Below are 203,356 nucleotides of genomic sequence, written 5' to 3' on the forward strand. Positions count from 1 at the left end.
GACATCGCCACCACCCCCGCCACCAACACCACCGTCGAACTCGACGCCCCCCACCACTGGGGCCTCGACCACTTCCTCACCCAACACCTCACCGCCGTACACCGGTCGGGGAACGGAAGACTGTGACAGCGATGACCGGAGCATGAGGGTCGCCGAACGGCCGTCCACAGGGGGAACGGCCCGCGTGGCGCAAACAGTGTCATCGGCACCCGGTCCGTTCCTGCCCGGTGATAACGTTGCCGTTCCGATACGCCGTGACAGCTTGTGCCACGCGGGGCGCCGGACATCCGAGAACGTCCGCCGCGCCTGCCGACGTCGGCTCACCCGGGCCCGTGCCCGAGCGGGACCGTGCGGACAGTGTGCGGCTGCTCCGTGCCGGCGTCACGTGACCGGACGGAGGGCAGGATGACTCGATCAGGGCAACGACGACGCAATAGCCGGACTCCCTCGGCCCGCTCCCCACGACGCGGTTTCCTCAGACGGCTGAAGTGGCGGCTGCAGTGGACCGGCTGGCTGCAGTACCTGCCCACGGTCACGGCCGCCGTGCTCCTCCTGACCCTCTCCGCAGCCGGAAAGTGGGCGGGAAGCCGGCCGGCCGTGTTCTTCTGGCTGCCCTTCGACGCCGGGGTGCTGCTGCTCGCGGCCTTCGCGTTCGACGTCGTCACCGTCAAGTTCGGGTTGCATCCCGCCGAACGGGTACCTCGTCGCCGCGACGACCTCGACGCCTTCGGCCTGATGCGCGTACGACGCTCCTGCCGGTCCTTCCAGAGCCGTTCCCTGTCGGACGCGGACCGGGAGGAACTGATGCGAGCCGTCCGCGAGCACACGCGGCCCGAACGGCTGGTGGGCACCCACCCGATCCGGCTGGAGTACCTCGCCGCCCCCCTGACCGTGTGGCCCACCGTGGGCGCGCACGAGTTCATCGTCGCGATCGCTCCACGGGAGTACGACCGCCTGTCGGTGATCGACGTCGGCCGGAGCCTGCACAAGGTGGTTCTGCACGCCACGCACATGGGACTGGCCACCTGCTGGATCGGGCCGGGTGCCGACCCGTCCAGCATCGCGGCCCACCTGGGCAGCCGCTTCGACCCGTCCGCGGAGCACGTGATCTGCGTGTGCGCCGTGGGCTACCGGTCGCGTTTCAAGCCGCTGGCCGTCAGGCTGATCGAGGTGCCGCAGCGCCGGCGCCTGCCCTTGGCGTCGCTCTTCTTCGCCGATCCCCGCTTTCAGACCTCGCTCGCGACCGACAGCCCGCCCTTCTCGGCGTTCCGGCGCTGTTACCAGGCCTGCCGGTCGGCGCCCTCGTCCTTCAACGATCAGACCAGCAGGTGCGTCGGGGTGAGGGACGATGACGGCAAGGGCCTGACGCGGTTCGATTTCTACACCACCACCGAGTCCCGGTACTACGCCCCTGTGGGGCTGGGGATCTGGTGCGCGACGTGGGAAGCCGGCTGCGGGGCCCTCGGCATCCCCGGGCACTTACAGGTACTGAGCCCTGAGGCACGGGGAGTACGCGAGGCACCCGTGCTCCCACGCTATGACCTGAGCTGGATCGCCGACGCACCGGCGGCTCCGTGACCCGCCGGCCGCCGGGGCCGGCGCCGTGGCCGGTGCTTCCGTCCACTGGCGTGCGGCGGACGCGGTCCTGCCGCCAGTGGACGACGGCCGTGCCCGTGGAGGTCCTCAGAACGGACCGGGGATGTCAGCCGGCGGGGCGGGGAGCGCGCAGGTGGGCCCGGGCGGCCAGTTCCTCCTGGCCGACCAGCTCGAGCATGGGCTTGCCCGGCGCACACATCATGGTCACCACGAAGCGGGTCGGCGCGTCCGTCAGGGCGTTGCCGTCCTGGTAGTGGATCACGTCGCCGCCCGGCTCCCAGAACGTCTCGCCGGCCTTCACCACGCGCTCGGGCTCACCCTCGAGCTCGAAGCGGACGGCGCCTTCGACCACGTAACCGAAGGCCGGACCCGAGTGGCGGTGGGGCGGGGTCCCCGGATCGCCCGGACCCCAGTCGACCTGGATGGTCATGGCCGACGCGCCCTCGGGGACGGTGACCGGGGAGACGTCCTGCAGCATCTTCGCGGCCAGCGTCCAGCTCGGTGCCCCGTCGGGCGCGTCGGCCGTGTGCGTGTGCCCAGCGTGGTCGGACATGGTGTCCCACCTCCTGTAGATCATCGGCTTGACCCTTCCGCCAGTAAGGACAGGGCGGGCGACGGATGTGTGACAGGTACGGGTACCGCGCCTCCGCCGTCGGCTCCGCGGCGCCGACTCGGCCGGCGTGTCCGGGGTTCAGGCCGTCCGGAGCCCGCGCACGGTTCGGCGACGGTCCTCGTCGGGGAGCGGCGTTCGTCCTCCGGTGAGGCGCTTCGTGTCGTGGTTCCCCTTTGCCCGTACGGCAACGGCTGTCACAGATGGCTCGACCGGCCGGTCCACCGGTCGGGAGCCTGCGAAGGCACCTCCGAACACTTGGACCGGCGAGAGGACTTGTGATGTTCCGGGATGCTGATCGCTCCGAGCTTGCTGCCACCGTCGTGTCACTGACGGCGGAGGCCGCCGTGGTGGAGGCGCGAATCAAACTGTTGAGCGACGAACTCGCCGTGGTCAACAGCCGCATCGTTTCGGCGTACGAAGCCCTGTACCGGCTGCACCGGCCGGCGATGTCGGCCGACGGGGCCGCCGCCAAGAGGTCCTGACGAGGGCGTCGGACGTGTCGGTGGGTGAGGAGGCAGGTGGCGGGGCCACGGACCGCCACCGTCGGCCGGGTGGGTGTGCGCAGGTGTGACGGGGGAGCGCGCCTTCCGCCGGAACGGATACCTGACCGCCGACCGCACCGGTCACATTCCTGTGGTTCCGCCGTGCTCGCCTCCCCTTGCCACAACTTGTGAGGATGCCGGCGCTCCACGGTGTGTACCACGCGCAGTCGGATGACGCATGGTCGATCGCCGCGAGCGGGAAAGAGTGGTCACGCATCCACTCGGTCAGCGGACCGGGGGAGAGGCGTGGCGACCGGCCATGGGACAAGGAGACGCGTGTGACTTCCGAACAGGAGACTTCCAGCACGGCGCTGGAAGGGGTGGTGTCCGCCTTCATCGTGCTCCGGCCACGCCTGTTCGGTATCGCCCACCGCATAGTGAGGAACCGGACCGAGACGGAGGACGTCCTTCAGGACGTATGGGTGCGCTGGCAGAACACCGACCGGGTCCGGGTGCTGGACCCGCCCGCCTTCCTGGTCCAGGTCACCACCCGGGTGGCCCTCAACGTCGTCCAGTCCGCGCGGGTGCGCCGTGAGACCAGTGTCGGTCTCAGGCCGGCTGAGCAGGCGGAGATCAACAGCGACCCGGCCCTCGGAGTCGAGCGGGCGGAGGCGCTGGAACTGGCTCTCGCACTACTGCTCGAGAAGCTGAACTCCACGGAACGGGCCGCCTACGTCCTCCGGGAAGCGTTCGCCTATCCCTACAGCCGTATCGCCGATGATCTCCAGCTGAGTCAGGTCAACACCCGCCAGATCGTCAGCCGGGCCCGTAAGCGCCTCACCGCCGAGCGGCGTGAACCGGTGGACAGCACGAAGCAGAAACGTTTCCTGGAGGCGTTCGTCACCGCGGCCCAGTCGGGCGACATGGACGCCCTGAAGACCCTCCTGGTCACCGATGCCGCGCCACCGTCCGCGGCGCCGGCCCGGAAGAGCTCCCGGAGAACGGACCGGGCGGCGCGGCCTCCCCGGGCCCGTCCGTGACGGTCAGTCCGGTGTGCCGGACGTGTCGGGGGTGGACTGCTCCTCGTGGAGGGCCGCGAGCGCGGTGGCGAGTTTACCGCGGCTGGTGATGCCCAGACGTGGATAGATCCGGTACAGATGGGATCCGACCGTGCGGTGCGAGATGAACAGACGCTGGCCGATCTCCCGGTTGCTCAGCCCCTGCGAGGCCAGTACGGCGATCTGCATTTCCTGGGCCGACAGCAACTCGCCGGTGTTCGCATGTCGTTGGCCGCTCGACTCACCGGCGGCGCGGAGTTGTTCGCGGGCCATGTCGGCCCAGGGGCGCGCACCGACGCGGAAGAAACCGTCACGGGCGGTGCGCAGGGGAGTGCGTGCGTCCACGTTGCGGCGCTGCCGGCGCAGCCACCGGCCGTGGTGCAGGTGCAACCGGGCGCGGGACAGCTCCCACGTGGTCGGCAGCGCGGTGAGCGCCCAGGTGTAGGTCCGCTCGGCGCTGTCGTCGGGGGCCAGCACCGCCCGGGTGTAGGCGTGTGCGACCACCATCATCTCCGAGGGCAGCCGGCCGGCGAGCTCCGGAAGATCGGCCAGCAGGTCCCGGGCCTGTTCGACGGTGCCCGCGGCCACCGCGGCGTCCGCCAGGTCGGGGGCGAGCAGCCAGCGGCTCACCGAGTGGTGGTGCGGGTCGGCCGGGTCGAAGGCGCGCGCGAGAAGCTCGTAGGCCTCGGTCGCCCGGCCGTCGAAGAGGGCCAGCAGACCGTCGACCTGCTGCGCCATCACGGTGGCGAACGGCATGCCGGGGAACAGGCTGCTGGCGCGCAGCTCGCGGACCGCCCGCACCGCGTCCTCCCGCTCGCCGCGCAAGGCCGCCACCAGGGCGGCGGTCGCCTTCACACCCAGCCAGACGATGCGTTCCCCGGTCTCCTCCGCCAGGGTGACCCCTTCGGCGGACTCCTCACGCGCCTGATCGAGCTGGCCGAGGTACACACGTGGCCAGGAACCGGCCAGGGACCGGGCGAGCAGCCCCAGTCTGCCCTGTGACCGCCACACCGCGGTCGCCTGTGCCAGGTAGTGGGCGGCCCGGCCGACGTCACCGATGACCATGGAACCGCTGCCGAGGAAGTGCAGGGTCCTGCCGTCCTGGGGGTCCGGCGTGAGACCGTCGAGCCGGGCCAGCACGTCGGCCCCGTGCCGGTAGGGCTCGGTGTACGCCCGTACCGTCAGCAGGTGGGAGGCGTTCGGGTCGGGATTCCACCGGTCCAGCTCGTCCGCGGCACCGGCGCGCACCTGTGCGTCGCCGTCCTGGAAGAAGCAGCGCGCGGCGGCCCGCCAGAGCAGGTTCTCGGCGATGTCCCCGGCTCCCGCGTCGAACGCGCCGGCCGCCGCGGTGACCATGTCCTGGATCCGCCGCTGGGGATCGTCCGGTTCGAACGCGGCCTTGTCGGACACCGACATGAGGCGGGCCCGTTCCACCGGTCCGAGCACGCTCAGGTCGGCGCGGTCCAGCAGCGTCTGCGCGTTGACGCGGTCGTTGATCTCGCCGGCCAGTTCGGCCGCCCGGATCAGGAGGCCGGTCCGCCGGTGTGCGTCGCGTACGAGGTCCGCCGCCTGGCGCAGCGCGGGAATGGCCGCCGCCACCTTGCCCCGTGCCTGGGAGTCGTTGGCGAAGCACTCCAGCCGGGCGGCCAGCTCCTCGTCCGGACCGAGCGAGGCCGCGGCCAGGTGGACGAGCTGACGCCCGGAGACGTCGTCCATCACCGCGGCGAGGGCGGAGTGGGTGGCCAGCCGGTCGGCGACCGCGGCACGCATGTAGATCGCCGAGCGCATCAGCGGATGCTGGAACTCGATCTTACGGCCGACCATGACGACAAGACCCGCGTCGATCGCCTCTTGCAGCGCGTGCACGGTGACCGGCGAGCCCATGAGACGGCTCGACACCGTCAACAGCTGGCTGAGCGGTGCGGTCGGCTCGGTGGCCATGGCCAGGAGGAAGGTACGGCACGCCCGGCTCGCCGAGTCGGTGCGTGCGGCGAACGCCTGCTCCAGCCTTTGTGTCAGTGGCAGGTCGTCGAAGTGCGCGAGCCCGTTCTGCGCTGCCTTGGGCAGTTCGACCAGAGCCAGCGGATTGCCCTCGGCGCGCTCCAGGACACGCTCGCGCACGGGGGCCGGCAGGCCGGGCGCGCTGGTGTCGAGCAACTCGGCGGCGGCGGTGGGGCCGAGCGGTTCCAGACGGAGGTCCGGCAGCATGCCCGGACTGTATGCGTCGGGGGAGTGGATCCGGGCTCCGGTGACCACCAGGATGGGCAGGTCGTGGGTGCGCCGGGCGACGAACCTGAGCACGTCGCCGCTGGAGGAGTCGATCCATTGGAGGTCGTCGACGAGCAGCAGCAGCGGCTGTCGGTCGGCCGCGTCGGCGAGCAGTTCGAGCACGGCCAGTCCGACGCGGTAGATCTGCGGCTCGGTGTCCGTGGCGACCAGGGCGCTGTCCAGCGCCTGCCGGTGCGGAGCCGGCAGGTTCTTGATCGTGCGGATGGTCGGTTGCAGCAGGAGGTGCAGCGCGGCGAACGGCAGCCACTGCTCGGTCTCCACCCCGGATGTGCGCAGCACCCGGAAACCGGCTTCGGCGGCTTCCGCGCCGATCGTGCGCAGCAGGGCCGACTTGCCGACACCGGCGGTGCCGTGCACCAGCAGCGCTCCGCCGTTCCCTGCCGCGGCGCCCGTCAGCAGTTCACGCAGGAGCCGTAGTTCCTCATCGCGACCGATCATCGCGTTTCCGCGCGCGCCGGGACCACGGAGGTGCGGAGCGGAACCGGACGTCCGGCCGGTGGTGCGTCGGGTATCGGGCTCAGCACGGGGAGGTTCCTCCGGAAATGGTCACCTGCTTGCCGCATACTACCCGGCGGTTTCGGACACCTGCATGTGAAGGGGATTTTGTCATCAGTCGAATGACTGCGGAATGACTGTGCGACGACTGCGTGACGGCAGGGGTACGGTCACGGCCGGAGGACGAGGCGGGTCCGTACGCCGTGAGGCGTCTTCGGCGCTCCCCCCGTCACGGGAAGGAACGGGACGGGGGCAGCAGGAGGCGCGGTCGACGGAGGGCCCGGGTACGGCGTACGGCACGGGCGGCCGTGCCGTGTCATGGGGCATGGGGGCCGGTGCCCGCCGCGCCGAAGCGTTCGGCTCCCGTGCTCCGGCGGAGTGGAGAGGGCCGACTGCCGCGTGCACAGGACTCAGGGAACGCGTGTCCGATGGCTGTGACACGACCGGCCGTCTGAACAGTGTGATTCACACGGTGGGTATGCGGTAAGGTTCACACAGGTCCCGGACGTTCAGAAAACCCCCGTGTGCAACGTCCGGGACCGCCCCCTGTGGTGCGTGCCGCGTGCGGTGGGCCGGTGACGGGCGAGGCGCGTCGAGCGCCGGATCACCGGGGCGGGCGGTGTGCCGCGTCCGGGTGGGGCGGGGAACGCCACGCACCGGTCGACGCGTACGACGGTCCGGGGAAAGGGACCCGCCGCGGTCGGCTGTGTCGCGAACCTGGCGTGCGTACCGACCCGCAGCCGCACCGCACCGCACCGCACCGGGACGCTCCCCCTGCCGACGGGCCCGTACGTCGCCGACGAGACCCACACGAGCCGATGCCGCCCTCTTCGCGCGTACGTCCGTTCCGGCCGTTCCCGCGGGCCGCATGGTGTGAAAACATGTCGATCGGTGGCCGGGTGGCCGCCCGGACTCCGTGCCGTCGCGCGCCGAAGAACCGAGAGGGGCTTGTCCGTGTCGTTCGGACCACTGCGCAAACTGGGGTTCCTCACCATCGGACTGTTCGACGAGGCCGATCCCCGCGCGGGACACCTGGCGACGCTCGACCTCATCGAACGGGGCGAGCGACTCGGCTTCGACAGCGCCTGGGTACGCAACCGGCACCTCCAGTTCGGCGTGTCCTCCCCTCTGACCGTCCTGGCGGCGGCCACGCAACGCACCAGCCGGATCGAACTGGGGACCGCCGTCATCCCCCTGGGCTGGGAGAATCCGCTGCGCCTCGCGGAGGACCTGGCGACCGTCGACGTCCTGTCCGGGGGCCGGCTCAACCCGGGCGTCAGCGTGGGGGAGCCCATGCACTTCGCGCACGTCCGGTCGGCGCTCTACCCCGACACCGCGGACCAGGAACGGTTCGGTTTCGAACGGCTGACCCGTCTGCTGAGCTGCGTACGCGGCGAGCCGGTCAGCGGCTTCAGCGGCACGGAGGGGATCGAGACCTACTCCGACCGGGTCCAGCCCCATTCCCCGGGGCTCGGCCGGCGCATGTGGTACGGGGGCGGCAGCCTGCGGTCGGCCCGCTGGGCGGGGCAGAACGGGCTGAACTTTCTGACCAGCAGTGTCGTCAAGGCCGAGGCGGAGACCGGGGGGACGGACGGCGGACCGGACTTCGCCGCCGTTCAGCTCGCCCACATACGGGAGTTCCGGGCGCACCATCCCGAGGGCGAGCGGGCCCGGGTCTCGCAAGGACTGGTGGTCATCCCGACCGATACCGCCACCGCCGAGCAGCGGGCCAAGTACGAGGCGTACGCCCGTGCCCGCACGGCGAGGACCACCGCTCCGCAAGGACCCCAGCGGCTGCTGTTCGCCCCGGACATCGTCGGTTCCTCCGGGGAGATCGCCGAAAGGCTCCTCGCCCACCCGGCCTACCAGGAGACGGACGAGGTCGCCTTCGCGCTGCCGTTCTCCTTCGACCACGACGACTACGTGCAGATCCTCACGGACATGGCGACCCTTCTGGGCCCGGCACTGGGCTGGAAGCCGGCTACGCCCGGCACCTGACCGTCCGGCCGGCCCCGGACGGCGCGACGGGACGCCGGACCGCCGCCCGCCCGAGTCCGGCAGGGGAGCGTGCGGTGCACCAGCCGGCCGGCGGCGCTTCCCCCTGGCCTCGCGCTTTCACGAGGTGACCTGCCCACCACTTGATCAAAAACACGGAAAGCGCCCTTGACCCGCGACGGCGGGACTCGCTGAGGGTCCTGTCGGCCGCGGGTGCGGGACGACATGCCGGCGCTGCCCGTCGACGGCTCCGCCGGCCGCTCACCGGGGAACTCCGGCCGCGGGCCCGGCAGTCCGACAGCGGCGGTGACGCACTCGCCTCGGGAGCCTTCCCGCCGCCCCTCGTTCTGCCGGCCGCCTTCTTTCCCCGCGGGAGTACGTCGTCCAAGGAGCGGTGGAGAGCGCCGGGCCGGCGAGGCTGTCACAAACGGCCACGCGGACCGGTCTGCTTGTTGAAAGCGAAAGAAGCAAGGTCCCAAGGAGCTGAGGGCACCGTGCGAGAGATCCTGATCGTCGGCGGCGGGTACGCGGGTTTCTACACCGCGTGGGGGCTGGAGAAGAGGCTGCGCCCGGACGAAGCCCGCATCACCGTCGTGGACCCCCGTCCCTACATGACGTACCAGCCCTTCCTGCCGGAGGTGCTGGCGGGTTCGGTGGAGGCCCGGCACGCCGCGGTGTCCCTGCGACGGCACCTGCGCCGCACCAGGGTGGTGGCCGGCACGGTGACCGAAATCAGCCACGCCGACCGGACCGTGACGGTGCGTCCGGTGAACGGGCCGGACCACCCCCTGCGCTACGACACGCTGGTGGTCACCGCCGGCGCCGTGACCCGTACCTTCCCCATATCCGGCCTCGACGAGCAGGCGATCGGTCTCAAGCACGTCGAGGAGGCCGTGGCCATCCGCGACCGGCTGCTCACGTCCTTCGACCAGGCGGCGTCCCTTCCCCCGGGCCCCGAGCGGAGGAAGCTGCTGACGGCCACCTTCGTCGGAGGCGGGTTCTCCGGGGTCGAGGGCTTCGCCGAACTGCACTCCCTGGCGACCGCGCTGCTCAAGCGGTACCCGGAGATCGGTGCGGAGGAGGTCTCCTTCCACCTGGTCGAGGCCCGCGGCCGCATCCTGCCCGAGGTCACCGACCGGCCCGGCGCCTGGGTCGTCCGGTTCCTGGAGGGCCGCGGCGCGCATGTGCACCTGAACACCCAGCTCCTCTCCGCGGACAACGGCCACGTCGTGCTCTCCGACGGCGAGGAGTACGACTCGAACCTGATCGTCTGGGCCGCCGGCAACGCCTCCAACCCCGTCGTGCACCGGCACACCGATCTCCCCGTCGACGAGCGGGGCCTGCTCGTCGTACGGGCCGATCTCCGGGTCGGGACGGAGGACCACTACGTACCGGACGTGTGGGCGGCCGGTGACGACGCCGCCGTGCCCGACCTGGCCGTGGGGCAGGGAGCGCGGACGGTTCCCAACGCCCAGCACGCCGTCCGCCAGGGCAAGCTCCTGGCGAGGAACATCGCCGCCGTCCTGCACGGGAAGAAGACCAGGAACTACCTTCACCACAGCCTCGGCGTAGTGGCCACACTGGGTCTGGGCCACGGGATCTTCCAGTACCGGCGACTGGTCGTCAAGGGATTCCCGGCCTGGCTCATGCACCGCGGCTACCACGTGCTGGCCGTGCCGTCCTGGGAACGCAAGATCCGCGTGTTCACCGTGTGGCTGACCGCCGCCCTCTACGGACGCGACATCGTCTCCCTGCTGTCGGTCCAGAACCCCCGGGCCGCCTTCACTTCCCACGGCAACCCGGCGGAGGTCCGGCAGCCGGTCGAGGTGAACGCACACTGAGCCGTCCCGTCGTCCTCCCCCAGCCTGCCCGTGCCGGTGATCCGCGGGCAGGCCGCGGGCCGTGCCCGACACCGGACACGCGGTCGTCGGCGGTGCGGCGCGCGGCCCGCCCTTCGTCTCCTCCGCCGCCGGCTCCAGGGGGCCCGTCGCGCGCGGAGACCTCCGGCCGGCGCACCGGCCGATCCGCCCGCCGTCACGGGCGCCGGACTCCGAGTGCCGCATCCCGGCCGTCCTCAGGAACCGCCGTCGCGCGTGCCGTCCGCCAGCACCTTCTCCAGGACGGCGACCTCGCCGGTCTGCGCGGCGGTGAGGAACGCGGCCAGCAGAAGCCGGTGCTCCGCACCGTCCACCCGCGCGCTGCGGTCGGCGCGCAGCCTCCGCCGGGCCCTGCTGACGATCTGCCGGCTGTTGGGCTGGGTGGTCTCGAGGATCCGGGCGATCTCGCTGTACTCGTAGTGGAACGCCTCGCGCAGTACGAAAGCGGCGCGCTCCACCTGGTTGAGTTTCCGCAGCAGCAGGTGGAGGGCGACCTTCACCGCCTCGGCGCGTTCCGCCCGCTCGGCCGGGCCGGGGCCGGGAGCTGCGGGCTCGGTCACCGGACGGTCACTGGGCACCTCACGCCGTACGCGTGCGGATCCCGCCACGTTGACCGCCATGCGGACCGTCGTGGTCACGAGGAAGGCGACGGGATCACGCACCTGGGCGCGCTCGGTGTTCTGCCACCGCAACCACACCTCCTGCACGGTGTCCTCGGCCTCGGTCATGTCCCCGAGCACCCGGCACGCGATCCTCAGCAGGCGCGGACGGACACCGGTGAACGCTTCGCCCGCGCGAACGAGCGCTTCGTCCGCCCGCACGTCCCGCGGCGTGTCCGGCGGACGAACATGATGTGTGTACGGCACGGCTCCCCCTCACCATGCTGGGAAAGCGGGGCGGCGGGCCTCACCGCCCGCATTCCGCCCTGCCGCACCAGCCCACCATGTGCGCCCGGCGGTCACCAGGAACAACTGGAGGCACAAACGGCTGAGCCCGGCCACCAGGGGGCTCCGGGGCCGGCTGTGGACCGCTGCTTCGTCGCAGCCGGGTGGAGGGACGGGTCGGCCGGGCCATGAGGAGAGACATGTCGTTCGGGATGCAGCTACGGCAGCTGCGCGTGAGGGCGGGACTGACGATCGAAGGACTGGCCGAGGTCTCGGGCGTCAGCGCGCGGGGCATCGGCAATCTGGAACGGGGCGAGCGTACGGCCCCGCAGCGGCGAACGGTCGCGGCGCTGGCCGCCGGCCTGGAGCTGGACGAGACGGCGCGGGAACGTCTGCTCTCGGCCGCCCGCCTCGCGCGCGGCGGTGGGAGGGGGCTGTCCCAGGTCCGGTCCACGCCCCGAGGTGTTGACGATTTCGTCGGCCGCGCCCGGGAACTGGCACTGCTCAGGCAGTTCGCCGAAGACGCCGCCCGGACGGGCCGGAACTCCGCGGCCCGTCCGGTCGTGGTGTCCGGTCCGCCCGGATCGGGCAAGACGACACTCGCTCTGCACACGGTGCGTGAGCTGGCCGACCGCTTCCCGGACGGCCAGCTGGTGGTGGATCTGCGCGGCATGGACGACACGCCCCCGAGTACGAGCGAGTCGATGCTGTGGGTCCTGAAGGCCCTGGAGGTGCCGGACGGCGTCCTGGCGAGGAGCGGGGCACAGGCCCACCCCGAGGTGTACCGGCGCGTGCTGGCCGAGCGTCGCCTGCTGCTCGTCCTGGACAATGCCCGGGACGAGCGGCAGGTACGTCCGCTGCTGCCCGGCGCCGGGGCGGGAATGGTGATCGTGACCAGCCGGCGGATGCTGACCGGCCTGGAGAACGTCCATCGCCTGCCGATCGGGGAGCTCTCGCCCGACGAGGCCGCCGGCTTCCTCACCTCCTTGGTCGGGGCGGAACGCAGTGAACCCGAGGCACTGCGCGAAGTCGCCGAACGGTGCGGCCGCCTGCCGCTGGCGCTGCGGGTGGCCGGCAACTGGCTGGCCACCCGGACCGGCTGGAGCGTGCGCCGCCTCGCGGACCGGCTGGCGCTCGAGGAGCGGAGGCTCGATGCCCTTTCCGCCGGAGACGTGCGCGTCTCGGCGGCGTTCGACCTCTCCTACCGGCAGCTCACTCCCACGGCGGCCCGCATGTTCCGTCTGCTGGCCCTGGTCGACGGGCCCGATCTGAGCGCGGCGTGTGCCGCGGCGCTGACCGGCAGGTCCGTCCTCGACGCCGAGGACATTCTCGACGAACTGGTCGAGACCGGCCTGCTCAATGTGGCCGGCGAGCGCTACCGCCTCCACGACCTGCTGCGCCTGTTCGCCCGTACCCGGCTGCGTGCCGAGGAGCCGGCCGAGGCCGTGGCCGGGGCGCGTACGGCACTGCGCCGATGGCTGCTGGAGACCGCGATGGTGGCCGGCCGCTGGTACGAACCCGGTTTCGGCGCGCCGCCCCCCGACTGGCGCGGCACGGTCGACCTCTCCAGCGCCGACCGGGCCGCGCACTGGTTCCGGGCCGAGGCCGCCAACTGGCTGGCCGCGCTGCGCGCGGCGGCCGCCGAAGGAGAGCACGCCACCGTGGTGGAGGCCGCGGAGTCGATGCACTGGTTCTCCGACCAGTTCATCTTCTGGGGACACTGGGCCGAGGTCTTCTCGACGGCCGCCCGCTCCGCCCGGCTTCTCGGCGACCTGGTGGCGGAGGCCACCCAGCTCAATTACCAGGCGTGGGCCCTCATCATCTGCGAGGGCAGCCCGCGAGGGGGTCTCGCCAAGGCCGCCGAGGCCCTCGAGACCGCCGAACGCGTCGGTGACCTCGCCCAGGAGGCGTGGGCCCACTTCTACATGGCCTGGGCCAACAGCTTGCTCGACGAGCAGCTGGTGGCCATCGAACACAATCGCCGGGCCGCGGCCCTCTTCGAGAACGCCGGTGACCACCACGGTCTGCTGCAGACGATGACCAGTCAGTGCATCAGTCTGTCGGAACTCGGACGATCGCGGGAAGCCATCGCGGAGATCGCGCGCGCGTTCGATTACATTGACGGGTCCGGTGACCTCTTCGAGCCTCACATCGCGGACTTCACGCGCGTCAATCTCCATCTGACCTCGGGGGCGATCCGCATGTCCCTCGAAGAATGGGACGAGGCGATCGTCTCCTTGCGCACCGCCGTCGACCTCTGTCGCGGAACGGGCAATCGCGGCCTGGAGTCCCGTGCCCTCGTCGCCCTCGGGGAAGCGCTGTCGGCCACGGGGCGCAAGGCGGAAGCCAGGGAAGCGCTCACCCGGTGTCTGCTCGTCGACGCGGGCGCGGGCTCCCAGCACACCGAGCGGGCTCGACAACACCTTTCCCGCCTGGACGCCGACGGGGCCGCGGAAGGACCCTAAGGGGGTGCGGGGCGTTCGCCGTGTCCGTCCCCGGGCCCGCCGACGCCACCCTCCCCGCGACGAAGCGGGTTGTTTCGCGCGGTGCGGCGCACATCACGAGGAGAGAGGGGAGTCCTCGAGGCCCGGCCAGCCGCTCGTGCGTGGCCGGCGGCCTCCCTCGCGTTCACGGGGGCACCGGGCGCGGCCCCCGGCCGGTGCCCCGTCGGTGGGCGCGCGCCTACGCGGCGAGGCGCTCGGCCAGCAGGCTCGCCCTGGCGGCGGCTTCCTGGAGGGCCTGCTCACGGGACTTCTCGAAGAGCGGCACCAGTTCGGCCATGGCCGGATCGACCGGCGCCATGGTCAGTTCGGGGACGATGAAGTCGACGTCGAGGGCGAGGACGTCGGTGAGAACCGCCGCCAGGTAGTTCTGCACGTACTCGAACTCCTCCTTCGGGGTGCCGGGCGCGTAGGAGCCGCCCCGGCTGGCCACGACGGTGACCGGGGTGCCCCTCAGCGCGGGGTTCCCGCCCGCCGTGCGGCCGGGGAGGATGACATTGTCCAGCCACGCCTTGAGTGTCGAGGGGATCGTGTAGTTGTACATCGGGGCGCCGATGAGGACGGCGTCCGCGGTCTCCAGCTCGGTGATCAGCTCAAGCCGTGCGGCGAAGGCCGAAGCCTGCTCAGGGGTGTGGCCGGACGGATCGGTCAGGCCGGCGAGGTGGGCGTCGGCGGTGATGTGCGGGACGGGGTCGGCGGTGAGGTCGCGGTAGACGACGGTGTTCTCCGGGTTCTGCTGCTGCCAGGTCTCGCGGAAGACGCGCGTCACGGCGCGGGAGGCGGAGGCGTCGGCAGGAAAGAGGGACGAGTCGATGTGCAACAGCGTGGCCATCGGGCAACTCCTGGGGGAACAACGGGAACGGGTGGCGCGTGACGTCTGCCACGGCGCCGTTCTTCGGCGGTACGACGAGCGGATCGCGGTGCTAGGGGAGCGCCCGGATCCCGCTCTTCGGACCGTCCTTTCAGGAAGACCGGAGGGCATGCCACCGCGTGACAACATTCTCCGTGTTCCTCGCAAGTGACGGACGAGCGGTGACATGGCCACGGGAGTTCTGAGTGGCGCAGGTCACACTTCGGTAGCCGTAACGGTCCGCAGATCACTCCGCTCCTTGCTTGTGACCGACCACGGTCGCCGCCCGCACCACAGCGAGGAACACACCATGAACGCACGTTTCGACTACTACGGCAGTCCTCTCGGAGCGAAGGTGCTCCGGCACATCAACTCGGCCAACAAGGTCATCGCCGACTCGGCCCTGCCGCACGCCACGCAGGAACTGGTCAAGATCCGCGCCAGTCAGATCAACGGCTGTGGGTTCTGCACCGACATGCACAGTAAAGAGGCCGCGCACGCCGGGGAGACCCAGCAGCGGCTCAACCTGGTGGCGGCCTGGCGGGAGGCCACGGTCTTCACCGAGGCCGAACGCGCCGCGCTGGAACTGGCCGAGCAGGGCACCCGGACCGCGGACGCGAGTGGCGGCGTCACGGACGAGGCCTGGGCGAAGGCCGCCGAGCACTACGACGAGGACCAGCTCGCCGCGTTGATCTCACTGATCGCTGTGATCAACGCGTACAACCGGATCAACGTCGTCATCCAGCAGCCGGCGGGCGACTACCAGATCGGTCAGTTCGGCTGATTCCTCCCTGCCGCGACAGCCGCACACCGGAAACAGGCTGTCACACCGACGGGACGCCCCTTGTCCTATGGGGTGAGCGCCGGGTGCCGCCCGCCGGGGCGGCGCCAGTGGGGCCGGCGGGCCCCGGGAGGAAGGGACCCGTAGGAGGGTCCCGGCGCGGGATCCACCGGCCGGCCGCGGAGACCGCCGCGAGGCTCCCCGCGTCCCCCTTTTTCCGGCGCGGTGCCCGGCCGGTCGGCGCCGCCCCCAGGACATCCGCCACGACACCCCGGCACACGGCCCACGAGGCACTGATCCACCCAGGGCGGCCGCACCGCGCCCGCACCGTGAAAGGAAGGCCGCCATGAACGATCCGATCCGGCCCGCCGGGTCCCCCGGGCCCAGCGCACTCGACCAGCTCCCCGACCGGGACGCCGAGGAGACCGCCGAATGGCGGGCGTCGTTCGAAGCCGTCGTGCGCAACGCGGGTCCCGAACGAGCGGTGTACCTGATGCGGCGCGTGCACGAGTACGCGGCGGCGTCCGGCACGGCCCTGCCCCGGCTGCTGTCCTCCGACTACATCAACACCGTTCCCGTCCAGGCCCAGCCCGCCTTCCCCGGTGACCTCGACATGGAGTCCCGGATCACCGCGCTGAACCGGTGGAACGCGGCGGTGATGGTGACCCGCGGCTCCCGCCTCGGCCTCGGCGGCCACATCACCACCTACGCGTCGGCGGCCTGGCTGTACGAGACCGGCTTCAACCACTTCTTCCGCGGCAAGGAGAAGGACGGCTCCGGCGACCAGCTCTTCATCCAGGGACACGCCTCGCCGGGCATCTATGCGCGGGCCTTCCTGGAGGGACGCCTGGACGAGGGGCACCTGAACGGTTTCCGGCGCGAGGCCGGCGGTCACGGCCTGCCGTCCTACCCGCATCCCAGGCGCCTGCCGTGGCTGTGGGAGTTCCCCACCGTGTCCATGGGGCTCGGCCCGCTCGCCGCCGTCCACCAGGCCCGCTTCAACCGCTACCTGCGGGACCGGGGCATCAAGGACACCTCCTCCTCCCGGGTCTGGGCATTCCTCGGCGACGGGGAGACGGACGAGCCGGAGTCGACCGCGGCCCTTGCCCTGGCGGCCCGCGAAGGACTCGACAATCTCACCTTCGTCGTCAACTGCAATCTGCAGCGTCTCGACGGGCCCGTCCGGTCCAACACCAAGATCGTCCAGGAACTGGAGGCCCGGTTCCGCGGCGCGGGCTGGCACGTCGTGAAGGCCCTGTGGGGCGAGGCATGGGACGACGTGCTGCGGCAGGACGGCACCGGCGCCCTCGTCCACCGCCTGGGCGAAGTGCCCGACGGCCAGATGCAGACGTACGCCGCCCGGGACGCCGCCTACATCCGCGAGCACTTCTTCACGGGTGACACGCTCTCGGCCATCGCCGCACGGCTCGGCGACGAGCGGCTGACCGACATGTTCGCCGACTCCCGGGGCGGACACGAGCCCTTGAAGGTGTACGCGGCCTATCGGGCCGCGGTCGAGCACCGGGGGGAGCCCACGGTGGTCCTCGTCCAGACGGTGAAGGGACACACGCTGGGCCCCGACTTCGAGTCGCGCAACGCCAACCACCAGATGAAGAAGCTCACTCCGGCCCAGTTCCGCCGGCTGCGCGACGTCCTGGAACTGCCCGTCCCGGACAGCGCGCTGAGCGGCGACGAGGTGCCGTTCTGGCACCCCGGTGAGCAGTCCCCCGAGGTCCGGTACCTGCGTGACCGGCGTGCCGCCCTGGGCGGCCCCGTTCCGGCGCGCACGGTGGCCGTCAAGCCGCTGCCGCAGCCGCCGTCCCGTCCCTTCGAGGCACTGCGGAAAGGGTTCGGCCGGCAGGAGGTCGCCACCACCACGGCACTCGTCCGCCTGGTCAAGGACCTGATGAGGGACAAGGAGACGGGCCATCGATGGGTGCCCATCATCCCCGACGAGGCCCGCACGTTCGGCATGGAGTCCCTCTTTCCGACGGCCGGCATCTACGCGCCGCAGGGCCAGACCTACGAGCCGGTCGACGCCGGCCAGCTACTGGCCTACCGGGAGAAGAAGGACGGCCAGCTCCTTGCCGAGGGCATCACCGAAGCCGGTTCCATGGCCGAGTTCACCGCCGCGGCGACCTCGTACGCCACCCACGGCGAACCCATGATCCCCCTCTACATCTTCTACGCGATGTTCGGGTTCCAGCGCACCGGCGACCAGTTCTGGGCCCTGGCCGACCAACTGGGGCGCGGGTTCGCCGTCGGGGCGACCGCGGGCCGGACCACGATGACCGGCGAGGGCCTGCAGCACGCCGACGGACACTCGCACCTGCTGGCCTCCACCAACCCGGCCGCGGTGAGCTACGACCCGGCGTTCGCGTACGAGATCGCGGTGATCGTCCAGGAAGGGCTGCGGCGCATGTACGGCGAGCGGCCCGAGGACGTCTTCTACTACCTGACCGTCTACAACGAACCCAAGCGACAGCCGCCCATGCCGGCCGGGCCCTTCGTCGAGGAGGGCATCGTCCGGGGCATGTACCTGTTCCGGCCCGCGGCCGCGGACACTGGGCCGGCACTGCAGCTCCTCGCTTCGGGCACCGCCATTCACTGGGCCATGCGGGCCCAGGAGCTGCTCGCCTCCGACTGGGGGGTGCAGGCCGGCCTCTGGTCGGTGACCTCCTGGACCGAACTGCGCCGGGACGCTCTGGAGGCGGACCGGGCGCGGCTGCGCGGCAAGGAGCGTGTCCCCTACGTGACCGGCGCGCTCGCGGGAGCGCCGGGGCCGGTGCTGGCCGTCAGCGACTGGATGCGACAGGTGCCGGACCAGATCAGCCAGTGGGTCGAACAGGACTACTCGTCCCTGGGCACCGACGGCTTCGGACTCTCCGACACCCGTGAGGCGGCGCGCCGCTACTTCCGGGTGGATGCCGAGTCGGTCGTCGTGGCGGCACTGGACCGGCTGGCGCGGACCGGAGCCGTCGACATCGCGTTGGTCGGCAAGGCCCGCGAGCGGTACGGCCTGCAGGACTGAAACAAGCGGCCGGGCCCAGCGGGGCCCGGTCTCCACCATCGAGAACTCATCCGCGACGTCGTCCGTGCCCTCAGGTGCCTTCAGTCGGCCCTCGAAGGGCCGACCCCCATCCGGCGGCGTTGCCGGTGGCCCGAGGAGTACACGTGACCAGCACAGCGCAGGCACAGAAGTCAGGAGCCCGGGCGGCTCACCCCGAACATCTCGGGCATGTCGTCTTCATCGCGGCGGCGGCCGCGATGGGCGGTTTCCTCTTCGGCTACGACAGTTCCGTGATCAACGGTGCCGTCGAGGCCATTCGTGACCGTTACGACATCGGCTCCGCCGCGCTCGCGCAGGTCATCGCCGTCGCCCTGATCGGCTGCGCGATCGGTGCGGCGACCGCCGGCCGGATAGCCGACCGCATCGGCCGCATCCGGTGCATGCAGATCGCCGCGGTCCTGTTCACCCTCAGCGCCGTCGGCTCCGCGCTGCCCTTCGCCCTGTGGGACCTGGCGTTGTGGCGGGTCGTCGGCGGCTTCGCCATCGGCATGGCCTCCGTGATCGGCCCGGCCTACATCGCCGAGGTCGCCCCGCCCGCCTACCGCGGCCGGCTCGGCTCCTTCCAGCAGGCCGCGATCGTCGTCGGCATCGCCGTCTCCCAGCTGGTCAACTGGGGCATCCTCAACGCCGCCGACGGCGACCAGCGCGGCGAGCTGATGGGCCTGGAGGCCTGGCAGGTCATGCTCGGCGTCATGGTGATCCCGGCCGTCCTCTACGGCCTGCTCTCCTTCGCCATCCCCGAGTCCCCCCGCTACCTGATCTCGGTGGGCAAGCACGAACGCGCCCGGCAGATCCTCGAAGAGGTCGAGGGCACGGACATCGACCTGACCGCCCGCGTCACCGAGATCGAGTCGGCGATGCACCGCGAGGACAAGGCCTCCTTCAAGGACCTGCTCGGCGGCGGCTTCTTCTTCAAGCCGATCGTCTGGATCGGCATCGGCCTGTCCGCCTTCCAGCAGTTCGTCGGCATCAACGTCGCCTTCTACTACTCCTCGACGCTGTGGCAGTCGGTCGGCGTCGACCCGACGGACTCCTTCCTCTACTCCTTCACCACCTCGATCATCAACATCGTCGGCACCGTCATCGCGATGATCTTCGTCGACCGCATCGGCCGCAAGCCGCTGGCGGTCATCGGCTCCGTCGGCATGGTGATCGGCCTGGCGCTGGAGGCCTGGGCCTTCTCCGCCGACCTCGTCGACGGACAGTTGCCCGCCACCCAGGGCTGGGTCGCCCTGATCGCCGCCCACCTCTTCGTCCTCTTCTTCGCCCTGTCCTGGGGCGTGGTCGTCTGGGTCATGCTCGGCGAGATGTTCCCCAACCGCATCCGCGCCGCCGCCCTCGGCGTCGCCGCCGCCGCACAGTGGGTCGCCAACTGGGCCATCACCGCCAGCTTCCCCTCCCTGGCCGACTGGAACCTGTCGCTCACCTACGTGATCTACACGGTCTTCGCCGCGCTCTCCATCCCGTTCGTGCTGAAGTTCGTGAAGGAGACGAAGGGCAAGACGCTGGAGGAGATGGGCTGAGCGGCAGCCCCCGAGCCCGGGGAGCCGGGTCAAGTCCCCGCTACCGGCTCCCCGATTCCTGCCGTCTCCGTCCGCCTCCAAGGCGGACGGAGACGGCAGGCACCACTCGTCGATGCGGCATCGCCGGATGTATTCAACACCGTTGTGAGAATAGCGTGGGCCGCACGACGTCCGGCAGTCGCCGGCCTGGGCGCGCTCGGGTCCCGACGGGGCGGGACGCGTCGCACCAGGGCAGGTCGGCCCCGTTCTGCCACGTGACAGGTGCACCGCGACACTCAAGCCACTGTTCCTGGTCCGTGTGAACACGCTTGACATCCAACATTGTGTAAGGCTATATGGCACTCTCTCAGTTCCAGTGCCCCAGAGTCTTGATCCGTGTCGAAGGGAGGTGATGGTGGTGGATCCGAAGTTGGCGACGTTTCTCGAGGTGGTGTTGGGGGTGCGGCCCGCGCAGGCGAAGGGGCGGCGGGTGGTGGATGAGGTGGTGGTGCCGCATGAGGTGCTGGTGGGGGTGTTGGAGGAGTTCGAGCGGTTCGCGGGGTTGGCGGGGCGGGGTGTGTCGGGTGCGGTGGAGGGGGAGTGGGGGGAGCGGTTCCGTGGGGTGATGCGGGCGTTCTCGGGGGGTGAGGGTTTGGAGTATGTGCGTGCTCTGGTGGCGGGGGCGGGGGAGTTGGCGTCGTTCGCGCGTGAGTATGCGGTGCAGGTGGAGAAGACGAATGCGTCGATCAAGTGGCATGCGTTGCGTCTGGTGGTGGAGATCGCGGCGGTGATGGCGCTGGCGTGGCTGAATCCGTTGGGTGCGTTGTTGCAGTTGTTGCGGTTGCAGGCGTTGTACCGGTTGTTGATGCAGAACATTTTGGCGCGGTTGTTGGTGTGGGTGGCGTCGCGTGCGGGTGCGATGGTGGCGGCGGAGACGGTGTTGGGGGTGGCGATCGAGAAGTTCTCGTTGATGGAGGCGGGGGCGAAGGGGTTCCGTACGCGGCGGGAGAAGGAGTATCTGCGGCAGGCTGCGGTTTCGGGTGCGGTGGGGGGTGCGGTGGGGTGGGTGCTGCCGGCGGTGGGGGGTTCGCTGGTGGGTGGGGTGCGCCGGTGGATGCGGGGTGCGGGCGGGGGGCCGGGGGGCCGGTTTCTGGTGCGGGAGCTGGATGAGGCGGTGAGCGACGGGCCGCCGGTGTCCGGCCGCGCGGTGACATCGTCCACTACTTCCTCTGCTTCGTCGTCTGTTGTGTCGTCGTCCGCGGTGGCTGCGGCTGGTGGGCGGGGTGTGGTGGGGGCGGTGGGGTCGGCCGGTGGGCGTGCTGTGGTGGGGGGTGTGGGGGAGGGGGTGTCGGGGTCCTTCGGGCGGGGGTTTGCCGTGTCGGTGGGGCGGATGGCGGATGTGCTGGAGAAGTCGTGGCTGGCGCCGGGGGTGCGGGGGCGGCTGGTGGGGGAGTTCGTCGAGGAGACGGGGGCGCGGTTCGAGCGGCATCTGGCCGGCCAGGTGGGTGGGGCGAGGGCGGCGCGGGAGCTGGGGCGGGCGTGGGCGCGGAAGTTCACGGCCGATTACGGGCGTCGTGGTCTGGGCGATGGCCTGTACCGGTTGCTGGGGGACACCCCGCGGCCGTTGTCGGGTCGGGTGCGGGAGTTGTTGTCGCATCGGGTGGTGGGTTTCACGGCGCCGGGGTGGTGGTCCAAGGGTGCTCTGGTGGTGGGGGTGGGTGCGGGTGGTGGTGCGGGTGCGTCGGCGTTGGCGGAGGGGGCCGGCAACGCGGCGTTGGGGATGGGGTTCAGTGTGTCGGGGATGGGTGTGGCCAACGGTGCGGTGGGGGGTGTGCTGGAGACCGGTGGGGAGATGGGGGCACACGGCGCGGTCGGTCATCTGAAGGAGACCCACGACCCGTTCAAGACCCTCCCCGAACTCCAGCCCACCCCCACCCGCCAGGAACGCTGGGACGCCTACCAGCAGGAACGCGACGCCTACTACGACCGCCTCCTCACCACCCGCGCCCACACCGCCCTTCCCACCGGGACACCCGTCACCCCTCCGCCCGGCACCTTCCCGCCCGGCGACACGGACGAACCGTCCACGTCCGCCGCCCCGCCCTTCACCCGCCTGTCCGACGAGGCGGGACAGCGGTGGCTGCGGCAGGAGTTCGTCAAGCACGTCGTCGACACCGACGGCGTACGTCTGCTCTCCGAAGCCGACGGAGACCCCGGCAAGACGGCCGAATCCGCCAGGACGCTCCGCCTGGAACACAACGACGTGGTCGACCGGGCCACCGCCTGGCAGGCCGAACGCCAGCGAGCCGATGAACAGTTCACGCGTGACTTCGACGCGGTGGTGCGGGAGGTCACCGGGGAACCGTTCGACGGCACGACCCCGGACCAGCGGCCGCCGGCGGCGGCAGGCGACGACCCCGCGCTCCACACACGGGCGGTGGCCGCGGCCCTGTCGATGCGGCCCGTCACCGCCGAGATGCTGTCGGGCGGAGTCATCACGCCGGCGGGCCCGCCCCTCGACCTCGCCACCCTGCGCAACCAACTGCGCGCCGAATACCTCCACGCCGTCGACCGGACCTACCTCACCCCCGCCACCCCGCCCCAGGCGCAGAACCCCGCCTCCCCCTCGGCCCAGACGCCCCCGGGGAGCCGGACGGGCGGCCCGACGACCACGGTCACCTCCCCGGAATCCGGCGGCGCGACCACCAGGAACGGACAGCTCCCGCCGGCCACGGTCTCCCACGGACCCGTCGGCGACCGCGTGGACGCGGCCGGCCTGGACCCCGACTCGCCGCTGGCCATGGAGTGGGAGGAAGCACAGCGGGAGGAGGCGAACACCTGGCGCGGCCCCGACACCGAAGCCCGGCTGGCCGAACTGAGGGACAACCTCACCCAGCGGGTCACCGAGTTCGTCGACCGCTCCCGCCAGGTCGAGGACGCCATGCGTGCCTTCGACCGGCTCGCCGACGAACTGCGGGACGACCTCACCCACAGCGCCGCCGTCGACCCGGACGCACTCGACCGCGTGCGGCAGGACGTCGAGACCGAACTGCGCGCCGCCCACCACGGTCTGGTCACCGGACACCCCGTCACCTCGTCCGGCACCACTCCGCCCGCCGCGGACCCGTCCGGCGAGCCCGCGACCCGGCGGGACGCGGAAGGCCTCGACGCCCGGTGGGAGAACCATCTGCAGGACGTCCTCGCGCCGGAGCAGATCCAGGCGCGACTGGACCTCGAAGCGACGCGCGCCCGCAACCTGGCCGAGGCGGGCACCGTCCTCGAGGAAGCGCTGGCCGCCAACGACGAGGACATCGCCGCGGGCGTCCCCCTGTCGGCCGCCGCCCGCGACCAGCTCACGGCGGAGTGGAACGACGTCGTCGTCCAGCGCAGCACCGAGGACTTCCTCGCCCGCCACCCCCACCTGCTCCTGTCGCCCCCCGCCCACTCCGCCCAGGCGGCGGACCGGCCCGTGACGCTGTCCGACGACGGCGCCCGTCCCGCGGCACACACCTCCCCCGCCAACCGCAGCACACTGCCGCGTACCTGGCAGGAGAGCCTGGCCGAGCTGAAGGCCACCGCCAGGGAACGCATCAACCACGCCTCCGCCCTGGAAACCGTCGCCCGACGGGCCGCCGACGACTTCCTCGACCTCACCGGCCATCCCGACTCACCGGCCCGGCGCCATGACATCGACACCGAGACCCTCACCGAGATCGCCCAGCGGTACCAGCGCGAGACCGCCCGCGCCTTCGACCTGATCTGGTCCCCCAACGACGACACCGGCAACCGGATCGACCACGTCACCGGGCCGCGCAGCCCGTTCACCGAGCGTCTCAGGCTGCTCCTCGACACCCCGCCCGTGCTTCCCGCCGGCACGGGGCCCGGCCCCGCGCCCTCGGACCGGACACCCGCCCCTGCCACGCCCCCCGCCCGGCCCCCGCTCGACCTGGTCTCCCGGGAGCCCGGCCTCCCCGACCGCACCACCGCGCCGGCCGCCCCGCCGGCCGGTCCGGCCCGCACCGACGACGCCGCCCCCGTCGACGGGTCCCGGGAGGCCGGTGACGTTCCCGCTCCGGAGGACGCTTCCTCCGCCGACGGACCCCGGCGGGTGGCGGACGCTTCGGCTCCGCAGGACGACGTCCTGTCCGGCCGTACGCGTCAGCAGGCCGGGGACGTCTCCACTCCGCGGGACGATGTCCCGTCCGGCCGTGGGACCCAGCGGGGCGAGGACGTTCCGGCTCCGCAGGACGACGCCCTGTCCGGCCGTGGAATCCGGAGGGTGGCGGACGTTCCGGCTCCGCAGGACGACGCCCTGTCCGGCCGTGGAATCCGGAGGGTGGCGGACGTTCCCGCTCCGGAGGACGACGCCCTGTCCGGCCGTGGAATCCGGAGGGCGGCGGACGTTCCCGCCCCGCAGGACGACGCCCCGGCCGACCGTACGCGTCAGCGGGTCGCGGACATCCTCGATCCGCGCCCCCCGGTCCCCGACGAGCCCAGGAACACCGGCACCCGGCGTCCCCCGGCGGGACAGGGCCCCCGTCCCCGGCTGCTGACCGTCCCCGGCACCGGGCGCGACGACGGTGCCGAGGCCCGGCAGGGCGACCACGTCCTCCTCCGTCTCGCGCTCGCCGAGGGGGACCGCACCGCCCTGTCCCCCGGGGACCAGGCATGGATCCGGCTCGTGGAGACGGGCGCCGTCCGTGTGGCCCCCTCCCGCGTGCCCGTGCTCCAGGCCCTCGGCCTCACCGTCCATCCCGCCCAGACCACCTACCAGTACCTCTACCGGCCCTCCGCCACCCGCCCGTCCACGGACGCCCCCCACCGGCCGCGGACCGTGAACACGGGCCGTGCCGTCCCCACCGGGGCGTTCGTCGAGGAGCCCGCCTCCCCCGCCGACGCCGTACCGGAAGCCGCCCAGGTGCGGGAGGACGCCCCCGCCCGGCCGGCCGCCGTGCGCTCCGGCGACGACGCGGACACCGGGCGCTATCCACGGCTGGACCCCGGGCAGCGGGAGGACGTCGCCCGGCGCCTGGCCGCGGCACGCGAGACGGTCGGGGCGCACCCCGACAGCGAGGCCCTGCTGCGCACCGCCGTGGACATCGTGGGCCCCGGTCACCAGCCTCCGCCGATCCTCCGCACGGAGCTGTCCGGACCGGAGAGCGACTACCGCGAGTTGTACGACCTCATCGTCCACGAGGTGGCGGCCGCGCTGCTCGGCCCTCCCCACGACGCCGACGCCCCGGACGCGCGGGCCCACGCGCGGCTGGTCTCCGACGGCCTGCGGGACGAGTTCGGCACCGGAGTGCGCCGCGGCGGGCTCCGCGGCGGTACCGCCCGGCCCGCGCAGGAGCGGGAGGACGACCCGCGTACGGACGGGCGACCCGTGGCGGGACCGTCGCGGCTCCGCGACCAGGAACTCGAAAGCGACCTCACCGGGAGCCCGGATCCGCTCGCCGCCGACGAGGGCCGTGACCAGGGGGAGACGGCCGCCCGGGGCCGTACGGTCGATGCCGACCCCCTGGCCAGGTCCGTCGCCATCACCCCCGCCGGTCTGCCGAACGCTGCCGAACTCGTCGCGGAGCTGCGGCGCATGACCGGCGAGATCGGCGGCCACGTCTCCGAGGACGAGTGGGCGGACCTGCCGGGCCACCTGCTGACCAACCTGCCCTACCTCCACTCCGGCTTCCTCATCACGCTGGGCGGCGTGGAGATGCTGATCACGCTCGACGCGCACGACCCGGTCGAGGTGGACGTCCCCCGGCACGTGGCGCCGTCGACCGGCACACGGCTCGCGCCGATCCCCGAGGAGGACACGGCCACCGGCAAGGAGGCGGAGCGCCCGGCGCGCCGGCACACCGGTGGTGTACAGGCCGCGCTGGCCACCGGAGCACACGTCGCGGGACACTCGGGCGCGACGAAGGCCGCCCGGCTCTCGGCCACGCTGGGCCTGGTGTTCGAACACCTGCGGGCCGGTCCCGGGTTCACCCTCTCGGACCAGCACAGCCGCGACACCTCCGTGACGCTCGACGCCGAGCGGGGCCGGGTCCAGGACAGCCGGACCCCGGGCCGGCTGCTGGCCTACCGCACCCGGTTCTCGGCGAAGGTACGCGCCGGCACGGACACCGTATGGCTCAAGGAGGCGACCCTCGGCCCGGAGGGGGCGGAGGAACTGTACGTATGGATGCCGGAGAACTACACACGGCCGGCCGGCGGCACCGTGCGCGCCCAGGACGCGGCCGTCGGCGACGGGACGTTCCCGCGGGTCTTCTACGCGTCCGGTCTGACCGCTCTGCCCGCACTGTTCGACCGGATCATCACAAGCCTGCGGAGGCAGGGCGTCGAACTGCCCACGGGCAGTGCCGCCCGCCGGAACCTGGTGGCCGAGCTGTGGAACCTCAACACCTTCCTCGACGACTCGGTGCGCGGCGGCCACCGGTTCACGCTGCAGGGCAACAAGAAGCCCAAGGCGGACATCGTGGTGCGGACGCGGGTGCTGTCCGCCCGCATGGTGGGCGATCCGTCGGACTCCACCCACCTGGAAAGCGTGAGCACGGGCATCGCGGGGACCGGGGGCGGACACAGGAACACGGCCGAGAGCGGGCTGAACGCCTCCTTCACCGCGAGCGCCGTCCCGCTGGAATTCCTCTTCGGCGACCCCTCGGTGGCGTTCGAGGCCTCGCTCGGCTGGTCCCGGAACCGCGGATTCGCGCACGGCTCCGGCCGTACGGGCCTGGACGTACGGGTGCACCGCTATGTGGGGCGCACCAACGGATACGCGGTGGAACTGGAACACACGGTCTCGGTCGCGGCGCGCGGACAGCAGCCCGAGGAACTGCGGCCGGTGACCGGGCGGGCGCTGCTGCGGCTGCCGGAGCCGGAGGCCTTCCGGCACGGCTACCCGGTGGAACGGTCCGCGATCAAGGACAGCGTCCTGTCCTCCCCCCTCGCCGACGCGGAGGGGGCGGCCCTCGTCCCCGGCGGGGAGGGGGCCCTGAAGCACCCGGCCGCCACCACGCGCGCGCAGGAGCCGCGACCGCCGATCTGGGTCGCGCGGGGACGCGGGTTCGGCGCCGGCCTGGTCCAGGTCGAGCACCGGACCGCCACCGAACTGCGCCAGAGGATTTACGACGCGCTCAAGCACCGGGGTTTCCTGCCCCTCGACCCGCGGGCACCGCTCGCCGACACCCGCGGCGGCAGCGACGCCAGGGCCGCCCGCAGCGCCAACCTGGCCCTCCTGGAGAAGTTCACGTCGACCCAGGCGCTGCAGTCCCTGGCCGACGAGATCCAGCAGGGCGGACTGGTGTTCACCCTCCGCCTGCCGCGCGAGACGGCCGGTGTCCGATGGGACATCGACGCCGCCCGGATCACCATCACGGCCCGGCAGCACGCCGGGCCGGAGTCCGAGGGACCCGTCGAGGACGTCCAGATCGTCAACCTGACCATGGGCATGGACACCGCCGCCCTGACGGCCGACCGGTCGCAGCGGATCAGGCTCGGCGGCCGGGCGCGGATCGCCTTCGGCCAGGTCCTGAAGGTCATCGGCACCGGCGCCGACGTCAGCAGGACCCTCACCAACGGCACCGGCGTGAACATGCTCACCAACGAGCCGCAACTGCTCGAGTACCGGGGGGCCGACCGCTTCGGCTACCTGCTCGACTACGACGTACGGATCGAACTCCAGCACGCCGGCCTGCCCGGGCTGATCCAGCCCGGGGCACGCAACCCCGTCGTGCCGCCCCTGACGGACCAGCGGACCCTGCTGCACCTGCTCCCCTTCACCCGGAGCGAGTCCGAGCCGTCGGACAACGCCCCGCCGCTGTCCGTGCTGGAGCAGTCCTACCTCATCTACCTCGACCTGCCCGATCTGCGGACGCGGGTCCTCGACCACCTGGACCGGCGGGGGCTCACCGGCCCGCAGGGACCGGCCGACCAGGAACTGAACCAGTTCCTGGGGCGCACGATGCTCACCGCCCACTTCACCGAGCTCGCGCACGGGCAGTACACCAGCGACCAGTTCTTCGACGCCGGCTTCTTCCGCGACACCACCGCGGCGGTCGACGTACGGGCCGACCTGCAGCGGGGGACCGAGTTCTACGGAGCCACCGCGGACCCCGCGGTCATCGGCCTGATCAAGCTCTACCTCAGCCAGAGCTCCTCCTTCCGCTCGCGCCAGTGGGGCCTGACGTGGGGCCAGCTGGACACGATGCTGGGCGGCCCGGTGCCGGACGGGGACACGGACGGGTTCCTGCAGGGAGGAGCGGACATCAGCCGGACCTGGGGATGGGCCGAAAGGCAGGCGCACCAGGACACAGGGGGTCTGGAACGGATCCAGATCAACATCAAACGGCTCTACCTCTACGGTCTGAAGGTCAGGGCGGGCGCCGGCGTCAACCTGGCCAAGGACGGCAAGTTCGTCCTCGCGCACCAGCGGGCGACGGAGATCGACGGGGGCACCGGCCTCGTGGTGGCCGGGGTGCCGGAGAACGTGGCGCTGTCCCACTACGCCTCCCTGGACCCCGGGGAGCGGCTGCCGGTGTCGGACCGTCAACTGGCCGACGCGGCCGGGCGCTGGCGGACCGGAGAGCTCGCGCTGGGCGGGAACACCGTGGCGGGCCTGCTCACCCGCTGGCAGGAGAGCCGGGCCGGCGCCCGGCCTCCGGTGACGGAGGAGGCCCCTGCCCAGGGGGACCGGCACACCGGCCGGGACGGCGCCGGCGGACCCGCACGGGCCCAGGAGCCCGTCACCCCCGCGGCACTGGCCGCCGTGCTCGTCGAGCGCCACCACAGCGGCGAGACACCCGTCCTCGACCCGGACCACAGGGAGAGGTTCCGGGAGGTGTTCGGGCTGGTGCTCGACGATCCGTCACAGCAGCGGGAACAGCCGGCCCCGCCGGAGTACCTGAAGGGCACCGGGACCACGGGGGACCGGCGCACGCTCGGACACGCGGGCGTCCACAGCCTGGTCCTCCGCGACCGCGGGGAGAAGGCCACCACCGTCTTCGGCATGGTGCGCGACCTCGTGGACCGGGCGGCCCCCGGTCTGCTCACCGCGCGCACCGAGGTATGGACCGAACGCCCCCGCGACCTGGCCGAATCGCTGTTCCCCGACATACGCGTCGGCCGGCTCCAGGGAGGACTCAACGCCCTCCAGGCGCTCTTCGCGCACGGCCGGGAGGGCACCCTCCTCGAGGAGGCGCTGTCCGCCTCCGGTCTCACCCTGTACCTGTACAACCCCGGCGCCACCGGGTCGGGCAACAGCGCGTGGAGCCTTCCCTTCCGCGACTTCGTGCAGGTCACGGTCCAGCTGCGGCTCAACCCCTCCTTCCGCGCCGTCGAGTTCGTACCCGATTCGGGCCTGGAGAACTACGCGCACGACTACCACAACACGAGCGACGAGAAGTCCCTCACCGTCTCCCAGGCCTTCACCGTCGGCCGCCTCGGCGGCGGCGAGAGCGGCAGCGCCTCGGCGACGGGAGGCCTCGCCTTCAGCGCCTCCCACGGCAGGAACCGCTCGTCGACCCGGCAGGTGACGGAGGAATCCACGGTCTACGCCCACGGCGGCACCGACATCATCGGCATGGACGGTGAGGTCGTCGTCACCGTCGAGCGCAGGAACATCTCGACGAGCCCCGTGAACAACGCCGTCGTCACGCGCTCCCGCGGACGGCACCCCGAGCGCTCCACCCCGCTCACGGCCCGCGCGGACGCGCGCCTGCACCTGGAGCTTCCGCCCGGGCTCGCCCGGTTCGGAGAGTTCCAGGGGCCTCGCGGACCACGGCTGCTGTCACCGGTCCCCGCGCTGCCGAAGGACGCGTACCTGCTGCCCGTCCTGGTGGACGACGCCCTGCCGGTCGCCGAGTCGCTGCTGCGGCGCGTCTTCGGCCACGACGCCGAGGGCGACGGCCTCAGGGCCGCGGCGCGCAAGGCGGTCACACGCCTCACCGGCTCGCACGACCGGTCGATCCTCAGCCTGAGCCTGCCCGCGCAACTGGGCCGGCACCAGACCACCCAGCTGGTGCGGCGGGCCGTCACCGGCGGCTCCGCCCGGCTGACCGACGTCCAGCTGGCCGGCGACTCCCGGACCGCGGAACTGAGGCTGTCGGCCGAACTCGTCGACCTCACCGTGCTCGGTCCGGTGGCGGGCAGCGGCACGGGCCGCTACTCCAAGCACCAGGACGGTACGTCGGTCCGGCGCGGCGACAACCACTGGCGGCCGTCCGGCAGCGCGTCGCCGAACGTCGTCACCGGGGACCACCAGCCCGGCCTCGAGAACAGCTCCTTCGACCTCCCGCACTCCCGGGTCACCAGCAGCGGTGTCGCCGGCACCGGCAACCGCAACTACCGGCGCGAGCAGCACGTCAAGCAGCAGGGGCCGACCATGCTGGTCAGGTTCCGCGCCCGGATGCACCTCGAGGGCCGCGAACACACCCCGCGCCTGATGAGGAAGGACCTCATCGGCCCCTGGCACACCAGCCGTGACTTCGGCGGCGACGTCTACGCCGAACTGCACGAGGACGAGATCGCGCGGCTCCGTGAGGACCTCGCCGACCGCCGGCGCGTCGTCCGGCGGGAGGAAGAGGGGTGGCGCCGTCTCGCCGGGGCCGAACCCGTGCCCGCGGCGGCGCTCCTGCTCGACGCCGCGTCCGTCGACACCGGCCGCCTGCACGAGGCGCTGGCCGCCGCGCTGCGCGAACGGGTCCCCGACCCGGGCGGCGCCGTCGCGCTGCGGCTGGACCTGGACGACCTCGAACAGGCGGCGCTCGAGCGGACCCGGGACTGGGCCGCCGGCGTCCACGGTGTCGAGGAGCCGCGGAGCGCGGACGGCGGGTCCACCACCCCCGCGGCGCGCGTCCAGCGTCTCCTCAGGGCCGTCAACAGCGCCACGGCGACCGCGACGGGCGGCCCGGTCAGGCCGCCGGCCGCGGCACGCGTCCTCGGCCTGCCGCACGACCACCTCGTGCGCGGCATCGCCTTCGAACTCGGGGCCCACGTCCGCCTGGACCTCGTCCGCGCCGGCCGCCCGGTCCACACCCGCTGGGCCGACCCCTGGGGCTTCGTCCACGCCTTCGACCCCGCCGACCCGCAGGCCCCCGGACGGCGGTCCCTCAGCGCACACCAGGCCGCCGGGGCCGGCCTCCTCACCGCGGCGCAGCGCGACCGCGCCGAGCGGCTGGGCCTGACCCCGGACGAACTCGCCGGGCTGTACCGCACCTCCTGGGACGGCGGCCGGGACTTCGCCTCGGTGCTGGACGCCGAGGCCGAGCGCCGCGAGTCCCGGCTCGCTGCCGTCCACGCCGGACTGCCGGAGGTGCTCGGACGGCTGTGGCGCTTCACCACCGGCGACCGTGCCGCGCTTCCCTCCTCCCTGGCCGGGGCGGTCCCCCGCGCCGACGCCACGACGCTGCTCACCGGGCTGCGCGCCCTGGCGCGGGGCGAGGAGGAGATCACCACCGAGCGCCGGGCCCTGCTGACCGCCGTGACCGGCGAGATCCTCGGCCTGCCCGCCCTCGACGACGGCGCCTGGACCGCGCGGATACGGGCCCAGGACCTCCGGGACGACGCGGACGGCGCCGGCGCGCGGCCGGCGCCGTCGGGTGACGACCTGCGGCTGACGGCCGCGTTCCGACCGTGGAACGGTCCGCTCCACGCCGACCTCGAGATCCTGCGCGACCGGCTGCGCACCGCCGGCAACGGCGCCCGGTCCCTGGTCTTCGTGCCCCCGTCCGAGGGGAGCGGCGCGGACAGGCGGCACGTACTGCTCCAGGCGCTCAACCAGCGGGGCGAGATCCACTGGTACGACCTGGGGGCGCAGCGGGAGACGGAGGAGCCGCGGCACCTCCCGTCCGGCTCCTTCGACCTCGACGCCCGGGGGACGGTCCTGGCGGCGCCGGCGCGGCTGCGCGCGATGGGGGAGGACGCCGCGGTCCTTCCCTTCCTCGCGCTGGGCGCGCGGCTCGACACCGACCGGCTCCACCGCGCGCGGGCGGCCGCGACCGCCGTGGACGCCGTGGAGCCGGACGGCCTGCGGCGGCTCCTGGAACTCGACGGGCGCGGGCACGTCCCCGACGCGCGCGACCTGGCCCGCCTTCCCGGCTCCCGCCACCAGGCGTGGGAGCAGTACGTACGGGCCAGGGAGAACCTCGCGCGCACGGAACTGCGCCTGCGTGTCCACCGCGCGCCGTCCCCGCTCGCCGGCGCCACCGCGTCCGCGGCCCTGGCCCGTCCCCCCGCGCTCGCGGACCCGGTCGCCCTGGCGGCGGCGCGGCTGCGGCTGTCGCTGGCGGAGGCCGCCCTGCACGCCTGGGGCCACGACGACCCGGCGGCGCTGCTGCGCCGTCTGCCCGGCCCGGCCGGGGACACCCCCGGGGAGCCCGCGGACCCGTCCGAGTCCGAGCCGGCGGACTCCACCACCGCGTACACGGTGGACCTGCCCGAACACGGCGCCGCGGACCTCTTCCGCCGGGTGCGCGCGCCGCGCCCCGCGGACGACGGCGCGTCCGCCGGGGAGCCGGTGTCCGTCGTCCGGCCCGTCGCGCAGGGCGCCCGTCCGCCGCTGCGGGTCTCCGCCGACGGCACGATCGCCGTACCGCACCACGGGGACAGCCAGGAGGTCTTCGCCTCGCCGCCGGTCGTGGAGCGGGCCAGGGCCGGACTGGCGGCGGCCCGCAGCGGCATCGACCTCGCCGTGGACCGGGAGGTCACCGTCACCCTCCACGGCGGTGGGCAGCCGCTCGTGCGCGTCCGGCCCGTGTTCCGCGAGGAGCCCTCGGAGGTGGGCGAGGAGCTCGCGGCCCAGGTGATCGGCGGCCCGCCGGACCACCTCGTCCTGCGGGACGCCCACGGGGCGGTACGGGTGGTTCCCCGGAACGGCGCCGAAGGCCCCGCCGTCCGGGCCCTCCTCGACGCCGCGGTCGACGCCCCGGCTTCGTCCGTTGCCGCTCGCCCCGCTCCCGCCGTCGTCCGTGCCGAGGTCGGGGAGGCGTACCGCGTCCCCCGGACGGACGGCGGCCCGGCCGGCGACTGGGCCTCGGTGATCCTGCGGAGCGAGGACGGGCGCTCCCACGTGGTGCTGGAGACACAGGCACGCCGGGAGGAGGAGCGGGCCGTCGCGGAGGCGGTGGAGGAGGGTCTACGACGGCTCGCCGACCCGGCCGGAGTCGAGGAGGGGGAGACGGAGCCCGGCACCGACGGGCCGTCGGCCGACGCCGTCGTCACGGCCGCCCGCGAGGTGGTCCGGCAGGCCCTGCGCCGGCTGGAGTGGGCGCGTCGTGACCTCCTGGACGCCTCCGGCACCCAGGAGGGTCCCGGCCCGGCCGGCGGGGCCTTCGAGGAGGCGGAGCAGCGGCACGCGCGAGCCGTGCGCGAGGCGCGTCTGGCGGTGCGGGAGCTGTCCCGCGCCCAGGGGCTGCCGGAGCCCGCCGGTCTGTGGCGGCTGCGCCTGGTCACGGACGAGCCGGCGGCACCGGTCACCGGGGAGGACGCCCCCCACGACGCGCGGGCGGCGGCCTCCTTCGTCGGCGGGCACGCCTTCCCCCGGGGCGACCGGACGGTGTTCGACTTCGGGGAGGGGACCACCGTCCTCTCCCCGGACGCCCGGCACCGGCTCGCCGGCCTCGCGGAACGCGTCGCCGAGATCGCGCACTGGAACAGCCGGCACGGGCTCCCCCGCCCCGTGGTCACCCTCTCGGCAGGCGCCAACGGCCGCGGCTCCACCCTGCTGCGGCTCGCGGAACCCGGCCGGGCGCGGAGCGTCGCCGGGCGCCGCCTGGAGGAGCTGCGCTCCGCTTTCACGAACGCGTTGACGGACCGGCTGGACCACCTGCGCGGCGATCACGCCGCCCTCGACGGTCCCGCGGCGCCCGACGACTTCGTCGACCTGCGGCTGGTGAACCGCGGACGCGACCTGGCCGGGATGCGTCCCGCGCCCGAGGACACGGCGCGGAACCGGCCGGTCGGGGCCCCCGTGCTCCGCCGCAGAGCCCTGGTCCTGGTCGACCCCCACCCGGAGACGCCCGGGGAGACCGTGAGCACGGCTGAGCCGGTCGACGAGGCCCGGCGTACGGTCGGGTCGGTCGGTGAGGACCGGCGGGAGGCTCAGAGCACGGTCGACCTCCAGTTGGAGGCGTCCGGGGAGGCCCGGCGTACGGCTGGGCCGGTGGGCGAGGACCGGCGGGAGGCCCGGAGCACGGTCGACCTCCAGCCGGAGGCGTCCGGGGAGGCCGTGAGCACGGTCGGGTCAGTGGGTGAGGACCGGCGGGAGGCCGCCGAGGCCCCTGTGGTACGCGAAGAGGAGACGTCGGGCACGCAGGTGCTCCCCGGCGCCCCGGACGAGGTGACGGAAGCGCCGGCCGGAACGGCGCAAGCCCTGTCGCCGCGGCCCGACTCCGCCGACCGGGCCCGTAGCGCCGAGGTTCCCGCCGCCGACGCGACCGGGCCGGCCGCGTGGGCCGGGCGGTTCGCCGAGGCGGAGCGGTGGGCGGGGAAGAAGCCCGAGAGCTGGTACGAGGAGCAGGCCGGGCAGGTCGTACGGGCCTACATGGCCGAGCACCGTCCTCCCGCCGTGATCCGGGACGCCGACCTGTCCCCCGCCGAGCGGGAATACGCCAGTCTCTTCGACAGCATGGTCCAGCGCCTCGTGTTCGTCCTCCACCGCGACGGCCCGCAGGCGGCGCTGGCGGAGTCGTCGTCCATGGCGGAGGCCTTCGGCACCGCGTACACGGGCGGACTGCGCGCGGGCATGCCGCCGCGGACGGCCCGCCCCTCCGCCCTTCCGGAAGCGGCGCGGAAGGCCATCGACAAGACCGTGGCGCTGGCTCCGGCCCTGACGCGCGAGCTGGTCGGCGCGTCGCCCGCAGCGAGTTCGATCACCACGATGCGGACCTGGCTGGAAAACGCCGTGGCCGCCGTCGGATGGGACGACGGAAGGCCCCTGGAACACCTCCTGCGGGCGGCCATCAGCGTTCCGGCGGGCGGAATCTACGAGAACCCGGCGAAGCTTCTCGAGTTCCCGCACCTGCTGGCGGCTGCCGCCCGGCATCGCGGCGTCGCCGAACTGCTGAACACCAGTCCCCACCTCATCTCCACACTGGTGCAGGCGCCCAGTCTGGTCCAGTACTTCTACGACGTCGGCCTGGCCGAGGCGCTGCCGTTCGAGGTGGCGCGGGCGCTGGACAACGCGGACGTGGTGAGAACGCTCGAACGCCATCCCCGGATGCGTACCGACATGGCCTACGCGCTCACGGTGCTGGGCCAGCCGGGCATGACGGCCGAGGTCCTCGAAGGCTGGCTCCACGAAGGACTGAGTCCGGACATCCCGACCACGTTGGTGCATTTCGACATCATCCGTGCGGCGATGCTGGAGCTGGGCAACGGCGAGCGGGTGCGCCGGGTGCTGAGTGAGAGCGGGCTGATGCATGCACTTACCGACGCCATCGTCGACAACCGTCTCGTACCGAGGCTCCCGATCGCCAAGGTCCTGGGGAACACGGACCTCGTCTCCCGTCTGCGGAGCAGGCAGATGCTGTGGCCGGTGCTCTTCTCCGTGCCGGGGGCCCATGCCGCGCTCCTGGAGGACTCCCCACTGCGGCGCCTGCTGCTCGACAACGCCACGCACGATCTCATGATCGTTCTCCCGTACGCCTCCCGGCTCGGCGAACGCCTTCTCAAGGACCCCGAGTTCCTCAGGGAAGCCACGGAGAACGAGGCGGTCGCGCGGCTTCTCATGGCGCAGCCGAAGTTCTTCGACGACGTCGCCGACGCCGAGCTGGCGGCGGCGCTGAGGACGGCGGGTGCCGGTCCCGTGCGGGAGCGGACGGCGACGCCGCCGACCGCGGACGAGATCGACACACTGCCGGTGGGAGAGCTGCTCGACCGGCTGGTGGCGTCCGACCCCGTCTGGAAACACGTACCCGACGTCAACAAGTCGCTTCTGACGGCGCTGACGAAGGATGAGAAGCTGGCGCGCGTCGTCGTGCGAGACCGGATGGAACCCCTGCTCGTCCCCAACATCCTCGACGACGGTGGGCGACAGCAGCACCGGCTCTGGTGGCTCGACATGGTCCGGCCCGTCGTCCTCTCCTCTCCCGAGGGGGTGGGCCGCATCGTGGCGATGCATCCGCAGCTGTCGTTCTACCTGTCGGAAAAGTCCATCACGGTGAAGACGGCGCGTGAGAGCTCCCTGAAGGACGTCGAGTACTTCGCGAGCACGAGCTCGACGCAAGATCAGTGGCGGCCGGACGCGGTCCCGCTCGCACTGGCGTGGCGGAACGTCGACAATGCCCTGCAAGTCTTCACCAAGGGGTCCCCGTCGCTCGAGGACGAGCTCCTGGTGCGCGAACCCCGCGTCTTCACCCCGATGGTCCGGCCGCAGGACACGATGTTCTACCTGCTCGCCTACCCGACCGGTCTGAACGCGCAGATGAGGCAGGCCCTGCTGTCCGACGAGGTCGGCCTCGTTCCCGTACTGCTGAGGCATCCCGCGCTCGTGGCCCCCTTCCTGCCGGAGCGGGACGACGAGATTCCGCCCTACCTGGTGCGGACGGTCGAGAACCTCCAGCGGGTTCCGGGACTCATGACCCGTCTGTACGAGTCCGACGTCCGGCTCGGAGCCCGGCACTGGAAGCTCCTGTGGGACGACACCGACCTCATGTCGGCTCTGCACGCGAGCATGACCATGGACGATTCCCGCGCGTTCGACGCCCTCACGCGGGAGCCGGGCCTGCTGGCGGCGGCGATCATCCGCCCCGAGGTGGGCAAGGAATGGAACAAGGAGCCCAGGAGCTGGCAGAAGACGGCGGCCACGGGCGGCACCGCCCTGCGCAGCAGGATCACGCAGAAACCCCGGAGCTACACCGAGGAGGGCATGCCCCTCGACCCCGCCCTCCAGGAAGCACTGAAGATCCTCCGTTCCAAGCGGTCCCGGGACCAGGTGGTGCGCGACCTGGGGCAGGCGGTGCCCGGGGAGACCGGCGGCCTCGCCGTCACCAAGCTCGCGGAGGCTTCCGACGAAGTGCACAGCAGTCTGCGCGAGCCGCGCAACGAGGCGCTCGCCCAGGCCTTCCTCACCGAACCGGTGCTCTTCGACGTGGTGCGGGAACGCCCGGAGGCGCTGCGCCGCATGGAGTGGGACGACGACTTCCAGTACCAGGCGACGGTCGATCCGCACTTCCTCCGCGTGATCACCGCCTACGAGTACCGGTACACCACCTATGACACCGCGCCCCGGTTCAAGGCCCTGGCCGGTCTGTCCCCGGCGCTGCGCATGATGACACGGCACAACCCTTCCCTCGTGCACGTGTTCGGGCACCACGGCGACTATCTCCTCAAGCGGGGCGAAGGACTGCGGGTACGCGAGCTGCTCGTGAGGAGTCCGGACATCGTCAACGGCCTGGCGATGACCAACCTGGACGCCGGCAAGGCGAACATGGAGCGTCTTGCGGAGACGGCGACCGCGGACCGGATCACCAAGGCCCGCCCCCTGCTGCAGGCAGCGGTCATACAGGCGGAGGGCCGGCTCGAGGACCTGACGCAGCTGCGGACCGAGGACGAGAGCGCCCTGGCGTCCGTCCCCGAACTGCAGAGGACACTGTTCCTGAACGCGAAGGTCGTCTCCGCGAAGGGGGAACTGCTCTCCCTGGCACAGGACCGTGACCTTCTCGACCTGCTGGGCCGGCACCCGGATCTTCCGGCCTGGGCGCTGGGCGCGGGCCCACAGCGCTGGGAGACCGTCAAGAGCATTCCGTACGTGCTCGCCGTGCTGAGCGAGCTGCCCCGGGACAAGTGGGCGGTCATCGAGGCCCCCGCCGTCCTGCGGGTCCTGAGAGAGCACCCGCGGCTGACACGCGCGCTGGCGGGCGACGAACATCTGCGTGATCTGCTCATCGGCTCCGTCGCGCTGCGCGGTCTGCTGTTCCCCGCCGGTCCGGCCACGGCCCCGCCCGCCCGCGCGGACGGTACGCGCACCCGGCGGAGCGGGCGGCCCCGTACGACCGGCAGGGCGTCGGCCCTCGAGGCCCTGGCCTCGTCGCCCGTCCTGGTCAAGGGGCTGCTGAGGCACCGGGTGCTGATCGACGAGGCGATCGCCGACAGCACCGTGTGGCGGGTGATGGTCCGCAACCCCGAGCTGTCGCGGCTGGCCGACTCGAGGCTGCTTCGCGCACTGTCCTGGTACCCCGCCGTGGCCGAGACCCTGGCGACGCAGGACTGGAACCTCGACGCGGAACGCGCCGGGCTGCTGCACCAGGCCCTGCGGGTCAGGGCCCTGGTCCGCCTGCTGGCGGACCAGCCGGCCTCCTTCACCGCGGCCTTCGCCCGCCACCCCGAACTGCAGCGGCGCGCCCTGAAGGACAGCGACTTCAGCACAGCCGTCAGGGCCCTGCCGCCGCAGCTCCTGTCGACGGCGGACAACGGGGACCCGAGCGAGCTGCTCGCGGCGCTGTCCTCGTTCCGCGCCGGGCGGGCCGGCGGGGACACCGCCGCGTCCGCGGCCGTCCCGCGGGAGACTCCGCGCACGGACGGAACCGTGCAGGAGGAAGCGCGCGGCCCCGTCGCCGAACGGCGCGCGGAGCCGGATCCCGCCGGGGCACAGGCCGCTCGACCCGCACCGGAACCCGAGCCGGCCCACCTGATCACGCCGGAGGTCGCCGACCAGCTCCTCGCCTTCGCCCAGCTGGGGGCGCTGCTCACGGAGAGCCCCGAAATGCTCCCCCTCTGGGAAGAGACGCCTTCCCTGGCGTACGAGGCGGGCAGGGCCGGTGATGCCGAACCGGCGGTCACGTTCGCCGGGTACCTCGAGCGGAGGTTCGCGCCCCAGGAGGGGACGTCGCAGGAAACGTTCCGCAAGGCGTTCGAGAAGTACACGGCCGAGATCGGAGCCGGTTTCTCCGACTCGCCGCACCGGCGCACGGCGCGCGGCCTGGCGGCGCGGGCGTGGGACCGGAGGGTCGCGCGCTGGCACGAGAAGAACGAGAGGGAGCGCAAGGAGGCACAGGAGCGGCTCAAGGGGTTCCACCCGGTCAAGCCCGCGACGTGGGTGCACAGCGGGCGGGTCGTGTACTCCCGGGGGCTGGGGGCGTCCTCGTTCACACCGCAGCAGATGAGTGTCATCGAACGCCTCGCGACATCCACCCAAGGGGTACGTGAGGACCGCATCGCGGTCAACAGCAAGCTGCACGCCCACCTGGACAGCGGCAGCGGCGGCCTCTCCTTCTACTACGGACCGACACCGGACGGGAAGGTCGACCTGGTCGTCTACGCGGTCAGCCACGCCCGGCAGGCGAACAACTACCAGTGGGCCGGCGCCGGGGCCACCTATGTGGCAGGGCCGCTGGCCCTCCCCGAGGACCAGCACCTGGATCACTACCGGAGGCAAGCGGCGGCCGTCGCCACCGCCGCCCGCACCACCTTCACCGCGTCGCCCGCGCCCCGGCCGGTCGCCGAGGCGGTCTGGGAGGCGGAGACGCGCCGTGTCGAGCGGCTGGGCCGGGCCCTCGTCGCCCTGCACGGTGCGCTGGACGCCGTCAAGGCCGCTCCCGCGGACCGTGCCGCCGCCGGCCGCTGGGCCACCGCCCTGACCGAGCTGCCGGCGCACGGCATCGACCCGGGAGCGGTGGCGCTGTACGCGGCGGACGAGGACACCGTGCGCCGTGCCGACGAGATCCTCGCCGCGACGCCGGCGGGCGGGGACACCGACGGTCACGCCCGCGAGGCGCGCCGGGCGGCCGTGGTGTACACCCTCGACGTCGCCGGCGCGGAAGCCGCCGCGACCGTCGCCGCCGTCCTCGGGGAGCGGACGGCGAGGACCGCCGCCACGGGGGCCTCGAAGGGAGAACAAGGGAGACAGGACGGCAAGGGCTCGAAGAAGGGCAGGCAGCGGGGGAACCGGGACCTGGGCCAGGCCCGGACCGCCGAAGCGGCACCGGCCGCTCCCGCGCATCCCGCCGCCGACGAGTGGGCCGGACGCTTCGCCGAGGCGCGGAAGGCGCTGGGCAAGAAGAGCCAGGAGTGGTACCAGCAGCGGGCGCGGGAGGTGATCAAGCAGCACATGACCGTGCACCGGCCCCCCGTGATCATCCGTGACGGCCTGACCCCCGAGGAGAAGAGCTACACCGAACTCCACTCCGCCATCGTGAACCGCCTCGTGTACGTGCGTGACCTCCACGGACCGCAGCAGGCGCAGGAGGAGTCGGCGGCGATGGCCGACGCCTTCGGCACCAGGGTGAGGGAAGGCCTCCTGGGAGGCATGCCGCCCGTGGCGCAACGCAGGCCGGTGCTGTCCCCGCAGATCCAGGCGGCCATTCGCCAGGCCGCCCAGACCGTCGACCTGTCCAGGGTCCCCGTGAGCCAGGCGGACCTGACCCGCATCCGGCAGGTCCATCTGCCGACCATCACCGAGGAGAGGCTGGCGGCGGCGATCCAGGAGAGCGGTCTCACGGAGGAGGACGCCCTCACCAGGGTGCCGGACCTCGTGAAGGTGCTGACCTACACCCCGAAGACGCCGCAGACGCTCGTGAACATGCTGCTGCACAACCCGTCCCTGCTGGCGGCCCTGGGTAGGTACGATCACATCTTTTTCCTGCTGTTCCACCACCCCGAGATCGTGGAACGGCTGAGTGAAGCCCCGAGTCTGGTGGCCGATCTCGCCAAGTACGGCATGTCGAACTTCAAGGACGAACACGCTCTCGGTGACGTGCTCGGAAGGGAGGAGATCGTCCGGCTGCTCAATTCCAACAGGCAGATCAGCAACGTCGTCCTCCCCTATCCCGACCTGCTCCACTCGGTCGGCGGCCGCGTCGACCTGATCAAGCAACTGGCCCAGCAGGGTACGCAGTTCGCCAGCGTCCTCCACAACTTCCCGGCTCTCGGAAAAGCCCTCCAGGAAGCCGCGAACCCCAGTGAGGCATCGTGGCGGATCAGCAGAGAACTCACGCTGGTGGCCACGCTCTCCATGTTCGGCCAGAACGGAACCAAGGTGCGTGGGGACTTCCCCTACGAAGTGCTCCTCACCCACCGTGAACTGCTGCCGGCGCTCCGGCCGCACGCCCGGTTGTGGCCGCTGATACTCACAGCGCCGGGCTGGCTGGAGGCGGCGCAGGAGAGCCTGCGCTCCGGTGACGGCCTGGGCCGCCTCACCGCCGTACTGCGCTCCGAGCACCTCGTCGACGTACTGCCGCAGGCGCCTCGGATCGCCGCCCGTCTCGTCACCGATCCGGCCCTGCTGGAGGCGGCGACCGCCAATCCCGATGCCGCGACGCTCCTCTCCTGGGATCCCGCGCATTTCGACGGGATTCCGGACGGAGAGCTGCTGACGGCGCTGAGGGAAGCCGTCGCACCCGTGCCCGTCGGTGCCGCCCCCTCGGCGGACGAGATCGCCTCCCTGGGCCCCGAATACCTGGCCGACCGCCTCACCTCATGGCATCCGGGCTGGACGTTCCTCCTGGCCGACGCCGACGCCCGCCACGCCGCCGTGACCGTGCCCGGGCTGCTCAAGAAGCTGGCCGAATGGGGGGAGGACATGCAGGCACACCTGATACGTCCGCTGCTTTCCCCGGCCGCCAGTCTGTTCATCCGTTATCGGCGTGACGCGGTCGCGCACGTTCCCGTGCAGCACCTGAAGACCGTTCTGACGGTGCTCAGGCTTCTGCCTCTGTACTCGGTCGGCAAGGACAACGAAGCCGAATTCGCGGCCGTCAGGAGGCGCGCACAGGAGGAATTCGAAAAATTCGAGAAGGCGATGCCGGGGCTGTTGTTCAGTCATCCGCACTTCATCGAGATCTTCCACGGGAGTTATACGTGGCGCTATCTGGAAGAGATACCCGGTCTCCGGGAGGCGATGATCGAGGACCCGCGTCTGACGGCCGCCGCCGCGGAGTCCTCCGGCGCCGTCGCCCTGCTCCTGCACAAGGAGCCTTCCGCGCCGGCCGCGCTGACCTCCGAGGACATCGGGCTCCTTCCCGTGCTCGCCCGGCATCCGTCTCTGGCGGCGGGCCTCGTAGGGGACGGCTCCCTCGACGAGGTGGTGGGCCGGCTCGAAGCCGTTCCCGGACTGCTGCGGTATCTGTCCGAGACCGTGCCCGGCCTGTCCGCCGACCACTGGCGGCGGCTGTGGGACGACGCGGACCTGCTGCGCGTGCTCCACCGGAACACGCTGTCGGGGCCCTCGCCGTCCGACACCGCGCGGGTGCTGCTGGAGAACCCCCGGATCCTGGCGGAGGCCCTCGCCCGGCCCGGGTTCGCCGCGGCATGGGCGGCGCGCCCCGAGGAGTTCGACACCGCGGCGGCCGCGCCGCCGAGCAAGAAGGGAGTGCGCGGCCAGGCCCTGCTGCACAGGATCCGTGATCTCGGCGACGCCGAACTGGACCCCAGCGGATTCCCCGTCGACGTGTCCCTGAGGCCGGTCGTCGACCTGCTGGCCTCCCCCGACGCGCCTCGGCCCGACACCCTGCGCAAACAGCTGCGGAAGATCTCCCCGCCCGTCGACCAGGCGGAGATCGACCGGATCGTCGGTGTGTACGAGGAGGTGTCCCAGAACGCCGATCTGGCGCAGGCCGTCCGCGGCGACGCGGCGCTGGCGTACGCCGTCGCCTTCGTTCCCGGTTTCCGCACCCTTCTCCAGGCCGATTCCATGGTCCTGGAACTGTGGCACCACAACCCCGAGGCCGTGCGGCCCCTGCTGAACGATCCCCGCCTCCTCCGCGTTCTGAGCGCCCACAGCGGCCTGCGGACCCAATACCTCCGGGTCGCGTCGATACGGACGGTCCTGGCCACCGCACCGGAAACCGTCGCCGCGCTGGCGGACAACGGCGAGCTGGCGCCCCTCTACGCGATCCAGTACAACTTCCTGTACGGCCAGAGGCTCCACTGGGGGGATCTCGCCGACCCGAAGCTGCGCGCGTTCCTGGAGGGGAGCCCCGCGGCAGCCGCCGCCGTGGCCCGCACCGTCCCCGCGGTGGAGAAGGGCGGGGCACTGTCCCCCGTGTTCACCGAGCTGCCGAAGCGACCGGATCTCCTCCAGGCCCTGTCCGAAGCGTCGGAGGACACGGTGGCGACGGTTCTCGCCACCGAGGGCCGGCTGCGGGCCGTGCTCCGGCGGGGAGCCGGGGACGTGTCCCGGCTCGACGCCCTGCCGCAGGTCACACGTGAGCTGCGGAACGGCAGGAGTTTCGCGACGCAGCAGCAGTTCGAGGCGTTCCTGTCCGGTGAGCCGCTGCTGGAGCGGCTCCGCGCCCACCCCGACGTCGCGGCCGATGTGCTGAGCTCGCCCAAGCTGGCCGTCGTCCTGCCCACCGCACCCGAATTCGTCACCGCTGTCGCGCGCACCCCGAAGGAGTCGCGCCCCGCGCTCACGGGCAACGGCTCCCTGCACGTCCTGCTGATCCGGACCAGGGAGCTCGCCGCAGCCCTCGCGGACCGCGACGACCTGCGGCACCTGTTCCTGTCCGCCTCCCGCACCCGCCTGACCGCCGCCCTGCTCGCCGACCAGAAGGCGGCCCGCGCGCTGATCGACGCGCCGTCGCTGGTGGCCGGCCTGCGGCTGTACCCGACCCTCATCGACGAGATCACCGGGGACAGCGCGCTGTGGCGGGCGCTCCTGCGGCATCCCGGGCTGGCCCCGCTCATGAAGGGCCAGCTGCGACGGTCCCTGAACCAGTACGCCGGAGTGACGAGGCTGCTGGCGGAGACCGGACCCACCCCGGACGCGGACTTCGCGCCGCGCCTGCAGGCGGCACTGCTCCGGCGCGGCGTCATGCCGCTCCTCGGCGGCGACCCGGAGTTCGCGGCGCTCTTCCTGGCCCGGCCCGACTGGCAGCGCAGGGCCGCCGAGGACACGTCCTTCGCCGAGCGGGTGCGGGAGCTGAAGGCCCGGGAGCCGCAGACGTTCGCCGAGCTGATCCACCACGACGACCCGGGCCGGCTGCCGGCGGCGCTCGACGCCCGCAAGCCCGCCGCCCCCGCCCCGGCGGTCCTCCCGGCCGGCCGCGGGAGCGGAGTGTCCTCCGCCGCGGCCCCGGACTCCCCGGCCCGCCGGCAGGACGGCGGGTCCCGGCCCGTACGCCCCGCTGTGGCCGTACGCGCCCAGTCCCCCGAGGTCGCTCTGCTCGCCGACAGCCCGCTCGGCCAGGTACTGGCCCGCACCATGGGCGACACCCCGGAAGTGCTCACGCTCCTGGAGGACAGGCCGGGGCTGGCCGAGGAACTCGCGCTGCGGCCCGAACTCCTGCCCATGTACACGCTGCGGGGCCATCTCCGCCAGAGGGAACAGGCCGGTCCGCAGGACGTCCTGACCTTCGACCGGGCCTTCGCCGGCTTCGCCGACTCCATCGACGCGGATCCGGCGGGTGACTCCCACGACCGGCTGCGGCGCGCGGCCGCCACGGCCTGGAACGCGTACGTGGACGAACTCCACGAGGCTGCCGCCCGCGCGGAACGGGAGCGCGTCCAGCGGTTCACCGAGTTCCGGGCCCACGCGGCCGCCACCTGGCGGCTGAGCGGCCGGGTCCGCTACGGCGCCGGGCTGACGGCCGCCGACTTCACCGACGCGCAGGCGGCCGTCCTCGAACGGCTGGCCCGGCACATGGAGGGCCAGCGGGAACAGGGAGCCCAGGTGGCGGTCAACACCGCCCTGCACGCGCACCTGGACGGCGGCAGCGGCGGAGTGTCCCACTTCTGGGCGCTGGCGGACGACGGCCGGGTGGACCTCGTGGTGTACGCGGTCAGCACCTCCCGCAGCGGCAACCGGTACTGGTGGGGCGGCAGCCGTTACACCGACGGCCCGCAGAGCCTGGCGGTCGTACGGGAGGACCCGCTCCTCGTCGGGTCGAGGCTGAGGGTGACCCGCGGCCAGTCCGGCACCGTGCCGCCCGCGGAGCCCGTGCCCCTGCCCGACCGGGTGCCCGTGCCGGCCGACCGCGGGCCGCGGGTCTGGGCACACGTCGGCGCCTACCACACCGCTCTGAACGCCCTGAAGGGGGCGGCGGGCAAGCCGCAGGCGCTCGCGAAGGCGGCGGCCGACCTCGTCGTGGCCGAGGGCATCCTGGCCGCCAGGGGACTGGACGTGTTCTCCGCCCTGGCCGAGAGCGCGGCGCCCGACGCCCTGGACCGGGCCTCGGCGTCGCTGGCCGCGGCCGCCCCGGGCGCCGCCGCCGCACCGCGTACGGCACGGGCGCAGGGCGCGGTCGTCAAGGCGCTGGAGTTCGCGGGGGAGCAGGCGGCCCGCGCGGTCGCCTCCGTCGTCGCGGGCGGGCGCCGGCAGGGAGCCGCGCTCGGCTCCCTGCTCGGTGAGGTCAACCGTCAGCTCGCCCAGAAGCAGTGGCCCGGACAGGCGGACGAGAACCTGGTGCTCGGGATGCTGCAGATCGTCCCGCAGCGGCGCAACACCCCGGAGAAGAAGCTGATCTCCGACGTGGCGGACGCCATCGCCAACGGCGGAAAGCCCGCGGGGCTGCGCGGCGGCGCGAACCGGCCGGCCGGGCCCGGCGACGGGCCGTCCACGTCCCGGACGGCCGACGCCGGACCGGCGCCCGCTCTCACCCCGTACGTACGCGGCGTGTCCCCGGCGGCCGGCGAACCCGCCCACCTCGCCCTGCCGCGTACGGAGGAGGGGGAACTGTCGCACGAGGCCGTCGCCCGGTTCCTCCGGCAGTACAACCTCGCGGATACGATCCGCGCGGTCCAGAAGAACGCGGGGATCCGGCTGGACGGGGTGGACGACCACACGCTCCGCTCGGTGGCCGGGGAGTACGCGGAGGACTATCCCGAACTGGAGACGTATCTCGAACGGCGTGACACGACCGTCCCGTACGAGGCGAACCCCGGTCCCTTCGAGGAGCAACTGGAGGACGAGCCGGTCACGCGGCTGGTCCACCACACGGGGGAGGACGACGAGCGGGCCTTCCGGCGCCTCGAGGTGTTCGACCTGGCGCTCGGCCTCCACCATGACGCGGGCCACCCGCTGCCTCCCGGCGTCACCGTCTACCTGCCGCGCTATCACCGCCACCTGGTGGTGCGGCGGTCCCCGGATTCCGGCGGAACGGAGCTCGACTTCCAGGCGACGACGGTGGACGGGGTCCTCGAGCAGGACGACATGGGTGTGTTCGTCCCGCCGAACGGTTTCGTCCTCACGCCCCTCTCCTCCCCGTCCCTCGCCATCGGCCACGACGCGGACGCCTCCTACAGCGTCGACGGGATGCTGGAGCACAAGAGCCTCGGTGTCGCCCTGCACGAGATCGCCCACCTGGTGCACTACCAGCACAGCCCGCACCGCTACGCCGACCTCGAGTACTCGGTGTTCCTGCCCGAGGCGGAGGAACTGGCGGCCCACGTCAGCGACTACGCCCGCACCCATCCGTCCGAATTCGTGGCGGAGTACATGGTGGGCGAGGTCCTGGGCGGCCGTACGTACCCCGAGCACGTACGCGGTCCGCTGGCCGCCATGTACGAGGCCTTCGGGGGGCCGCGGCCGCGGTCGCGGCGGGCTCCGCTGTCGGGTCCGGTGCTCAGCCCGCCCGAGATGGCCTCCCTGAGGGAGCGGATCGACGCCCTTCTCACGGAGCGCGGCATCTCCGTGCCCCTGGACGATCGGATCATCCTGTCGCACAGGGCGGCGCTGACCCCCTTCGAGCAGTGGCTCAACCTCACCGCCCAGTCCGCGCTGATCGCCGACCGGATCGCGGCGGACCTGCCGGCGGAGGAGGCGGCGGGGCACGCCGACGGTGTTCCGCGGCGCGCGGAGTCCCAGGAGCCGGACGGTCCCGTCGCGGCCCTCGCCACGACACCGGAGCGGGCGGAGGAGAGCCCCTCCCCGACGCCGGCCGAGGCCACGGTGACGGAGGCGTCGCGGATGGTGTCGGCGTTCCGGGCGTGGTCCGAGGACACGGTGCGGGAGTCCGTCGCGGCGCTTGACCGCAGGCTGCGCGGAGCGGGACTCGGCGCGCGGGCCCTCGTGGCCGATCTGGACCCGCCCGGGGTGAGTGGCCCCCTGTTCCTGGAGGCGGTGCACCTGCGCGGGGACACGGTCTGGTACGACCACACCACGGGCGACCGGGTACGACCGCCCGTCGAGGGCTCCCACCTCTCGCTCGAGGTGGCGGCCGACGGCCGGGTGCTCGCTCCCGGTCACGACGCGGTGCTCCCGGATTCCGCGGCGCCGCGCTTTCCCGGGCTCGCCCTCGGACTGCCCCTGTCGCCCGCAGCCGAGGCCCTGCTGGAGGCGGTCCGCGTGCCCGTGGACGACGGCGGGCGGGCCCCGGCGACCCGCAGGGAGGCGTGGGAGCGGTACGTCGCCGCTCACCACCGGTCACGGCCCATGAGGTACCGGGAGCGCGTCGCGCACGCCACACGCACCTGGGACCGGCCGCTTCCCGAGGCCGTCCAGGACCTGGAACAGCGGCTGACGGACGCGGGCAGCGGCGCCCGCGCGCTGGTACTGGGCGTGGTTCCCGGCAGGGCCCTGTGGGCCTTGAACGCGGCGGGCCGGATCAGCTGGTGGGACCAGGCGGGCACGCCCGTGTCGGCGCCCCGGTCGGCTCAGGGGGAGGTCCGGTCGATCGACCTCGATCCGGACGCCCGGCTGATCGATCCGCCCCCGCGACTGGCGGAGGCGGGCGAGGAGGCCACGCGCTTCTGCGGGATATCGTTCGGCGCCGATCTCCGGCACGTGATGTGACCGAGCCGCCGGCGGGCACCCGCCGGCCGGTCCGGCTCCCGTCCTGGACGTGCCGGCCGTTCGGTACTTCCTCCAGCAGCGCGGCGCTCCTCCTGGACTGTCGCGGCTTCGGCGGCCGCGCGCGAAGGGTGCCGGGACCGGCCGCCGGGAGCCTTCCCACGGGGCGGCCGGCATGTCCGCGCGAGGACCTGTCACAGAAGTCGGGGCCGTCCGGTCCTACGGGAAGCGCCCATGAAGTGCCGCGCACCGGCACGCGAGGAAGGAGACCACCCGAGGTGAACGGGTTCACGCGCGAGACCGCGCCGACGACGCACGCCGCCGGGCACCGGCTCGCTTCCGCCGTACCGGTGCCGACAGGTGTCCTGTCCCGCCCCGCATCCCGCGGCGGGTCCCGGACACCGCCCCTCCACCGCGGTCCGTCACCCACGGACCGCGGTACGGACCGTGCCGCCCCGGCCGCCCGGCCGCGGATCCCCGCGTGCGCCGGTGCCCCGGGGCGCCCACCGGTGGGCCCCGGGCGCCGGACGGCGACCGTCCGGCGCCCGGGACGCGCTCCCGCCGGCTGAGGGTCCCCGGTCCCTTGTCCCCCCACCCGTAACGGACCGGGCACGCCCCGGCCCACCTCAGAGAAGGACGCTTCGTGCCCCAGAACATCAAAGACCGCGACGACCTCATGGAGACGATCGCGTCACTGACCGCGGAGGCCGTGCTGTTGGAGGCGCGGGTTCAGACGCTGTGCGAGGAACTCGCCGTGGTCGCGGCGCGCACCCGTGTCATAACCGAGTCCCTGCACCGTCTCGACGGTCCCGATTCCCACGGGGACTCCGTGCGCGTCGCGGATCCCGCCGACCCCGGAGGGGCCCGCGGGCAGCGCCCTCGGCACGCCGCCCCGAAGACCGGCCGGACTCGGGGGTGTGACGGCTCCGTGACGAGGCGTCGTCGAGCGGTCGGCGAGTGATCCGCCCGCGGGCCGCTGTCGGCGCGGACCTCTCAGCCCCCGCCACCGGCGCTCCACAGCACGGCCCCGGCGGCCGACCTGATGAGCAGACGGCCGGATTCCTGGAGCACCAGCTCCGCTCCCGGGTGCCCGGCGGTCCCGGAGTGCCACACCGTCGTCCCGTCGGCGGCCACCACGACGAGGTTGCCGTCGGACTGGAAGACCGCGCGGTCCGCCAGGGAGGCCGTGTTCGCGGCCCAGCGCACGACACCCGAACCGTCCCGCACGACGAAGTTGCCGTCGGGTTCCATCGACACCGAGGCGGCGCCGGCCCGGACCGGCGCTCCCGCGCGGAAGACATGGGTGCCGACGACCACCGAGCCGGTCCGCACCGGCTGCGTCGTGCGGGGAACGGGCTTCACCGTGCCGCGCGGGGCGTTCCGGGAGGGAGCGTGTGAGGACTTCCCTCCGGCGTGGGCGGAGACGGTGCCGGCGTCCTCGCCGCCCGCCGTCCGGCCGGCGGAGGAACGCGGATCCGGCGACGCGCCTGCCGGCCCCTCGGGGCCGCGCACCTGCGCGCCCGCGAGGGTGACGGGCTCGGCCGTCTCCCCGGGCCCCTCGGCCGCGTCCAGGAAGCCCTCCTCGTCCGGGACCGTGGTGGAGGGCGTGGGCCGGCCCTGTGAGTCGTGTCGGCCGGAGCCGCCCTGGGAGAGGAACGGCATCGCGGTCAGCACCGCGCCCACGGCGGCCGCCGCGACGAACGCGGGCTTCCTGCGGGCGCGCGGCTTGCGCTGACGATGCCGGCCCGTCGGCTCGGAGTGCGCCTCCTCGGGAGGGGTGACGTCGCCCCCGTCCGTGCCCGCACGGGCCGGGGCGGTGTCCGCGTCCGCGGGCGGCGTGCCGGGCGAGGTCGCCTGCTCGGTCTCGTCGGCGAACGCGTCGAGGAGCGTCTGCGGCACACTCTCCCGGGGGGTGTCCCCGAACCCGGGCAGCATCACCGCTCGCCTGATGCTCGCCGTATCGTCGTGGCGCCGGGTTCCGTCCCGACTCATGGATCCTCCTGGGAGAGGCCGTGGACGGCCGGGGGAGGGGCCGGGCGACAGCACCGGACACCGGATGGAGAAAGAACTCCTCGCGAGGATAACACCGTTCCCCACCGGAAGTAACACTTTCGCTCATGATCGACTCAGACATCTTGCAACAATGTGACAGAGTGTTCACCGGGAGGCTCCTTCCCGCACCGGACGGACGACGCGGAACGGCGGGCACGGTCATGGGCCCCGGGAGCAGGGGTCGGCCGTACTCCGCCGTCGCAGGAGTCCGGCAGTCGCCCCGGACGGCGCCGACCGGACCGCCGCGATGTCACCCGTGGTTGTTGTCACAGGGTGCCAACGTTCAGCACATGGTGTCGGTCACCCATTGTGATCACTCGACATCCCGGACAGGGGGCGGGAGCCGAGCGCGCGGGCCGACGCGGTGTTCCGGGCCGCGGCACCGAGAAGCGCAATTCCCCCTAGGAAACGATGAACATGGCCAGAACCGACAGAATTTGTTTCGGATTCCCCTCGCCGCTCATGGATGTCATGGACGGTTCGGGTTCCTCCCCTCTCCGGGCAGCCGATGTGCGGGACTTCGCGGGAGACCTCCGGCAGGTCGCATCCATCTATCTGAAGACGGTCGACGAGCCGCCTCCCGGTCTGACGCCGGAAGAGGCGTTGCGCGCGTTGGCCAGGATCGCGCCGCAGCGGCTGACGGAGCGGGGCATGACGGAAGCCCTCCGTCATCGGCTTCTGCGTGCCGTCCACGACCGGATCCAGCGCGAGGACGCCAGGAGGGAGCTGCCCGCGGCCGATCCGGATTCACCCACGCGGCAGGAAAGCGGTAGGGACCACTTTCTGCTCACCGATGTGCGAAGTGTTCTCGTCAGCACGGCGGGCGCCGAATTCAGCCGGCATGTCACCAATGAGGAACTGGACGCCGCGGTCCAACAGGTCAAACGGACGAGACCGCCCCTGATGAACACCCGGGCCCAAGCCGAGGCGGCGGTCCAGGAACTGCTGAACGGCGGACCGGTGCTTCTCCGGGGCGGCAGCCGGAGTGCTGCCGGCCATCTGTCGGTCCACCAGCACGTCCGCAGATTCGCGAACACGTCGCACGCCGTGCAAGGGGCGGACTATGACTTCATGAGTCCTCCCGTCCAGCAATTCTTTGATACGGGAAACTATATTCTGGCGCAGGGTTATCAAGGCGTCTCGCGGGGAAGGCGCAGCCCCTGGGGCGACCAGCCGGTGTTCCTCGTCCGGGCCATCTGGGACGACGACTTCGGAAAGGTCGTGCTGCTGGAGAACGGCGAGGTGGAGGCAAAGCACGTCCACGAGTTCGCGGAGATCGTGTCGAGCGACCCGGAACTGGTCGGCCTCCAGCGGGATGTCCCGATCGTCATGGTCATCAACTCCCGCACTCCACGGGCTCTCTGGGGCCTTGCTCGATTCACGGCACTCATGAGCAATCGAACCGTATGGTTCACCTCTCAGAAATCCTCATTCGGAGTCGACCCGTACGACACCGACTCTGTAGTGATCCATCTGCCGGACAATGAGTTCGGACGATGGGCCAAGGTGCTCCCGTCCGACATGAGGGAGATGGATTCGAGCAGTTCCCTGAACACTTACTCGGGGCCCGTCATGGATGGGGACATACGGCTCGACGTGATCGTTGACTTCGACAGCAAACGTCCGGTCGGAGCATTCAGCCACAGCCCGGAAGAAACGCTCGACCGGGAGATGGGACTGCAGGACCTCAGTGATGTGGAAACCTATTCCCAGAGGATCGCACGCGACGGCACGTTCGTGGACATTCCGGGAGACGAGCGTCCGGTCCCCTGGTCGCAGGACACGTGGTTCTGGATGTCGCACGGAGTGCCGGGTTACGCCGTACTGCAGAAGAACGGAGAGGCACAGGAACCCCTCTATGTGAACGCCCAGGAATTCGGCGCGTTCATGGCCAGATTCCTGCGGGAGCATCCTCTCTCCCCGGACACCCGCATCGTTCTTGTGGTCTGTTACGGAGCCACCCTGGCCCAGGCCGTCGCCGACGCCACCGGCCGGGTGGTGTACGCGGCGCATACGCAGGTCGGCAATTCCCTTTCGCTGGACCGGCAGGAGTCGGGCCAGGAACAGCTGTGGCTGTCCTTCCTGCCGCGGCCCCCGGAGGAACTTGGTCGTCCCCGTGGCGGCGACGCGGTGCGGGCCTACCCCGTGCACGTCGACAGCCCGAGCGGCGACGACATCAGCAGACGCGCCCTCCGGGAGAGGCTCGCCACCCTCGAGCCGGGGACACCCGGCTACGAAAGAGTGGCGAAGGCGCTCGCCACATGGGAGACGACGAACACGGGGCCGAGCACGGAGGCCGTGACGGACGCGGACCGGGACACGGCCCAGGCGCTGGTGGACGGTCACTACCCCGGCGCCACGATCGAACACGTGTCACCGGCCGTGGTCGACGTGCTCGACCGACTGATGCGGGAGCGGCCCCCCGGTCCACAGGAACGGCCGACCGCGCTCCCCTCTCCCCGGGTACGTCGGGACGCCACGGCTCTGATCGAGGAGTTCGACGCCGGGATCCGACCGGCGCTGCGCGTGTGGGAGGACCCGGTCGCCGACGAATTCGACCGCCTGACCGACGAAGTACTCACGGACTGGGGATCGCGCTCACTGGTCTTCGGCCTGCACGAGGGACCCCTGTGGGTGATCAACATGGAGGGTGCCCTCCGGGTCCTCACCGAGGACGGCCTGCCGGTCTCGCTGCCCAAGACGGTTGACGGTCCGGTCGTCTCGCTCGACATCGGCACGGACGGACGGCTCGTCGGACCGGCCGCGAACCTTCCGGGAGGGGACGCCGATACGCCTCCGGACACGAAGACGGGGTTCTGTGACGTGAACCTGGGCGCCGACCTGTCGCGCGTCCTCGGCCGCTCACCGGCCGACCGGCGGTGACCGTCGCGCCGTCCCTCCCCCGTCACGGAGCCGGGACGGGGGAGGGACGGCGCGGGTGCTCACTCCCCGGCGTACGAGAGGGGAGTCCGGCCGTCGGCGGCAGGCCCCGCCGGGACGCCGGTGTACGCGGACGGGGGTTCGAAGACCGCCGGCGTGTGACACCGTTCCGCTCCCGGTGCCCGCTTGACCAGGTGGTGCTGGAGGACGGACGGGTCGCGGCGGTCCACCCGCCGCTCCACCAGTCCCCGGGCCCGGAGTTCCTCGATGACGGAGAGCGTCTGCGGCGCGTTCAGACCCGTCGCCGCCTGGATCGCCTCCTGCGTGCTGCAGCAGTGGTCGCTCAGATGGGACAGGACCAGGTCCGACGCCTTCTTCGATCTCCGGCGGCCGGGCCGGCGGAGGCAGACGGCCACCGCGGCCGAGACCACGGACACCGAGAGCAGCGCGAGCAAGGTCACTAACAGGGACATGGGTACTCCAGAAACGCCGGGGGAGGAGAGGTACGGGCCTACGCGACACGGCGGACGTCGCCGGACCGCCGACAGCGTGATCCGGCGGATGAAACAGCGCCAATGATCATGATATGTGGCCGCGGCCCCGCGACGGACCGTCCCGCCCGGTCTCCGCCACGGCACCGGCGTCCGCACGCCCGGCCGGCCGGCGGAGGAGTGTCACACCGTCCGTCAGACGGTCTCCAGCCACGCCCGGAGCCGGGCGTACGCCGCGTTCTCCTCGCCGTCCCCCGGTCCGGGACCGGCGCCGGCGTCCGGACCGGGGGACGGCGAGGACACCTGCGCACCGCCGCGGTCGCGCCGGGCCGAAGGCGCGAGCCGGACTCCGTGCCGGGCCGTGACGTGGCGCAGGTGCTTCCGGCCCTCCGCGCCGAGAGGACCGTGGACGTGCACCACGGCCCGTTCCCGCACCTCGGTCTCCAGTTGATCGAACAGGACGTCCAGAGCACGCCACAGGGAGTCGTGCGGCCCGCGATCCACGCCGAGGTCGAGGGCGACCGTGTCGGCGGACACGGCACGCGTGGAGGCGGCCGACGGCGGTATCTCGCCGCGCGGGCCGATCCAGAGCCCCGCCGGAGTCACCGCGGCCGCCCAGTCCCGGTCCAGCGGCAGCGCGTCCGGTTCCGTGCCCCCGCTCAGCGACGCGGCGGGGACGCGCCACTCGGTCACGCGCACCCGCGCGGCGTCCGGGCCGGAGGCGGGCCCGCACACGACCGTCTGCGCGAAGGGACGCCAGGACGGCACGCCCCCCGCGTCGATCGTGCGCAGTTCCGTGGTGGCGTCACCGGCCGAGGCCCCGTCACGCAGGGCACCGTTCACCATCACCGGCAGGCCCAGGCCCACCCGTACGGGGGCCCTGAGGAGCCGCGCCACCTGGTGACCGGTACGCACCACGGACCGCACGTCCAGCGACAGCAGCCGCGTCGCCTCGCGAACGGATTCCGGCAGGGCGGCCATGACCACCGCCGGCACCGCCGCGGGCACGGCCGGCGACGCGACGATCAACTGCGGCCCGGCACGGTCCGGAGGGACGGTGTGCGGCAGGGTGCGCGCGACGTCGGAGACGGGGCCCGACGGCCGGACCACGAGCCCGGCGGGCACGGGCTCGACGACGTGTCCGGCCACCTCCTGTCCCGCCATCCCCTTCAGGCCGGCCTCCCACCCGGAGACCGGCAGACGGCTGCTCACCGGCCGGGGCACCGCGCCCGGGGCGAAGTGCCACCAGCCGCCGGGCTCGCCGGGCAGATCGGGGGAGAAGAGGGAGCCGTCCGGGGCGACCAGCGCGGCTCCGCTCGCGGCCAGGACGTCGAATCCCCAGCGCTCCGCGATCAGCCGGGCCGCCGAGGGACGGATCCCGCGGTCCTCCGCTCCGGTGGACATCACCAGCAGCAGCAGACGCACATGGGCGTCCCTGTCCGCCTCGAGGACCGGGGCCAGCAGGTCGCACAGGTCCCCGTGGTCCGTCCCGTGCAGCGGTGTGCCGACCAGGAGGACGGCTTCGCCGGGACGGACGGGACCGAGCCGGCCCGCCAGGTCGGTGAGCCATCGGCCGGGTGCGCCGTCCGCGTGCACCAGGTGCATCCGTTCGCCCGCGTCCGAAACCGTCAGGGGCGCGGCGGTGCTCCGGGGAGCCCGTTCGGGACGACAGGCCGCACTCCGCAGGATCATGGTCCCTTCTCCCGAGGACTGCGGTCGTACGGTCCTCGTCTTGGGCTGTGTCGTCATGGGCACCGGCAGTGCGAGCGGCGGGGCCCCGTACCGAAACCGGAACCGGCGTGCCGTTCCCTCCCGGTGCGGACGGAGGAAACGGCACGGTGTGCGGTTCGGCTCACCTGGAGACGCCGACGCTCCACAGGACGGTGCCGCCGGACGACCGGATCAGGACCCGGCCACTGGTCTGCACCGCCAGGGAGGCGCCGGGATGGCCGGCCGTGCCCGAGGACCAGACGGCGCGGCCGTCGGCGGCCACCACGACGAGGTTGCCGTCGGCCTGGAACACGGCGTGATGGCCGAGGCCGGCCGTGTTCGCCGCCCAGCGCACGACGCCGGTGTCGTCCCTGACCACCAGGTTGCCGTCGGCCTCCATCGACAGGCCGGTGCCGCCGCTGGTGACCGGCTGCCCGGGGCTCAGGACGTAGGTGGCCGCGATGACGCGCTCCACGGGACGCCCGACGGCCTCCTTCTCCTCCGTCCTCCTGCTCACGGGGGTCACGGCGGGCGCGACGGTCCTGGCCGTCCTGTTCGCCGGCGCCTGCCGCTCGGCGGTCTGCGCCGGGGCCTCCTTCCGCACCGGCTGCTCGGACTGGGCCGCCTGCTTCGTGTGCACGGTGCCGGACGTGCCGGACGACTTCGCCCCGAGGGTGGACGCCACCGTCCTCCGCTGCGTCCGGCCGGCGCCGTCGTCCGCCGTCGTCCCGTGCGGCGCCTTGTCCCCGGCGATCGCGCCCCCGGAGGCCAGGCCCCCGGAGACCGCCGACACATACCGGTGGGCGGGGTCCTTCCGGCCCGGGTCCTTCCCGTCCGTGCCCGGCTTCTTTCCGTCCGTGCCCGGGTCCTTCTCGTCCGTGCCCGGCTTCTTCTCGTCCGTACTCGGCTTCGCGTGCTCGCGCGCACCCTCGGAACCCGCGCTCCTCTCGGTGCCACGCGTCCCGGCGGCCGGGTCGCGGTCCGGCTCCGACGGGCCGGGCAGCGGTACGGCCGGCACGCCCCGGGAATCGCCCGCGTCGTCGAGCGGCAGCGAACTGGACTGGCCGTCCGGCTCCTTGGCCCCGCCCTCCGCGGCGAACGTGGCGACCGGATTGGCGCCCTGCCCCTCGTAGTTGACCGTGCCGCCGCGCTGCGGAATGAACGGCACCGCCGCGAGGACGGCACCGGCGACGGCCGCCGCCACCAGTACCGGCTTGTGGACGGCCCGGGACTGCGGAGCGGTCCCGGCGGCGGCCTCCCGCCCGGCGGTCGCGGTCCTCCTCCCGGCGCCCTCGGCGTCCGGGACGAAGGCCGTCAGGGCGCTCGGCTCCGCCGCGCCGGTGTCCGGCGTACGGGACGGGCGGGAGGCGCGCCGGGCACCCAGCCAGGCACGGGCCTGGCCGGATGCCTGGGATGTCCGGGATGCCTGGGAAGCGGCCGCGGGCGGCTGCGCGGACGACGCCGTGCCCGAGGACGAAGTGACCGGAGGGGAAGTGACGTCGGACCGGACCGGAGTCCGCTCCGGCTGCTCACCGCCCGGCCCCGGAAGGGTGACGGCGCGCCTGATGCGTGCCGGTGCCGCCGCCGCGCCCGGCCGGGAGGCCTGTGCGGGCTGGCTCTGTGGGCTCATCATGCTCCTCGAGGAATCGGGTTGGTGGTTCTCCCTCCGGCTCGCTCAGCCGCCGGAGGCTTCAGGCAGGCATGGCCGTGAACGCGCCCTCGGCGAAGACCCCGAGGGCACCGCGGGGCGCGTTCGCCGCTTCGTCGTTCCTCGTCGGCGGTGCCTCGACGACGGCCGTGAGCCGGTCGAGGATCCGACGGTCGGCGTCGGTGAGGCGGCCCGGTACACCGACGTCCTCGTGCGGAGCCAGTTCCCGCAGGAGCACGCTCCTCGCGCCGCCCCGGGACACGGTGTCCAGCACCCGGAAGCGGGTGCCCGGCGCGAAGAGGACCTGTCCCGGACCGTCACCGCCGGGCACGAGGGCGTCCGTCCGGCGTCCGGTGGCCGACCACAGGAGGTAGTGGTCCTCGGCGACGGCCCCGTAGGCGGCACCCACCGCGGCGGCCCGTACGGGCACCGCCTCCCCCACCTCCTCACCGGGCAGCAGGGCGTGGTCCTCGCTCAGCAGTCCCGCCGTACGCAGGGCCACGCCCCGGTGACACGGCAGATGGCTCAGGCCCGAGGCGACGCATCCCAGCAGCGCCACGACGGCGGCGTCCCGGTGGCGCAGGCGGGCACGGAGCGCGTCGTCCTCCATCGTGCCGCCGGAGGCGGTCAGATAGCCGGACACCGCGATCAGGTCGGTGCGCAGCCCCTCCATGTCGTGCGACGTCCGCAGTCCGGGCAGGTGGGTGAGGGCCCGCTGCACCATGGCCGCGAGCGCCTCCCAGTCGGCCGCCAGCAGCGGCCTGACGCCCCGGCGGTCGGCGGGCTCGCTGCGGTGTGCCGGGATGACGGGGACATCGGTCACGACACGGACGGCCTCACCCTCGCCCGTGCCGGGCGCGGGGGGACCGGGCTGCGCCGGGGCCACGGGGGCCACCGGGGCCGGCCCGGGGACGCCGGCCGGCGCGGCACCCTCCTCCCCCTGCCCGGGGGAAGCGGCCGACGGGCCGTCGGCGTCGTCCTCGTCGTCCTCCTCGGACGGCACCGGCGGGAACAGGGAGCCGTCGGCCGTACGGGGCGGCCACTCGGGCCAGGCCGCGTCCTGCCCCTCGGAGAGGGGCCATGCGGTGTTCCCCGGTGCGGAAGGCTCCATGGGGTCGTCCGGGCTTCCCGGTGTGCGCGTCTCCGGCCGGTTCCGCCAGGAGTCGTCCGGGCCGGTCGCGGGCACGTCCGCACTCCCTGGGGAGCCCGGAGCCGGCGCGCCGGGCGGGACGGCGGGGGACGGCGCGCCGCCGGCCCCGTCGGCGGCGGAGGAGGCCGCGGCCACCGTCCCCGTCCGGGACCCGGTGTCCTCGTCCCGCCCGGCGGCCGGGTGTTCGGTGAGCCCGCCCCCGGAGGTGGTGGCCACCCGCACCGGGCCGGGAGGAGGGGCGGAGACCGGTGCGTTCCACGCGGCGGGATCTCCGGCCGCACCGGCCTCCTCCGTCCCGGCCGGCTCCTCGGCCCGCGCCGCGGCGGGCACTTCGGACACTTCGGGCTCCCACCGGGTGCCGGACGGGTCCGAGCCGGCCGGGGAGGACGGCGAGCCCGCCTCCCCGGACACGTCGGCCGCGTACGGCACGGCACGCGGGCCCCGGGCGGCCAGCGCCAGCCCGTGCCGGACCGTCAGCCGGCGCAGCGTCCGCATGCCGTCGGCACCGACGTTGCCGTGGACCCGTACGATCGCGCGGTCCCGCACCTCCTCGTCCAGCGCCTCGAACAGCAGCTCCAGTTCGGGCCAGAGGGAGTCGTCCAGGGCCCGGCCCCGGATGCCGAGTTCCAGGGCGACCACGTCGGACTCCGGCGCCCTGGCCGCGGGGGCCTCGGCCTGCCAGTCCAGTTTGCCCACCCACCACCCGGCCCGGGTGGCGGTGGCCTGCCAGCGGCCCAGCCGCAGCACGCCCGGCGCCGCGGGGTCCCGGCCCTCCCAGCCGTCCGGAAGACGCCAGGACAGCGCCCGCGCCCCCGCGCCGGGTCCGTCATCGGGGTCGCAGAGCACCGAGGTGACGTACGGCTGCCAGGACGGTTGGCCGTACGCGTCCACCAGGATCGTCGACGGCGCGGCGGCCGGGGCCGCACCGTCCAGGAAGACCGGCAGCCCGTTGCCCGCCCGCAGCGGGGTGCCCAGGGCCTCGGCGGCCTCCTGCGCCGTCGGCACGAGGTCCCGTCCGTCGCCCGGCACCAGCAGGAGACCGTCCCGCACCCGCCGGGGGAGCGCCGCGACGACGGTTTCCACGGCCTCCGCGTCCACCGGGCGGCCACCGGGCACGCCGACGACGAGGACGGGGCCGTGCGGATCCGGCGGCACGGCGTGGGCGAGCCCGCCGGCGCCGTCGGGAGCGTCGTCGGGGCACAGCAGCAGTCCGGCGGGGACCGGCCGCAGGACGTGTCCGTCGGCGAGATCGGGGCGCAGCCGGGTCAGCGCCGGCTCCCAGACCGGGGCGGGCAGCCGCAGTCCGAGGTAATGGGCCGGCCGGCCCGGGGAGAAGCGCCACCAGCCGGCCGGTTCGCCGTCGTCGTCCGCGCGGGCCGTGTCCGGGGTGAACAGGCTTCCCCCGGGAACCACCACGGCGGGGCCGGACGGCGCCACGACGTCGAGGGCGAGGTGTTCGCTCAGCCGGCGGGCCGGCGGTTCGGTCCCGGACGCGGCGTACGCCGCCCCGGACATGGCGAGCCGGAGCGGCTCCCCGGCGGCGCGCGCCCCGTTGACCACGGGGGCGAGCAGGGAAGCCGTCTCGTCCATCTCGTGGGCGTCGAGCGCGGTGGTGAACAGCACGGTCACCGCTCCGGGCGCCGCGGCGCGCAGCGTCTCCTCGGTGCCCGCGGGCCACGGCGGCGACTGCTCGCCCCGCAGGACGACGTAGACGCCGTCCCGGCCGTCCAGCCGGACCGCGTCGGCCACGTGCCCGTCGTGGGACCCGCGGCGCGCGGTACGGCCCCGGTGTCCGGACGCGTTCGGGAAGAGACTCATGCGGCGCCGCCGACGGTGTGCCACGAGGCGCGGTCCGCGCGGGACCGACGGCTCCCCTGCTGTGCTTCTGGCCCAGCGTCCATGCCGGTCGGCCTCACTTCACTGCCCGGTGGTGATGTCCTGCGGTCACATCGTCCCCGCGGACCGCCTGGATGTTCTCTGTGCTGCGATGCTCCATGTGCCGCCCTCGATACCGAGAGCCTTCTCAGCCAAACATAGTGGCATTCGTGAGTCAATCACACCACGGAACCACTCAACATGGTGTTACGTGACCCGTGCGAAAAGGTGGCACAGCTTACGGTAGTCTCGCGAGCCCGGGTGGACGGGTCCGCCGAGGAAGGGGGACACCGTCTCCGCCTCAGTCCTGTGAGCGAGCGGCCACGGAGAACCCAGTGCCTGATCGATGCGCCCCCCACGTCCCGCCGCCGTCCTCCGGGCTCCGCAGCTCTGCGCGCGGGCCGGCCGGAACCGCGAACGGCCGGACCCCGCCCCGCACGGCGGTGACCCGCCCCGCACCGCGCGCCGCCCTCGCGGCCGCGGTCTGCGCCGTGACGCTGCTGGCCTGCGCGCACCCCGCCGCCGCGGACGGCGCGGCACCGTCACCCTCCGCCCTCACCCTGCGGGTGATCCCGTCGACCTCGACGGACGGCAGGTGCACACCGGCGTCCGACACGGTGGCCGAGGCCGTGCCCTGGGCACAACGTCGCCTGGGACTGAGCCGGGTCCAGCCGCTCAGCGAGGGCGCCGGGGTGACCGTGGCCGTCGTCGACACCGGGGTGAGCACCCGCAAGGGACTGTTCCGGCACCGGGTGACCGGAGAGTCGGCGGGAGCGGACTGCATCGGCCACGGCACCTTCGTCGCCGGCCTCATCGCGGGCCTGCCGAGCGCGGGCAGCGGCTTCTCCGGCGTGGCACCGCGGGCACGGATCGTCGCGGTCCGCGGCACCGACGCCACCGGCGCCACCGACGCGGCGACCGTCGCCCGCGGCATCCGCGCGGCGGTGGACGCGGGCGCCTCCGTCATCCACGTCTCGGCCGCGCTGCCCCGCACCTCCGCCGCACTGAAGGACGCGCTGCGCACGGCCGCCCGGCACGACGCCCTGGTCGTGGCGCCGGCCGCGCCCGACACGGTGCGCACCTCCGCCGAGTCCCCCGCGCCGGACGGCTACTGGCCCGCGGCCTCGCCCGGCGTGGTCGCGGTGGCCCCGTACGACGCCGAGGGCGAGGTCGCGGACGAGGACGGCACCGGGCACGCCCAGCTTGCGGCCCCCGGATTCGGCGTCACCGGGCGGGGACCGGCCGGGCGGGGTCACTACGTGGGCAACGGGGCCTCCGTCGCCGCCGCGTTCGTCTCCGGGACGGCCGCACTGGTCCGCTCCCACGAGCCGGACCTGACGGCACCACAGGTCGCCGACCGGCTGCGCCTGACCGCCTATCCGGGCACACCCCTGTGGCTGGACCCCTACGCGGCGGTCACCACGGTGCTCGCGCCCCGGCCGGAGGCGACCACCGCCGCCTCCCCGCCCGCCCTCGCCCTCCCCGAGCCGCCGCCCGCACAGCCGGGCCCGACCCGGCGCGCCCGGCTGCTGGCCGTGACCGCCGCGGTCACGGCACTGGTGCTGGCCGGCTGGCTGGCCCTGCGGCGCGTCCGGCGCCCGGCGCCCTCCGGCCGGACCTGACCCGGCCGGAGGGCCCGCCCCGGATCACGGGGTCGCCTCGTCGCCCTGAGCGAGGGCGGTCTGGTAGAGCACCGTGCTGCGCCGGGTGATGTACAGGCCCCGGCCCGGCGGCAGCAGCCGGGGCTTCACCGTGCCGAAGATGTAACCCTCCGACGGCGGGCAGGACATCAGCAGACCCGGCGTGTTCATCTCGAGCAGCCGCCTGACGAGGGAGTCGTTGACCCCGCGCAGGGCGCCGCCCGCGGAGCGGGCCACCACCAGGTGCAGACCGACCTCGTATCCGAGGGTCAGGAACTCCATCAGCGGATCGAAGGGCGGGCGTACCGGGTTGGCCACCATCTCGTAGTCGTCGACGAGGATGAAGAGCCTCGGGCCCTTCCACCAGTCGGCCCTGCGCATCCGGGCGGGTGACACGTCGGACCCGGGCATCCGCGTCCTGATCGCCTGGGCGACCGCGGCGACGAGCTCCTGCAGCTGCTCGGCGCTCACGGCGTGACCGAGCCGGTACTCCTCCGGAACCGCCTCGACCAGCTCACGGCGGTAGTCGACGACGAGGATGCGCGCCTCCTGCGGCGTGAAGCGCTCGCAGATCTGCCGGGCCAGCACCCGCAGCAGGTTGGTCTTGCCCGACTCGGTGTCGCCGAAGGACACCAGATGGGGAGTGTCGGTGAAGTCGTGCCAGGCCGTGGCGAGTTCGGTCTCCTCCACGCCGAGCGGCATGGACAGGGGGCGCCCCTCGACGGCCGGCGGCAGATCGGCCGCGGGCAGCCGCAGCGGCAGCATCCGCACCGGCGGGGCGGACGGGCCCTGCCAGCCGTCCACCACGGCGCCCACCACGTCGGCGACGCCCTCCGCCAGATCCTCCGTGACGGCCGCGCCGTCGATACGGGGCAGCGCGGACAGGAAGTGCAGCTTGGAGTCGAACGTCAGGCCGCGCCCGGGGATACGGGGCACCGACTTGGCCAGCCGCATGTCGACGGCGGAGTCGATGGCGTCACCGAGCCGCAGTTCGAACCTGGTCGCGGCCTGGTCGCGGACGGGGGCGGACAGTTCGGCCCAGCGGGCCGCCGTCGTCACCAGGTGCACGCCGTAGCTGAGCCCGCGGGTGGCCAGCTCGTTGAACGTCGCGATGTCGTCCTGGTAGTCCTGCCGTACGGTGGCCCATCCGTCGACGACGAGGAAGACGTCCCCGTGCTCCTCCCCGGGGAACTCGCCCGCCGCGCGACGGCGCCGGAAGGACGCCATGCCGTCGATGCCGTTCTCCAGGAAGAACCGCTCCCGGCGGGTCAGCAGCGAGGTCATCTCCGCCAGGGTGCGGCTGACCCGTTCGGTGTCCAGACGGCCCGCCACCGATCCGACGTGCGGCAGCGACTCCAGCTGTGCCAGGCCGCCGCCGCCGAAGTCGAGGCAGTAGAACTGCACCTCCCGCGGCGTGTGCGTGAGGGCGAGGCTGACGAGAAGGGTGCGGACCAGCGTGGACTTGCCGCTCTGCGGACCGCCGGCGACGGCGACGTGCCCGCCCGCTCCGGAGAGGTCGGCGGTGAACAGGTCGCGCTTCTGCTCGAAGGGCTGGTCCACCACACCGACGATCGGCCGCAGGGCGCCGCGCCCCGACCACTCGGCCGTGGTCAGTCCCAGGACGGGATGCGGCGTCAGCGGCGGCAGGAGGACGTCCAGGGTGGGCGGTGTGGTCAGCGGCGGGAGCCAGACCTGGTGGGCCGGCGGACCGGAGTCCCGCAGCCGCTCGATCGCCAGTGCCAGCAGGGTCGTGCCGTCGCCCTCCTCCGGCGCCCGCGCGGCCGGGGGCGGCGGCACGGAGACCTCCTCGGCCTTGGCCCAGTCGGTGGACCACGCCACCACCTGGCTCGCCACGCGCGCCTGAACCGCCCGGCTCCGGCCCTGGTAGACACCCGAGACGTAGGCACCGCGGAACCGGCGCATGGGCTCGGTGCCGCTCTTGAGATAGCCGGCGCCCGGCTGGGAGGGCAGCTCGTAGGCGTCCGGCACGCCGAGCACACCGCGGCTCTCCATCGCGGAGAAGGTGCGCAGGCCGATGCGGTACGACAGATGGCTCTCCAGCTGGTGCATGCGGCCCTCGTCCAGGCGCTGTGAGGCCAGCAGCAGGTGCACCCCCAGCGACCGGCCCAGCCGGCCGATCATCACGAACAGGTCCATGAAGTCGCGGTGCGCGGCGAGCAGTTCGCTGAACTCGTCGACCACCACGAACAGGCTGGGCAGCGGCGCGAGGTCCTCCCCGGCCGCCCGCGCCTTCTCGTAGTCGAGGGCGGAGACGTAGTTGCCGGCGGCGCGCAGCAGCTCCTGCCGGCGGATCAGCTCCCCGTGCAGGGCGTCCTGCATGCGGGCGACCAGCGCCGACTCGTCGGCGAGGTTGGTGATGACCGCCGAGGTGTGCGGCAGCTCGTCCAGGCCGAGGAAGGTCGCGCCGCCCTTGAAGTCGACGAGGACGAAGTTCAGCGTCTCCGAGGAGTGGGTGAGGGCCAGCGCCAGGACCAGGGTCCGCAGCAGTTCGCTCTTGCCGGAACCGGTGGCGCCGATCAGCATGCCGTGCGGCCCCATGCCGTTCTCGGCCGCTTCCTTGATGTCGAGCTCCACCGGGCGGCCGTCGGTGCCGACGGCGATGGGAACCCGCAGGCGCCGGCCGGCGTCCACGCGCGCGGCCCAGTACGCGGCGGGTTCGTGGCGGGAGAGGTCGGGGATGTTGAGCAGCGCCGTGAGCTGGATGTCCGTCGACAGCGGATCGACGACGTCCAGGGCCGTGCCGGTCCGCTTGGGTGCGAGCACCGAGGCGAGGGCGCGGGCCGCGGCGGGCCCGAGCCCGTCGGCCCGCCCCAGGGGGGTGGCCGACTCCTTGCGCGTGCGGTCGGTACGGATCAGGTTCAGCCCGCCGTCCTCCGTGACCTCCAGGCGCAGGGTGGTCTTGCCGGGGCGCCAGGGCAGCTCGCCGGAGAGGTCCACGACGACCGTGTTGCGCAGTCCGCGCTGGGCCAGTACGTGCCCCGCGGGCACCTGCCCGCCGTCGACGACGATGACGACGAGCGGTTCGTCGGCCCCGGCCCGGGCACCCGCCTCGAAGCGGGGACGTCCGGTGAACTCCTCCCCCAGCAGCTCCTCCAGCTCGGTCATGGCGGACGCCACGAGCCGCGTGGGACCCGCGGCGTCCGACTCGTGGCGGTGGTGGGTGTGCGGCAGCCACTTGGTCCAGTCCCATTCGGGCCGCCGTTCGGCGGCCACGCACAGGGCGAGCGTCACGTCCTGCGGCGAGTGCATCACGACGAGCTGGCCGATCATGGCCCTGGCCACACAGGTGAGGTGCTCGCGGTCCCCGCGGACCAGAACGCGCGTCCAGGCCGGGAGGAAGATGCCGATGGGCTGGTCCGGGACGGTGGAGTAGGCGTTGACGAAGGCACGCAGCGCGTGCGCGGTGAACGGGTCGAAGTCCTCGACCGGGCGGCTGGAGGAGGCCGTGAGCCTGAGCGACAGGCGCTGTTCCCCGACGGCGACGCGCACCTCGCCGAAGTCGGGGTCGGAGGGGCGGCGTTCCCACAGGCGGGTGGTGCGCGAGAAGGACCACAGGGCGCGCGGCGAAGGGTGCCGCCACGCCAGCGCGCGCTGCTGCTCGACGACGGCCGCGCGCACCCTGCGCCGTACACCGCCGAGGTAACGCAGGTAGTCGCGCCGCGCTCCCTTGAGCTTCTGCTTGCGCTCCTCACTGCTGCGGAGCATCTGGCCGATCAGCATCGCCAGGATGGCGACGACCATGACACCCATCACGAGGTAGGTCATCACCGACGCGGTCTGGCCCGGCCGCATGTACAGCAGCAGCATGGCCAGGGCCATCAGGCCCATCGGCAGGTACATCAGGATGCCGGAGGCGCCCGAGGGGGTCATCTCCGACATCACCGGCGGTTCCTGCAGGCTGATCTCGCCCTCGGGTGCCTGCGGACCCATTCTCCGTGCCGGTCGTCGAAAGTGGGTGACACCCAAGACGGTTTCCTTCGTGTCGGAGACGGGAGGGATCCCGTCCGGGGCTCCGTACGGAAGCCCACTGTGTGGTGTGCGCGCGCCCCACCGTGTGTCCGGGGCCGGCCGGCGCGATCACGCGCCGGCCGTGCCCCTACGGGCGCCGTGTCACAGGGAGACGGCTTGCGCCGGGTGTCCCGGCAGGTCCTCGGGGAGCAGAAGGGTCAGCGCCTCGAGATCCGGTGACCGCATCCGGCCCAGCCGGCCGGCCTGCCGCGTCACCATCGTCTCCACCAGCTGCCTGGCCAGACGGGCGTTGCCGAACGACCGGGTGCGCGGCAGCTCGTCGAGATGGGCGCGCAGCGCGGTCCTCGTCTCCTCGCCGCACACGTACCCCGCCGAGGAGGTCTGCTCGTCGATGATCTCCAGCAGTTCGTCGGTGGAGTAGTTCTCGAACTCGACACGCCGGGTGAAGCGCGACGCCAGTCCGGGGTTCGAGGCGAGGAAGCGGTCCATCTCGTCGGGGTAGCCGGCGGCGATGACCACCACGTCGTCACGGTGGTCCTCCATCAGTTTGAGCAAGGTGTCCACGGCCTCGCGGCCGAAGTCCTGGGGGGCGTGGTCCGGTGTCAGGGTGTAGGCCTCGTCGATGAACAGCACCCCGCCCCGGGCCCGGTCGAACGCCTCCGTCGTCAGCTTCGCGGTGTGCCCGATGTACCGGCCGACGAGATCGGCGCGGGCCACCTCCACGAGCTGGCCCTGACGGACCACACCGAAGGAACGCAGCAGGTCCGCGTAGAGCCGTGCCACGGTGGTCTTGCCCGTTCCGGGCGGGCCCGAGAAGACCAGGTGATGGCTGACCCGGGGCGTGGGAAGCCCCACGGCGGCCCGCCTGCGCGTCGCGGCCAGCAGGTCGACCAGTCCGCCCACCTCCCGCTTGACGGCGGCGAGCCCGACCATGCCGCGGAGCCGGGCGAGCACCGCCGACTCGCCGTCCTCCTCCCCGTCCCGGGGCTGTGCCGCCGCCTCGTCGCTCACGTCCTCCGGCAGCATCAGGGTCAGGTCCTCCTCACCGGCCTCCGGGAGCAGCGCGAGGCGGTTCGACTGCCGGTCGACCATCTCCTCGAACACCCGGCGCGCCTCCCGGCCGTTGCCGAAGGTCGCGTTCCGTTCCATCCGGGAGAAGTGGCCGGCGAGGGCGTCCCTGGTCGACGGGGCGAGGTGGTAGCGGTGGCTGACGCACATGTTCTCGGTGATGGTCACCAGTTCGTCCACCGAGTAGTTCTCGAACTCGATGGTGCGGGTGAAGCGGGAGGCGAGGCCCGGGTTGGCGGAGAGGAAGTCCCCCATCTCCTGGCTGTAGCCGGCGACGATGACCACGGCCTCGTCCCGGTGGTCCTCGATCAGCTTGACCAGGGTGTCGATGGCCTCCTGGCCGAAGTCGGCGCCGCCGCCCTTGCTGTCGGACAGCAGGGTGTAGGCCTCGTCGATGAACAGCACCCCGCCGAGGGCCTTCTCGAAGGCCTCCGTGGTCTTGATGGCGGTGCCGCCGATGACCTGGGCGACGAGATCGGACCGGGAGACCTCGACGAGGTGGCCGGAGGGCAGCATGCCGAGTTCGGCGAGGATGCCCCCGTACAGCCGGGCGACGGTGGTCTTGCCCGTGCCGGGCGGTCCCGCGAAGACGAGGTGACGGCTCGTCGGCGGCGTGGGGATGCCCAGTTCGGCCCGGCGCCGGCTCAGCCGGCCCAGGCTCACCAGGGTGCCCACCTGGTGCTTGACGCCGGCCAGGCCGACCAGCGCCTCCAGTTCCGCGAAGGCCCCCGCCGCCGGCACCGCCCGCCCGGCCGGTGCCGGCTCCGCGGCGGTCCCGTCCGGGTCCGGAACGCTGTCGGGGGCGCGGTTGTCGGAGCTGGTGACGCCCTCCGCGGTCATCCCGCCGCCGGGAGCGGTGTGCCGCAGTCCGGCGCCGTTGTTGGACCGCAGGACGCTGTCGGTCACCTTGACCGGGCCGGCCGTGTCACTGCGCAGACCGTCACCGTTGTTGTCGCTGGCCGTGAGGTCACTGATCACCGCCGTACCGCCGGAGGAGATCAGGACGCCGTGTCCGCTGCATCCGCTGACGCGGGAGCGGGTGACGGCGGCGTGACCGCCGTCCTCGACATGGATGCCCGAACCGGTGACCGCCTCGATCTCGCAGTCACCGGCCACCAGCCGGCCCCCGCGCCCGACGACGAGACCGCCCCGGCCGGCGGACCGTACCCGGCAGCGGCTGAGTTCGAGCCCCTCCGACTCGTTGCGTACCGCGGAACCGGCGGTGTCCGTGATGTCGCAGTCGTCCAGGCGTCCCCGTCCCCGGTCGGTGACGAGCACCCCGGGGCCGCGGCCCCCGGTCAGCCGCATCCCGCGCACGACGGGGTCGGCGCCCTCGCGGACGGCCAGTCCCGGACCGGCGCAGTCACGGACGACCAGTCCGTCGAACTCCGCCGTGCTGTCACCCGACACCAGCACTCCGATGCCGCGGCTTTCCGTGACCTCGGTGTCGCGGACGGCCGACGTCGCCCGGCCCTCGACGGTGATGCCCGCCGTGCCGGCGCCCCGGAAACGGCACTCGCTGTACGTTCCCCTGGAGCGCTCCGTGACCATCAGCCCACTGGACGCCGTGTTCTCGGTGGCACACCGTTCCAGGGTCGGATCGGCGCGGTCGGAGACGAGGAATCCGTGTCCGGTGGAGTCCCGCACGGTGACCTCGACGAGCTTCATACGGCCGGAACTGGCCAGGTAGACACCGAGCGGCACCTGCTCGACACGGGTGCGTGTGACGGTGAGCGAGGCGGCCTGCTCGATCGCGATGCCGGGCTTGTCGACGCCGACGACGACGCAGTCCTCGAGCTGGCCCTGGCCGGACGCGTTGGCCAGCACGCCGTTGCCCCGGGCGTTCTCCAGCCGGCAGCCGCGGGCCATCAGCCGGCCCTCCTCGCTGATGACGACCGCCGAGGTGCCCACGCGTTCGACCGTGCAGTTCTCCAGGACGCTGACGGTGGGTCCGGTGGCCACGACGCCGGCACCCGCCTGGTTGCTGATCTCGCAGCCCCGCAGCGCCAGCGACCCCTTCTCCCTGCTGAGCAGCGCCGTCCAGCCGCCGCCCTCGACCACGCAGTTGTCGAGGGCGGCCTGCCCCAGCACGGCGTCCACGACGGGTACGTCGCCCATGCCGCCGAGCAGGGTCAGGTCGACCAGCATCACCGCGTCGGCCGCGAGGGTGATCGCCGTACCGGAGTCCGGTGAGACGCGCACCGAGCCCCGGGGCCCTTCCCCCACGATGGTGACCCGCGAGCGGATGGTGAGGCTCTCGTCGTACGTGCCCGGCCCCACCCGGATCACCGCGCCGGGGCGCGCCCGGGAAAGAGCCTCCTGGATCGAGCCGCAGTCGCCGGACCCGTCCTTGCCGACAGTCAGTAGGTGGCGTGCCACGCCCCGCTCCTTCTCCCGTGGTGATGCCGTCGTACGGCCCGCCCCACCGCCCGGCGGCCGACGACTGTCCCGTTCCGGCGCGGCGGGCGCGGTGTCCTGTCGTACCGGAACAGGTTTCCCATCGAATCACATTGTGTAGGACGCTGATACCTCGACCGCACCATGTATGTGTCGATGCTCGCACTGTCCGCACCATGGGTGTGTCACACGGGCCTGCTACGACCTGCGCGTCTGGTTTCCCACGGTGGTCACGGCGTCCTCCTGAGCGGTGAGGTAGTTCTTCCGCGAGGCCTCGGTGATCTCCACGACGTTCGCCAGTGCGCCCTGCATGCTCGATATGGCCTCGGCCAGCGACTTCTGCGTCTTCAGATAGGAGGCCTCGAACCTCTTGCCGTACGAGTCCGTGGCCCACGGCGGGTCCGCCGGATTGAACCGGGTGTCCTCCACGTAACCGCGCATTCCCTTGATGAGACCTTCGAGGAGGGTGAGGAGCCCTTCCTCGCCCGCCGCGAGATGGTGGTGGTCGACCTTGAGGCGCTCAGGCATGACGCTCCTTCCTCCGTGCCGGGTCGGTCCGGTCCCGGAGCTCCTCCGGGACGATGTTCTCGGCCTGCAGCGGCTCGGCGAACGCGCTGAAGTCGAAGGACTGGATCTGCTCCCACGTCGGCAGCCTGCCCTGCCCGGTGACCGAGGCCAGGCGTTCCTCCACACGGGCCACCACCTGGGCGCGGGCACCCGTCACCGCCTCCAGGACGCTGGCCGCCAACTGGCCCGCGGTCAGTGTCCGGTGCTTGTCGCCGAGGAAGCGGACACCCGTCAGGTCGCCCTGGGCGTCCACGGTGGCCTCGACGCTGCGGTCGGCGGACCGCAGCGTGGCGGACATGGTGGTGAGCTCGGTGTGGGCTTCCTGGATCTTCTGCCACTGTGCGGCCAGTTCGGTGTCGGCCTCCGCCAACATGCGCTGCCATTCTTCCACTGTCGTACTCCTCGATGTGTTCGTCGTCGGGTGGCCGGAGGCGTGCGGCCGCCTCACCGTCCCAGCGAGGCGGGCAGGCCTTCCTCCCTCGTCCCGAAGGCGTTCTGCTCGTCGCCCTGCCAGGAGTTCTGGGTGGCCGGACGCGGACGGCCGGGGTACCCCGCCTGGTTCTCGGGTGCGGGGCGGCTGAGCAGCTCGGGGGAGTCCTCTTCCTCTTCCTCGTAGAGGTCCTCCTCCGCGGGCCGGGTGCCCCGGGGGTCGGGATACGGCGTCACGAACGCGCCGTCGGCCTCGCTGTCCTCGTAGACGTCACGGATGCGTTCCTGGCTGCCGTTCTGCTGCTGCTGCCCGGCGCGGGACATGCCCATCATCATCATCATGGGCCCCATCATGTTCATCAGCCCCGGATCCGCCCCGCCGGCGGAGACCCCGGAGGCCGCGGCGCCGAGGCCGGACGCCGCGGAGGCCGCGGCCGCCTCGGGGCCGCCCGCCTGCGCGGCGGAGGCGTTCTGCGCGGTGGCGGCGTTCTGCGCGGGCGTGGTCCCGGCGCCGTCCGGCAGGGGCAGGGCCTCCGCGCCGGTCCTGCTGGGCAGTGCCTGGAACTCGCCGTTCGGCCCGCTCACCGTGCTGCTGCCGTCGGGGAAGGTGGTGGTCGTGAAGCCGTCCGGGCCGGTGACGGCCGTCGTGCCGTCCGGGTAGGTCCGGACCGACTCCGCGCCCGGCAGTGTGGTGGTGCCGCCGGAGGGGAGGGAAAGGCCGGGGCCGTCGGACGTCAGGGCGCCGGGGGGCAGCATCGTCGCGGGGCCGTCCTGTTTCCCTCCGGTGCCCGATGTGCTGACGGTTCCGTCGGGTCCCACGGTGTAGCTGCTGCCGTCGGGCAGGGTGGTGGTGATGGAGCCGTCCTGGCCGATCTGTGTGGTGCTGCCGTCGGGGTTGGTGAGGGTCTGGCCCGGGTCGAGTTGGGACACCTGGGTCTGGCCGTCGGGGAGTGTGGTGGTGACCGAGCCGTCGGGGGAGGTGGTGGTGACCGAGCCGTCGGGGAAGGTGGTGGAGACGGTGCCGTCGTCCCCCACGGTCACGGTGCCGCCTTCCGGCAGGGTGAGTGAGGTGCCGCCGTCGGGGGTGGTCGTCTGGACGAGGCCGTTGGGGAAGGTCTGGGTGGACGTTCCGTCCGGCATCTGCACCGTCGAGGAGCCGTCGGGCCCCGTGGTGTAGCTGCTGCCGTCGGGCAGGGTGGTGGTGATGGAGCCGTCCTGGCCGACCTGCGTGGTGCTGCCGTCCGGGTTGGTGAGGGTCTGGCCCGGATCCAGCTGGGACACCTGGGTCTGGCCGTCGGGGAGCGTGGTGGTGACCGAACCGTCCGGCAACGTGGTGGTGACCGATCCGTCGGGGAAGGTGGTCGAGACGGAGCCGTCGTCCCCGACCACCACCGAACCGCCCTCGGGCAGGGTGAGCGCGGTGCCGCCGTCCGGAGTGGTCGTCTGCACGAGGCCGTTGGGGAAGGTCTGGGTGGACGTTCCGTCCGGCATCTGCACCGTCGAGGAGCCGTCGGGCCCCGTGGTGAAGCTGCTGCCGTCGGGCAGGGTGGTGGTGATGGAGCCGTCCTGGCCCACCTGTGTGGTGCTGCCGTCCGGGTTGGTGAGGGTCTGGCCCGGGTCGAGTTGGGACACCTGGGTCTGGCCGTCGGGGAGTGTCGTGGTGACCGATCCGTCCGGCAAGGTGGTGGTGACCGAGCCGTCCGGCAGTGTGGTGGTGACCGAGCCGTCGTCCCCCACGGTCACGGTGCCGCCCTCCGGCAGGGTGAACGAGGAGCCGCCGTCCGGAGTGGTCGTCTGGACCAGCCCGTTCGGGAAGGTCCGTGAGCCGTCCCGAGTAGTCCCCCCGCCGGTGCCCAGGCCCGTGCCCAGACCGGCCAGGCCGAGCGCGCCATTGGCGGCCGGCGAGTCGGGAAGGAGGGACGACCGCCCCTCCGGAAGGTCGAGCGACTGGCCGGTGGCGGACGGGGAGCCCGTCGGCTCGGAGCTGAGCAGGCTCTGCGGATCGAGGGCGGTCGCTCCCTCCGGGAGTTCCAGGGCCTGGTTGTTGCCGGAGCCGTTGGCCGTGCCGAAAGAGGGGAGTGCTGGAGTACCGGTGGTGTTGCCCCCGTCCAGGCCGGTCGTCGTCGTCTGTCCCTCGGGGAGATCCAGGTTCTCCGTGACCGGTATCTGCCCGTTCGCGCCTCCCTGGTTCCCCAGCAGGCCGTCGAGGTTGTTTCCGAAATTGTCGGTGAAGTTGTTGAGGCCTTCACCGAAGTTCTCACCGAATCCGCCGAGATTCTCGCCGAGATTCTCTCCGGCGTTGTTGAGACCGTCGGTGAGGTTCTTCCCGGCGCTGTTGATTCCGTCGGTGAAGTTGTTCCCGATGTTCTCGAGCTGCTTGGCGTACTTCTCCTGGCTCTCGGCAGCCTCCTCGGCCTGCTTCTTCGCCTGTTCCGCGCGGATCTCCTCGGTGATGCTTCCGGTTTCCTTGCCCTCGAAGGCGAAGCGCGTGTTCCACTCCGGATCGAGCTGCCGGCTCAATATCTGCGCCGTCTCGGCGACGGCCTGGCGGGCGGGCGGGTCGAGGTTGTAGGCGACGTTGTACGTCCAGCGCCGGGTGGCCTCGTTCCCCACGGCGGACCACGTGCTCATATCGCTCAGACGGCCCCATTTGGTCAGGTCCGTGAAGGCGCTGGTCACGATCGGACGGCCCATCGGACCTCCGCTCACCTGCGAGAAGTTGTGAGCGACGATGAAGTTGCCGATGTCCGTCATCATCTCGATCAGGATGTCGCGCGGGTCGGCCGGATAATTACCGGTCGCCGCGCTGCCGTCCGCCTTCTGGTAGTTGATCTGCGCACCCGTGCGCCAGTAGAACTTGAAGTGCGCGTCGAACAGTTTCTGGTACGCCTGGTAGAGGGCCTGCTCGGTCGCGATCAGGGAGTCGCCGTGCAAGGTGGTGGAGGCGTACGAGGTGCTCGGCGAGGTCGACGAGGAGGCGAAGCCCGGTGGCCGCAACTGTGACGTGTAGTCCTCGTACTTGTCGTGCATGCGTTGCAGCAGCATGCGGAACACGTCGGCGGCGGTCCCCTTCCAGGCCGCGTTCTCACCGCCCATGTTCTCGGCCCACTGTTTGATGATCTCGGTTCGCTGGGCGAAGAAGTCCCCGGCCGCGTCGAAGGACTTGGCCGCTGCCGTGAAGGTCCGCAGATCGACGCCCTGACCGGGGGCGGGAGCGCCGGCCCCGTGGGCGCCCTCGGTGGAATAGGAGGAGAGGAGAAGGTCCAGGGCGGCCGATCCCCGTACCCAGAACTCCTTTCCGAGCTCGATCCCCGTGTAGGTGACGTCCGCGCGCTTGCCTATCACGGGGATTCCCTTGTTCCCGGTGGCCTCATAGAAATGGAAGACCGAACTCTGAGGGCCGATGATGTTACCGGTGCCCTCCACGGTCCGGATCGCGGCATTCGAGATCTTGACGTCCAGCCACTGGATGCCGCCGCTGCCCTTCTGGTCGACGACCTCCGTCCGCTCCGGCAGTGTCCAGCCGGTCATCAGATTGATGATGTGTTCCCAGTTGTCTGCGGGCACCGCCGCGCTCCCTCCGCTCCGGTCATGCTCTGAGTCGTGTCGAGGTGACGCGGCGGCCCGCCTGTCGCCTCGCTGCTGTTACGGGGTGGTGGCCGGCGGTGTGGGCGTCTTCCCGCCGTTCAACGCGGTTTCTGTTCCCCCCAGTTCGAGGAGGAACGCCTCGGCCGTCACCTCGTCGAGATTGTGCTGCTGCGCCTTCCGCATCTTCGCGATGGTCTCGCGCAGAGACCTCTCCAGGTCGTCGACCATCGTCACGTGTGCGTTCAGCACACCGTCGACCGCCTTCGCGGCGTTCACCATGTTGGTGACGATCTTCTTTCCGCCGGTCTCGTCGTCCCCCGCCATGTTGCCGATGGCGAGCGGCACCGTGGCGTGCGCGACGTCGAACAGTGACTTGCGGTCGCCGTTCGAGGTGCGCAGATTGCGCAGGGCCGTCTTGTACTCACCGATCTCGTTGTCGATGAAGGACTGCATGGCCGTCGGATCCAGCGACGTGAGGTTGGTGGGCATGTCCTCTCCCCCTTCGGTGATCGTGCCGGACGTCCGGGCCGGCCCCGGAAAGGGAGGAGCCGGCCCGGATGCGCTCAGACCTTGATGCTGCCGATCATCTCGGCGTTCTGGTTGTTGGTGGTGACGTACGTGTTCGACACCTCTCCGAGGGCCTGGCCGTGGCTGCCGAGCGCGACACGCAGCTCGGCGACCTTGGCGTCCCACTGCCTCTGGACCGTGTCGTAGACCTGCTTGTCGGCACCGAACCACTGGCCCGCGATGGCGTTGAGCTGCCCCTCGAGCTCGGTGAGCACGGCCTCCATCCTGTTGATGTAGACGGTGACGTTCTCGGTGAACGCCCGCGCCTGCGAGTGCTCGATGTAGATACCCTCCGGCATGGAAGGCCTTCCTTTCTTGTCGGCCCGTCAGGGACGGTGGGGACGTCAGCCCATCAGGGTGGCGTAGACGGGGTGGTTGGCCTGGGCGTTGACCACTTCGGTGTTGCCGCTCTGGGCCTTGCCCGACGACGACATCGTGGTGGTGAGCGCGTCGATCAGCTCCTGGCACTTGCCGTGGATGTACTCCTCGCCACGGAGCCACTGGTCCAGCACACGCTGGTACATCTGGCCGTCCTCGCCCTGGTAGGACGTGGCCAGCGTGGCCTTCTCGCCCTGCACCTCCTGGGCGATGGCGACCAGCTTGTGCTGGGCGGCCTCGAGGCTCTGGATGGCGGTGTTGTACGTAGCGGTGGACGACTGCTGGAAAGTGGGGGGCGGTGTGCTCACGTTCACTCACCTTTCGCTGTTGGCTGGGCGGGGTCCGGTCGGGCCCCGCCGGGTCCGGCGGGATCAGCCGGACGGCTTGGTGCAGTCCGGTGTCCCCGTCGCACGGCTGCTGCTCGCCGCGGCCGCGGCACGCGACAGGTCGGGACCGGTGGGCAGCATGCGGAGCAGAGCGGCCGGGACGGCCTGCGCGTGTGCGCCGACCTCGTATCCGAGCGCCAGCGCCGAGTCCGCGTCACCGAGCCGGTACTTGATCCCGGTGTCGGTGACCAGGTAGACCGTGCTGCCGAGATTGCGGCCGGAGGCGCCCAGCACCCGCACGAGACTGCCGTGGGAGGCTGCCACCTGTACGGCGTCCACCGGGCTGCAGGGTTCGAGCGTGCCCGACGGTGTGCCGGACGGTGTGGCCGCCGGGCCGGCGTCGGGGGAGGCCGGGCCGAGCGTCAGCGCCACCCGTGTGCCGCGTTCGCCGTCGGGTGTCAGCCGGACGCACAGGCCCTGGCCGGTGCCCACGGTCTCCACACCAGGAGGGGAGGCCGGCAGGGCCTTCCCCGCCTCCCGCAGGGCGGCGGACGCGGCGTCCGAGGGCGCGCGCTCCGCCTCGGCCGCGCCGACGGGCAGGGGCAGCACCACCGCGGAGTCCTCACCGTACGCCTTCTCCCGGGTGCCGCGGTCGCCGAGCGCCAGGGCGGCCTGCATCGCGGTGACGGGCACCAGGCCTCGCCGGCCCAGCACGTAGTACTGCCGGCCGGCCCCGGGCGTGCGGACCTCGAAGACCATGCCGACCCTGGACGGCCGGCCGTCGAGTTCGGGTCCCGGCTCCCCGAGGCCCCCGATCTCGGGCGCGACCAGGTCCGGACCCGCCGGGAGGGCGTCGAGGAAGGCGGCCGACACGTTCATCGGCTCGGTGTTCGCGTAGCCGAGCGCGTCGAGCGCGGCCTGCCCGCCGACGACGCGGAAACGGTTGCCGCCGAGCACGAGCCAGGCCGTGGAGTCGTGACGCACCAGGACGCCCCGGTCCGGGGCGAGCGGCAGGCGCTCCTCCGGGGGATCGATGACCAGGGTCGTGACGGCCTCGCGTTCCCCGGAGACGGTGACACCCGTGGCGGCGCAGACCTCCCAGGGCCCGTCCGACAGGTCACCGGGGGCCGGCAGCGCGTCGGGCGCGCCCTCGATCCCCACGGCGGAACCGTGCGCCGTGCCGCGCAGGGAGGCGGCCGACACCTTCTGTATCTTCTCGCCGGAACCGGCGAGCAGCCGGGCCGAACTGTAGTTGCGTACGGCCCGCAGCGTCCCGTCGTAGAAGTAGCGGGTTCCCGTCTCCTTCTCCATCACGACCGTGCCGGGCTTCTTCCAGGCCGTCGCCCCTCCGGGGGAGACGAGCCCGTACACCAGGAAGCCGATCCCGAACAGCAGGGTCACGACCACCCCGATCAGCATGCCGCGATGGGTCCGCGCGACGGGCGTCTCCAATTCGTCGGGGTCCGCGCGCAGCAGACCGGACGTCAGCCGGGAGACGACGAACTGGTGGGCCTGTACCTGATCTCGTCGCGAGTGCATCCGTCCGCCCTCAGCCGTTCATCGCCCGGAGGCGGCCGTAGACGCCGAGCACCCAGCAGGCCGACGGCAGCAGGGCGATCGCCGTGGCCGACTGGAGCAGGTCGCCCGCCCGCCCCCAGTGCGGAATCACCCGCCGTCCCGGCAGCGACCACGCCATGACGCAGAAGCACACGGCCAGCGCCAGCAGACCGAGCGCCCCGGTGAGCACGGTGTCCCGGCCCGCCCGCACCGCGTGGACCGTGATCAGCAGCAGCACGCCCACCACGGCGGGCGTCACCAGGGCCAGCCGCTGCCACGCCGCTCCCAGGTTCCTGGAGTGCAGCACCAGCAGCAGGATCAGCAGCAGCGACGTCACGGTGGCCGGGGTGCCTCCGTCGGCCGTCAGTGCGGCCAGGCACAAGGCGCAGACGACCCCGGTGGCGATCAGGAAACCCGTGATCCACTGCTCGGTCGCCCGGCCGCGCTCGGCCACCGCCTCGCTGGTGTGCGGCTCGGTGCCCTCGTCCAACTGCCGGGCGTTGGTGGGGAGCGGGGGCAGGCGCAGCCCGGCGAGGGAGAAGGAGAGGGCGGGAACGTACGCCCCGAAGCCGACGAGGAGAACGCACACGGCGGCCGACGCCCGGAACGGGGTGGTGTCGAGCAGCAGCACGAAGGCGGCGGTGCAGGCGACCGACAGGTGCACCACACCGGTGGCCGCGAAGACCACGGGGTGCGAGGAGACGGCCGCGTAGGCGATCAGGGCGCCCACCGCGCCGGCCACGCCGGCGGCGAGGAGCGGGTACCCGAGGCCGGCCGCGTCATAGGCGGGTCCGGCGGTCAGGACGGCGCCGAAGAGCGCGAGGGCGAGGGTGCTCAGCACCCCGAGCAGCACCCCGCCGGCCCGGTCCTCCAGGAACCTGACGGCCGCGCTGCCCAGGGCGAGCGACAGCAGGGCGGCCCCCGCCAGCAGGGCCGCACGGGACGAGGCGTCACCCGGCAGCGCCAGCAGGACGAGGGAGACGGCCAGCGCGGCGGCACAGGAGAGTCTCAGCACCCAGCGGCCGAAGGCGGGGCTCCAGGCGTACGGCAGCCCGCCGACCACCTCGGAGAGGGCATCGACGATGTTGTCGAAACGCACCGGGGGCAGCGCCTCACCGGCGGGTCTGAGCAGGAGGGTCTCACCCTCCAGCAGGTTCAGCGACGCGGGGGTGAACTCGAGGTCGAGGGGCTCGCCGCCCATGCGCTGCAGTACCCAGCCGTCGTGTTCGATGCCGGTCTCTTCGAGGTCCTCCCCGGCATGGGACACGATGACGGGAAGCAGATCCGCCAGCGCCACGTCCGCGGGCACCGCGAGGTCCACGACCTTCTCCGGAGCTTTGACGGTCAGTCGGCAAAGCTCACCCACGGGGGCCTGGGTCATGTGCCTGCTCCAAGATCACTGACGTCGGATTACGGACCGACTGTGCCGTGCGGTTGACGACGAGTGCGCAGTGTCTGCTCCACGCGAACGATACACAACGTGGGCCACTCTTCAACCGTGTTATCTGTAACGGCACATCATGCCAGTCGAATGGTGGGCCGGCCAACACGCCCGTTCGGCGGCCCTCCCCGCGGACGTCCCCGATGAACCCGGGCGGCGACGAAACCCCCAAGTTACCGTGTGTGCCGCTCCGGTGACGGCATGTCACGTCGCACCCCGTCCTTTCCGTTTCCGCGGAATTTGCACATCGGTAACGGTGGCATCCGAAACTGATGACCGACACACGGCATGCGGCACACGATGCATGACTTTATGGCGACCCCATACTTTTCGTTTTCCCCGGCGGGTCTCCGCCCTTTCATCCGTGTCGAAGGGAGGTGATGGTGGTGGATCCGAAGTTGGCGACGTTTCTCGAGGTGGTGTTGGGGGTGCGGCCCGCGCAGGCGAAGGGGCGGCGGGTGGTGGATGAGGTGGTGGTGCCGCATGAGGTGCTGGTGGGGGTGTTGGAGGAGTTCGAGCGGTTCGCGGGGTTGGCGGGGCGGGGTGTGTCGGGTGCGGTGGAGGGGGAGTGGGGGGAGCGGTTCCGTGGGGTGATGCGGGCGTTCTCGGGGGGTGAGGGTTTGGAGTATGTGCGTGCTCTGGTGGCGGGGGCGGGGGAGTTGGCGTCGTTCGCGCGTGAGTATGCGGTGCAGGTGGAGAAGACGAATGCGTCGATCAAGTGGCATGCGTTGCGTCTGGTGGTGGAGATCGCGGCGGTGATGGCGCTGGCGTGGCTGAATCCGTTGGGTGCGTTGTTGCAGTTGTTGCGGTTGCAGGCGTTGTACCGGTTGTTGATGCAGAACATTTTGGCGCGGTTGTGGGTGTGGGTGGCGTCGCGTGCGGGTGCGTTGGTGGCGGCGGAGACGGTGTTGGGGGTGGCGATCGAGAAGTTCTCGTTGATGGAGGCGGGGGCGAAGGGGTTCCGTACGCGGCGGGAGAAGGAGTATCTGCGGCAGGCTGCGGTTTCGGGTGCGGTGGGGGGTGCGGTGGGGTGGGTGCTGCCGGCGGTGGGGGGTTCGCTGGTGGGTGGGGTGCGCCGGTGGATGCGGGGTGCGGGCGGGGGGCCGGGGGGCCGGTTTCTGGTGCGGGAGCTGGATGAGGCGGTGAGCGACGGGCCGCCGGTGTCCGGCCGCGCGGTGACATCGTCCACTACTTCCTCTGCTTCGTCGTCTGTTGTGTCGTCGTCCGCGGTGGCTGCGGCTGGTGGGCGGGGTGTGGTGGGGGCGGTGGGGTCGGCCGGTGGGCGTGCTGTGGTGGGGGGTGTGGGGGAGGGGGTGTCCGGGTCCTTCGGGCGGGGGTTTGCCGGGTCGGTGTGGCGGATGGCGGATGTGCTGGAGAAGTCGTGGCTGGCGCCGGGGGTGCGGGGGCGGCTGGTGGGGGAGTTCGTCGAGGAGACGGGGGCGCGGTTCGAGCGGCATCTGGCCGGCCAGGTGGGTGGGGCGAGGGCGGCGCGGGAGCTGGGGCGGGCGTGGGCGCGGAAGTTCACGGCCGATTACGGGCGTCGTGGTCTGGGCGATGGCCTGTACCGGTTGCTGGGGGACACCCCGCGGCCGTTGTCGGGTCGGGTGCGGGAGTTGTTGTCGCATCGGGTGGTGGGTTTCACGGCGCCGGGGTGGTGGTCCAAGGGTGCTCTGGTGGTGGGGGTGGGTGCGGGTGGTGGTGCGGGTGCGTCGGCGTTGGCGGAGGGGGCCGGCAACGCGGCGTTGGGGATGGGGTTCAGTGTGTCGGGGATGGGTGTGGCCAACGGTGCGGTGGGGGGTGCGCTGGAGACCGGCGGGGAGATGGGGGCACACGGCGCGGTCGGTCATCTGAAGGAGACCCACGACCCGTTCAAGACCCTCCCCGCACTCCAGCCCACCACCGAGACGCTCACGCCGAAGAGCGACACCGCGTCCGCGGCCGTCCGCGAACAGGCCCCGGGGACCACGCCGTACGTGTCGGCCGCGGAGCGCGTCTCACGCATCATGCTCGGCGAGGCGGGACCGCGTGAGTCCACCCCTGCCCCCGTCACCGTCTCCGCCCCGCTCCGGGTCGCGGCCCCCTGGTCCGCGCCGGCCGAGCCGGTCCACGTCCGCATGGCGTACACCTCGGACGCCATGGAGAGCGGCCTGCGGCGCGTGCTCTCCGACGACTCGCTGCACCGGTCACCGCTGCGTCACCGGGTGCTCGAGGCCCTCTCCGCCTGGACCGGAACCGGCGGATCCGACCGGTTGACGTCCGGGCCACCCGACGTATCCGTGCGGACGGTGTCCGGACCGACTGGCCCGGAACCGCACGGGTCGGCGGACGGACCGGCACGCGCGGACGGAAACAAGGAGGCCGCCGTCGTCCCGGCCCACGCGGCACCGGCCGACTCCGCGTCTCCCCGTCCCTCGCGCACCGACGCACCCGACGGCGGTGCGTCGGGACGGCGGGAGGGGGAACCGGAACCGGTGCCCGTCGTCGTCCCTCGCCCGGCCGACGACGGCACGTCCGGCACGGCGGCCGTCTCCGTGCGGGAGGGGACCGGTCCGGAGCCTTCCACGTCGGACCGGTTCGCCCGGTCCTCCGGGCGGCCCGTCCCGGAACCGTTCTCGCAGGAGCCTCGTGACCCCGCCGCGTATCCGCTCCACGCGGCGGGTCCGATGCCGGACCCGAACCCGCTGTCCACCCCGTACCCGGCTTCCTTGCCGGTGCAGGGCGAGAGGACGGCGCCGCCGGCCCCGCCCGCCACCTCGCTCCCTTCCGCCGGAGCCGCCCCGCAACGTGACCGGTCGCCCGGCGCGCACGGCCCGGAAACCGCCGACACCGACTCCGCCTCCTCCCCTGCGCCGCCGTCCCCTGCCACACCGTTGTCCTCCGCTGAGCCGCAACCGCCTGCCGCGCCGTCGTCTCCTGCCGCACCGTCGTCGTCCGCGGTGCCGCCGTCTCCTCCTGCACTGCCGTCTCCTCCTGCAGCGCTGTCCCCTGCCGTGCCGTCGTCGTCCGCCACACCGTCGTCGTCCGCGGTGCCGCCGTCCCCTGCCGCACCGCCGTCGTCTCCCGCACCGTCGTCTCCAGCCCAGCCGCCCCTCACCACCACCAGTGCTCCTCCCGCACTCCACGACGGCCTCACCGCGGCCGCCCGTCCCCAAGGACCCGGTCATGTACCGCCCACACGTCCCGGTGCCACCGTCCTGCACACCATTCCGGAGGACGACGCCGAGTCCACCGGCGCACGCCCCGTCCTGCCGGTGGACCATCGGGTCTCCGCGGAACAGCACCTCGCCCTGCACCGGCCGCCCCGCATCGACCCGACCGCGACACCCGCGCCCCGGCCCGGCACGGACACGATCCGCTTCGCCGACGGATCCCGGCTGCCCGTCTACATGAGCGGGGTCGCCGGCCTCCTTCCGGGGCTGCCCGGCGACGTCGTACAGCGTTCCTTCACCATGGGCCAGAGCGACCAGGTGCTGCGCGGCGCCGACCAGGTAGCCCGGGAGATCATCGGCAGGCTGGAGGGGGAGCACCGTCCGCAGCCGCCGCACCGGCGCGCGTCGGACGGCGCGGACGAACCGGATCTCCTGCACGAACTGCGACGGTCGCTGGAGCGCGCCCCGCACAGGTTCTTCGGGGACGGCGAGCGCGTCGTCTACCGGACCGCCGACGGCCGCACCGCCGTCCTGACGGTGGTCGCACGGCCCTACGGACACTGGAGCAGGTACGGCGCCGGATACGCCGATCCCGTGAAGACGGACACCATGCAGCGCAGCACCGTCACCACGGGCAGGACGGCCGTCAACAGCACCTCGGCGTCCTTGGTGCCCTCGGTACCGCTCGGCCCCGCCAAACAGATGGCCAACGGATGGGGCAAGGTGTTCTTCCGCACGTCCTGGGGGAAGCGCGCCCAGTACAGCCTGCAGAACCACACGGTCAACCAGACCGAGACCCGCGCCACCGACGGCTCGCACGTCCATCTGGACGACGTCTGGTACGAGGTGGCGGTCACCGGCCGTCCCCGAAACACCGGCTCGTTCCGGCAGCTTCGTTCGCGGACGGACGCCGCGGAACCCCCGGTCACCGCGTTCGGCTTCGCGGTGCGCGACGGCCTGCGGGTCCGTCTCGCCAAGAGCCTCACCGAGGACCGGCCCGCGGGCGGTGACCTGCCCGAGCGCGTGGATCTGGGGGGCAGGCCCGCCTACCGGCTCCAGAACACCGAGGCATGGGGCCCGGTGGCGCACATCAGGGACTGGGCGCTGGAACAGGCGAAGGTCTCACCGGAGTCGTCCGCCGGCCGGGTGCTCGCCGACTTCTTCTCCACCGACGGCTTCCACCGGATGAGCCGGACGCTGAACACCGGTCAGGTCACCACCCCGCCCCTGTTCCGGGACGAGGCGGGCCGCGCACCGCTCGGGGTCTTCACCGTGGAGGTGCGCTCCGGCGACGCGGTGCTCATCAGCGGCACCGCCGCCGCCGAACTGCGGGACATCACCCAGTCGACCCTCCGCAACGAGCGCGTGGTGGGATCGTCGCGGGCCGTGGAGATCGGCGCGGCGGCCGGACCGTCGTACCAGCTCTTCGGCCTGGAACAGGGGAAGTTCGACCTGCGGCTGCTCGCCGGGATCAACGCCCGGTACGGCAGTGCCCGCGGCCGTACCGCCGCGACCGGCGGAACCGGCGCGATCAAATTCGCCGGCCAGGCCAAGGGCGTCACCACCGGTCTCTACCTCGTACAGAAGACGATCACCATCACCGCTCCACCGGACACCAAGGCCCCGCTGCCGAGCCCCGGGGCCGAGGAGAACCGGCCCGGCAAGCTGCGCAAGAACCCACCGCAGCGGTGGAGCGCCGCACCACGGAAGGAGACGTTCCAGACCTGGGCCGTGGAGCGGATGCCCCAAAGCGAGATCCGTCGGCTGGCCGGACTCGACCGTGATCCGCCGCTCGGGCCGGAACCCGCCGTCCCGCCCTACCTCGCCGCGGACGACCCGGCCACCTTGGGCATGGCCCGGCCGGAGGCGTTCACCTTCGCGGACGGTTCGTTCACCCGCACCGTCGACGGACGGGAACGCACCTTCCCCGAGCACCTCGCCGACCGCGTTCTGGAGGAGATCGGGCGGGCCTACCCCGGCATGGTGGCCCCGCTCCACGAGCTGAACCCGGACGACCCGCGCTGGCGCGACCCGGACCACTTCCAGATGGCGTTGGCCAACACCCTGGAAGTGCTCAACACCCTCACCCACCACGGCCTGGCGGGACACCTCCCCGCCATGATGACGACCGGGCTGCGGATCCCGCTGGTGGACTCCCGTTCCGCCACCCGTGCCATGAGGTACGTCTGGATCGACGCCCGGCTGACCGGCCGGCGCTTCGAAGGCCGGCAGGAGGGTCTGCGGCTGCGCTTCAGCGCGCCCGGAAGCGAGACGCTGAGCGGACGACAGAGCGCGAGCCGGGGCCTGTACGGGGGTGTCGAGGGGCTGCTGTCCCTGCGTGACACCGGCACCGACGGCATAGGCGGGCCCCTGCGGGCGGGCACGGCCTCGGTCGGCGGCCACTACGGCGTGCGGAGCGAATCGGAGAGCGAGTACGGTCCGGGCGTGCAGCACGAGGCGCTGGCCATCAGCGGCTCGGGCGCGCACCTCTACAGCTACGAACTCACGCTGACGGCGCGACGGGGCGGCTTCTGGCGCTTCCGCAGCCTGCTGCGGGGGCCGCTCCTGCTGAACCTGCTGGGCACCCAGCCGTTCGTCTTCCGGGAACGGGAGACCGCCCTCTTCCCCCCCGTCCACGACCCGGCCACCGGCCGCGCCCCGGACGGGACACCGGCCCCCGCCGGCAGGGACGCCACGCCGGTCGGCCGTGTGCTGATCAGCATCCCGCAGGAGCACACGCCCGCCCGGACGGTGAGCCGCGAGCCGCATCCGGTCCACGGCGTGCCGCTGCCCGTCCCCGAACGGGTCGCCCGCGACCTCGCGCTGGCCACCCCCGCCCTGCTGGACCAGGCCGCGCGCCGGCACCGGCCCGCCCACCACAACCACCCCGTCCTCACGCTCGCAGTCGTCCCCCACAGCGGTCTCACCGAAGCGGTGGCACAGGTGGTGCGGGAGGCGTCCGCGGGTTCCTGGCTGATGACGCAGTACGGGGCTCCCGCGCACGACGCGGCGACGAACGTCTTCCAGAGCCCCTATCTGACCGCCAACTTCGACCAGACCTCGTCACCGACGGGCTGGCGGGCGTCCGGTCTGTGGGCCAAGGCCGCCTACCTGAACCGTTCCTCCGTCATCGCCCACCGCACCAGGATCCTTCCGCACAGCCTCACCGCCGTGACCGCTCCGGTCGCGGTGGACACCGAGAACACGCTGAGCGGCATGATGCAGGCCGCCGGACGCGCCGGCCGCACCAGCACCGTCTTCCTGGGCGGCCAGTTGGTCTTCCTGAACTCCCACGGCAACGGGCACGGACCGACGGGCAGATACGGACTGGTCCTCAGTCCGTACACGCGTAACGCGTCGCAATTCCTCGTCGTCTCACGGACCGCCGCGGCGGAGGTCACCCGCAGCGACTCGAACCGCCAGGTGCTGGTGACCGGTGACGTGCTGCACGAGGTCGCCGCCGCGTCCACCACCGTCGGCCGGCGGGCGGGCGGATGGCGGCACACCCCCCGGTCGTTCGCCTCGGCGGCGGGCCGCCGCGTCCTGGTACCCGGCGGATGGGTGGGCCACATACCGGAGAAAAGCGCCTACCGGCTGGGCCTGCTCACCGACCGCTGGGGCGACGTACCGCGCTACACCCGGCGGACGTGGTCGCCCCTGCCGTGGCTGTCCGAGCACCCGTTCGGCGGTTTTCCCGTCAACTCGCTGGACTCGGCTGCCGTTCTGCGCGACTTCGACCGGAGGCTGCGACCGCTCGGCCTCACTGAACGGGACCGCGACAGCGTCCACCGTCTGGTGTCCGACCGGGCGCTCCGTGCCCTGGGCAGGGAGCTGGTCGGTCCCGGCGCCTCCGTGCCCGCGCGCATCGGACGCTGGGGCTCGCAGAGCCTGCGGGTGTGGATCGGCGAACGGCAAGTGAGAGTACGGGCGGAACTCGTCCCCGTTCGCCTGCCTCCCGGCACGGAGAGCACCGAGGACGGCCGGGCGGGCTTCGGCGGTATGGACCACAGCGTCGAACTGGACGAACAGCGGCACGCCGTGGAGACGGTGCAGGAAGGCAGCAGCCACTCCTCCGGATTCAGCGTCGGCACGGTGCTGGCCGAAGGCCTGCACACCACGGACCCCGTGGTCAAGTCCGCCGGACCGGTCTGGTCGGAGGTCGGCACCAGCCGCCGGCACACGGCACGGCGCCGTACGGAGGGCAGCGTGCGCATCGCCAGCGTCACGACGACCCAGGCACACGGCGAGTACGTCACCCGGTACCGGCTCCGCCTGACACTGGAGATCACCGACAGCGGCGGGACCGGGGACCCGCGGCCGGGCGACGCCGAAGCGGGCACGACCGTCACGGCCGCCCCGGGCGGACACGCCGAACGGTCCGCGCACCGTACGGACGAGTGGTGGCGGCAGTGGACGGGCCGCCGCCACCACACGATCAGTGTCGAGGGCGATGTGGGCCTCCTGGTGGAGCACTACCCTCTCAGCCTCATGCGCCCCGACCCGCAGGCGGAGCCGGGTCCGCGCACGCTGGCACCGCCCGTCCCCCACGAGCCCGGGACGCCCCGCCACGTCGACGTCCCGCGCACGATGGGCGCCGGCGGCTGGCACGACGTCCGGCATCCCGCGGACGGCGGACTCAGGCCGTTCGAACTGCCCGAGGACGGGTTCAAGGTCCGTCGCATCGTAGGACTCGAGCAGCTCCGCACCGCCAATGCGATGGCGCTGGCCTCCGCCTACGACCCGGCCCTCACGGCGGCCACCGAGGCGGACGGCACGCTGCCCGCCCAGGCCCTGGACACCCCCCTGACCCGGGCCGGCACCGGCGCCGCGCAGAGTCTGGAGGACGGTTCCGGCAACGGGGCCCTCACCGCGTTCTACGACCGCACGCTGACCGCCGACGGGTACGCGCTGCCGGGACTGGCCGACCGCGGATTCCTGCACGGTGCGGACGCCGACCTGCGGATGTACTCCAGGCCCGACTTCGCCGGCGCACGGCTGCTCGCCGTCGCCGACGGCGTGAAGCACGAGGCCCCCCGGCGGGACCTGCGCGGTGCCGGTACGTCCGTCACCCGCGAGGGCACCACCGAGTCCGCGCTCGGCGGAGGCCCGGTCGTCTCCTCGCAGAGCATGGGAGCGAGCCAGATGGGCGTTTCCGGCCCCGGGGACCACACCACCGACTCGGAGGCACTGGTCTCCTCCGACGACCGGCTCCGTTCGGTCAACGTCAAGACCCAGAAGACCCGTACGTTCCTGTTCGCGATCCCCACCACCTGGCTCAGCGTCGCCGCGGTCTCCCACCAGGTCTGGGACACCGCGGTGGCACAGGCGCTGCGCGGCACCTTCGGCGGTCCCGCCCACGGACCGCGGGCCGTGCAGACGGACACGTCCGTCATCGCCTGGGTCCGCGAGGACGTCGCGTACGGTCTGGGGCTGATCGACGACGTCCGGTTCCCGGCGCGGTCGGCCGCCGCATGGGACGCGGTCACCAGGGCGGACAAGGAGTGGACGGCCGCGGACAAGAAGTACTGGGAGCTTCGCCGCGGAGAGGGCGCCGCGCGGGAGAGGGAACTGGCCGACGCCGAGGCCGCCGTGGCCACGCTCGTCGCCGGCCCGGCCAGGGAGCGGTCACCGGGGCCGGGGAACGCGGAGGGATCCTCCCGGAGCGGCACGGCGGAACGCCGTACGAACGACGGGAACGGGCCCGTGGACGCGCGGGCCGGGGAGGCGAGGACCGCGGCCCTCGCGGAGGCCCGCGCCGCACTCGGGGCCGCGCGCCGCAGGAGTGACGAGTTCGCGGCCGTGCTGCGCACCGCGCGTGCCGCCGCGGAGGCCCTCGCCGAGGAGTACGCCCGCGTCCGGGAGGCCGCCGACCTCCTCACCCACTGGCACTTCCTCAACGGCACCCCCGAGGGCCGCCGGCTCCTCGCCTCCGTGCCCGAACCGCCCGAGGTCGTCTTCACCCCGCCCCCGGACCGCTGAGCGGACCGTCGGCTCCTTCCCGTACGGGACTTCGGGGAACGGCGGCCGGTCCGCCGTCAGCTGGGCGCGGACCAGAGCTCCGGTCCGAAGACCTCGTACCGTATGGCGGCCGGCGCCAGACCGGCCCGGACGAGGGCCGCACGAGTGCGGACGAGGAAGGACGTGGGGCCGCAGAGGTAGGCCACGGTGCCGGGCGGCAGGGACAGGCCGGAGAAGTCGACGGGCGGCCGGCGGGCGCCCGCCGGGGCACACTCGAGATCGTCGTACACCAGGAGACCGCGTCCGGCCGGCAGCCGCTCCAGGGCGTCCTCCATCTCGAAGCGGTGGGGGTGGTGGAGGGCCCCGCGGTCGACGTGGACGTGTGTCACGGATCTGCCGGAGTTCTCCCGCGCGAGATGCCCGATCATGCTGACGAACGGTGTGATGCCCACTCCGTACGACACGAACAGCAGTGGGTTGTCGCCCCCGTCGAGGGTCACCTCGCCGCAGGGCGGTGACAGCAGGAGCCGGGTGCCGAGAACCGCCGTGTGATGCAGGTACGCCGACACCTCGCCCGCCGGCCGGCCCGGCCGGTCCAGGAGCTCCACCGTGATGCGCAGGCGCTTGGCGCCGGGCGCGCAGGACACGCTGTACTGGCGGATCTGGAAGGAGTCGTCGTCGACCGGGACGGCCACACTGACGTACTGCCCGGGGAGGAAGTCGTCGGCGGGCCACTCGTCGGCGGGTTCGAGGAGCAGCGACACGATGCCGTGCGCCTCGGTGGTGCGCTGCACCACCCGCCACGACCGCCAGTGCCGGCCCGCCTCGATCCCCAGCCGCGCGCCGAGTTCGGCCTCTCTGCGCACGAGGGCGTCGGCCATGATCCAGTAGACCTCGCTCCAGCCGGCGATGAGGCGCTCGGTGGCCTCGCCGCCCAGCACGGTCCGGAAGGCCGTCATCAGATGGTGGTGGATGAGCTCGTACTGCTCGGGGGTGACACCGACGGACACGTGTTTGTGCGCGATGCGTTCCAGTACCGTCCGCACCTCGATGTAGGGCCGGTGGACGAGGAGCGCGGCGAAGCCCGCCAGTCCGTTCGCCAGTGCGGCCTGCTGCTCCCCGGTCGCCTGGTTGCCCCGGTTGAAGAGCCGGTGCAGCAGGTCCGGCCGCTCCCTGAAGAGGGAGGCGTACGATTCCGCGGCGATCTGCCGGATCGCCTGACCGACCATGTGCAGGCTCTCGGCGACGGCGTCCCGTGCCGCCGCGGAGAGCCCGGGGGCCTCGGGCGTCACGGGGACTGCCTGCCCGGGGCCGGTACCGTCCTCACCGAGGCGCGCGCACGTCGCCGGCGTCGGCGAGGGGCGGGGCCCGCTGTCAGTGGAGGCATGACTCGCTCTTTCGCGTCGAACCACCCGACTTGTCGGGCCACAATGTACACGGAGGTACATGGTGTTTCCCCAGGGATGCTCTCGGTGCACGGACCCGATGCACAACGATGTGCCGCAGTGACTCCTCGGCGGCCTCTTTGTTCGAGCGGCTGTCGCCCGGCGTGTTCTCGGCGGCGAGGGACGGGGACGTGACGTCTTCCGCGCCGGGCGGTCCCGGACCGCCGGGACGCACGGCTCCCCGGGACACCGTGAACGGGGGACGAAGGCATCCTGGACTCGGCGCGGAGGTCCCGCACGGCCGGGCAGGACGGTCAGGGACGGCGCCGTGCGCCCGCGGGGGCCGTCCGAGCCCCCGCCGCTCTCTCCCCGCGGCGTTCCCGGCGCCCGGTCTCCGCCCCGCACATGCTCCGGACGGGGCGGAGACCTCCCGGCGCTCACACGGCGATGCATGGCCGCGCGGTGCCTGCCACAGCCCCCCACGAGCCGGGCAGCGGCCGGTTTCACTCCTGCGCAACCATAGCAACATTCGTTGCCGCATTGCCACTGTTCGGTGTCAACTCGAGGCCGGTCCGGAGACCGCGCCCGCGCCGCCGTCCGGTCCGGCGGACGGGCACGGCACGTCACATGCGGAAGCTGTACTGCGGCCCGGCGTCGAGCCACGAGTGGAAGTTCTCCGCGGGCTCGACGTACGAGCGCCCCGTGCAGTCCGTCGTCGCGTAGAAGCGCACCGGCCCGTCGGTCATGTTGATGGCGGCGAGAACCCCGAACGGCACGGTGACGCACTCGGTGTCGACGTCCTCGTAGAGGGCCGTGCGGCCGTTGAAGTACGCCGAGTCGTGCACGCACACGTTGCCGGAGGTGAGGCACCGGGCGTCCCAGTTCTCCACGAACGTCGGACCGGACGTCGCGGAGGCGGGGCTCGCGGACGACGCCAGGGCCACCGCGGCCACCGCGCCGACGACAGCCGCACCTCCCCTGCGCACGATACGGATCATGGCATGCCTCTTTCTGTGGTGGGACGGGTGGGCCGGCTCTAGCTTGTACGCGGCACACCATGTTGGTCAACATTCAATTAATCACACTTCTTTCGGCCGTCCGCCCCTGTCCCCCACGGCATCGCGGACCGGGGCCTACGGGCCCCGCTCATGACGCCAATTGTGCCTGTGTGACTTCCTGGTCCCGGTCGGTACGGGGTGATGGGCTTGTTCCCCGACGGACGCGGCCTCTTCTCGCACGGTGTCTCAACGTGTGGGCCGCGGCCGGCCCACAGGACACACGGCGGCGATCACGCCCCGGCGCTCAGGAGGTCTGCCAATGCCCCGGCCGAATGCGTGCGGAAGCTCCCCGACCGCACCGCTCCCCGATCCACGCCCTCGGGCCGCGTCCCCGGACGACCTCAGCACCCTCGGTGCGCGAGCCGCGACGGAGCAGGACGCATGACGGCTCCGGCAGAGGTACGGGAGCAGGAGACCGCACCCGGTGAACGCGCATCGGGTGTGACAGCCGCCGGCCCGCTCGACGACGCGGCCGAGACCTTCATGCTGCTGCGCGGGCGGCTGTTCGCCGTCGCCTACCGCGTCCTGGGCAACGTCGCCGAGGCCGACGACGCCGTGCAGGAAGTATGGGTGCGGTGGCAGAACGCCGACCGTTCCGGGGTCCTCAACCCGGCTGCCTACCTCATCAGTGTGACCACCCGGCTGGCCATCAACGTCGCCCGGTCCGCGCGGGCGCGCCACGAGATCCCCGCCGAGCCCTGGCAGTGCCCCGTCGTCGTCGGATCCGCCGGTGACCCGGAGGCCGAGGCGGAGCGTGCGGAACAGCTCGAGCTCGCGGTCGGACTGCTGCTGCACCGGCTCACCCCGCGCCAACGGGCCGCCTTCGTCCTGCGGGAGGTGTTCGACTACCCCTACGACGACATCACCGCGTTCCTCGGGATCAGCAGGGTCAACGCGCGGCAGCTCGTCAACCGTGCCCGCAAGCGGCTCTGCGCCGAGCCGCCGGAACCGGTCCCCGCCGCCGGAACCGCCGGCTTCCTGGAGGCCTTCACCATCGCCGCCCAGACCGGCTCGTTCGCGGCCCTGGAGAGCGTGCTCACCGAGGAGGCCGACGTCCCCGAGGGCGGGAGCGAACCGGCCGGCGGGGACCGGCGGTGAGTCCGGGCCGTCCGGTCCGTGTGCCCGGAACCCCGCGCGGGGGACCTCCTCACCTCTTCGTGGCGGGGGCACCGGGCCTCGCCGCGAGGCGGTAATGGTCCCGGACCAGGGCGACCACGAGCGCGGCGGTCCGGTCGAGATGGCTGGTGCCGTCGGGCAGGAGAGCCGTCGGGCTGATGTAACTGCGCGGTCCGACATGGGTGGCCGGATCGAGCGTGTGCACGGTGATCCTTCCGGCGCGGGCGGCCCGGTTCCATCCGCTGGTCCGCCACAGCCGCCGGCGTTGCGGGAAGATCCAGGTGCCGACCCGCTCGACCCGGTCGCTCGCGCTGGTCAGCCGGTGCAGGTGCGCGGCGTCCGTCAGGTCGTTGGCGCCGTTGTGGAAGCCGCCGAGCGTGATCAGCAGCGGCGGAGTGCCGAGCAGGGCGCGCAGGGTGCCGGCGGCTCCGGTGGCGACCTGCGCGCCACCGCTGTAGCTGAGGAGCACCACGGGGACGCCGCTGCCGGGCCGGTAACCGGCGAGCCGCAGCTGGCCGGCGATCTGCGAGCCGACGGCCCGGTTGTACAGGGGCCGGTACCGGTGGTCGGCGGCGACGAAGATCTGCATCACGTTGTGCAGGAACAGCAGCAGTCCGGCTCGCCGCCGCAGCCGTGCCCACACCGGCCTCTCCGCGAGCGGCGCGGCCAGCGGCGAATAGGGCTGCACCTGGCCGAGCACTCGCAGCTCGGGGGCGCCGGCGAGCAACGCCTTGACCAGTGCGCCCCCGTCGCGGCTGTCACGGACGCGGCGCTTGCCGATGCCGTCCAGGTAGACCAGGTAAGCGGCCGGCGGGGCGTCCGCGGCGGCACCCCGGGCATAGGGCACCCCCTCGGGCAGCGCCGCGACGGGCGTCCGCCAGCCGGCACCGTAGGCGAGCACCTCGTAGCGCGCCAGCAGGCCCTCCGCCAGCAGGGCCGGCCCGAGCACCAGGACGGTGAGTACGAACCCGTTCACGTGACCTCCTCCGGACGCCGCGCGCCGCCGAACACCACCACCACGCGCCGGACGGCCTCGACGCTCACGGCCAGTCCGGCCCCGGCCACGGCCGTGCAGCCCGCGGCGCTCCACCAGCCCACGCCCGTCGTGTCGGCCAGCGGGCCGGACAGGCCGGCTCCGACACCGAGGAAGAGAAGCAGGTGCAGCGCGGGACCGATCAGCGGCATGGCGAGTACGGCGGCCAACAGCAACGGGGCCACCGATGAGGGGGTCCAGACCAGGGTGGCCGCACCGGAGGGCGCGGCGGAGGGCAGCAACTGGGCGAGCGCCTTCGCGGTGAGCGGCCAGAGCGTGAGGACGGCGGCCTCCACCATGCCTCCCACCAGCAGGATGCCGAGCCCGAAGGGCCGGGAGAGACCGGACCGGCGCGCGACGAGGGGAAGGATGCGCCCCGCGGCCTCGGACAGACCGGCCGCGAACAGCAGCACGAGCGTGACGAGGGACATGGTCAACGCCCCCGTCCCCGTCCCCGGCCCGGGGACACCGGGACACCGGGCGCTCCGGCCCGGCGCAGGTGGCGCTCCAGCTCGTCGGCGGCCCGCGCGAAGCCGCCGGCCGCCCGCTGGGCGTCGCGCAGCCCCTCGGCGGCGGTGCGGAAACCGGGATCCTGGAGGACGCGCCGGGCGAGGCCGCGCACCCGCTCCACGGTGGCGTCCTCGGTACGGACCGTGAGGCCCGCACCGAGTTCGGCGACCCGCCGGGCCACCAGCGGCTGGTCGGCGCCCTGGGGGATCACGAGCATGGGAACACCGGCGTACAGGGCCTCATTGACACTGTTCATCCCCCCGTGCGTCACGAACAGCGCGGTACGGGAGAGCAGGTGCGGCTGCGGCACGGACCGGAGAGCGAGCACGTTGGCCGGCAGTGACCCCAGCTCGGCGGGGTCGGTGTGACCGGTGGAGACCACCACCGTCCCGCCGAGCGGGGCGAGAGCGGTCGCCAGGGTCCGCAGCAGCCACGGCCGGGTGTCGAACACCGTGCCCAGCGACGCGTACAGCACCGGGCCGCGCAACCGGTCGACGGGGAACGACGGGTCGTGCGGGCGGGCCCCGATGCTCGGGCCGACGAACCGGAAGGACCGGTCGAAGGTCTCGGCACCCGGCTGGAACTCCCGTGAGGTGTAGACCAGATTGAGCGGCTGCCGGATGTCCGCCAGGTCCAGCAGCGGCACCCCGCGCGTGTCGAAGCGGCGGCGCAGCCTGACGCGCGACCGGAGGTAGCCCGCCGCGCTGCGGGGGCGGCGCACCGCGGCACCGAGCAGGTCCCGGGAGGGACGGCTCGGGCTGGGGACGTACCGGTTGAACGCGAACGTGGTGAAGGAGGACACCGCGGGCACCGCGAGTTCCCGCGCGGCCACCGCGCCCCACAGGCACGCGGAGTCGTGCACGACGAGGTCGGGCCGTATGCGGCGCAGCTCGTCGAGGAGCGGGGGCAGGATCCCGAGGGAGCCGGCCGCCAGCCCCCTCATCAGGACGAGCGGAACCGGCGGATCGGGCAGGGGCATGTCACCCCCCGGTGTCAGGCGCACGTCCGCCCCGGTGGCCGCGATCTCCTCGGAGAAGGCGGGAGAGGTGTGATACGTGACCCGGTGGCCGCGCCGCACCAGTTCGGCCACGATCGGGAGCGTGGGATTGATGTGTCCGTGCATGGCGATGCCGAGGAAGGCCACGGTGCTCATCGGCCCGCCCCCGCCCGCCGCGGTGATCCCCCGCCAACGATGTCCGGTTCTCCTCGCACTGCTGTCTCCCTCCTCGGCGCCCGGTGAGCGGCGGGCGACACGGCCCGCACCCCTATGGAGCGCGAAACCGCCCGTGCTGTGACACGCCGGGGTGCCCGTACGGCGGCGGACGGCGTACGAGGCTCCCGGCACAGGCGAACGCCGTGCTTCCGTCACACTCCGTGGCACCCGCCGGAGGAAGTGAGTGTCATCTCGACGACCGGGCTGAACACCCGGGGCGCGACGGCCCCCAGTGCCTTGCCTATCCTGACCATCCGCACGTTGGTGCCGCCCGCCACGATCACGACGCTGCGCAGACCACGGGCCAGGGAGTGGGACAGCGCGGCACGGGTGAGCTGTGTGCCGAGCCGCTGCCCCTGCCAGCCGTCCTCGACGAGAATCCCCAGTTCACCGGTGGTGCGATCACCGGTGTCGGCATGGAGGACATGACTGACCGCGATGACGCGGCCGGGGTCCTCCTCGGGAGCGCTCACCCAGGTCCAGCCGGCCGCCGGGTCGACCAGGTGGCGCCATTCCGGCAGACGGATGTCCCGGCGTCCCGACAGGTACCTGCTGTGGAGCGATTCCGGCGAGCACCGGGCGTGCAGCGCCCCGACCGCCGGATAGTCGCCTTCCACCGCGAGGCGCGTGACGACCCGGTGCCCCGCGGAGGTCAGGATCGGCCGAAGCGTCCACCGCCGGTGGGGGGACGGCGTGTCCTGGAGCGGAGCTTGAGTGAGCATGGCGAGTCTTCCTGGTTCCGTTCGCGCGGCCGGTCCTGGCGAATCGGGAGGCATGCGGCCCCGCGGGGCGCGAGGCCACGGGAGATCCGATCCGACGACACAGCGCAGGGTGTCTCCGTTGGGCGGCATTCATGGGGGGAGCGCGGCCGATCGAACGATCCGACCGGTCCGTCCCCGTGATCGGAAGCTACCAGCGCGCGGAAGGCAGGGCTCGCGCGGTGGCCCGCGGATGTCATCGTCCGTCAAAAAGGTGTCGTCACACGTCAAACGGATGGGGTGAGGGAAGACACCCCGTCCCGTGCCCGTGCCCGGGGCCGTTCCCCGCTTCGGTCCGGCGCGTCACACGGTGTGACCGTCGGCCGCCCCGGGGCCGCGCCGCCCGTCCGGCGGAGCCCCGGAGCGTGTCGGCCTCGGGTACGGGTCCGCGTCCCGTACCCGACCGGAACACACCGTTCACGGCCACGCCACCGACGGATGACCCGGTGACGCCCCCGTAGGATCGACACGAGCGATTGTTTTCGGCTCCGAGAACGTCCGCGTGAGGAACGATGACCGACCTGCGGAGGCAGTGGCACGATGAACACACCGTCCCGGCCCGGCGATGATCCGCTCGACGGAGCGGTGGAGGCCTTCCTGCGGATCCGGCCCCGTCTCTTCGGCATCGCCTACCGCATCCTCGGCAGCGTGGCGGAGGCGGAGGACGTCGTTCAGGACGCGTGGCTGCGCTGGCAGTCCACCGACCGGAGTGTCGTGCTCGACTCGGACGCCTTCCTGGCGAAGACGGCCTCGCGCCTGGCCATCAACGTGGCCCAGTCGGCACGGGTCCGCCGGGAGGCGTATGTGGGGCCCTGGCTGCCCGAACCGGTCGACACCAGTGTCGACCCGCAGGTGGGCGCCGAGCGCGGCGAGGCCCTCGAACTGGCCGTGCTGCTCCTGCTGGAGAAACTGAAACCGGTGGAGCGGGCGGCCTATGTGCTGCGCGAGGCGTTCGACTACCCGTACGACCGGATCGCGGGCATGCTGCGGCTGAGTCAGGCCAACACACGGCAGATCGTCAACCGGGCTCGCAAGCACCTGGGGGCCGAGCGCCGTGAAACGGTCGGCCGCGCGGAGCACCGGCGCCTGCTGGAGGCGTTCGTCGCGGCCGCGCAGACCGGCGACGTCGGTGCGCTCGAGGAGCTCCTGTCGGCCGACGTCGTCGCCTACGCGGACGGCAACGGCATGCGGGGCGTGGCACAGACCGAGGTCACGGGTCCCTGGCGGGTGGCCAAGATCAGTGCGTTCTCGGGCAAGTTCCTTCCCGGAGCCGAGTACAGCGTGGTCGAGGCCAATGGTCTTCCCGCGGGGCTGATCACCCAGAACGGCGTGGCCGCGGCGCTCATGCTCGCCTCCGCCGGACCGAACGGGATCGAGCGGATCTACTGGATCATGGCGCCGGACAAGCTCCGGGCGTACGAACGGTCGTCGGACAGGTTCGCCCGTCAGGCGTCCTGACGCGCTGTCGCGGACGGGCCGGGTGACGTGCCGCCGGGCACCTCGCGCCCGCGGCGCGGGCTGCTCAGGCGGCTCAGGCGGCGAGTTCGCGGGCGCGGGACACGGCGATAACCGCAGTCGACGAGCGTGACCGCGTCGCCCTCGCTCAGGACGACCCAGTTCGTGTCGCTGCCGTGGACCAGGTGGACACCGTCGGCGACCTGGACACGTGTGGTTTCCCGCATGACCTTCACAATCCGGTGGTGGTTGCCGGCACGACGGCGGGCGCGCGGTCCCGCGGTGCCCGCACGGTACGGGATCCATGTGCGTTGCCACACTACTTGCCAGCACAGCCAATCTATCGTGCGTCTCGGCGGACGATAACCGCAGGCCGGTACCCGCGGATGCGCGAACTGTTGGGCACAACATGGTGAACACTCTTTTCCCATTGTTTTGACTCGGCTATCGTTCCGGCGGGCCCGGGATCCCCGCGCCACCCTCCGTCTCGATCCGGGACGGCTTGCTCCAGCCCTCGCGGCGTCGCTCACCACACCATGCGCGACCCCGCAGGACTGTCGGGAAGTGAAAAGGCAGACACAGTGAATCACCGTAGACACCGGACCGCCCTGCCCGTCCTCATCGGGTTCGCCTCGGCCTGTCTGACCGGCTGCGACGCGGGCCTCGTGGGGCGGTCCGGTGCCGGCTCGGACGGTCAGGTGGTGGTCGGCATGTCGGACAGCGTCCTGGCCACGGACCCCGCATCCGGCTACGACCCGGGCTCATGGCTGGTGTTCAACAACGTCTTCCAGTCCCTGCTCAGCTTTCCCAACGGTGCGACGGAGCCCGTCCCGGAGGCCGCCGAGACGTGCTCCTTCACGGACCGGCAGGTGACGACCTACCGGTGCACGCTCAAGGACGGTCTGAAATTCAGCACGGGAGAGCCGCTCACCTCCGCGGACGTCAAGTTCACCTTCGACCGTATCCGGCGGATCGACGACCCGGCGGGGCCGGCGGTCATGTTCCAGAACCTGAAGAGCGTGCGGACGCCGGACGACGAAACGGTGGTGTTCCGGCTCCGGCTGCCCGACGCCACCTTCCCCAGCAAGATCGCGTCCGGCGCCGGCTCCCTCGTCAGCCGCGCGCACTACGACGCGAACGGCCTGCGCGGGGACGGCAAGGCGGTCGGCTCGGGCCCCTACAAGCTGGACTCCTTCACCAAGGACGAAGCGGTCTTCTCGGTCAACGAGGAGTACCGGGGGACGGCGGAGGTACGGAACAAGGGCATCAGGCTGAAGTTCTTCCAGGCCGACCAGGAAGCGCTGAAGGAGGCGCTCGTCGAAGGACGGGTGGATCTGGCGTACCGCGGCCTGAGCGCGAGTGACCTCGCCGGCCTGGAGGAGGGTTCCGGCGGCAGTGGGATCGACGTCGTCGAGGGCACCGGGGTCGAGGTACAGCACCTGGTCTTCAACATGAAGGATGCGGTGGCCGGCAGGCGCGGTGTGCGCAGGGCCGTGGCCCACCTCCTCGACCGCGACGCTCTCGTCAAGGAGGTCCACCGGGACACGGCGATACCGCTGTACTCGATCATCCCGTCCGGTATCGCCGGTCACAACACCGCGTTCTTCGACACCTACGGTGCCGCACCGTCGCGCACCGCCGCCGCGGCCGCCCTCAGGGCGGACGGCACCACCGGCAAGGTGAAGCTGACCCTCTGGTCCACACCGGCACGCTACGGACCCGCGACGGACCGGACACTGAAGGACATCGCCGGCCAGCTCAACTCCAGCGGACTGTTCGAGGCCGACGTCAAGTCGGTCCCGTTCGAGCAGTACGAGAAGGGCATACAGGCCGGCACCTACGGCGTCTACGTCAAGGGATGGGTCCCCGACTACCCGGATGCCGACAACTTCACCGCACCGTTCTTCGGGGAAGGGAACGTTCTGGGCAACCACTACCGGAACGCCACCATCACGGACACGCTCATCCCGCGCACCGCCGCCGAGCGGAACAGGGCCGCCACCAACGACGAGTTCGACCGCCTGCAGAACATAGTGGCGGAGGAACTCCCCCTCGTGCCGATCTGGCAGAGCAAGCAGTATGTGGCCGTTCGTGACGACATACGGGGCTACCAGTACTGCCTCGACGCGTCGACCGTCTTCCGCTTCTGGGAGCTGTACCGGAGCACCGACTGATCCGCCGGGACCGGCGGCGGTTCGGCGGTGGCCGTGACCACATGGGCACACCGATCCAGCACGGTGTGCCGTGTTGCCCGCACAGGTGACGGCGTGACGCTCACCGCCCCGCTCCGACCGTGTGATGCACAGCATGGTGTGACCACAGTGACTCGTCCTCGAAGCAGGCGGACCACTCCGTGACCGGCCGGGACGGCTAGAATCACATCGTTGGATCGCGGGCCACGCCGCGTCCGTTCGACGGCGATGGGCCCGTCGGCACAGGGGAGGACCCGTGCCGGACCGGACGCGAGGGCGAGGGCGCCACGCCGGGTCCGGTCGTCACGCTGGCGCGATCGAGGTGCGAGGAACATGGCCGCTTCGTCCATGAGTTCGGTGTGTTTCCAGGTTCCCGGCGAGGTCGCGCGGTCGGTGAAGCGCCTGCCCGGCGAGCTGGAGCGGCTGACCGCCCTGGTCCGGTACTTCGAGCGGTCCGCCGGGCCCGGTGAGGCACGGACTCCGTCCGAGAGCGCGGATGACGTCCTCCCCCCTACCGGGATCGAGCATGCCGCCGCTGCCCCGGCCCCGCAGACTCGGTTCGGCACGGACGCACCCGACCGCCTGGCCCCCGGGGAGCCGCCACGCGCCGTCGCGCGCATGGCGCTCACTCAGGACGCCCGCACCGACGACCTGAACCGGGACATCCTCCATGAGGAGCTGGACCGGCTCCGGCCGGCCGATCCCCGGGCCGCGCGCCTGCGGGCCGTCCTCGCCTCGTACGGCTTTCCCGGGCCGTCCGACGGGGCGCCGTCCTCCGACGCCCCGGAGACCGGCCGCACCGCCGACGGTGCACGCGACAGCGCCGCTCCGCCCCGGTCGGTGGGGCCCGCCGAGCTCAGGTCGGCTCTCGCCGAGATGAACGGCTTCGGTGTGTACCGGGTGACGGACGCCGGTCCCGAGGGGACCGCGTGGAAGGAACCGCTGCTGTTCGAGTCCGGTCTCAACCCCCTCCCCAAGGGCTCCGGCGGGCTGCGGAAATTCTTCTCCCGCAAATCCACGGCGCCGGCCGTCCGTGACCGCAATGCCGGACCACCGGTGCAGCCCCCCACCTCGGACGTGCCCGGCCACCTCCCCGTGGTGCGACTCGGCGACCAGGACATCGAGAGCATTCTCACGCGCCCGATCGTGCGAGGCCGCACGATCGGGATCAGTCTCCACGACGACGGCGACTGGTCCCTGCGAGAGCGCAACTGGGCGGACTTCGATCCCGGCAGTCAGGTCTATGCCTCGTACCCGTACATGGAGTTGATGACGCGGAGCGAGCCCTTTCCGTGGGCAGGACGCAAGGCGTTCTACGTCACCATGCACGGGCAGTACGACAGGGTGAAGGCGTATGCGCAGTCCGGTAATTCGCTCACGGTGACGATCCTGGACGCCTCCGGTCTTGCCCGCGTCGTGGAGGCCGACCCGGATTTCAGGCTCATGCGTCACTGGTACCCCGACCTTGAACTCGTACTGGTGATCTGCGAGTCCGGTCTCACCCGTGAGCACAGCCTGGCGCAACAGATGGCGGACCTTCTTGGCCTGACGGTTCACGCGCCCAACGGAAAAACCGCTCTTTCGTACTCGCAGCGACTCGGAGCGACAGCGCTCACCGTGTACTACCAGGGTGAGGATGCCGGAACCTTCCTCACCTTCTCACCCCGCACACACCGCGGCGGCCTCCCGCACGCCCGGCCGGTACACGCGGAAACGGCCGGCGGCCCCTCGGGGAGCAGCGCATCGCAGCCGCTGAACCCGGCTTCCCGCCTTCGCGGCGGTGCTCCGGATCTCGTGGCCGAGTGGCGCAAGGTCTCGTCCACGGGGGCGTTCATCCGGTCCGCGAAACTCAAGCTGATCGACGCCGCCGTCAGCAGCCTGTCCGGGGACCGCGAGAACGCCTCCCTCATGCGTGCGGTGCTCGCCGCCGTGGCCGACTGGCAGAAGGAGAAGGATCCGTCCAGCGACCGGTGGGAGGCGGTCGAGCGGCTGGGAGCGCAGGTCCGGGCGGAACTCGACGCGGCGGGCGGACCCGAGCGCCTCCTCCAGGAGCTGGTCCGGTCCCAGGTGCCGCCCGGGCGGCGGAACGCCGACAGTCTGTCCGTGGTCTACGGCGACGACGTGTTCGGGACGCGTGTGCTCCCGCCGGCGCCGGACTTCATGACGGTGGACGTCAGAGCCGTGCCCGCCGCGCGGATGTCCGGGCTGCTCGAGTGGCTCGACCTGCGCAGCGCCTCCCGGCCGGAGGCCATGGACGAGCATCGGGCCAGGTCGTTCCCCGCCCGGCCGGTGTCCCGGGGGCGGTACGCCGCACCGGGCCGCTCGCCCGGAGACCTCAGGGAGATACCGCACATCCAGCACCAGATCTGGTTCGGAGGTCCGCTGTTCGACGACGGGGCGGTGCGCGGCGAATTCCAGCGGATCATCGCCCGCAACACCGAGATGAACACGGGCTTCACATCCGTTCTGTGGACCGATGTCCCCCGTGAGGAGTTCATGCGTGCGGCCCGGTCCCGGAAGCCGTCGGGCGGGCGCCTCGCCGAAGTGGCGCAGATGCTGCGCTGGGCGAAGTCCTCGAACGTCCTGCTCCTCAACATCGACGAGCTGCTGTCCGAGCGGCAACTCGCCGGCCTACACCCCTCCGTGAGGAGGCTGGCGCGCTACGCCAGAGCCGAGCGTCTGCGGAACATGGGACCCGGCTACGCGTCGTCCAGCGACGCCACCAGGGCACTCGTCCTGTACCTCACCGGAGGCTTCTACAACGACGGTGACAACGAGATACGGCAGCCGCTCGGTGACTTCATGGAACAGGTGGCCGCATCCCGTGACGGCATCGCCCTGATCCGGAAGGAGACGGGGAAGACGGACATCTCCGCGCAGATCTCCGCCGCCGCCAACCCGGCCCTCCTCCAGTACATCGACGTCATGGCCGCAGGCGCCATGAAGAACCTGGAGGAGCTGTACCCGAGGCTCCTGGCGTACCTCGGTATGAGCGATATGGGCTCCGATCGTGTGAAGGACCCGGTCGTCCCGACAGAGGAAACCCTTCTCCGTACGAGCCACGCCCATCAGGACCTCGCCGGCAGGCTCGGGTACCGCGAGCGGACCCTGAGGTCCGGGGAACGGGTGTCCGCGCTGTCCCAGATGCTCGCCCTCGGCCCCGATCTCGTCGAGGCGGGAGAGGCGGGGAGCTGGCACGGGACACCGCCCCGTTCGCACGATCACGAGAACTGGCCCCTGGAGGTCGCCCGGTCCGCCGTGACGCAGATCCAGCGCGAGGTCATCAACCGGCGCGGTGTCGTCAACCTGTTCGTCGTCGGGGACATCGTCGACCAGGTGGCCGGGCCCCGGCGTCTCGACGTCTGGCGCGGCGCACTCGAGTTCGCGTCCCGGCTCCCCGTCGTACGCGACCGACTGTCCGGCTTCTCCGCCCTCCCGCCCGCGGGAAGGCTGGATTCCGTCCCGGCGGAGGTTCTGGCCGAGGTCCGCTCCCGGTTCCCGGCGGCCACGCAGTACCTGCCCGAGGACGATGCCTCGGACACGGAGAGCCTCCTCATGTTCGGGGACGGCACGGATCCCGGCCCCGCCGGCAACCGCCTCACCGGGGTGCGCGACCCCGTGATCAGAACGGCGCTCACCGAGAGCGACCACACGAACGCGCTGATGCGGCAGATCCTTCAGGACCGGCTCGACAAGCTGCCCCCGGACTCCCCGGACCGCGTCAAGGTGCTGGAGGCGCTCAGCACATACTCCCCCTCTCCCGTACGGCCCGAGGCGGAGGAATCCGGCATCGTCACCGGTGACACCGTTCCCGCCACCGGCCGCGACACCGCCGACGAGAACACGGCGGCGCCGGAACCCGAGGCGTCCGAGACACCGGCCACCGCCCCCTCCGCCACAACCGGTCCTCCTCCGGCCGGAAGGACGCCGGAGCGGCCCATGCCGTCGGCGCCGGAACTGCTGGCCGGACTCCGGCAGTACACGGTGGTCCCGGAGGTGAGCGACGACACGGCGACGGCCGTCACGGGCGTCGACCTGTTCGGGCGCTGGATTCCCCGGCCCACGCCCGACTTCCTGGGCGGGGTCGACTACGACCGGCTCACCCCCGAACAGGTCCTGCACTTCTTCGACCGGGTCGACCTCCTCGAGCGGACACCGACACCGGCGGAGATGGACCCGGCCGCATGGCGGACGGAGCAGTACGCCGGGAGCGTCGTGCGCCCCCCTGCCGGACGTCCCCTGACGGGCTGGTCGCCCGATCCTGCCGCACCCCCGCTCCCGGAGAGCGTCCGGCTGGGCATCCCGAGGATCTGGTTCTCCATCTGGCTGGGCGGTGTGCCGCAGCCCACCGGCCGCAGCGCGAGGTTCTGGACGTCGCTCGCGGCGAGCGCCGACGGACACCGCGACATCATGTTCGTGCTCCTGACCGACGTCACCCGTGAGGAGGTGGCCGCCGCGCTCTCCGCCACCGCCGAGCCGCACAGCCGGCGGGAGGCGAGTGTGCGGGGACTGGCCGCGCATGCGCGGGAACACGGGATCCGGCTCGTCAACGTGCACGAGCTGTACCACGCGGGGCACCCCATGCCCCTGCACAAGGAGTTCCTGTCCCGGCTGGCGCGCCGCAACGGACCGGGCATGGCGGCGGCCAGCGACATGCTCCGGCTGATGCTGCTGGACACCTTCGGCGCCATGTACATGGACGGCAACAAGACACTGCTTCCCGGGCGTGACCCCTTCCAGGAAGCCGTCGAAACCCCGACCCTGTTCACGTACTCGGAAGGCGCGAACTCCGCGTTCGTCGCTCCCGCCCGCCATCCTCTGACGCGCGCGCTTATCGAGGAGACCGGCCGTTCCTACACCAAGGACCAGACGACGCTCTACCGTGACGCCCTGAGCTGGCAGGGGATCGACAGAAGCGTGGGGGTGAACCTCTCGCGCAGAGTCCCGGTGGTGGAGCGGGCCGGCCCCTTCATGGTCGTACGCGCCCTGGTGAACGCCGGCTGGTCCATCCACCCGCGCACCCAGCTCCCTTACGGAGCCCCGCACGATCCGCATTTCCGTGACGTTCCCTCCGAGCACACCCCGGAAGGGAGCTGGATCTATTCCACCCCCTCCCCGGAGAAGTCCGAGCTGACGGACAGTCAGGTGTACGCGGTCGTCGCCGACATCACCGACACGCTGACCGCGGACCTGTACAACCTGCGCGGCCACCTGGACCTGACCGCCGTCGAGGAGGCGCTCGCCACACTGCCCGATCCCGAAGCCGGGCTCAGTGCCGCCCTGATGTACCTCGCCTCCCGCGAGGACCTCCGTACCCGGGTGCGAGGCTATTTCGGGCTCCAGCATCAGGCGGTCAAGATGGGCTCCGCCAGGCCGACGAGGAGGAAGGCCGAATTCCCCCATCTGGGGGTGGCCCGGCGCTTCCTCCACGACCTTCCCGCCCATCCCGCACTGATCGGCGATCGCGACGGCTGGTGGCTGCTGCACAAACAAGCCACCCGGGCCGTCCTGCTTCCCCCCGGCCGGGACCTCCCGACGCCCGCGGATCTGCGGACGGCGGACGCCGCCACCCGCCCCGACGGCTTCGGTCTGCACCGCCTGCCCACCGACCCCTGGACCGACCGCCGTCTCGAGGACGCCCTCGACCGCGTACAGCGGGACCCCGCCCTCACCGAGACGGAGCGGAAGGCCGCGCGCAAGGTCGTCACCAACGACGTGGCACCGGCGGGCCGGAACAGGCTGCGCTCCCCTCTGTGGTCCCCGGCGGTCCGGGAGGAGGCGCGGGCCCTGACGGCCGAGATCCTCGCCGACGACCCCCGGCTGGCCCTTCCGCGGGACTACGCGCCCGCTCAGCCGCTGCCCTTCCCCGAGGGCGTGGAAGAACGGATCCTTCCGCTTCACCACGGCCGGCCGATGCCCCGGCCCGTGCTCGCCGCGGTCGTCCGGGCCATCGTGCTCTCGCACGGCGCGGAGACGGACGGGGCCGTACCACGGGCGGACGACGGTGTCGCGGCGGCCCGTTCCCTCACCGCGTCCGCCAGGGACCGGTACGGGGCCGTGGGCGGGGGCTCGGCCCCCCTCCCCGCCCCGTTCGACCTCCCCGCCGAGGACGCCGGGGCGGACACGGCCGAGCAGCAGTCGGACCCGGGCATCGGCGAGGAGTGGCTTCGCGCCTGGGCGGCCTCCCGCAACTGGACCACCGAATTCGCCCTCGCGCAGTACGAGCAGGCCTCCGGGATCGTCTACAGGGCGCTCAACTACCACCTGACGATCGGTCAGGGAGAGGTGGAGACGGAATACCGCGGACTGCTGCGGCACGTCGTCGCCGCGGTGACGGACGCCAGAGCCGGGGCCTAGACCACGGGCAAGGGCAAGGAGCCGGAGCATTCCGCCCCGTACGAGTACGACGAGAAGGTCGCCTCCCGCCTGGGAGCGGTCTTCGACGCCCTGCACCTGTTCCATCAGGCGGTCACGGAGTCGGCGGGAAAGACCGCTTCGGATCATTCGACCTGGGTGGCGGACATGGAAGTCATGGTGGAGTACGCGTCCCAGGACGCGGTGGAGGTGGTCCCCGGCCTGGACGTACGGAAGGTCTGGCTCCTCTACAAGCACCATCGCGCCCTCGACCGCCCCAACGGTGTGCACGCCTACATTCCGGGCGAACCGTACCCCGGGTCACACGCTGTGGACCCCGCCGCCGAACGGGTCACGGACGGTCCGGAGACCGGGACCGAGGACCGGGCCGGCACACCCTCGGACGTCTCCGCCCGGGCGGACGCCGACGCGCTCGTCGCGGCCTTCGCCGAGGAGGTCCGTCCCGCACTGCGGGTGTGGACCGGGCCGCTCGACGATGAGCTCGACAGGCTGACGAGGGTGCTGGAGGCTCCCGGATCACGGTCGCTGGTGTTCGGCACGTCGACGGGGAACCCGGTGTGGGCCGTGAACATGGGGGGCGAGCTCAGGTGGATGACGGCGGCCATGCAGCCGGCGGAGACCCCCCTGGCGGCCGACGGCCCCCTGCTGTCGATCGACATCGACAGCCACGGCCGACTCACCGGTCCGGCGGCTCAGCGGCTGCGGGAGGGAGGAGGGGGGCCCACGCCTGCGAAGACGGGATTCTGTGACCTGACCCCGGGCGCCGACCTGTCACGCGTCCTGGGATGGCGTTCCTGAACACACGTCGGCCGCCGCAGACCATGCGTCGCGATGGATCAGACAGAACCCGCCAACAGTTGTTAGAGTGCACAACGTGGCAATCGGTGGCGTCAATGTGTCGGAGCCGAGCGGACCTCCTCGGTGACGGTGCGGGAGCGGTGCCTCGTCGCACCGTGCGACACCCCCTCCCTGGTCGTGCGGGCTCCCGCCCTCCCGGCGCGGTCACCGGTTGCCCGTCCGCTCCTCACGGGACGGTCAGCCGGAAGGTGTGACCGCCTCACCACTGTCGGATGCCTTGACGGTCAAGCGGGTAAAGGTACGCGCACATGTCTCTGGTCCGGTCGGCCGCCCTGCGGAATTTCCGGCACTGTGTGGAAGGGCTCGGCGGTGACGCGCTGGAGTACGCCCGGCTGGCCGACCTGCCGCCCGGGGCGCTCGACTCCGACGACCTCCTCGTCGACGACCGCTCGGTGGCGGCGATACTGGAGATCGCGGCGGCGAAGCTGGGCCGTCCGGACCTGGGGCTGCGGGTGGGCGCGGCACAGGAACTGGGGATGCTCGGGACCCTGGCGGTCGCCATCCGGAACTCCTCGTCCGTCGCGGACGCCATGGAGTGCATCTCCCGGTACATGTTCGTGCACGGGCGCGAACTGAGCCTGTCCGTGCTCGCCGACCCCGACCGCGTCCCCGGCGTGGTGGCGCTGCGCTACTCGTGCGGTGCGGGAAGGGAGCCCCTGCCGCAGGCCGTCGACATGACCATGCTCTTCATCCACCGGATGACGGCGTACCTCGTGGGCGATCGCTACACACCGCACACCGTCGACCTGACCCACCGGCCCACGGCCTCACCCGAGACCTACGCCGACGCCTTCGGCGCACCGGTGCGTTTCGCCCGGTCCCACGCCGACCTGCGCGTTCCGGCGAGCCTGCTGTCCCAGCCTCTGAAGAACGCGGACGGGTCCCTGCGGCGGCAGGCGCTGCAGTCGCTGTCCGGCCGGTACGGGCGACCGGACACCCCGGCGGCGGACCGGGTGCGCGCCGTCCTCGGGAAGTCCCTCGACATGGGCGGGACGACCCTGCCCCAGGTGGCCCGCGTCCTGTCGCTCCACCCCAGGACCCTGCAACGGCAACTCGCCGCGGAGGGTTGTACGTTCGCGACGATCCTCGACGACGCCCGCCGCGACCGGGCCCGGCACTACCTGACGGAGACGGACATGCCGATGTCACAGATCAGCGGTCTCCTGGGATTCTCCGACCAGGCCGTCCTGAGCCGCTGCGCACGGCGCTGGTGGGGATGTCCGCCCACCGGCGTGCGGCGTGAGGCCGTGAAGAGGCGGACCCTTCTGGCGTCGTGGGAACGTCCCGGCCGGCGACCGCGGCCGCGGGGGACACGGCCCCGCTGACCGGACGGGCCACCGGCACGGGCGGAGAACCCGGTTCCGTTGGCCGGTGCGTGACGTGAACCCGTGGCGCCCGGACGCCACCGGTTCCGGTCCGCCTCCGGTACCTCGGAGACGGACCGGAGAGCCCTTCGGCGCCGGGATGCCGGACGCCTCCCGCGCCGGTCACGCCGCGGTGTGCTCCTCCCCGGGCAGGGACAGGCCCAGCCGGATCTGGCTCTCCGCCGTGGCCACGATCGTCTCCTCGACGCCCCGGGGATTCCAGCCCAGTACCTTGGCAGGGGATCTCCGACAGGGCCGGACCCTGTGGGCCCGCACGGGCCTCATCACACGGGACGGTGTCTCGGACCGGATCCGGACACCCGGTACCCTCCCGGTGTCCGGTGCTCACAGGACGACCTTCCGGTGCGCGTCGATCAGTTCTCCGATGCGCCGGTCGGTCTCCCGGGGAACGCTGTGCTCGTTCTTGAGGAGGGTGGCGATGAGCCGTCCCAGTTCGGTGCTCTCCTCGGCGGTGAAACCGAGGCGGGTCATCTCCGACACTCCCAGGCGCAGGAAACCGTCGACGTTGATCCGGTGCCGTCCGAGGTGGTCGCGCAGCCTGCGGGCCTCGTCCAGGGGGAAGTCCATGAGCACCTGGTGGCAGTAGGTCCGCTCGGGGAAGTTCCGCGCGCCCGTTCCCCGCAGCGGTATCCCCTCGTCCCGCAGTGCCGCGGCGACGCACCGCGCGTTGACGACCACCTGCCGGGCGTAGTCGCGCCAGGGCGTCTCCTCCAGCACGATCGCCGTCGAGGCGATGCGCGCCAGGTGCGGGTTGCAGATCAGGGTCGGTCCGTTCAGGGGACGGAAGTTGGACAGGACCTCCACCCGCCGGTGCACCTCCTCGTCGTTGGTGAGGACGAGGCCTCCCTGCGGACCCGGGAAGGTCTTGTGCGTCGAGCCGAGCAGCAGGTCGGCGCCCTCGCGCAGGGGATCCTGGTATTCGCCGCCGGCGATCAGTCCGAGGCTGTGCGATCCGTCGTAGGCGACCAGTCCGCCGTAGGAATGGACCACCTCGCTGATCTCGCGCACCGGCATCGGGTAGGTGACGATCGACGAGCCCAGGACGACCAGCGGGGGGCGTTCCGCCCGCAGCAGGGACACCGCCGCGTCGAGGTCGATCTGCCAGTCCTCGTCGGAGAAGGGCAGGGGGAGGGACCGGCGGTCGAAGGCCGCGTAGTCGAGCGGATAACCGCCCCCGGGAAAGAACGGGGGGGACCCTTCCCACCTGGTCACCGGTTCCGGAGAGGGCGAACACGGCCGCCAGCAGACTCACGTTTCCCGAAATCGGTGACAGATTGGCGTACCGTGCGCCGAACACCTCGCACGCGAGGCGAGTCGCGTATTCGGTCAGCCGACGGGCCGGCTCCGTACCGGAGTAGAAATCCGCCGCATAGCGCTGGGATATGTCCGAGCCTAGCGGGGCCATCGCCCTCTCGGTCATGCGATTCTCGCTCACGATGAGATTGAGCGAGTCCAGCCGCGCGCTTTCGTGCAGTCCGATCAATTCTTCGACGGTTTCCACAGCGGATCCTTTCGAGGGCGACGGGCGCGTTCCAGGGGGTACGAACGGGTCGGGCAGGGGAAAGGGCTACGGGAGACGGCACGCCTTGAGGACTTCCAGGGCCAGGGAGACACCCTGCCGTCCGCCGAGCTCCTCCCCGTACTTCTCGATGATCTTGTTTTCCCGCGGCGTGTCCGACTTCGGACCCCTCGCCTCCGTGCGACGGCGCTGGATTCCGAGGGACACCTCCCGCCTGGCCTTGATCGTCTCGATCAGCAGGCCGTCCAGTTCGTCGATGCGGCTCCGCTGCTCCGCGATGTAGTCCTCAACGCTCTCTGAAATGCGCAAGACTGCCTCCGGCGAGGATTTGGTTCGATCAATTACATGGCATCCGGGGGATGCCTCGGAAAGGCCGTGTGAGTTTCTTCTGCGAGGAGTGGAGAAGAGTTCCCTGGTTCTCGCTGACCGGCGGATGGCCCGCGGCTTTCCCCTCAGGCGTGACCCGCATCATATGCGCCGATATGCGGAGTGCTTTCGCACGCGGGCCCGGAGAGTGATGTGTGACGGTGTCCCCGGAAACGGCGGGCATGGCACCACTCCGTCGTGGCGGCCCGGGGCATCCCCTCCCGGAGCACAACATGTTTTCCGGGTGCACACGAGAGTGGCAGAGAGAACAGTGTCACTGCAAGGGGTGCCGAACCGTCATGATCCAACTGGCCGAAAGGTGTTGGTGCCGTGCGCGAAAGGCGGTGTCCGCCGGACACCGCCGATGCCGGCGTGCGGGTGCCGCGACGGTACTCGGGACCGGCGCGCCGGCCGCCCGCGGACCCGGGACCGGTCGCCGTGCCGAAGAGGTCAGGGCCGGGCGGACGCCATGACCTCGTGACGCAGGGAGCCGTCGAGGAGTGCTCCGGCGGTCTGCCGGAACGCCTCGTCCAGGGGGCGGTCCTCCCGGACGAACGCGACCGTGCGGCGCACGAAGCGGTGGGCGCGGGCGGTGAGCGGACCGAGCCCGTCGGCACCGAGGATGTCCGCGGCCTGGCAGAGCGCCAGGAGGTGGATCGCGGTCACCTCGCCGATCAGGTGGACCGCGGTCCTGGTGTGCCGGGCGGCGATGGTGCCCATGCTGACCTTGTCCTGATTGTGCGCCTCGGTCGACCGGGAGAACGAGCTGACCGGCAGGGTCAGGTGCAGCGCTTCGGCGGTCAGGGCCGAGGCGGCGATCTGCGCGCCCTTGAAGCCGTGGTGCAGTCCGGCCGCGGCGTCGTGGGCCTCCACCGCGGCGGTGAGGTTCGCCGGCAGCCCCACACTGAACTTGGGATCCACCAGCAGTTGCAGCTGCCGGTCCAGCAGGTCGCCCACACCGGCCACGGCCGTGGTCAGCGCGCTCGCGGCCTGGGCCACATGGCCGCCGTAGAAGTTGCCGCTGTTGTGGACGGTGGAGGCGTCCGCGTCGAACAGTGGGTTGTCGTTGGACGAGTTGATCTCGTTGCCGATCCACTGCTCGGCCCACTGGAGGGTGTCGCGCAGGACGCCGATCACATGGGGGGCGCAGCGAATGGAGTAGGGGTCCTGGATACCGCGCCGGAGTTCCAGACAGCCGTCGCCGTCCATCAAGCCGTCTCCCCGGAAGTCGGCGTCGGAGCCGATCAGCGACGATCCGTCGAGGAACCGCCGGATGTTCCCGGCGCTGGCGATCTGGCCCGGATGCGGCTTGTGGAGGTGCGGGAACGCGGCGAACTGGTCCCCGCTGCTCCTGCGCACCTCGGCGGCCATCGCCGTGCAGAGCTCGGCGCACCAGGCGATCTCCCGTGCCTCGGCGGACGCCAGGGCCAGGTAGGCGGACATGAAGGAGGTGCCGTTCACCAGGGCGAGGCCCTCCTTGGCCTGCAGCTCCACCGGCCGCAGGCCGGCCGCGCGCAGCGCCTCGGCGGCCGGTGCCCGTTCCCCCCGGTAGGTGACGACGCCCTCGCCGATGAGTGCGGCGGCCAGATAGCTCAGCGGGGCGAGGTCACCGCTGGCGCCCACCGAACCCCGCTCCGGGATCTGCGGAAGGATGTCGTGGCGCAGCATGTCCAGGATGAGGCGGACGGGCTCCGGCCGGATGGCGGAGTGCCCCCGGGCGGCGCAGTTGGCGCGGATCAGCATGGTCGCGCGAACGACCTCGGGGGGTGCCGCCGGTCCGGTGCCCACGCGCAGGAAGCGCAGCAGGTTCCGCTGCAGGGCCGCCGTCTTCTCCGGGCCGATCTGGCGGTTGCTGCTGTCGCCGAAGCCCGTGGTGACACCGTAGACGGGTATCCCGGAGGCGATCAGGTCCTCCTTGAGGTGCGAGGACCTCTTCATGCGCAGGACCGCCGCTTCGGCCAGGTCCGGGCTCGTGTCCTGCGGGGACAGGGAGATCCGGTGGATGTCGTCCGCGGTCAGGCTGTGACCGTCGAGACGCAGTTCACGCTGTGGGGCGGGAGGGGTGGTACGCATGGGAGTGTCCTTCCTTTCGGATCACGCGGATGACGTTCGAGGTGCCGGGGCGCCGTGCCCGTGCCCCGGGTGTCGCCGGCTCAGGCCGTGCCGGTCCCGTGCCGCGGCGGTCCGGCCTCCTGCCCGGCGGACGGCTGTTCACCGGATGCCACCTGCCCGCCGCCCGCCGGGAGCCCGTCCCTCACGCGGGCGCGGAGCAGGTCCCTGCGGACCTTCCCGACGGCGTTGCGCGGCATCTCCGTGACCAGTTCGAGCCGGCTGGGCCAGTACCACCCGGTCATGCCGCGCGCGTCGAGGAACTTGCGCAGGCCGGCGAGCGTGGGCGCGGTCGAGGAGGGCACGACGACCGCGCAGGCGAGTTCGTCGCCCAACTCATCCCGGTATCCGACGAGGACGACGTCCTCCACCTCGGGGTGGGCGAGCAGTTCCGTCTCGACGTCGTTGACCGGGATCATGAAGGAACCGCCGATACGGTCCGCGACGCGGCCGATGACGCGCAGACCGCCCCGTCCGTCCGGGACCGCCAGATCACCGGTGTCGTACCAGCCGTCGTCCGCGTCGGCCGTCACGCGCGGACGGCCACCGTCCCGGCCGAGGGTCGCCAGGCACACTCCGCCACCGCGGACGAAGAGCCGGGCCGGCTGCTCGGGGGTGGGCGGGGCACCGGACTCGGACCGGAAGTCCAGTTCCAGCCCGGCGCCCGGCCTGCCGTCGCTGCGCGCACCCCACAGCGGCGGATCGTCATGGCGGGTCCACGTGTGACCGGGGACCTCGGTCATCCCCCACAGGGTGCGCAGCGGCACCCCCCAGGTCCGCGGGACGGACGCGACCAGCGGGCCGGGGACCGTGGTCGCGCCGCTGAGCACCATGCGCAGCGGCGGAGCCGGCCGTGAGCGGTCCTCGGCCTCGGCGACGAGCGCGGCGATGAACGGCGGTGCGCCCGCCAGGACGGTGGTCCCGGTCTCCGCGAGGATGCCGAGCGCGTCCTCGGGGTCCCAGACGTCACAGAGCACCGAGGTGCCGCCGGCCAGCAGCGGGATCAGGATGTTGTACATCATGCCGAAGACATGGGTCAGCGCCTGCGTGGTGAAGAACCGGTCCCGGGGACCCAGGCCCTCCGCCCGGACCACCGCCGAGGCTCCGGCGTACAAGGTGTTGAACGAATGGAGGACACCCTTGGGTTCGCCGGAGGTGCCCGACGTGAACAGAGCGACGGCGACCCGGTTCGGGTCCTCGGCGGGAGCCTCGCCGAGCGCCGTGGTCCGCCCCTCCCGCGGGCGCTCGAAGTGACGGCCGAAGTCCACCGCTCCCGGCGGGGTCTCGCCGTCGGTGATGATCACGCGGTGCCGGAGCCCCGGCAGCCGGTCCGCCATCCCGGCCACCGCGTCCGCGTACCGCCTCTCACCCCACCGGTCGACCGTGACGAACACACCGGCCTCCAGCCGTGCCAGCATGCGCTCCACCTCGCGCGGACCGATGGTCATCATGATCGGCGCGAAGACCGCACCGACGCGTTCGCAGGCCAGCAGCAGGGCGCTCACCTGCCACCAGTTCGGCAGCTGCACGGCGACGACCTGCCCCGGTACGACGTCCAGTTCGCTCAGCGCGCAGGCGAACCGCTCGACGTGATCGCCGAAGTCCCGGTACGTGAGCCGGCGGACGCCTGTGCCCTTTTGATGGGCGATCACCGCGATGGCCTCCGGTGTCTCGTCCCGCCATCTCCGCAGATCCGCCAGTGGTCCCTCGCGCCGCCAGACACCCGCCGCGCAGTGATCGCGCACCGCCCGCCGATCGGGCCGCAGCTCGGACAGGAGCATTCGCTCTCCCTCTCTTTTTCGTGATCACGACTACGGCGACCCCGTCGCTCGTGTCGTCGCGGAAGACTTTGCACACTGACCGTGTGGTCGCAGTATCGACACACGGTGGAGTTCGGTGACTGTTTCTCCAACAGGAGCACAACGTTCATATCGGAGCGCGCCTGGAACTCTCCGGTGTCCGGGCGCCCGTTCAGGAGCCCGGCAAGCGGGCCCGCACGGTGGATGAGGAAGAGGTTCCTCCGGTAAATTGCGTGCAGCGCCTGCAATGCGGCAGACCGTCACCGAGCCGACCGGATCGCGGCGGCAGGTGGGAAACCCGGCTCCGGCCGGTCACCGTACAGCACCCGGACACAATATTTGACTGCCTGACGAGAATTCACACGATGTGTTATCCCTTGTGCGGTGGTGCCGACCACGAGAGGGCGGCCGGGCTCCGCGACCGCACCCACTCCTGCCCGGCAGGGGACATGATGTCCGCACGTACGAAGACGACGGTGGCCGCGGGCGGCGCGGCGGTGCTTCTCGCCGTCACCGCGGTGGTCGGGGGCGCGACCGGCGCCTCGGCCTCCGGCATCGGCAAGGGCTACGTCCCGGTCTGCGCCCAGGGCAACTACGGCGTGACGGCCGAGTTCCCCCACCGCGGCGGCATCAGCACCACCTGCATCCCCCGCGGGACCTGCTCCTGTGGGTACTGGGGCGGTACCTCCCGGGAGCCGATCGAGGTCACCGGCTGGTTCAACACCTCCGACAACAGCTTCAAGGCCGGCGCCGTCTGGTACAAGGGCAACTCCTCGGGCATCGGGATCGGGGCCGAGGGGACCACGAGCAACGGAGGCGCGGGCGCCTACATGGTGACCTGGCAGCGGCCGGCCGGGCAGGGGCCGTCACGGTGTCCCTCCGGGAGGAGAGGCCCGCGGGATCCATGACGGCCCCCTGCCGCTACGGGGAACGGATACATTGCACGGCATGCCACCTGTACGCGTACAGCTTGTTCCGATGAGCGCCGCCGAGTACGAGGAGTTCCTGGCGTCCGCCGTGCCCGGCTATGCCGACGAGAAGGTGAAGGCGGGGACCTGGACGCGGGAGGAGTCGCTCGCCAGGGCGCGCGAGGCGTTCGCCGGGCTGCTCCCGGACGGGCTCGCCACCCCGGACAACCACCTGTTCACCGCCCGGGACGCGCGCGGGGGCCGGCCGGTGGCACGGTTGTGGTTCGCCATGAGCGGCGAGCCGGGACGCGGACAGGCGTACATCTACGACATCGCCGTGGACGCGGGCCTGCGGGGCCGCGGCTACGGCCGGGCCACGATGACGGCCGGCATCGAGGAGGCGCGCCGGGCCGGAGCGTCCTCGGTGGGACTGCACGTGTTCGGGAGCAACGCGGTGGCGCGGTCGCTGTACGCCTCGCTGGGTTTCCACGAGGTCGGCGTGATCATGTCGCTGCCGCTCGGCCCGTGACGGTCCGCGGCCTGAAGTGGGGCTTCCCACTTTTTCACACTGTCCCGGCGGGAGAAGGTGTGTTCTGGCGGAGAGCGGGTAGTGTTTCCGGCGGCACGCGAGGTCATGCCTCATGAGCAGGTCGCGTGCGGTGTCCGTCCTGTCCGTCACCTGCGTCAGCGGAGGAAACATGCCTGTGTCCGACGAGTTCGAGGTCGAGATCGTGGAAGAGCCCCGTACCGGGAGTGTCGCGGCCCGGGAGGGCGCCACGCGCCCGCCGACCTGGACCCGCGAGTCCGCCACGCGCCCGCCGACCTGGTAGGTCACGGCCGAAGGCCGCCGGGTGGCGGCCTTCGGTGTCCGGACACCGGGTCTCCTGTCCGGACACCGGGGCTCGCGGTGTGCGGCCCGGACCTCACCGGGGTCCGGGCCGCACATCCGGCCCGGTACCGCCGTTCGATGCGAGTCGTGGGGAAAGGACGGCGACACGGTGGAGTCCGTCTTCGAGGCGGCGGAGCACTTCCTGCTCCGCGCACCGGTCCTGCCGAAGAACTGGGCCGCGCACACGCCCGAGCGGTTCGGGGACGACCTCTCCTACGCACGGGCACTGCTTTCGGACCCCGGCTTCCGCGAGGCACTGCTGACGTCGAGTCCGTCCCTCGCGCGGGCCGTGACGTCCCTGGCGGCCGGGGATGGTGCGCTCTCCACCCGCAGACGGCGCAGCGTGACGCGTTCCCTGCTGCGCTACCAGCTGCGCGCGGCGGGACGGCCCACACCGTTCGGCCTGCTGGCCGGGGTGGCCGTCGGCACCTTCGGTGCCCGGCCCGCGTTCACCCTGGGCCGGCGCCACCGCAAGAGCGTGCGCCCGGACGCCCTCTGGCTCAACGCCGGGCTCAACGAGCGGGAAAGCGACCCGGAAGCGCTCAAGACGGCTCGGCTGCACGTCAGCGACGTGCTGTCACCGCGTACGGACACCGTGGTTCTTCCGCTGTCCCTGCACGAGGAGAGTGCCGTCCGGCGCGGGATCAAACTCACCCGCGCCGTCGACGCCGTCCTCCGCCACGCCCGCACCCCCGTCGCCCATCCCGACCTCGTCGCCGCTCTCGTACGGGAGTTCCCGACGGTCCCGCGCGACCGTGCCGTGGCACTGGTCGCCACCCTGGTACGGGCCGGCGTGCTCCTCACGGACCTGCGCCCCGCGCCGGGCGCGGTGACACCCCCGGACGGGCCCGCCGCGGGACTGTTCCACGACCGGCTCGCGACGGTGTACGACGCGATGCGAAGGTTCGAGGCCGCGCCGCCGGGCGAGGGCGAGCCGGCGCTCCGGCAGCTCGCCGAGACGGCCGGCACCGGGAACGCGGCCCACGTGGACCTCGCCCTCGACGCGCGGGTCGTGCTGCCCGACGAGGTCGCCCGGGAGGCCGAGCGGGCGGCGACCGTGCTGTGGCGGCTGTCCTCGCCGGACACCGCCTCCCGGCTCGCGCTGAAGGCGTACCACCAGGAGTTCCTCGAGCGTTACGGCGTGGGGGAGGTGGTGCCGCTGCGCCGTCTGCTGGATCCCGACTCGGGCCTGGGCGCACCGGCCGGGTACGAGTCCCCGGGCGCCCACCGGACGGCTCCCGCGGGCCCCGCGCCGAGTCCCGCGCGCCGGGAGGCGCTCGCGACGCTGCTCCTGCGGGCGGTGGCGCAGAAGCAGCCCTGTGTGATGCTGGACGACGACATGATCGACCGGCTCGGCCACGACGGGGGAGAGACCCCCGCCTCCGCCGACCTGCTGCTCTCCCTGACCGCGGACTCGCCGGACGATCTGCGCGCCGGACGGTTCCTGCTGGCCCCCAATCCGCTGACCGCCACGCAGCGGGCGGGAATGGCCTGGGGCCGCTTCGCCCACCTTCCCGGAGTGGAGGACGCGCTCACGGCGATCGTCGGGCGGTCGCTCCCCGACGGCGGGGACGACGGGCCCCTGCCGGTCCAGCTCGCCTACGCGCCGCACGACCCCCGGCACGGCAACGTCCTCGGCACCCGGCAGGTGCTCGCCCACCGCGTGTCCGCCGGCCTCTTCTGCGACGGGACCGGCGAGAACCTCGGCGTGACCGGGATCGGGGTGATCGCGGACGCGTCCCGGTTCCGCCTGCTGGACATGGAGTCGGGCCGGGAGGTCCTCCCCGTGCCGCTGTCCGCGCACAACCTGCGGACGGCCCCGGACACCGCCCGGTTCCTGCACGACGTGGCCATGATGGACGTCCGCACCATCAGCCCCTGGGACTGGGACGCGCTCAAGGACTCCCCCTACCTCCCGGAGATCAGATACGGGCGCACGATCCTCAGCCCGGCCACCTGGCGGCTCACCGCCGGGACCCTGGGCGGCGAGGGAGGCGGGACCGGCCGCCCCGGGGACCTGCGCGCGGCGGTACGGGCCTGGCAGTCCCTGTGGAACGCGCCCGACCGTCTCCGGATCACCGAAGCGGACCAGCAGATCCCCGTCGACCTGTCACTCGCCTCGCACCGGGAACTGCTGTGGGACGAGTGCCGAAAGGGCGACCGCGTCGTCCTGCACGGCCATCCGTCGCCCGATCCGGACAGGGGATGGCTCGCCGGACCGTCCGGATTCCACGAGGCGGAGGTGGTCGTCTCCGTCCTCCCGCGGCGAACGGCCGGCGCCACCCCCCTGTCCGCGCCCGTGCGGACGCCTCCCGTACGCACCCCGCCGCCCGGGACGGCGGAGGAGCATGTGTGGCTCTCGGCGTTCCTGTACGGATCGCTCGAAGGCCAGCAGGAGCTCCTGGCCGGTCATGTCGCGCCCTGGGCCGCCGCACTCGCCGGTGACGACACACTGCGGTGGTTCTACGTCCGGTACGCCGACCCCGCGTTGGGACGGCCGCACCTGCGGCTGCGCGTGCGCGCCCCGCGGGAGCGGTGGGGCGGCACGGTCGTGCCGGCCTTCCGCGACTGGGCCCGCGGGCTGCTCGCGGCGGGCGCCGTCAACGACGTGGCCGTGCACCCCTACCGGCCGGAGACCGAACGCTACGGCGGCGCCGATCTGATGGACTCGGCCGAGCGCGTCTTCCACCTGGACAGCATGCTCGCCCTGGAACGGCTGGACCAGCACAGCCCGGCCCGCGTGGCCCCCGGCATCGTGACCCTGGTCAGGGTGTTCCACGGAGAGAACGCGCGGGACGGCGACGACTGGCTGCTCCGCGCGGTCCCGAAGGACGAGGAACTGCACCGTGCCTGCGCCCGGCAGCGCCGGGACATGCGGCAGGCCGTCGGCCCGCGGACCGGGCCGCCGTCGTCCGAGCTGGAAGCGCGCTGGCGGTCGGCCCTGGCGGACTACGGGGCGCGGGTACGGCGGACCGCCGCCGGCCGGCCCTGGACGGACCCCACGTCCGTCCTGCGCGCCGTGGCCCACATGCACTGCAACCGGCGGCTGCGCCTGGCCGCCGGACGCCGGGCGGAGGCGGAGGTGTACGCCCTGGCCCGCGGGGCCGTACAGGCCGGCCGGGACCGGGACCGGGCGGCGGCGCGGCGGCACGCCATCACCGGAGACGTCGGTACCGACGCGATCGCGGGACCCGCGTAAAGCATCTGCTGTACGCTGGGGCGCATGTCCAAGACAGTGACCATCCGCGTCCCCGACGAGGTGCACGCCAGGCTCCAGGAGCGGGCGAACCAGGAGGGCACCACCGTCACCGCGCTGCTCACGGAGGCCGCGATGCGTGACCCCCGGCTCTCCTCCCCGGCCTCACTGGCCCGCGCCGCGGAATGGGCGCGCCGGCACGCCGGGGAGTTCGCCGAGGCCTTCCCCGACGAGGAGCCCGCCGCCGGAGACCACCCCCACCGGGTGAACGCCGCCTGATGGAGCTCCTGATCGACCTGGCGTGGCTGCTGGACCGGCAGGCGTTGATCATGCCCCGCGAGCCGGACGTCGCCGACTACTCGGCGCTCGCGGCGGCCGTGCAGCGACACCGTGTGAACACGCCGCGCATCGGCTACGAACCGGACAGCGCCTGGCGGGCCGCGGCCCTGCTGGTGACCCTCGCCCGCGAGGAACCGCTGCCGGCCCGCAACTCCTTCTTCGCCGCCCTCGTGGCCGTGGAGTACATGGCCGACGCCGGGGAAGCGGTCGACCCTCCGTACGGGGAACTGCCCGACCTGGTGGCCAGGACGCGTATGTACAAGGCCGACGTGTACACCGTCGCCGAGCAGCTGCGCGCCTGGCGCGTCTGAGGGGTGCCGTTCGGACCGGGCCGGCTCCGGTGAGCCCCCGAGCGCACCGGAACGGCCGGCGGGCGGCGGCGACGTCGCCGCCCGCCCCAGGGGTGTTCCCGTGACCGACCGGGACGGCGACGGGCACACCGGCGCGCAGGCGGCCGGCCCGGGTGGTGAGGACGTCCGCGCGCGGCCCGTCCCGGAATCCCGGCCCGCCTGACGGAAAACCACGGCCCGACCCTCTCGGTAGGGTGTGCCCGATTTGACACAGTGACTGCACCGGTGTGACACCTCATATGTTTCTCACCCTTACGTGAGGAGCGGCTCCCGCACATGGCGTCATTGACAGGGCTTCGGGTGGTGGTCGAAGATCACTCACGTCGTCGCGGTGCCGAAACGAATCACTGGCGGTTCCCGGCCGTGCCACTGTTGATCCGTCATGTGTCTCTGGAGGAGCCTGGTCGACGAGCAGTGCCCCCTTCCCCCTCCCCCCTTCACCTCTGACCGAACGGGGCGGCCGAGTCGTAAAGACGCGGCAGCGGAGCCGTCTCCCCGGTATCCCCACAACGTGTGAAAAAGGCGCCCCCGTGGAGGGCGGACGCCTCGTCCGTGTCCGATGCACACGCTTCACCGTCGCAGCCGAATTCGCGGTCACCGCTGTGCCGTTCGAGCCGTCGGAACGGCGATCGCCTCCCCGGAACAGCCCCGGCACGCCCCCACCCCGCGGTGACCCCGCCGGCCCCCGGGCCCCATGCCCGTGTCCCGTCGCGCAGGACAGGAAAGGTCAGGTCCCCCCATGCGGAACGCCCGCCGCACCGCCCCCGTCCCCCCGTCCCCGCTGCCCGCCGAAGGGCCCGCCGCCGGTCCGGCGGTCCATCCGGCCTCCTTCGCCCAGCAGCGGCTGTGGTTCCTGGCGCAACTGCCCGGCGCGGCGTCCGCGTACAACGAGACCGTCTGCCACTCGCTGCGCGGTCCGCTGCGCCGTGACATCCTCCAGCGGGCACTGGACGAGCTGAGCGACCGTCACGAGGCGCTGCGCACACGGCTGGTGGAGGACGCCGGAGCCGTGTTCCAGTACGTCGACCCGCCCGGCGCGGGCTACGCGCTGACGGTCGAGGACCTCACGGGGGCGGACGATCCCGCCGCACGCCTGGCCGCGGTCCAGGCCGACGAGGCCGGCGCACCGTTCGACCTGACGGCCGGCCCGCTGGCCCGCGGCCGCCTCGTCGTGCTCGGCCCCGACCACCACGCACTGCTGCTGACGTTCCACCACAGCGTCTACGACGGCCAGTCGATGAACGTCATGATGCGGGAACTCGGCTCGGTGTACGAGGCACTGCTCCGGGGAACCGGAAACCCGCTGCCTCCCCTTCGGACGCAGTACACCGACCACGCGCGGGCCCGGCGCGAGGCCGTGCTCGGCGGTGCCCTCGCCGGACAGGAGGAGTACTGGCGGCGCGCCCTGGACGGCGCGCCCCCCTTGCTGGACCTTCCCGCGGACCGGCCCCGCCCGCCGGAGCAGGACTTCACGGGGGGACGGGTCGACTTCGACCTCGACGCCGGGACCACGGCGGCCCTGCGGGCACTGGCCCGGCGGCACGGCGGCACCCTCTACGTCGCCCTGCTCACCGGATGGGCGGCCCTCCTGTCGCGGCTGACGGGCGGCTCCGACATCGTTATCGGAAGCCCGGTCGCCAACCGGCGCGGCCCGGAAGCCGCACAGCTCATCGGCTTCCTCGTCAACTCCCTCGCCCTGCGGATCGATCTGTCCGGCTCACCCACCGCCGAGGAGGCCCTCACCCGGGCGCGAGCCGTCGTCCGTGACGGCCTCGCCCACCAGGACCTGCCCTTCGAACGGGTCGTCGAACTGGTCAACCCGCCGCGCAGCGCGTCTCATTCACCCCTCTTCCAGACCATGCTGGCCTGGCAGCCCGAGCGCGGCGGCCTGCTCCACCTGCCCGGTGTCCGGGCCGCACCGCTGCCGATCGACCACGCCCCGGCCAAGTTCGACCTCGTGCTGTCGGCCACCGAGACGGACGGGCGGATCGTCGGGCACCTCGACTACGCGACGGCGCTGTTCGACCGGGCCACCGTCCTGCGATGGGCGGACCACCTCAGGCGGCTGCTCGGCGACATGGCCCGCCACCCCGGCCGCGAGATCGCCGCACTGGAACTGATGGGGGAGCGGGAGCGCCGCCGCCTCGTCGCCGACTGGGACACCGTGGCGCGCGACGAGGACGGCCCGCACCGCGCGAAGGGCGGGACCACCGCACCGGCCGGACGGGACACGGAGCCGCAGGACACGGCCGGCCCCCCGGCGGTGCCCTTCGGCTCCGCGTCCGGGCTCGTCGAACTCTTCGAGGCCCAGGTACGCGCCCGCCCCGGACAGCGGGCGGTCCGCTGCCGCGACCGGTCCCTGGACTACGCCGCACTGGAACGGCGGGCCAACCGCCTCGCACAGGCCCTCGTCGCCCGGTCCGTCCGCCCGGGGGACGTCGTCGGACTGCACGCGACCCGCGGCTGCGACCTGGTGGTGGGCGTCCTCGGCATCCTCAAGGCGGGCGCGGCCTACCTCCCCCTCGACCCCGGCCAGCCCCGGGAACGCCTGACCGGCATGGCCGAGGACGCCGCCTGCCCGCTGGTGCTCAGCGACCACGACGCCGCCCACCGGCCGGCCGGCTGGCTGGACCTGGCCGCGGTCGAGGCGGAGGGCACCGACGGCGGGCGGCCCCCCGCCGTCGCCCACGCACCGGACCGGCTCGCGTACGTGATCTTCACCTCCGGGTCCACGGGCCGGCCCAAGGGCGTCGCCGTCGAACACCGCAGCGTGCTCAACCTGTTCGCCGCCTGGCAGACCCGCATGGGGGCACCCGCCGGTGAGGCCGGCTCCGCCTGGTCCGGCATCGGCTTCGACGCGTCGGTCCACGAACTGCTGCTGCCGCTGACCACCGGCGGCGTCCTGCACATCGTTCCCGAGGAACTGCGCGGCGACCCCGGGGCGCTCCTGGACTGGATGCGCGAGCACGGCATCGAGCAGGCCTTCCTGCCCCCGGCCTACGTCAAGTGGATCGACGAGGACCCCGCCCGGCGCCTGCGGGGACTGCGGCTGCGCCGGCTCCTGACCGGAGTCGAGTCGCTGACCGAGGCCGCGCTGCACCGCATGACACGGCACCTGCCGGGCCTGCGGATCTGCTTCGGCTACGGACCCACCGAGGCCACCCTCTACAGCACCGCGTACTACGACCCCCGGCCCCTGGAACGGCAGTGCCCGATCGGCCGCCCGCTGCCCGGCACCCGCCTGTACATCCTGGACTCCCGGATGCGGCCCGTCCCGCCCGGCGTGGTGGGCGAGGTGTACCTCGGCGGCGCCGGCCTGGCCCGCGGCTACCTCAACCGCCCCGACCTGACCGAGGAACGCTTCCTGCCCGACCCGTTCGTGCCGGGAGAGCGCGTCTACCGCACCGGGGACCTCGCCCGACGCCTGCCGGACGGCCACGCGCACTACGTCGGACGCGCCGACGACCAGGTCAAACTGCGGGGCTTCAGGATCGAGCCCGCCGAGATCGAGGCGGCGCTCACCGCACTGCCCGGCGTCCGCGAGGCGGTGGTGCTGGCCGACCGCGACGCCACCGGCCGGACCCGGCTGGTCGCCGGGATCGGGCGGGGCACCGCCCCGCCCCGCGGCACCCACGAATGGCGCACCGCCCTGGCGCGCCGGCTGCCCGACTACATGATCCCGGCGGTCTTCGCCGACCTGCCCCGGCTCCCCCTCAACCGCAGCGGCAAACTGGACCGCGCCGAACTGCTGCGCCTCGCCCGGGAACAAGGGGCGGACCAGGTCAACACGGCGAACCCGCGTGACCACGTCGAGCACGCCCTGTACCGCATATGGCGGGACGTCCTGGCGCACCCCGGCATCGGCATCACCGACAACTTCTTCGACGTGGGAGGAACCTCCCTGTCCGCGATCAAGGTGGCCCACGCCGTCGCCGAGACCTTCGGCCGGCGGATCCCCGTGGCCGAGATCATGCTGCGCCCCACCATCGAGTCCCTCGGCGCACTGCTGCGCGGCGACGCCGCCCACCGCGCGCCGGGCAGCGTCATCGAGTTCCGCCCCGGCCGGGACGCCCGCGTCGTCTGCGTGCACCCGGCGGGAGGCACCGCGTTCTGCTACCTCCCGCTGGCCACGCTCCTGCCCGACACGGTCGGCGTGTACGGGATCCAGTCCCCGGGCGTCAACCCCGGTGAGGACGTCCTGCCCACCGTGGAGGCCATGGCCGAGGAGTACCTGCGGCTCCTGGGACCCCTGGACGGCGGCCCGGTGGTCCTGACCGGCCTGTCCTACGGCGGTCTCGTCGCCCACGAGATGGGGCGGCTGCTCGCGCGGACCGGACGCGCCGACGTCGGCGTCGTCCTCCTCGACACCCAGGCCACCGCGGACGAAGCCGCCCGCACGCAGATCACCGCCGTGGACATGGCGGAGTTCCGCGACAAACTCGTGAGGTTCAACGGGATGTACCCCGGCATCGACGACGCACAGGTGGAGCGGTACTTCCGCATCTACAACCACAACCGGCTGACCGCCCGCGACCACCTGCCCGCCGGCTCCCCGGCACGGACCGTCCTCGCCCAGGCCGTCCCCGGCGGCCACGACACCCCCGCCCACGCCGAGGTGCGCGACTTCTGGCGCTCCCGGGCCCGGGGGGACTTCCGGGTGGAGACCGTGGACTGCGACCACTGGGAGATGCTGGAGAACGCCGGCGCCGCCCGGATCGCCGGGATCGTCGCCGCCGAACTCGCCCACCACGGCACCCCCGCACCCGCGGCGCCCGCCCCGGCGAGGGCGGTGCGATGAACGACCGCGCCCACGCCACCACGCCCGGCCCGCTGGCCGACGCCGTCCTCGCCCAGGCCCGCCGCACCCCCGACGCACCCGCCGTCGAGGACGGCGCGGTCGTCCTCGACTACGCCGCACTCGACCGGGCCGCCGCCCGCGTGGCCGACCGGCTGCGCGCGGCAGGCGTCGGCCCCGGACAGCCGGTCGCCGTCCGGCTGCCCCGCTCCTGGCGCCTGGTGTGCGTCATGCTCGGCATCCGCCGCGCCGGCGCGACCGTCGTACCGCTGGACCGCCTCAGCCCGCCCGGACGGCAGCGGCACATCCTCGAGGACTCGGGAGCCGTCGCCGTCGTCCACGAGTCCACCGACCGGCAGGCCCTCCCCGGCCACCTGACCGCCCTCACCGCCGAACCGCTCCTCGACCGGGACACGCCGGACATCCCCGAGGCCGCGCGGCACACCACCGAACAACCGCACCCGGCCCAGTCGGGGCCCGGTTTCGTCTTCTACACCTCCGGCACCACCGGCCGCCCCAAGGGCGTCGAGGTCACCGACGACGGCGTACTGCGCCTGGCCGCACCCGGCTACATCGACCTGGGGCCGGGCCGCCGCTACGGCTGCCTGTCCAATCCCGCGTTCGACGCGCTCAGCTTCGAGATCTGGACGCCCCTGCTCACCGGCGGCACCTGTGTCGTCCTCGGCGACGAGGAGGCCGGCCGCCCCGACCTGCTCGCCGCCGCGCTGCGCGAGCGCCGCGTCGACACCCTGTTCATCACGGCCGCCCTGTTCAACGCCGTCGTGGACAAGGTCCCCGACTGCTTCTCGCACACCGGCCAGGTCCTCACCGGCGGCGAACAGCTCAACGCGCGCGTCGTCCGCCGCTGGTACAGGGACAACCCCGATTCCCGTACGGTCCTGTACAACGCCTACGGACCGACCGAGGCGGCCACGTTCGCCCTGAGCCACGCCGTGCCCCGGGACTTCGACGGCGACACGGTGCCCATCGGCACCCCCCTGCCCGGTACCGGCGTGCTGCTGCGCACCGAGGACGGCCGCACCGCGGAACCGGGAGAGGTCGCCGAACTGCTGCTGTCCGGACCGGCCCTGGCCCTGGGCTACCGCAACCTGCCCGAGGAGACCGCGCGGCGCTTCGTACGGCTGCCGCACGAGGACGGCGGCGAACGCCGCTGGTACCGCACCGGCGACCTGGTCCGCCAGGACGCCGACGGCCTGGTGACCTACGTCGGCCGCGCCGACCGGCAGGTCAAGGTGCGTGGCTTCCGCATCGAACCCGGAGAGGTCGAACGCCAGATCCTGGCACTCCCCGCCGTCCGCCAGGCGTACGTGTGCACCCGCCGCGACGACGACGGCCGCAACGAGCTGCTCGCCTTCCTCACCCCCGGCGAGGACCTGTCCTACGACGCCTACGACCGGCACCTCGCCGCCTCCCTGCCGTCGTACATGCGGCCCCACCACACCCACCTGGTCGGCGAACTGCCCCTGAACGCCAACGGCAAGGTGGACCGCGACGCCCTCCTGGCCGCCGCCGGCGCCCCCTGGCGCGGCGACCACCGCGACGACCCGCCCGCCGACGCCGGCCGGCGGCGCGTCCTGGACCTCGCGCAGGAGGTGCTCGCGGTCACCGGCCTCGGGCCCGGCGACCGCTGGATACCCAGTGGCGGCGACTCGCTCAAAGCCCTCCGCTTCCGGTTCGAGGCCCTGCGGCGGTTCGCCGTCGACCTCCCGCAGGAACTGGTTCTGCGCGCCGACTTCGCCACCCTCGCCGACGCCCTCCTCGCCCCGGACGCCGCCACCGGCGAGCACCCGCCCGTACCCGTCACCGGCGAGCGGGCCGCGCCCGCCACCGGCGAGCAGGAACGCCTGTGGCTGATGCACCGCCGGGACCCCGCGGACCGGTCCTACGACGTCCCGCTCGCCTTCCGGGTCGACGGCACCGTCGACCCCGGGGCCCTGCACGGCGCGCTGAGCCGGCTGGTGGAGCGGCACCCGGCACTGCGGACCCGCCTCGTGCCCGCACCACACGGCCTGACACAGGAGGTGGGCGCCCCCTACGACCCGTGGCGGCCGGTCGAGGCCCGCGACGGCGAGGACCCCCGCACGACCGTCGAGCGCTTCTTCGCCCCCGCCTTCGACCTCGGCCGGGGCCGCCTGCTGCGGGCGGCCTGGCTGCCGTACGACGGCGGCGGACTCCTCCTGCTCCACCTGCACCACATCGCCGTCGACGGCTGGTCGCTGAGCATCCTCTTCCGCGACCTCGCCGCCGACTACGCCGCCGCGGTGGACGGCCGTCCACCCTCCGCGCCCCCGCCACAGGCCGTCACCACCCTGGACCTCGCCCACTGGCAGCGGACCTGGCACGACAGCCCCGGCTACCGGCGCCGCCGGGCCCGCCTGCGCGCCCACTACGAGCGGACCGCCCCTCCCTCCCCCACCCCGGAGCCGGCCGACGCGCCCGCACCGCGCACCGCCCGCCTGCTGCGCACCCCGGTCGACCCGGTCCGCCGCGGCGCGCTGGACCGGCTCACCGCGCGGCTCGGCCTGACCAGGTTCCAGGTGCTGCTGTCCGCGTTCGCCTGGAGCGTGTACGGCGTCACCGGCCGAACCCGCCCCCTCGTCGCCGCCCCGGTCGCGAACCGGTCCCTGCCCGAGTTCGACGACGTGGTCGGCATGTTCGCCAACACGGTGCTGCTGCCCCTGGCGACCGACCCGGATGCCCCGCTGCGCTCCCTGCTCGAGCGGCACTCCGACACGGCCCGCGCCGTACTGGACGGGCAGGAGGTCGCCCTCGCCGACGTCCTCGCCGACCACGCCTTCCACGACGGCGGCCCCCTGTTCGACTTCCTGTTCGTCCTGGAGAACACCGAGTTCTCGGCACTGCGGCTGCCCGGCTGCGCCGTCCGGCCGGAACACCTCCGGCCGCTGGGCGCCAAGTGCGCGCTGACCCTGTCCGTGGTGGAGCACGAGGCCGGCCTCGACTGCCTGTGGGAGTACCGGGACGACTTCGGCGCCGACCGCGTCGAAGCCGCCGCCCGCCTCTTCCGCGACGCCCTGGACCGGCTCACCGACGAGACCGACGCCACCCTGCGCGACCTGGTCGCCCCCTACCGGCACGCCCTTCCCGACCCCGGCCGGGGAGCCGCGAGGACACCGGACTTCACCACCGTCGCCGAGGGCTTCGCCCGGCAGGCGCGACGCACCCCCCACGCCCCGGCCGTCACCGACGGGACGACGACGCTCACCTACGCCGAACTCGACGCGCGGGCCGCCGCCCTCGCCGCCGAACTGCGCCACCGCCTGCCCGCCGACCCCGCGGCGCCGGCCGCGGCCGCCCTGTACCTGGAACCCTCGGCCGGACACGTGGTGGCCCTCCTCGCCGCCGCCCGCCTCAACCTGACCGTCGTCCCCCTGGACCCGTCCTACCCGCCGTCCCTGCTCCGGCACGTCCTCACGCAGGCCGACCCGGTGTGCGTCCTGGTCGACCCGGACCGGGCCGGGGCACTCGACACGCTCGCGCCGCCCGGCCTGCCACGGCACCCCGTCACCCTCGCCGGCGCCCCTGCTCCCGGCCGGGCGCCCGCCACCACCCCGCACCGGGCCCTGCGCCCGCTGTACACCCTGTTCACCTCCGGCTCCACCGGAACCCCCAAGGGCGTCCAGGTCTCCGACCGGACCCTGTGCAACCTGCTGACCTGGCAGCGCACGGACGGCGGCCTGGACCGTGCCGCCGTCACCCAGCAGTTCTCGATGCTGTCCTTCGACGTCTCCTTCCAGGAGATCTTCTCCACCCTCTGCTCCGGCGGCCTGCTGCGCCTGGTGCGGCCCGACTGGCGGCAGGACATGCCCGCCCTGCTGGAGCAGCTGGAGAGCGGGGGAGCGGAACGCATCTTCCTGCCGTACGTGGCCCTGCAACTGCTCGCCGAACACGGCGCGCGCACCGGCCGCCACCCGTCCCGGCTGCGCGAAGTGATCACCGCGGGCGAACAGCTGGTGTGCACCGACGCCATTCGCCGCTGGTTCGCCGGACTGGACGGGGCCCGGCTGTTCAACCACTACGGCCCCACCGAGACCCACGTCGTCTCCGCCCTGTGCCTGGAGGGCGACCCCGCCGCCTGGCCGCTGCGCCCGGCCATCGGCCGGCCGGTCGCCGGCGCCGTGCTACGGGTGGTCGACGACGGCGGGCTCCCCGTCCCGCCGGGCGTGACGGGCAGGCTGCTGATCGGCGGCCCCATGACGGCCCGCTGCTACCTGGGCGACACCGGCCTCAACCGCACCCGCTTCACCGACGACCCGCACCTCGGGCTGCTCTACCGCAGCGGCGACCTCGCCCGCTTCGACACACAAGGGTTGCTGCACTACGCCGGCCGCGAGGACGGCCAGGTCAAGGTGAGCGGACACCGGCTCGAACTGGGCCAGGTCGAGGCCGCCCTGCTGCGCTACCCCGGTGTCACGAACGCGGTCGCCGCCGTGGCCGACGGCGCCCTGGTGGCCTGCCTGCAGTACCGGGACGCCGACGACCCCGACCCCGACCCCGCGGACCTGGACCGGCACCTGTCCGGCCTGCTCCCCTCCTTCGTACGCGTGAGCCGGTTCCGCAGGCTGACCTCCCTGCCCCGCACCCCGAGCGGCAAACTGGACCGCCTGGCCGCACCCACCGCCGCCGGACACGACCTGCGGGCGCCGCTCACCGCGGCCCCGGCGGCCTCGGCGCTGGAGGGCCGCCTGGCCGCGCTGTTCGAGGAGGCGACCGGCAGGGCCGTCGCGGTGGACCGGCGGTACTTCGACGCCGGGGCCACCAGCCTGGACCTGATGCGGTTCCAGCTGCGCTGCGCCCAGGAGGGCGACCTGCCCTTCACCGTGCCCGACCTGTTCGACCAGGTCACGCTCCGGTCCCTGGCCCGCCTCGTGGAGGCCCGGCACGCACCCCTCGACCGGGCCGCGTCCGACGGTCCGTCCCGCGCCGACCGCGCGCCCCGCGACCGGGCCGGGACCGACGGTCCGCCCCGCGCCAACCGCGCGTCCCGCGACCGAGCTGGGTCCGACGGCCCGTCCCGCGCTGCCGACCACGCGCCCCTCGACCGAGCCGCGTCCGCCGACGACGCCCCCGCGGACATGCCGCCCCCCGCCGACGACGCACCCGGTGCCGCCGCGCACCCCCGCGCCGTCCCCGGCGCGGGACGGCCGTCCGTGTGGCCCCCCGACGAGCCGATCGCCGTCGTGGGCATGGCCGTCCGGCTCCCCGGAGCCGTCGACCTGGCCTCCTTCTGGGACCTGGTCACCTCCGGCGGACGGGGCATCGAGCACTTCGAGGCCACCGCCGGCCGCGTGGGAGCCCGCAGCCAACTCGACGGCCCGCTGGCCTTCGACCCGGCCCGCTTCACCATCAGTCCGCAGGAAGCCCGGCTGATGGACCCGCAACAGCGTCACCTGCTGATGGCGTGCGCGCAGGCGCTGGCGCACGCCGGTGTCGCCGCTCCCGACGCACACCGTACGGGCCTGGTGGCCGCCTGCGGCGAGAACACGTACTTCCAGACCATGCTGCGTGAGGCCGACCCGGCGGCGCTGCCGGACTCCTTCCGGCTGGCCCTGCACCACGAGAAGGACTTCCTCGCCACCAAGGCCGCCTACCACCTCGGTCTGACCGGGCCCGCGTTCACCGTGCAGTCGGCGTGCTCCAGCTCCCTCGTCGGCGTGCACGTCGCCGCCGGGCTGCTGCGCCAAGGCGACGCGGACGTGATGCTCGCCGGCGGCGTCCTCGTCGACCCCCACCTCACCGACGGCTACGTCTACCGGCCGCAGCACATCTTCTCGCCGGACGGCCACTGCCGGCCCTTCAGCGCGGACGCGGCCGGCACCGTCGGCGCGAGCGGGGTGGGCGTCGTCGTCCTCAAACCGCTCACCGCGGCCCGCCGGGACGGCGACACCGTGTACGCGGTCGTCACCGGCTCCGGCGTCAACAACGACGGCTCCGCCAAGCTCGGTTACAGCGCCCCCTCGCCGGCCGGACAGCAGGCCGCGCTGCGCACCGCCCTGCTCCGCAGCGGCCGCGCCGCCGCGGAGGTCGGGTACGTGGAGGCGCACGGCACCGGTACCCGCCTCGGCGACCCGGTGGAGGCCGCCGCGCTGCGCCAGGCCTACGGCCTGCCCGGCGACGCGCGGCTCGCGCTGTCGTCCGCCAAGAGCCAGCTCGGGCACCTCGGCGCGGCCGCGGGCGTGGTGGGCCTGGTGCGGGCGGTGCTCGCCGTGCACCACGGGACCGTCCCGCCGACGGTGGACTTCGACCGCCTCAACCCGGAGATCGAGGACGGGCCGTTCCGGATACCGACCGCCGCCGAACCCTGGCCGGACGGCATCCCGCGCGTGGCCGCGGTGAGCAGTTTCGGCATCGGCGGCACCAACGCGCACCTGCTGCTGGAGAAGCCGCAGGACGCCCCGGACCGGGACCCGCACGAAGGGCCCGGCCCCGTCCCCTGTCTGGTGCTGTCGGGCAGTTCGCCGGCCGCCCTGCGCGCGGACGCCCGCCGCATCGCCGACCACCTCGACGCCCACCCGGAGGACTACCCCCAGGTCCTGCGCCACCTCCAGGCGGGCCGCCCGGCGCTCGCCCACCGGGCGGCGGCGGTCTGCCCCGACGCGGCGGCCGCGGTGTCCTGGCTGCGCTCCCTCGACCCGGCGGCCGCGCCCGCACCGGCGCTCCCCCCGGAGCCGGGGGCCGAGGTGCCGGCCCGGGGCCGCGACGCGCGGGAACTCGCCGAGGCGTGGACGGCGGGACACACCCTCGTCTGGCCGGCCGGTCCGGCGCAGCCGCCGTGGGACTTCCCGCCACCCGCGTTCGACCTGGCCGAGTACGACGTCCCGCGCGCCGCGCCCCGGACCCCTCCCGCCGGGCCCACGCCGGACGCCACCGGCCAGGACGCCCCCGAGCGGCTTCCCGCCGACCGGTGGCTGCACCAGTTGCAGTGGGCGCGGCTGCGCAGGGCCCGTACCGGCACGGCCGGCACCGGGCGGACCGTCGTGGTGGTCGCCGCGCCGCAGACCGGCCCGGCCGCGTGGCGGGAACTGGAGCGGTCCGGCGCCCGAGTGGTGCGGGTACGGGCCGGGAAGACCCTCACCCGTCACGGCGACGACCGCTACGACGCCGACCCCGCCGACGCCGCGCACCTCGCCGCCGTCCTCGCCGACGTCACCGCGACGGCCGGGACGGACGGCGTCGACTGGCTGCACGCGCTTCCCCTGGCCATCGACGGCGAGGTCGGCGAAGGCTCGCTCGGCATCGCACGCCGGGCCTGCCTCGACACGGTCGCCGCGCTGTGCCGGGCCCTGGCGGACGTCCCGGACGGACAGCGGCCGCGGGTGTGGCTGCTCTCCCAGCAGGCGCAGCCCGTCACCGGAGCCGTCCGGCGCCCGGAGGCCGGCCTGCTCGCCGCGGCGACCGAGATCCCCCGGCAGGAGCTGCGGCTGACCGTCCGCTGGGCCGACCTGCCCGGCCCGGACCCGGCCGCCTGGGCACCGTACCTGCCCGGCCTGCTGTTCGACGGCACGCCCGCCCGGCAGGTCGTCGCCCTGCGCGACGGCTACTGGTGGCACCGCCACGCCGAGCCCGTTCCCGCGCCGCCCGCCGAGGACCGCGGGCGGCGCCCGGAGGACAGCGGCACCCATCTGATCCTGGGCGGTACCGGAGGCATCGGCACCAGCATCGCCGCGCACCTGCTGCGCGAGCCCGGCAACCGGGTCGTCCTGCTGGCCCGCCGGGCCGTCCTGCCGACGGCGCTGGAACCGTTCGCCGCGCGGGTGTCCCTGGTGGCGGCGGACCTCGCCGACGAGGACCTCGACCGCGTCGCGGACCGTCTCGCGCCCCACCTGGACGGGCTCGTCGGCGTGGTGCACGCGGCCGGTACGGCCGCCGGGGCGCTGCTGACGCGACGGGATCCCGTCGCCGCCGGGCGGGCGACCGCGGCCAAGCTGCGCGGCGCCCTGCTGGTCGAGCGGCTGATCGCCCGCCACGAACCCGACCACGTCGTCCACTGCTCGTCCATGGCGGCCCTGTTCGGCGGTGTCGGCCAGTTCGACTACGCGGCGGCCAACGGCCTGCTCGACGCCTTCGCCCACTACCTGCCCGACGGCGACACCGGCCGCACCGTCCGCTGCGGCATCGGCTGGGACGCCTGGCGGGAGGTCGGCATGGCGCAGAGCGCGCTCGGCCGGGACGCCCGGCACCAGCGGCACCTGGCCGTCGCCCTCACCCCGCAGGACGGCGTGCGGGTGTTCGCCCAGGCGCTGGAGCTGCGGCTGCCCCACCTGATGGTGAACACCACACCGCTGGAGCGGGCACGGCACTTCTACGAACCGGCGCGTGCCGTACCCGGGGCGCCCGAGGGCCCCCCGCGCGGCGAGGACACCGCGGCCCCGGACGGGGTCCCGGCGCCGGCGGACCTCGCGGCCGAACTGACCGCCGCCGTGTGCGAACTGCTCGGCGTCACCGGCCTCGACCCCGAGGCGTCCCTGTACGACCTCGGCGCGGACTCGCTGGCCCTGCTGGAGCTCGTGGACGAGGTGAAGCGGCGCTGCGGCGCCGATCTCGACCTGTCCCGGCTCAGCCACCGCGTCAGCCTCACCGAGATCCTCGGCCACCTCCGGGCGTCCGTCCGCCGCTCCCCGGCCGCCGGTGCCGCGGTGCGGGCCGAGGTGTGGCAGCGCGGCACCGGCCGCGACGTGCTCTGCCTGATCCACCCCGTCGGCGGCGACATCCAGGCCTACCGGCCGCTGGTGTCGGCGCTGGACGAGCGGCTGACGGTGTGCCTGATCGCCGATCCGGCGCTGCGCGACCCCGGCGAGCCCGCCCGGTCGATCTCCGAGCGCGCCGGCCGCTATCTGGCGGCCGTCCGCGCCGCGTTCCCCGATCCGGGGCTGCGGCTGAGCCTGGGCGGCTGGTCGTTCGGGGCCTGGACGGCCCTGTCGATGGCGTCCGCCGCCGAACGGGACGGCCGTCCCGTGCACGGCCTCTACCTGCTCGACCCGCCGCCGCCGTCCGCCGCGGAGCCGTCCGCCGTCCACGACGACCGCCAGGTGGACGCCGTCTTCGCACGCGAGCTGAGCGGCAACCGCGGCGGTGAACTGTCCGCGCGGGGACGGGACTACGCCGAGCGCCTCGCCCGGTGCTGCCGGGCCAACCTGGCCGCCATGGCCGAGCACCGGCTGCCCCGGCTGACCGGCACCCCGGCGACCGTCTGGCTCGCCGAGCGGCCCGTCCGGGACGTGGCGTCCCTCGCGCCCGCCCGGTCCGCGGCGGCCGACTGGGAACCCCATCTGCCCCCGCCCGTCCGCGTCCTGCGCGTGGACGCGGACCACTACACGCTCGTCGCACCCCCGCACGTCCGGGCCGTCGCCGCCGTCATCGAGGAGGACCTCGCCCGCCGCGCCCCGGCCGGCCCCCGGCCCGACGGCACCCCCGGGCGCCGGACACCCCTCCCGCACCCCCGCTGAGCCCGGCGCCCCCGAGGAGACACCCACCGTGGAACACCCCTACACGCGCCTGCCCGCCCGCTCCTTCTGGCGCACGGCCGTCGCCGAACCCGACCCCGAGGACATCGGCGGACTGTGGACACCGAAGTTCGCGATCGGCCAGGACGACCCCGTCGTCACGGCGGGTTCGTGCTTCGCCCGGCACATCGGCCCCGCCCTCCTCGCCGAGGGCATGCACTGGTACGACGCCGAACCCGCCCCGCCCGGACTGGACCGGTCCGAGCGCGAGGCACGCGGCTACGGCCGCTTCTCCTTCCGCACCGGCACCATCCACACCGCGGCCGCGCTGCGACAGTGGTTCGCCTGGGCCCTCGGCGAGGAGCAGCCTCCCCCCGAGGTCTGGCGGGACGAGGACGGGCGCTGCCACGACCCGTACCGCCCCACCCTCGAACCCGGAGGCTTCCCCTCCCCCGAGGAGCTGCTGGCGTCCCGGGAGACCACCCTGGGCGCGGTGCGCACCGCCCTCGCCACGGCCGACGTGCTCGTCTTCACCCTCGGACTGACCGAGGCCTGGCGGGACACCGCCCACGGCACCGTCCTGCCGATGTGCCCGGGCACCGCCCGGGGCGTCTTCGACCCCGGCCGGCACGTCCTGCACAACCACACGGCGGCCGAGGTCCACCACGACCTGACCCGGGCCCTCGAACTGGCCCGCTCCCTCAACCCGCGGCTGCGGACCGTCCTGACGGTCTCCCCCGTACCGCTGACGGCGACCGCCACCGGACGGCACGCCCTGGTCGCCACCACCCACTCCAAGTCCGTCCTGCGCGCGGCGGCCGGACAGCTCGCCGACGAACTCGACCACGTCGACTACTTCCCGTCGTACGAGATCGTCACCGGCTTCCCCTACCGGGGGGCCTTCTACGAACCGAACCTGCGCACCGTCAGCGCCGACGGAGTGGCCTTCGTGATGCGGCACTTCTTCGACGCCCTGCACGGCCGGACCTCCCCCGCGGAACCGGCCCGACCTTCCACCCCCGTCACCGGCGGAGAGGACCACTGGTGTGACGACGCCGTACTCGACTACTACGGCCCCGGCGCGGTTCCTCCTGCTGGGTGACTCCCACGCGGCGTGCGTCGGGCGGGCGGCCCGGGCCGCCCGCCTGCCGTTCCAGGGCGGGCCGGTGGGTTCGGGCCGGGACTTCCTCGGCCCGTTCTGCGACACCGGCGGCGGCGACGTCGTCTTCCACGACCCCGAGGCACAGCGCCTGTACCGGGAGTCCCTCGACGCCCTCGGCGTCCCGGCCCTGGACCGGCTGACGGTGCCGCTCGTGTGCACCTTCGGCCTCGCCGCGCACACGGTGGCCACCCGGGAGAACTGGGCGGTCCACCGCGACCCGCGGGACGCCTACCCGCCCGGCTTCCTGCGCGGCGACCTGTTCGCCGCCCTGGTGCGGGCCATGGCGCGCGGCGCGCTCGCGTTCTACGAGCACGCGGTCGGACTCGGCCTGCGCGTGGTCGCCCTGATGCCGCCCCAGCGTGTCCCCGGCATGTCCGACCCGCGGGTGTTCTTCGCCGCCCAGGACGTCCTGCACCGCGAACTGACCGCGCGGGGCGTCGAGACCGTCGACCTGCGCGACCGGGTCACCGACCGCTCCGGACTGCAGCGCGACGCCTTCTGCGAGGCCGACGACACCATCCACGGCAACCTCGCCTTCGGCCGCCTGCTGGTGGCCGAACTCCTCGACCGCGGACTGTGACCGCGGACCCGCACATCCCCGCCCCCCTCGCCCATCCGTCCCAAGGAGGCCTCCATGGAGGAGTACGCACTGCAGGCCGTCGAGCGCCTGACCACCCGCCCGGCCGAGCCCTACGACACCCTCTCGGTCGACCCGATCACCCCGCTGCTGGGCGCCGAGGTGTCCGGCCTGGACCTGACCCGGGAGCTGACACCCCAGCAGGAGAAGGAGGTCAAGCACGCGTTCCTGACCCACCACGTCCTGGTCTTCCGCGACCAGGACATCACGGCCGAACAGCACAAGCGGTTCGCCGGCCTCTTCGGGGAACTGCACCCCGTGGCACTCGCGGCCGAGGACTCCGACCCGTACATCCTGGAGATCAAGGCCACCGGTGAGTCGCGGGCGGTGGCGGGCAACGGCTGGCACGCCGACGGCACCGCCGACGCCGAGCCCTCCCTCGGCTCCATGCTGCACATCACCACGGTTCCCGCGGGCGGCAGCGGCGGCGACACCATGTTCGCCAACATGCACCTCGCCTACGAACTGCTCTCCCCGGCCATGCGGGCCTTCCTCGACGGACTGACCGCGGTCCACGACGGCGCCCTGCCCTGGACGGCCGCCGGCCAGACCCCCCCACCGGAGTACGAGGTCCCGCGCAACGAACACCCGGTCGTGCCCCGCCACCCCGACACCGGCCGCAAGCTCCTCTTCGTCAACGCCCCCTACACCTCCCGCATCACCCAGCTGTCGCGGGCCGAGAGCGACGCCCTGCTGAACCTGCTGTACGCCCACATCGCCCGGACCCCCCTGCTGCACTGCCGGGTGCGCTGGCAGCCGCGGACCCTGGTCCTGTGGGACAACCGCTGTGTGCAGCACCACGCCGTCTGGGACTACTTCCCGCACACCCGCTACGGCCGCCGCGTGGCCATCGACGGCACCCGCCCGCAGGCCTGAGACGCCGCGGCCCACCGCGCAGGAACGAGGCCCTTCATGAAATCGACCGACGACGACGAGGCCTTCGTGGTGGGCCTACGGGCCCGTCCCACCGGCGGGCCGCCGGTCCCCGAGGCGCTGTGGCAGCTGACGGGCGTGCTGTACGAGCAACTGCCCCCCGACGCCCGGGAGTCCTGGACGCGCCGCATCCGGCGGGCCCTGGCCGCGGGAACGCGGCCGGCCGGTCTGCGCGTCGTCCACGTCTGGCAGGCCGGCACGGTCCTCCCCCTGCTCGCCCCGGCCTTCGCGGACGGCCGGGCGGCCGGTCTCACGGCGCTGGCGGACCTGCACCGCGCGGCCGCGGACACCAGGGTCGGACAGGAGACGTGGCGGACCGCGCTGCGGCCCGTGCTGCTGGCGACGTACCAGGGCGCGTACGACCGGGCGAGCGCGTACACCGAGGCACACCACAACGCCCGCGACTACGCCCTCGCAGGCGGATACTCCCCCGGGGACGCCGATGCCTACGGTCACCGGTACGCCGAGCTGAGCACCGACGCGAACGCGGACGCCTTCGCCGAGGCCCACGCCCGGGCGGTCGGTGACGCACTGGCCCGCGCGTACGCGGCGGACGACTGGCAGGCGTACGCCGGCACGTTCCCGGGCGCTCAGCTGCGGGCCGTCGTCCGGGCTGCGGCCGCACCGGTCCGCGGGGAGGACGGCACCGCTCTGCCGGACACATCCGTGCGGACGTCGCTGGCGGAGGGCTTCGCGGACGCCGTCGCCGGCACCGCGGACCCGTCGGCACGGAGCCGTTCGTGATCAGGGCCGCCGCGCAGGGGGCGGGGCGGACCCGACCGGGCAGCCGGGCCGTGCCGCCAGCAGGGCGACCGACAGCAGCAGCAGGGCGGCCGGCGCGAGGGCGGCGGCACAACCGAAACGCAGCTGGAGGAAACCGCCGACCAGGGCCCCGAGGAACATGACCGTGATGGACACCGCGCGGCGTCCGGCCGCCGGCCCCGGCCGTTCGGAGGCGAGTCCGGTCAGGGTGAGCGTCAGGATGGTGGTGGTGAGGTCGGGTACGGCGAGCTTGCGCACCACCATGTTCTGCATGCCCATCCCCATGGCGAGCAGGGTGATCAGCGTGCGGGGCCCCCATCCGGCGAGGCCGGCCACGCACGCGGCGGCCACCAGCGCGGCATGCGCGCAGATCAGGGCCGGGAAGGGGGAAACGGCTCGCGGAAGCAGACGCGGAAGCCGCCGTCCGGTGAGCGCCCCCGCCGTGAAGGCCAGCAGGGCGAGTACGGAGGACCCGGCGGACGACTGCGGGTCGCCCGCCAGGGCGAAGCCGAGGAACACCACGTTGCCCGTCATGTTGGCGACGAAGATGTGCCCCAGGCCGAGGCAGCTGACGGCGTCCACGAGTCCGGTGACGAAGGTCAGCACCACCAGTAACGGCGGTAAGGGTCCGTGGTGGGCGGGGGCATCGGGCAGCAGGCGCGTGGACGCACGCGTCAGAAGTAAGTGCATGAGGCAGGTGAGGACGAAACGTCGGGGACGCGCTCCGCCATGATCGGGCGCGTCCGGTGGAGGACCGGCGTCCTCGTCGACGCCGGGGGACGGGAAAACAGGTGATGCGCACAGAGCGCCGCGCACCCGGCCACCCCGACCGCGGCACCGCGCGCCCGGTCCGGCACGGCTCGTGGAGGCCCCGCGGCACGTGGGCACCGACGGCGGATCCGATGCCGTCCGGGACCGTCTTCACCCAGGACGGCCGGTCCGGTCCCCGCACATCACGCCGCGAGGAGAACGCGCGCTGTCCCCCGGGCATCGGTGAACGGCACCGGGAGCACCCGCGCACAGGTCTCCCGTACTCCCACTGTCGTCAGGTGCCGTCGCGGGATCAACGGATACACTGCGTGATCGTACACGGGCCGGAGGGCGGGGCGGCGCGTGTCATCACATCGTTCCTGTGCTGTTCATCCCGGTGGACGCGCGGCCGCGGTGTCCGGCGGGTCCGTGACGGGGACAGGAGGCAGGCCCGGCGCCGGCCGCCGTCGTCATCCGCCGGGGGACGGCTTCCCGCCCGGGACCGGCCACCCCGCACGGTGCACCCACAGGTCCGCGCGTCCCCGTCCGTCTCCGCCGGGGGCGGTGACGTCCACGGACCCTCCCAGGTCCCGGTAGCCGGCGCCCGCGGCCACGGCCTGCGAGGGAAGGTTGTCCGGGAAGATCGGCAGGAGCAGCTCCGTCACCCCCAGTTCCCCGTGGCAGAAGACGGTCGCCAGCCGCAGCGCGCGTACGGCGAGCCGCCGGCCCCGGTGCCCGGCTCCCACTCCGTACCCCAGTACGCCGCGTTCGGGCCAGAGGAAGAACAGGCCCAGCGGGACGTCCGTGCCCTCGGTGATGGCGAGATGATGGTGGCCCGCCCGGCGCGCGCCGGGGAGCGCGGCGATGAAGGCGGCGGCGTCGAACGGCACGGGAAGGTTCATCGCCGCCGCGAGGGCCGGATCGCCGAAGAGCTCCTGCATGCTCGCCGCGTCGTCCTCACGCCACTGCCGGAGCACGAGCCCGTGACCGCGCAGCGACAGCGGCGGGACGGGGACGCCGGCGGGACCGCGCTGCCCGGCCGGGACCTCACGCACCGCGCCGCCCCCGCGGTGCCACGGGGGGCAGTCGCACGGCGTCCGGGTCGTACCGGGCGAGCAGGTAGAACGGACGGGCGGCGACCACCGCCTGGTCCAGCGAGGCGAACCCCCGGTCCAGCGCCGCCAGTTCGAGATCGGCGAGCGGTGTCCGCCACCGCTTCGCCAGCAGCTCGGCCACCTTGTCCCGGCGCAGGTTCTCGACACGTCTGCGCGGACCGCCGAGACCGCAGGCGTCGTTGAACCTCCAGGCCCGTTCCACGATCTCCCGCGCCCCGGCACGAACGGTCCCGCCGTCCAGTACGCGCATGGCCATCTCGTCCCAGGGCACCCGCAGGGACGTGCGGCTGGACCGGACCAGGAACAGCACGAGCCGTTCGGACAGGGGCAGTTCCCCCTCCGATTCAGCCGTCCAGCCGGCCAGGAAGCCGAGCCGCTCCGCCCTGGGCGGCAGTCCGTAGAGACCGGCATGCGCTCCGTGCCGCACCGCGTACGCCGCCTCCGAACCCTCGGGCACCTCGGCACCGCACTCCCCGGCGCACCGGGAGGCAAGGGCGCGCAGCGCCATGAGGCGGTGGTGCGCGGGGTAGTCCTCGGCGAACAGCTGTACGGCGCGCAGCAGTCCGAGCGCACCGCTCCGGGCGTCGCCGTGCCGGGCGGCGAGCTGCCAGGCGTAGAGGAAGGACGTCCGGTGGGTCACGGGCCGCCGGGGACGGGGGGCGGGCCGCCGCGCGTCGGAGGAGCGGCCGAGGCGGGACAGCAGCAGCAGGGCGTCCTCACGCTTGGGGTCCTGCCGGTGATCCACGCAGTACCGTCGCAAGGACCGTGCCGCGGCCGGGGTCATGCCCGCTTCGGCCGCCGCCTGCGGCAACGCCGCGTAGGACCGCAGACCGAAGGGCCGCCGGGCGAACACGTCGACGAGCCGCGCGGCCGCCGCGGCGTCGCACACCCCGTGACGGACCGCCTCGGCGAAGGTGGCGCGCATGCACACGAGCGGCTCCGAGACCGCCCGGTAGTCGTCCTCCGCCGTGGCGTGCAGCAGCGTCACCTCGTCATCGGCCTCCAGCAGACCCGCCTTGTACGCGGCATGGACCCGCCCGAGGCCCTCCATGCCGAAGGGCTCCAGTTCGACGGCGCGCAGGGCACCCATGCTGGCGGCCCCCACGACCCGTACCCCCTGGTCGAGCAGATGCAGGATCTCCTTGTGCCGGACGGATCCGGACTGGTGGAAGTAACCGTCGACGATGCCCACCGTGTCACCGGCACGCACGTCGAGACGCAGGAGGTCGCCCGCCGCCACGGGAGGCAGCAGGCGGACGGGCGAACCCTCCGTCAGCGCGGCCGCGCCGGGAAGGCTGGGGCCGATGAAGCAGTACGTACGGGGCACGGTCGTCGGCCTCTCTTCGGTACGGCGTTCACACGGTGCACGAGGATCGCGGGGGCACAGTGGCCCGTGGTACCTCAGTGCCCCGGGCCGGCGAGCGCGCCGGGGCATACGACGTGCACGACCGGGATGCCGATCCCGGGTCGCGTCAGGTCGATGTGGAGCGGGGCGAACCCCGTCACCGACTCGATGACGTCCGCCACATGAGCCGTCACCTCGCGCAGGTCGCCGAAGGACGGCGACGCCACGGAGGGCCAGGTGACACGCGTGTCGTCGCACGCCGCCGCGAGGGGCGGGGCCGGCGGGACGTCGGCCGGGGTGCGGGACGTGTCGCGGTAGGGCTCCGGGCCGATGTCGTCACGCGCGCCCGCGATGGCGGTCGCCCGTGACTGGGCCGCCTCGGTGAGCGCCCGGCACAGGGCGACACCGGGGTCGAGGTGCGTACCGGCCCCTCCGCACCCCACGGGGAAGGTGGCGCTCTTGATGACGGCGTCGAACGTCGGGACGCCGAAGGGGCTCGGCAGGAACCGCATGCGCACCCGCACCCCGGCCGCGGCGAAGCGCGCGAGCAGATCGCGTGCGGAGGGGTCGTCCACCGAGGAGGGATCGACCTCGCGCGCCGTGCCGTGCCGCCTGGCGCGGGCCGAGGCGTCCCTCTCGATCACCTCGTACATGGCGTGCAGCAGGGCCTCCTCCACGGTGTTCCCGCCGGCCAGCCCGTTGCTGGTGGCCCGGAAGGACGGGGCCGCCCAGCGCCCGGCGACACGTGCGTCGAGCCGCAGCAAGGAGGCCGGCAGCAGGGAGCGCCGCCCGTCTCGGACCCGGGCGGCGGGGTACCAGTCCAGGCGGCAGTCGGGGCCCAGATGGTGGCGGGGCGCCAGCGGCAGGGCGTCGACCCGGTAGCCCAGATCCGCCCGCACCTCCTCCACCGTGTGCGTCACGGTGGGCAGTACCGGATGTTCGGAGTGCCACAGCTCGACGGCCTCCATCGCGGCGGACACCCGTGCCAGCTCGCGGGTGATCCCCTTGCCCTGGGAGACCGACAGGGTGCGGGCGTTGGGGCGTATCGCCTGGAAGACGGGGATGCCGATGTCGTCCAGCCAGGTGACCTCGGCGACCCGGGTGATACCGCACCGGGGGAGCAGGGGCCGTATCCACTCCCAGGTCTCCTCGGGGCGCCGCACCCGGTGGGTGCCCGCCGTCACGGCCAGGCCCGGGCCGCCGGGGCGGGCCGCGGGCGCGCGGGGGGTGTGGTGAACGGACGGGTTCATGACCTCTCGCTGGGGTGTGGTGCGACGCCGGACTCCGGCGAGGCCGGTTCCCGGTCACTCGTGCGGGGACTGGGGCTGGGCGCCGGGTGCGGCCGTGTGCGGGCACCACCGGCGAGGGGAAGGCGCTGACGGGCCCGGCCGTGGCCGTGCGGTGACCACCGACCGGGCCCTTGGGCTGTTGCGGGGCGGGGCTACAGGGCGCTCAGCTCGTCGGCCTCGGGCCCGTTCTCCGTCGCGGTCAGCAGGAGGGCGGTGAACTCCGGAACATCCGCGTCCTGGAAGAGCTCGTCGATCTCGACGGGAGGCGGCAGCTGCATCGTGTCACTCATTGGTTTCTCCTCGAACGTGTGATTGCGGCTGATCGAAACGGGACCACGGACGAGGAGAACGCGGGGCGTCCTCCTCATCACAACATGTTGCTTGGAGTCATCCGAGAGTGACAGGTGATGTCGTGGTATCACAAGTGACCGGCCGAAACAGGCCTACCGCTGGCTGAATGAGGACCACCGCTGTCCGCGGAGGGGCGGACGGTGACCGCCCGTGCGGTCCCGGCTCCTGGTGGATGCACAAGGTGTGAAGAGAGGGCAGTTGCCCCGTCACACGCTTTTTGAATCGTGGCACTCGTCACGCTGTGCCCGGCGGCCGTGTCCGCTAGCTTGCCTGTGCCACGACTGCCGTCCGCCGTCCGCGGGGATGGGTCATGCTCATGATCACCCCTCGGGGGGCTGCTCCCCTGCCCGAAACGGGTCTCGGCGCCCATCTCGTCACTTGGTACCGGAATCCCTGGAGAGTGAGAAACGATGGTTGATCTGTCGAAGAATGACGGCGGAGATCTTTCGCCGGCCCCCCTGATGGAGTTGGCCACAGGGTTCTGGGCTTCCAAGACGGTCGCCGCCGGAGTGGAGTTGGGGGTGTTCACCCGGCTCGCCGGCGGACGGTCCGTCTCGATCGAGGAAGCGGCGGCCGAGTTCGGAATAAAAATCCGACCGGCCGGCATATTCCTGGCGGCGAGTGCCGCGCTGGGTCTGCTGGAAAAGGACGGAGAAAAGTATCGGAACTCTCCGTTGGCCGAAGAGTTCCTCGTGGCCGGCCGGCCGAGCTGCTTCGGCGGCTACATCACATTTCTCGACCGGCGCGAGTACCTTCCGTGGCATGACGTCGTCCGCGCACTGCGGACCGATCGTCCGGTGACCTGGGATCCCGATGCCAAGGATTCACTGTTCACCCAGGAAGACCCCATGATGATGCAACACTTCTGGGAAGCCATGCACTCCGTAGGGTATTCCACGGCCCGGTCTCTGGGTGCCGCCCATGATTTCGGATCCCATACGCGACTGCTCGACGTGGGAGGCGGGTCGGGCGTCTACTCCATCGAGCTGTGCAAGCGCTACCCGCATCTGACCGCCACCGTGTTCGACCTGGCACACGTCTGTGACATCGCGGCGGCGAAGATATCCGAATCCGGGCTGGACGGCGTGGTCGACACCCTCGCCGGTGATTTCCGGAAGGATGCCGCTCTGCCCGGCGGGTACGACGTGATTCTCCTGAGCTCGGTTCTGCACAACTGGGATGAGCAGGCCAACCGCGAGCTGCTGCGGAAGTGCTGGAAGGCACTTCCGTCGAACGGCGCCGTCGTCATCTGCGAGTTGTTGCTGAACTCGTCACGCACCGGCTCGCCCGCCGCGGCGCTCATGGGAATGAACATGCTCGTCGAGACCGAGCGAGGCATGAACTACTCGGGGGCCGAGTACGCATCGTGGCTCACCGACGCCGGATTCAGCGGAATCAGCACAGCACCGTTCGACGCGCCCCACGGGAACGCGGCACTCGTCGCCCGCAAACCCTAGCCGACCTGTCCTGGTGTCCCTCGGCCGCGTGCGGAGCAGTCAGTGTGCTGAAACACGACGCGCGAGGTGCTGTGGAGCCACGGACGGGTCGAGCCGGAGTGCCAGTCGCGGCAAGCCGTTCACATGAGCCCGATGTTCCGTCGTCGGGGAGAGTTTCCTCGGACGAATTCCAAGAAATGATGGGAGAGCGGTCCATGAACGAAATATACGAGCAGATCAAGGTGGTTCTGGGAGAGAAGTTCGGGGTCGACCCGGGAGACATCACACCGGATTCCACTCTCGCCGACCTGGAACTCGACTCGCTTGCCGCCGTGGAAGTCGCCGACGTGCTCCAGGAAGTCCTCGGCGTTCCCGTCGACGACTCGCGGTTCGGGGGCAGCACGCTGCGAGCGATCGCCGAAATGCTCGCCGAAGAGGGAGAGAAGACCGCATGAAGGGTCCGGTCTCGGTCACCGGTATCGGCCTGGTCACGCCGGCCGGCATCGGCAAGGCGGCCAACTGGGAGCGGATCTGTGCCGCACGGTCCACAGCGGCCACCGACCCGGAACTGGAGGGGCTGCCCGTCACGTTCTCCTGCCGGGTACCGGATTTCGACCCGGCCGCACACTTGGGCAAGCGCCTTCACTGGCAGTTCGACCCCGTTGTGCAGTTCGCCCTCGTGGCCGCCCAGGAAGCCATAGCGGACGCCGGCCTCGACGCCGCCGTATGGGAGTCCGCGAGGGTCGGCGTGGTCATCGGCAGCTGCGTCGGCGGCGCCCGGACGGCGGCCGAACAGAACGGGAGGCTGCACAGCGGAGGGCCCGGGGCGGTCTCGGCCATGTTCCTCCCCATGCATCTGGTGAACATGGTCGCGGGCGTCATCGCCATGCAGTTCAACGCCACAGGTCCCAACCTCGTCGTATCGACCGCCTGCGCCTCCGGGGCCACGGCCATCGGAGTCGCCCGGGACCTGCTCGACTCGGACCAGTGCGACATCGTGATCGCCGGCGGCTCCGAGGCCGCCATCACGCCGTTGTTCGTCTCCGGCTTCGCGCGGATGCGGACACTGTCCACCCGCAATGACCGGCCCTCGGCCGCGTCCAGGCCCTTCGCCGCGGACCGGGACGGGTTCGTCATGGCCGAAGGCGCCGGGATCCTCGTACTGGAACGTCCCGCCGACGCCGAGGCCCGCGGTGCCCGGCCATGGGCCGGCATCGTCGGCTACGGCAACTCCGCCGACGGCCACCACGTCACCTCACCGCACCCCGAGGGACTCGGCGCCCGGACAGCCGCCCGTATCGCCTGCGAGGACGCCGGAGTCTCCCCGAAGGAGGTGGGGCACGTCAACGCGCACGGCAGTGCCACCCGGCTCAGCGACGCCGTGGAGGCCCGGTACATCAAGGACTTCTTCCCGTCCGCCCTGACGACCTCCACCAAAGGGGTCACAGGCCACGCCCTCGGGGCGGCCGGCGCCATAGAGGCCGCCTTCACCGCTCTGGCCCTGCACCACCAGCACGTCCCGGCCACCGCCAACCTCGAGCGGCAGGACCCGGAAGCCGACATCGAGGTCGCCACCGTCACCACCCCGGCCGCCATCGACCTGGCGGCCAGCAACTCCTTCGGGTTCGGCGGCCACAACGCCGTCCTGCTCATGGCGAAATAGCCCGTTCAGGCGCCACCGACGGTGGGGCCCTCCCACGGAAAAGGAGAACGCCGACATGGCAAACGCCCTGACCGAAGTGGTGTACGGCGGGCGATACGCCTCCCGGTACGAGCCCATGCAGCGGATGTTCGCGGACGAACGGTTCGCACGGCCCGACGGGCTCTCACACCATCAGCGTACGTACCTCGCGTACGGCATGCTGCGCACGGCGGCCGGAGAACTCGGCCCCGCCACAGCGTTGCTGAACGATCCGCACCGGCTGCTCGCCTTCTACGAGTGGGCGTGCGTGCACGCACCCGACCTGCTGCCCCTCATCAGCGGCCACTACAACCTCACCACCGACGCCCTGCTCACCCTCGGCGCGGGCCGTGAGGAACTCGGGCCGTACCTGGACGACCTCGACGACGCCTCCAGCGTCGGCGTCCTGCTCATCAACGAGTACGCGTGCGGCTCCAACGTCGCGTTCCTGGAGACGACGGCCACCTATGAACACGCCACCCGTTCCTTCCTCCTGGACACCCCGCACCCCGGCGCACGCAAGTTCATGCCGAACGTCGGCGCGGAGATCCCCCGTGTCGCCGTCGTCGCCGCCCGCCTCGTCGTCGACGGTGTCCAGCACGGCATCTTCCCGTTCGTCACCCGCCTGCGGGACCACACCGGCGCCCCCGCGGCCGGAGCCGTCATCGTGCCGCTGCCGGACAAGCCGTTCTTCCCGATGGACAACGCCGTCACCTCCTTCGACGGTCTGCGCGTCCCCTTCCAGGGCTGGCTGACGGGGGGAAGGGCCCACATCGACGACGAAGGGCACTTCGCCTTCGCGCCCGGTGCCGGGCCGCACGACGCCTTCCGGCTGACCTCGTCCGGGTTCACCTTCGGCCGGATCGCCCTCTCGTCGGCGGCGGTCGCCGCCGCGCGGGCCTCCGTCCTGGTCCTCGCACGCTACGCGCAGTCCCGCGAGATCAAGGCGTTCCGCAGTCATCGACGGCCCATGCTCGACTTCGAGAACGTGCGGCGGTCGCTGTTCGGCTCGCTGGCCACCGTCTACGCGGCGACCTTCCTGGCCAACACGTTCAAGGACCGGCTCGCCGACGCCCCCGACCGGAGTGACCCAGCGGTCCAGGTCGCCGGCATCGTCGCCAAGGCCCATCTGGTGACCGCCGTCCACGAGGTCGTGCAGGAGTGCCGCGAACGCTGCGGAGCCCACACCGTGTTCTCGGCCAATCGTGTCGCCGACTACCTGGGCCTCTTCCAGGGGCTCCTGACGGCCGAGGGCGACGTCCAGGTGCTGCGTCTGACGGCCGGCCGGCACCTGGTCACCAGCCGGGACTACGCGCCCTCACCCGTGGGCCCGCTCGCCCTGGACGGCCTCGGCGACGAGCCGGACTGGCTCTCCCTCTTCCGGGCCCGCGAGAGCTGCCACTACGAGCGGGCCCGCGCGGTACTGCGCGGCCCGCTCGGCGAGGGCACCGTCTTCGACCGGTGGAACCGCTGCATCCCCGAAGCCATGGAACTCGTCACCGCCCACGCCGACCGCCTCGCCCTGGAAGCGTTCCTCGCCGCTGTCGCCGAGGCCCCGGACGCGCGCTCCCGTGAGGCGCTGCGCCTGACCGCGCGGCTCTACGCACTGGACCGTGTGTCCCGGTACGCGGGAACCCACCTTGCCGAGGGGCACCTCACCGCTCAGGCCTTCAGCACCCTGGAGACCGAGCGAACGGCCGTCTGCCAGGAGCTGACGCCCCACCTGGGAACACTCGTTGACGCCTTCGCCATCGACGAGGAGGTCCTCGACGCGCCGGTCACCCTTCCCGACCGTGCGGAAGCCTGGGAGGCACGGGGCAAGGACGTGGCTCCCCTGTGGAGCGGCGGGAGGGCGTCTCACACGACGGCATGAGCGGACAGGAACACACTGTTACTTTCACAACAGTGTGTTCCTGTCGTTGAGGCAACGTGCCACCGAGCGGTCCGTACAGGCGTCGCGGAGCCCGACGGATCGCCCCCATCCACGACGACTTCCCATGTCAGCCCCGCGGCCGTTGCCGCGCCACGGAGATCCACGGCTTCAAGCGGTCGGGCCGGCACACCCGTCCTCGCCGATCCACAATGTTTGACAACATTTTCCGGTGTCCTCCATCACGTTGTCATTTTGGTGAGGGGTCTTCTACGATTTCGCCTGACCGGTGGATCCCACTGGTGGTGCCGGGAAGCCGGTGATTTCTTGTTCTCCCTCCATGCTGCTGCGCGTCGGGGCACAAGAAGTCGGCGTCCTTCCCCGGCCGCGGATTCCCGTCCGGGATTCCGTGCTGCTCGCCTGCTTTCGCGCACCCCGCGATGAGATGAGTCGGCTTCATGCGTACTGTCCTGGCCGCGGCTCCACCCGTGTTGGCGCTGCTCCTCCTGCTGTCCCGGCGACTACGCCCCGCGAGTGCGGCAGGGGCGGTTCTCGTCCTCTCGGTGATCACCGCCGCGGCCGCCTTCGGCTCGTCTCCCGCCGTACTGGCCCGTGGATACAAGGACATCGCTCCCACGGTCGTCGAGGTGGTCCTCATCCTTCTCGGCGGAACACTGCTGAACAGACAGCTCGCCGCGGCCGGCGCCCACGCCGTCATCGCCGAATGGATCCGTACCTTCAGTACCGACCGCGCGCGGTCGGTACTGCTGATCGGACTCGGCGTCACACCCTTCGCGGAGTCGGTGACCGGATTCGGTATCGGTATCGTCGTGGCCATCCCCCTGCTGGTGGGGCTCGGCTTCGGCCGGCTGCAGGCCGCCACCATGGGTCTGCTGGGGCTGGTGGTCGTACCGTGGGGTGCGCTGGCACCCGGGACGCTGGTGGCCGGCGAACTCACCGGAGTCGATGTCGACCGGCTGGGCACGGCCTCGGCACTGCTGTCACTGCCGGTGCTCGTGCTGTGCGGTCTGGCGGGGCTGGTGACGGGGTGCGGCCGGCGTACCGCTCTGCGCCGGTTACCGGAGCTGCTCTGGGTCTCCGGCATGCTGTGGGCCGGCCTTCTGGCGGCGCAGGCAGTGGCCGGCACGGCCCTCGCCGGCGCCCTGGGATCACTGGTGGGCGTCTTCGCGGCCGTCACGCTGATCCGGTGGCGCGAGGGGGCCTGGCCCCGTTTCGGCCGGGAGATCCGCACCGTGCTCACCCCGTACGGGCTGCTGCTGGCCGGACTGCTGGGGGCCCGGTCGCTGCTGGCGGTACTCGGCCTCCCCACCGGAGCCGTCGCCTCCGTTCTGGGCAGCCCGGCCCTGTGGCTGCTGGTGACCTGCGCCGCCGTTCCGCGGCTGCTGGGCGGCGCGGCCGGTGGCGGACAGCCCCTCGTGGCGGCGGTGAACCAGTGGTGGCCGGTCGCCCTGACCACCGCGTTGTTCCTGCTGGCCGGGTCCACCCTGACGGTGTCCGGTATGAGTGCGGAACTGGCCCGTGCCGCTGCTCAACTGGGGCAGCCGTACATGGCGGTGGCCCCGTGGATCGGAGGGCTGGGCGGCTTCCTCACCGGATCCAACACCGGAGCGAACGCCATGTTCGCCGCCGGCCAGGCCGAGGCCGCCCATGTGCTGGACCACTCCGCCGTCACCCTGGTCGCCGTGCAGAACGTCTCCGGCTCCCTGCTGACCATGGCGGCCGTACCCCGTGTCGTCCTCGCGCTCGAACTGGCCTCCGGCGAAAGAGGCGAAAGAGGCGAGGACGGGCCGCGGCCCGAGCAGACCGAGCGCCGTCTGCTGCTCCGGCGGATCCTCGGCATCGACGCGGCCGTCCTCTCCGTCCTCTCCGTCATCGCGCTCGCCGCATGACGTCCTCAGGCTCCGGCGGCGCCCCGCGGTCCTGACACCGCGGGCGTCGCCGGTCACCCCCACCGGGCAGGACATGGTGTGCTGCCCTCCTCTCCCATGCCGCTCACGGCACATCGATAAGGAAAAAACATGAAAAATTCTTATATTTCGGAATTACTCTCCCAGGTCGCCGAGGGGAGCATCCTGCCCGAGAAGGCCCTGGAGTACTGGGACGAGACCATGCTCGGCACGCTTCTCGCGGACCGGCTCGTCGATGTGAGCCACCGCCGGCCCGTGACCACCGGCCGCTCCCGCCGCGCCGGTGCGGCGAGCGCCTGCCTCGTCCTCGACCCCGAGGTCGCCGCGGCCGCCTGCGACGCCGGCATTCCCTACGTGTACGCGGTGTACGACGGGACGGCCGAGGACTTCCCGGCCATCCGCACGTGTGCGGGATTCCTCACGCCGAATCCCGCGCCGAGCGCGTTCGCGGCGGTGCAGGCCGTCTCCGACAACCGGCCCACCGTGATCGGTGTGCCGGGGGAGATCGTGACGGACCCGTCCGCACCGGTGGGGGACCTGGTCCTGGACGGGCCGGACGGGACCACACTCACCGTGCCCCACCAGGCACACCGTATGCTGCGCCTGCGCGGCGAGGACGGTGCCGTGGTGACCCTGACCGAGGGGCACGCGGTGAGCCTGGACGCCACCACCGGTGCCGTCTACGACGTACCCTCCCGCACCGAGCCCACCCCGGTGGGAACCCTCCACCGGTTGCTGGCGGGCATAGACGGGGGAGAGGACACCCTCCTCGACGGCGAACAGGCGGCGCGGATCCGCGCCCTGCTGGACGAGCCGGAGGTCCGCGGGTTCGAGATGGTCAAGCGGGCCGCCCGCGACCGGGCTCCGCTGCGTGTGTACACCACCGCCCACACACCGGAGGGCGTGGCGGCGGCCCGCGCGCTGAACACCCGGACCGAGGAGACGGAGGCGGGAGTCCGGGTGCGCTCCGGACTCGCGGCCATCGGTCTGTTGCGCGACGAGCGCATGTGGAGCAGTCCGCGCCACCTGGATCTGCTGCGACTGGTCCTGCTCGGCCGTGACGTACTGGGTGAGGAGCGCCTCGCCGAGGCACGTGCGGCCTACCTCACCACCCACACCGCCCGACTGCGCGACGTGATCGCCGAGGCGCACGGCGAGCTGAGCATCATCCGTACGCTGTGCATGCCGGGGAACAAACTGTTCCCGTCCGACTTCGACGCCGCGGACTTCGCCGGCCGCCACCGGCTCGACCCCGGCGCCGTGGCCGCGGCGGCGGCCTCCTGGTACGAGAACGAGACCTACCAGGGATGCCGCGGCATGCGGGTGTTCACCCAGCGGCCCGACCTCGCCGAGCTGTGGCTCGAGGCGGTGCTCGGTGCCGCCGCCGAGCTGGCGGAGCAGGGCCCGGCACCGCGCGTCCGCCTGCTTCTGGCCACCATCACGCTGCCCGCCGAGGCCCGCCTCTTCCTCGACCTGCTCGACCGCGTCGCCCCCCGGGTCCTCGGGGAGCACACCTCGGTGGTCGACGGTGTCTCCATCATGCTGGAGACCATCGGCGCCTCCGTACGCGTCGAGGACTTCCTCAGCCTCACCTGCGACACGGCCCGCCTCGACGGTCTCATGATCGGCAGCAACGATTTCACCGCCGCCTGTCTGAACTTCCACCGCGAGGACGCCGCCCGCACCATCATCCCCGGCTATGTGTCGCTGGGCCTGCTGGCACACAGCCCCTTCGAGCACATCGACGAGGAAGTGGTCGGGCCCGCCGTCCTCGACGCCCTCCACAGGGCGGGCAGGACGGGCGGGGACCACGACCTCCGTGTGTGGGGGCTGGGCGGTGAACTGGCCGGCGACTGGCACACCGCGCAGTGGCTGGCGCGCCATGCCGTCCCCCTCGGGCTGCGCTATGTGACGACCGCTCCGCAGAACATGCTCACCTCCCTCTTCGCGTCCGCCCAGGTCGCGATCACCGCGGGAGGTACGGCCGCATGACCGGACTGGTCCACATCGACGGCGCCTTCGTCCCGCACGACGCGGCACGGGTCGGGGTCTACGATCACGGCCTGCTGTACGGCGACGGCATCTACGAGGGCCTCCGCGTCTACGACGCGGTGGTCTTCCAGGCCGAACAGCACATCGACCGGCTGTACAGGTCCGCGAAGTGCCTGCGGCTCGTCCTCCCTCCCCGTGAGGAGATCCGCCACGCCGTGTGCGAGACGGTGCGGCGCAACGGACTGCGGGACGCCTACGTCAGGCTGGTGGTGACCCGCGGGACCGGGCAGATCGGACCCGATCCGCGCTCCTGCCCCCGGCCCACCCTCATCGTGATCGCCGAGCCCACCCCGCCGCTGCACGGCTCCGCCGGACAGTCGGGGCTGTCGGCCACCGTGGCCACGACGCGCCGCAACGCGGTCGACGCCACCACGGCCCAGATCAAGTCCCTCAACTACCTCGGCAGCGTCCTGGCCCGCATCGAAGCCCAGGAGGCGGGCGTGGACGAGGCCATCATGCTGGACGCGCGGGGCTTCGTCTCCGAATCCCCCGTGTGCAATGTCTTCCTGGTGCGCGACGGCATCCTCCTCACCCCGGGGGAGTCCAGCGGGATCCTCCGCGGCATCACCCGTGATTTCGTGATCGGGCTGGCCCGGGAGGCCGGCGTCCCGGTCGTGGAGCGGGACGTCTCGCCCTACGAACTCCTCACCGCGGACGAGGTGTTCCTCACGGGCACCCACGCGGAGATGGCTCCGGTGACCCGGGTGGGCGGTGTACCGGTGGGAACCGGCGAGGTGGGGGAGGTGTGCCGCGCGCTCACCAAGAGCTTCCAGGCGGCGGTACGGGACCCCGCTCACGGCACACCGTTGTGAGGCGCGCCTGACGCCGTTGCGCGGGGCCGGGGGGCCCGTTGGACCCGGCGACGCCCGCGACAGCCCGCCGTCCGCCCGTCGGACCACCGTCCGGCACGAAGGCGAGCGCGCCATCAGTGTTATCGTCACAAAGAAATGCCACTATTCACAGTGTTCGTTGTGGTCGTCCGGCCGCGGCGATGGACATCATCAAGGACAGCAATGAAGCGTTTCGTGCCCCTCCTCGCGGCGATCGCCATGGCCACCGGTGCCGCCGTCTCCCTGTCCCCCTCCGCGGTCGCGGCTCCGGCTTCGGCCCAGGCCGGTGTCGCCTGGTGGTACTCACAGGCCGACTACCAGGGATCCGCCACCTACACCGACGCGAACTTCACGGGCAAGCAGATGATCGGCTACCCGGTCAAGTCGGTCATCAACAAGAGCGGAAAGAACTTCACCGGGTCGGCCTGGAACTACAGCGAGCCCAACGCCAAGATGTACTGCTTCTGGAACGGCGGTTCCTGGTCGTCCATCGGCTCGCCCTTCAGCTCCACGTACCCGCTCACCGAAGCGCGCGTCAACGGCGCTGCCTGCTGACGGCCGCACTGACGCCTCGCCCCCGTGGATAGGCCGAATGCGGCATACAGAGAGTTGACGAAGTGTGGTGAGTGAGCGGTCCGCAAGACCACAAGGCCGGGGACATGCCGGAGCAGAACCGTCCGGGCCGGCCGGGCGCCGACGCCCGGCGGGCGTGCGAACCCGGCGTGTCCCGGGGGCGGTTGCCGTCGCCGCCTCCGCGGTGATCATCGCCGGGATCGCGGCGATCGCCGTCCGTCACCCGGGGGAACGGCCCGTCCCGCGCGTCTCGGGGGACAGGATGGTCCGGCTGCTCGTCGACAGGCTGCCGGCCGGCGGTGCCGTCCGCGACGAGTCCGGCAGCGCGAGCGACAGCAGGTCGGGGCCGGGCGCGGAGCTGACGTACGACCGGGGTGACGGATCCTTCCATATCGCCCTCGCCGTGACCCGCCTGGCCACCCCTGTCGCGCCCAACGCCGCCGACTGTCCGGACCGCGCCCACTTCCCGTACGAGAAGTGCGCGGTCACCGTACTGCCGGACAGGTCGAGGCTGATGACGTCCGAGGGGTACGAGGACCCGCTGGATCCGTCGAGTCGCCCACGCTGGATCGCACGCCTGGTCACCCCCGGCGGCCGACAGGTCGAAGTGGGCCAGTGGAGTCCGCGACCGGCCGACGCGAACGGCGCGCGTACCACTCCTCCTCTCAGCCCGGCACAGCTCAGGGCCGTGGTCGAAGCCCCTCAATGGGCGGAGGTCGTCAAGGCACTGCCCGTACCTCAGGCGGCGGCACCTCCTGCCGCACCGGTGACGGACAGGCCACTGATGCTCAGGCTGATCAGGGATTCGCTTCCGCCGTCCGTACGTGTCACGGAGGAAGCGGGAGCCACGCGCGGCTACGCCGTCCTGACCCTGGACGACGGACGCGGCGCCCATCTGATGACCGTCACGGCCCAGCGCTGGAGGCGGGACAGCCCGGAGATGGAACAGATCTTCGCCGACGCGTCCGTCCGCCGTGACGGTGTACGCGTGGTGACTCGTCGGACAGCGGCTCCCCGCGGAGGGAGGGGCGAGGTGCGGTGGGAAGCCGACGTGCTGCGCCCTGACGGGCTGAGGATTTCGGTGAGCACACTCAACAGCACCGCCTTCGGTCTCCCCCCGACGCGCAGGACCCCCTCGCTCACGATGGAACAGCTCACAGCGATCGCCTCGGACGACGCATGGGAGTCGGGGTAAGGCGTCATCCCCGAAGGTCCGCCCGGACCGGACGGATTCGATCACTGCACTGCTGACCAGTGCATCAACGAACCGGCGGAGCCGGCCGGACCGCCCCGCGATCTCGGGCACGGCCTGGTTCACCAACTCCCCCCGACGGGCGGGGTCTACGCTGTTGATCCGAAACGGTTTGGGTTCTGGGTCGTTGGGTGGGCGTGAGCGATCTGGTGGGGGACGCGCGGCACCTGTCGCCGTCGGCGCAGGAGGCCCTGCGGCTGCGTGCGGTGGCCGCGCTGGTGGCGGGGCGGGACCGTGAGGACGTGGCGGCGGTCTTCGGGGTGTCGCTGAAGGCGGTCGACGGGTGGTGGGTGAAGTGGCTGGCCGGCGGCCGGGAGGCGCTGGTCATGCGGCCGCGGGGCAAGCCGGTGGGGGTGCATCAGGTGCTCGGGGAGGCCGAGCAGGGTGCGGTGCGGCAGGCGGTCCTCGATCACCGGCCCTGTGATGTGGGGCTTTCCGGTCAGCTGTGGACGCGGCGGCTGGTGGGCGAGCTGATCGTGAAGCTGTACCGGGTGCGGCTGACCGATCCCGGGGTGGGCAAGTATCTGAGGCGGTGGGGGCTGTCCTTCCAGCGCCCGGACAAGCGGGCCGTGGAACAGGACCCGGAGTCCGTGCGCCGCCGGCACGAGGAGGCATGGCCGGCGATCCGGGCAAAGACGAAGAGGGACGGCGGCGAGATTCTGTTCGCCGACCAGGTCGGTGTCCGATCCGACCAGGTCACCGGCCTCACCTGGGGCGAGAAGGGCAGGACGCCCGTGGTGCGGCGGAGCGGGAACCGGTTCTCGGTGAACGCGATGTCGGCGATCAGCACCAAGGGCCGGATGCACTTCATGGTCTTCACCGAGTCCTTCACCGCCGAGGTGATGTGCCGCTTCCTGGACCGGCTCGCCGGTCACTTCGACCACAAGGTCCATCTCGTGGTCGACGGGCACTCCGCGTGCCGCTCGAAGAAGGTCCGGGACTGGCTCGCTGCCCACCCCGAGGCCGTCGAGCTGCACTTTCTGCCCCCGTACTCGCCCGAGCTGAACCCCGACGAGCTGGTCAACGCCGACCTCAAACACAGCCTGCCCAAGCAGCACCGAGCCCGGGACCAGGCCGAACTCGCCGCAGAGACTCGCCGCTTCTTCCGCAGACGCCAACGCCAGCCACACATCGTCCGCGGCTCCTTCGGCGGCCCGCACGTCCGCTACGTCCTGGACGAGAACCCCATGAGTTTCTGATCAATAGGCCCAGGTTACGACTTTGCGAACCTCTTCACCGGAAACGTCTCAGGATAGGTTCTCGGCGGCCGGGAAAAGGATGCTGATCACTTCGGCCGGACCCTCCGCCTGCCGGGCTCACGGTCCCGGCCGGCGGCGGCAGGACCGGAGTTCCGGGTCATTCGAGTGACCAGCTGGTCAGTTTCATCGGATTCAGCATCAGCCACACACGCGTGATGTACCCGTCGCTGACGTCAAAGGTGAACATTCCGTACAGACGCCCCTCCTTGCGAAGAACGTATCCGAGACCGTCGGCCGTGTCGCGTCGCTCGAACCGGAGGGCGGGCTGCTTGCGCATCACCCCCATGAACCACCGGGACACATGGTCCGGCCCGCTGATGACCTGGGGTGCGGCATTGACGAATCCGCCGCCGTCCGCGCGGAGTTCGACGTCCGGAGCCAGTACGCGGAGCAGGGCCTCGATGTCCCCTCCCACCGTCGCGTCGAGAAAGGCCCGAACGACCTCATCGTGCTCGCGGGGGGAGATCGGTGCGCGTCGTCCGCGTCGGACATGGCGGCGCGCGGACGACGCCAGTTGCCTCGTCGCCGCCGGCGAACGGCCGACGACACCGGCGATCTCGTCGAAGGGGACGCCGAAGACGTCATGCAGCACGAACGCCACCCGCTCCGCCGGGGTCATGGCCTCCAGGACGGTCAGCAACGCCATGCTCACGGCGTCGTCGAGGGTGACACGGTCGAGCGGATCGGCGGCGGGATGACGGGGACCCGGTGCCGCCTCCGCGGTGTCGGCGAAGAGATCGGCCGGAACCGGCTCCGGCAGCCATTGTCCGACGTAGGTCTCTCGCCGTGCCCGCGCGGAGCCCAGCAGGTCGAGTGAGATACGGCTCGCGACCCGGGTCAGCCATGCCGCCGGCACGTCGATACCGTCGCGTTCCTCGGGCGTGAGGCGGTACCACCTCACGTACGTCTCCTGCACCACGTCCTCGGCATCGGCCAGGGTGCCCGTCATGCGGAAGGCCAGCGACAGCAGACGACGTCGCTCCGCCATGACCGCATCCAGAGCCGTCGCGTCATCACGCCCGGCTCCTTCGGACCCCGCGGATCCGGCAGGAAGGTCTTCTGGCATGGGGCACCCTTTCCGAACGGATCGCGACTCGCCCGAGCGGTCTTCCGCCGCCCGCGCGTTCGTTCACCGTGCTGACATCGTGGTTCAGACGGTGGGGATCCCCGCGATCGGGTACCGCACGGTACCGGTACGGTACGCGCCGCGCGGAACCATGGCATCGAGGGGCTCCTGTCCGTCCACGGTCACCACCTCGCGGTCGTCTCCGCGGGCGGCCAAAGTGGCGCGGAAGAGGTCGTCGTGGTAGAAGCGGTCGGGGCCGGCGATCTCGATTTCACTTCCCGGCTCCAGCGTCGTGACGGCCTCGGCGAGCAGCTCGATGACTTCGTCCAGCTCGACGGGCTGGATGAATGACCTCGGAGCGAGAACCTTCCCGTCCACGGTGTGCTGGTCGATGAGGACAGGAATGTAGCTCTGGAACTGGGTGGCCCGAATGATGGTGGCGGGGATCGAAGCGGATCGCACGGCCTTCTCCTGCGCCACCTTACCGAGGTAGTACCCGATGTCAGACGCGTCCCCTTGCCCGACGCCGACGATGGAGAGCACGACGTGATGACGCACACCTGCCCGCTCGCCCTCCGCGGTCAGGTTGTTGATCGCTCCCTCGAAGAACGAGATCGCCCCCTCCGCGTCGAAGCGCGGGGTGTTGAGGACGTTCACGATGGTGTCGACCCCGACGAGAGCCTCGGCGAGCCCCTTGCCCGAGATCACGTCGATCCCGTCCTCCAGTCCGCCCGAGACCACCTCGATGCCCTTGGCCTCCAGGTTGTCAGCAAGGGGGGACCCGACGCGGCCGCGCCCACCAGCGATGAAAACCTTCATTTCCTTGACTCCGTTCCGGGGCATCGGTCGCTGCCCTCACCAACATGACGACGCACTCGGCGGAAGTGTGAGGTCGCGCGGCAGGACGGCCGCGTGTGACACCAACCCGTTCGGCCGGCCGCTGCCGGTCTTGCCGGCATCGCCCGGATCGACCCATGGCCTGACCACTGCCCGGCGCCCGGCGCCACGGCATCATCGACACGCTCGCCGAGACCGACGTGAAGTGCGGGGCGGACAAGGCGTACCAGGGCACCGGGCGCCCCGTCCGGCTGCCGTTCAGGAGCCGCCGGCTCAAACGCCGGAAGCGGCGGCACAACAGCACCCATGCCAAGATCCGCTGTCCCGGCGAACAGGCCATGGCCACCTTGAAGGGCTGGCGCCTCCTGCGAAAACTCCGCTCCAGCACTAACCGGATCACCCGCATCGTGAAGGCGGTCGTCGTCCTTCACCACGCTGCGACCCGAGGTCGGAAGGGACTCCATGGGTTTTGACATCCTCGTGTGCCGGTTCGAGAACGGTGAGCCGGTGCCGCTGGACATGAATGCCGCGCACGAGGTCCTCGGCCCCTGTGCGGCGGCGCGGGCCCCCGGGACCGGCTTCCTGCTGATGAGTACGGCGGAGGGGGAGGAGGCGGCCGAGGTGCGGTAGGTCACTTGGTGGCCGCGCCGTACCGGCTCGGCCACGACCGGCGGCGTGGAGTTGATGTGCCCGTGCATGCCGAGGCCGGGGAAGGACACGGTGTTCACCGGTCCGCCCCCGTCCCGCCGGGGGACCCGCGCGCGGCATTCGCCGGTGCCTACGACGCCGTCTCCGTCTTTGCCGGCCCGGCCTCGTCCCGGTACAGGCCCGGCCCGTCGACCCGCAGCCGGGCCAGGAACCGTTCCGCCGCGGTCGAGGCCGCGTCGACCAGGTGCCGGGAGCGGCGGAAGTCCCAGGGCGCGGGCCAGGACTCGACACCCGTCGGCAGCACGACCGTGGGGACGCGCCGCGCCGCCTCCTCCAGGTCCCGCTCGATCTGATGGCGCAGCAGCAGCGACCCCGCGCGGACGGCGACCGCACCGGCCCGGCGCGGTACGGACCCCGGACGCGGGGGCGAGCCCTCCGGCCCGGTCGACAGCACCACCACACTGGCCGCGCCGGCCTGCCAGGCCGCCCGCACCGGCACGTAGGCGACGGCACCCCCGTCGACGAGGGTCCGCCCGCCGCGCAGCACCGGCGGGAACAGGCCGGGGACGGCGGAGCTGGCCAGCAGCGCCGACGTGAGGTCGCCGTGGTCGAGCAGGACGGGTGCGCCCGTCATGAGGTCCGTGGCCACGGCGGTGAAGGGGAGCGCCAGGTCCTCGATACGGGCGGGCAGCCCGGCCTCCGCGACCAGCCGGCGCAGGCCCCGGTCGTCGAAGAGACCGCGGCCCCGCGAGGAGAGGTAGCCGAACGGGAACACCGCACGGCGGCTCAGCCGCGTGTACACCTGGTCCAGCCAGGCCGCCGCCTCACCGGGACGGGCGGCCGCGATGGCCCCGTTCAGCGCGCCGACCGACGTGCCGAAGACCATGTCCGGGGCGAAGCCGCACCGTTCCAGCGCGTACCCCGCCCCCACATGGGCGGCGCCCAGCACGCCCCCGCCGCCCACCACCACCGCCACCGGACGGGGCAGGGACCGCAGCCCGGCGCTACCGGCGGGAGTCCCCGCCCGTGGCAGCGGTCCCACGTCATCGACGCCTGTCTCGTGTCGCATCGCTGTCTCCGTCCTCGACGCCCGGCAAGCGGAAGGCGGCGTAGCCGCATCATCAAGGAGCGGGAAGCGATCCGGTCCGTGACACCTTCCGCACCGGACTCACGGTGCGGGCGGGGTCCCGGTCCGCCGGGAGATCAGGGCGACAGCCGCAGGACCGCCGGTGCGTGCGCACGGCACGCCGCATGCCCAGGACGCGCGCCCGTGTTCCGGACCGGGGCAGGCGTCGCGCCCGGCGGGCGGCGCCCGCCGGGCCCTCGTCCGCCTGGCGCGGCGCGGTTCCAGCAACGCCCTGGCCGCCGTCCCGGTGTGCTCGACCACCAGACCGCGCCGGGCCGGCAGCGCCGCCCGCTCCCGCACGGTCAGGGGGCGGGTGCTGACCCGCGGCGGACGGGCCGGCGCCCGGCGAATCCCGTCCGGTCGGCCCGCATGGTCAGCAGCGCCTCGCCGAGGACGAGGTCGGCCCTGCGTGTCGCCGGAGCGGTGCCGGCGGCGTCGGCGACCACGACGGAACCCGGTCCCCGGCCATGCGCCGCACCATCTCGGCCGGCGCCGCGTCCCGCTCGACGCCCGTGTACGGACGAGGCGTCCAGGCGAGCACCCCGCCCCCGGGACGGCGGCCGGCAGGGCCCGGGTCGGCTCCGCTCCGCCGGACCGGATCACCCGCTCGCCCAGGGACCTGAGCAGTTCGTACCCCGGCAGCGGTCCGTGCGGTGTACCACGGTTGTTCTCGTCGGACACGGTCATGTCCTGCCTCCGGTGTCCGAAAAGGGGAACCGGTCGGCGGCAGGGCCGCGAGGGGTCCGTGCGGCGGCCGAGGGCGAAGAGCACGACGGCCGGACCGCACGGATGAAGAGGGGGAGGACCGGGTGACCCGCGTGCCGGACCCGACCGAATACACTGTTTTTCAGTGTCACCACTGTTTGTGGCGGATGGAGTCCCGTCCCTCATGACTCATGAGGGGAAAGGTGTGATGACCACCATGACCACGACCACGACCGCGCTGGACCGTTACATCGGTCTGTCGGACTGGGCGGTCCAGGATGAGGCGGCCCTGGACGAGGCGCTGGCGCTTTTCGCGGCGGACGCGACCGTCGAGATCGGCCCGGAGCCGGTGCGCGGCAGTGAGGCCATCGCGGCCTTCTACCGGGCTCACCTCGCCGCGCACGCCGAGTCCCGGCACTTCTGGAACACCATAGTTCTGGAGGACGGCACCCTCAGGGCCGAGTGGGTCTGCGCGGCGCGCATGGCGGACGGCAGCCTCATGACCGTCGCCGGGGTGGAGCATGCCACGCTCGACGCCCGGGGGCTCATCGTCCATCTCCGTAACGAGTTCACCCGCCTCCCCGGTTGAGCCACTGGGTGCGCACGGCCGAGTGCCGGAGCGGAGCGCGCCTCCCGGCCGGCGCGACGAGACGCCGTGCCCGCGGCGTGATCGGACCGGCCCCGACGGCGTGGACGCGGCCCGCAGCCCGGGCTCGGCCGGGGTCTCCCATCAGGTGGCCGCGGACCGTTCGCCGGGCGTGGCCTCCGCCGGCCGCTCGGGACGGACACGGTGCCGAGCACGGCGACGGTGATCGACGACCGGTCGCGCGCCCGTCCGCTCCCCCGTGTTCCCGCGTACGGGCAGCGACCGAAGATCCGGTATCGCCGAGCCGAAAGGGCGGTGCGCCCGGACGCATGCCCCTCCTCCCGTATCAGGCGGTGGGGAGGGAAGCGCGGAGTGTGGGCCCGCGCGGCCGGTCCGTGCCGTCGTCAAGGAAAGGACGGCCGGTCCGTGATCCGGTTCCGGTGCCGGCTCAGTCCGACCGCTCCCCGGGCGTCCGCAGCGGTTCGAGCCCAGTCGGCCGCTTCAGCCGACGGCCGTACGGCTCGCTCGGATCCATGCCCGTACCCGGCTGGTGGACGGCCTTCCCGTCTTCCCTGAACAGTCGTTGCTCCGGCGACTGCTACGGGGCCTCCGTCGTCATGGGATCGCCTCCCGCAGGCGATCCCACGTTCGTCCCTGTCTGTACGTTCCGGCGCGACACGGGTGTCCCACTCATCTCCTTGAATGTCCTCGTCGGACATCGCTCCGTACCCCGGAGGTGCCCTGGCCGACCATCGGGGCCAGGGCAGGGTACGGCACCGATTTCGGCTGCCATTTCCGGAGGACGGGAGCTCGCGTCTTCTGGAGAGCGGGCTTCGGACAATCCAGTCCTCGCCATATCGCGCGGGCCGCCCAGCACACCGCCCCCGACAACTGAGCCAGGTCACCGGTTTTCTGACATGCTGTCGTCCCCTTCTGTCGTCGAGCAGGGCCTCGGGACGTTCACGAGGACGGCCGGCGACGGGCGGGATGCCGTCGACCGGGGCAAGGGTCTGGGTGACGTCGTTGACGTTGGCCGCGGTGGTGATGGCCTTGAGCGGGGTACCGCGCCCGTCACGGATCAGGTGGTGTTTGCTGTCCGTCCTACGCCGGTCGACCGGCGTAGGACCGGTTCTGTTCCTGTCCTTCCGCAGGGCAGTAAACGGATCGTTTTCGTTCTGCGGTTCGTTCCGCCGAGCCTGTTACTTAAGGATCTTGTGAATGTCGGTGCCGAAGTTCAGGTCGCAGAATTCAGTTTTTACGTCCTCCGGCAGTGCTGTTCCTGTGTCCTTGAGTCTCTGCGCTGCCGGTCCTGTCAGCTGTCCGTGACTGTCGATATCGATCGAGAAAACCGGCCTGTTGATGAAGTCGGGGGGTGACAGCGGCTCGAGCGAATTCGTCTGCCAGGTAATGGTGCCGGACATGTTGACCGCCCACACCGGGCCATCCGCAACAAGTCCAAAGACCAGCGATCGTGACCCGGGTGATCTCAAGATATTCTGCAGTGCCCTGAACTCTTCGGTGACCGGCCGGTCCCAGAGGCGCACGGCCGGGCGGACCTTGTCGGCGAATGCCGCCAGAAGATCTTCCTCCCCCTGCCCGACGGGCGTCGACTCAAGCGATCCAGCCTGCAGGACATCCGGTGCCTGCACAAACTCCTCGCGCTGGAGAGAGCCGTGATCCAGGAGCAGCAAGCGCTCCGTGTCCGGTACGGCGGTGGCCACCTGCTTCCGAGTGAGCTCCTTCACCTCGCCTGGGTGGGTTGGTTCTGCCCCTGTGCGGGATGCTTCGATGAATGCGACCGGCTCCGGCCCAGAAAACGCAGCAGAATGCAGCGCTTCCATGTTTGGCACAGGTTGCTGTGGTGAGAGGGGTGCGCTCACTGCCCGGCTGATTTCGTGTCCCAATTCGTCCCCGGCGGCCCACAACGATTGGGCGAGGATATTCAGCAGGTCGGTAAAGGTGGAAAGCCAAGCGTGGCGATGCTGCGAAGTCAGGAGGAGATCCGGGGACTTGTCCAGCTTCTCGATATGGGAAACTGTTTCTGATGCTGTTGTCAGAAGATCCGCGAATCGGCCTGTCCCGCGCAATTCCTGCCCTGCGTCCGTCAGGATTTTTCCGGAGGTGATCAAATTTCTTCGGAATGAATTGTTCTGTACGGCGGTCGGTTCCTCGCCGACTCGTATGATTGCCTGGTATGTGCTGAGCAGAGATGCGTGCATATCTGCTATTCGGTCAATGGCACCCATATGATGCTGGGACGGCATCGAAAATTTCGGGAGCGAACTGTTGTAATGTGCGGCTTTTCCGTACTCGATGGCCAAAGCGCTCAGAATGCGCCCGTTCAGTGATATGTGTTCAGGCCGGTAGGGCGCTCCCCGCACTTCGAAGAGTACGGCTTTGTTCTGCTCGTCCACCCCCATGGCGCCCATGCCGTAGTCGACGTCCAAATCGCCGGAATGCGGGGGGATCCCTGGCGGAGGAGACAGCAGGTCTTTTCTGATCGACCCGTCGGCACGCCCGTATACGATCGACTTAAGCCAGTCCGATACGGTTGGTCCACTCATGGGGGAGGTTTTCAGTGGTGCCTTGTAGGGCGTTCGGAAGACAAGCTTTTCGGCATCGATTCCAAGCGCTTCCATAAGAATGGGCAGGCCGCTCTCGCCGTCGGGAACGATCAGCTCTCTGATCTGCTGGCGATCCACTGGGCCGAGTAGCCTGTCATAAATCGACGTGAAATCGCTTCGCGACATCATCCGGAACAGTGAGTGAACCGTTCCACCATGGTGCGACCGGGCATCGGCACGCTCGAGGTACATGGTGACGAGTTCGATGAAGCCGCGCGCATCCGGAGACAGGGGTGTCGAGTGCCTGGTGGAGCGGAGTTCCTCTATGCGGGCCACCTTCCGGTGGATTGCGGCAGCCTGTTTCGCAGTGAGCAGGTCATCGATGGCGGCGGCGACATCAGCAAGAACAACACCGTAAGTGACCTGCAGGCGCCCACCGAACTGCAGGTCGTGGACGGTGACGATCTGGTCCTTGAGTACGGTGTAGGGGCGAAGGGATCCAGTGGCGGCTTCTGAGATCACGACCTGCCGCGATCCCTTGGACAGGGCGAGGGTCCTCATTCGGTTTATCATCCCGATGACGTCTTCGCCGGCGCTTATAATGTCGCGCAAATCGCTCATCGGCGCGAACACGAATTCCACATTCGAAACAGCACCGCTACGGTCTGTCTCCAGCCGCCAGCCCGTCCCCTGAACGAGGATTTCACCTCTGGAGGGATAGTCCAGGTTGACTCCCGGGATTTCGATCTCGAAACCAACCTTGGCTGTCAGTGACGGTGACGTCTCCTGTGCCGTGTCGGAACTGGCAGCAGCCACTGAGTTCCGCTGCTCGAAGTGAGTCTCGATGGCGTGCTGTTCTACAGCGCCGGCAGGCTGGGCGCCAGACAAGCGGTGGGTCCTCCACCAGTCGTCGAAGAGACCGCCCGCATATCGATCCAGAGCCTGGCCGGACTCGGCGGCCTCCAGCCGGCCCGGTGTCAGGTGCGCGGCCAGCATTTCGCTCAACAACTGAACTCGGGAGTCGTCCAGGACAACCTGCTTGACATTCTCCTTGAACGCTGCCGGGTCATCGAGTGCTGCGTCATCGGACACCATCGCGTCGGCCAGTCGCGTGATCCGCTCCCGCAGGGACGCGCGTAGTCCGTTGATCATGCTGTCATCGATGTTCGCCATGTAAAGGGTGACATCAGGCCTGGCACCGTGCCGCAGGGTATCGCTGTTCTTGGCGATGTCCGCGGCGAGGAAGCCCTCAAGCGCGATGGAGTCATTCGTGGCCGCCGGAGCAGGTACCGTGCTGCTCCCGCTGGGAGTATTCTCGACGATTGTGGCGGCTGAAGATCCAGTTACCCGATAAAAAATGCGCAGTTCGGGGTACAACATGGATGCGTCTTTGATCAGAAACTCGTTGGTGGCGGACGCACCCATCTTGCGCGGAAACTTCAGCAGCCCCTGGCTGACAACTGAAGTCCGTCCCGGCTTGATCGACCTGTGGTCTTGACCTCGTAGGGACTGATACAAATGGGCGAATGTCGGAACCCCGAGAAGAACCCTGTTGAGAAGCATCTGCCGCAAGGGATGAGCTGTGTCCACACAGTCATAGTCAAGGCACACAGAACAAATATCGTATGTTTGGGCTTTGGATGCGTTGTCTGCGACGTAGACGCCTTGACCGAGTGGTCCGTACCTCGGCTTTTCGGTTGTTCCCTTATTCGCAGAAAGATCAGGACGAAATCCGTACTCCCTGATCTTGTCTATTACCTCCAGGGATGTTCCATGGAACAAGAAGACTTCCGCTCTGGAGTCTTCAGGAGTCGGGATCAATGCAGTCGGTCGGCGAGCACCAGATATATCATTTATACGCGTTGAAAGTTGAACAGAGCGTGCGGATCCATCCAAGAGGGGCGGCTCCCCCAAGGACCATTCGATCCTGTCAACAGCAACCTGTGGGGATACGGAAAATCCGGATTCCTTTCTTTCGGCCATGGAATTCCTGAACGCCCTCTTGGCGGTGGAGAACTTTTCCCAAAGTGTCGGATTGGCGATTACCTCTATCTTTTCGATCTCCATGTGCCGCGACGTGGGCGGGGGCGGCCCGCCTGGCTTTCCCTCGGAAAGTCTGTCCTGCAAGCGCTGTTTGTCCTGATCTGAAAGTTTCAGGTTCGGATCGGCGAGCTTCTTCCGTATGGCTTCCATTCGTGTATTCTCCCCGGCCTGTGAGGTGTACGGGGAAAGCTGTTGCGAGGCGCTGACATACCGCTGAACCGCCTCGAACACGGGATGCTCGCGAGGGAGATCGGCGTAAGACACACCATTATTGTCTTTGCGCCACTCCAGATCGCCCCAGTAGTGTGGAATTTCGACGGAACCTGCAAGATCAAGGGTTTCCGCAACATCGGAGAAAATCCTGGACGAGTTGGAAATTCCTTCGGTCAGAGATTCTACGTGCCTCTTGAGCTCCGCAACTGCCTCGCGGCGGATGGATTTGGATTTTGATTTTTCCCACACTTGGATCGCTTCCAGTGCGATATGCGCGCGATATTTGTCTCTGGGGAAAATGCTGAGTTCATTGATGGCGGTGTCGATTTCGCGCAGCGCCTCTGAACGAACCTTTCCGGGGACAGTGGAATAAGTCTTCCAATTTTTTAGGAATTCGATGATCGAATGATGGTCCTGAGTAGTTGTCTTTGCCGTAGCGGCCGCTGTCGCTTTGTTCGCCTCATTAGCGGGAGTCTGAGCGGACAGCGCCATCTCTGCTGAACCGAGTTCCCTCCGCTCGTTTGAAAGGGGAGCCAGATCATCGAGGACTGCATGGGCAAGAGCTTGCTCGGAGGATACTTCTTCAGCCGGATGCGGTTCGAAGCCTGCGGAGGAAGTTGCTTCCGCTGCATGGGACGAGGGAGGAGTGCGGTCGTCGGGCAGCGGGATCTGTGCGGGTGCGAGAGGGGTGACAGGCCCCTTGGCGGTTTGCCCGGACACCGACGTGTGGCGAGAGGTGTCATTGCCTTCCCGGTGGGAGGAGGCGGGGCCGTCCAGGAACGCCTGGGGCCTGGCAGCGCTGTGACTCGTTGTCCGCATGCCTCCCGGCAGGCCCGTTACCGTCCGCGTGCCGAATGCGGTACGCAGTTCTTCGGACAGCAGCCGTGCCGGCGACTCTTCCCAGGAGTCCGGGTGCGGCCCGCTGTGCATGCGTTCGGCGATCACAGCGGCCATGTCGTCGAAGAGCGCGGCATAGTCGGCTTCGGGCGAGCCCTCGGCGATGCCGGCGCGGTCGATCGGTGAGGGCTGATGGCGCCCGCTCATGAGCGCGGCAGCCTGTGCGAGAAGCTGTTCCCGCTTTGTTTCCGGCAACGTCTCGAGGGTCTCCCGGGCCTTGGTGAACCGGTCGGCCCAGCGGGCACGGACGTCCGGATCCACGGTCGGGTACACCGGACCGGAGTGAGCACGTTGGGACGGGTGGAAGACGTCGTCCGCTGTACTCACCGGCGTCGGCTCGGTCCGGGCGGGCACGGTGAGACGGTTCGTCTCAGCCCTCTGGACCACGCCCTCGTCCGGCAACGCACTCATGTGCCGTTCCGCAGCCTCGGCTTTATTTTTCGCCGCGTAGTACGCGATGAGTATTTCCAGTTGCTTGACTTTGTCCGTGTGCTGCTTGATTTTTTTAGCTGTCTCCTTGTCTACAGCGAAGCAGAATCGGGTCGTCTCAGGCATTGTGGTTTCCTTTGTTCAGAGGATCGCCGACTGGTTGGGATGTCCCGCCATTGGTTGTCCCGCTGCCCTGATGTGAGGGGAAAGTGACAAATTTTTAGCCTTGATCCTACATGAGGGTCCGTCAACTTGCTGACGGACCCTCATGTAGGATCAAGGCCAGGAAATGGGCACGTCGCGAACTGCATATGTGGGCGCTGTTATTGATCAGAAACTCATGGGGTTCTCGTCCAGGACGTAACGGACGTGTGGGCCGCCGAAGTAGCCGCGGACGATGTGGGGCTGTCGCTGGCGTCTGCGGAAGAAGCAGCGGGTGTCGGCGGCGAGTTCGGCCTGGTTCCGGGCCCGGTGCTGTCGGGGCAGGCTGTGCTTGAGGTCGGAGTCGATTACGAGGTGGACCTTGGTCTCGAAGTGGCCGGCGAGCCGGTCCAGGAAGCGGCACATCACCTCGGCGGTGAAGTGCTCGGTGAAGACCATGAAGTGCGTCCGGCCCTTGGTGCTGATCGCCGACATGGCGTTCACCGAGAACCGGTTCCCGCTCCGCCGCACGACGGGGGTCCTGCCCTTCTCACCCCAGGTACGGCCGGTGACCTGGTCGGACCGGATGCCGACCTGGTCGGCGAAGAGGACCTCGCCGCCGTCCTTCCTCGCCTCCACGCGGATCTCCGGCCAGGTCTCCTCATGCCAGCCCGCCACGGCCTGCGGGTCCTGCTCGACGGCCCGCTTGTCCGGGCGTTGGAAGGACAGCCCCCACCGCTTCAGGTACTTGCCCACCCCCACCTCTGTCAGCCGCACCCGGTACAGCTTCACGATCAGCTCGCCCACCAGCCGCCGCGTCCACAGCTGACCGGAAAGCCCCACATCACAGGGCCGGTGATCGAGGACCGCCTGCCGCACCGCACCCTGCTCGGCCTCCCCGAGCACCTGATGCACCCCCACCGGCTTGCCCCGCGGCCGCATGACCAGCGCCTCCCGGCCGCCGGCCAGCCACTTCACCCACCACCCGTCGACCGCCTTCAGCGACACCCCGAACACTGCCGCCACGTCCTCACGGTCCCGCCCCGCCGCCAACGCGGCCACCGCACGCAGCCGCAGGGCCTCCTGCGCCGACGGCGACAGATGCCGCGCGTCCCCCACCAGATCGCTCACGCCCACCCAACGACCCAGAACCCAAACCGCTTCGGATCAATATCTGCTCGGTATCAAGGACGCCGAGCTGGCCGAACCGATCGCCCCCATGACGGAGGAGTACGAAAAGCCCCTGGAGGTGCTGCGCGCACCCAGCGTGTATGACGCATCACTGAATGTGCTCCACCGGAGTGGACTTGTGATTCCGGGTGATGTCATCGAGTGGAACACAAGCGTCCGGCATCAGCCGCGGCCGGAAATCGAAGTGGCCTGGGGGCATGTGTACAGCAGGGACGGGTACCGGGAGCTGCGCGCGCTCGGAGATGCCCTGTTCGCGGTCGGTGATGGCTACGCGACCTACAAGCACCTGCATCTGCTGGCCACCCGGCGGGCCTTCGGGATGCGGCCCGGGTATTACGGAAAACCGGCCGACTCCGCGGACCCGCCCCACACCGACGTCCGACCGGGTACGCCGACGACCTGGACGTTCATGTCGTGGCGCCGGTTCCTCCGGGTGGGACAGGGCTCGGACGCCTTGGTCATGCCGCACACGGCACGATCACTTCACCTCGGTCCCGCGATCACGGAACTCCTCAGCAGGCGACGATTCTCCGGTCCGGATCGCTGGCATCATATTTCAAATCGGCGGACACTGAGGTAAATGTGAGGGAGCCGGCGCATGGCGGTGCAGGCACGGACACTTCTCGATACGCGGGACATCGCTGAGGCGCAGATGGGTGTCGGCGCCAGTTACTGCTGGCACGAACTCACCGTGACCGGCCGCCCCGTACAGTTTCACGCCGTACAGACGCAGGTGAGCTTGGGCGAGATCGCCATTCACCGGCTGTCCTATGGCGCGCCGGTGCACGTCGAACCCGTTCCGCTCGGGAACTGGGTCCTGGTTTCCGCACCCCTGCGCGGCGCTTTGACGATCAGGTCGGGCCGGGTGGAGCGGACGCTGGCCGTGGGCGAATCCGTGGCCATCGACCCGTACCGTCCCTTCTCCCTGACGTGGGAGACCGACTGCCAACTGCAGACGATCAGGCTGCCCCGTCACGTGGTGGAGGAAGCCGCGGAAGTCGCGGGCGTGGCGTCGGAGGGCACCGTCAGATTCGGAATAGGCGCTCCGGTGACCCCGGTGGCGGCTCGCAGTTGGCAGGCGGTCACCGCGCTGCTCAAGCAGGAGGCGACCCAGCAGGGGGCCTTCTCCCGCTTCCCGTTGCTGACGGAGCAGCTCACCAGGACGCTTGCCATGGCGCTCGTGAACACCCACCCGGTGGTCGACGCGGACGAGGGAGGACGGCCCGGCCGGGTGCTGCCGCGAGCATTGCGCCGGGCGGTGGAACTCGTGGAACGGGAGCCCGAGACCGACCTCTCGATTCCCGTGCTGGCCGCGGCCGCCTCATTGAGCCCGCGTGCCCTTCAGGAGGGCTTCCGCAGGCATATGGACATGACGCCCACCGAATACGTTCGCCGTGTGCGCATGGCTCGCGCCCACGACATGCTGGCTCAGGCCGACCCGCAGAGCGGTGTGAGCGTGACGCAGATCGCCTGTCAATGGGGATTCACCAATCTGGGCCGGTTCGCCCGGGACTATCAGCGCCACTACGGTCAGCTTCCCTCCACCACGCTCCGTACCTGAGGTCTCTCGTCGGTCCGGGGCGAGGGACGCGAAGGCCGAGGACAGGGTCCCCACAGGGTTGCCCGGTGAGCAACCGAGGTAGGGAGCAAGTGGCACGTCCGAGTCCGTGCTCGCCGGTGTTCCGCGATGAGGCGGTCCGACCGGCCGAAAGAGCTGACGGGCCGGGAACGGCGGCCCGAACCGGCATGGTGAGGAATGGGAATGGCTCATCGGCCCGAGGACAGGGCGGATCACAACGTTTCTCCGGACGTTGTCGCGCAGGCGGAGGACCCGCAGACCAGTCAGCCGAACGGAACCTCCGCGGCACCGGACGGCCGTACGCCGGCGGGCACGGCCGTCCGGCTCGGCGACGTGCCTTCAGGGGCGTACGGCAGGGCGCCGGCACCCCCTCCTCGAGGTGAGCCGGCCCCAGTGGCCGAGGAGGAACGAGGGGCGGACGACGCTTCCGGAGACAGCGGGCCCGCCCGCCCCCTCAGTACCCCCGTGCAGAGCTTCGGCACACGTCGTGACGGTGCGCGGGAACTCGCCCACATCACGCCCGTGCCGCAGGCGACCGTCGAGTGGCTGCGGGAGCAGGCCATCGAGCTGGTGGAGAGCGGCAGCGGCCCGGACCGCGCGTTCCGTGCCGCGGTACGCCGGGTCCTGACCCAGCGCCTGCTGTCCGCCGAGTGGGCCCGGCTGTTCAGCACAGCCGGTCTCCCCCTCGACGTCACCTACCGCGGGCAGCGGTGTCCCGTCTCGCTCCGCCTCACCCTCACCGCCCTCGGCCCCTCCTCCCCGCAGCTCGACTCCCTGCCCGACGGACCGCCGGTGAGCGTCCAGCGCTGGGCCTTCGGCATCAACGAGGTCGGGGACACCGGTGGCAGCGGTGATCTGCGCGGCCTCAGTCATCCCTTTTCCCACACCTGGAACGTGGACAAGGGACCACTGCGCCGTATCACCCTCACGTCGCAGCCCAGCCTCACGTACAACCAGCTCACGACCTCGGTGACGGTCGGTACGACGGTCCAGCCGATGGTTCTGATCCGCAGCAAGGGGCGGCACTGGCCGTTCGACTACGCGATGACGTGGGAACTGCGTGACAATGGCGTGCCGGCCGGCACGCCGCCCGTCCTCGGGTGGAAGCCCGCCCGGGGCCCCGCACCGGACAAGCTGCTGGTGTGGTTCCCCGCCTACCTCGCCACCTCCGAAGGGCTGCCCCGGGTCGACCCCGGGCGGCCGGAGAGCGTGCCCGCACCGCTCGACCGACTGCTCGACGAGGTACCGCTGTTCGGCCCGAAGGCCCTCGCGGACCACGACATGCTCGTCGACGACGTGCTGCGTTCGTTCGCCGACCAGTTCGGCTCGCTGTCGGACAGGTCACGCCAGGAGCTGTCCGAGTTCTTCGGCGAGGGCAACCACCGCAGCAACTTCCCGCAGATGTGGGGCGGTTCGGTCGCCACACCCACCCTCTACACCGCTTCCGGTGAGACCATCGGCTATCTGCGCGTCGGCGCGGAGCTGACCGGAGGAGACACCGTCACCGGGCCCACCACGGCGAGCTCGGTGCTGGAGACGTATGTCCTGCGGTCGCTGCGCATGCAGGGCAGCGCTCAGATCAGCAATGGAGCCGGTCTCAACCTGTCGGTCACCTTCGGCTTCGCCGCCGGCGCTCCCGACCCGCTCACCGGCGTGGAGCCGATCGGCGGACAGCTCACGTTCCAGTTCGGCGCGCAGCGCCAGTTCGCACACCTCCTGAACAGCGGGGGAAGCGCCCGTATCGCCCACTCGTTGCGGACGGCGACCCCCCTGCTCAACGTCACGCCGTGGATGCGCCTGCACGTGACCCTCATCCGTCCGGATCAGGCACCAGTCCTCCCGGCCGCCGGATCACCCCTGGCCGGCGGCAAGCGATACCCGATGGACCTGCTGGTCCCCTCGCTCGACGCCCTCGGCCGCGTTCCGTCCGAGACGCGCCATCTGCCGCCGGAGGTGCTTCACCTCGAACAACTCGGCGTATCCACCACCCCGCTTCAGGTCTCCGGTACCGAGACACTCTTCGAGCGGGCCGAACGGTGGCTGCGCGACCAGGGATTCCTGCCCTCCGACCAGCCCGGGACCCAGCCGTGGGACAGGGCGACCGGACAGGCCACCCGCACCCAGCGGCTGAACAACCTGCGCAAGCTGGACCGGATGCGTTCCCGGCTGGGCCTGCGCTCCGCCCTGGACGAGATGATCGAGGGCGGCGAGACCACCTGGTTCGAGCTGCCCGGCGCACTCGGGACCCGGCGCAGCTCCGTCCGCCTGGTCGCCGAACGCCGCTACATCGGCCAGGACGCCAACGCGGGTGTCGAGCACCAGCGCACCGTTCCCAAGGTCCAGACGCTGAACTACACCGGGTCCACGGTCCCGGGGGACGAGCAGTTCCAGAGCACGCCCTTCGCCTGGAACGTCGGCGGCGGCGCGGTCAGCAATCCGTTCGCCGTCGACGGTGACCAGCCGCTGCAGCAGCTGAGGCCGCAGTACTCGTACACGTCGCAGCACACCAGGACCACGGGAGCCGGCGCGGGCACCGGCCACGAGTACTACATGCTCAGTCCCACCGAGAACGGCATCCAGGTCTTCTCCGTCCCGGTCACCTACCGGTTGGAGATCTCCGACAGCCACGGTCCGGCCCCCGAACCGGACAGCGCGGACGGCAGCGTGCGTCTGGCCCTGCCCACGTACCGCACGCTCGACCGTCCCTTCACCGCTCCCCGCCCCGGCCGTGCGGAGATCCGTGACCACCGCCACCGGGACGACCGGATGCTCTCGCTGCCGGATCCCGGGCGCACCCTCCAGGAAGGCGTACTGCGGTTGCCCGAGACGGCCTGGCTCGACCGTGTCGGCGGCAGCGCGGAGTTGCGCCGCGTGGTCCTCGGCATGATCGAGGGCCTGGAGCGCGAGGCGACGGAGCAGGCCGAGCGGTACGTCATGCCGGCCACCCCGGGCGGGTGGGTCGAGGAGGACGACGTCGAGGCCCAGGTCGTCGCGGAGGGCGCCGCGGTCCCTGCCGGTACCGGTGCCGCGGAAGGAGCGGGCGATGCGGTGCCGCGAGCGGCCGCCCCCGCATGGCTCTCGTCGCTGGTGCGGCCCGTGGGCGGTCTCGTCTCCGGCAGCGCGCACTGGGTGGCCGGACGGGCGGCCGAGGCGGGGCGCTGGGTCTGGCGCGCCGCGGTGGGCGAGCCGGCCACCGACCGCGAGTCACTGGCGCACGAGGTCGTCGGCACGGCGTTCTCCCCGCACCATCTGTCCGCCAACGCGCTGAGGATCTTCCGCGACTCCTACGTCGTCGAGGGTGCCGCCACTCCGGGCGTGCTGGCCGGCACGGACTTCACCATCGAGGTCAAGGGGTACCTCACCGACGTGCGGGTGCTGCCGCGGCCGCCGAAGCTGGACGCGGAACGCTGGCTGCAGTCCACCAACGCCTCCGCCTCGACCGACAGCGAGCAGTCCGGCCACCGGGGCGGCCTGTCCCTGGCGGGCCGCTACGGGGGCAAGAACAGTTCCTTCGCCCCCCAGGGCGGCTTCCAGGCACGCGTCGCGCGTACGGACAGTGTCACCGTCAACGACAACACCGGTGTCTTCCGCGTCACCACCGAGGACACCACACCCGCCTACCGCTTCACGGCGAAAGCCCACTATGTGGTGACCGTTCGCGGCGGCGCACGCAACGTGGTGAGCGGCACCGCAGCACCGGGGCTGGGCGGTTGGGACCGGACCCGGGTGGTCGAGCTGCCCGAGGGCGTGGAGTTCCTGCTGGTCGACAACGACCTGCAGAACCACCCGGATCTGGCGGTCCTGGTCGCCGCGGCCGGTCAGACGTCCCTGTCCGCCGCCCCGCCGGACCGCCGTCTGCCGTCGTGGTACGTCGACAGCGGCGGCACGCTCGGCGCGGGCACGGTCACCGAGGTCCACACCGGTGGCGGCCGCGACGCGTTCCAGCGCCGCATCCTCCGCCTCGTCCAGCAGGAGGCGCCCGGAGTGACGACACCGGGTCACGCCGCCCATGTGCCCGGGGTGCTGACCCGGATCAACGAGCACGCCACCAGTCTCGGCCTGCGCGCCCTGGTCCATGCCGGGCCGAAGGGCCGGACCGCCTTCCACTTCGTCCACCGTTCCTGGCTCGGCCCCCGGCTGGTCGAGGTGACGCTGGTCGCACGGCCGGCGCCCGGCCAGGACCTGTCGGCCCGGCGCGGCAAGCGGGTGACGGCGACCTCCGGCATGGACAACGTCTTCGGCCACTCGCACGGCGACGGTACGGCGCTGGAGGTGCCCGGGGCCACCCGGATCAGCAGCAGCCGGACCGTCAGCGGGCAGGTCGACTTCTCACCGCTCGTCGAGCGCGAGGGAGAGCGGGCCAGGCCCGCACTGAGCCTGGCCCGGCAGAGCAACCGGTCGGACGCCCAGAACTCCAGCCGCGAACTGCGTTCCTGGCAGCGCACGTTCGGCAGCACCACCGAGTTCTCCCTGCCGTACGAGTACGAGGTGCGGGTCTCCTCGCGCCCGTTGACCGAACTCGTCCTCCGGCGTCTGCTCGACATGATCGGCACCGGTGTGGACCTCGTGAAGGACGTGTTCGTCCTTCCCCGCACACGGACCGACGTCCTGCCCGCGCCCTGGACGGGCCGCCGGGAGGTGGAGCCGGCCACCACCGTGCTGCGGTACAACCTCTCGGAGGCGCCGGACGAGGGTGAGCGGCGCGCCGCGTCCGTCGAGCCGGCCGTCTTCACGGCCGATCCGTCCGTACCGGGCCCAGTGCCCGGGGGCCCGGCAGCGGCGACGGAGGTCCCGGCGGATCTGCGCGCCCTGCTGTCCGGCCCGGCCTGGGTTCCCGTACGGCCGATCGAGATCTACGACTTCGGCGGCGTACGCGAGCTGGCCGATGCGCTGCGGGCCGTCGACCACACTCTGCGGCGGACATCCGAACCGGAGATCACACTGTCGGCCGAGAGCATGTTCATCCGGCTGACAACCTTGGCACAGAGCAACCGGACCACCCGGCTGGGGCCCGCGGCTCTCGCGCCCTTCCTCGGCCGCCCGGGCGGCACCGGCGTCTCGATGAGGATCACCCTGTACTCGCCGCGTTCGGAAGTGACCAGCAAGGACACCGCCATCGACCGGATCGAGTTGTCCGTGGACGGCTTCCAGACGCAGGCGGACAACACCATCACGCCGAGCCTCGGCTACAGCCACTCCTCCCCCTACGGCTCCGCCGACCGCGGCGGGCCGGCCGTCCCGGTCGCGGGCGACCGCGCCACGCTCGGGCAGACCGCCTCCTCCTCCAGCCAGCGCCGCGAACTGCTGAGGTTCGGCACGCCGATGGCCAACGCCAAGGGGGAAGGGCTGGTCGGCCACCGGGTCCGCGCCGTGGCCCTGGTGGAGCTCCACGGTCCCGACGGCAGCCGCTGGGTGGCCGCCGACGTCCTCCTGCGCACCACCGAGACGCCGATGGACACGGCACCTCACGCTCCCGCGCGCCCGGCCCCTCCCCCGTCGGCCGCCATGACCGACCGCGGCCGGTCCGCGGCTGCGGTCCGCGATGTCCTGACCGGCGCTCAGAAGGCGCGGGCGCTGTCCTCCGTCACCGAACAGACCACCTCCGCACCCACCGCTGCCGTGGCCGGCGGCCCGTCCGTCGAGGAGGGGGCGGGCGACGCGCGTCCCGGTGCGCTCCACGAGGAGCCGGCCCCCGCCGCGGCGGACGCGCGGGACGCCTCCGGACTGATCGCTTCGTTCACCGAGGAGATCCGCCCGTACCTCAGGGTCTGGGAGGAGCCGGTCTCCCGCGGTCACACCTACCTGACGGAGAACGTCCTGACCGACTGGGGGACGCGGTCCTTGGTGTTCAGGCCGCACGAGGACCCCTTGTGGGTGGTCAACTTCGAAGGAGTGTGGAGAACCTTCACCGAAGACCTTCAGCCGATTCCCTTCCCAAGGATCCAGAACGGTCCCGTGGTGTCGCTCGACATCGGCAGCAATGGCCAACTCATCGGTCCCGCGGCCAGAATTCCGCAGCTGAACGAGGAATCCCGCCTTCTGCCGGCGAAGGCCCCCTTCTGCGGTGTCAACCTGGGATCCAGTCTGTCACATCTTTTCACTCGGCCCCGGGCTTCCTGAAACAGAGTGGGCCGCTGACTCCGTCGGCGGCCCACTGCCGGACCGCGAGGCCGGATCAGATCTTCTCGCGGAAGCGTGTGCCGTACGGGTTGTCGATGACGTAACGCCAGAAGCCGTCGGAGCCTCGCCGGGCGATGTCCGAGGCAGAACCACGAAGATGCACGTCAGCGCCGTCGGGGCCGGTCCCCTTGATCTCCCAGTCGACCAGGAAGAGGGCGATGTCGTCAGCGACGATCATGTGGCGGACATCAGTCGTCATGGGCAGACCGACCGACATGAAATTGGCCAGCTCCCGACGAATGAGGGCCGGATCGGTAAGAGCCTCCCCGGAGTTCGTCACGAATGCGGCGCCTTCGGCGTAGATACTCATCATCACATCGATGTCGCCCGTGTTGAAACGGTCCACCAGAGCACCCATGACGTCCTCCGGGCGCTTGGGGAGCGGTCGTACTTCAGCCATGAAGATGTCCCTTCTTCTCGTTGTCTCTCGGCCACGGCAAAGCTACGGGGCCCGCTTCATCGCCCACTATCCGGAAAACGCGGCGCATGGCCGATCCGCGCTTCTCGCGTGCTGCCCACGGGCGGTCCCGCGGCGGTGATTCCCTGCCTCCATTCGCGATCCGGACAGATGCCGCGCCAGGTGGACAGCGGACCAGGGGTACCGCTCCTAACGTCGTGCTCAGAGGTTCTGGTCGCCGGGACCGGCGATGACCCAGTCAGGAGGCACGACGCGATGAACACGAACCCTGTCGGCGTCCTGGCCGGCTCTCGCCGGGACCGCTCCGTCGGATCACTGCGCGACCACGTCTTCTCATTCTCACACGATGGCGAAGCCGTTGGCGGTCTTCGCCATGACACGGCCGCTGTTCTGGAGGAATGGCAGGTCGCACCGACGGCCGCGACAGTCTGCTCGCGCTGCTGCACGATTCGGGCGAGTACGACGGCAAGCGCCTCGACGTCGACATCGCTCTCGTGCTCAGGCTGCGGGACGGCAGGATCGCCGCGATCGACGGGCACCTGGCCGACGTGAGCGCGTTCGCCGCCTACCTGGGCTGACACCGGCAGGAAGCGTCTGCCGGTGCCGCATACGCTGTGACAGCATCTGTCGGAGTGAGGTTTCCTCCTCGCTCATTCCCGAACGACAGGGACGGTCTCATGCGAAAGCCGGCGCGCGCACTGCTTGCGGTGATGGTGACAACGCTTTCCCTTCTTCCTTCGAACGCGGTCGCCGCCGAGCCCGCGAACTTAGGCTCCACGCCGCTGAACTGGCAGGAGTGCGGTACACAGGGCGCCGAGTGCGGGTCTGTGCCGGTTCCCCTGAACTGGGCGGAGCCCGGCGGAAAACAGATCACCGTTGCGGTGAGCCGGCTGAGGGCGGCCGATCCGGCTCGGCGGGTCGGCACCCTCTTCTTCAACCCGGGCGGGCCCGGCAACGCCGCCCGGCCCTGGATCCGGGACATGGCGGCCCAGGTCTTCCCGGCCGAAGTGCGCGAACGGTTCGACATCGTCGGGGTCGACCCGCGAGGGGTGGGAGACAGCAGGCCACTGATCGCCTGTGACAAGCCCACGTCCCGGCTCGACGGCGCCCGTTACCCGGACACACGAGCCGAGTTCGACGCGCTGATCGTCTACAACCGGCAGGTGGCCGAGGGCTGCCGCAGGGCCACCGGTCCCCTGATCGACCACGTCGACACGGTCAGCGCCGCCAGGGACTTCGACGCCGTGCGGCGTGCGCTCGGTGAGCGGCGGGTGAGCTGGCTCGGCCTGTCCTACGGCACCCTGCTCACGGCCACCTATGCACGGCTGTACCCGCACCATGTCCGGGCGGCCGTCCTGGACGGTTCCCTGGACCACACCATCGGATCCCGCAGACTGGCCGCCGACGAGGCGGCCTCGGCGGAGGAGGTGTTCGGACAGTTCGCCGAGTGGTGCCGGTCGGACGCGTCCTGCGCGCTGTACGGCCGTGACGTGAGGGCCGAGTACCGGGCCCTGCTCGACCGTGCCCCGTTGCCCGCTGCGGCGTCCGGGACCGAGGTGACCGCCGATCAGCTGGGTTTCGGCACCTACGCGAAGCTGATCTTCCGCAGTTCATGGAGCCGGCTGGCACAGGATCTGGCCGACGCCCGCACGGACGCGTCGGCGTTCGCGGCCGTCGGGGCGCAGAGCGCCGCGTACCGTGTGATCACGTGCCACGACATGCCCACCGGTGACCTCGGGTACGAGGAGTTCAGGGCACGCCTGGCGGAGGTCCGCCGCCTGGCGCCGACCGTTCAGGGCCACATCGAGAGCTGGGACGTGCAGGCGGGCTGCCTGGGCTGGCCGGTCAGGCCGGCGAACGCCTGGGGACCCATCCGGGTGAGCGGCACTCCGCCGCTGCTGGTGGTGGCGGGCACACACGATCCGGCGACTCCGCTCTCCTGGGGCCAGGGCATGGCGTCACAGATCGAGGGGGCCCGGCTGCTCACCTGGGCCGGACCGGGTCACACCGCATTCCTCAACGACACGGCCGCCCTCGGCCGTGAGGCCGAGTACCTGATCACCGGACGCCCCTGACACCGGGCGGCGGATGGTGTCACACGATGTTTATTACGCTCGCGTGGGAGTCATGCTCCACGGACAAGGTTGTGTGTCGGCGGCCCCTCGGCCACCTCGCCCGGATCCGCCGTCGGGCGAGTCGGCCCGCGCCGGCCGCGGCTGCCGCGGCTGCTCATACGCCCGTGCGCCCGTGCGGGGAGTCTCCCCCGTCGTCAAGGGCCTCCGCGCTCATCGTCCATCCGCCGCGCAATGGGGACAGGGCCGAGGTGTGAGTACTCCTAGGGTCGTTGTACTGACGCACAAAGGAGCGGTTCGCGGCGCACTGCCGCGAACCGCTCGGTGCACTCACCAACGCGAAGGACGAGCTGATGACCACATTCGTGCTAGTTCACGGTTCGTGGCACGACGGCCCCCTGTGGGGACCCGTCGTGGAGCATCTCGAGGCGATGGGGCACACGGCTCATGCCCCGACCGTGGCGGGCCATGGCAAGGATGTCGAGAAGAACGTCAACCACAACGACTGTGTGCGTTCGATCGTCGACTACGTCGAGGAACATCAACTCACCGACTTCGTGCTGCTCGGCCACAGCTTCGGCGGGACCGTCATCGCACGCGTCGCGGAGGAGATCCCCGAGCGGCTGCGACGTCTGGTGTTCTGGAACGCCTTCGTTCCGCGGGCGGGCAACAGCCAGATGGATGAACTTCCTCCCCACTACCGGGAAATGTTCACCACGCTTGCCGCTGCCTCGGGTGACAACACGGTGACCCTGCCGTTCGACATCTGGCGTGAGGCGTTCATCCAGGACGCCGATCTGGAGACCGCGCGGCGGACCTATGACCAGCTCTCCTCCGAGCCTCTGCGGCCGATCCTCGACAAGCTCGACCTGAAGCGCTTCTACCGGCTCGGGACCCCGAAGACCTACCTCAACGGCACCGAGGACACGGCGCTGCCCCCCGGGGAGTGGGGCTGGCACCCGCGCATGTCGTCCCGGCTCGGCCTGCACCGGCTCGTCCAGCTTCCCGGCAGCCATGAGGTCATGTTCACCAACCCGAAGCTGCTCGCCGAGAAGATGGTCGAGGCCGGCCGCGACTGATCCGGGCCGAGGTCGTTCCTCCGGCCACCGGAGGAACGGCCAGGGGGCGGACGAGCTCAAGGGTCCGACTGCTCCGCGGGCTCCGGAAGCCGCGGAACCGTACGAAGGCCCACGGCCCCCTGCCGCAGCGTCCACCTATCGGCTGCGACAGGGGGCAGGTCCGGTGGACGGCATTTCCTCCCGGCAGGGTTCGACAGGACGACAAGCGATGGGTGCCATGGACCTCAGCCGATTGTTGGACGGCCGCCTGAAAGTGCGCCATCTGGTGCTGGCGACAGTGATCGCCGAACAGGGCAGTCTCATGGGGGCGGCCGAACGCCTGCACATCACGCAACCCGTCGTCACCCGCGGCTTGCGGGAACTGGAGGCGGTGCTGGGCGTGGGACTTTTCACCCGCGGTCCTTGCGGTGTCACCCCGACGATTTACGGTGCCGTTTTCATCGAGGACGCCCAAGCGATCCTGGCGCAGATCCGGCTGGCGGGAAAGCATGTTTCCGAGCTGCAGAGCGGAACAGTCGGCAGGGTGACGGTCGGAAACCACCTCAGCGGTGCCAACCTGCTGTTGCCAAGAACCATCGCACGTCTCAAGAGGGATTATCCGAATGTGACGGTGTCGGTTCGCGAGGCGACTCCGGACCGCCTGGCCGAAGGTCTGATCATCGGCGATGTCGACGTGGTCATCGGGCGCTTGACTCCGGCGAGCGACGACGATCGAATTGCCTGGCGGAATTTGTATCACGAGCCGATTCGAATCGTCGTACGCTCCGATCATCCGGCCGCCACTTTGACGGACCCCGGACTGGATGAGCTGATGGGGTATCCCTGGGTGCTTCCCGTTCCGGAAACGGCACTGCACCGCGAGATGGAACTCCTCTTCAGCCGGCGCGGTCTTGACGTGCCGGCGAACCGCGTCGAGTGCACGTCGATCCTGACCGTGCGCACCCTTCTGGCAGAGACCGATCCGCTTGCCGTACTGCCTGTTCTCATTGTCCGAGGAGACAAGGATCTGTCCGTCTTGAGCACGGATCTGCCAGGGGTGCACAGTCCTGTGGGTGTGAGCGTGGTCAGGGGCAGGACAATGAGTCCCGCGGTGCGCATATTCCTTGACTGTCTCAGCCAGGTGGGCATCGACATCGAGCAATCTCTGCACGGACAGGTGTCCCGGTGAGGAACTGCCGCATGAGCGGCTGCACGCCGTGGCGTTGTCCGCGTGACCCGGACCGGCCGTCGCAGCAGGTGTGACGTCAGAGGAGAAGGCCGTGGGCCAGCCAGAGGCTGACTTCAGCAGTACTGCAGCCGCACTTGCTGTGGCCGGCGGTCCGGCTGGTCGTTGAGCTGATCACGGGTGGGGCGGCACGGTGGGCCGTCCCCCGCCTTCTCACCGCTCCAGCCGGAATCGGCTTCTGACCGCCGCAAGCATCTGGCGGTGTGCGCCCCAATCGGGCTGATTCACGAGGGGCACGGTGACGAAGACCTGTGAGCCAGTGACGTCGCAAACGCTCACCTCCGTGCACCCGCTCTCGTTCTCCTCCGTGGGGTCGATCATGATCCGCGGGGAGCGTCCGCTCTCCAGCCAGGTGGCCTTCCTCCCGGCCGCGAGAGACTCCAGAACCTCGGCCCAACTGTCGAGGTCGTACGCGTTGAGACACAGCTCGACGCGACCACTGACGAATCCGGTGCTGACCACGATCTCAGCGTGGAGGGCGTCGTACTGGCCGGTGCCGGAGAAGCTCATTCCTCCGATGACGCACAGGGAGACGCTCTGCTCTTCGTCCGAAAGGCAGAGCAGCTTGAGTGGGCTGGAATCGGGCACGTCGGTACCGCCCCTTTCTGCGCGATGCGTATTCATATACTGCACGGCGGCTATGGCGGCCGGTGGCCGCGGCAGCGGTAGTGGCTGAGGCCGACTCGGTACCGGTGGCGGCGGCGCCGGCAGGACCGGTGCAGACCACTCGATCATTTGAGAGGACCGAGTCCTGGCCCGTCCTTCCCCTTACCCGCTTGAGCTGTGCCGTCGTGTGGTGCGGATGGTCGCCGAGGTACGGCCTGACCACGACACCGAGTGGGCCGCGATGAAAGCGGTCGCGTCCAAGCCCGGGATCGGCACGACCGAGACGCTGCGCACATGGGTCCGGCAGGACCGGACCGACGCCGGCACCCGTCCGGGCACCACGACCGAGGAGTCGGCCGAGCTGAAGCGGCTGAAGAAGGAGAACGCCGAGCTGAAAGAGCGGATCAACGAAATCTTCGAGACCAACCACCGTGTCCACGGCGCGAGGATGACCTGGCGGGAGCTGAACCGGCAGGGCCACACGGAATCCCGTTGCACTGGCCGGCGGGTGATCATCACGCTGCCCGGCGGTCGGACCGGCCGGGCCCCTGGACCTCGTCGGCCGCGACTTCGTCGCCGACGCCCCGGACCGGGGCTGGCGGGTGGGGTTGCCGGGTGGCCTGCAGGAGGCCGTCGCGAGGGTGGTCCAGCGGCTGCGTGAGCGGATGGGCGCCGCGGTTTCCCTCGTGTCCTGGCGGGAGGCCTTCGTGGCGCCGGAGACGGTGCCGGGCCCGCGTCAGGTTCCGGTCGGCGTGCGCGGTGGTGCTTGGGTGCCTGCGCTCCTTGCCGGCGTCCCAGGCGCCCACACCCACGACGGTGAAGGGCTGAAGCCGACAGTGGAGGGTCACCGAACGAGACACGGCCCCCACCGCGCAGGACACGGTCCGAGTCCGGGCGGCCTTCCCGCACCGGGGCCGGCGGGCCGGAGCCTGGCTGGCGTGCCGTGCTCGACGGGTGGACCCTTGAAGAACCGTGAAGGGAGTACGGACGATGGGGCAGTACGTGCGCGCGAACGGGCTGGACGTCTGGACCGAGCAGGTCGGTACCGGGCCTGACGTCCTGCTGGTCGGAGGGCTCGGTGACACCGTCGAGTCCTGGCAGTTCCAGCTCGACGGGTTGGCCGACCGCTACCGGCTGACCGCCTTCGACAACCGGGGAGCGGGCCGGACCGCCATGCCCGAGGGCCCTGTCTCGGTCGAAGCGATGGCCGACGACGCCGCCGCGCTGCTGCGGGCGCTGGACATCCCCTCCGCTCATGTCGCCGGCTTCTCCGGCGGCAGCGTCATCAGCCAGGAGCTGGCCCTTCGTCACCCCCGGCTGGTGCGCAGCCTGGTCCTCCAGAGCACCTGGTCGGTGCCGGACGCCTACCTGCGCCGGTGGTGCCTGTTCGTCCGCCGGCTGGTCGAGACGTCCCCCGACGAACGCACGTTCCTCGAGAGCTTCTTCCTGGACATCTACACGGCCCGGGCACACAACGACGGCACGGTCGACCGGTTCATCGAGGATGTGCTCGCCTTCCCGCACAAGCAGACGCCCGAGGACCTGAAGCGCTTCCTCGACGCCGTCCTCGACCACGACACGACGAACCGTCTGCCGGACATCGAAGTGCCGACACTGGTGCTCGCCGGCGGCCGCGACTCCACCAGCCGCCCAGAACTCTGCCGCGCCGTCGCCGACGCGATCCCCGGCGCCTTGTTCGCGGTCATGGAGGAGGAAGCACACCAGCCTTTCCAGGAGATCCCCGACGAATGGAACGCCCGCGTCGACGCGTTCTGGCGGGAGGCGGAGCCCCGCACCGCGTGACCACGAGAAGCCCAGAGCCTGACCGCGCCCGGGAACCGGCACGCCGGATCAGCGGCTCGGCCTTCGCTTCCCCGCTCCCGCACGACCTTCTTGATCCACTCGCAGCTCGCGAGGGTGTGGACGGTGGCCGGATCGATGTTCGGGTCGGCTTCGGAGCCGAAGGACCGCAGCGGCTTCTCCCGGGGGAAGCCAGCCGCCTTGATCCGCCGCTCGGAGCGGCGGGCGGCCCGGTCCCGGACGGCCACCGGGCCGCAGGAACACCCAGCTCACACCCCGCCACGACGTGCGCACACCCGCAAAGCACAGCCGATGCGACGGCGAACGAAGAAGTCGGCCGCTCCACAGCCCCGCCGCACAGGTTGGAGATCAAGCTAGATCCGCCGGTGACCGGGGTCGCCCGCCGCCGGGCCTCCCTCCAGTACCGGGCGCCGACGCAGTCGTACGGCGTTCAGTATGTGCTCGCCCAGGGGGTCGGATTCCAGGTGGGGATGGGCGTCGATCCGCAGGCGGTGCCCGGCATGGGTGATCACGTGGTAGGCGACCACCTTGCCGCCGAAGAGATCGGCTCCGTGGGCCGGTCGTGAGAGCACAAGGCGGTCGACGTCGTCCCAGGTCACGGCGCGAGGGCGGCCGTAGGAGGCGTACACGAGCCCGCCCGCGTACAGATGCGTGCGAACGAATCCCCTGGGCATTCTCCACAACAGGACTGGAAGCGCGATGATCACGAGGACGAGTGCCGCGAGGAGACAGAGCACCACGGCGGTCACCAGCTTCTGCAGGCCGGGGATGTCGGTCCCGGTCTTGCCGAGGACCCAGTTCACGCTCCACAGGGCTCCCACGATCACAGCGCCGATGGTCACCGTGCCGGCCACGATCTCCAGCGGGCTGGTGTTCTTGCGGGTGAAGACGTGATCGCCCAGCGAACGCTCGGCCGCCAGGCGGGTGACACGTGCCGACGGGGCGTATCCCTTCATCTCCACGGCATGGGGGAACCGCTTGATGACGGCGACGCCCAGGACCGAGGCGGCCAGGCCCGCGAGGAGGACGGTGACGGCGGATGAGGCCGGGGTGTCGCCGAAGATCAGCGCTCCCAGGCCGTACAGCACCGTCGCCAGGCCGCCGAAGACCACCAGCAACATCAGGCAGCCCAAGTTCAGCAAAGGCCCGGGCTCGGAGTGTTGCTGCGGTTCATCTGTCATGGCGTCCCTCCAGGAACTCGTGGTTGGCGACGCCGAATCTAGTGGAAGGCCATGTACGGGGAGCCGCTGACGACGGCACCCGGGAAACCCGCGCTGCCCCTGCTCGCCATGAACTCACCGGTTCTGGAGAACTCATACGTCCTGTGCCCCTCGGCGTCGCTGCCGCCGCACCAGACACCGACGACGCTGTCGGGCACCGACGCTTCGACCGGCTCGATGAGCTCCGTGGGTTCTTCGGTCGGTTCCTCCGTGGGTTCGTCCGTCGGTTCCTCCGTGCAGTCGTAGGACGAAAGGGCTCCGGAGTCGTTCGGCGGGGAGTCCAACCCGCAGGCGCTCGTGGTCAGCAGCGCGGCCATGAGAATCGCCGCGCACGCGGCGCCGCGGCGGGCGGCATGGGGGAGGGACAGCACGGGGCCCTCTGATGTACGGGGCGGACAGGGTCGTGTCAACGGACGATCGCGCTGCGCCCCCATGCCAGTCCGAGAAAGGTGACCAGCATCCATACGGGGCCGACGACGCCCTGGAAGCCGGGAAGGCCGGTGATGCCCGCGAAGAGCACGACCGCCAGTACGGGCACGACGCTGCACCAGCCGATCCACCGTGAGATCGTGCGCTCACGCAACGCCATCCAGGCCACCGCACCGGCCGCGACCACGACGCCGAGCCAGCCGATGTACCCGCCGAAGTCGTTGAGCATGAAGTAGACGAACATCCCGTTCTCGCCGAAGGACCGCTCGTCCAAGCCGTCCGGCAGGTAGATCGCCAGGGCGCCCTTCCATCCGTAGCCGTAGGTCAGTCCCGCGGCCGAAGCCGTCAGGGCGCCGCTGACCACGTAGGCGGCGGTGCTGGAGGGCACCCGCGGCTCGACCTGACGCCGCCATGCCGCAGCCAGTACGAGGAGCAGGGAGACCGTCAGGAAGCCGGCGACGAGACCGAGATGCGCCACGGAGCGGCTCACGTCATCGAGGACCGAGGCCTCGACGGGGGTCCGCTCGACCGTGCCGGCCCGGACGTCCGCCAAGAGCGTGGCGACTCCTCCGAGCGCGCCCGCTCCGACTCCGTACAGGGGCCACTTGGCCCTCCGGTCGCCGTCCTGTCGCGCCATGCGCCCCGGGCGGGCATCCGGATCGATGGTGGTCATACGCCTCAACTCCCTGTGTGGTCGGTCCGTACCGATCTGACTGTCGCGCGGGACAAGTCCCGCGGCCCAGGGGCGCCGGTCCCGTACGATCGGGACGGTTTCGCCGGATCACACCCGGTAAGGGCCCGCATTACGGGAACATGCGAGTGTGAGTCGAGGGGACCGGATACTGCGTCACACCGCGTACGGCATCTCGGGGCTGGGCACGGCGGGCTGCGTGGCGACGGTACCCGTGCATGACTGGCTGGCTGAACGCATCGCCGTCACGCCCCTGTACTGGTCCGACCTCGTGCTCGGCACGGTCTGGCCGCTGGTGGGCGCCGTCGTCGCCAGGGGCCGGCCGCGCAATCCCGTCTGCTGGCTGATGCTGCTGCCCGCGATGATCGGCCCGTACCACCTGCTGGCCTACTACGCCGGTTACAGCCACTTCGTCGCCTCGGAACCCCTTCCCGGCTGGGAGGTGGGGGCCTGGGTCGGCTGCTGGGGCTTCGTCGGCTACTGGTTCGCCACGCCTCTGGTGCCCTTGCTCTTCCCGTACGGCCGCTTGGAAACGGTGCCGCGCCGGGTGTGCGCCTGTGCCGTCGTCACGGTCGCCGGGATCGGAACGCTGGCGACGATGCTGCGGCCCAGCGGCACCGATCCCGTCCCCGGTGTCCCGAATCCACTCGGGATCGCGGGCTGGGAGTGGCTGCACATCGTGATGTTCACCTGTGCCGCGGCCACCATGCTCGGCGGCACCCTCGTGGCCGCCGTCCTCCTCGTCCTCCGTACCCGAGCGGCGACCGGCGCCGAGCGGGCCCAGCTGCAGTGGCTGATGCTGGGCGGGCTGCTGATGGCGTTCTCCTTCCTCTCCCTCCTCCTGGACGGCGTCGAGCAGCCGGCTCTGGTCGGCGATCTCGTCATGCTGATCGGGCTGCTCGGCCCACCCGCGAGTGTCGCTGTCGCGATGCTGCGGCACGGACTGTTCGATGTGGAGCTCGTCCTCGGCCGCGCCATCGTCTTCACAGTCCTCAGCGCGCTCGTCCTCGGGGTGTACGCCGGGGTCGTCGCCGGTGCGAGGCTGATCGCGCCCGGGTCCCTGACGGGGACCTGTCTGCTCGCTTTCACCGCACTGATCGCGGCCAACGGCCGCGGCGCCGTCCAGGCGGCCGTCGACCGGACGCTGTTCGGGCACCGTCACGATCCGTACGCCGTCGTCGCGCACGTCGGTCGCCGCGTCGCTCCGGCCGGTGAGCCGGCGGAAGCCATGCAGCATCTCGTCGACGCCCTGCGGTCCGCGCTGCGTCTGCCCTACGCGGCCTTCGAGAGCCCCGCAGTGGCGGCGGCCTCCGGCAGACCGGCGGCCGACGCGGGCTGGCGCTCCTTTCCCTGCCGGGCACTGGGCCGTGAACTCGGTGTCCTGCGCGTAGGGCGGCGAAGCGTCAACGATCCCTGGACGGCCAAGGAGCAGGCCGCGGTCGAAGAGGTCGCGGACCGCGCCGGAACACTCGCCTACGCCGCCGGTCTCGTCGAGGACATCGCCCGCAGCCGGTCACGCATCCTGTCCGTGCGCGAGGAGGAACGACGGCGGCTGCGCGCGGACCTCCACGACGGCATCGGCCCTTCCCTGGCCGGCACCGCCCACCAACTCGACGCCCTCGCCCGGCGCATCGACGACCCTCATCTCGCGGAATGCGTCAGGACACTCCGGGACAGGCTCCGCTCCACCGTCACCGATCTGCGCACCGTGGTCCAGGGGCTCCGGCCTGCGGTCCTCGACCAGCTCGGGTTGCCCGGCGCCCTGAGGGAACTGCTGGCCGGATACGACACACCGGCCTGCCACAGCAGTATCGACGGCGCCTGCCACAGCCTGTCGGCCGCTGTCGAGGTCGCCGCCTACGCCATCGCCGCCGAGGCGGTCGCCAACGCCATCAGGCACAGCGCCGCCGGCCGCCTCGAATTGACCGCCCGTTTGGAGGACACCGTCTTGATCCTTTCGATCCGCGACAACGGGCGCGGTATTCCGCCCAAGCACAGGGCCGGTGTGGGACTCCGCAGCATGAAGGAGCGCGCGGCCGAGGTCGGAGGTCGGCTTGAGGTGACGACCGCGCCCGGCGAAGGCACCCTCGTACGAGCGGTCCTCCCGGTGGGGGACCAGCGGTGAGCGTCCCCGTCCCCTCCCCGGTCACCGTCCTCGTCGTCGACGACCATCCCATCTTCCGGGCCGGAATGGCCACCGTCCTCGCCGACCTCCCCGATGTGACGGTCGTAGGAGAGGCGTCCGACGGTGCTGAAGCCGTCATGGTCGCCGACCGGCTGCGGCCGACGATCGTGCTCATGGACCTGCGTATGCCGAATCTCAACGGCCTGGAGGCCACGGCCCGGATCACCACGGCCCATCCGGAGATCGCCGTGCTCATCCTGACCATGGACGAGGACGAGGACTCGGTCTTCGCCGCCCTGCGCGTCGGCGCGCGTGGCTACCTGCTCAAGGAGTCGGACGGCGCCGACGTCCACCGCGCCCTGCTCGGGGTCGCCCGTGGCGAAGCGGTCTTCGGCCCCCGGATCGCCGAGCGCGTCCTGGCCCATTTCGCCACTCCACCCGCCGCCCGATCCCCCCTCCCCTTTCCTCACCTCACCGACCGGGAACGCGAGACCCTCGACCTGATCTCCCGCGGCCTCGACAACGCGTCCATCGCCCGTCGCCTGTCCCTGTCCGAGAAGACCATCCGCAATCGGGTCAGCGACGTGCTGGCGAAACTGCACGCCCGGTCCCGCACGGAAGCAGCGGCTCTCGCGCGGGACGCGGGCCTGGGAAACCCCCGTCACTCCGCGTAGGCGTCCCCCGGAGGGCCGGCTACGACGTCGCGGTCAGCAGGTCCCGCCGGTCCTCCGGCAGTTCGCCCTTGTCCGCGTACAGGAGCGCGTGACCCGGGTCGAGCCCCGGCTACTTCGCCCGCCAGGCCGCCGTTGCCGCTGAGAGGGCGTTGACGTCGGACCGGGGTCAGGTGGAAACCGGCGAGGGCCTGCAGCTGCAGGAGGCGCATCGCGCGGCGGGCGGTAAGACGGTGGGCGCGCAGGACGGTCAGCCGGGTGATGGGCAGGGCGGTCATCCAGGCGGTGGCTGCTTGCCAGGCGGGCTGACGGCCGGCGGGAAAGCGCCCCGGGAACAGGGGTGGTTCGCCCAGGGCGGCGGAAGGTCGTGGGCGAGGCCGGTTTCACTGGTGGTGCCCGGGCCAAGGTGCAGGGTGATCCGGCCGGACGGCGGACGGTGGGCGGCCAGTGCGGTGTGCGTGTGGATCGCGTCGTCATGACGGTCGATGACCACGGTGACGGACGGTGGTGGCGCGGCAAGGAACATGAGGGTGTGGTGGTCAGGCGAGGCGGCTGAAGGCCCAGCGCAGCAGCTCTTGGCCGACGTGGGGGCGGCCGGTGCGTGCCAGAGCGGTACGGGTGTGGGCGGTCAGCTGGGCCCGGGCGCGGAAGTCGCCGTGCGCGGCGTGGCCGTCGGTGAAGGTGATGTCATCGGGGTCCGCGTCGGCCCGGACCGGGTGGAACAGCGGGATCACCTCGAGGACCTCGTCGGGTGTGAGGTGGGTGAACTGCTGCCGGATGAAGGTGCGGGAGGACAGCGTCGGTTCGCGGTGCGGCACGGTGGGGCGGCCCGCGCCGCCGATGAAGATGACGGCGAGCTGGGTGGAGGGTTCGTCCCACAGGTGGCGGAAGTATTCGAAGGCCTCCCCGCCTGGCCACTGGGACTCGTCGACGAGGAAGGTGCGGGGGCGTTCGGCCGGGGCCGTTTTCAGCGGACGGTCGAATCCGCTGGGGTGACGATGAGCGCCTCTTCCGGCATCCCCACTACTGGGCGCCGTTCGTGCTGGTCGGCGGCCGGCTTCTGCCAAAAGCGCGGTGACTCGCGGTGCCGGCGTCCCGGCGTGGGCTGTTTCAGGTTCCGGTGGTGTCGTCGATTCACCCGCCGACCGCGTCACCAGCCTGTCCGCATCACACATCTGGTCTTCCGAGCCAGGAGTTCTGGTCTCGTGTGTGGAGTTGCGCAGGCGCGTACGGGGCGGCGGCAGGGGCCGTGAACCGCTCCGAAGCGTCCAGTGACCCGGAGCGGTTCACTGAAGTACCGGACCGGCGTCCGCACCCCCTGTCAACGGCCCGTACTCGGCAGGGCATACGGAACATCAAGATCGAGACGGACTCGGCGAAGTCCTCTCAGGGACGGGGCTCCAGCACCTCCAGGGTGCCCGTTTCCGTGTCGTAGCTGCGCAGGGTGGTGAGCCGGATCGACGACGGCGGCACCGGCAGCAGTTCGAGGACTCGCGGGCCGACGAAGACGCCGACCCGCCGGGAACGGCCGAGGGTGATGTGCGGGCTCCAGCGGGCGGGGGTGTGGAGAGGGTTGAGGGCCCCGGGCGGACTGTCCGAGGCCACCGCGTCCCACACCCGGCCGTGCAGGGTTGCCAGAGCGGAGTCGAGACGCAGCGCCCAGGCCAGCACCGAGGTCGGCCGCTCGAAGCGGACCACGCCGGTGACCTGTACCGGCAGCGGCAGAGTGGCGGCCACCTCGGCAAGCTCCCAGCGGATCGGAGCGGTCAACTCCGGGCAGGCAGCCAGGGTCAGGTGCGGGCTGTTGGTCGGTGAGCGATGACGTGCCTGACTGGGCAGCCCCGCGTCCGCGAGCCGCCGCCAGGCCTCCCGGACCGCGAGGTCCGCCGCCTCGTCCAACAAAAGCTCGACTGTGCGCACTGGCGCAGCCTACCCGCGTGGGCCTGCGGTTTTACCGCCCTCGCCGGCAGGACCGTCAAACCGGGAGCGCGGCCGGGGAGACGTGCCCCCACGCTTGTCAGACCGGAGGCCCGGTCATGGGGCCCGGCTCGCCCGCGAAGTCGGCGTCGCTGAATGCCCATGCCGCTGAGGCGCTGTTCCGGCCCTGTGGGCGCGGAACAATCGTCCGGCCCGGTCAAGCGGCGTGCAGGCGGGCTCGGAAGGTTCCGCCAAGTCGGTCTCGTCGGTGGACCTTCAGGTCCCCGAACTGTAGTGGGCCGTTGACCGGTTGAAGGCCCGGTGCGGACCACCGGCAACTTCACCCGGGCCGCCGAACGCTGCCCGGTCGTCCGGTCCGCCCTCAGTCACCGGATCCGGCGGCTGGAGGAGGAACCGGGCACGCGGCTCTTCGAGCGCACCAGCCGACGGGTGCGGCTGACACCGGCGGGTGCGGCGGTCGGCGAGGCCGCGTAGGCCGGATCCGCCGGCCGGGTCGGCGCCGATTCCGTCGTCGACGACTTCGATCACCAGGCGGTCCGTCCTCTCGTCCGTCTCGCGTCGTCCGGACACGCTGACCGCGTCGGCCTGGGAGTGCTTCACCGCGTTGGCCAGTGCCTCGTAGGTGAGGAAGTAGGCCGTGGATTCCGTCAACGGGGGGAGCGTCCCAGACCCACTATGACGAGCACTGGAATGTGTGCTTGTCGGGAGAGGGCTCTGACCGCTGCCGTGAGCCCGTCGCGGGTGAGGACGGCGGGGTGGATGCCGCGGGCGGGGCCGCGTAGTTCATGCAGTGCCTGCCCCACCGCATGGTCGGCCTCCGTCATCGTGCGGCGCGGCGCCGGGCCGGGGGGCCCGGCCCGTTCGTCACCGCGGGACAGCCCGGTGTCAAGCCTGCGCGGTGTCATCAGGGCGAAGACCAGCCGTGTCCGGGCACCGTCGTGAAGGTCGCGCTCCAGTCGTCGGCGCTCCTCGTCCGCAGCCCAGCGCCCTTGCCCAGCGCCCCCTGCCCGGCGGTAGCCGGGATCCACGGCGTCGAACCAGTTCGGCTCCGCACGGGTCGGCAGGAGATGGAGATCCGGTCGGCGGTCCTGGCAGGAGAGGTGGGTGGCGTCCTTGTGGACCGACGGATCGTGGGGCATCACCCGGGCCGGTCCACCGAAGGTGACCAGTGCGTAGCCGCTCGCCGCCACAGCCCGGTCCGAAGCCGCGGCACGCCGTCCTCCGGGGAAGGCGAGCAGAAGGTGCGCCAGGACGGCCAGGTCCAGCGCCTCGCCCCTGCACCCCGAGGGTGAACAGCACAGGAATGCCTGCACCTTGCAGGCTGCCGGGAAACCAGGTGAGCCCTTCGGCCGGCATGATGCGCCCGGTGCGGTCGGCCGGCGTCACCACGCGACCAGCCCGGTGCCCGCGTGGGCCCGGCCCACCGAAAGGTCGCCCGCGACGTCCGCCCACGTCGCACCGGCGCGACTGGGGGTCCGTCTCCCGCAGCACCTTGGGCAGGCCCGGCGCCTTGTCCGCCAGGTGCCGCACGGCGGTGGTGACGTAGGCGTGGGCAGTGCCGGCGGACATGCCGAACCCGGTGGCGGTCTGCGCGAGAGCGTGGTGCCGCAGGAGACAGGCCAGAGCGGCGAGAGCACGCTGACGGGGACGGGAGCTTGCAGCGGCGGTCACCCTCACGGATGACGACGAGCATCGTGACCCGCTCGACCAGCGCATGAGGCAGGTCGAGTGCGGCAGGACAGGGAACCGACAGGGCTCTTGGACCGGCAGGTTGAGACTTCGAACACCTCACCCGACGGCACGGGAGCCCTGTGTGTTGCGGGCACCGAGACCATCACCCGATCGGTGGCCGAGCTGGAAGGGCCCACTGGTCCGGCGCGCGGGCCAGAACAACACCGCATTCACCGGCCCCGACCACCTGATGCACGTCCTGCGCCGCGCCCTGCGCGAACTTCCGGTACCGCAGCGAAACCATCGACGGATGCCTCGCGCAACCGGACTCACCCTGAAGACATCACGCCGACAGGCTCAGCAATTGTCCGCACAACCATTCGCATGCCTCGCAGGTCGAACGCTCGACACAATGGCGACACTCGATGGGGGAGCTTTGAAGAAGTTCACGGCGGTGCTGGCCACGAGCCTCGTGGCCTCCTCTGCCACGCTGATCGCCGTGCCCGCGGCGCACGCGGGTGACGGCGACTCCCGCGGCCGTACGGAGACGGTGCAGGAGGGCGACAAGATCTACGCCTCCTACGAGCACATGTCCTCCGGTTTCCGCCCGGAGGACGTCACGCTCAAGATCCACGAGCAGAACAAGTCCGAGGTCCTCGCCAGCGTCCGCCTCGAAGGCACCGACAAGTGCCCCGTCACGAGCGACTGCTACGAGAGCGTCTTCCGCTCCGAGCCGGTCACCCTGCCCGCCATGGGCTCCTACGTGATCGATGTCGTGGCCAGGGAAGGACAGTCGAACGAGGTCGTCCAGCGTTCGACCGGTTACCTCAACTACGGTCTCGACCCCAAGCTGACCCTCAGCAGCAACCACCCGTGGGTCTCCTACGACAACCCCACCATCAAGGTGTCCGGATCCCTGGTGGCCGAGGACCCGAACACCCACGAGGTCAAGCCGTTCACCGGGGTGGGCCTCTACTACCGCGCCCGGGAGACCCGTGGCGAGGGGTGGGTGTGGACGAACGATGCGGGGCGTTTCACCACCACCGAGTACTACAACGAGTACAGCCCCGCCGTCACCACCAAGTTCGAGTACATGTTCGACGGCCAGTACGAGTCGCTGAGCCTGCCCTTCCGCAAGCAGGAACTGAAGCTCAAGGTGGACACCCCCACGGGCACGGTCACCGCCCCGTACGGCAGTGAGATCCCCGTCCGGGGCAAGCTCACCCGTATCGCGGACGACGGCACCGAGAAGCCCGTCGCCAAGGAGGTGCGGATCGGCACCGGCTCCAGCACCGACACCATCGCGGCGAGCGGCCAGGACGGTGTCCTGGCCACGAGGTACACCGTCCTGCAGGGCGGGCAGGTGAGTGTCCGGCCGGCCGAGTCGAACTGGTTCACCGCGCCGGCCCCGCACTCCTTCACGGTGGCCAGTCCCTCCCGGACGAGCAAGCTGTCGAACGTCGAGGGCAAGCTGGACAAGTACCGCAAGGTCACCTTCACCGGCAAGCTCGGCGTCACGGAGGGCTCGTACCCGGCGGGCACCAAGGCGAGGATCTCCATCGACCGCCGCCCCACGGGCGGGTCCTGGGCGAGCACCGGCACCTTCGACGCCGCGTACGGCGCCTCCTTCAAGGCGTCCTCACCGAAGAAGGCGGACTCGGGCGCCCAGTGGCGGCTCCGCATCGTCAACGCGGGCGTGGACAGTACCGGCGTCAAGCTGGGGCGCACGTACACGAGGATCTGGAACGACGGTGTCTCGCCCGAGGGCGTGCGCAAGGGCTCGACGCTCACCGCCAAGGGCGGCCTGATGCAGAAGTCGGGCTCCACCTGGCGGCCGTACGCCGGGCAGAAGATCCGCGTCTGGTTCAAGGCCAAGACGGCCGGTTCCGCGTGGAAGGAGCTGGGCAGCACCAAGACGCTGAGTGACGGCACGTTCAGCAAGAAGTTCACCGCGAAGCAGGACGGCACCTGGCAGATGCGGTACACGGACACGGTCTCGACCCACTACGCGGACCACGGGACCGAGGACTACGTCGACGTCCGCTAGCGAGCGGCAACCGCGTGCGAGGCGGCCTCCCGGAATCCATCCGGCGGGGCCGCCTTCGTTGTGGGTCCGGCCACCGGATCGGCCAAGACCGACGTACCCGGAACACCTCACGCTCACGCGGCACAGAGGCAGGCGATAAAGAACCCGCCGTCGTGACGTTCGACGTCGCTGACCAGTACCCGCGTGCTGGTCAGCAGGATCCCGACGCCGTCTATCTGCGGGAACGCACGATCGAGTACGGCCTCGATTGCTTTGGCGTCAGCCCGGTCGGCTTCGGTGGGCTCGTCGTGGAGGGCGAGCTGGAGGTCGAGGTCGGAGACGCCGGGAGTGGCGGTGCCACGGGGGATGCTGCCGTAGAGGTAGGCGCTGTGCAGGCGCCCTCTGCCGAACGTCTCGGTGATATGAGTGCGGGCGGCATCGACGACGGGGACGAACGCTGCCGGCACTCGGTCCAGTGCGCCTTCGCGTGTGATCGTTCCGTCGAGGCCCAGCCCTCGTTCATTCATGGGGCCACTGTGCCCTGTGCTGCTGTGTGCTGCCGAGCGGATTTCTGAGGAGGTGTGGCGTCCGCGATCGCACCGCCCAGATTTGGGTCAGCAAGAAGCGGCGCCGGCACGGGGCGGCGGAGGTGCCGGGTACGGCCGAGGAGTAGCACCGTCAGTTGTCGGCCGGCGCGGGTTTCCTCGGCCAGCTGGGGGTGGCGCCTTTCCGCGGGAGGCGTCTGGTCATGAAGGTGATGGCGGCCCAGGTGATCAACCTCAGGGATCTTCTGTCAGGCCCTTTGACCGGACAGTCCCGAAGCTTTCACCTTCCGGGGCTGTCACCGTGGCGAGCCGGGCGGCCCGCCACGGCCCGTCTTTCGACCCACTGATGTTCTGAGAGGGGTGGGAGACGGACCGTGGCGGACCGTCAGGCGGCCGCTGTGTAGGTCGTCCTGGCGGGACGGACCAGGTGGTCACTGTCCGTCCATACCGAGCCGACCGCGAAGGGCTGACCGTCGAGGCGCAGGGTGTCGCGGACGATGACGGCCCAGCGGGCGCCGGCGCGGTGCAGGAGCCGCGCGGCCTCGGCCGGGTCGGTGACCAGTGCCAGGACTTCGAAGCGGCCGTCGACGTTCTGGTAGATCGCGCCCGGCCGACGGGGGCCGATCTCGTCGGTGACGCTGGACAGCGAGAGAGCGGTGATGGCGTTCATGCTGCGGCTCCGATCATCTGGGCGAGACGGTGTGAGGTGAGGGCGTCGGTGAAGCCGGTGGACGACTTACACCGGACCCGGGCCAACCGGTAGTAATCGACTGCCCGGCACCGGGCCCTCCTCACGAGGAAACAGGCCGGAAAACGCAAGGAATTGCCGTGCAGCACCTGCTGCGGGGGTCGGCCAGCATGGGCACGAAGTCCTCTCAAGCGACGGGGAGACTGCTGTACGAGCAGCTACGGCCCCGGCCACCCTGTACGGGCGGCCGGGGCCGTGGTCGTTCGTCACGGCTTGTGAATCATGCGGTGATCCGCAGCGGCTCCAAGAGGAACCGGGGACCGCGGAACTCGGAGAGCGATCCCGGAGCGCGCTCCGCCTGGGCGCCAAGCCGGCCGCTTTTGAAGGGCTCGTCGAAGGTGCTGATGGCTACTGCCCGCCCAACCGCTGGCCTCGCGCTTTCGCGGGGTGGGGTGTCCGAGGCTTGATCGAACAAGCAGAGAATGCTCCTGACCTGCAACGATGGGACTTGTCGAGGGTCCTGTCGGCTGCACGGGAAGAAGCACTCTCCAGGTGAGGAAGCGTATCGGGTCCTACCCGCGTGTCCGCGTCGAGGGCGGCGGCCGGGTGGTGGTCTCGCAGGCTGAGGGCGTGCTGCTGGTCGAGACCGTCCGCAAGGCCGGTTTGGACACCGCGATGTCAGCGGCGTCGGCGCCGTGGTGGAACGGGCGGTGCACGGTCCGGGCAAGGTCCTGCTGGACGTGGCCCTGGCGGTCTCGCTGGGCGGGGACTGCCTCGTGGATGTGGCCATGCCGCGGGCCGAGCCGGCCGTGTTCGGACCGGTGGCTTCCGGCCCGGCGGTCTCCCGTCTCATCGACACCCTCGCCGCTTCCGGGGAGAAGGCCCTGCGGAGCGTCTGTGCCGCGCGGGCTGAAGTCCGCCACCGTGTCTGGCGGCTGGCCGACCGGGAAGTGCCTGATGCGGGCGGGCAGGTGACCGCCGATCTGGACGGGGTGCTGGTGGTCGCGCACTCGGACAAGGAAGACGCCGCACCCACGTGGAAGCGAACCTACGGCCACCACCCGCTGATGGGGTTCGTCGACCATGGGCCGGGCGGCACGGAGGAGCCGGTCGCGGCCTTGCTCGGAGCGGGCAACGAGGTATCGGACACGGCGGGCGGCCACATTGTCGCCGCCCGTCCGGCACTGGCCCAGCTGCCGAAAAGGTACCGGCGCGGGCGCCGGACCCTGATCCGCGCCGACTCCGCGGGCGGCACCCACGACTTCGTCGGCTGGCTCGCCCGACGGGGACGGTGGCTGTCCCACTCGGTCGGCATGGTGATCACCGAGCAGGTCCACCCACACGTCCTCAAGGTTCCCGCTTCGACGGCCTGGACGCCGGCCGTCGAGGCGGGCGGCGAGACCCGAAACGGGGCCCGGGCAGCCGACCTCGCCGGTGGTGGGGGGTGTGGGTCAGGCAGCAGGTCACCTCCAGCAGGTCACTTCTTCGGGGCTGGACAGGCCGCGGTGGGCCATCACCCGGCGGTGACGGGTCACCTCTCCGGGGCCGAAGAGGTGGCCGGCGGACAGTTCTGCCTCGGTCCAGTCTGGATCCGCGGACTCGTTGGCGCCGTCACCGCAGGACAGTCCCTGCCGGGCACCACCGGGTATTTCGCCGGTGAGCTGGTCGATGTGCCAGATGCCGGCCAGGGGCTTGATCTGCCATATCCGCCACCGCGGATCCACCCGAGTGGCCATCGACTTCCCCCCCCGGCCGTCCGGCGGCCGATTTCAGTCATGCCCCCCCGTACCAGGACAACGGTACTCACGGCTCAGGACACGATCCGCTGCCGGAGCGATGAGCGATCTCGGATCCCCGACCAGTACGCTCTCGCCGCCACCCGGTCGTGCTCGTCCAAAAAAATCCACCAGCGCCCCTCAGTCACATCACGATGTCAGCAGTTCGTGGTTTCGCCCCCGAGATCGTCGGCAGGCGGGGTCTGGAGAAGGCCGCTGAGCTTGCCGCGTAGTTCGGCGGTGGCGGGGTGGCCGATTTCGCCGGCGATTTCCAGGGCGTGGCGCCAGGCGAGCTGGGCGGCTTGGAGGTCGGCGAGGGCGAGATGTGTGTCGCCGAGGTGGTGGAGTATCTCCGTCTCGCCGTAGCGGTCGCCGAAACTGCGGTCCAGTTCGAGGGCCCGTCGGTAGCAGTCGAGGGCGGCGGTGTACTCGGTGAGGTGATGGTGTGCGTAGCCGAGACTGTCCCACGCTCCTGCCTCGCCGTGCCGGTCGCCGATCGCCTGGTTGAGAGCCACCGCCTGGGTGCAGTACTCGAGTGCGGCCCGATGGTTGCCGAGCGCGATGTTCAGCCAGCCGACGTTGTTCAGTGCCTTGGCCTGACCGGCTTGATGGCCGGTCTGCCGGTACAGCGTCAAAGCCTGCGTGGCGTGGTCGAGTGCGTCTTGCTGGCGCCCTTGCTGGTTGCACACCCAGCCCAGGCCTCGGCGGGTATGGGCCTGGCTGTCCCGGTCGCCCAGGGCGTCGTAGAGATCCAGTGCGTGGCGGAAGTGGGTGTGGCCTTCGTCGAGCCGGCCGGTCTGGGTGTAGACGTTGCCGAGGCTGCGGTGCGCTGCGGCCTCCCAGGACACGTTGCCGAGCCGTTGTGCCGCGTCGAGCGCGATGTGCTGGCCGGCGATCCAGTCGTGCCAGTGACCGCGGTAGTCGAAGAACGTCTCCAGGGACCAAGCCAGTTGCCAGGCGTGCGCGTCGTGACGCGTCCTGACAGCCAGGTCGATGGTGCTGAGCAGCGTGGGGTGCTCAACGGTGAACCAGGCCAGGGCCGCGTCCTGGTCCGCCAAGGCCAGGGGAGTCACGCCGGGCCGGGCAGCCGTCAGGCCGATCCCGTCCCGGTGCGGGTCCAGCCGCTGCGCCGCCGCGTAGGCCGTGTGGAGGCAGAAGTCCACCACCCTCGAAAGTGCTTCGGCGCCGCCGTCGGCCAGTTCTGTTCTTGCCTGTTCGACCGCGTAAAGGCGGACCAGGTCGTGCAGCCGATAACGGCCCGGTACGGATTGCCGGACGAGGTGGGCGTTCTCCAGCTCCCTCAAGGCAGCGTGCACCGCGGTGGCCGGGCAGGCGAGGAGGCTGCCGACCGCGGCGAGCCCGATCTCCGGTCCCGGGGCCAGCCCCACGAGCCGGAACACTTTTGCGGCCCCCGCGGTCAGGGCCCGGTACGACACAGTGAAGGCCGCGCGCACGCTGGCGGTCAGATCACCCGCGTCCAGCGCGTCCAGCCGCGCCGACTCCTCCCGGAGCTCCTCGGCCAGCACGGCGAGCGGGAAGTCCGGATGGGCCGCCGCGCGGGCCGCCACCACGCTGATCGCCAGCGGCAGCCCCGCGCAGTGCTCCAGCAGCGCGGCAACGGCTTCCGGCTCGGCTGCCACACGGTCTTCCCCCAGGTGGCGGCGTATCAGCTCCCTTGCTTCAGCGTCGGCCAGCACATCAAGCGTCACCATCCGGGCCCCATGGGCACTGGCCAGCCCGGCCAGCCGCCGGCGGCTGGTGACCAGCACCGTGCAGGTGGCGCTGCCGGGCAGGAGCGCGGCCGCCTGCTCGGCGTCGGCGGCGTTGTCCAGCACGATCAGCATGTGTCTGCCCTCGAGCAGACTCCGGTACAGCCCGAGCTGAGCCTGCACATCCACCGGCACGGACCCGGAGTCCACCCCCAGCGCGTCGAGGAACCCCCGTACCGCGGTGGTGAGCGCGACGGGCCTGTCCGAGGGATCGAAACCACGCAGATCGACGTAGAGCTGCCCATCCGGGAACCGTCCGATGTTGTGGTGCGCCCAGTGCAGGGCCAGCCAGGTCTTGCCGATCCCACCGCTGCCACCGATCGCGGAGATCATCACCGTTCCGCCTGGCTCTCCCCTTGAGCCCAACGCCTTGTCGAGCTCCGCGAGCTGGCGCTCCCGGCCGGTGAACCAGCGCGGCCGGCCGGGAAGCTGACGGGGCACCAGGGCGGGCGCCCCGGTACGCGCAGCGGGCCCGGGCTCCGCGAGGGGCAGGGCCGCGTCGCCGGTGAGGATCTGCTGGTGCAACTGCTGCAGGGGCGCTGCGGGATCGGTGCCCAGTTCCTCGGCCAGCTGTCCCCGGACGCGCCGGTAGTGGGCCAGGGCGTCGGCGGCCCGTCCGCTGCGGTACAGGGCGAGCATGAACTGGCCGGCCAGCCGCTCGTCCAGCGGATACTGCCCGGCCCGTACGGACAGGCCGGCCAAGCACTCGCTGTGGCGGCCGGTGCGCAGCAGGGCGTCGGTCCAGTCCAGCTCCGTGGCCCATCGCTCGGTCCGCAGCTGTTCACGCACGGTGTTCAGCCACGGAGAGTTCAGCCCAGCCAGCGGCTCGCCCCGCCACAGCCCCAGTGCCTCCTCGAACAGGGGCAGGGCGGACCGGTCGTCCGTGTCCTGGCGGGCCCGCGCGATCAGGTGGCGGAAGCGGTGCAGGTCCACCGTGGCCTCGCCGAGGTCGAGTGTGTAGCCGCCGGAGCGCCGGACCAGCCGGACGCTGTGCGGTTCCAGCGTGCGGCGCAGACGGGACAGGTAGGCATAGAGCGTCTCCCGCCCTCGGTGGGGCACGCGGTCGTCCCACACCCGGTGGAGCAGCTGGTCGGCCGGCACCGGTTGGCCGGTGCCGGCCAGCAGGGCCGCGAGAACGCACTGTTGCCGCGCATGCCCCAGGGCCACCGGCCGCTCCCCGGCCCGCGCCTCGAGTGTTCCCAGTAACCGGAACTCCAGCATGGCGTGCTCCCCCTTGATGCGGGTACGGACCTGAAAGCACTACTGTGACCTGCGGCGTAGGTTTTTCCGTAAGGTTTCTCGCAAGGTCGGCTGTACATCGTTGCTGGTGTGTCCAGAACCAGAGACTCCGGGTGCCGTGAGTCCTGGCCGATCACGTTCGTCCGAGGATGGCCTGGGGGGCGGGCCGGTCTCACCGCGCGGGGGGTCTTGCCGCCGGGGGGTGCGGTACGCGCGTACGACGTCTTCGGCAAACGGGCGGCCTCCTGGCGCGGTCACGTCTGGGAGGCCGGCCACATGCAGGCTCCGGTGCTGGTCGATGCCGGTGGTGACCTGGTGCGCCCGTGGGTGACCTGGTTCATCGACACCGCCACCAAGGTCATCACCAAAACCGCGTTCACTCCTGGCGTTTCTTCCCGCGTCTCCGTCGCGGGAGTCGGTGCCGGTCCGCGCTGCGTGCTGCGGTCCTGCGCGAGGACCCCTACGGTCCGTTCGGCGGCCTGCCCGAGAAGGTACGTGTCGACCGCGGCAAGGACTTCCTGTCCCGGACGGTGACCGCGGCGTTCGATCTGCTGGACGTGACGGTGGAGGACCTGCCCGCCTACACCCCCCACCTCAAGGGCACCGTGGAGGGCCTCAACCGGGCGGTAGAAGGCATGTTCCTGGCCGCGCTGCCCGGCTACGCCCGCCAGCCGCGCCCCGGCAAACGTCCCTCCCGGCCGAAGGACGAAGTGCTGCTCGGCTTCGAGGACTTCACCACCCGGCTGCTGGACTGGACACAGTGGTGGAATACCGAGCACCACCCCTCACCGCTGCGGGGCAGGACTCCGCTTCAGGCCTGGCAGGACGATCCCACCCCGCTGCGGGACGTGCCGGCCGCGGACCTGTGGACGTTCACTCTGGAGGACGCCGGGACCCGCACGCTGACCACCCGCGGCATCCGCTTCAGGAAACGCGACGATGCGGGGGTGTCGTAGTCGTCACCGTGGCGGGCGCTCATGAAGGAGGCCCTGTCGTAGGCGATGTAGCCGCGCCCGCCGCCTTCCGGTGTCTTGTCGGCGATCAGGATCAGCCCGGTGCCGGTGCCGGTGCCGGTGCCGGTGATGGCGGTGGCCGGCCGCCCGCCCGGGCGCAGAGCCTTGAGCCAGGCAGCCGGTATCGGCCGCACCGATCCGGTCGACACGATCCGGTCGAATGCTCCGGGAAGGGGCGCCGTGGTGAGGTCGCAGACGGCGGTGCGCGGGCGTAGCCCGATGCTGTGCAGCCGGTCGGTGGCGGTCTGGACGAGGTGGTCGTCGATGTCCACGCTCGTCACCAGGTCGGCGCCCAGCCGGTGGCAGGCCAGAGCGGTGCCGTATCCGGTGCCGGCCCTCACCAGTGTGCGGCAGCCCTCGCCGAGCATCGCGTGCCGGTACATGGTCACGATCAGGGTGGGCAGGGCCGACGACGACGTCGGCCCTGCCCGGCGGAGCGAGCCGGCCCGGCTCCGCGTGATCGGCGTGCAGGGGCCCGATGCGGGTCACCAGCGTCTCGTCCGTATACGCGCTCTCAAACCACCCCTCAAGGTCGGCTGCGCCGTCGCGGACCGTACGGCCGCCGGCTGTCCTCTCCCACCAGCGCGGCACGAAGACGTGCCGCGGCGTGGCGTCCGCCAGACGGCGCGCATGGCCCTCCCAGCCCGCGTCCATGTCCCCGCGCCCCTCTCCCTCGAGTGCCGTCGAATGCCGCCAGACCTCTATCAGCCGTCCGACGGGCCGCACGTGCCGCCGGAACTCGGCTGGCAGGTGTCGTCGTTGGGCGAGCAGTCCGGATCACAGGGAGCCGCCCCGGCACGACGCGCGACGCTCGCCGCCACCTCCGCCCACCGCTCACCGGCCAGCACCGACGCCAGGCTCGCACCCCTGACGCTGCCCGCGGTCAGGAACCGGCCGATCTCACACACCGCCACCGTGCCGTCCGGGAGAACCGCGGCCTTCCCGTCCCCGCACCGCCCGCACAGCGACGACACCGAAGGCACCGCCCCGCCCGCGGCGTTACCGACGGCACGCACCCGGTCGACACGGACCTGCTCAACACCGAGGGCCTGCATCTCGGCACGGGCCCGCCCCGCGCGCCGACCGCCGCCCAGGTCGACGATGCCGACCTGCACCCGCACCCCGCGGCGCACAGCCCCGACGATGTTCGCGCGCGTCGCCGCATGAGAACCGGCACGCCCAGTGACCGCGTCGTGCTCGCCGGCATCGTCGCCGTAGTCCACCTACGCGTCGATGGCCCACCACGCCGTCCAGACGGGCCAGCCCGTCTGGACGACCACCATCTGCGACGTCCTCAACGCCAAGATCCTGCCCACCGTCAACGCCATGAAGGGCATCCTCGCCGGCCTCGGCATGGAGACGGACGACCCCGAGTACAACCAGTGGCTCGAGGCGCGGCTCGTCCTGGAGGCCACCGAGATGCGGCAGAAGCTCGCCGCCAAGGCCCTCCAGGACGCCAGCAACAGGCGTGTGCGCCGGGTCCGTCCGATGCGGACCGTCGTACGACGAGAGGACTGACACCCGCCCCGCGACACCATCGAGGGCCCCGGCCGCACCAGCGGCCGGGGCCCTCACCATGCCCGGCCCCGACCGCTGGCCCCGGCCCGCCGGCACGGGCCCTGGGACGCCATGACGCTCCCAAGCTCTCGTCCACACCGCCTGGTCAACCGACCTTCCACGGCGGTCATGCCCACTCCACGCCCAGCTTCCGCAGCGCGTCCCGCTGCTCCGCGCTGAGTTTGTCGCGTCTGGTGCGTGTGTTCGAGACCCATACTCCGAGGCGTACCGACGCCGGCTCGGCTTCGCCGTCGACCACCAGCTCCACTACGGCGCCTCGCGGGACGGGCCGCTGGGCGCCCTCTCGCTCGATCCACTGGGCGAGGGCGGCCAGCCCACGAAGGAAGGCCTGTTGGGCCTTGATCCCCTTTGCCGCGCCCTTGGCCGTCGGGGCGGGAGGCGGCGTCTGGGCAGGCTTCACACCGATCCTGGTCAGCCGCTGCTGCTGTTCGGTCGACAGCTGTGCCCAGGTGGCCGGTCGGGTCTGCCGCCGGAGCCATCGTCCGATGTCGTCGCCGTCCATCAGCACGCCGGGTGCGATGTCGGGCACGACTCCGCCGGGCTCGTCGGCGGCGAGGTGGGCGAGGTGGCGGTAGTGGCGTTGCCAGTCGAGGGGCCAGGGGCAGTTCCAGTCCGGGTCGATCGCGGCGAGCTGCTTCGCGCGTTCCGCCGCCCGGTCCGGGTTCTTCCCGAGGCCGTCCTTGCGGCGGAGGTTGGCCATGTGCTGCCCGACGGGCACCATCGCCTCGCCCTCGCCCCACACTGCGTCCTGGCGCGGTGCGAGGTGCCCCATGACCCGCCGGTAGGACCGCAGCGCGGCCAGCTTGTTCTCCCACGCCTCCTCGCCCGGCTCCCACACCATCCCGGCCTCCGGCGCGTCCAGCAGCGTCTTGCGCCGTTCCTCCAGCTCCCCGGCCCGCAGCGCCTTGCGCTGCTGGTGGACCCATCGGCCAAGCGGAAATGCCTTGGTCGCTCCGACTTCGACCTCGGTGTCGTAAGGAACGGCGTAGAGGCTGGTGATCTGGTTCTCCTTCCGCCAGCGGAGCAGGGCTTGGTAGCCCTCCAGCCAGACCAGGGACTCGGGTCGGTAGACGCGGGTGCGCAGGAACGCGGCGATGGTCGCTGGGTCGCGCGGTGTGGAGAAGTGCAGCAGGGCCGCCTCGGTGGCGGCCTCCATGTCGTCCTGCTCCTGGTTTTCGCCGTCACCCCCGCCGCCGGCCCCGACGATCCGCCCGTCCCCGTCGCGCTGCACGTGGACCTTGCGCTTGCCGCTGGTGTGGGCGCGGGAGGCGAGCTGCTCGACCAGGCGCTCATCGTGCGAGCGCAGTCCCTGGAGCACGGCCACGAGGGGGCGGAACGAGGCGCTGGCGACCATGTCGGTCGGGTCCTCACCGGGTTCCAGGAACACCGGCACGATGATCCGGGCGACCTTCGTGGAGCCGTCGCGGTTGAGCCGGAGCGCGCGGCCGATGTTCTGCACGATCTCCACCTGGGAGCCGCGGGTGTCCGCGAAGCAGACGGCTTCCACGCCTCGTTCGCCGGTGATGTCGACGCCTTCGCCGAGGACGCGGCAGCTGGCGAGGAACGCCCGGTGCACCCTGCGCCCGGCCGCGTCGATGCCGTTGGCGAACTGGCGTAGGGCTTCGCGTCGTTCGGTGACGAGGTGGTCGCCGCACAGCCACGTCGACCACACTCGCTCCGGCGGCACGTGCCGGCCAGCCTCGAGCTCGTAGAGCTCCGCGCCGATCGACGACGCGGGCAGCTTCTCGGCGGCCGTCAGGTCCTCGTCCGAGGCATCGCGCGCGTACAGCTCGGCTGCGGTCTTCGGTAGTTTCTCCGCGAACGCCGCGGCTTCCTCGACCTTCTGGTGGAAGGTCATGACCGTACGCAGGTTGTACGCCGCGGCGTGCTCCAGAAGCGCCGTCTGCAACAGGGCCAGGCGCCGGCCTCGCCGCGCCTCCTCCGACTCCCCGACGGTGGGGGAGGGGTCGCGGATCTCGAGGACGTCGATCTCGAACCCGGCGAGGACGCCCCGCTCGATGGCCTCCGAGAGCCCGAGCTCGGCGAGCCACACACCGTACGTGCCGTTGGGGTCGTCGGCCATGGTCGCGATCTCCACCTCCTGGTCGCCCGCGCCCCTGCGCGGCTGCGGCGCCGCCAGGATGCGCGGGGTCGCGGTGAGGTAGAGCCGGAAGTCGGCGGGGATCCGCTGGTTGTCGTGGATCGCCGCCCACGGCCGACCAAGCTCCCCTGCGGTTGAGTGGGCTTCGTCCACGATGGCGAGGTCGAACGGGGCCATCTGCTGGCCATACAGCCGTTCCCCGCCCGCCAGCGCGGCCTCCAGCGGCCCGCGTACCTTCCGCTGACCCTCTGGGGCGTCGATGTCCTCGCGGTCCACCAGGGAGGCGTACGTGGCGAACACGACCACCGGCCCGTGCCCGGCCCACAGGGCGAGCTGGATCGGGTTGGTGGTGGTGCGTACCCCTAGTTCGTTCAGTACCGGGTCGTTCTCCAGCGAGCACACCGCGACCATGGGGGAGCGGTGGCCCACCCGGTGCCACGCCTGGGCGGTCTGCACGAGCAGGTCCAGGGTCGGCACGGTCACCAGAATCCGCCCGCCCGGGAAACACTCCAGCGCGCACGCAGCGGCGGTGATCGTCTTCCCCGACCCGGTCGCGGACACGATCGTGCCCCGCGCCCCCTCAGGGGGAACAGATGATCTTTCAGGGAATCCCACCCACTTACGGAAAGCAGCTTTCTGGGCCACCTGGTGTTCCCGAAGCTGAATTCCCAGCATTCTCAAGCCCTTCCTCTGGCTTCTTTTTCACCCGCTTCGGGAATCACTGGGACGGCGTGAAGGGCGGCACGGACACCGTACCGTCCTCGCCCACCACAACCCGTTCGGCGAGTTGGGCCAGGACCTGAGAGGGGGACAGCCCCGCCCGGTAGGCCACCGACCGGAGCAGCCGGCTGGACGCGGCGGACAGCCAGACCTCCGCACGCAGCTCATCCGCTCCCTCCCGCTCCTGCTCCCCGGAGGCGGACTGTGCCGCAAGCGCACCAGCAAGCCGTTCCTCACGCTCACGAGCCCACACCGAGCCCTGAACATCCTGCTCCGGCTCGTACACACCCCAACCCAGCGCACTCATCAAGTCCCTGACGCGCCGCCACTCAGCGTGCTTGACCAGCCAGATGAAAGCCAACCGCTCCCGGTCCATCTCGAACTCGTAGAAGGAACCGTTCCCCCTCAACCGCTCCGCGGTCTCCCGCTCACGGACAGCGGCCTCCGCGACCTTCTCCGCAACAGCGGCGGCATCCAGCCCATTCGCCTGACGCCGAACCTCATCCCGCGCCACGTCCTGAGCACTTTACATTGTTTTCCCTTTTCCGGAAGCGCGGACATATCAGTCCGCATCGGGTGGTTAGGAGGTGTCCCGTGCTTCCGCCAAGACTACATGTGCATCAATTCGAATGAAGCCACTACCCAGCACCCTCTCCCACGCAGCCAGCCAGGCCCACACCACCGACCCCAGCCACCCCTCCCCGTAGCCGCCCGGGCCAAAGGCCCGTTGACGGCGCCGCGCAGCGGGGCCGGCCCTCGTGGCGCGCAGCGCCATCAGGTGGCTGGAGCGCAACGGAAGCCACCTACGGGGCCGCAGGCCCCGTAGTCCCGAGAGCGCAGCGAACGGGACGTCACCCGCCCTGCGCAGCAGGGCGGGTGAGCGGGACGCGCAGCGTCCCGCCAG

The 203,356-nt window shown here is 71.7% G+C and carries 114 protein-coding genes and 6 pseudogenes; 60 read left to right on the forward strand and 60 right to left on the reverse strand.

Annotated features, from left to right (window positions below; translation table 11 throughout):
* Positions 1 to 405: 405 nt before the first annotated feature.
* Positions 406 to 1,578, forward strand: a complete 1,173-nt coding sequence (locus tag ACH5AO_RS23455) for a nitroreductase family protein (protein WP_398927650.1) — start codon at positions 406 to 408, stop codon at positions 1,576 to 1,578.
* Positions 1,579 to 1,702: 124 nt separating this feature from the next.
* Here the strand turns inward: ACH5AO_RS23455 and ACH5AO_RS23460 are convergent, their stop codons facing one another.
* Positions 1,703 to 2,149 carry a cupin domain-containing protein gene (locus ACH5AO_RS23460; protein WP_398927652.1) on the reverse strand — a complete coding sequence of 149 codons (447 nt, stop codon included), beginning with the start codon at positions 2,147 to 2,149 and terminating at the stop codon, positions 1,703 to 1,705.
* A gap of 338 nt (positions 2,150 to 2,487) precedes the next feature.
* Here ACH5AO_RS23460 and ACH5AO_RS23465 point away from each other — a divergent pair, with 338 nt between their 5' ends.
* On the forward strand, positions 2,488 to 2,691 hold the full coding sequence (locus ACH5AO_RS23465; RefSeq protein WP_398927654.1) for a hypothetical protein: 204 nt from the start codon (positions 2,488 to 2,490) through the stop codon (positions 2,689 to 2,691).
* A 338-nt stretch (positions 2,692 to 3,029) separates the two neighbouring features.
* Positions 3,030 to 3,731, forward strand: a complete 702-nt coding sequence (locus ACH5AO_RS23470) for a sigma-70 family RNA polymerase sigma factor (protein WP_398927656.1) — start codon at positions 3,030 to 3,032, stop codon at positions 3,729 to 3,731.
* 3 nt (positions 3,732 to 3,734) lie between these two features.
* Here the strand turns inward: ACH5AO_RS23470 and ACH5AO_RS23475 are convergent, their stop codons facing one another.
* Complete coding sequence (locus tag ACH5AO_RS23475; protein ID WP_398927658.1) at positions 3,735 to 6,476, reverse strand: AAA family ATPase; 2,742 nt, start codon at positions 6,474 to 6,476, stop codon at positions 3,735 to 3,737.
* Between the two features lie 1,011 nt (positions 6,477 to 7,487).
* On the opposite strand from ACH5AO_RS23475, the gene ACH5AO_RS23480 reads away from it, so the two are divergent.
* Positions 7,488 to 8,531, forward strand: a complete 1,044-nt coding sequence (locus ACH5AO_RS23480; RefSeq protein WP_398927660.1) for an LLM class flavin-dependent oxidoreductase — start codon at positions 7,488 to 7,490, stop codon at positions 8,529 to 8,531.
* 491 nt (positions 8,532 to 9,022) lie between these two features.
* Positions 9,023 to 10,369, forward strand: coding sequence for an NAD(P)/FAD-dependent oxidoreductase (locus ACH5AO_RS23485; protein ID WP_398927662.1), 1,347 nt, complete (start codon positions 9,023 to 9,025; stop codon positions 10,367 to 10,369).
* 233 nt (positions 10,370 to 10,602) lie between these two features.
* On the opposite strand, the gene ACH5AO_RS23490 is transcribed toward ACH5AO_RS23485, so the two are convergent.
* Complete coding sequence (locus ACH5AO_RS23490) at positions 10,603 to 11,271, reverse strand: sigma-70 family RNA polymerase sigma factor (RefSeq protein ID WP_398927664.1); 669 nt, start codon at positions 11,269 to 11,271, stop codon at positions 10,603 to 10,605.
* A 218-nt stretch (positions 11,272 to 11,489) separates the two neighbouring features.
* On the opposite strand from ACH5AO_RS23490, the gene ACH5AO_RS23495 reads away from it, so the two are divergent.
* Entirely contained in the window at positions 11,490 to 13,754 is a 2,265-nt protein-coding gene (locus ACH5AO_RS23495; protein ID WP_398927666.1) for an ATP-binding protein, read from the forward strand.
* Between the two features lie 217 nt (positions 13,755 to 13,971).
* Here ACH5AO_RS23495 and ACH5AO_RS23500 read toward each other — a convergent pair whose 3' ends face one another.
* The gene (locus ACH5AO_RS23500; protein ID WP_398927668.1) at positions 13,972 to 14,622 is read right to left on the reverse strand and encodes an FMN-dependent NADH-azoreductase; all 651 of its coding nucleotides are present in this window, start codon (positions 14,620 to 14,622) and stop codon (positions 13,972 to 13,974) included.
* 328 nt (positions 14,623 to 14,950) lie between these two features.
* Here ACH5AO_RS23500 and ACH5AO_RS23505 point away from each other — a divergent pair, with 328 nt between their 5' ends.
* The 5 genes from ACH5AO_RS23505 (at position 14,951) to ACH5AO_RS23525 (ending at position 48,612) form a co-directional block, all read left to right on the forward strand.
* The gene (locus ACH5AO_RS23505) at positions 14,951 to 15,424 is read left to right on the forward strand and encodes a carboxymuconolactone decarboxylase family protein (protein ID WP_398927670.1); all 474 of its coding nucleotides are present in this window, start codon (positions 14,951 to 14,953) and stop codon (positions 15,422 to 15,424) included.
* Between the two features lie 343 nt (positions 15,425 to 15,767).
* A complete protein-coding gene (gene aceE, locus ACH5AO_RS23510) occupies positions 15,768 to 18,452 on the forward strand; it encodes a pyruvate dehydrogenase (acetyl-transferring), homodimeric type (protein ID WP_398927672.1) in 2,685 nt (894 codons plus the stop codon).
* A 143-nt stretch (positions 18,453 to 18,595) separates the two neighbouring features.
* The gene (locus tag ACH5AO_RS23515) at positions 18,596 to 20,014 is read left to right on the forward strand and encodes a sugar porter family MFS transporter (RefSeq protein WP_398927674.1); all 1,419 of its coding nucleotides are present in this window, start codon (positions 18,596 to 18,598) and stop codon (positions 20,012 to 20,014) included.
* 409 nt (positions 20,015 to 20,423) lie between these two features.
* The gene (locus ACH5AO_RS23520; protein WP_398927869.1) at positions 20,424 to 47,654 is read left to right on the forward strand and encodes a hypothetical protein; all 27,231 of its coding nucleotides are present in this window, start codon (positions 20,424 to 20,426) and stop codon (positions 47,652 to 47,654) included.
* Between the two features lie 640 nt (positions 47,655 to 48,294).
* Positions 48,295 to 48,612, forward strand: a complete 318-nt coding sequence (locus tag ACH5AO_RS23525; RefSeq protein WP_398927676.1) for a hypothetical protein — start codon at positions 48,295 to 48,297, stop codon at positions 48,610 to 48,612.
* 32 nt (positions 48,613 to 48,644) lie between these two features.
* Here ACH5AO_RS23525 and ACH5AO_RS23530 read toward each other — a convergent pair whose 3' ends face one another.
* Positions 48,645 to 49,643 carry a hypothetical protein gene (locus ACH5AO_RS23530; protein WP_398927678.1) on the reverse strand — a complete coding sequence of 333 codons (999 nt, stop codon included), beginning with the start codon at positions 49,641 to 49,643 and terminating at the stop codon, positions 48,645 to 48,647.
* A 477-nt stretch (positions 49,644 to 50,120) separates the two neighbouring features.
* Between ACH5AO_RS23530 and ACH5AO_RS23535 the strand changes: the two genes are divergently transcribed.
* Positions 50,121 to 52,586: a hypothetical protein gene (locus tag ACH5AO_RS23535; RefSeq protein WP_398927680.1), complete on the forward strand. Its 2,466-nt coding sequence runs from the start codon at positions 50,121 to 50,123 to the stop codon at positions 52,584 to 52,586.
* A gap of 59 nt (positions 52,587 to 52,645) precedes the next feature.
* Here the strand turns inward: ACH5AO_RS23535 and ACH5AO_RS23540 are convergent, their stop codons facing one another.
* The 4 genes from ACH5AO_RS23540 to ACH5AO_RS23555 form a co-directional block, all read right to left on the reverse strand.
* Entirely contained in the window at positions 52,646 to 53,056 is a 411-nt protein-coding gene (locus ACH5AO_RS23540) for a MarR family transcriptional regulator (protein WP_398927682.1), read from the reverse strand.
* Between the two features lie 213 nt (positions 53,057 to 53,269).
* Positions 53,270 to 54,766 (reverse strand): hypothetical protein, encoded by a 1,497-nt coding sequence (locus ACH5AO_RS23545; RefSeq protein ID WP_398927684.1) that lies wholly within the window; start codon positions 54,764 to 54,766, stop codon positions 53,270 to 53,272.
* A gap of 160 nt (positions 54,767 to 54,926) precedes the next feature.
* The gene (locus tag ACH5AO_RS23550) at positions 54,927 to 56,414 is read right to left on the reverse strand and encodes a hypothetical protein (protein WP_398927686.1); all 1,488 of its coding nucleotides are present in this window, start codon (positions 56,412 to 56,414) and stop codon (positions 54,927 to 54,929) included.
* 61 nt (positions 56,415 to 56,475) lie between these two features.
* On the reverse strand, positions 56,476 to 59,400 hold the full coding sequence (locus ACH5AO_RS23555) for a hypothetical protein (RefSeq protein WP_398927688.1): 2,925 nt from the start codon (positions 59,398 to 59,400) through the stop codon (positions 56,476 to 56,478).
* Positions 59,401 to 59,900: 500 nt separating this feature from the next.
* Here ACH5AO_RS23555 and ACH5AO_RS23560 point away from each other — a divergent pair, with 500 nt between their 5' ends.
* Complete coding sequence (locus tag ACH5AO_RS23560) at positions 59,901 to 61,079, forward strand: S8 family serine peptidase (protein WP_398927690.1); 1,179 nt, start codon at positions 59,901 to 59,903, stop codon at positions 61,077 to 61,079.
* 24 nt (positions 61,080 to 61,103) lie between these two features.
* On the opposite strand, the gene eccCa is transcribed toward ACH5AO_RS23560, so the two are convergent.
* The 11 genes from eccCa to ACH5AO_RS23615 form a co-directional block, all read right to left on the reverse strand.
* Entirely contained in the window at positions 61,104 to 65,048 is a 3,945-nt protein-coding gene (gene eccCa, locus ACH5AO_RS23565; protein WP_398927692.1) for a type VII secretion protein EccCa, read from the reverse strand.
* Positions 65,049 to 65,228: 180 nt separating this feature from the next.
* Complete coding sequence (locus tag ACH5AO_RS23570; protein WP_398927694.1) at positions 65,229 to 68,534, reverse strand: right-handed parallel beta-helix repeat-containing protein; 3,306 nt, start codon at positions 68,532 to 68,534, stop codon at positions 65,229 to 65,231.
* A 216-nt stretch (positions 68,535 to 68,750) separates the two neighbouring features.
* The gene (locus ACH5AO_RS23575) at positions 68,751 to 69,080 is read right to left on the reverse strand and encodes a hypothetical protein (RefSeq protein ID WP_398927696.1); all 330 of its coding nucleotides are present in this window, start codon (positions 69,078 to 69,080) and stop codon (positions 68,751 to 68,753) included.
* A complete protein-coding gene (locus ACH5AO_RS23580) occupies positions 69,073 to 69,510 on the reverse strand; it encodes a YbaB/EbfC family nucleoid-associated protein (RefSeq protein WP_398927698.1) in 438 nt (145 codons plus the stop codon). The genes ACH5AO_RS23575 and ACH5AO_RS23580 overlap by 8 nt, the downstream gene beginning before the upstream one ends.
* A gap of 53 nt (positions 69,511 to 69,563) precedes the next feature.
* The gene (locus ACH5AO_RS23585; protein ID WP_398927700.1) at positions 69,564 to 73,115 is read right to left on the reverse strand and encodes an AAWKG family protein; all 3,552 of its coding nucleotides are present in this window, start codon (positions 73,113 to 73,115) and stop codon (positions 69,564 to 69,566) included.
* A gap of 78 nt (positions 73,116 to 73,193) precedes the next feature.
* The gene (locus ACH5AO_RS23590; RefSeq protein ID WP_398927702.1) at positions 73,194 to 73,625 is read right to left on the reverse strand and encodes a type VII secretion system-associated protein; all 432 of its coding nucleotides are present in this window, start codon (positions 73,623 to 73,625) and stop codon (positions 73,194 to 73,196) included.
* Positions 73,626 to 73,699: 74 nt separating this feature from the next.
* Positions 73,700 to 74,002 (reverse strand): WXG100 family type VII secretion target, encoded by a 303-nt coding sequence (locus tag ACH5AO_RS23595; protein WP_210978030.1) that lies wholly within the window; start codon positions 74,000 to 74,002, stop codon positions 73,700 to 73,702.
* Positions 74,003 to 74,047: 45 nt separating this feature from the next.
* On the reverse strand, positions 74,048 to 74,389 hold the full coding sequence (locus ACH5AO_RS23600) for a hypothetical protein (RefSeq protein ID WP_398927705.1): 342 nt from the start codon (positions 74,387 to 74,389) through the stop codon (positions 74,048 to 74,050).
* A gap of 63 nt (positions 74,390 to 74,452) precedes the next feature.
* On the reverse strand, positions 74,453 to 75,946 hold the full coding sequence (gene eccB, locus ACH5AO_RS23605; RefSeq protein ID WP_398927707.1) for a type VII secretion protein EccB: 1,494 nt from the start codon (positions 75,944 to 75,946) through the stop codon (positions 74,453 to 74,455).
* Positions 75,947 to 75,956: 10 nt separating this feature from the next.
* On the reverse strand, positions 75,957 to 77,345 hold the full coding sequence (gene eccD / locus ACH5AO_RS23610) for a type VII secretion integral membrane protein EccD (RefSeq protein WP_398927709.1): 1,389 nt from the start codon (positions 77,343 to 77,345) through the stop codon (positions 75,957 to 75,959).
* 418 nt (positions 77,346 to 77,763) lie between these two features.
* Entirely contained in the window at positions 77,764 to 78,594 is an 831-nt protein-coding gene (locus ACH5AO_RS23615) for a hypothetical protein (RefSeq protein WP_398927711.1), read from the reverse strand.
* A gap of 169 nt (positions 78,595 to 78,763) precedes the next feature.
* Here ACH5AO_RS23615 and ACH5AO_RS23620 point away from each other — a divergent pair, with 169 nt between their 5' ends.
* Complete coding sequence (locus tag ACH5AO_RS23620) at positions 78,764 to 86,533, forward strand: hypothetical protein (RefSeq protein WP_398927713.1); 7,770 nt, start codon at positions 78,764 to 78,766, stop codon at positions 86,531 to 86,533.
* Between the two features lie 56 nt (positions 86,534 to 86,589).
* On the opposite strand, the gene ACH5AO_RS23625 is transcribed toward ACH5AO_RS23620, so the two are convergent.
* Positions 86,590 to 87,804 (reverse strand): globin domain-containing protein, encoded by a 1,215-nt coding sequence (locus ACH5AO_RS23625; protein WP_398927715.1) that lies wholly within the window; start codon positions 87,802 to 87,804, stop codon positions 86,590 to 86,592.
* A 716-nt stretch (positions 87,805 to 88,520) separates the two neighbouring features.
* The gene (locus tag ACH5AO_RS23630) at positions 88,521 to 88,895 is read right to left on the reverse strand and encodes a hypothetical protein (RefSeq protein WP_398927717.1); all 375 of its coding nucleotides are present in this window, start codon (positions 88,893 to 88,895) and stop codon (positions 88,521 to 88,523) included.
* 441 nt (positions 88,896 to 89,336) lie between these two features.
* Here ACH5AO_RS23630 and ACH5AO_RS23635 point away from each other — a divergent pair, with 441 nt between their 5' ends.
* Positions 89,337 to 90,053 (forward strand): sigma-70 family RNA polymerase sigma factor, encoded by a 717-nt coding sequence (locus ACH5AO_RS23635; protein ID WP_398927719.1) that lies wholly within the window; start codon positions 89,337 to 89,339, stop codon positions 90,051 to 90,053.
* A gap of 49 nt (positions 90,054 to 90,102) precedes the next feature.
* Here the strand turns inward: ACH5AO_RS23635 and ACH5AO_RS23640 are convergent, their stop codons facing one another.
* From ACH5AO_RS23640 to ACH5AO_RS23655, 4 genes are all read right to left on the reverse strand, one after another.
* A complete protein-coding gene (locus ACH5AO_RS23640; RefSeq protein ID WP_398927721.1) occupies positions 90,103 to 91,047 on the reverse strand; it encodes a hypothetical protein in 945 nt (314 codons plus the stop codon).
* Positions 91,044 to 91,535 carry a hypothetical protein gene (locus tag ACH5AO_RS23645; protein WP_398927723.1) on the reverse strand — a complete coding sequence of 164 codons (492 nt, stop codon included), beginning with the start codon at positions 91,533 to 91,535 and terminating at the stop codon, positions 91,044 to 91,046. Before ACH5AO_RS23645 ends, ACH5AO_RS23640 begins: the two co-directional genes overlap by 4 nt.
* A 2-nt stretch (positions 91,536 to 91,537) precedes the next feature.
* Positions 91,538 to 92,767, reverse strand: coding sequence for a macrolide family glycosyltransferase (locus tag ACH5AO_RS23650; RefSeq protein WP_398927725.1), 1,230 nt, complete (start codon positions 92,765 to 92,767; stop codon positions 91,538 to 91,540).
* A 212-nt stretch (positions 92,768 to 92,979) separates the two neighbouring features.
* A complete protein-coding gene (locus ACH5AO_RS23655; RefSeq protein WP_398927727.1) occupies positions 92,980 to 93,549 on the reverse strand; it encodes a GNAT family N-acetyltransferase in 570 nt (189 codons plus the stop codon).
* A 576-nt stretch (positions 93,550 to 94,125) separates the two neighbouring features.
* Between ACH5AO_RS23655 and ACH5AO_RS23660 the strand changes: the two genes are divergently transcribed.
* Positions 94,126 to 95,043, forward strand: coding sequence for a sigma-70 family RNA polymerase sigma factor (locus ACH5AO_RS23660; RefSeq protein WP_398927729.1), 918 nt, complete (start codon positions 94,126 to 94,128; stop codon positions 95,041 to 95,043).
* Positions 95,044 to 95,150: 107 nt separating this feature from the next.
* On the opposite strand, the pseudogene ACH5AO_RS23665 reads toward ACH5AO_RS23660, so the two are convergent.
* A pseudogene (locus ACH5AO_RS23665) lies at positions 95,151 to 95,267 on the reverse strand (MBL fold metallo-hydrolase); the annotation flags it as partial.
* A gap of 354 nt (positions 95,268 to 95,621) precedes the next feature.
* Here ACH5AO_RS23665 and ACH5AO_RS23670 point away from each other — a divergent pair.
* The 4 genes from ACH5AO_RS23670 (at position 95,622) to ACH5AO_RS23685 (ending at position 105,790) form a co-directional block, all read left to right on the forward strand.
* Positions 95,622 to 97,214 carry an ABC transporter substrate-binding protein gene (locus ACH5AO_RS23670; RefSeq protein ID WP_398927731.1) on the forward strand — a complete coding sequence of 531 codons (1,593 nt, stop codon included), beginning with the start codon at positions 95,622 to 95,624 and terminating at the stop codon, positions 97,212 to 97,214.
* A gap of 351 nt (positions 97,215 to 97,565) precedes the next feature.
* A complete protein-coding gene (locus tag ACH5AO_RS23675; protein ID WP_398927733.1) occupies positions 97,566 to 103,589 on the forward strand; it encodes a hypothetical protein in 6,024 nt (2,007 codons plus the stop codon).
* Between the two features lie 156 nt (positions 103,590 to 103,745).
* The gene (locus tag ACH5AO_RS23680; protein ID WP_398927735.1) at positions 103,746 to 104,405 is read left to right on the forward strand and encodes a hypothetical protein; all 660 of its coding nucleotides are present in this window, start codon (positions 103,746 to 103,748) and stop codon (positions 104,403 to 104,405) included.
* 308 nt (positions 104,406 to 104,713) lie between these two features.
* The gene (locus ACH5AO_RS23685) at positions 104,714 to 105,790 is read left to right on the forward strand and encodes an AraC family transcriptional regulator ligand-binding domain-containing protein (RefSeq protein ID WP_398927737.1); all 1,077 of its coding nucleotides are present in this window, start codon (positions 104,714 to 104,716) and stop codon (positions 105,788 to 105,790) included.
* Between the two features lie 162 nt (positions 105,791 to 105,952).
* On the opposite strand, the gene ACH5AO_RS23690 is transcribed toward ACH5AO_RS23685, so the two are convergent.
* From ACH5AO_RS23690 to ACH5AO_RS23710, 5 genes are all read right to left on the reverse strand, one after another.
* The gene (locus ACH5AO_RS23690; protein WP_398927739.1) at positions 105,953 to 106,105 is read right to left on the reverse strand and encodes a hypothetical protein; all 153 of its coding nucleotides are present in this window, start codon (positions 106,103 to 106,105) and stop codon (positions 105,953 to 105,955) included.
* Between the two features lie 69 nt (positions 106,106 to 106,174).
* Entirely contained in the window at positions 106,175 to 107,062 is an 888-nt protein-coding gene (locus tag ACH5AO_RS23695; protein ID WP_398927742.1) for a hypothetical protein, read from the reverse strand.
* 355 nt (positions 107,063 to 107,417) lie between these two features.
* Positions 107,418 to 107,678 (reverse strand): chorismate mutase, encoded by a 261-nt coding sequence (locus tag ACH5AO_RS23700; RefSeq protein ID WP_210977454.1) that lies wholly within the window; start codon positions 107,676 to 107,678, stop codon positions 107,418 to 107,420.
* Between the two features lie 507 nt (positions 107,679 to 108,185).
* Positions 108,186 to 109,808: a histidine ammonia-lyase gene (hutH, locus tag ACH5AO_RS23705; protein ID WP_398927744.1), complete on the reverse strand. Its 1,623-nt coding sequence runs from the start codon at positions 109,806 to 109,808 to the stop codon at positions 108,186 to 108,188.
* A gap of 80 nt (positions 109,809 to 109,888) precedes the next feature.
* Positions 109,889 to 111,625, reverse strand: coding sequence for an AMP-binding protein (locus ACH5AO_RS23710; protein ID WP_398927746.1), 1,737 nt, complete (start codon positions 111,623 to 111,625; stop codon positions 109,889 to 109,891).
* Positions 111,626 to 112,095: 470 nt separating this feature from the next.
* Here ACH5AO_RS23710 and ACH5AO_RS23715 point away from each other — a divergent pair, with 470 nt between their 5' ends.
* The 12 genes from ACH5AO_RS23715 to ACH5AO_RS23770 all read left to right on the forward strand — a co-directional run bounded on the left by ACH5AO_RS23715 (position 112,096) and on the right by ACH5AO_RS23770 (position 135,078).
* Entirely contained in the window at positions 112,096 to 112,551 is a 456-nt protein-coding gene (locus ACH5AO_RS23715; protein ID WP_398927748.1) for a hypothetical protein, read from the forward strand.
* A gap of 40 nt (positions 112,552 to 112,591) precedes the next feature.
* Positions 112,592 to 113,080 carry a GNAT family N-acetyltransferase gene (locus tag ACH5AO_RS23720; protein ID WP_398927750.1) on the forward strand — a complete coding sequence of 163 codons (489 nt, stop codon included), beginning with the start codon at positions 112,592 to 112,594 and terminating at the stop codon, positions 113,078 to 113,080.
* Positions 113,081 to 113,192: 112 nt separating this feature from the next.
* The gene (locus ACH5AO_RS23725; RefSeq protein ID WP_398927752.1) at positions 113,193 to 113,381 is read left to right on the forward strand and encodes a hypothetical protein; all 189 of its coding nucleotides are present in this window, start codon (positions 113,193 to 113,195) and stop codon (positions 113,379 to 113,381) included.
* A gap of 168 nt (positions 113,382 to 113,549) precedes the next feature.
* Entirely contained in the window at positions 113,550 to 116,639 is a 3,090-nt protein-coding gene (locus tag ACH5AO_RS23730) for a lantibiotic dehydratase (RefSeq protein WP_398927754.1), read from the forward strand.
* Between the two features lie 24 nt (positions 116,640 to 116,663).
* Complete coding sequence (locus tag ACH5AO_RS23735) at positions 116,664 to 116,915, forward strand: hypothetical protein (protein ID WP_398927756.1); 252 nt, start codon at positions 116,664 to 116,666, stop codon at positions 116,913 to 116,915.
* On the forward strand, positions 116,915 to 117,286 hold the full coding sequence (locus ACH5AO_RS23740; protein WP_398927758.1) for a toxin Doc: 372 nt from the start codon (positions 116,915 to 116,917) through the stop codon (positions 117,284 to 117,286). The genes ACH5AO_RS23735 and ACH5AO_RS23740 overlap by 1 nt, the downstream gene beginning before the upstream one ends.
* 778 nt (positions 117,287 to 118,064) lie before the next feature.
* Positions 118,065 to 122,123: an amino acid adenylation domain-containing protein gene (locus tag ACH5AO_RS23745; RefSeq protein WP_398927760.1), complete on the forward strand. Its 4,059-nt coding sequence runs from the start codon at positions 118,065 to 118,067 to the stop codon at positions 122,121 to 122,123.
* Positions 122,120 to 131,605: an amino acid adenylation domain-containing protein gene (locus ACH5AO_RS23750; protein WP_398927762.1), complete on the forward strand. Its 9,486-nt coding sequence runs from the start codon at positions 122,120 to 122,122 to the stop codon at positions 131,603 to 131,605. Before ACH5AO_RS23745 ends, ACH5AO_RS23750 begins: the two co-directional genes overlap by 4 nt.
* Positions 131,606 to 131,633: 28 nt before the next feature.
* Positions 131,634 to 132,704 carry a GSCFA domain-containing protein gene (locus ACH5AO_RS23755; RefSeq protein WP_398927764.1) on the forward strand — a complete coding sequence of 357 codons (1,071 nt, stop codon included), beginning with the start codon at positions 131,634 to 131,636 and terminating at the stop codon, positions 132,702 to 132,704.
* Positions 132,649 to 133,344, forward strand: a complete 696-nt coding sequence (locus ACH5AO_RS23760) for a hypothetical protein (protein WP_398927766.1) — start codon at positions 132,649 to 132,651, stop codon at positions 133,342 to 133,344. The genes ACH5AO_RS23755 and ACH5AO_RS23760 overlap by 56 nt, the downstream gene beginning before the upstream one ends.
* A gap of 54 nt (positions 133,345 to 133,398) precedes the next feature.
* Positions 133,399 to 134,277 carry a TauD/TfdA dioxygenase family protein gene (locus ACH5AO_RS23765; protein ID WP_398927768.1) on the forward strand — a complete coding sequence of 293 codons (879 nt, stop codon included), beginning with the start codon at positions 133,399 to 133,401 and terminating at the stop codon, positions 134,275 to 134,277.
* Positions 134,278 to 134,313: 36 nt separating this feature from the next.
* Positions 134,314 to 135,078, forward strand: a complete 765-nt coding sequence (locus ACH5AO_RS23770) for a hypothetical protein (protein ID WP_398927770.1) — start codon at positions 134,314 to 134,316, stop codon at positions 135,076 to 135,078.
* On the opposite strand, the gene ACH5AO_RS23775 is transcribed toward ACH5AO_RS23770, so the two are convergent.
* From ACH5AO_RS23775 to ACH5AO_RS23795, 5 genes are all read right to left on the reverse strand, one after another.
* On the reverse strand, positions 135,079 to 135,786 hold the full coding sequence (locus ACH5AO_RS23775; protein WP_398927772.1) for a YoaK family protein: 708 nt from the start codon (positions 135,784 to 135,786) through the stop codon (positions 135,079 to 135,081). It lies immediately after the preceding gene.
* A gap of 530 nt (positions 135,787 to 136,316) precedes the next feature.
* Complete coding sequence (locus ACH5AO_RS23780) at positions 136,317 to 136,901, reverse strand: GNAT family N-acetyltransferase (protein ID WP_398927774.1); 585 nt, start codon at positions 136,899 to 136,901, stop codon at positions 136,317 to 136,319.
* The gene (locus ACH5AO_RS23785) at positions 136,894 to 138,288 is read right to left on the reverse strand and encodes a TfuA-like protein (protein WP_398927776.1); all 1,395 of its coding nucleotides are present in this window, start codon (positions 138,286 to 138,288) and stop codon (positions 136,894 to 136,896) included. Before ACH5AO_RS23785 ends, ACH5AO_RS23780 begins: the two co-directional genes overlap by 8 nt.
* Positions 138,289 to 138,362: 74 nt before the next feature.
* Positions 138,363 to 139,556: a YcaO-like family protein gene (locus ACH5AO_RS23790; RefSeq protein WP_398927778.1), complete on the reverse strand. Its 1,194-nt coding sequence runs from the start codon at positions 139,554 to 139,556 to the stop codon at positions 138,363 to 138,365.
* A 191-nt stretch (positions 139,557 to 139,747) separates the two neighbouring features.
* Positions 139,748 to 139,885, reverse strand: coding sequence for a hypothetical protein (locus ACH5AO_RS23795; protein ID WP_398927780.1), 138 nt, complete (start codon positions 139,883 to 139,885; stop codon positions 139,748 to 139,750).
* Positions 139,886 to 140,356: 471 nt separating this feature from the next.
* Between ACH5AO_RS23795 and ACH5AO_RS23800 the strand changes: the two genes are divergently transcribed.
* From ACH5AO_RS23800 to ACH5AO_RS23845, 10 genes are all read left to right on the forward strand, one after another.
* A complete protein-coding gene (locus tag ACH5AO_RS23800; RefSeq protein WP_398927782.1) occupies positions 140,357 to 141,403 on the forward strand; it encodes a methyltransferase in 1,047 nt (348 codons plus the stop codon).
* A gap of 194 nt (positions 141,404 to 141,597) precedes the next feature.
* On the forward strand, positions 141,598 to 141,837 hold the full coding sequence (locus tag ACH5AO_RS23805; protein WP_398927784.1) for an acyl carrier protein: 240 nt from the start codon (positions 141,598 to 141,600) through the stop codon (positions 141,835 to 141,837).
* A complete protein-coding gene (locus ACH5AO_RS23810; protein WP_398927786.1) occupies positions 141,834 to 143,045 on the forward strand; it encodes a beta-ketoacyl-[acyl-carrier-protein] synthase family protein in 1,212 nt (403 codons plus the stop codon). Before ACH5AO_RS23805 ends, ACH5AO_RS23810 begins: the two co-directional genes overlap by 4 nt.
* Before the next feature lie 55 nt (positions 143,046 to 143,100).
* The gene (locus ACH5AO_RS23815) at positions 143,101 to 144,936 is read left to right on the forward strand and encodes an acyl-CoA dehydrogenase (RefSeq protein WP_398927788.1); all 1,836 of its coding nucleotides are present in this window, start codon (positions 143,101 to 143,103) and stop codon (positions 144,934 to 144,936) included.
* Between the two features lie 455 nt (positions 144,937 to 145,391).
* Positions 145,392 to 146,843, forward strand: coding sequence for an L-lactate permease (locus ACH5AO_RS23820; protein WP_398927790.1), 1,452 nt, complete (start codon positions 145,392 to 145,394; stop codon positions 146,841 to 146,843).
* A gap of 129 nt (positions 146,844 to 146,972) precedes the next feature.
* Entirely contained in the window at positions 146,973 to 148,853 is a 1,881-nt protein-coding gene (locus tag ACH5AO_RS23825) for a putative PEP-binding protein (RefSeq protein ID WP_398927792.1), read from the forward strand.
* Positions 148,850 to 149,725 carry a branched-chain-amino-acid transaminase gene (gene ilvE, locus ACH5AO_RS23830; protein ID WP_398927794.1) on the forward strand — a complete coding sequence of 292 codons (876 nt, stop codon included), beginning with the start codon at positions 148,850 to 148,852 and terminating at the stop codon, positions 149,723 to 149,725. The genes ACH5AO_RS23825 and ilvE overlap by 4 nt, the downstream gene beginning before the upstream one ends.
* Positions 149,726 to 149,926: 201 nt before the next feature.
* Complete coding sequence (locus tag ACH5AO_RS23835; protein WP_398927796.1) at positions 149,927 to 150,298, forward strand: hypothetical protein; 372 nt, start codon at positions 149,927 to 149,929, stop codon at positions 150,296 to 150,298.
* Between the two features lie 154 nt (positions 150,299 to 150,452).
* The gene (locus ACH5AO_RS23840) at positions 150,453 to 151,511 is read left to right on the forward strand and encodes a hypothetical protein (protein ID WP_398927798.1); all 1,059 of its coding nucleotides are present in this window, start codon (positions 150,453 to 150,455) and stop codon (positions 151,509 to 151,511) included.
* Positions 151,512 to 151,705: 194 nt separating this feature from the next.
* Entirely contained in the window at positions 151,706 to 152,767 is a 1,062-nt protein-coding gene (locus ACH5AO_RS23845) for an IS630 family transposase (RefSeq protein WP_398927800.1), read from the forward strand.
* A 157-nt stretch (positions 152,768 to 152,924) separates the two neighbouring features.
* On the opposite strand, the gene sigJ is transcribed toward ACH5AO_RS23845, so the two are convergent.
* Positions 152,925 to 153,893 carry an RNA polymerase sigma factor SigJ gene (sigJ, locus tag ACH5AO_RS23850; protein WP_398927802.1) on the reverse strand — a complete coding sequence of 323 codons (969 nt, stop codon included), beginning with the start codon at positions 153,891 to 153,893 and terminating at the stop codon, positions 152,925 to 152,927.
* 84 nt (positions 153,894 to 153,977) lie between these two features.
* On the reverse strand, positions 153,978 to 154,712 hold the full coding sequence (locus ACH5AO_RS23855) for an SDR family oxidoreductase (RefSeq protein ID WP_398927804.1): 735 nt from the start codon (positions 154,710 to 154,712) through the stop codon (positions 153,978 to 153,980).
* A 218-nt stretch (positions 154,713 to 154,930) separates the two neighbouring features.
* Here ACH5AO_RS23855 and ACH5AO_RS23860 point away from each other — a divergent pair, with 218 nt between their 5' ends.
* Positions 154,931 to 155,203 carry a transposase family protein gene (locus ACH5AO_RS23860; RefSeq protein WP_398927806.1) on the forward strand — a complete coding sequence of 91 codons (273 nt, stop codon included), beginning with the start codon at positions 154,931 to 154,933 and terminating at the stop codon, positions 155,201 to 155,203.
* Entirely contained in the window at positions 155,193 to 155,360 is a 168-nt protein-coding gene (locus ACH5AO_RS23865; RefSeq protein WP_398927808.1) for a hypothetical protein, read from the forward strand. The genes ACH5AO_RS23860 and ACH5AO_RS23865 overlap by 11 nt, the downstream gene beginning before the upstream one ends.
* Before the next feature lie 148 nt (positions 155,361 to 155,508).
* On the opposite strand, the gene ACH5AO_RS23870 is transcribed toward ACH5AO_RS23865, so the two are convergent.
* Positions 155,509 to 156,447 carry a patatin-like phospholipase family protein gene (locus ACH5AO_RS23870; protein ID WP_398927810.1) on the reverse strand — a complete coding sequence of 313 codons (939 nt, stop codon included), beginning with the start codon at positions 156,445 to 156,447 and terminating at the stop codon, positions 155,509 to 155,511.
* A 979-nt stretch (positions 156,448 to 157,426) separates the two neighbouring features.
* On the opposite strand from ACH5AO_RS23870, the gene ACH5AO_RS23875 reads away from it, so the two are divergent.
* The gene (locus tag ACH5AO_RS23875; protein ID WP_398927812.1) at positions 157,427 to 157,798 is read left to right on the forward strand and encodes a nuclear transport factor 2 family protein; all 372 of its coding nucleotides are present in this window, start codon (positions 157,427 to 157,429) and stop codon (positions 157,796 to 157,798) included.
* Positions 157,799 to 158,994: 1,196 nt separating this feature from the next.
* On the opposite strand, the gene ACH5AO_RS23880 is transcribed toward ACH5AO_RS23875, so the two are convergent.
* Both ACH5AO_RS23880 and ACH5AO_RS23885 read right to left on the reverse strand, forming a co-directional pair.
* Positions 158,995 to 164,067 (reverse strand): hypothetical protein, encoded by a 5,073-nt coding sequence (locus ACH5AO_RS23880; RefSeq protein ID WP_398927814.1) that lies wholly within the window; start codon positions 164,065 to 164,067, stop codon positions 158,995 to 158,997.
* Positions 164,068 to 164,271: 204 nt separating this feature from the next.
* The gene (locus ACH5AO_RS23885; protein ID WP_398927816.1) at positions 164,272 to 165,213 is read right to left on the reverse strand and encodes an IS630 family transposase; all 942 of its coding nucleotides are present in this window, start codon (positions 165,211 to 165,213) and stop codon (positions 164,272 to 164,274) included.
* A gap of 88 nt (positions 165,214 to 165,301) precedes the next feature.
* On the opposite strand from ACH5AO_RS23885, the gene ACH5AO_RS23890 reads away from it, so the two are divergent.
* The 3 genes from ACH5AO_RS23890 (at position 165,302) to ACH5AO_RS23900 (ending at position 172,972) form a co-directional block, all read left to right on the forward strand.
* On the forward strand, positions 165,302 to 165,853 hold the full coding sequence (locus ACH5AO_RS23890; RefSeq protein ID WP_398927818.1) for a hypothetical protein: 552 nt from the start codon (positions 165,302 to 165,304) through the stop codon (positions 165,851 to 165,853).
* 18 nt (positions 165,854 to 165,871) lie between these two features.
* Entirely contained in the window at positions 165,872 to 166,834 is a 963-nt protein-coding gene (locus ACH5AO_RS23895; protein ID WP_398927820.1) for an AraC family transcriptional regulator, read from the forward strand.
* A gap of 483 nt (positions 166,835 to 167,317) precedes the next feature.
* On the forward strand, positions 167,318 to 172,972 hold the full coding sequence (locus tag ACH5AO_RS23900; protein WP_398927822.1) for a hypothetical protein: 5,655 nt from the start codon (positions 167,318 to 167,320) through the stop codon (positions 172,970 to 172,972).
* 55 nt (positions 172,973 to 173,027) lie between these two features.
* Here ACH5AO_RS23900 and ACH5AO_RS23905 read toward each other — a convergent pair whose 3' ends face one another.
* The gene (locus tag ACH5AO_RS23905) at positions 173,028 to 173,432 is read right to left on the reverse strand and encodes a YybH family protein (protein WP_398927824.1); all 405 of its coding nucleotides are present in this window, start codon (positions 173,430 to 173,432) and stop codon (positions 173,028 to 173,030) included.
* 416 nt (positions 173,433 to 173,848) lie between these two features.
* On the opposite strand from ACH5AO_RS23905, the gene ACH5AO_RS23910 reads away from it, so the two are divergent.
* The 4 genes from ACH5AO_RS23910 to ACH5AO_RS23925 all read left to right on the forward strand — a co-directional run bounded on the left by ACH5AO_RS23910 (position 173,849) and on the right by ACH5AO_RS23925 (position 177,769).
* Positions 173,849 to 174,028 carry a hypothetical protein gene (locus tag ACH5AO_RS23910; RefSeq protein WP_398927826.1) on the forward strand — a complete coding sequence of 60 codons (180 nt, stop codon included), beginning with the start codon at positions 173,849 to 173,851 and terminating at the stop codon, positions 174,026 to 174,028.
* A gap of 303 nt (positions 174,029 to 174,331) precedes the next feature.
* Positions 174,332 to 175,525 (forward strand): alpha/beta hydrolase, encoded by a 1,194-nt coding sequence (locus tag ACH5AO_RS23915; protein ID WP_398927828.1) that lies wholly within the window; start codon positions 174,332 to 174,334, stop codon positions 175,523 to 175,525.
* A 350-nt stretch (positions 175,526 to 175,875) separates the two neighbouring features.
* Entirely contained in the window at positions 175,876 to 176,601 is a 726-nt protein-coding gene (locus ACH5AO_RS23920) for an alpha/beta fold hydrolase (RefSeq protein ID WP_398927830.1), read from the forward strand.
* Between the two features lie 208 nt (positions 176,602 to 176,809).
* On the forward strand, positions 176,810 to 177,769 hold the full coding sequence (locus ACH5AO_RS23925) for a LysR substrate-binding domain-containing protein (RefSeq protein ID WP_398927831.1): 960 nt from the start codon (positions 176,810 to 176,812) through the stop codon (positions 177,767 to 177,769).
* Between the two features lie 210 nt (positions 177,770 to 177,979).
* On the opposite strand, the gene ACH5AO_RS23930 is transcribed toward ACH5AO_RS23925, so the two are convergent.
* Entirely contained in the window at positions 177,980 to 178,414 is a 435-nt protein-coding gene (locus ACH5AO_RS23930) for a DUF5959 family protein (protein WP_398927833.1), read from the reverse strand.
* 163 nt (positions 178,415 to 178,577) lie between these two features.
* Here ACH5AO_RS23930 and ACH5AO_RS23935 point away from each other — a divergent pair, with 163 nt between their 5' ends.
* Together ACH5AO_RS23935 and ACH5AO_RS23940 are read left to right on the forward strand one after the other, a co-directional pair.
* Positions 178,578 to 179,093, forward strand: coding sequence for an IS3 family transposase (locus ACH5AO_RS23935; protein ID WP_398927865.1), 516 nt, complete (start codon positions 178,578 to 178,580; stop codon positions 179,091 to 179,093).
* A gap of 329 nt (positions 179,094 to 179,422) precedes the next feature.
* Complete coding sequence (locus ACH5AO_RS23940; RefSeq protein WP_398927835.1) at positions 179,423 to 180,235, forward strand: alpha/beta fold hydrolase; 813 nt, start codon at positions 179,423 to 179,425, stop codon at positions 180,233 to 180,235.
* Positions 180,236 to 180,321: 86 nt separating this feature from the next.
* On the opposite strand, the pseudogene ACH5AO_RS23945 reads toward ACH5AO_RS23940, so the two are convergent.
* From ACH5AO_RS23945 to ACH5AO_RS23960, 4 genes and pseudogenes are all read right to left on the reverse strand, one after another.
* A pseudogene (locus tag ACH5AO_RS23945) lies at positions 180,322 to 180,468 on the reverse strand (ATP-binding protein); the annotation flags it as partial.
* Positions 180,469 to 180,606: 138 nt separating this feature from the next.
* Positions 180,607 to 181,434 (reverse strand): hypothetical protein, encoded by an 828-nt coding sequence (locus ACH5AO_RS23950; protein ID WP_398927837.1) that lies wholly within the window; start codon positions 181,432 to 181,434, stop codon positions 180,607 to 180,609.
* 38 nt (positions 181,435 to 181,472) lie between these two features.
* A complete protein-coding gene (locus ACH5AO_RS23955; RefSeq protein ID WP_398927839.1) occupies positions 181,473 to 181,844 on the reverse strand; it encodes a hypothetical protein in 372 nt (123 codons plus the stop codon).
* A gap of 35 nt (positions 181,845 to 181,879) precedes the next feature.
* Positions 181,880 to 182,575, reverse strand: a complete 696-nt coding sequence (locus ACH5AO_RS23960; RefSeq protein WP_398927841.1) for a hypothetical protein — start codon at positions 182,573 to 182,575, stop codon at positions 181,880 to 181,882.
* A 148-nt stretch (positions 182,576 to 182,723) separates the two neighbouring features.
* On the opposite strand from ACH5AO_RS23960, the gene ACH5AO_RS23965 reads away from it, so the two are divergent.
* Together ACH5AO_RS23965 and ACH5AO_RS23970 are read left to right on the forward strand one after the other, a co-directional pair.
* Positions 182,724 to 184,718 (forward strand): sensor histidine kinase, encoded by a 1,995-nt coding sequence (locus ACH5AO_RS23965; RefSeq protein WP_398927843.1) that lies wholly within the window; start codon positions 182,724 to 182,726, stop codon positions 184,716 to 184,718.
* A complete protein-coding gene (locus ACH5AO_RS23970) occupies positions 184,715 to 185,392 on the forward strand; it encodes a response regulator (RefSeq protein WP_398927845.1) in 678 nt (225 codons plus the stop codon). The genes ACH5AO_RS23965 and ACH5AO_RS23970 overlap by 4 nt, the downstream gene beginning before the upstream one ends.
* Before the next feature lie 536 nt (positions 185,393 to 185,928).
* Here ACH5AO_RS23970 and ACH5AO_RS23975 read toward each other — a convergent pair.
* Complete coding sequence (locus ACH5AO_RS23975; RefSeq protein ID WP_398927847.1) at positions 185,929 to 186,456, reverse strand: hypothetical protein; 528 nt, start codon at positions 186,454 to 186,456, stop codon at positions 185,929 to 185,931.
* Positions 186,457 to 186,775: 319 nt separating this feature from the next.
* Positions 186,776 to 187,309, reverse strand: coding sequence for a 2'-5' RNA ligase family protein (locus ACH5AO_RS23980; RefSeq protein WP_398927849.1), 534 nt, complete (start codon positions 187,307 to 187,309; stop codon positions 186,776 to 186,778).
* Between the two features lie 318 nt (positions 187,310 to 187,627).
* Here ACH5AO_RS23980 and ACH5AO_RS23985 point away from each other — a divergent pair.
* A pseudogene (locus ACH5AO_RS23985) lies at positions 187,628 to 187,798 on the forward strand (LysR family transcriptional regulator); the annotation flags it as partial.
* A gap of 176 nt (positions 187,799 to 187,974) precedes the next feature.
* On the opposite strand, the gene ACH5AO_RS23990 reads toward ACH5AO_RS23985, so the two are convergent.
* Positions 187,975 to 188,640: a histidine kinase gene (locus ACH5AO_RS23990; RefSeq protein WP_398927851.1), complete on the reverse strand. Its 666-nt coding sequence runs from the start codon at positions 188,638 to 188,640 to the stop codon at positions 187,975 to 187,977.
* A 770-nt stretch (positions 188,641 to 189,410) separates the two neighbouring features.
* Between ACH5AO_RS23990 and ACH5AO_RS23995 the strand changes: the two genes are divergently transcribed.
* Positions 189,411 to 191,045: a hypothetical protein gene (locus tag ACH5AO_RS23995; RefSeq protein WP_398927853.1), complete on the forward strand. Its 1,635-nt coding sequence runs from the start codon at positions 189,411 to 189,413 to the stop codon at positions 191,043 to 191,045.
* 122 nt (positions 191,046 to 191,167) lie between these two features.
* Here the strand turns inward: ACH5AO_RS23995 and ACH5AO_RS24000 are convergent.
* The 3 genes and pseudogenes from ACH5AO_RS24000 to ACH5AO_RS24010 all read right to left on the reverse strand — a co-directional run.
* Positions 191,168 to 191,551 (reverse strand): annotated as a pseudogene (locus ACH5AO_RS24000) (nucleotidyltransferase domain-containing protein); the annotation flags it as partial.
* Between the two features lie 154 nt (positions 191,552 to 191,705).
* Positions 191,706 to 191,816: pseudogene (locus ACH5AO_RS24005) on the reverse strand (IS5/IS1182 family transposase); the annotation flags it as partial.
* 138 nt (positions 191,817 to 191,954) lie between these two features.
* Complete coding sequence (locus tag ACH5AO_RS24010; RefSeq protein ID WP_398927855.1) at positions 191,955 to 192,239, reverse strand: hypothetical protein; 285 nt, start codon at positions 192,237 to 192,239, stop codon at positions 191,955 to 191,957.
* Positions 192,240 to 192,809: 570 nt separating this feature from the next.
* Here ACH5AO_RS24010 and ACH5AO_RS24015 point away from each other — a divergent pair.
* Positions 192,810 to 193,693 (forward strand): annotated as a pseudogene (locus ACH5AO_RS24015) (transposase); the annotation flags it as partial.
* 27 nt (positions 193,694 to 193,720) lie between these two features.
* Here ACH5AO_RS24015 and ACH5AO_RS24020 read toward each other — a convergent pair.
* From ACH5AO_RS24020 to ACH5AO_RS24035, 4 genes are all read right to left on the reverse strand, one after another.
* Positions 193,721 to 193,993, reverse strand: coding sequence for a hypothetical protein (locus tag ACH5AO_RS24020; protein ID WP_398927871.1), 273 nt, complete (start codon positions 193,991 to 193,993; stop codon positions 193,721 to 193,723).
* Between the two features lie 197 nt (positions 193,994 to 194,190).
* Positions 194,191 to 197,022: a BTAD domain-containing putative transcriptional regulator gene (locus tag ACH5AO_RS24025; RefSeq protein WP_398927857.1), complete on the reverse strand. Its 2,832-nt coding sequence runs from the start codon at positions 197,020 to 197,022 to the stop codon at positions 194,191 to 194,193.
* An 829-nt stretch (positions 197,023 to 197,851) separates the two neighbouring features.
* Complete coding sequence (locus ACH5AO_RS24030) at positions 197,852 to 198,436, reverse strand: methyltransferase domain-containing protein (RefSeq protein WP_398927867.1); 585 nt, start codon at positions 198,434 to 198,436, stop codon at positions 197,852 to 197,854.
* Positions 198,437 to 198,757: 321 nt separating this feature from the next.
* Positions 198,758 to 199,276: an SPASM domain-containing protein gene (locus ACH5AO_RS24035; RefSeq protein WP_398927859.1), complete on the reverse strand. Its 519-nt coding sequence runs from the start codon at positions 199,274 to 199,276 to the stop codon at positions 198,758 to 198,760.
* A 10-nt stretch (positions 199,277 to 199,286) separates the two neighbouring features.
* Between ACH5AO_RS24035 and ACH5AO_RS24040 the strand changes: the two genes are divergently transcribed.
* On the forward strand, positions 199,287 to 199,571 hold the full coding sequence (locus tag ACH5AO_RS24040; RefSeq protein ID WP_398927861.1) for a hypothetical protein: 285 nt from the start codon (positions 199,287 to 199,289) through the stop codon (positions 199,569 to 199,571).
* Between the two features lie 166 nt (positions 199,572 to 199,737).
* Here the strand turns inward: ACH5AO_RS24040 and ACH5AO_RS24045 are convergent, their stop codons facing one another.
* Both ACH5AO_RS24045 and ACH5AO_RS24050 read right to left on the reverse strand, forming a co-directional pair.
* Entirely contained in the window at positions 199,738 to 202,407 is a 2,670-nt protein-coding gene (locus ACH5AO_RS24045; protein ID WP_398927863.1) for a Helicase associated domain protein, read from the reverse strand.
* Between the two features lie 43 nt (positions 202,408 to 202,450).
* Entirely contained in the window at positions 202,451 to 202,966 is a 516-nt protein-coding gene (locus tag ACH5AO_RS24050; RefSeq protein ID WP_359562236.1) for a hypothetical protein, read from the reverse strand.
* Positions 202,967 to 203,356: the final 390 nt, after the last annotated feature.

The organism is Streptomyces sp. NPDC018964 (assembly GCF_044390325.1).
Classification (GTDB): Bacteria; Actinomycetota; Actinomycetes; order Streptomycetales; family Streptomycetaceae; genus Streptomyces.

Bases quoted from the DNA above. Each gene is read 5' to 3' on its own strand.
- ACH5AO_RS23855 (WP_398927804.1), bottom strand. From the start codon at position 154,712: ATGAAGGTTTTCATCGCTGGTGGGCGCGGCCGCGTCGGGTCCCCCCTT.
- ACH5AO_RS23810 (WP_398927786.1), top strand. From the start codon at position 141,834: ATGAAGGGTCCGGTCTCGGTCACCGGTATCGGCCTGGTCACGCCGGCC.
- ACH5AO_RS24040 (WP_398927861.1), top strand. From the start codon at position 199,287: ATGGCCCACCACGCCGTCCAGACGGGCCAGCCCGTCTGGACGACCACC.
- ACH5AO_RS23960 (WP_398927841.1), bottom strand. From the start codon at position 182,575: ATGACCACCATCGATCCGGATGCCCGCCCGGGGCGCATGGCGCGACAG.
- ACH5AO_RS23895 (WP_398927820.1), top strand. From the start codon at position 165,872: ATGGCGGTGCAGGCACGGACACTTCTCGATACGCGGGACATCGCTGAG.
- eccCa (WP_398927692.1), bottom strand. From the start codon at position 65,048: ATGGGTCCGCAGGCACCCGAGGGCGAGATCAGCCTGCAGGAACCGCCG.
- ACH5AO_RS23575 (WP_398927696.1), bottom strand. From the start codon at position 69,080: ATGCCTGAGCGCCTCAAGGTCGACCACCACCATCTCGCGGCGGGCGAG.
- ACH5AO_RS23595 (WP_210978030.1), bottom strand. From the start codon at position 74,002: ATGCCGGAGGGTATCTACATCGAGCACTCGCAGGCGCGGGCGTTCACC.
- ACH5AO_RS24030 (WP_398927867.1), bottom strand. From the start codon at position 198,436: ATGTACCGGCACGCGATGCTCGGCGAGGGCTGCCGCACACTGGTGAGG.
- ACH5AO_RS23715 (WP_398927748.1), top strand. From the start codon at position 112,096: ATGTCCGCACGTACGAAGACGACGGTGGCCGCGGGCGGCGCGGCGGTG.
- ACH5AO_RS23905 (WP_398927824.1), bottom strand. From the start codon at position 173,432: ATGGCTGAAGTACGACCGCTCCCCAAGCGCCCGGAGGACGTCATGGGT.
- ACH5AO_RS23775 (WP_398927772.1), bottom strand. From the start codon at position 135,786: ATGCACTTACTTCTGACGCGTGCGTCCACGCGCCTGCTGCCCGATGCC.
- ACH5AO_RS23685 (WP_398927737.1), top strand. From the start codon at position 104,714: ATGTCTCTGGTCCGGTCGGCCGCCCTGCGGAATTTCCGGCACTGTGTG.
- ACH5AO_RS23890 (WP_398927818.1), top strand. From the start codon at position 165,302: ATGACGGAGGAGTACGAAAAGCCCCTGGAGGTGCTGCGCGCACCCAGC.
- ACH5AO_RS24025 (WP_398927857.1), bottom strand. From the start codon at position 197,022: ATGCTGGAGTTCCGGTTACTGGGAACACTCGAGGCGCGGGCCGGGGAG.
- ACH5AO_RS23800 (WP_398927782.1), top strand. From the start codon at position 140,357: ATGGTTGATCTGTCGAAGAATGACGGCGGAGATCTTTCGCCGGCCCCC.
- ACH5AO_RS23650 (WP_398927725.1), bottom strand. From the start codon at position 92,767: ATGAGCACCGTGGCCTTCCTCGGCATCGCCATGCACGGACACATCAAT.
- ACH5AO_RS23825 (WP_398927792.1), top strand. From the start codon at position 146,973: ATGAAAAATTCTTATATTTCGGAATTACTCTCCCAGGTCGCCGAGGGG.
- ACH5AO_RS24020 (WP_398927871.1), bottom strand. From the start codon at position 193,993: ATGGCCACTCGGGTGGATCCGCGGTGGCGGATATGGCAGATCAAGCCC.
- ACH5AO_RS23620 (WP_398927713.1), top strand. From the start codon at position 78,764: ATGGCGGATGTGCTGGAGAAGTCGTGGCTGGCGCCGGGGGTGCGGGGG.
- hutH (WP_398927744.1), bottom strand. From the start codon at position 109,808: ATGCGTACCACCCCTCCCGCCCCACAGCGTGAACTGCGTCTCGACGGT.
- aceE (WP_398927672.1), top strand. From the start codon at position 15,768: ATGAACGATCCGATCCGGCCCGCCGGGTCCCCCGGGCCCAGCGCACTC.
- ACH5AO_RS23630 (WP_398927717.1), bottom strand. From the start codon at position 88,895: ATGATCCGTATCGTGCGCAGGGGAGGTGCGGCTGTCGTCGGCGCGGTG.
- ACH5AO_RS23475 (WP_398927658.1), bottom strand. From the start codon at position 6,476: ATGATCGGTCGCGATGAGGAACTACGGCTCCTGCGTGAACTGCTGACG.
- ACH5AO_RS23725 (WP_398927752.1), top strand. From the start codon at position 113,193: ATGAGCAGGTCGCGTGCGGTGTCCGTCCTGTCCGTCACCTGCGTCAGC.
- ACH5AO_RS23815 (WP_398927788.1), top strand. From the start codon at position 143,101: ATGGCAAACGCCCTGACCGAAGTGGTGTACGGCGGGCGATACGCCTCC.
- ACH5AO_RS23675 (WP_398927733.1), top strand. From the start codon at position 97,566: ATGGCCGCTTCGTCCATGAGTTCGGTGTGTTTCCAGGTTCCCGGCGAG.
- sigJ (WP_398927802.1), bottom strand. From the start codon at position 153,893: ATGCCAGAAGACCTTCCTGCCGGATCCGCGGGGTCCGAAGGAGCCGGG.
- ACH5AO_RS23880 (WP_398927814.1), bottom strand. From the start codon at position 164,067: ATGCCTGAGACGACCCGATTCTGCTTCGCTGTAGACAAGGAGACAGCT.
- ACH5AO_RS23750 (WP_398927762.1), top strand. From the start codon at position 122,120: ATGAACGACCGCGCCCACGCCACCACGCCCGGCCCGCTGGCCGACGCC.
- ACH5AO_RS23805 (WP_398927784.1), top strand. From the start codon at position 141,598: ATGAACGAAATATACGAGCAGATCAAGGTGGTTCTGGGAGAGAAGTTC.
- ilvE (WP_398927794.1), top strand. From the start codon at position 148,850: ATGACCGGACTGGTCCACATCGACGGCGCCTTCGTCCCGCACGACGCG.
- ACH5AO_RS23950 (WP_398927837.1), bottom strand. From the start codon at position 181,434: ATGACAGATGAACCGCAGCAACACTCCGAGCCCGGGCCTTTGCTGAAC.
- ACH5AO_RS23820 (WP_398927790.1), top strand. From the start codon at position 145,392: ATGCGTACTGTCCTGGCCGCGGCTCCACCCGTGTTGGCGCTGCTCCTC.
- ACH5AO_RS23865 (WP_398927808.1), top strand. From the start codon at position 155,193: ATGGGTTTTGACATCCTCGTGTGCCGGTTCGAGAACGGTGAGCCGGTG.
- ACH5AO_RS23495 (WP_398927666.1), top strand. From the start codon at position 11,490: ATGTCGTTCGGGATGCAGCTACGGCAGCTGCGCGTGAGGGCGGGACTG.
- ACH5AO_RS23540 (WP_398927682.1), bottom strand. From the start codon at position 53,056: ATGTCCCTGTTAGTGACCTTGCTCGCGCTGCTCTCGGTGTCCGTGGTC.
- ACH5AO_RS23660 (WP_398927729.1), top strand. From the start codon at position 94,126: ATGAACACACCGTCCCGGCCCGGCGATGATCCGCTCGACGGAGCGGTG.
- ACH5AO_RS23465 (WP_398927654.1), top strand. From the start codon at position 2,488: ATGTTCCGGGATGCTGATCGCTCCGAGCTTGCTGCCACCGTCGTGTCA.
- ACH5AO_RS23870 (WP_398927810.1), bottom strand. From the start codon at position 156,447: ATGCGACACGAGACAGGCGTCGATGACGTGGGACCGCTGCCACGGGCG.
- ACH5AO_RS23530 (WP_398927678.1), bottom strand. From the start codon at position 49,643: ATGAGTCGGGACGGAACCCGGCGCCACGACGATACGGCGAGCATCAGG.
- ACH5AO_RS23920 (WP_398927830.1), top strand. From the start codon at position 175,876: ATGACCACATTCGTGCTAGTTCACGGTTCGTGGCACGACGGCCCCCTG.
- ACH5AO_RS23535 (WP_398927680.1), top strand. From the start codon at position 50,121: ATGGCCAGAACCGACAGAATTTGTTTCGGATTCCCCTCGCCGCTCATG.
- ACH5AO_RS23875 (WP_398927812.1), top strand. From the start codon at position 157,427: ATGACCACGACCACGACCGCGCTGGACCGTTACATCGGTCTGTCGGAC.
- ACH5AO_RS23550 (WP_398927686.1), bottom strand. From the start codon at position 56,414: ATGAGCCCACAGAGCCAGCCCGCACAGGCCTCCCGGCCGGGCGCGGCG.
- eccD (WP_398927709.1), bottom strand. From the start codon at position 77,345: ATGACCCAGGCCCCCGTGGGTGAGCTTTGCCGACTGACCGTCAAAGCT.
- ACH5AO_RS23770 (WP_398927770.1), top strand. From the start codon at position 134,314: ATGAAATCGACCGACGACGACGAGGCCTTCGTGGTGGGCCTACGGGCC.
- ACH5AO_RS23835 (WP_398927796.1), top strand. From the start codon at position 149,927: ATGAAGCGTTTCGTGCCCCTCCTCGCGGCGATCGCCATGGCCACCGGT.
- ACH5AO_RS23545 (WP_398927684.1), bottom strand. From the start codon at position 54,766: ATGATCCTGCGGAGTGCGGCCTGTCGTCCCGAACGGGCTCCCCGGAGC.
- ACH5AO_RS23460 (WP_398927652.1), bottom strand. From the start codon at position 2,149: ATGTCCGACCACGCTGGGCACACGCACACGGCCGACGCGCCCGACGGG.
- ACH5AO_RS23505 (WP_398927670.1), top strand. From the start codon at position 14,951: ATGAACGCACGTTTCGACTACTACGGCAGTCCTCTCGGAGCGAAGGTG.
- eccB (WP_398927707.1), bottom strand. From the start codon at position 75,946: ATGCACTCGCGACGAGATCAGGTACAGGCCCACCAGTTCGTCGTCTCC.
- ACH5AO_RS23455 (WP_398927650.1), top strand. From the start codon at position 406: ATGACTCGATCAGGGCAACGACGACGCAATAGCCGGACTCCCTCGGCC.
- ACH5AO_RS23765 (WP_398927768.1), top strand. From the start codon at position 133,399: ATGGAGGAGTACGCACTGCAGGCCGTCGAGCGCCTGACCACCCGCCCG.
- ACH5AO_RS23500 (WP_398927668.1), bottom strand. From the start codon at position 14,622: ATGGCCACGCTGTTGCACATCGACTCGTCCCTCTTTCCTGCCGACGCC.
- ACH5AO_RS23925 (WP_398927831.1), top strand. From the start codon at position 176,810: ATGGGTGCCATGGACCTCAGCCGATTGTTGGACGGCCGCCTGAAAGTG.
- ACH5AO_RS23740 (WP_398927758.1), top strand. From the start codon at position 116,915: ATGGAGCTCCTGATCGACCTGGCGTGGCTGCTGGACCGGCAGGCGTTG.
- ACH5AO_RS23745 (WP_398927760.1), top strand. From the start codon at position 118,065: ATGCGGAACGCCCGCCGCACCGCCCCCGTCCCCCCGTCCCCGCTGCCC.
- ACH5AO_RS23590 (WP_398927702.1), bottom strand. From the start codon at position 73,625: ATGCCCACCAACCTCACGTCGCTGGATCCGACGGCCATGCAGTCCTTC.
- ACH5AO_RS23910 (WP_398927826.1), top strand. From the start codon at position 173,849: ATGGCAGGTCGCACCGACGGCCGCGACAGTCTGCTCGCGCTGCTGCAC.
- ACH5AO_RS24010 (WP_398927855.1), bottom strand. From the start codon at position 192,239: ATGAACGCCATCACCGCTCTCTCGCTGTCCAGCGTCACCGACGAGATC.
- ACH5AO_RS23795 (WP_398927780.1), bottom strand. From the start codon at position 139,885: ATGAGTGACACGATGCAGCTGCCGCCTCCCGTCGAGATCGACGAGCTC.
- ACH5AO_RS23790 (WP_398927778.1), bottom strand. From the start codon at position 139,556: ATGAACCCGTCCGTTCACCACACCCCCCGCGCGCCCGCGGCCCGCCCC.
- ACH5AO_RS23655 (WP_398927727.1), bottom strand. From the start codon at position 93,549: ATGCTCACTCAAGCTCCGCTCCAGGACACGCCGTCCCCCCACCGGCGG.
- ACH5AO_RS23735 (WP_398927756.1), top strand. From the start codon at position 116,664: ATGTCCAAGACAGTGACCATCCGCGTCCCCGACGAGGTGCACGCCAGG.
- ACH5AO_RS23635 (WP_398927719.1), top strand. From the start codon at position 89,337: ATGACGGCTCCGGCAGAGGTACGGGAGCAGGAGACCGCACCCGGTGAA.
- ACH5AO_RS23645 (WP_398927723.1), bottom strand. From the start codon at position 91,535: ATGTCCCTCGTCACGCTCGTGCTGCTGTTCGCGGCCGGTCTGTCCGAG.
- ACH5AO_RS23995 (WP_398927853.1), top strand. From the start codon at position 189,411: ATGGCGACACTCGATGGGGGAGCTTTGAAGAAGTTCACGGCGGTGCTG.
- ACH5AO_RS23940 (WP_398927835.1), top strand. From the start codon at position 179,423: ATGGGGCAGTACGTGCGCGCGAACGGGCTGGACGTCTGGACCGAGCAG.
- ACH5AO_RS24045 (WP_398927863.1), bottom strand. From the start codon at position 202,407: ATGCTGGGAATTCAGCTTCGGGAACACCAGGTGGCCCAGAAAGCTGCT.
- ACH5AO_RS23720 (WP_398927750.1), top strand. From the start codon at position 112,592: ATGCCACCTGTACGCGTACAGCTTGTTCCGATGAGCGCCGCCGAGTAC.
- ACH5AO_RS23710 (WP_398927746.1), bottom strand. From the start codon at position 111,625: ATGCTCCTGTCCGAGCTGCGGCCCGATCGGCGGGCGGTGCGCGATCAC.
- ACH5AO_RS23555 (WP_398927688.1), bottom strand. From the start codon at position 59,400: ATGAGTCTCTTCCCGAACGCGTCCGGACACCGGGGCCGTACCGCGCGC.